General features: G+C 69.9%; 215 protein-coding genes, 2 tRNA genes, 1 pseudogene and 1 riboswitch (2 of these 219 cut by a window edge). Of the genes and pseudogenes, 107 read left to right on the forward strand and 111 right to left on the reverse strand.

Going from position 1 to position 227,299, the window contains the following annotated elements; genetic code table 11:
- Window positions 1–261, forward strand: partial view of a DivIVA domain-containing protein gene (locus ACWEN0_RS03030; protein ID WP_451968408.1) — the 3' portion only. It extends 96 nt beyond the left edge of the window; the window shows 261 of its 357 coding nt (coding positions 97–357); its start codon lies beyond the left edge, outside the window; the stop codon is at window positions 259–261.
- A 60-nt stretch (window positions 262–321) separates the two neighbouring features.
- Here ACWEN0_RS03030 and ACWEN0_RS03035 read toward each other — a convergent pair whose 3' ends face one another.
- The 8 genes from ACWEN0_RS03035 to metG form a co-directional block, all read right to left on the reverse strand.
- A complete protein-coding gene (locus ACWEN0_RS03035) occupies window positions 322–2,010 on the reverse strand; it encodes a fatty acyl-AMP ligase (RefSeq protein WP_451968409.1) in 1,689 nt (562 codons plus the stop codon).
- Window positions 2,011–2,035: 25 nt separating this feature from the next.
- Window positions 2,036–3,799, reverse strand: coding sequence for an ABC-F family ATP-binding cassette domain-containing protein (locus ACWEN0_RS03040; protein WP_451968410.1), 1,764 nt, complete (start codon window positions 3,797–3,799; stop codon window positions 2,036–2,038).
- A 294-nt stretch (window positions 3,800–4,093) separates the two neighbouring features.
- Window positions 4,094–5,056 (reverse strand): 4-(cytidine 5'-diphospho)-2-C-methyl-D-erythritol kinase, encoded by a 963-nt coding sequence (locus ACWEN0_RS03045; RefSeq protein ID WP_451968411.1) that lies wholly within the window; start codon window positions 5,054–5,056, stop codon window positions 4,094–4,096.
- A gap of 69 nt (window positions 5,057–5,125) precedes the next feature.
- A complete protein-coding gene (locus ACWEN0_RS03050; protein ID WP_451968412.1) occupies window positions 5,126–6,139 on the reverse strand; it encodes a methionine ABC transporter ATP-binding protein in 1,014 nt (337 codons plus the stop codon).
- Between the two features lie 209 nt (window positions 6,140–6,348).
- Window positions 6,349–6,439: riboswitch (SAM riboswitch) on the reverse strand.
- 126 nt (window positions 6,440–6,565) lie between these two features.
- A complete protein-coding gene (rsmA, locus tag ACWEN0_RS03055; RefSeq protein WP_451968414.1) occupies window positions 6,566–7,402 on the reverse strand; it encodes a 16S rRNA (adenine(1518)-N(6)/adenine(1519)-N(6))-dimethyltransferase RsmA in 837 nt (278 codons plus the stop codon).
- Between the two features lie 199 nt (window positions 7,403–7,601).
- Window positions 7,602–9,029: a transglycosylase family protein gene (locus tag ACWEN0_RS03060; protein ID WP_451968415.1), complete on the reverse strand. Its 1,428-nt coding sequence runs from the start codon at window positions 9,027–9,029 to the stop codon at window positions 7,602–7,604.
- A 288-nt stretch (window positions 9,030–9,317) separates the two neighbouring features.
- Window positions 9,318–10,154, reverse strand: a complete 837-nt coding sequence (locus ACWEN0_RS03065) for a TatD family hydrolase (protein ID WP_451968416.1) — start codon at window positions 10,152–10,154, stop codon at window positions 9,318–9,320.
- 9 nt (window positions 10,155–10,163) lie between these two features.
- Window positions 10,164–11,960, reverse strand: coding sequence for a methionine--tRNA ligase (metG, locus tag ACWEN0_RS03070; RefSeq protein ID WP_451968417.1), 1,797 nt, complete (start codon window positions 11,958–11,960; stop codon window positions 10,164–10,166).
- 240 nt (window positions 11,961–12,200) lie between these two features.
- Here metG and ACWEN0_RS03075 point away from each other — a divergent pair, with 240 nt between their 5' ends.
- Together ACWEN0_RS03075 and ACWEN0_RS03080 are read left to right on the forward strand one after the other, a co-directional pair.
- Complete coding sequence (locus ACWEN0_RS03075) at window positions 12,201–12,815, forward strand: glycoside hydrolase family 25 protein (RefSeq protein WP_451968418.1); 615 nt, start codon at window positions 12,201–12,203, stop codon at window positions 12,813–12,815.
- Between the two features lie 19 nt (window positions 12,816–12,834).
- The gene (locus ACWEN0_RS03080; RefSeq protein ID WP_451968420.1) at window positions 12,835–14,082 is read left to right on the forward strand and encodes an aminodeoxychorismate synthase component I; all 1,248 of its coding nucleotides are present in this window, start codon (window positions 12,835–12,837) and stop codon (window positions 14,080–14,082) included.
- Here ACWEN0_RS03080 and ACWEN0_RS03085 read toward each other — a convergent pair.
- Complete coding sequence (locus tag ACWEN0_RS03085; RefSeq protein ID WP_451968422.1) at window positions 14,059–15,015, reverse strand: quinone oxidoreductase family protein; 957 nt, start codon at window positions 15,013–15,015, stop codon at window positions 14,059–14,061. The two genes, ACWEN0_RS03080 and ACWEN0_RS03085, sit on opposite strands and share 24 nt — an antisense overlap.
- Before the next feature lie 49 nt (window positions 15,016–15,064).
- Here ACWEN0_RS03085 and ACWEN0_RS03090 point away from each other — a divergent pair, with 49 nt between their 5' ends.
- On the forward strand, window positions 15,065–15,598 hold the full coding sequence (locus ACWEN0_RS03090; RefSeq protein ID WP_451968424.1) for a QsdR family transcriptional regulator: 534 nt from the start codon (window positions 15,065–15,067) through the stop codon (window positions 15,596–15,598).
- 72 nt (window positions 15,599–15,670) lie between these two features.
- On the opposite strand, the gene ACWEN0_RS03095 is transcribed toward ACWEN0_RS03090, so the two are convergent.
- The 4 genes from ACWEN0_RS03095 to rsmI all read right to left on the reverse strand — a co-directional run bounded on the left by ACWEN0_RS03095 (window position 15,671) and on the right by rsmI (window position 28,199).
- Window positions 15,671–16,156, reverse strand: a complete 486-nt coding sequence (locus ACWEN0_RS03095) for a DUF4259 domain-containing protein (protein WP_451968426.1) — start codon at window positions 16,154–16,156, stop codon at window positions 15,671–15,673.
- A gap of 18 nt (window positions 16,157–16,174) precedes the next feature.
- Window positions 16,175–22,957, reverse strand: a complete 6,783-nt coding sequence (locus ACWEN0_RS03100; protein WP_451968428.1) for an RHS repeat-associated core domain-containing protein — start codon at window positions 22,955–22,957, stop codon at window positions 16,175–16,177.
- Between the two features lie 37 nt (window positions 22,958–22,994).
- Entirely contained in the window at window positions 22,995–27,146 is a 4,152-nt protein-coding gene (locus ACWEN0_RS03105; RefSeq protein ID WP_451968430.1) for a LamG-like jellyroll fold domain-containing protein, read from the reverse strand.
- Window positions 27,147–27,347: 201 nt separating this feature from the next.
- The gene (gene rsmI / locus ACWEN0_RS03110; protein ID WP_451968432.1) at window positions 27,348–28,199 is read right to left on the reverse strand and encodes a 16S rRNA (cytidine(1402)-2'-O)-methyltransferase; all 852 of its coding nucleotides are present in this window, start codon (window positions 28,197–28,199) and stop codon (window positions 27,348–27,350) included.
- Window positions 28,200–28,267: 68 nt separating this feature from the next.
- On the opposite strand from rsmI, the gene ACWEN0_RS03115 reads away from it, so the two are divergent.
- Complete coding sequence (locus ACWEN0_RS03115; RefSeq protein WP_451968434.1) at window positions 28,268–29,836, forward strand: dolichyl-phosphate-mannose--protein mannosyltransferase; 1,569 nt, start codon at window positions 28,268–28,270, stop codon at window positions 29,834–29,836.
- A gap of 1 nt (window position 29,837) precedes the next feature.
- Here the strand turns inward: ACWEN0_RS03115 and ACWEN0_RS03120 are convergent, their stop codons facing one another.
- Complete coding sequence (locus ACWEN0_RS03120; RefSeq protein ID WP_451969832.1) at window positions 29,838–30,551, reverse strand: AraC family transcriptional regulator; 714 nt, start codon at window positions 30,549–30,551, stop codon at window positions 29,838–29,840.
- Between the two features lie 76 nt (window positions 30,552–30,627).
- On the opposite strand from ACWEN0_RS03120, the gene ACWEN0_RS03125 reads away from it, so the two are divergent.
- Window positions 30,628–31,197 carry a class I SAM-dependent methyltransferase gene (locus ACWEN0_RS03125; protein WP_451968436.1) on the forward strand — a complete coding sequence of 190 codons (570 nt, stop codon included), beginning with the start codon at window positions 30,628–30,630 and terminating at the stop codon, window positions 31,195–31,197.
- On the opposite strand, the gene ACWEN0_RS03130 is transcribed toward ACWEN0_RS03125, so the two are convergent.
- Window positions 31,194–32,933, reverse strand: a complete 1,740-nt coding sequence (locus ACWEN0_RS03130; RefSeq protein WP_451968438.1) for a serine/threonine-protein kinase — start codon at window positions 32,931–32,933, stop codon at window positions 31,194–31,196. The genes ACWEN0_RS03125 and ACWEN0_RS03130 overlap by 4 nt on opposite strands.
- A 185-nt stretch (window positions 32,934–33,118) precedes the next feature.
- Here ACWEN0_RS03130 and ACWEN0_RS03135 point away from each other — a divergent pair, with 185 nt between their 5' ends.
- The gene (locus ACWEN0_RS03135) at window positions 33,119–34,990 is read left to right on the forward strand and encodes a propionyl-CoA synthetase (protein WP_451968440.1); all 1,872 of its coding nucleotides are present in this window, start codon (window positions 33,119–33,121) and stop codon (window positions 34,988–34,990) included.
- A 66-nt stretch (window positions 34,991–35,056) separates the two neighbouring features.
- The gene (locus ACWEN0_RS03140) at window positions 35,057–36,622 is read left to right on the forward strand and encodes a beta-N-acetylhexosaminidase (RefSeq protein WP_451968442.1); all 1,566 of its coding nucleotides are present in this window, start codon (window positions 35,057–35,059) and stop codon (window positions 36,620–36,622) included.
- Here ACWEN0_RS03140 and ACWEN0_RS03145 read toward each other — a convergent pair whose 3' ends face one another.
- Both ACWEN0_RS03145 and ACWEN0_RS03150 read right to left on the reverse strand, forming a co-directional pair.
- Complete coding sequence (locus ACWEN0_RS03145) at window positions 36,623–37,219, reverse strand: TetR/AcrR family transcriptional regulator (protein WP_451968444.1); 597 nt, start codon at window positions 37,217–37,219, stop codon at window positions 36,623–36,625.
- On the reverse strand, window positions 37,209–37,892 hold the full coding sequence (locus ACWEN0_RS03150; RefSeq protein ID WP_451968446.1) for an MOSC domain-containing protein: 684 nt from the start codon (window positions 37,890–37,892) through the stop codon (window positions 37,209–37,211). The genes ACWEN0_RS03145 and ACWEN0_RS03150 overlap by 11 nt, the downstream gene beginning before the upstream one ends.
- 55 nt (window positions 37,893–37,947) lie before the next feature.
- On the opposite strand from ACWEN0_RS03150, the gene ACWEN0_RS03155 reads away from it, so the two are divergent.
- On the forward strand, window positions 37,948–39,300 hold the full coding sequence (locus ACWEN0_RS03155) for a M20 family metallopeptidase (protein WP_451968448.1): 1,353 nt from the start codon (window positions 37,948–37,950) through the stop codon (window positions 39,298–39,300).
- Here the strand turns inward: ACWEN0_RS03155 and ACWEN0_RS03160 are convergent.
- Window positions 39,269–39,637 carry a DUF779 domain-containing protein gene (locus tag ACWEN0_RS03160; protein ID WP_451968450.1) on the reverse strand — a complete coding sequence of 123 codons (369 nt, stop codon included), beginning with the start codon at window positions 39,635–39,637 and terminating at the stop codon, window positions 39,269–39,271. The genes ACWEN0_RS03155 and ACWEN0_RS03160 overlap by 32 nt on opposite strands.
- Window positions 39,637–41,160 carry an acetaldehyde dehydrogenase ExaC gene (exaC, locus tag ACWEN0_RS03165; RefSeq protein WP_451968452.1) on the reverse strand — a complete coding sequence of 508 codons (1,524 nt, stop codon included), beginning with the start codon at window positions 41,158–41,160 and terminating at the stop codon, window positions 39,637–39,639. Before exaC ends, ACWEN0_RS03160 begins: the two co-directional genes overlap by 1 nt.
- Window positions 41,161–41,272: 112 nt before the next feature.
- Here exaC and ACWEN0_RS03170 point away from each other — a divergent pair, with 112 nt between their 5' ends.
- Complete coding sequence (locus ACWEN0_RS03170; RefSeq protein WP_451968454.1) at window positions 41,273–42,748, forward strand: GAF domain-containing protein; 1,476 nt, start codon at window positions 41,273–41,275, stop codon at window positions 42,746–42,748.
- Window positions 42,749–42,752: 4 nt separating this feature from the next.
- Here ACWEN0_RS03170 and ACWEN0_RS03175 read toward each other — a convergent pair whose 3' ends face one another.
- Window positions 42,753–43,721, reverse strand: coding sequence for an NAD(P)H-dependent oxidoreductase (locus ACWEN0_RS03175; protein WP_451968456.1), 969 nt, complete (start codon window positions 43,719–43,721; stop codon window positions 42,753–42,755).
- 100 nt (window positions 43,722–43,821) lie between these two features.
- Here ACWEN0_RS03175 and sigJ point away from each other — a divergent pair, with 100 nt between their 5' ends.
- The 3 genes from sigJ to ACWEN0_RS03190 all read left to right on the forward strand — a co-directional run bounded on the left by sigJ (window position 43,822) and on the right by ACWEN0_RS03190 (window position 46,112).
- Window positions 43,822–44,688 (forward strand): RNA polymerase sigma factor SigJ, encoded by an 867-nt coding sequence (gene sigJ, locus ACWEN0_RS03180; protein WP_451968458.1) that lies wholly within the window; start codon window positions 43,822–43,824, stop codon window positions 44,686–44,688.
- A 75-nt stretch (window positions 44,689–44,763) separates the two neighbouring features.
- Window positions 44,764–45,561, forward strand: coding sequence for an SGNH/GDSL hydrolase family protein (locus tag ACWEN0_RS03185; protein WP_451968460.1), 798 nt, complete (start codon window positions 44,764–44,766; stop codon window positions 45,559–45,561).
- Window positions 45,540–46,112: a TetR/AcrR family transcriptional regulator gene (locus ACWEN0_RS03190; RefSeq protein ID WP_451968462.1), complete on the forward strand. Its 573-nt coding sequence runs from the start codon at window positions 45,540–45,542 to the stop codon at window positions 46,110–46,112. Before ACWEN0_RS03185 ends, ACWEN0_RS03190 begins: the two co-directional genes overlap by 22 nt.
- On the opposite strand, the gene ACWEN0_RS03195 is transcribed toward ACWEN0_RS03190, so the two are convergent.
- Complete coding sequence (locus ACWEN0_RS03195; RefSeq protein ID WP_451968464.1) at window positions 46,094–47,071, reverse strand: GNAT family N-acetyltransferase; 978 nt, start codon at window positions 47,069–47,071, stop codon at window positions 46,094–46,096. The two genes, ACWEN0_RS03190 and ACWEN0_RS03195, sit on opposite strands and share 19 nt — an antisense overlap.
- A 77-nt stretch (window positions 47,072–47,148) precedes the next feature.
- Here ACWEN0_RS03195 and ACWEN0_RS03200 point away from each other — a divergent pair, with 77 nt between their 5' ends.
- From ACWEN0_RS03200 to ACWEN0_RS03210, 3 genes are all read left to right on the forward strand, one after another.
- Window positions 47,149–47,868: a DUF2786 domain-containing protein gene (locus ACWEN0_RS03200; RefSeq protein WP_451968466.1), complete on the forward strand. Its 720-nt coding sequence runs from the start codon at window positions 47,149–47,151 to the stop codon at window positions 47,866–47,868.
- Between the two features lie 53 nt (window positions 47,869–47,921).
- Window positions 47,922–48,659 (forward strand): Long-chain-fatty-acid--CoA ligase, encoded by a 738-nt coding sequence (locus tag ACWEN0_RS03205; protein WP_451968468.1) that lies wholly within the window; start codon window positions 47,922–47,924, stop codon window positions 48,657–48,659.
- Between the two features lie 78 nt (window positions 48,660–48,737).
- Window positions 48,738–49,622 carry a DMT family transporter gene (locus tag ACWEN0_RS03210; protein ID WP_451969834.1) on the forward strand — a complete coding sequence of 295 codons (885 nt, stop codon included), beginning with the start codon at window positions 48,738–48,740 and terminating at the stop codon, window positions 49,620–49,622.
- Here the strand turns inward: ACWEN0_RS03210 and ACWEN0_RS03215 are convergent.
- Both ACWEN0_RS03215 and ACWEN0_RS03220 read right to left on the reverse strand, forming a co-directional pair.
- A complete protein-coding gene (locus tag ACWEN0_RS03215) occupies window positions 49,571–51,679 on the reverse strand; it encodes a putative bifunctional diguanylate cyclase/phosphodiesterase (protein ID WP_451968470.1) in 2,109 nt (702 codons plus the stop codon). The genes ACWEN0_RS03210 and ACWEN0_RS03215 overlap by 52 nt on opposite strands.
- Window positions 51,680–51,692: 13 nt before the next feature.
- Window positions 51,693–52,511: an SAM-dependent methyltransferase gene (locus ACWEN0_RS03220; protein ID WP_451969836.1), complete on the reverse strand. Its 819-nt coding sequence runs from the start codon at window positions 52,509–52,511 to the stop codon at window positions 51,693–51,695.
- A 181-nt stretch (window positions 52,512–52,692) separates the two neighbouring features.
- Between ACWEN0_RS03220 and ACWEN0_RS03225 the strand changes: the two genes are divergently transcribed.
- From ACWEN0_RS03225 to ACWEN0_RS03235, 3 genes are all read left to right on the forward strand, one after another.
- Window positions 52,693–53,988 carry a cytochrome P450 gene (locus tag ACWEN0_RS03225; protein WP_451968472.1) on the forward strand — a complete coding sequence of 432 codons (1,296 nt, stop codon included), beginning with the start codon at window positions 52,693–52,695 and terminating at the stop codon, window positions 53,986–53,988.
- Window positions 53,989–54,109: 121 nt separating this feature from the next.
- Complete coding sequence (locus ACWEN0_RS03230) at window positions 54,110–54,982, forward strand: alpha/beta hydrolase (protein ID WP_451969838.1); 873 nt, start codon at window positions 54,110–54,112, stop codon at window positions 54,980–54,982.
- Between the two features lie 51 nt (window positions 54,983–55,033).
- Complete coding sequence (locus ACWEN0_RS03235; RefSeq protein ID WP_451968474.1) at window positions 55,034–55,675, forward strand: DUF6308 family protein; 642 nt, start codon at window positions 55,034–55,036, stop codon at window positions 55,673–55,675.
- Here ACWEN0_RS03235 and ACWEN0_RS03240 read toward each other — a convergent pair.
- On the reverse strand, window positions 55,665–56,876 hold the full coding sequence (locus tag ACWEN0_RS03240; RefSeq protein WP_451968476.1) for a cytochrome P450: 1,212 nt from the start codon (window positions 56,874–56,876) through the stop codon (window positions 55,665–55,667). The two genes, ACWEN0_RS03235 and ACWEN0_RS03240, sit on opposite strands and share 11 nt — an antisense overlap.
- 98 nt (window positions 56,877–56,974) lie before the next feature.
- On the opposite strand from ACWEN0_RS03240, the gene ACWEN0_RS03245 reads away from it, so the two are divergent.
- Complete coding sequence (locus tag ACWEN0_RS03245) at window positions 56,975–60,085, forward strand: BTAD domain-containing putative transcriptional regulator (protein WP_451968478.1); 3,111 nt, start codon at window positions 56,975–56,977, stop codon at window positions 60,083–60,085.
- Here the strand turns inward: ACWEN0_RS03245 and ACWEN0_RS03250 are convergent.
- Both ACWEN0_RS03250 and ACWEN0_RS03255 read right to left on the reverse strand, forming a co-directional pair.
- On the reverse strand, window positions 60,069–60,809 hold the full coding sequence (locus ACWEN0_RS03250; protein ID WP_451968480.1) for an ABC transporter permease: 741 nt from the start codon (window positions 60,807–60,809) through the stop codon (window positions 60,069–60,071). The two genes, ACWEN0_RS03245 and ACWEN0_RS03250, sit on opposite strands and share 17 nt — an antisense overlap.
- Complete coding sequence (locus tag ACWEN0_RS03255) at window positions 60,806–61,738, reverse strand: ATP-binding cassette domain-containing protein (protein WP_451968481.1); 933 nt, start codon at window positions 61,736–61,738, stop codon at window positions 60,806–60,808. The genes ACWEN0_RS03250 and ACWEN0_RS03255 overlap by 4 nt, the downstream gene beginning before the upstream one ends.
- Before the next feature lie 395 nt (window positions 61,739–62,133).
- On the opposite strand from ACWEN0_RS03255, the gene ACWEN0_RS03260 reads away from it, so the two are divergent.
- A complete protein-coding gene (locus tag ACWEN0_RS03260; RefSeq protein ID WP_451968482.1) occupies window positions 62,134–63,165 on the forward strand; it encodes a hypothetical protein in 1,032 nt (343 codons plus the stop codon).
- A gap of 249 nt (window positions 63,166–63,414) precedes the next feature.
- Here the strand turns inward: ACWEN0_RS03260 and ACWEN0_RS03265 are convergent, their stop codons facing one another.
- On the reverse strand, window positions 63,415–64,218 hold the full coding sequence (locus ACWEN0_RS03265; RefSeq protein ID WP_451968484.1) for a hypothetical protein: 804 nt from the start codon (window positions 64,216–64,218) through the stop codon (window positions 63,415–63,417).
- A 6-nt stretch (window positions 64,219–64,224) separates the two neighbouring features.
- Window positions 64,225–64,581, reverse strand: a complete 357-nt coding sequence (locus ACWEN0_RS03270; RefSeq protein WP_451968486.1) for a hypothetical protein — start codon at window positions 64,579–64,581, stop codon at window positions 64,225–64,227.
- Window positions 64,582–65,193: 612 nt separating this feature from the next.
- Between ACWEN0_RS03270 and ACWEN0_RS03275 the strand changes: the two genes are divergently transcribed.
- On the forward strand, window positions 65,194–66,105 hold the full coding sequence (locus tag ACWEN0_RS03275) for a DNA-processing protein DprA (RefSeq protein WP_451968488.1): 912 nt from the start codon (window positions 65,194–65,196) through the stop codon (window positions 66,103–66,105).
- An 858-nt stretch (window positions 66,106–66,963) separates the two neighbouring features.
- Entirely contained in the window at window positions 66,964–67,518 is a 555-nt protein-coding gene (locus ACWEN0_RS03280) for an HD domain-containing protein (RefSeq protein ID WP_451968489.1), read from the forward strand.
- Here the strand turns inward: ACWEN0_RS03280 and ACWEN0_RS03285 are convergent.
- The 3 genes from ACWEN0_RS03285 to ACWEN0_RS03295 form a co-directional block, all read right to left on the reverse strand.
- Window positions 67,506–67,982, reverse strand: coding sequence for an NUDIX hydrolase (locus tag ACWEN0_RS03285; protein WP_451968490.1), 477 nt, complete (start codon window positions 67,980–67,982; stop codon window positions 67,506–67,508). The genes ACWEN0_RS03280 and ACWEN0_RS03285 overlap by 13 nt on opposite strands.
- Before the next feature lie 8 nt (window positions 67,983–67,990).
- Window positions 67,991–68,728, reverse strand: a complete 738-nt coding sequence (locus tag ACWEN0_RS03290; RefSeq protein WP_451968492.1) for an XRE family transcriptional regulator — start codon at window positions 68,726–68,728, stop codon at window positions 67,991–67,993.
- A 150-nt stretch (window positions 68,729–68,878) separates the two neighbouring features.
- Window positions 68,879–69,205: a GntR family transcriptional regulator gene (locus ACWEN0_RS03295; RefSeq protein ID WP_451968494.1), complete on the reverse strand. Its 327-nt coding sequence runs from the start codon at window positions 69,203–69,205 to the stop codon at window positions 68,879–68,881.
- Between the two features lie 124 nt (window positions 69,206–69,329).
- Between ACWEN0_RS03295 and ACWEN0_RS03300 the strand changes: the two genes are divergently transcribed.
- The 27 genes from ACWEN0_RS03300 to ACWEN0_RS03430 all read left to right on the forward strand — a co-directional run bounded on the left by ACWEN0_RS03300 (window position 69,330) and on the right by ACWEN0_RS03430 (window position 88,265).
- Entirely contained in the window at window positions 69,330–69,641 is a 312-nt protein-coding gene (locus ACWEN0_RS03300) for a hypothetical protein (RefSeq protein WP_451968496.1), read from the forward strand.
- Window positions 69,641–69,862: a hypothetical protein gene (locus tag ACWEN0_RS03305; protein ID WP_451968497.1), complete on the forward strand. Its 222-nt coding sequence runs from the start codon at window positions 69,641–69,643 to the stop codon at window positions 69,860–69,862. The genes ACWEN0_RS03300 and ACWEN0_RS03305 overlap by 1 nt, the downstream gene beginning before the upstream one ends.
- Window positions 69,863–69,988: 126 nt before the next feature.
- Window positions 69,989–70,681 carry a hypothetical protein gene (locus ACWEN0_RS03310; protein WP_451968498.1) on the forward strand — a complete coding sequence of 231 codons (693 nt, stop codon included), beginning with the start codon at window positions 69,989–69,991 and terminating at the stop codon, window positions 70,679–70,681.
- 50 nt (window positions 70,682–70,731) lie between these two features.
- Window positions 70,732–71,148, forward strand: coding sequence for a hypothetical protein (locus ACWEN0_RS03315; RefSeq protein WP_451968499.1), 417 nt, complete (start codon window positions 70,732–70,734; stop codon window positions 71,146–71,148).
- A 2-nt stretch (window positions 71,149–71,150) separates the two neighbouring features.
- Window positions 71,151–71,537 carry an SsgA family sporulation/cell division regulator gene (locus ACWEN0_RS03320; protein WP_451968500.1) on the forward strand — a complete coding sequence of 129 codons (387 nt, stop codon included), beginning with the start codon at window positions 71,151–71,153 and terminating at the stop codon, window positions 71,535–71,537.
- Between the two features lie 39 nt (window positions 71,538–71,576).
- Window positions 71,577–71,972 (forward strand): hypothetical protein, encoded by a 396-nt coding sequence (locus ACWEN0_RS03325; RefSeq protein WP_451968501.1) that lies wholly within the window; start codon window positions 71,577–71,579, stop codon window positions 71,970–71,972.
- A 13-nt stretch (window positions 71,973–71,985) separates the two neighbouring features.
- On the forward strand, window positions 71,986–72,192 hold the full coding sequence (locus tag ACWEN0_RS03330; protein ID WP_451968503.1) for a hypothetical protein: 207 nt from the start codon (window positions 71,986–71,988) through the stop codon (window positions 72,190–72,192).
- 13 nt (window positions 72,193–72,205) lie between these two features.
- Window positions 72,206–72,568, forward strand: coding sequence for a hypothetical protein (locus ACWEN0_RS03335; protein WP_451968505.1), 363 nt, complete (start codon window positions 72,206–72,208; stop codon window positions 72,566–72,568).
- Window positions 72,569–72,617: 49 nt separating this feature from the next.
- Entirely contained in the window at window positions 72,618–73,142 is a 525-nt protein-coding gene (locus tag ACWEN0_RS03340) for a transglycosylase SLT domain-containing protein (protein WP_451968507.1), read from the forward strand.
- 295 nt (window positions 73,143–73,437) lie between these two features.
- Window positions 73,438–73,626, forward strand: coding sequence for a hypothetical protein (locus tag ACWEN0_RS03345; RefSeq protein ID WP_451968509.1), 189 nt, complete (start codon window positions 73,438–73,440; stop codon window positions 73,624–73,626).
- 76 nt (window positions 73,627–73,702) lie between these two features.
- Entirely contained in the window at window positions 73,703–73,891 is a 189-nt protein-coding gene (locus ACWEN0_RS03350) for a hypothetical protein (protein WP_451968511.1), read from the forward strand.
- Between the two features lie 99 nt (window positions 73,892–73,990).
- Complete coding sequence (locus tag ACWEN0_RS03355; protein WP_451968512.1) at window positions 73,991–74,179, forward strand: hypothetical protein; 189 nt, start codon at window positions 73,991–73,993, stop codon at window positions 74,177–74,179.
- A gap of 18 nt (window positions 74,180–74,197) precedes the next feature.
- Window positions 74,198–74,497: a hypothetical protein gene (locus ACWEN0_RS03360; RefSeq protein ID WP_451968514.1), complete on the forward strand. Its 300-nt coding sequence runs from the start codon at window positions 74,198–74,200 to the stop codon at window positions 74,495–74,497.
- Window positions 74,498–74,544: 47 nt separating this feature from the next.
- Window positions 74,545–74,805, forward strand: a complete 261-nt coding sequence (locus ACWEN0_RS03365) for a hypothetical protein (protein WP_451968516.1) — start codon at window positions 74,545–74,547, stop codon at window positions 74,803–74,805.
- A 126-nt stretch (window positions 74,806–74,931) separates the two neighbouring features.
- Entirely contained in the window at window positions 74,932–75,621 is a 690-nt protein-coding gene (locus tag ACWEN0_RS03370; protein WP_451968518.1) for a hypothetical protein, read from the forward strand.
- A gap of 132 nt (window positions 75,622–75,753) precedes the next feature.
- Window positions 75,754–76,941 (forward strand): hypothetical protein, encoded by a 1,188-nt coding sequence (locus ACWEN0_RS03375; protein ID WP_451968520.1) that lies wholly within the window; start codon window positions 75,754–75,756, stop codon window positions 76,939–76,941.
- Window positions 76,942–77,081: 140 nt separating this feature from the next.
- Window positions 77,082–79,472 (forward strand): FtsK/SpoIIIE domain-containing protein, encoded by a 2,391-nt coding sequence (locus ACWEN0_RS03380; RefSeq protein WP_451968522.1) that lies wholly within the window; start codon window positions 77,082–77,084, stop codon window positions 79,470–79,472.
- A 511-nt stretch (window positions 79,473–79,983) separates the two neighbouring features.
- Complete coding sequence (locus ACWEN0_RS03385; protein WP_451968524.1) at window positions 79,984–80,286, forward strand: hypothetical protein; 303 nt, start codon at window positions 79,984–79,986, stop codon at window positions 80,284–80,286.
- Complete coding sequence (locus ACWEN0_RS03390) at window positions 80,280–81,227, forward strand: bifunctional DNA primase/polymerase (RefSeq protein WP_451968526.1); 948 nt, start codon at window positions 80,280–80,282, stop codon at window positions 81,225–81,227. The genes ACWEN0_RS03385 and ACWEN0_RS03390 overlap by 7 nt, the downstream gene beginning before the upstream one ends.
- Window positions 81,228–81,246: 19 nt before the next feature.
- Entirely contained in the window at window positions 81,247–81,735 is a 489-nt protein-coding gene (locus ACWEN0_RS03395) for an RRQRL motif-containing zinc-binding protein (protein ID WP_451968528.1), read from the forward strand.
- Between the two features lie 17 nt (window positions 81,736–81,752).
- The gene (locus ACWEN0_RS03400) at window positions 81,753–82,460 is read left to right on the forward strand and encodes a DUF4417 domain-containing protein (protein WP_451968529.1); all 708 of its coding nucleotides are present in this window, start codon (window positions 81,753–81,755) and stop codon (window positions 82,458–82,460) included.
- Between the two features lie 20 nt (window positions 82,461–82,480).
- Complete coding sequence (locus ACWEN0_RS03405) at window positions 82,481–83,239, forward strand: hypothetical protein (protein ID WP_451968531.1); 759 nt, start codon at window positions 82,481–82,483, stop codon at window positions 83,237–83,239.
- Window positions 83,240–83,383: 144 nt separating this feature from the next.
- A complete protein-coding gene (locus ACWEN0_RS03410; protein WP_451968532.1) occupies window positions 83,384–83,881 on the forward strand; it encodes a hypothetical protein in 498 nt (165 codons plus the stop codon).
- A 2-nt stretch (window positions 83,882–83,883) separates the two neighbouring features.
- Window positions 83,884–84,756, forward strand: a complete 873-nt coding sequence (locus ACWEN0_RS03415) for a deazapurine DNA modification protein DpdA family protein (protein WP_451968534.1) — start codon at window positions 83,884–83,886, stop codon at window positions 84,754–84,756.
- Between the two features lie 70 nt (window positions 84,757–84,826).
- Window positions 84,827–86,416, forward strand: coding sequence for a hypothetical protein (locus ACWEN0_RS03420; RefSeq protein ID WP_451968536.1), 1,590 nt, complete (start codon window positions 84,827–84,829; stop codon window positions 86,414–86,416).
- Between the two features lie 429 nt (window positions 86,417–86,845).
- The gene (locus tag ACWEN0_RS03425; RefSeq protein ID WP_451968537.1) at window positions 86,846–87,037 is read left to right on the forward strand and encodes an excisionase family DNA-binding protein; all 192 of its coding nucleotides are present in this window, start codon (window positions 86,846–86,848) and stop codon (window positions 87,035–87,037) included.
- Between the two features lies 1 nt (window position 87,038).
- The gene (locus ACWEN0_RS03430) at window positions 87,039–88,265 is read left to right on the forward strand and encodes a tyrosine-type recombinase/integrase (protein WP_451968538.1); all 1,227 of its coding nucleotides are present in this window, start codon (window positions 87,039–87,041) and stop codon (window positions 88,263–88,265) included.
- A 78-nt stretch (window positions 88,266–88,343) separates the two neighbouring features.
- Here the strand turns inward: ACWEN0_RS03430 and ACWEN0_RS03435 are convergent.
- The 5 genes from ACWEN0_RS03435 to ACWEN0_RS03455 form a co-directional block, all read right to left on the reverse strand.
- Window positions 88,344–88,416, reverse strand: a tRNA-Ala gene (locus ACWEN0_RS03435).
- Window positions 88,417–88,469: 53 nt separating this feature from the next.
- A complete protein-coding gene (gene sepX / locus ACWEN0_RS03440; protein WP_451968540.1) occupies window positions 88,470–89,294 on the reverse strand; it encodes a divisome protein SepX/GlpR in 825 nt (274 codons plus the stop codon).
- 163 nt (window positions 89,295–89,457) lie between these two features.
- Complete coding sequence (locus ACWEN0_RS03445) at window positions 89,458–90,126, reverse strand: GNAT family N-acetyltransferase (RefSeq protein ID WP_451968542.1); 669 nt, start codon at window positions 90,124–90,126, stop codon at window positions 89,458–89,460.
- Window positions 90,126–91,403: a molybdotransferase-like divisome protein Glp gene (gene glp, locus ACWEN0_RS03450; protein WP_451968543.1), complete on the reverse strand. Its 1,278-nt coding sequence runs from the start codon at window positions 91,401–91,403 to the stop codon at window positions 90,126–90,128. The genes ACWEN0_RS03445 and glp overlap by 1 nt, the downstream gene beginning before the upstream one ends.
- Window positions 91,400–92,305: a UTP--glucose-1-phosphate uridylyltransferase gene (locus ACWEN0_RS03455; protein WP_451968545.1), complete on the reverse strand. Its 906-nt coding sequence runs from the start codon at window positions 92,303–92,305 to the stop codon at window positions 91,400–91,402. Before ACWEN0_RS03455 ends, glp begins: the two co-directional genes overlap by 4 nt.
- Before the next feature lie 24 nt (window positions 92,306–92,329).
- Between ACWEN0_RS03455 and ACWEN0_RS03460 the strand changes: the two genes are divergently transcribed.
- The 4 genes from ACWEN0_RS03460 (at window position 92,330) to mscL (ending at window position 94,527) form a co-directional block, all read left to right on the forward strand.
- Window positions 92,330–92,920, forward strand: a complete 591-nt coding sequence (locus ACWEN0_RS03460) for a 5-formyltetrahydrofolate cyclo-ligase (protein ID WP_451968547.1) — start codon at window positions 92,330–92,332, stop codon at window positions 92,918–92,920.
- An 86-nt stretch (window positions 92,921–93,006) separates the two neighbouring features.
- A complete protein-coding gene (locus tag ACWEN0_RS03465; protein ID WP_451968548.1) occupies window positions 93,007–93,306 on the forward strand; it encodes an FmdB family zinc ribbon protein in 300 nt (99 codons plus the stop codon).
- A gap of 131 nt (window positions 93,307–93,437) precedes the next feature.
- Entirely contained in the window at window positions 93,438–94,079 is a 642-nt protein-coding gene (locus tag ACWEN0_RS03470) for an SAF domain-containing protein (protein ID WP_451968550.1), read from the forward strand.
- 34 nt (window positions 94,080–94,113) lie between these two features.
- A complete protein-coding gene (gene mscL, locus ACWEN0_RS03475; protein WP_451968552.1) occupies window positions 94,114–94,527 on the forward strand; it encodes a large-conductance mechanosensitive channel protein MscL in 414 nt (137 codons plus the stop codon).
- Between the two features lie 5 nt (window positions 94,528–94,532).
- On the opposite strand, the gene ACWEN0_RS03480 is transcribed toward mscL, so the two are convergent.
- Complete coding sequence (locus ACWEN0_RS03480; RefSeq protein ID WP_451968554.1) at window positions 94,533–94,706, reverse strand: hypothetical protein; 174 nt, start codon at window positions 94,704–94,706, stop codon at window positions 94,533–94,535.
- Window positions 94,707–94,801: 95 nt separating this feature from the next.
- Window positions 94,802–95,302 carry a MogA/MoaB family molybdenum cofactor biosynthesis protein gene (locus ACWEN0_RS03485; protein WP_072476233.1) on the reverse strand — a complete coding sequence of 167 codons (501 nt, stop codon included), beginning with the start codon at window positions 95,300–95,302 and terminating at the stop codon, window positions 94,802–94,804.
- Between the two features lie 123 nt (window positions 95,303–95,425).
- Here ACWEN0_RS03485 and ACWEN0_RS03490 point away from each other — a divergent pair, with 123 nt between their 5' ends.
- Window positions 95,426–96,481 (forward strand): NAD-dependent epimerase/dehydratase family protein, encoded by a 1,056-nt coding sequence (locus tag ACWEN0_RS03490; RefSeq protein WP_451968556.1) that lies wholly within the window; start codon window positions 95,426–95,428, stop codon window positions 96,479–96,481.
- Window positions 96,482–96,492: 11 nt separating this feature from the next.
- Here ACWEN0_RS03490 and ACWEN0_RS03495 read toward each other — a convergent pair whose 3' ends face one another.
- Genes ACWEN0_RS03495 through ACWEN0_RS03505 form a run of 3 tightly spaced genes read right to left on the reverse strand, consistent with a single transcriptional unit; the run spans window position 96,493 to window position 99,663 of the window.
- Entirely contained in the window at window positions 96,493–97,542 is a 1,050-nt protein-coding gene (locus ACWEN0_RS03495; RefSeq protein ID WP_451968558.1) for a sensor histidine kinase, read from the reverse strand.
- Entirely contained in the window at window positions 97,539–98,240 is a 702-nt protein-coding gene (locus ACWEN0_RS03500) for a response regulator transcription factor (RefSeq protein ID WP_451968560.1), read from the reverse strand. The genes ACWEN0_RS03495 and ACWEN0_RS03500 overlap by 4 nt, the downstream gene beginning before the upstream one ends.
- Before the next feature lie 10 nt (window positions 98,241–98,250).
- Window positions 98,251–99,663 (reverse strand): hypothetical protein, encoded by a 1,413-nt coding sequence (locus tag ACWEN0_RS03505; protein ID WP_451968562.1) that lies wholly within the window; start codon window positions 99,661–99,663, stop codon window positions 98,251–98,253.
- 159 nt (window positions 99,664–99,822) lie between these two features.
- Here ACWEN0_RS03505 and ACWEN0_RS03510 point away from each other — a divergent pair, with 159 nt between their 5' ends.
- Genes ACWEN0_RS03510 through ACWEN0_RS03530 form a run of 5 tightly spaced genes read left to right on the forward strand, consistent with a single transcriptional unit; the run spans window position 99,823 to window position 103,424 of the window.
- Window positions 99,823–100,467 (forward strand): glycosyltransferase family 2 protein, encoded by a 645-nt coding sequence (locus tag ACWEN0_RS03510; protein WP_451969840.1) that lies wholly within the window; start codon window positions 99,823–99,825, stop codon window positions 100,465–100,467.
- On the forward strand, window positions 100,464–101,147 hold the full coding sequence (locus tag ACWEN0_RS03515; protein WP_451968564.1) for a TIGR04282 family arsenosugar biosynthesis glycosyltransferase: 684 nt from the start codon (window positions 100,464–100,466) through the stop codon (window positions 101,145–101,147). The genes ACWEN0_RS03510 and ACWEN0_RS03515 overlap by 4 nt, the downstream gene beginning before the upstream one ends.
- Window positions 101,147–101,773, forward strand: coding sequence for a methyltransferase domain-containing protein (locus ACWEN0_RS03520; protein WP_451968565.1), 627 nt, complete (start codon window positions 101,147–101,149; stop codon window positions 101,771–101,773). Before ACWEN0_RS03515 ends, ACWEN0_RS03520 begins: the two co-directional genes overlap by 1 nt.
- The gene (locus ACWEN0_RS03525) at window positions 101,770–102,891 is read left to right on the forward strand and encodes a molybdopterin-dependent oxidoreductase (RefSeq protein WP_451968566.1); all 1,122 of its coding nucleotides are present in this window, start codon (window positions 101,770–101,772) and stop codon (window positions 102,889–102,891) included. The genes ACWEN0_RS03520 and ACWEN0_RS03525 overlap by 4 nt, the downstream gene beginning before the upstream one ends.
- Window positions 102,888–103,424 carry a hypothetical protein gene (locus ACWEN0_RS03530; protein WP_451968568.1) on the forward strand — a complete coding sequence of 179 codons (537 nt, stop codon included), beginning with the start codon at window positions 102,888–102,890 and terminating at the stop codon, window positions 103,422–103,424. The genes ACWEN0_RS03525 and ACWEN0_RS03530 overlap by 4 nt, the downstream gene beginning before the upstream one ends.
- Window positions 103,425–103,565: 141 nt before the next feature.
- Here the strand turns inward: ACWEN0_RS03530 and ACWEN0_RS03535 are convergent, their stop codons facing one another.
- The 10 genes from ACWEN0_RS03535 to ACWEN0_RS03580 form a co-directional block, all read right to left on the reverse strand.
- The gene (locus ACWEN0_RS03535; RefSeq protein ID WP_451968569.1) at window positions 103,566–105,008 is read right to left on the reverse strand and encodes a trypsin-like peptidase domain-containing protein; all 1,443 of its coding nucleotides are present in this window, start codon (window positions 105,006–105,008) and stop codon (window positions 103,566–103,568) included.
- 73 nt (window positions 105,009–105,081) lie between these two features.
- Entirely contained in the window at window positions 105,082–106,164 is a 1,083-nt protein-coding gene (gene galT / locus ACWEN0_RS03540; RefSeq protein WP_451968571.1) for a galactose-1-phosphate uridylyltransferase, read from the reverse strand.
- Window positions 106,161–106,961, reverse strand: coding sequence for a DeoR/GlpR family DNA-binding transcription regulator (locus ACWEN0_RS03545; protein ID WP_451968573.1), 801 nt, complete (start codon window positions 106,959–106,961; stop codon window positions 106,161–106,163). Before ACWEN0_RS03545 ends, galT begins: the two co-directional genes overlap by 4 nt.
- Window positions 106,962–107,123: 162 nt before the next feature.
- Entirely contained in the window at window positions 107,124–108,533 is a 1,410-nt protein-coding gene (locus ACWEN0_RS03550; protein ID WP_451968574.1) for a HAMP domain-containing sensor histidine kinase, read from the reverse strand.
- A complete protein-coding gene (locus ACWEN0_RS03555) occupies window positions 108,530–109,222 on the reverse strand; it encodes a response regulator transcription factor (RefSeq protein WP_451968575.1) in 693 nt (230 codons plus the stop codon). The genes ACWEN0_RS03550 and ACWEN0_RS03555 overlap by 4 nt, the downstream gene beginning before the upstream one ends.
- A 67-nt stretch (window positions 109,223–109,289) precedes the next feature.
- Window positions 109,290–109,898, reverse strand: a complete 609-nt coding sequence (locus tag ACWEN0_RS03560; RefSeq protein ID WP_451968576.1) for a trimeric intracellular cation channel family protein — start codon at window positions 109,896–109,898, stop codon at window positions 109,290–109,292.
- Window positions 109,899–110,552 carry a response regulator gene (locus ACWEN0_RS03565; protein ID WP_013230063.1) on the reverse strand — a complete coding sequence of 218 codons (654 nt, stop codon included), beginning with the start codon at window positions 110,550–110,552 and terminating at the stop codon, window positions 109,899–109,901.
- Between the two features lie 217 nt (window positions 110,553–110,769).
- Entirely contained in the window at window positions 110,770–111,072 is a 303-nt protein-coding gene (locus ACWEN0_RS03570) for a hypothetical protein (protein ID WP_451968577.1), read from the reverse strand.
- Between the two features lie 26 nt (window positions 111,073–111,098).
- Window positions 111,099–112,496 carry a hypothetical protein gene (locus ACWEN0_RS03575; protein ID WP_451968578.1) on the reverse strand — a complete coding sequence of 466 codons (1,398 nt, stop codon included), beginning with the start codon at window positions 112,494–112,496 and terminating at the stop codon, window positions 111,099–111,101.
- A 115-nt stretch (window positions 112,497–112,611) separates the two neighbouring features.
- The gene (locus ACWEN0_RS03580; RefSeq protein WP_451968579.1) at window positions 112,612–113,031 is read right to left on the reverse strand and encodes a hypothetical protein; all 420 of its coding nucleotides are present in this window, start codon (window positions 113,029–113,031) and stop codon (window positions 112,612–112,614) included.
- A gap of 188 nt (window positions 113,032–113,219) precedes the next feature.
- Here ACWEN0_RS03580 and ACWEN0_RS03585 point away from each other — a divergent pair.
- Window positions 113,220–113,295, forward strand: a tRNA-Arg gene (locus ACWEN0_RS03585).
- Between the two features lie 65 nt (window positions 113,296–113,360).
- On the opposite strand, the gene dpdD is transcribed toward ACWEN0_RS03585, so the two are convergent.
- The 12 genes from dpdD to ACWEN0_RS03645 all read right to left on the reverse strand — a co-directional run bounded on the left by dpdD (window position 113,361) and on the right by ACWEN0_RS03645 (window position 135,374).
- Complete coding sequence (gene dpdD / locus ACWEN0_RS03590; RefSeq protein WP_451968581.1) at window positions 113,361–115,511, reverse strand: protein DpdD; 2,151 nt, start codon at window positions 115,509–115,511, stop codon at window positions 113,361–113,363.
- Window positions 115,508–116,038: a phospholipase D-like domain-containing protein DpdK gene (gene dpdK, locus ACWEN0_RS03595; protein ID WP_451968582.1), complete on the reverse strand. Its 531-nt coding sequence runs from the start codon at window positions 116,036–116,038 to the stop codon at window positions 115,508–115,510. Before dpdK ends, dpdD begins: the two co-directional genes overlap by 4 nt.
- Complete coding sequence (gene dpdJ / locus ACWEN0_RS03600; RefSeq protein WP_451968584.1) at window positions 116,035–120,459, reverse strand: protein DpdJ; 4,425 nt, start codon at window positions 120,457–120,459, stop codon at window positions 116,035–116,037. Before dpdJ ends, dpdK begins: the two co-directional genes overlap by 4 nt.
- Window positions 120,452–121,177, reverse strand: a complete 726-nt coding sequence (locus ACWEN0_RS03605) for a hypothetical protein (RefSeq protein WP_451968585.1) — start codon at window positions 121,175–121,177, stop codon at window positions 120,452–120,454. The genes dpdJ and ACWEN0_RS03605 overlap by 8 nt, the downstream gene beginning before the upstream one ends.
- A complete protein-coding gene (locus ACWEN0_RS03610; RefSeq protein WP_451968586.1) occupies window positions 121,143–124,256 on the reverse strand; it encodes a hypothetical protein in 3,114 nt (1,037 codons plus the stop codon). The genes ACWEN0_RS03605 and ACWEN0_RS03610 overlap by 35 nt, the downstream gene beginning before the upstream one ends.
- The gene (gene dpdG, locus ACWEN0_RS03615) at window positions 124,253–125,146 is read right to left on the reverse strand and encodes a protein DpdG (RefSeq protein ID WP_451968587.1); all 894 of its coding nucleotides are present in this window, start codon (window positions 125,144–125,146) and stop codon (window positions 124,253–124,255) included. Before dpdG ends, ACWEN0_RS03610 begins: the two co-directional genes overlap by 4 nt.
- Window positions 125,147–127,615: a protein DpdF gene (gene dpdF, locus ACWEN0_RS03620; RefSeq protein ID WP_451968589.1), complete on the reverse strand. Its 2,469-nt coding sequence runs from the start codon at window positions 127,613–127,615 to the stop codon at window positions 125,147–125,149.
- Window positions 127,616–127,677: 62 nt separating this feature from the next.
- Window positions 127,678–130,806 (reverse strand): protein DpdE, encoded by a 3,129-nt coding sequence (dpdE, locus tag ACWEN0_RS03625; protein ID WP_451968591.1) that lies wholly within the window; start codon window positions 130,804–130,806, stop codon window positions 127,678–127,680.
- 378 nt (window positions 130,807–131,184) lie between these two features.
- Window positions 131,185–132,297, reverse strand: coding sequence for a DGQHR domain-containing protein DpdB (dbpB, locus tag ACWEN0_RS03630; protein WP_451968593.1), 1,113 nt, complete (start codon window positions 132,295–132,297; stop codon window positions 131,185–131,187).
- The gene (gene dpdA / locus ACWEN0_RS03635; RefSeq protein ID WP_451968595.1) at window positions 132,290–133,564 is read right to left on the reverse strand and encodes a tRNA-guanine transglycosylase DpdA; all 1,275 of its coding nucleotides are present in this window, start codon (window positions 133,562–133,564) and stop codon (window positions 132,290–132,292) included. The genes dbpB (ACWEN0_RS03630) and dpdA overlap by 8 nt, the downstream gene beginning before the upstream one ends.
- Entirely contained in the window at window positions 133,561–134,685 is a 1,125-nt protein-coding gene (gene dbpB / locus ACWEN0_RS03640) for a DGQHR domain-containing protein DpdB (RefSeq protein WP_451968597.1), read from the reverse strand. Before dbpB (ACWEN0_RS03640) ends, dpdA begins: the two co-directional genes overlap by 4 nt.
- Window positions 134,682–135,374 carry a hypothetical protein gene (locus ACWEN0_RS03645; RefSeq protein WP_451968598.1) on the reverse strand — a complete coding sequence of 231 codons (693 nt, stop codon included), beginning with the start codon at window positions 135,372–135,374 and terminating at the stop codon, window positions 134,682–134,684. Before ACWEN0_RS03645 ends, dbpB (ACWEN0_RS03640) begins: the two co-directional genes overlap by 4 nt.
- A gap of 308 nt (window positions 135,375–135,682) precedes the next feature.
- On the opposite strand from ACWEN0_RS03645, the gene queC reads away from it, so the two are divergent.
- The 6 genes from queC (at window position 135,683) to ACWEN0_RS03675 (ending at window position 139,496) form a co-directional block, all read left to right on the forward strand.
- The gene (gene queC / locus ACWEN0_RS03650) at window positions 135,683–136,384 is read left to right on the forward strand and encodes a 7-cyano-7-deazaguanine synthase QueC (protein ID WP_451968599.1); all 702 of its coding nucleotides are present in this window, start codon (window positions 135,683–135,685) and stop codon (window positions 136,382–136,384) included.
- The gene (queE, locus tag ACWEN0_RS03655) at window positions 136,381–137,016 is read left to right on the forward strand and encodes a 7-carboxy-7-deazaguanine synthase (protein WP_364727556.1); all 636 of its coding nucleotides are present in this window, start codon (window positions 136,381–136,383) and stop codon (window positions 137,014–137,016) included. The genes queC and queE overlap by 4 nt, the downstream gene beginning before the upstream one ends.
- Complete coding sequence (gene queD, locus ACWEN0_RS03660; RefSeq protein WP_451968601.1) at window positions 137,016–137,372, forward strand: 6-carboxytetrahydropterin synthase QueD; 357 nt, start codon at window positions 137,016–137,018, stop codon at window positions 137,370–137,372. The genes queE and queD overlap by 1 nt, the downstream gene beginning before the upstream one ends.
- 1 nt (window position 137,373) lies before the next feature.
- Complete coding sequence (locus tag ACWEN0_RS03665) at window positions 137,374–138,141, forward strand: GTP cyclohydrolase, FolE2/MptA family (RefSeq protein ID WP_451968603.1); 768 nt, start codon at window positions 137,374–137,376, stop codon at window positions 138,139–138,141.
- Between the two features lie 22 nt (window positions 138,142–138,163).
- Entirely contained in the window at window positions 138,164–138,748 is a 585-nt protein-coding gene (locus ACWEN0_RS03670; protein ID WP_451968605.1) for a VUT family protein, read from the forward strand.
- A 493-nt stretch (window positions 138,749–139,241) separates the two neighbouring features.
- The gene (locus ACWEN0_RS03675; protein WP_451968607.1) at window positions 139,242–139,496 is read left to right on the forward strand and encodes a hypothetical protein; all 255 of its coding nucleotides are present in this window, start codon (window positions 139,242–139,244) and stop codon (window positions 139,494–139,496) included.
- Window positions 139,497–139,568: 72 nt separating this feature from the next.
- On the opposite strand, the pseudogene ACWEN0_RS03680 reads toward ACWEN0_RS03675, so the two are convergent.
- Window positions 139,569–139,865 (reverse strand): annotated as a pseudogene (locus ACWEN0_RS03680) (DUF6907 domain-containing protein); the annotation flags it as partial.
- Between the two features lie 219 nt (window positions 139,866–140,084).
- On the opposite strand from ACWEN0_RS03680, the gene ACWEN0_RS03685 reads away from it, so the two are divergent.
- The gene (locus tag ACWEN0_RS03685; protein WP_451968609.1) at window positions 140,085–140,639 is read left to right on the forward strand and encodes a hypothetical protein; all 555 of its coding nucleotides are present in this window, start codon (window positions 140,085–140,087) and stop codon (window positions 140,637–140,639) included.
- An 88-nt stretch (window positions 140,640–140,727) separates the two neighbouring features.
- Window positions 140,728–141,009 (forward strand): helix-turn-helix domain-containing protein, encoded by a 282-nt coding sequence (locus ACWEN0_RS03690; RefSeq protein WP_451968611.1) that lies wholly within the window; start codon window positions 140,728–140,730, stop codon window positions 141,007–141,009.
- A 340-nt stretch (window positions 141,010–141,349) separates the two neighbouring features.
- Here ACWEN0_RS03690 and ACWEN0_RS03695 read toward each other — a convergent pair whose 3' ends face one another.
- Window positions 141,350–142,552: an amidohydrolase family protein gene (locus ACWEN0_RS03695; RefSeq protein ID WP_451968613.1), complete on the reverse strand. Its 1,203-nt coding sequence runs from the start codon at window positions 142,550–142,552 to the stop codon at window positions 141,350–141,352.
- Window positions 142,553–142,562: 10 nt separating this feature from the next.
- The gene (locus ACWEN0_RS03700) at window positions 142,563–143,081 is read right to left on the reverse strand and encodes a GlcG/HbpS family heme-binding protein (protein ID WP_451968615.1); all 519 of its coding nucleotides are present in this window, start codon (window positions 143,079–143,081) and stop codon (window positions 142,563–142,565) included.
- 104 nt (window positions 143,082–143,185) lie between these two features.
- Here ACWEN0_RS03700 and ACWEN0_RS03705 point away from each other — a divergent pair, with 104 nt between their 5' ends.
- Window positions 143,186–144,334 (forward strand): sensor histidine kinase, encoded by a 1,149-nt coding sequence (locus tag ACWEN0_RS03705; protein ID WP_451968617.1) that lies wholly within the window; start codon window positions 143,186–143,188, stop codon window positions 144,332–144,334.
- A complete protein-coding gene (locus ACWEN0_RS03710) occupies window positions 144,331–144,951 on the forward strand; it encodes a response regulator (protein WP_451968619.1) in 621 nt (206 codons plus the stop codon). Before ACWEN0_RS03705 ends, ACWEN0_RS03710 begins: the two co-directional genes overlap by 4 nt.
- Here the strand turns inward: ACWEN0_RS03710 and ACWEN0_RS03715 are convergent, their stop codons facing one another.
- Together ACWEN0_RS03715 and ACWEN0_RS03720 are read right to left on the reverse strand one after the other, a co-directional pair.
- Window positions 144,952–145,848, reverse strand: coding sequence for a hypothetical protein (locus ACWEN0_RS03715; RefSeq protein WP_451968620.1), 897 nt, complete (start codon window positions 145,846–145,848; stop codon window positions 144,952–144,954).
- A 43-nt stretch (window positions 145,849–145,891) separates the two neighbouring features.
- On the reverse strand, window positions 145,892–146,491 hold the full coding sequence (locus ACWEN0_RS03720) for a vWA domain-containing protein (protein ID WP_451968622.1): 600 nt from the start codon (window positions 146,489–146,491) through the stop codon (window positions 145,892–145,894).
- Window positions 146,492–146,638: 147 nt separating this feature from the next.
- Between ACWEN0_RS03720 and ACWEN0_RS03725 the strand changes: the two genes are divergently transcribed.
- Window positions 146,639–149,521 (forward strand): tetratricopeptide repeat protein, encoded by a 2,883-nt coding sequence (locus ACWEN0_RS03725; protein WP_451968624.1) that lies wholly within the window; start codon window positions 146,639–146,641, stop codon window positions 149,519–149,521.
- 40 nt (window positions 149,522–149,561) lie between these two features.
- Here the strand turns inward: ACWEN0_RS03725 and ACWEN0_RS03730 are convergent, their stop codons facing one another.
- Window positions 149,562–149,735 (reverse strand): hypothetical protein, encoded by a 174-nt coding sequence (locus ACWEN0_RS03730; protein WP_451968626.1) that lies wholly within the window; start codon window positions 149,733–149,735, stop codon window positions 149,562–149,564.
- Window positions 149,736–149,843: 108 nt separating this feature from the next.
- Window positions 149,844–151,085 (reverse strand): MFS transporter, encoded by a 1,242-nt coding sequence (locus tag ACWEN0_RS03735; RefSeq protein WP_451968628.1) that lies wholly within the window; start codon window positions 151,083–151,085, stop codon window positions 149,844–149,846.
- A gap of 70 nt (window positions 151,086–151,155) precedes the next feature.
- On the opposite strand from ACWEN0_RS03735, the gene ACWEN0_RS03740 reads away from it, so the two are divergent.
- Window positions 151,156–152,025: a LysR family transcriptional regulator gene (locus ACWEN0_RS03740; protein WP_451968630.1), complete on the forward strand. Its 870-nt coding sequence runs from the start codon at window positions 151,156–151,158 to the stop codon at window positions 152,023–152,025.
- Window positions 152,026–152,161: 136 nt separating this feature from the next.
- Entirely contained in the window at window positions 152,162–155,395 is a 3,234-nt protein-coding gene (locus ACWEN0_RS03745) for a GH92 family glycosyl hydrolase (RefSeq protein ID WP_451968632.1), read from the forward strand.
- Between the two features lie 91 nt (window positions 155,396–155,486).
- Here the strand turns inward: ACWEN0_RS03745 and ACWEN0_RS03750 are convergent, their stop codons facing one another.
- From ACWEN0_RS03750 to ACWEN0_RS03765, 4 genes are all read right to left on the reverse strand, one after another.
- The gene (locus tag ACWEN0_RS03750; protein ID WP_451968634.1) at window positions 155,487–156,011 is read right to left on the reverse strand and encodes a DUF4231 domain-containing protein; all 525 of its coding nucleotides are present in this window, start codon (window positions 156,009–156,011) and stop codon (window positions 155,487–155,489) included.
- Between the two features lie 39 nt (window positions 156,012–156,050).
- Entirely contained in the window at window positions 156,051–157,109 is a 1,059-nt protein-coding gene (locus tag ACWEN0_RS03755; RefSeq protein ID WP_451969842.1) for a glycosyltransferase, read from the reverse strand.
- Window positions 157,110–157,196: 87 nt separating this feature from the next.
- On the reverse strand, window positions 157,197–158,669 hold the full coding sequence (locus ACWEN0_RS03760) for a protein kinase domain-containing protein (protein WP_451968636.1): 1,473 nt from the start codon (window positions 158,667–158,669) through the stop codon (window positions 157,197–157,199).
- 137 nt (window positions 158,670–158,806) lie between these two features.
- Window positions 158,807–159,607 carry an inositol monophosphatase family protein gene (locus ACWEN0_RS03765; RefSeq protein WP_451968638.1) on the reverse strand — a complete coding sequence of 267 codons (801 nt, stop codon included), beginning with the start codon at window positions 159,605–159,607 and terminating at the stop codon, window positions 158,807–158,809.
- 28 nt (window positions 159,608–159,635) lie between these two features.
- On the opposite strand from ACWEN0_RS03765, the gene ACWEN0_RS03770 reads away from it, so the two are divergent.
- The gene (locus ACWEN0_RS03770) at window positions 159,636–160,334 is read left to right on the forward strand and encodes a creatininase family protein (protein ID WP_451968640.1); all 699 of its coding nucleotides are present in this window, start codon (window positions 159,636–159,638) and stop codon (window positions 160,332–160,334) included.
- Here ACWEN0_RS03770 and ribA read toward each other — a convergent pair.
- The 6 genes from ribA to ACWEN0_RS03800 are packed head-to-tail and all read right to left on the reverse strand — an operon-like array spanning window position 160,323 to window position 165,267.
- The gene (ribA, locus tag ACWEN0_RS03775) at window positions 160,323–160,976 is read right to left on the reverse strand and encodes a GTP cyclohydrolase II (protein ID WP_451968642.1); all 654 of its coding nucleotides are present in this window, start codon (window positions 160,974–160,976) and stop codon (window positions 160,323–160,325) included. The two genes, ACWEN0_RS03770 and ribA, sit on opposite strands and share 12 nt — an antisense overlap.
- Window positions 160,973–161,992 carry a lysylphosphatidylglycerol synthase transmembrane domain-containing protein gene (locus ACWEN0_RS03780; RefSeq protein WP_451968644.1) on the reverse strand — a complete coding sequence of 340 codons (1,020 nt, stop codon included), beginning with the start codon at window positions 161,990–161,992 and terminating at the stop codon, window positions 160,973–160,975. The genes ribA and ACWEN0_RS03780 overlap by 4 nt, the downstream gene beginning before the upstream one ends.
- The gene (locus ACWEN0_RS03785; RefSeq protein ID WP_451968645.1) at window positions 161,989–162,813 is read right to left on the reverse strand and encodes a methyltransferase domain-containing protein; all 825 of its coding nucleotides are present in this window, start codon (window positions 162,811–162,813) and stop codon (window positions 161,989–161,991) included. The genes ACWEN0_RS03780 and ACWEN0_RS03785 overlap by 4 nt, the downstream gene beginning before the upstream one ends.
- Window positions 162,810–163,877 carry a glycosyltransferase family 4 protein gene (locus tag ACWEN0_RS03790; protein WP_451968646.1) on the reverse strand — a complete coding sequence of 356 codons (1,068 nt, stop codon included), beginning with the start codon at window positions 163,875–163,877 and terminating at the stop codon, window positions 162,810–162,812. The genes ACWEN0_RS03785 and ACWEN0_RS03790 overlap by 4 nt, the downstream gene beginning before the upstream one ends.
- Window positions 163,874–164,272 carry a 6-pyruvoyl trahydropterin synthase family protein gene (locus tag ACWEN0_RS03795; RefSeq protein ID WP_451968647.1) on the reverse strand — a complete coding sequence of 133 codons (399 nt, stop codon included), beginning with the start codon at window positions 164,270–164,272 and terminating at the stop codon, window positions 163,874–163,876. The genes ACWEN0_RS03790 and ACWEN0_RS03795 overlap by 4 nt, the downstream gene beginning before the upstream one ends.
- A 32-nt stretch (window positions 164,273–164,304) precedes the next feature.
- Entirely contained in the window at window positions 164,305–165,267 is a 963-nt protein-coding gene (locus tag ACWEN0_RS03800; protein ID WP_451968648.1) for a zinc-dependent alcohol dehydrogenase, read from the reverse strand.
- 78 nt (window positions 165,268–165,345) lie between these two features.
- Between ACWEN0_RS03800 and ACWEN0_RS03805 the strand changes: the two genes are divergently transcribed.
- A complete protein-coding gene (locus tag ACWEN0_RS03805; protein WP_451968649.1) occupies window positions 165,346–166,089 on the forward strand; it encodes a CDP-alcohol phosphatidyltransferase family protein in 744 nt (247 codons plus the stop codon).
- On the opposite strand, the gene ACWEN0_RS03810 is transcribed toward ACWEN0_RS03805, so the two are convergent.
- From ACWEN0_RS03810 to ACWEN0_RS03820, 3 genes are read right to left on the reverse strand one after another with little or no spacing between them, the layout of a single operon-like run.
- Window positions 166,086–167,039 carry a DNA polymerase domain-containing protein gene (locus ACWEN0_RS03810; protein ID WP_451968650.1) on the reverse strand — a complete coding sequence of 318 codons (954 nt, stop codon included), beginning with the start codon at window positions 167,037–167,039 and terminating at the stop codon, window positions 166,086–166,088. The two genes, ACWEN0_RS03805 and ACWEN0_RS03810, sit on opposite strands and share 4 nt — an antisense overlap.
- 50 nt (window positions 167,040–167,089) lie before the next feature.
- The gene (locus ACWEN0_RS03815; RefSeq protein WP_451968652.1) at window positions 167,090–167,887 is read right to left on the reverse strand and encodes an oxygenase MpaB family protein; all 798 of its coding nucleotides are present in this window, start codon (window positions 167,885–167,887) and stop codon (window positions 167,090–167,092) included.
- A gap of 31 nt (window positions 167,888–167,918) precedes the next feature.
- Entirely contained in the window at window positions 167,919–168,797 is an 879-nt protein-coding gene (locus ACWEN0_RS03820; RefSeq protein WP_451968654.1) for a LysR family transcriptional regulator, read from the reverse strand.
- 90 nt (window positions 168,798–168,887) lie between these two features.
- Between ACWEN0_RS03820 and ACWEN0_RS03825 the strand changes: the two genes are divergently transcribed.
- The gene (locus ACWEN0_RS03825; protein ID WP_451968656.1) at window positions 168,888–170,165 is read left to right on the forward strand and encodes an FAD-binding oxidoreductase; all 1,278 of its coding nucleotides are present in this window, start codon (window positions 168,888–168,890) and stop codon (window positions 170,163–170,165) included.
- Between the two features lie 46 nt (window positions 170,166–170,211).
- Here ACWEN0_RS03825 and ACWEN0_RS03830 read toward each other — a convergent pair whose 3' ends face one another.
- Entirely contained in the window at window positions 170,212–170,634 is a 423-nt protein-coding gene (locus tag ACWEN0_RS03830) for a nitroreductase family deazaflavin-dependent oxidoreductase (RefSeq protein WP_451968658.1), read from the reverse strand.
- A gap of 104 nt (window positions 170,635–170,738) precedes the next feature.
- Here ACWEN0_RS03830 and ACWEN0_RS03835 point away from each other — a divergent pair, with 104 nt between their 5' ends.
- A complete protein-coding gene (locus tag ACWEN0_RS03835; protein WP_451968660.1) occupies window positions 170,739–171,203 on the forward strand; it encodes a MarR family winged helix-turn-helix transcriptional regulator in 465 nt (154 codons plus the stop codon).
- Window positions 171,204–171,350: 147 nt separating this feature from the next.
- On the opposite strand, the gene ACWEN0_RS03840 is transcribed toward ACWEN0_RS03835, so the two are convergent.
- Genes ACWEN0_RS03840 through ACWEN0_RS03850 form a run of 3 tightly spaced genes read right to left on the reverse strand, consistent with a single transcriptional unit; the run spans window position 171,351 to window position 173,222 of the window.
- Entirely contained in the window at window positions 171,351–171,710 is a 360-nt protein-coding gene (locus ACWEN0_RS03840) for a PLDc N-terminal domain-containing protein (protein ID WP_451968661.1), read from the reverse strand.
- 37 nt (window positions 171,711–171,747) lie between these two features.
- The gene (locus ACWEN0_RS03845) at window positions 171,748–172,506 is read right to left on the reverse strand and encodes a hypothetical protein (RefSeq protein ID WP_451968662.1); all 759 of its coding nucleotides are present in this window, start codon (window positions 172,504–172,506) and stop codon (window positions 171,748–171,750) included.
- Between the two features lie 41 nt (window positions 172,507–172,547).
- Window positions 172,548–173,222 (reverse strand): GNAT family N-acetyltransferase, encoded by a 675-nt coding sequence (locus ACWEN0_RS03850; RefSeq protein WP_451968663.1) that lies wholly within the window; start codon window positions 173,220–173,222, stop codon window positions 172,548–172,550.
- Between the two features lie 51 nt (window positions 173,223–173,273).
- Between ACWEN0_RS03850 and ACWEN0_RS03855 the strand changes: the two genes are divergently transcribed.
- Window positions 173,274–174,116, forward strand: a complete 843-nt coding sequence (locus ACWEN0_RS03855) for a PaaX family transcriptional regulator (RefSeq protein WP_451968665.1) — start codon at window positions 173,274–173,276, stop codon at window positions 174,114–174,116.
- Here ACWEN0_RS03855 and ACWEN0_RS03860 read toward each other — a convergent pair.
- Window positions 174,103–174,498, reverse strand: coding sequence for a RidA family protein (locus tag ACWEN0_RS03860; RefSeq protein WP_451968667.1), 396 nt, complete (start codon window positions 174,496–174,498; stop codon window positions 174,103–174,105). The genes ACWEN0_RS03855 and ACWEN0_RS03860 overlap by 14 nt on opposite strands.
- Window positions 174,499–174,565: 67 nt before the next feature.
- Between ACWEN0_RS03860 and ACWEN0_RS03865 the strand changes: the two genes are divergently transcribed.
- Complete coding sequence (locus tag ACWEN0_RS03865; protein ID WP_451968669.1) at window positions 174,566–176,971, forward strand: bifunctional salicylyl-CoA 5-hydroxylase/oxidoreductase; 2,406 nt, start codon at window positions 174,566–174,568, stop codon at window positions 176,969–176,971.
- The gene (locus tag ACWEN0_RS03870; protein ID WP_451968671.1) at window positions 176,968–178,134 is read left to right on the forward strand and encodes an acyl-CoA dehydrogenase family protein; all 1,167 of its coding nucleotides are present in this window, start codon (window positions 176,968–176,970) and stop codon (window positions 178,132–178,134) included. Before ACWEN0_RS03865 ends, ACWEN0_RS03870 begins: the two co-directional genes overlap by 4 nt.
- Here the strand turns inward: ACWEN0_RS03870 and ACWEN0_RS03875 are convergent.
- From ACWEN0_RS03875 to ACWEN0_RS03915, 9 genes are all read right to left on the reverse strand, one after another.
- A complete protein-coding gene (locus tag ACWEN0_RS03875; RefSeq protein WP_451968673.1) occupies window positions 178,079–178,789 on the reverse strand; it encodes a DUF2306 domain-containing protein in 711 nt (236 codons plus the stop codon). The two genes, ACWEN0_RS03870 and ACWEN0_RS03875, sit on opposite strands and share 56 nt — an antisense overlap.
- A 102-nt stretch (window positions 178,790–178,891) precedes the next feature.
- On the reverse strand, window positions 178,892–180,454 hold the full coding sequence (locus ACWEN0_RS03880) for a phytoene desaturase family protein (RefSeq protein ID WP_451968675.1): 1,563 nt from the start codon (window positions 180,452–180,454) through the stop codon (window positions 178,892–178,894).
- A gap of 79 nt (window positions 180,455–180,533) precedes the next feature.
- Entirely contained in the window at window positions 180,534–181,937 is a 1,404-nt protein-coding gene (locus ACWEN0_RS03885) for a GH1 family beta-glucosidase (RefSeq protein WP_451968677.1), read from the reverse strand.
- A gap of 32 nt (window positions 181,938–181,969) precedes the next feature.
- Window positions 181,970–182,962 (reverse strand): ABC transporter ATP-binding protein, encoded by a 993-nt coding sequence (locus tag ACWEN0_RS03890; protein WP_451968679.1) that lies wholly within the window; start codon window positions 182,960–182,962, stop codon window positions 181,970–181,972.
- Window positions 182,959–183,942 carry an ABC transporter permease gene (locus ACWEN0_RS03895; RefSeq protein ID WP_451968681.1) on the reverse strand — a complete coding sequence of 328 codons (984 nt, stop codon included), beginning with the start codon at window positions 183,940–183,942 and terminating at the stop codon, window positions 182,959–182,961. Before ACWEN0_RS03895 ends, ACWEN0_RS03890 begins: the two co-directional genes overlap by 4 nt.
- Before the next feature lies 1 nt (window position 183,943).
- Window positions 183,944–184,924 (reverse strand): ABC transporter permease, encoded by a 981-nt coding sequence (locus ACWEN0_RS03900; protein ID WP_451968683.1) that lies wholly within the window; start codon window positions 184,922–184,924, stop codon window positions 183,944–183,946.
- Window positions 184,921–185,928, reverse strand: coding sequence for an ABC transporter ATP-binding protein (locus tag ACWEN0_RS03905; RefSeq protein ID WP_451969844.1), 1,008 nt, complete (start codon window positions 185,926–185,928; stop codon window positions 184,921–184,923). Before ACWEN0_RS03905 ends, ACWEN0_RS03900 begins: the two co-directional genes overlap by 4 nt.
- Before the next feature lie 78 nt (window positions 185,929–186,006).
- On the reverse strand, window positions 186,007–187,635 hold the full coding sequence (locus ACWEN0_RS03910) for an ABC transporter substrate-binding protein (RefSeq protein ID WP_451968684.1): 1,629 nt from the start codon (window positions 187,633–187,635) through the stop codon (window positions 186,007–186,009).
- A 248-nt stretch (window positions 187,636–187,883) separates the two neighbouring features.
- Complete coding sequence (locus ACWEN0_RS03915; protein ID WP_451968686.1) at window positions 187,884–189,140, reverse strand: ROK family transcriptional regulator; 1,257 nt, start codon at window positions 189,138–189,140, stop codon at window positions 187,884–187,886.
- Between the two features lie 133 nt (window positions 189,141–189,273).
- Here ACWEN0_RS03915 and ACWEN0_RS03920 point away from each other — a divergent pair, with 133 nt between their 5' ends.
- From ACWEN0_RS03920 to ACWEN0_RS03940, 5 genes are all read left to right on the forward strand, one after another.
- Entirely contained in the window at window positions 189,274–190,503 is a 1,230-nt protein-coding gene (locus ACWEN0_RS03920; RefSeq protein WP_451968688.1) for an ROK family transcriptional regulator, read from the forward strand.
- 435 nt (window positions 190,504–190,938) lie between these two features.
- Entirely contained in the window at window positions 190,939–192,168 is a 1,230-nt protein-coding gene (locus ACWEN0_RS03925) for an RICIN domain-containing protein (RefSeq protein WP_451968690.1), read from the forward strand.
- Between the two features lie 77 nt (window positions 192,169–192,245).
- A complete protein-coding gene (locus ACWEN0_RS03930; protein ID WP_451968691.1) occupies window positions 192,246–193,313 on the forward strand; it encodes a ricin-type beta-trefoil lectin domain protein in 1,068 nt (355 codons plus the stop codon).
- Complete coding sequence (locus ACWEN0_RS03935) at window positions 193,310–195,157, forward strand: ricin-type beta-trefoil lectin domain protein (RefSeq protein ID WP_451968692.1); 1,848 nt, start codon at window positions 193,310–193,312, stop codon at window positions 195,155–195,157. Before ACWEN0_RS03930 ends, ACWEN0_RS03935 begins: the two co-directional genes overlap by 4 nt.
- The gene (locus ACWEN0_RS03940; RefSeq protein ID WP_451968693.1) at window positions 195,154–196,515 is read left to right on the forward strand and encodes a ricin-type beta-trefoil lectin domain protein; all 1,362 of its coding nucleotides are present in this window, start codon (window positions 195,154–195,156) and stop codon (window positions 196,513–196,515) included. Before ACWEN0_RS03935 ends, ACWEN0_RS03940 begins: the two co-directional genes overlap by 4 nt.
- Window positions 196,516–196,619: 104 nt before the next feature.
- Here ACWEN0_RS03940 and ACWEN0_RS03945 read toward each other — a convergent pair whose 3' ends face one another.
- Window positions 196,620–197,339, reverse strand: a complete 720-nt coding sequence (locus ACWEN0_RS03945) for a GntR family transcriptional regulator (RefSeq protein ID WP_451968694.1) — start codon at window positions 197,337–197,339, stop codon at window positions 196,620–196,622.
- A 113-nt stretch (window positions 197,340–197,452) separates the two neighbouring features.
- Here ACWEN0_RS03945 and ACWEN0_RS03950 point away from each other — a divergent pair, with 113 nt between their 5' ends.
- From ACWEN0_RS03950 to ACWEN0_RS03970, 5 genes are read left to right on the forward strand one after another with little or no spacing between them, the layout of a single operon-like run.
- Window positions 197,453–198,697, forward strand: a complete 1,245-nt coding sequence (locus ACWEN0_RS03950; protein WP_451968695.1) for an MFS transporter — start codon at window positions 197,453–197,455, stop codon at window positions 198,695–198,697.
- Window positions 198,698–198,707: 10 nt separating this feature from the next.
- Complete coding sequence (locus ACWEN0_RS03955; RefSeq protein ID WP_451968697.1) at window positions 198,708–199,502, forward strand: putative hydro-lyase; 795 nt, start codon at window positions 198,708–198,710, stop codon at window positions 199,500–199,502.
- Window position 199,503: 1 nt separating this feature from the next.
- Window positions 199,504–200,253, forward strand: a complete 750-nt coding sequence (locus tag ACWEN0_RS03960; RefSeq protein WP_451968698.1) for a LamB/YcsF family protein — start codon at window positions 199,504–199,506, stop codon at window positions 200,251–200,253.
- Window positions 200,250–200,861 (forward strand): 5-oxoprolinase subunit B family protein, encoded by a 612-nt coding sequence (locus ACWEN0_RS03965; protein ID WP_451968700.1) that lies wholly within the window; start codon window positions 200,250–200,252, stop codon window positions 200,859–200,861. The genes ACWEN0_RS03960 and ACWEN0_RS03965 overlap by 4 nt, the downstream gene beginning before the upstream one ends.
- Window positions 200,858–201,688 (forward strand): 5-oxoprolinase subunit C family protein, encoded by an 831-nt coding sequence (locus ACWEN0_RS03970; RefSeq protein ID WP_451968701.1) that lies wholly within the window; start codon window positions 200,858–200,860, stop codon window positions 201,686–201,688. Before ACWEN0_RS03965 ends, ACWEN0_RS03970 begins: the two co-directional genes overlap by 4 nt.
- On the opposite strand, the gene ACWEN0_RS03975 is transcribed toward ACWEN0_RS03970, so the two are convergent.
- Genes ACWEN0_RS03975 through ACWEN0_RS03985 form a run of 3 tightly spaced genes read right to left on the reverse strand, consistent with a single transcriptional unit; the run spans window position 201,685 to window position 203,482 of the window.
- Window positions 201,685–202,857 (reverse strand): FAD-dependent monooxygenase, encoded by a 1,173-nt coding sequence (locus tag ACWEN0_RS03975; RefSeq protein ID WP_451968703.1) that lies wholly within the window; start codon window positions 202,855–202,857, stop codon window positions 201,685–201,687. The two genes, ACWEN0_RS03970 and ACWEN0_RS03975, sit on opposite strands and share 4 nt — an antisense overlap.
- Window positions 202,858–202,893: 36 nt before the next feature.
- A complete protein-coding gene (locus ACWEN0_RS03980) occupies window positions 202,894–203,130 on the reverse strand; it encodes a hypothetical protein (RefSeq protein ID WP_451968705.1) in 237 nt (78 codons plus the stop codon).
- On the reverse strand, window positions 203,123–203,482 hold the full coding sequence (locus tag ACWEN0_RS03985) for a hypothetical protein (protein WP_451968707.1): 360 nt from the start codon (window positions 203,480–203,482) through the stop codon (window positions 203,123–203,125). The genes ACWEN0_RS03980 and ACWEN0_RS03985 overlap by 8 nt, the downstream gene beginning before the upstream one ends.
- Before the next feature lie 77 nt (window positions 203,483–203,559).
- On the opposite strand from ACWEN0_RS03985, the gene ACWEN0_RS03990 reads away from it, so the two are divergent.
- Window positions 203,560–204,138 carry an ArsR/SmtB family transcription factor gene (locus ACWEN0_RS03990; RefSeq protein ID WP_451968709.1) on the forward strand — a complete coding sequence of 193 codons (579 nt, stop codon included), beginning with the start codon at window positions 203,560–203,562 and terminating at the stop codon, window positions 204,136–204,138.
- Here ACWEN0_RS03990 and ACWEN0_RS03995 read toward each other — a convergent pair.
- From ACWEN0_RS03995 to ACWEN0_RS04010, 4 genes are all read right to left on the reverse strand, one after another.
- Window positions 204,135–204,761, reverse strand: a complete 627-nt coding sequence (locus ACWEN0_RS03995; protein ID WP_451968711.1) for an alpha-ketoglutarate-dependent dioxygenase AlkB family protein — start codon at window positions 204,759–204,761, stop codon at window positions 204,135–204,137. The genes ACWEN0_RS03990 and ACWEN0_RS03995 overlap by 4 nt on opposite strands.
- A 247-nt stretch (window positions 204,762–205,008) precedes the next feature.
- On the reverse strand, window positions 205,009–206,067 hold the full coding sequence (locus ACWEN0_RS04000) for a zinc-binding dehydrogenase (RefSeq protein ID WP_451968713.1): 1,059 nt from the start codon (window positions 206,065–206,067) through the stop codon (window positions 205,009–205,011).
- A gap of 51 nt (window positions 206,068–206,118) precedes the next feature.
- Window positions 206,119–206,463 (reverse strand): transcriptional regulator, encoded by a 345-nt coding sequence (locus ACWEN0_RS04005; protein ID WP_451968714.1) that lies wholly within the window; start codon window positions 206,461–206,463, stop codon window positions 206,119–206,121.
- Window positions 206,464–206,550: 87 nt separating this feature from the next.
- A complete protein-coding gene (locus ACWEN0_RS04010; protein WP_451968716.1) occupies window positions 206,551–207,363 on the reverse strand; it encodes an LLM class flavin-dependent oxidoreductase in 813 nt (270 codons plus the stop codon).
- A gap of 161 nt (window positions 207,364–207,524) precedes the next feature.
- On the opposite strand from ACWEN0_RS04010, the gene ACWEN0_RS04015 reads away from it, so the two are divergent.
- Window positions 207,525–208,019 (forward strand): hypothetical protein, encoded by a 495-nt coding sequence (locus tag ACWEN0_RS04015; RefSeq protein WP_451968718.1) that lies wholly within the window; start codon window positions 207,525–207,527, stop codon window positions 208,017–208,019.
- 12 nt (window positions 208,020–208,031) lie between these two features.
- Here the strand turns inward: ACWEN0_RS04015 and ACWEN0_RS04020 are convergent, their stop codons facing one another.
- Both ACWEN0_RS04020 and ACWEN0_RS04025 read right to left on the reverse strand, forming a co-directional pair.
- Window positions 208,032–208,715, reverse strand: a complete 684-nt coding sequence (locus tag ACWEN0_RS04020) for a metal-dependent transcriptional regulator (protein WP_451968720.1) — start codon at window positions 208,713–208,715, stop codon at window positions 208,032–208,034.
- Window positions 208,716–208,755: 40 nt separating this feature from the next.
- A complete protein-coding gene (locus tag ACWEN0_RS04025) occupies window positions 208,756–209,196 on the reverse strand; it encodes an N-acetyltransferase family protein (protein ID WP_451968722.1) in 441 nt (146 codons plus the stop codon).
- Window positions 209,197–209,251: 55 nt separating this feature from the next.
- Between ACWEN0_RS04025 and ACWEN0_RS04030 the strand changes: the two genes are divergently transcribed.
- Window positions 209,252–209,572, forward strand: coding sequence for a hypothetical protein (locus tag ACWEN0_RS04030; protein ID WP_451968724.1), 321 nt, complete (start codon window positions 209,252–209,254; stop codon window positions 209,570–209,572).
- A gap of 4 nt (window positions 209,573–209,576) precedes the next feature.
- Here the strand turns inward: ACWEN0_RS04030 and ACWEN0_RS04035 are convergent, their stop codons facing one another.
- Window positions 209,577–211,172, reverse strand: coding sequence for an amidohydrolase (locus tag ACWEN0_RS04035; protein WP_451968726.1), 1,596 nt, complete (start codon window positions 211,170–211,172; stop codon window positions 209,577–209,579).
- Window positions 211,173–211,220: 48 nt separating this feature from the next.
- Here ACWEN0_RS04035 and ACWEN0_RS04040 point away from each other — a divergent pair, with 48 nt between their 5' ends.
- The 4 genes from ACWEN0_RS04040 to ACWEN0_RS04055 are packed head-to-tail and all read left to right on the forward strand — an operon-like array spanning window position 211,221 to window position 214,489.
- The gene (locus ACWEN0_RS04040) at window positions 211,221–211,958 is read left to right on the forward strand and encodes an enoyl-CoA hydratase/isomerase family protein (RefSeq protein WP_451968728.1); all 738 of its coding nucleotides are present in this window, start codon (window positions 211,221–211,223) and stop codon (window positions 211,956–211,958) included.
- A complete protein-coding gene (locus ACWEN0_RS04045) occupies window positions 211,955–213,478 on the forward strand; it encodes an ATP-dependent acyl-CoA ligase (RefSeq protein ID WP_451968730.1) in 1,524 nt (507 codons plus the stop codon). Before ACWEN0_RS04040 ends, ACWEN0_RS04045 begins: the two co-directional genes overlap by 4 nt.
- Window positions 213,475–214,110, forward strand: a complete 636-nt coding sequence (locus ACWEN0_RS04050; protein ID WP_451969846.1) for a TetR/AcrR family transcriptional regulator — start codon at window positions 213,475–213,477, stop codon at window positions 214,108–214,110. The genes ACWEN0_RS04045 and ACWEN0_RS04050 overlap by 4 nt, the downstream gene beginning before the upstream one ends.
- Window positions 214,111–214,168: 58 nt before the next feature.
- Window positions 214,169–214,489: a hypothetical protein gene (locus ACWEN0_RS04055; RefSeq protein ID WP_257920800.1), complete on the forward strand. Its 321-nt coding sequence runs from the start codon at window positions 214,169–214,171 to the stop codon at window positions 214,487–214,489.
- Between the two features lie 69 nt (window positions 214,490–214,558).
- Here the strand turns inward: ACWEN0_RS04055 and ACWEN0_RS04060 are convergent, their stop codons facing one another.
- Window positions 214,559–215,728, reverse strand: a complete 1,170-nt coding sequence (locus ACWEN0_RS04060) for an acyl-CoA dehydrogenase family protein (protein WP_451968731.1) — start codon at window positions 215,726–215,728, stop codon at window positions 214,559–214,561.
- A 129-nt stretch (window positions 215,729–215,857) separates the two neighbouring features.
- Between ACWEN0_RS04060 and ACWEN0_RS04065 the strand changes: the two genes are divergently transcribed.
- Window positions 215,858–216,544 (forward strand): 4'-phosphopantetheinyl transferase family protein, encoded by a 687-nt coding sequence (locus ACWEN0_RS04065; protein ID WP_451969848.1) that lies wholly within the window; start codon window positions 215,858–215,860, stop codon window positions 216,542–216,544.
- Here ACWEN0_RS04065 and ACWEN0_RS04070 read toward each other — a convergent pair.
- Together ACWEN0_RS04070 and mihF are read right to left on the reverse strand one after the other, a co-directional pair.
- Window positions 216,541–217,695 carry an isochorismate synthase gene (locus ACWEN0_RS04070; RefSeq protein WP_451968733.1) on the reverse strand — a complete coding sequence of 385 codons (1,155 nt, stop codon included), beginning with the start codon at window positions 217,693–217,695 and terminating at the stop codon, window positions 216,541–216,543. The two genes, ACWEN0_RS04065 and ACWEN0_RS04070, sit on opposite strands and share 4 nt — an antisense overlap.
- 82 nt (window positions 217,696–217,777) lie before the next feature.
- Window positions 217,778–218,089 carry an integration host factor, actinobacterial type gene (gene mihF, locus ACWEN0_RS04075; RefSeq protein WP_051767699.1) on the reverse strand — a complete coding sequence of 104 codons (312 nt, stop codon included), beginning with the start codon at window positions 218,087–218,089 and terminating at the stop codon, window positions 217,778–217,780.
- Between the two features lie 445 nt (window positions 218,090–218,534).
- On the opposite strand from mihF, the gene ACWEN0_RS04080 reads away from it, so the two are divergent.
- The 8 genes from ACWEN0_RS04080 to ACWEN0_RS04115 all read left to right on the forward strand — a co-directional run.
- Window positions 218,535–220,163, forward strand: a complete 1,629-nt coding sequence (locus tag ACWEN0_RS04080; RefSeq protein ID WP_451968734.1) for a long-chain fatty acid--CoA ligase — start codon at window positions 218,535–218,537, stop codon at window positions 220,161–220,163.
- A gap of 100 nt (window positions 220,164–220,263) precedes the next feature.
- On the forward strand, window positions 220,264–221,553 hold the full coding sequence (locus ACWEN0_RS04085; protein WP_451968735.1) for an ABC transporter substrate-binding protein: 1,290 nt from the start codon (window positions 220,264–220,266) through the stop codon (window positions 221,551–221,553).
- The gene (locus ACWEN0_RS04090) at window positions 221,550–222,446 is read left to right on the forward strand and encodes a carbohydrate ABC transporter permease (protein WP_451968736.1); all 897 of its coding nucleotides are present in this window, start codon (window positions 221,550–221,552) and stop codon (window positions 222,444–222,446) included. Before ACWEN0_RS04085 ends, ACWEN0_RS04090 begins: the two co-directional genes overlap by 4 nt.
- Window positions 222,443–223,261 (forward strand): carbohydrate ABC transporter permease, encoded by an 819-nt coding sequence (locus ACWEN0_RS04095; RefSeq protein WP_451968738.1) that lies wholly within the window; start codon window positions 222,443–222,445, stop codon window positions 223,259–223,261. Before ACWEN0_RS04090 ends, ACWEN0_RS04095 begins: the two co-directional genes overlap by 4 nt.
- Before the next feature lie 52 nt (window positions 223,262–223,313).
- Window positions 223,314–223,721 (forward strand): DUF4190 domain-containing protein, encoded by a 408-nt coding sequence (locus ACWEN0_RS04100; protein WP_451968739.1) that lies wholly within the window; start codon window positions 223,314–223,316, stop codon window positions 223,719–223,721.
- 157 nt (window positions 223,722–223,878) lie between these two features.
- Window positions 223,879–225,600 carry a TIGR03767 family metallophosphoesterase gene (locus ACWEN0_RS04105; RefSeq protein ID WP_451969850.1) on the forward strand — a complete coding sequence of 574 codons (1,722 nt, stop codon included), beginning with the start codon at window positions 223,879–223,881 and terminating at the stop codon, window positions 225,598–225,600.
- 56 nt (window positions 225,601–225,656) lie between these two features.
- Window positions 225,657–226,058: a PaaI family thioesterase gene (locus tag ACWEN0_RS04110; protein WP_451968741.1), complete on the forward strand. Its 402-nt coding sequence runs from the start codon at window positions 225,657–225,659 to the stop codon at window positions 226,056–226,058.
- Between the two features lie 71 nt (window positions 226,059–226,129).
- Window positions 226,130–227,299: the 5' portion of a peptidase C39 family protein gene (locus tag ACWEN0_RS04115; RefSeq protein WP_451968743.1), read on the forward strand. The gene runs 93 nt beyond the window's last position; the window shows 1,170 of its 1,263 coding nt (coding positions 1–1,170); it begins with the start codon at window positions 226,130–226,132; its stop codon lies off the right edge, out of view.

Genomic DNA, 227,299 nt, shown 5'->3' on the forward strand with positions numbered 1-227,299 from the left:
CGGCGCGTCGCCAAGACGATCGCCGAGGAGGACGACCTGACCGCCGCCGAAGTCCACCACGTGATGTTCGCGAAGCCGCTGATCGGCAAGCGCGGCTACGACGAACGCGAGGTCGACGAGTTCCTCGACAAGGTGGAAGACCAGCTCGCCGCCCGCACGGGTCACGCCCCGGACCTCCCGGGCGCCCGCACGGCGTCGGAAGCCACTTCCGAGCGCGCCACCCCGCCCACGCTCCGCGCCGAACGCCTCCAACAGCGCTAAGACGCCGCCTTCCCGTGGAAGTGCCGCCTCCCGGTGGGCACTTCCACGGGAAAGCGACCGTCAGGCGTCGGCGTTCCGCTTGATCTTGTCCGCGAACTGCTGGGCCGTCGCCGCGCGCTTGACCTTGCCCGACGGTGTCTTCGGCAGGCTCCCGGCCGGCAGCACGACCACCGCGTACGGGCGCATGTCCACCGCGTCGCGCACGCGCGCCGCAACCTGCTTCATCAGGTTCTTCTCGGCCTCGGCGTCGCCCGCCAGCTTCGACTCGACGACCACCGCGAATCGCTCGCGGCGGCTGCCCGCGTCCAGCCGGACCGCCACCGCGTTGCCCGCGCGGACGCCTTCGACCGACGTCGCCGCGCGCTCGATGTCCGTCGGGTACAGGTTCCGGCCGCCCATGATGATGACGTCCTTGCGGCGGCCGCAGATGACGATCTGGCCGTCCACCAGGTAGCCGAGGTCGCCGGTGTTCAGCCAGCCGTGCTCGTCCTGGGTGGCGACCGGGCCGTCCATGGTCAGGTAGCCCGGCGTCACGGCCTCGCCGCGCAGCCGGATCTCGCCGACCCGGCGGTCGCCGACCCGGGCGCCCGCCTCGTCGACGATCTCGGCCTCGAGCCCGTCCAGGGGACGGCCGAGCACCGCGAACGACCGGACGTCGTCGGTGCCGCGCCGGGGGTCGCCCTCGGGCACCGGCACGGCGCGGTTGTCCGCCTCCAGCGCGTCCGCTTCGACGATGTCGAGCGTCAGCCCGGTGAACAGCGGCGCGAACGACACCGCGAGCGTCGCCTCCGCCATGCCGTAGGCCGGGAAAACGCATTCCGCCGGCATCTTGAACCGGGCGCCGGCGTCCACAAAGGTCTGGACGGCCGTCTCGTCGATGGGCTCGGCGCCGTTCAGCGCGATGCGCAGTTTCGAGAGGTCGTAGGCGTTGTCGTCGTCGACGCGGGCCATCCGGCGCCCGACGATCGCGTACGCGAAGTTCGGCGCCGCCGTCGTGGTGCCGCCGTACTTGGTGATCAGCTCGGGCCAGATCAACGGCCCCGAAAGGAACTCGACCGGCGTGATCTTGACCAGCTCGACGCCGAACGTCATCGGCACGGTCAGGAAACCGACCATCCCCATGTCGTGGAACGTCGGCAGCCACGACACCATCACGTCGGTGTCGAAGTCGAACTCCGCGCGGTCGACCATGGCCTTGACGTTGGAGTACAGGTTCCCGTAGGTGATCCGCACGGCCTTGGGGTCGGCGGTCGAACCGCTGGTCAGCTGCAGCAGCGCGGTGTCGCCCTCGTCGGTCGCGACGACGCCGTCGAGGGGCTCGCCCGCGGCGAGGCCGGTGATGAGCCGGAAACCGATGCCCTTCTCTTCCAGCACCGGCGCCAGCTGGTCGAACGGCTCGCCCAGCAGCACCAGGTCGGACCCGATCATCCCGAGCACGCGCACGGTGTCTTCGGCCCACTCGGCGAGATCGGTGCGCGGGGTCGGCTGGTGCAGCATGGTGACGCTGCCGCCGGCCAGCCAGACGGCCTGCACGGTCGGCGCGATCAGCACCGGCGCCGCGGCCAGCACCGCGACGGCACCCCCGCGCTCGAACCCGCCCGCGACGAGCCCGCCGGCGATCCGCCGGGCCTCCTCGTGCACCTCGGCCCAGGTCCGCCGGACCGGCTCCTTCGGCTCCCCGGTGACCATGCCCCGCTGCTGACCCCGCCCCGTCGCGGTGGCGACGAGCGTGTCCACGAACCTGCTCATGGCGCAGACATTACTGGCAGCGGTGTCACTCGAGCAGTTCGGACGTCTCCAGCCACCGGCCTTCGACGTCCTCGATCTCGCCCTGGACACCCTTCAGCTCGGCGTTGAGCTCCATCAGCTTCGCCGGGTCCGTCGCCGCTTCCAGGAGCGCCGCGTGGAGCTTCTCCTCCTTGGCGTGCAGCTGGTCGAGCTTGCGCTCCAGCCGGCCGAGCTCCTTCTGCGCCGCGCGCAGGTCGGCAGCCGACTTCTTCGCCTCCACCTTCGCGGCCGTCGGCGCGGCCGCCGCCGGTTCCTTGGCCAGCGCGCGGCGGTTCAGGTACTCCTCGATGCCGCCCGGGAGGTGGGTGATCCGGCCGTCGCCGAAGAGCGCGACGATCGTGTCGCAGACGCGTTCCACCAGGTAGCGGTCGTGCGAGACGACGACCATCGTGCCCGGCCAGCCGTCGAGGAGGTCCTCCAGCTGCTGCAGGGTGTCGATGTCCAGGTCGTTCGTCGGCTCGTCGAGGAGCAGGACGTTCGGCTCGGCCATCAGCAGCCGGCACAGCTGCAGCCGGCGCCGCTCGCCGCCGGAGAGGTCCTCGACCGGCGTCCACTGGCGGGCCTGCGGGAAGCCGAGCTTCTCGCCCAGCTGCGACGCCGTCATCTCCTGCTTGCCGAACACGACGCGCCCGGCCACCTGCTCGATCGCCTGCAGCACGCGCAGGTCGCCGGGCAGGTCGTCGAGCTCCTGGCGCAGGTGCGCGAGCGCGACCGTCTTGCCCTGGATCCGGCGGCCCGTCGCGCCCTCGACGTCCCCGCCGAGCAGCTTCAGCAGCGACGTCTTGCCGGAGCCGTTGACGCCGACCAGGCCGATCCGGTCGCCCGGGCCGATGCGCCAGGTGACGTGGTCGAGCAGCGTCCGGTCGCCGACCCGGTAGGTCGTGTCCTCCAGCTCCAGCACGGTCTTGCCGAGCCGCCGCTTCGCGAACGCCTGCAGCTCGACGGAATCGCGCGGCGGCGGGACGTCGGCGATCAGCGCTTCGGCCGCTTCGACGCGGTAGCGCGGCTTCGACGAGCGCGCCTGCGGGCCGCGGCGCAGCCAGGCCAGCTCCTTGCGGGCCAGGTTCTGCCGCTTCTCCTCGGCCGTCGCGGCCAGCCGCGCGCGCTCGGCGCGGGCGAAGATCCAGTCGGCGTAACCGCCTTCGTACTGCTCGACGCGGCCGTTCGCGACCTCCCACGTCAGCGTCGCGACGGTGTCGAGGAACCACCGGTCGTGCGTGACGACCACGACCGCGATCCGGCGGGAGAGGAGGTGGTCGGCGAGCCACCGGACACCTTCGACGTCCAGGTGGTTGGTCGGCTCGTCGAGCACGACGAGGTCGAGCTCGCCGGTCAGCGCGGCGGCCAGGGAGACGCGGCGCCGCTCACCGCCGGAGAGGTTCGCGGTCGGCGTGTCCAGCCCGATCGCGGTGATGCCAAGCCCGTCCACAATGGACCGCACGCGCGCGTCGGCGGCCCATTCGTGCTCGGCGCCGTAGCGTTCGAGGACGACGTCGCCGACCGTGCTGCCGTCCGGCAGTTCCGTGCGCTGGGTGACCACGGCCATCCGCAGGTCGCGAACATGGCTCACCCGCCCGGAATCCGGCTCGGTCAGTCCGGAAAGGACTTCCAGGAGCGTGGTCTTGCCACCACCGTTGAGGCCGACGACGCCGATGCGCTGCCCGGCCGCGACGCCGAGCGAAACACCGTCCAGGAGCGGGCGAACCCCGTAGGACTTGCTCACCGCCTCCAGGTTGACCAGGTTGGGCATCCGCTCAGCCGATCCTCTCTACGATGACGAACCGGACCAGGTCCGCTCCAAGGTGATTGCGGACTTTCCCCGCACGGAATGCTTTGGCGGCACCGGCAGCACGCCTGCCTCGAGCCGGTGAGTCCACTGAGGACATGGGACGGTCTCGCGGCTGATCGCCATTCCCGACAACGCGCCATCGACCGGCTCGTATTCCCGCGCGGGCTTCGCCGGTGGTCGACGTCTTCTCCCCACGCAGGATGGCCGCGATGAGCTTGTCCCGCAACGGGCCGGGGAACGCGAACTCCGCCTTCTTCATGCGTGCACCCGCGGTGGCATCGGGCGCGGCGCGTCGTCGCCGCCGACCACGCGGGCGCCGGGGACCGGGCCGTGCGCTACGCGGACGGTCCGGCACACGCCCGCGCCCGACAGCTCCGCGGCGACCTCCACCGCCGACTGGGCGTCCTCGCAGAGGAACGCGCAGGTCGGGCCGGATCCGGAGACCGTGCCGGCGAGCGCGCCCGCGTTGACGCCGGCCCGCAGCGTCCGGCGCAGCCCCGGCCGCAGCGAAACCGCGGCCGCCTGGAGGTCGTTGCCCAGCAGCAGCGCCAGCTGCCGCGGGTCGCCGGAGGCCAGCGCCTCGACGACCGGCGTGTGCGAGCCGATCCGCGGCGGGTTGCCCTCGGCACGCAGGCGGTCGAGCTCGCCGAACACCTTCGGCGTCGACAGGCCGCGCTGGTCGAAGGCCAGCACCCAGTGGAAGGTGTGCCGCGACAGCACCGGGACCAGCTGCTCACCGCGTCCGGTGCCCAGCGCCGTGCCGCCGTAGAGCGCGAACGGGACGTCGCTGCCCAGCCCGGCCGCGATCTCGGCGAGCTCGTCGCGCGTGACGTCGAGGTTCCACAGGCTCGCCAGCCCCACGAGGGTCGCCGCCGCGTCGGCGCTGCCACCCGCCATGCCGCCCGCCACGGGGATGCCCTTGCGCAGCACCACCCGGACCTTCGGGTCGCCGGTGCGCCCGACGTGCGCGGACAGCGCTTCGACCGCCCGCCAGGCCAGGTTTTCCGGGCCGGTCGGGACCGTGCCTTCGCCTTCGCCGTAGATCTCCAGGCCCGGCTCGTCGGTGACGGCGACGGTCACCTCGTCGGTCAGCGACAGGGCCTGGAACACGGTGACCAGCTCGTGGTAACCGTCTTCGCGCAGGTCGTCGACCGAAAGGTGCAGGTTGACCTTGGCCGGGACCCGGACGGTGACTGGGGGCGGAACTACGGCGAGCACCCGACCAGCCTACGTGCCCGCGAAAACGCCCCGATGCGAAGTGCGCATCGGGGCGTCATCGGGACGGGGTCAGGCCGCGGCGACGCCCTGCGGGCCGCGCGCGGTGTGCGTGACGTGGCCGCCGCGCTCGGCGACCCAGGCCAGCGCCGCGTCGGCCCGCTCGCCGCGGACGCCGAGGCGGAACCGGCCGACCGGGGTGTCGCCGATGCGGGTCAGGCCGCCACCGATGGTGGCGAACTCGACGTCGAAGCGGCCCGCGGCCTCGGGCAGCAGCGCGCCGACCGACGCGAAGCCGACCAGCACGACGTCGGCCGAGCGGTCGTAGCGCGAGGTCTGCGCGCGAGTGGTCTCGATGGCCGGCAGCAGCGCCTGCGCGGTGCGGCTGCCCGGGTCCGCGATCAGGTCGAGGACCGTCCCGCGCTCGATGACCGTGCCGTCCTCGAGCACCGCGACGTCGTCGCAGACCCGGCGGACCACGCCGGCGTCCGGCGTCGTGACGACGACGGTGGTGCCCAGCTCGGAGCGGGCGCGGTCGAGCACGGTGAGCACCGCGCCGGCCTCCTCCGGGTCGATCCCGGCGGTCGGGTCGTCGGCGAGCAGCACGGCGGGGGCCGCCGCGAGCGCCTTCGCGACCGCTACCCGGCGGAGCTGCCCGGCGGACAGCTCGCCGGGACGCTGCGCCGCGCGCTGCGTCAGGCCGACGAGGTCGAGCAGCGAGCCGACCCGGCTGCGGCGCTGCGGGCCGTCGACGCCGAGCTGCTCGAGCGGGGACGCGATGTTGCCGGCGATGGTGCGCTCGGCGATCAGCTCCGGCTTCGTCGAGACGACGCCGAGCTGACGGCGGATTTCGCGGAGGCGGCGGCCGTCGAGCGTGCCGGTGTTGAGGCCGTCGAGGCGGACGACGCCGCGGTCCGGCCGCTCCTGCAGCGCGATGCAGCGGGCGAGGACGGACTTGCCCGACCCGGCGGGACCGACCACGCCGAACAGCGAGCCGGCCTGCACGTCGACGCTCACGTCGCGCAGGGCCAGCACCGAATTTCCGTTGGTGGCAAAGGACTTGGACAGGTTTTCGACGGTGATCACGAAGGCTCCAGAAAACGGGGCGCGCTCACTCGGAGGCGCCCGGCCGCAAGCAGAGTCCGTCCGTTATGGACGGTGCGTGAAGAAGAGGTGGACCGGCTGGGACGAGCTCAGTGGGAGCGTCGACATGCGGTCACGGAGCGGCGGCCTTCGTCGACTACGCGACGCCTGGTCAGGAGCAGGGGGCGGGCTACCCTCTTCATCGGAAACGGCCTCCATCGGTCCTGGCGGTAGCACCTGCCCTGTGGAGGGTGGTTGCTGCGACTTCGGCGAGCCAGGTCTCTCAGTCGCTCGGGATGGACGTACTGAGTAAAACCGATCCCGCGGAGCGAAAGCAAGCCCGTTGGCCCAGATCACACGAGTGGAGGTGTCCGAATCGCGAGATCGCACGCCAGGAGGCGTATTTTCCCCGTCTCTACTGTGGACGTGCTAACGCGCGGCGGCGAGCCTCGCGAAGTCGTGCACGTCCAGCTGCTCACCACGGGTCTTCGGGTCGATCCCGGCGGCCGTCAGCAGCTCGCCGGCCCGCTCGGCCGAGCCCGCCCAGCCCGCGAGCGCGGCGCGGAGCGTCTTCCTGCGTTGTGAGAAAGCGGCGTCGACGAGGCCGAAGAGCCGATCGCGGTCGTCCGACGCCGGAGCGTCACCGCGTTCGAAGGCGACGAGCGCGGAGTCGACGTTCGGCACCGGCCAGAACACCGAGCGTGGCACGGCGGCGACCTTGCGTGCCGGGCCGTACCAGGCGAGCTTGACGCTGGGCACGCCGTAGATCCGGCTGCCGGGGCCGGCGGCCATCCGGTCGGCGACCTCGGTCTGGACCATGACGAGCCCGGACTTGAGCGAGGGCACCTCGGCGAGCAGGTGCAGCACGACCGGGACGGCGACGTTGTAGGGCAGGTTGGCGACGAGCGCGGTCGGCTCCCCCAGCTGTTCGCGGGTGACGCGCAGTGCGTCGGCCCCGACGACCTGCAGCCGTTCCACGGCCTCGGGCCCCCGCTCGGCGACGGTCTTCGGCAGCCGCTCGGCGAGCACGGGGTCGATCTCGACGGCGACGACCCGCGCGCCGGTGGCGAGCAGCCCGAGCGTCAGCGACCCGAGCCCGGGCCCGACCTCGAGCACGACGTCCCCCTCGCCGACGCCGGCGAGTTCGACGATCCGCCGCACGGTGTTGGGATCGTGCACGAAGTTCTGCCCGAGCTTCTTGGTCGGCCGCACGTCGAGCTCGGCCGCCAGCCCCCGGATCTCGGCAGGTCCCAGCAGTTCAACCACCGGCCGAGCCTACCGGCGGGGCATCACCCGTGATTGAGCAGGCATCACCCGTGATTGGACGGGCATCACCGTGATGCCCCCGCAGTCACGCGTGATGCCCCTCGGCACACGCGTGATGCCCTCCCGATCACGGGTGATGCCTTTTGGTGCACGCGAAACGGCCCTCACCTCGGGAGGTGAGGGCCGTTCGGTGAGACTGTCAGGCCTTCTTGCCGCAGACCGGCCAGGCGCTGTAGCTGCCGCCACGGGCGGCCTTGACCTTCTCCGCGATCGCGATCTGCTGCTCGCGCGAAGCCTGGCTCGGCAGGGCCGCGTACTGGTCGCCGCCGTAGGCGTTCCAGGTCTGCTTGTCGAATTGGAGGCCGCCGTAGTAGCCGTTGCCGGTGTTGATGGCCCAGTTGCCGCCCGACTCGCACTGCGCGATGCGGTCCCACGCGGAGCCGTCGCCGATGTCCGGCGTCGGGGCCTCCTTGGTGCCGACGTGGATGATCTTCGGCTTCGGCTGGGTGATGACCTGCTCGGAGATGCTCTCGCGGGAGACCTCTTTGCCGTTCTTCTGCGTGACCTTGTAGGTCACCATCTTCTCGCCCGGCGTGCCCGGGTCCTCGACCGACGTCTTGCCCTTGGCCAGGTCCGGGTCGTCGACGCGCTGCTCGGGCGGGTCGATGGTCTCCTTCTGGACGACCGTCGAGACGCCGGTGCGGCTGATGTGCACCTCGGCGCCGTCGGTCAGCTTGACGTCCAGGCCACCCTCGGCCTGGTCCTCCGGGCCGAGCGTGAGCTTGTACTCGCCCAGGAACTCCTTGGTCGTGACCGCGGTGGTCTTGACCTGCTTGGGCGCGTTGGCGCCGTCGTACAGCGTGACGTTCTTGAGGGTCTTGATCTCGACCGTGGCGCCCTGCAGCGGCAGCTCGCCGTCCTTCGGCATCGACATCCACGTGCCGGGCTTGTCGAGCTCGGTCATGCCGAGCTGGCCCAGCGCGTCGCCGAGGTGGGTCGCGCGGACCCAGGAGGTGCGCTCCGAGCCGTCGACGATCATCTTCAGCTGGCGGCCGCGCTCGAGCTTGATGACGCCGCCGTCGCCGACCTCCGCCTGCGGGGACGGCGAGAGGGAGTCGTGCGCACCGACGGACAGGCCCGCGTCCTCGAGCACCTCGCCGACGGTGTCGCCGAAGGAGTGCACGGTCTGCTGCTGGCCGTCGACGTCGACGGTGACGCTCTTGTTCATCGCCAGCGCGGCCGCGCCGCCGCCGGCGATGGAGATCATCACGGACAGGACGGCGCCCTTGAGGAAGCGGCGCTTCCAGACCTTGGTGGTCTGGCGGAGGCCCTCGTCCAGAGCCGCACGACGCGCTTCGGGGGAAGCGGTGCGGTCCTCCTCGAGGCCGTCCGGGATGACGATCGGGGGCAGGTACGTCGTCTCGGCGTTGATGAGGCGGATCAGCTCGTCGACGTCGACGTCGATCTCGGCCATCATCGCGTCGGCGTCGGGGCCGAGCGCGGCGAGGATGTCCTGCTGCGTGATGTTCGGGTCGTCGGAGAAGTCGAGCTGGCCGTACGCGGTGTCCTCGAATTCGCGGTCGAGGACGGCCGTGGAGCGCGCTCCAGCCTGTCTGCTACCTGTCACCGGGTCGTTCCCTTTCCCAAGACGCCGTTCGGGGCGACGTCTTTACGTCTGGGCCCGCAGCCGGCGCCATCGTCACGGTCCCAGGCCGTACCGCTCCCGGTTCCGCTTCCCCGACGTGCACTGACGTGACTGTGGGCGTAACAGTCGGCAACTGCTCGGGCAGTACCGACCGGCACGATCACGGGACAGTAACGGGTCGCGCCGGGTTGCGCAAACACCCCCCGGAGTGTCGTGATCCCCGTCACTCCATCAGGTGGACGATCAAGCACCCCTGATGTCGCAATGCGTTCAACCCGTTGTGACACTGGGGAGTCGGTAGATCCGCTCGGCGGTGGTCCGGACCGATTCGGCGACTTCGTGGACAGCTTCGCCCCTGAGCGCCGCGAGGTGACGGACGGTGTAAGCCGCGCCGAACGGCTCGTTCGGCCGCCCACGGAACGGGTGGGGGGTCAGAAACGGTGCGTCGGTCTCGACGAGGTACTGGCCCGGCGGGCAGAGCCGCGCCGCCTCGTGGAGCCCCCTCGCGTTTTTGAACGTCACCGTGCCGGCGAAGGAAAGGACGTATCCCGCGTCGAGGCACTTGCGCGCCATTTCCGCGTCCCCGGAAAAACAATGGAAGATTACGGCGTTCGGCGCATTCTCTTCGGCCAGGATGCGCAGCACGTCGTCGTGGGCCTCGCGGTCGTGGATCATCAGCGGCTTGTCCAGCCGCTTGGCGAGGTCGATGTGCCAGCGGAAGGCCTCCTGCTGGGCGTCGTGCGGCGAGTAGTCCCAGTAGTAGTCGAGGCCGGTCTCGCCGACGGCGACCACTCGCTCCTGCGCGGCCAGGCGCTCCACTTCGGACTTCTCGGCGTCGCCGAACTCCTTGGTGCGCGTGGGGTGGATCGCCACGGCGGCCCACACGCGCGGGTCCCAGGTGGCGGCCTCGGCGGCCCAGCGGGCGGCGGCGAGGTCGTCCGCGACCGTGACGACGCGGGCGACACCGGCGCGCTCGGCGCGGTCGACCACGGCCTTCACATCGGCCGCGGTGACCGCGCCGCACGCGTCGAGATGGGTGTGCGCGTCCACCACCGACACCGGGAGCCGGTCCGGGACCGGCGGCAGCTCGCGCTTCTCGTCACCCATGCGTACCTCTTAGTCCTTCGTGATCGGTGCCCACTCCGGACCGGTCTCGCCGAGCGCCGGGTCGAGCTTGGTGAACAGCGGCGACGGCTTCTGCAGGGGCTTGCCGACCTCGATCGGCGTGGACTCCCACTTCGCCTGCTCGGCCGCGTAGTCGCCGGTCAGGATCGGGTTGATCCGGCCGTCGATGTCGAGGTCCTCGACCTCCTTCAGCTCCGGCTGGGCGGCCCAGACGCCGGTGCCGCCGAGCGCCTCGTGCACCTTCTGCGCCGAGTGCGGCAGGAACGGCGTCAGCAGCGTGTTGGCGTCCGAGACGACCTGCAGCGCGGTGTGCAGCACCGTGTCGCGCCGCGCGGGGTCGTCCTTGAGCTTCCACGGCTCCTGGTCGGAGATGTACTTGTTGGCCGCGGTGACGACCTTCATCGCCTCGCTCGCCGCCAGCTTGAACCGGGAGCGGGCCAGGTGCGCGCCCGCGGTGTCGAAGGCCTTGCGGGAAAGCGCCTTCAGCTCCTCGTCGGCCGCCGTCGGGGCCTCCGGGCGGGGAATCGCGCCGACGTTCTTGTGGGCCATCGAGATGGACCGGTTGACCAGGTTGCCCCACTCGTTGGCCAGCTCGAAGTTGGTCCGGCGGACGAACTCGTCCCAGGTGAAGTCGGTGTCCTGGGTCTCCGGGCCGGCGACCGAGATGAAGTACCGCAGCGTGTCCGGGCCGAAGTCGCGCAGGAAGTCCTCGACGTAGATGACGCGCCCGCGCGAGGTCGAGAACTTCGAGCCGCTCATGGTGAGGAACTCGCTGGAGACGATCTCGTCGGGCAGGTGCAGCTTCCCGTACTTGCCCGGCTCGCCGCCCTTGTCGCCCTCGCCGTTGTGGCCGAACAGCAGCGCCGGCCAGATCTGGGCGTGGAAGGTGATGTTGTCCTTGCCCATGAAGTAGTAGGAGCGCGCGTCGGCGTTGTTCCACCACTCCTGCCACGCGTCAGGGTTGCCGGACCGGCGGGCCCACTCGACGCTGGCCGAGAAGTACCCGATCACCGCGTCGAACCAGACGTAGAACCGCTTCAGCGGCTGGTCGCGCCAGCCGTCGAGGGGGATCTTGACGCCCCAGTCGAGGTCGCGGGTGATCGGCCGCGGCCGCATGTCGTCGATCAGGTTCTTGGTGAAGTTGAGGACGTTCGGGCGCCAGTCGGTCTTGGTCGACAGCCAGTCGCCGAGGGTCTTGGTGAACGCCGGCAGGTCGAGGAAGTAGTGCTCGGTCTCGACGAACTTCGGCGTCTCGCCGTTGATCCGCGACTTCGGGTTGATCAGCTCCGCGGCGTCGAGCTGGTTGCCGCAGTTGTCGCACTGGTCGCCGCGCGCGCCGTCGTACCCGCAGATCGGGCAGGTGCCCTCGACGTAGCGGTCGGGCAGCGTGCGGCCGGTGGACGGGCTGATCGCGCCCCGGGTCGTCTTGGGCACGACGTAGCCGTTGCGGTGCAGCGCCAGGAAGATCTGCTGCGTCACCTCGGCGTGGTTGCCGGTCGTGGTCCGCGTGAACAGGTCGTAGGACAGGCCGAGGCCCTGCAGGTCGGTGCCGATCTGGCGGGTGTACTTGTCCGCCGTCTCCTGCGGGGTCGAGTTCTCCTTGTCGGCCTGGACGGTGATCGGGGTGCCGTGTTCGTCGGTCCCGGACACCATGAGCACCCGGTTGCCGGCCATTCGCTGGTAGCGGGAGAAGACGTCGGACGGGACGCCGAATCCGGACACGTGGCCGATGTGGCGGGGGCCGTTGGCGTAGGGCCAGGCCACCGCGGTCAACACAGGGGTGCTCATACCTTATTAGCCTACGGAGGGCGTCACGCGCATTGACGAGAGGGAGGCCCGGTCGTCGGCGACACAGGTGCGGCGCGAGCCGCTGAATGGCCTGCCGGCTCACCGACGTCGGTGCGCCCGAGTACCACGTCCCGCTCTCGAAGACGCTGAGAAAACGCCTGATCAACCGCGTGTGGGTCACTGCGGGTCCGTCCGCGGCGACGTATGGTGTGCTCTCCACCGACGTGCCAGGGGCGGATTGTGACGGAACCGGAGAGCGAACTCGGGATCTCGCTGGCCCACCGGGAGCGGGTGACCGACTGGACCGCTGTCCGCGCGACCGACACCAAGTTCGTGTCCGTGACCATCACCGAGAACGTCAACTGGAGCAACGGCGCCGCCGAACGCAGCCTGGCCGGTGCCCAGGAAGCCGGCCTGCACGTCGGCGGCCGGCACTACGCGCGGCCCGGCGCGGTGCACGACCAGGCGGACCACTTCGTGCGGACGGCCAGCCGGCTCGGCGCGTTCGCGCCCGGCTCGCTGGCCCCGGCGCTGGAGGTCGCGGCCCAGAGCGTCGACGACCGGTTCATCAAGGCGTGGATCAAGCACGTCCGGCACGCGGCGCGCATCGAGCGCGTGCTCGTCTACGCCGACCACGACTGCTGGGCCCACCGCCTGCACCCGGACCGCTGGGCCGACGGCGAAGTCGTGCTGTGGCTGGTCCGGCACAACGGCATCCCGGGGCGGCCGGGCTGGTTCCACTCGCGGCTCGGCGTGCACCAGCACGCGTGCGCCGCGGACGTCCCGGGCGTCGACGGGCCGGTCGAGCAGAACGCCGTCGTGTACCCGTTCACATTGGGTGACTTGCTGCTCTGACGTGTGGTGATATGGCGCCATGCGCGTGACGAGCAGGGCACTTCGGACGAAGGTGACGCCCGCACGCGCGTTTTCGGCACTCGCTCACCACAACGCCTCCCGCGGCTTGCCGCCGCCCGCGATGCTGTCGGGCGAGTGGTTCGCCGCCACGGCGGTGATCGCGCCTTCCCTTTCGGTTTCGCCTCGCGAACTTCCTGCTCTCGGCGAGGTCGACGCCCCGCCCGGCGTGATCGGCGGCGGCTGGTTCGGGTACCTGTCCTACGACCTGGCGGACCCGTCCGGCCGCACGGGTTCGCTCCCGCCGGCGGCGTGGGGCTGGGCGGACCACGTGCTGCGGTGGTCCGCCGACGGCACCTGCCACCTCGAATCCCTGGACGGCGGCGGGCCGTCGGCGGCCGAGGTGGAGGCCCTGCTGACTTCGTCCGTGCCTTCTTCGTCGTGGACGGCGGGGCCGCTGCGGCGCCCGCTGCCGTCGGAGCACCGGGACGCGGTCAAGGCGTGCGTGCACGCGATCGAAGCCGGCGAGCTGTTCCAGGCGAACGTCTGCTGCCGGTTCACGGGTTCGTTTTCGGGCTCGCCTGAGGCTCTGTTCGCGGCCGGCGTCTCGTCGCTGGCGCCCCGCCGGGCGGCGTTCCTGACCGGCTCGTGGGGGTCCGTGGTCTCGTTCTCGCCGGAACTGTTCCTCGCGCGCCACGGCCGTTCGGTGCGGTCGACGCCGATCAAGGGCACGCTCCCCCGCCGCGGCCCCGCGGACGACGGGAACGCGGTCCTGCTGCGGCAGTCCGCCAAGGACGTGGCGGAGAACGTGATGATCACGGACCTGGTCCGCAACGACCTGGGCCGGGTGTGCTCGGTGGGGTCGGTGACGGTGCCTTCGCTGCTGGAGGTCCGTCCGGCACCGGGCGTCTGGCACCTGGACTCGACGGTGACCGGGGTGCTGCGCCCGTCGGTTTCGGACGCTTCGCTGCTCTCCGCGACCTTCCCGCCCGGCTCGGTGACGGGCGCGCCGAAGATCCGCGCGCTGGACCTGATCGCGGCGCTGGAACCGTGCGGCCGCGGGGTCTACACGGGCGCGATCGGCTTGCTGTCGCCGGCGGCGGGCCTGGAGCTGAACGTCGCGATCCGGACGTTCGAGATCGCCGCCGGCGCGATTTCCCTGGGCGTCGGCGGCGGCATCACGGCGGATTCGGACCCGGAGGCGGAGTGGCAGGAGTGCCTCCACAAGGCGGCACCCCTGGAACGCCTACTTGCCGGGGTCGAGCAGTAGCTTGCCGACGGTCTTGCGGGAGCGCAGGGCCTCGTGCGCGCCGCGGGCGTCGGAGAGCGCGAACTCGCCGCCCGGGATGGCCTTGAGCTGCCCTGCTTCGACCAGCGTGAACAGCTCGTTCAGCGCGGTCCCGAAGACGTTGCCGGGCAGGCGGAAGACGTGCGGCAGCCACATGCCGCTGACGGTGGTGCTGTGGCCGAGGAGGTTGCGCATCTCGACGGGCTTGGGGTTTTCGCGCCCGGCCATGCCGTAGAAGGCGAGCCGCCCGAACGGCGCGAGCGCGGCGATGCTCTGGTCGGTGGTCGTCCCGCCGACCATGTCGAGCACGACGTCGACCCGCCGGCCGTTGTTGGCCTCGATGAGCGTCTCGGTCATGTTCTCCGCGCGCGAGTCGACGGCGACGTCGGCGCCGAGTTCGAGCGCGAGGGCGCGCTTCTCGTCGCTGCTGGCGGTGGCGATGACGCGCCCGGCCCCCCATGCCTTGGCGAGCTGGACGGCAATGGTCCCGACACCCCCGGCGGCCGCGTGCACGACGACGGACTCGCCCTGCTCGAGGTGGGCGTTCTTCCGGAGCAGAACCCAGGCGGTGGTCCCCTGGACCAGCATGGACAGCGCGGCGAGGTCGTCGACGCCGTCGGGAACTTCGTAAGTGGTGGCTTGGGGCGCGACGGCCTTCTCGGCGTACCCGCCACCGCCGTTCAGCAGGGCGACGACGCGCTTGCCTCCGCTCGTCCCGACCACTTCACCACCGGGAACGAGGGGCAGCTCGGACGGCGCGAGGTAGGAGTTTTCGGCCTGGTGGGTGTCGGCGTAGTTGACGCCGATGCGCTCGACGTCGATGAGCACCTCACCGGGCCCGGCCACCGGATCGGGCAGCTCGACGGGCGTGAGCACCTCGGGCCCGCCGAACTCGGTCACCTGCACTGCGCGCATGTCGCTGTCCCTCTCGCCGTCTCCTGCTCGATGTGAGACATTCTGGCATATGTCTCAGGAGTTCGAACTGGCCCGCGAGTGGTTCCTGGCGGGTCGCCGGGTGGACATGGGCGAGCTGGCGGAAGCGCTGTCCATCAGCCGGGCAACGCTGCACCGCCGGGTCGGGTCCCGGGATCGGTTGCTGGGTGAGATCCTGTGGTCACTGTCCGCCGCGTCGATCGCGCGTCTCTGGCCGTCTTGCGCGGGCCGCGGCGCTGCCGGGATCGCGGATTTCGTGAGCGGGTACGTCCGGTTCGCGAACGACTCACCGCCGTTTCGCGACTTCTTGCGCCGCGAGCCCGAGCGGGCTTTGCGGCTGTTGACGACGCGCGCAAGCGTTTGCCAACAGCGGACCACGGCGGAGCTGGAGCTGCTGCTGTCCACGGAGGTCTCAGCCGGGCGGTTGAGACCTCCGTTGCCCCTGCCGGACCTGGCTTACCTGCTGGTACGGATCGGGGAGTCGTTCGTGTACACGGACGTGATCACCGGGGATGCGCCCGACGCGGAGAAGGCGCATGCCGCGGTGACCGCTTTGTTGACGTGAGCTTTACCGCCTCAGCCGACCCCAACTCCGGAAACCGGCAACGACTTCACTCCCTACAGCCAAGTCGAGTCGTCAGCGACCGTCCGGGCCAAGTATCGCACGCATACGGTCGATCGTGCTCTGCATTCGCGCCCTGTCATCCTGATCGACCCAGCTTTCCCACCACCAATTTCCGGGCGAAAAGGTTGTTTCCAGTGCACCATAGGCACGAGACCGCAACTGCTCGGCATCGCCTTGCGGGAGCCATTCAGCCAGTCCTGATACCTCATCTTTCCAGGGCAGGTCCGTCTCAGCAGATAGATTCGCCACGACGACTGCCACACTGGCCAAGATCTCGTCGGGAAGCACTTCTTCGCCCTCAGGTCGATTCACTGCCACATCGAAGATGCGTTCCAGCTCAACGAGACGATCTGACACAGCCAGCTCTTCGAGTTGCTCAAGCAGATCTTGAGCGGCATCACTGCCGAAGGGCCCGTCACCCCACGTTCCCATTGCTCTCCGTTCACATGCCACCCACGAAGTGGCGATCTGAAATCGACGCGCGAAGAGTACCACCACTTCGCCTCGTCCGCCCGCCTACGGAAAGTAGCCGCCGGTCGGCAGATGAATTTCGGGGTCGCGCCGGTTGAGCAGCTTGGCACCCAATTCTTTAAAGCCGTCCATGACGGTTTGCTCGATACGACGAGCCGTGGTCGACTTCACGCCATTCTGCAGAGTCATCCAGGTGACGTTTGTGACATCCGCCAGGCTGTAACCCTTCGACCCCACTGCATGACTCGGACTCATGGACGCGGCGACTCGGCCCCGGATATTCCTGGTGGACATGCCTACGTACTTGCTGCCATCGGCGAGATGGATCGTGTACACGCCGGGTTTTTCGGGAACATTGAACTTCTCCGCCGGCCCGCAGTTGTGGGTGAGGATCGCGACCGCGCCGGCGACGATGTAGAAGTCATGCACGGCGTCCACGGTCAGGTCGTAGACATCATTGTTCTGGCTGAAGTGCTTGACCTCCGCGACGACCGCGACATTGCCGTCCGATGTGCGGAAGTGTTCACCGGCGACCAGGTCGCCCGCGACGATCCAGTTGCCGGCCTCTTCCACCCAGAACGGGTGCCAATCCGTCGCGACGATCGAGCCGGTCTGGCCGCCCGACTGCACGGTGATCTCCGTCCGCGGCGGTTCGTTGCCGTGGACATCCGTTCCGACCACGCGGTGCGGCTCGGTCTTGCCCGTTTCGGTGTCGGTCGTCAGAACGACATCGCCGATCTTCACCTGCTCGATCGGCTTGGTCGTGCCGTCCGCGAGGACCACCGTGGTGCCCGCGATCAAGCTGCAGGCGTCCGCCGCCTTGCTCTCCGCGGCTCCAGCCGCTTCGGCGCCCTTCGCCTCCTCGGCCCCGTGCGCAACTTCCGATACCGCATGCTCGGCATCCGAAGCCGCATTTGCGGCCTTGTCCGCATCGACCAACACCTTCTCCGTGTCGACGATGACCTTCTCGGCCTTCTCCACCTCCTTGCCGAAGGTGATCAGCGCCTTCGCGCCCTTCCAGAAGTCCGCGATGATCTCGCCGGCCTTGAGGATCTTGCCCCACGGGATGAAGTTGATGACCGTTCGGACGCACGCGCCGAACGCGCCCTGCGTCACGCAGTCCTTGATGTCGTCCCAGCCGATCAGGCCCTTGATCAGCTCGCCTGCCGCGTCGACGAAGACGTCCCACTTGGACTTCTTCACCACCGCTTGGGCGTCCTTGTACGCCGCCGTGTTGACGTTGTGCGCTGCCAGGTAGGCGTCGCGGGCGTCCTTGCCGCTGTGGTGGTCGATCTCCTGCTGCGTGTGGTGGCCCACCACGTTGCAGCTCGAGTTCCACGAACAACCCTCCGCCTGCGGGGTGTTCGCGTTGCACAGCAAGCCGTCCGAGCCCATCGAATAGCAAGCCGACAAGCCTGACGGGTCGGATTCCGTTGCCGGTGCGTTGTTCGCGTACGCGTACGCGTTCAACGTCTGGGGCAGGTCCGGTGTCAGCACCGGGTCCGTCTTCGTGAACCGGCCCGTTGCCGGGTCGTAGTCGCGGGCTCCCAGGTGGGTCAGGCCCGTGGTGTCCTGGTAGCCGCCCACGAAACCGTGCTTGTCCGGCCACGTCGACGTCTGGGCGCGGACGTTGCCGAACGGGTCCGTGTAGCGCTGCGTCGGCTGCAACGTTCCCTGCGTGATCGACAGGCCGTTCGTGCCGTGCAGGTCGCCCAGCATCCAGCGCAGGCCCGACGTTCCCACGCGCTCGGCCACCTGCGTGCCGCCGTGCGCGTAGTAGCGGATCGCCGTCGCGGCGTGGGTGCCCGCGGTCTGGAAGATCTCCAGGTCGCCGATCGACAGGGTCGCGCCCGTCGGGTCGTGGGCGATCAGGCGGTTGCCGTCCGCGTCGTAGACGTACGTGCTCGTCCCCGACGGGTCCGTCTCCTGCGCCGTGTGGCCTTCCGCGTCGTACGTGTACGTCTGCGTGTTGCCGCCGACGTCGCGGGTCTTCACCGAGCCCGCTTCGTCGTACGTGTAGCCCGTCGTCGACGTGCCGTTCGGGCCCGCCGCGTTCGTGCCCTGCAGTGCGTGCGGGCGGACCGCCGTCGCGCCCGATGCCGGGTACGTGTAGTTCGTCGTGACGTCGCCGGCCGCCTTGTGCTCGACCTGGGTCTTGCGGTTGCCCGTCTTGTCGAACGTGTACGTGTTCCAGTACGGCGCGGCCCCGCCCAGCGCGGACGCCGACTTCGCCGTGCCGCAGTCACCCGACGACGGCGTCCACGCGTCCGTCATCCGCTGCAGGTAGTCGTAGTCGAAGCACTGGATGTCGGCCGTCGCGCCGGCGGGCGTGTCCGCGATCTTGCGGACGTTGCCCGCCGGGTCGTAGGTGTACGTCCGCTTGGTCAGCTCGGGACCCACCTGGGTCTCGCGGCTCACCGTCGTGGTCTGCGGCCGCCGGGTGACCTGGTCGTACGTCTGCGTCACGCCGACGTTCGCCACCGACGTCGCGCTGTCCAGCTGCAGCGTCGACATCTCGTTGAGCGACGTGTAGCCGGTCGAGGAGACCAGGTCCGTGCGCGCGCCCGTCGTCGAGTCGAGCGCGTACGTCGTCGCGGGCAGGCCCAGGTCGGTGTAGGTGTGGACGACGTGCTCCTGATGGAGGTTGCCCGCCGCCGGGCTCACCGTCTCCGAGACCGCCCCGGTCGCCGAGTACTTCGTGGAGAACTCGTACGTCCCCTTGAGCGCGTCTTCCTTCGCGGGGATGTCCACGGCCGTCTTGGTCGGCCGGCTGAACGCGTCGTAGGCGACGACGCGGTTCGTGTAGCCGTCCGTGCCGTCCCAGCGGGTCGAGGACGCCGGCAGCCCGAGCCCGTGCAGCAGCGTGTCGTAGGTCCACGACGCCAGCTTCGGGCCGGTCTCCGAGCCCTGGTTCTCCTGGATCTTCCGGCCGAGCGTGTCGTAGGTGTAGACGAGCGTCTGGTTCCGGGCGTCCGTGGTCGTCTTGAGCTGCCCGGCCTGGTCGTAGGTGTAGGTCGAGCGCCCGGCGTCGGGGTCGTTCTGCTCGATCTTGCGGCCGCGCAGGTCGTACTTCGTCGACCAGACGTTGCCCGAGGAGTCCTGGACCGACGTCTGCGCGCCGGCCGCGTTGTACGCGTACTTCGTGACGTCGGCGGGGTTCGCGCCGCCCGGCGTGTAGCCGTTGGTGTACTGCAGCCGCTGGACGGTCTGCCCCTGGGCGTCGGTGACCACTGTGGACGGTGAGCCGCCCGCGGGCGGGATCGTCGTGGTCCGCTCGCCGTCGTAGCGGGTGGTCGTGCGCCACTGTTCGGCGCCCTTGGACATCAGGATGGACGCCGTCGGCCGCGCCCGGCGGTCGTACTCGGTGACGGTCTGCGCCATCACGTCGTTGTCGGCGGCGCCGACGAGCGTCGCGTTCGGCCCCGACGCGTCGTTGTAGAACGGCGCGTTCGTCTTGAACTGCAGGCCGCGCGAGTCGTACAGGGTGTCGGCGATGATCCGGCCGCCGCCCTGCGCCGGGACCTGCGTCTGGCGGGTCCGGCCGAGCTTGTCGTAGATCGTGTACGAGTCGGTGTAGGAACCGGTGTCCTGCAACGTCTTCGTGCGCACGTAGATCGGGCCGGTCTGGCTCTCCCCGTACTCGAAGGTCGCGCTCGCCGGCTGGCTCCGGGTCCGGCCCGGGTTCCAGACCGAGACCTTCCGGCCCAGCGCGTCGTAGTCGATGTCCGTCGTGACGCTGTTGACGTCGCTGGACGTCGTCGGGTTGCCGCGCGCGGGCTCGAGCGTCGTGGTCGACGTCCAGCCGAGCGGGTTGGTCGTCTTGACCTGGGTGACCGGGGCGCCGGTGAACTCGGTCTTGGTCAGGTTGCCGAAGACGTCCCGCGCCTCGGTTTCGCGGCCCAGGTCGTCATAGACGTTCTTCGCGGTGGCGACGTAGTGCTTGCCGGCCGCGTCCCAGGTGTCGAGGGTGTCCTGCTCGGTGATGTCGCCCTTGGTCGGCGGGTCCCCGATGGCCAGGTGGTCGTAGGCCACCTTGACGTCGGTGATGCTGTTCGCCGCGGTCTGGGTGCCGGCGCAGGTGCCGCCGAACATCACGACCTCGCTGGACCGGTCGAACATGCCCGCGGCGTTCGCGACGTACGTCGTGTTGGTGCAGGTGTCGTCGCCGGCGTCCGCCTGGTCGCCGAGGTCCTCGACCTGGGTGGTCATCCCGTTGTCGTTGAACTTCTTGTTCACCTGCGTGCGGCGGTAGGTCTTGCCGTCCGAAAGCAGCGTCCGGCCGCGGACCGACTGGGTGTCGATCATGTAGCCCTTGAGGCGCCCGTCGGCGCTGGTCGCCGTCGGGCCGCGCAGCCACGGGTCGTTGATCGAGGCGGAGTCGACGGTCCTGCCGTCGGCCAGCTTCGTCCGCGACTCGCGCAGGAAGCCCTGCAGCGGGTCGGCGTCGGTGATCGTGCCGTTGTCGGAGTCCGTGACCACCTCGCCGTCCATGCCGCGCAGGTAGAGGGACTCGGTGACGGTCTGCGTCGCGCCCGGTGCGCCGATCGACGTGGTCACGACGTTGTAGCCGCGCCACTGGTTCCAGGTGCGGCGGTCGTCCGGGGTGAACTGGCTGTCGTCGTAGTGCCAGGCCGCGCTGTCGGCCGGGTAGGAGTAGTGCGTCTCGACGGGGATCGCGTCCCCCGGCCCGTCGTCCTCGGTGACGTCGGTGACGACGTACTTGTGGAACCAGTCCAGCACCGGGTCCTTCGACTCGGGCGGGCTCCAGTACGAGGCGAAGCAGCGGTACTTGTCCGTCTGCGGCGACGCGGGCATCTTCGTGCCCGGCACGCAGTCCTCCGCCGAGTAGACCACGGAGATCCGGCTGCCGGTCTCGGTGCGGATCTCCTTGAGCCGGCTGCGGGTGATCGCCGCGTACTTGTCGCCGAGCGTGTCGACGCGGTTCGGGAAGACGTAGCGGTCGAACTCGGTCGGCGGCAACGTGATCGGCGTGGCGCCGGCCTTCCCGGTGTGCGTGATCGAGTTCAGCCACGGCGCGGGCGGGGCGTTGTCCCCCGAGCCCGGGTAGGACTGGACGAGGTCCCACTGGTCGATGTCGTGCGGGGTCGTGCCGGTGAAGTACTGGGTGCGGACCGCCGTCAGGCGCTTGCGGGTGAAGAAGGCGGGCGCGCCGTAGTCGCAGGTCGCGCCCTCGGCGCAGATCTGGTCGAACGGGACGTCCGGCCAGTGCGCCGCGTTCGCCGCCGTGAGCTTCGCCGGGGCGCAGTCGAAGGAGGCGTCCGGGATGCACCGCTCGGCCGTGTCGAACACGACCTGGTTCGTCGGGCCGCTGCCGTAGACGCTGCCGTCCTGCAGGCGCAGGCCGTACTCGACGCGCAGCGGGTAGCCGCCCGCGACGTAGGACGTGCCGGCCGAGGTGACGTTCAGGTTCAGCCCGTAGGAGTTCTTCTCCGGCTGGTAGTAGTAGCTGTTGACGTTGCCGTGCGGGTCGACGGAGTAGTCGAGGTTCCAGCGCCAGCCCTGCTGGCACCAGGAGTGCGCGAAGTCGCCCGCCTTGTAGCAGTCTTCGCCTTCGTTGTTGCCGAACACCGGGACCGTCCACGCGGACTGCGTCTCCGGCTTGCCGCTGGTCCAGCCCGGGAGGTGGTTGAGGCCGAAGTAGTACTGCGTGCCGTCGCCGGTGGTGACGCGCCAGTGCTGGCCGCGGGAGACGCCGTTCGCCGCCCCGGTCAGGAGTTCCACTTTGGACCCGTCGTCGCTCTTGGGCCGCCAGAGCGTGTCGCTGACCTTGATCAGCTGGGTCGACCGGCCGCCGAGGACGAGCGACGCGTTGTCGGGTCCCCAGCACTGGTCGCCGGTCTTCGTCTGGCCGTTGTTGCCGCCCAGGTCTTCGCTGCAGCCCTTGTAGTGGCGCTCGATGAAGCCACCCGGCGTGAAGTCCCAGCCGTCGCCGATCCACGACGCCTGGTTGTTGGTCGCCGACGTCAGGCCGTCGATGCTGCCCGAGGAGTAGCTCAGCGCGAGGTTCGGGGCCGCGCCGTTCGGGGCCTTCGGCGCCGCGAACGGGTAGCTGTAGGAGAAGTCGCCGCCCGAGCCGCCGCCGGACCAGTCCCCGGCCGCCGACAGCGGCATGGCCGTGGTCGACCCCGCGGAGCCGCTCGCCGTCGCCGCGGCGGCCAGCACCTGCGTCCCGCCGGCGGTCGCGACGTCCGCCGTGACCTGCTTCGCCTTGGCGTCGTTGGCCGAACCGGCGATCGGCGTGCGCTTGCGGCACTCCGGCTTGTCCGGTGTGGACAGTGCGCAGGCGGGCAGCGTGAACAGCCGGAGCCGGTCGCTCCAGCCGCCGCCGAAGGCGTTCGCGAAGCCGCTGTAGTCCAGTCCGACGTGCACCGGGCCGTCGGCGGCGCCGGTGACCGAGAGGACGACGCCGTCTAGCCCGAGCGCTTCGGCGGCCTTGTGGTCGGCCACCTTGACATGCACCTTGGCGGGCTTCGCCGCGGCCGCCGCCCGCCCGAGCCGCACCGGGGTGTCGGCGGCGCGCAGCTGCTGCGCGGCGGGCGCCAAGTCGACGTCGGTGTCCTTCGCGGCGGGCCAGACCGGCGGCGTGACGGGCGGCGTGCCGACCTTGATGTCGGGCAGCTTCCCGGCCACCACGGGGTGGACGGGGACGCTCTTGTCCTTCTGCCCCGGCGGCACCGACCAGCCGCCGGGAGCCGCGGCGGGCGCGGCGACGGCCGTTCCGCCCGAGGTGAGCATGACGGCCGCGAGCACCGCCGCGGTGACCCGGGACGACCGGCCCGACCGGGCCCATCTGGCACTTCTGCGCATGACGGATCTGCCTGTTCTGCGAAGTGGGTGGCGAGGGCTAGGGGTGGTCGAGCAAGGCGTCGGCGTTGATGTGCTGCTGGTCGAGCACACCGCTGTAGACCCGGATGCCGCGGAGGTCGCCGTACCAGTAGTCGGTGTCCATGCCCTTGAACCGGCCGCGCCCGAGGAAGAGGTCCTCGAGGTCACTGGCACCGTTCCAGCCGACGACGTTGCCGACGCACTTCTGCGTGTACTGGTAGGCGTCCGTCGTCGCGTTCAGGCACGCCTGGTGCGTGACCGCGTCGTAGGTCCCGGCCAGGTGCGTCCACACGTTCGGCTCCGCGTCCACGCCCGATTCGGCCAGCACGGACACCGGTGTCGTCGGCGTGGACTCCTTCATCCACATCGCCCAGCTCCAGCGCGGGTGCCAGGCGCCGTTCGCGTCCTGGACGCCCCGGTAGCCGAGCAGGTAGGGCGAGTAGCTGGCGCCGTTGGCCCCGAGCGCGGTCCGGCCGGGCTTGTCCACCCCGGCGGGGTCGGACGGGTCCCGCTGCTTCTCCTTGGCCGCGTCCTCGGCGGTCCAGGTCTTCTTCACCCAGGCCTCGACCGTGAAGCTGCGGTCGCTGCGGAGGTTCTGCGGGCGCGGCCCCTCGATCTGGGAGCCCCACTCGAACGGGAAGCGGGCGACGTTCGCGCCGTTGTCGTCGGTCGTCAGCTGGACGTTGCCCGACGGGGTGCCGGTCGCGCCGCTGACGGAGTCGGTCGTCGTGCCGTCGAGCTGGTAGTTCGCCCGCAGCACCGCGGTGTCGGCCAGCCCGGCGACCTCGGCCGCGGGCAGCGCCCGGTCCCAGACCTGGACCTGGTCGATCGATCCCTTGTAGACACCGAGGTCCTGGTCCGCCACCTTGCCGACGGTGAACGGGCCGGTGGCCCGCCACGTCGTGCCGGCGGCGATGGTCACCTCCGCGGCCAGCGCCCCGTCGAGGTAGAACCGTTCCTTCCCGGCCACGGCGTCGTAGGTTCCGGTCACGTGCGTCCACACGCCCGCGTGCGAGGCCACCGGCGCGGCCGCCCACCGCCAGCCGGCGGCGTTCGGGTCGCCGTTGTCGCTGGTGCTCATGCCGATCCCGATGGTCTGGTCGGACATGCTGAGCTGGAAGGCGTTGCCCTTGGTGCCCATCTGGGCGGCCAGCGTGTAGTAGTTCGCGTCCGCCGGCTTGACCCACGCCGAGACGGAGAAGCTCTGCGAGCTGTCGACCACCGGCGCCGACGTCGTGGCGTAGCCGGGTCCCTGGTCGACCAGGCCCTGTCCGCTCCCGTGCCCGACGGCGTCCTCGGTGGCGGACTGCCCCGCCGAGTCCGAATAGCCCTGGCCGTAGGAAAGGTTCTTCAGCGTCAGCGTGTTCTCGGTGCCGGTGGCGTCCCGGGTGTCACCGTCCAATGTGTACTCACGCGCCGCGGACAGGCCCGTCGGGACGCCGTTGGCGCCGTACAGGGTGCCGACCTCCGCCGCGGACAGGGCGCGGCCGAAGACCGCCGCCTCGTCGATCGCGCCCTTCGTCAGGTACGTGCGGACGCCGCCCCACTTCGCGCCGCCGAGCACCAGGGGGCCGGTCACGTTGGCCGCCGTCGCGGACACCGTCTGCTGGAGGGCGCCGTCGACGTACAGCGCGGCGGTGTGCGCGGTCGCGTCGTAGACCCCCGTGAGGTGGGTCCAGGTCCCGGTGGTCGGCGCGGCCGTGGACACGGCCGACGTGACCGCCGGGTTCGCGACGTCCGAGCCGCTCAGGCTGAACGCCCACTTGCCCGTCGACAGGGCCTGCAGTGCGAACCCGCTGGCCTGGTCGCCGTCCTGGGAGAGGACGGTCCGCTGGCCGGTCAGGTCGGCCGCGTTCACCCACGCCGAGACGGAGAACGACTTGGTGGTGTCGACGATCCGGGCCGGCGTCGCGAAGTAGTCGCCGGCCTGCCCGCTGAGCGTCGCCGCCTGGCCGAGCTTGCCGGTGGCGAAGGTGCCGGTGCCGGCACCCGCGTAGCGCAGGCCGGTGACCTGCGAACGGCCGTCGCCTTCGAACTGCCAGGACGCGACCGGGGCCGAGGCGTCCTTCACGAGGAAGGAGTAGTCGACGCGGTTCGACGGCGTCTTCGCCCGGTTGCACGACCACACGCTGAGCACGTGCGCACCCGAGCTGCCGGGCGCGATCGCCGTGGTACCCGGCCCGTTGAGGGCCTTCGGCTTCACCGTTCCGGCCTCGGTGCCGTCGCAGCTGGGCGCGGCCGTGTTGTCCAGGCGCCAGACGTAGTGGTCGACCGGGGCCGCGGTGCCCGCCGCGGTGAAGGTGAAGTCACCGGCGCGGCCGGGACCGCCGCCGTAGGTGCCGGAGGGGTAGGTCTGCGAGGCCACGCCGGGTGCCGCCGGCGCGGTCAGCTCGATCTCGACCTCGCACGGCACCGCCCACGCGGTGTCCTTCCCGTCGGTGGCGTGGACGTCCCACGAGTAGAAGCCGTCGGCGTTCAGCTCGTCCTTGGGCAACGTCGTGACCGCGTTGCGGTTCGCCTGGTTCGCGTCGCTCAGGATGTTGTCCGAGCCGAACTCCCGGCCGTCCCAGCTGTAGTGGCCCGACCCCTGGCTGACGAGTCCCTTGTAGATGCGGAACCGGGCGTCCAGCGCGTAGCCGTCCGGGTCGGAGACGTTGGCGCGGGTGACGTAGCCGGTGCTGGTCGGCCCGAGCACCGGCCGCGAAGCGCCCTGGACGCACGGGAAGGACTGCGTGCCGTTGAAGATGGCGAGGTTCTTCGGCTGGTTCGGCGGCGAGTTGTAGGTCACCGAAAAGCCGACCTGCGGCGAGTAGCGCTTCCACGTCGCCTGGTCGCCTTCGTCCGGTGAGACGATGCCGAAGGTCCACGTCGGCGAGTTGCCGCTGACCGCGCTCGCGATCGTCGACGTGATGTCGAAGCCGGCGTTGGTGGGGCAGCCCACCACCGTCGCGACGGTGTTCCACCACGGCGGCGCGCTGTTGAACGTCATCCCGGCCGAGATCGCGCCGGCCCAGACCACGTTGTTGTTCGCACCGCAGTTGCCGGGGTTGGTCAGGCTCAGGTTCAGCTGCGCGCCGTAGATCTTCTTCCCGGCGAGGCCGCCCAGGTTCATCTCGACGAACGAGCGGGCCGTGACCAGGTGCCCGCTGCAGCTCGAGCGGGTGTCGTAGAAGTAGCCGGCGCGGAGGTTGTCGTCGCTGTCCCACACCGCGTCGCCCGGCGTCTTGTTCGCGCCGCAGGCGTACTGGACGAGGTAGTGGTTGCGGCCGCAGGCCTGGCAGTACATGTCGTGCCAGGTCGGGTCGACGTAGACCGGGTAGACGGTGTCGGCCGCGGTGAGCAGCTTCTGGTCCGGGGTCAGGGTCAGTTTCGTGCCGGCAAGGTCGACACCGACCGTCGCCTGGTGGCCGCCCGGGGCCGGGCCGCGGACGAAGTCGCGACCGTCGGGGTCGAAGCCCGAGGAGTCCCACATGGTCGCGGGCGGCGCGGTGAACTTCTCGTCGCCGGCGGCGTTGCGGACGTGGAGCGTGCCGTCGGCGTCCTTCGTCACCTTGCCGTTCTGCACCGGCAGCCCGAACCCGAGCGTCGCCACGTTCTTCGCCGCCTCGGGCGTCTTGACGACGACGACCTCGTGCACGGTGTCGAGGTCGACCTGGACCCGCAGGTCGACGCCGGGCAGGACCTCGGGGTAGGTCGCGGTGGAGCCGTCGACGACCGGCGCGGGCAGCGCGGCCGGCCAGTCGAACCCGGCCGACGTGCCGTCGCGGGTCAGGCGCAGCAGGGGCTGCGCGCCCACGGCCTTCGCCGCGCGCTGCTTGCCCGCGGAAAGCGTGATGCCGGTCGTCGCGGCCTTGGGGGCGACGACGCCGTCCTTCGCCACCAGCGTGGAATCCGGGGTGACCCAGGCACCGTCCTGCTTGACCTGCACGGGCCGGACGTGGCGGGTGGTGGTGAAGGTGCCGTCCGGGTTGGCGAACGTCTCCGCGGTTTCGGTGGTTTCCCCGGTGACCTGGACGCGTTTGCGGCCCTGGCCCGCGAACCGCGCGGCCGTCGCCTCGTCGGGCGCGGTGTCCGGCACCTGCGCGACGGTGTCGGCCGCGGCGGCCGGCGGGCGCAAAAAGGCCGTGGCGGGAAGGATCCCGAACGCCACGGCCAGCACGAGGAAAAGCACGCCACGTCTGGATCTCAGGCGCGATGCACCCACGAAAGAAGCCACTTGGAGAATCCCCTCACTCCGCAGCCGGACAACCCGCACTGCGCCCAGCAGTACGATTGCCGAAGATCGACTGATCCGGTAGCGGCCGAATGGCTTAATCCGGATCTCACATCGATCACTTACGACAAATCGGACATTTCCGTTCTGTCGTAAGGACTACTTCGCCTGACGGGCAACGAGAACGGCGTCGTAAAGCTCCTTTTTGGACACTCCGGCCGCCGCCGCGACCTCCGCCGCCGCCGACTTCAGGCGCTCCCCCGAGGCCACCCGGTCGGCGACCTCGCCGACGAGGTCCGCCACCGAAACCGACCGGGGCGCCGCGCCTTCCAGCACCACGGTGATCTCCCCGCGCACCCCGTCTGAAGCCCACGAAGCCAGCTCCGCGAGAGAGCCGCGCTTCACCTCTTCGTACGTCTTCGTCAGCTCGCGGCACACGGCGGCGCGCCGAGCGTCACCGAGTACTGAAGCCGCGTCGGACAACAGCGACGCCAGCCGGTGGGGGGATTCGAAGAAGACCGCCGTCCGCGGCTCGTCGCGCAACGACGTGAGCCACCGGGTCCGCTCACCCGGCTTGCGCGGCGCGAAGCCCTCGAAACAAAAGCGGTCACACGGCAAACCGGACAAAGCGAGCGCCGTGGTCACCGCGGACGGCCCGGGCAGGCACGTCACCGGGATGTCCGCGGCGACGCACGCCGACACCAGGCGGAACCCCGGATCGGACACACTGGGCATCCCGGCGTCCGTCACGAGCACGACCGTCTCGCCCGCGTGTAACGATTCGAGCAACTTGGGCAGGCGTGCCGTCTCGACGTCTTCGTAGAAGCTCACCACCCGCCCGCGCGGGGTCACCTCCAGCGCCGAGGCCAGCGAGCGGAACCGCCGGGTGTCCTCCGCCGCGATGACGTCGGCTTCCGCCAGCGCTTCCGCCAGGCGGGGGGAGGCGTCGCGGACGTCGCCGAGCGGCGTCGCCGCCAGGACCAGGCGGCCGGGAGGAACCGGTGAGCTCACCCGCCCAGCCTAGGCTGATCAGCGGATCCGGACGACGCACGCCCTGCCCCGCCCGTAGGATCGCCCCCGTGACCGCCGTGCTGACCCGTCCCGACGACGAAAGCGTCCGGCCGGACCCGGTCGAGGCGCTCCGGCCGCCGACCGACCGCGAAGCGACCCTGCTCGGCCGAGGCATGCCGACCGACCGGCTGCGCGGCTGGGTCGTCACGATCGTCCTGACCGTGATCGGCGGCATCGTCCGGCTGCAGAACCTCGGCGTGCCGACCGACAAGGGCAGCCCGGTCTTCGACGAGAAGCACTACGTGCCGCAGGCGTGGCAGATGCTGCGCAACGGCGGTTACGAGGACAACTACGGCTACGAGCTGGTCGTCCACCCGCCGCTGGCCAAGCAGCTGATCGCGATCGGCGAATGGCTGTTCGGCTACAACGGCTGGGGCTGGCGGATCGTGCCCGCGCTGGCCGGCACGCTGATGGTGCTGCTGACCGTCCGCGTCGCCCGCCGCCTGACGCGCTCGACGCTGCTCGGCGGCATCGCCGGCATCCTCGTGATCAGCGACGGCGTGCTGCACCTGCAGTCGCGCATGGGCATGCTCGACATCTTCATCGCGCTGTTCGTGCTGGCCGCGTTCGCCTGCCTGCTCGTCGACCGCGACCAGGTGCGCACCCGGCTCGCGACGGCGGTCCGCGAAGGCTGGGTCAACGAGTCCGAATGGGGCCCCAAGCTGGGCTTCCGCTGGTGGCGGTTCGCGACCGGGCTGATGATCGGGCTCACCTTCGGCGTCAAGTGGTCGGCGCTGTACTACATCGTCGCGTTCGGGCTGCTGTGCGTCGGCTTCGACGTCGCGGCGCGGCGCGCGGCCGGCGTCGAACGGCCATGGCTGGGCACGATCCGCCGGGACGTGCTGCCGGCGTTGTGGTCGATCCTGCTGATCCCGTTCCTGATGTACCTCGGCGCGTACTGGGCGTGGTTCGCCAGCGAAACGGCGACCGACCGGCACTACACCGAGATCAAGGACATCGCGCCCGGGATCTGGTCGTGGGTGCCGGCGTCGCTGCGGTCGCTCGGCGACTACACGGCGAACGTCCTGCACTTCCACGAAACGCTGGTCACGCCCAAGGACAACCCGCACCCGTGGGAGTCGAAACCCTGGACGTGGCCGATGGGCCTGCGCCCGATGCTCTACAGCTACGACGGCGACGTCACCGGCTGCGGCGAGTCCCGCTGCGTCAGCGCGACGATGCTGATCGGCACCCCGGCCATGTGGTGGCTGGCGATCCCGATGCTGGGCTGGGCGACGTGGCGTTCGTTCTTCCGCGCGGACTGGCGCTACGCGGCCGTGCTGGTGGGCTACCTCGGCGGGTACGTCTTCTGGTTCACCAACATCGACCGCCAGATGTACTTCTTCTACGCGACCCCGCTGGCCGCGTTCCTGGTGCTCGGGCTGACGTTGTGCCTGGGCCAGATCCTGGGCAGTGCCCGGCGCGGGTTCGAGAGACGCGGGACCGGTCTGCTCGTCGTCAGCCTGTACGTCGGGCTGGTGGTGGCGAACTTCGCCTGGCTGTGGCCGATCCTGAACGGCGTCGCGATCACGACCGGCCAGTGGGAGGCCGAGCGCTGGCTGCCCTCCTGGCGGTAGCTCAGCCGGCGAAGTACGCCCCCGGCGTGACCCCGACAGCACGCCGGAACGCCGCCACGAAAGCGCTTGCGGAGCTGTAGCCCACCCGGTGCGCCACGGTCTCCATCGCCGCGCCCTGGGCCAGCAACGGCAGCGCTGCCCGGAGCCGCACCTGGGTGCGCCACGTGCCGAACGGCATCCGGCACTCGCGCACGAAGATCCGGGCCAGCGTCCGCTCGGCCGCGCCGACGTCACGGCCCAGCTCCGCCAGGGTCCGCGGGTCGGCCGGGTTCGCCAGCACCGCCCGCTCGACGTCGCGGGCGCGCGGGTCGGCCGGGGACGGCACCACGATCGGGACCACGTCGAGCGGCTCCAGCAGGTCGAACGCCACCGCCTCGGCACGCAGGCGGGCCGCCGGGCCCACGCCGTCGCCGGTCAGGTACTCCAGGAGCTCGCGCAGCAGCGGCCGGACCGCCACCAGCCGCGGCTCGGGCCACGACACCGGGGACAGCGCCGGGTCCGCGTAGATGCCCCGCAGGGCGGCGCGGCCGAGGGCCCCGGTGCGGTGCCGGAGGCCGGCCGGGAGCCACAGGGCGCGCGTCGGCGGGAGCACCCAGCCCGCGTCGCCCGCCTTGACCGCGACGACCCCGCGGGCCGACCAGACCAGCTGGTGCACCGGGTGCTCGTGCCACGGGAACCAGGTGCCGGCGGGCAGGTCGACCTCGCCGAGGAGCATGGCCTGGCTGTTCGGCGACATGACTTGGCAGGCTATCGGCTACCGGCCACGCGCGCGCCGAAATAGCGTCGGACGCATGCCGATGAACCTGATCCACCGCAAGATCTGCAGCTCGGACAAGTGGGCGGCGACCGTCGAAGAGCGCCTGACCCCGTGGCTGGCGGGCCGTGACCTGGGCGACGACGTGCTCGAGATCGGACCCGGCTTCGGTGCCACCACGAAGGTGCTGCTCGGCGCCGTCCCGAAGCTGACCGTGCTGGAGATCGACCCCGCGTCGAGCGAGCTGCTGCGGGCGAAGTTCGGTGACCGCGCCGACGTCGTCGAGGGCAGCGGCGCCGAGATGCCCTTCGACGACGGCCGGTTCTCGGCGGTCGTCTGCTTCACGATGCTGCACCACGTGCCGACCCGGCGGCTGCAGGACGCGATCTTCGCCGAGGCCGCGCGGGTCCTGCGCCCGGGCGGCACGTACTGCGGCAGCGACGGCCAGCTCAACCTGAGGTTCCGCCTGCTGCACCTCGGCGACACGATGAACGTCGTCGACGCGGCGACGTTCCCGGCCCGCCTCGAGAAGGCGGGCTTCGAGCAGGTCGACGTCCGGCTGGAGCCGAAGCAGCTGGTGCTCTTCTCGGCGGTGAAGCCCGGCTAGCGGTGGTGCGGCTGGCGCGGAACGACGCGGGTGACCGGGCCGTCCGGCGACTTGCCCGCCCGCGACAGCCAGCCCTCGACCTCGCGGCGCACCGCGTTGAGCGTCGGACGACGGCGTGGCTCGGGGTCCAGCGACGCCGCCAGCAGCCGCGCGTGGGCGCTTCGCTGCGGCAGCCGCGACACCGGTTCGGCGCGGGCCGCGGCCATCAAGGCCGCCATGGGCGTCTCACGGGTTCCGCGCGGGGGCTGGCCGGACAGCGCGTAGCTGATCGTCGCCGCCAGCTGCCACGCGTCGGACGCCGGCGACGCCGCCGAGCCCATCGCCTGCTCCGGGGCCACGAAGTCCGGCGTGCCGATCATCATGCCGGTCGCCGTCATCTTCGAGTCGCCCTGGCTGCGGGCGATGCCGAAGTCGATCAGGTGGGCCAGGCCGCTCGGGTCGAGGATGACGTTCGACGGCTTGATGTCGCGGTGCAGCACGCCCTTCTCGTGCGCCGCGGCGAGCGCGCCCGCCATCGTCGCCCACAGCCGGCCCGCCGCGACGTCGTCGAGCGGGCCCTGGCCGTCGACCAGCTCGGCCAGCGGCCGGCCTTCGAGGTACTCCATGACCAGCGCGAGCCCGTCCGGCTCCTCGGCCAGGTCGTACACCTTGACGCAGTTCGGGTGGCTGACCACGGCCAGCGCGCGGGCCTCGCGCTGCATGCGCTCGGCGGTGTCGCGGTCCGGCGCGTGCGCGATCTTCAGCGCGACCGTGCGGTTCAGCTGGGTGTCGACGGCCTGCCAGACCGTGCCGAACCCGCCCGCGCCGAGCTGCTTGACGCGCCGGTAGCGGCTGCCGCCGGCGTTGCGCGAGCCGGGTGGCGGCGGGACCGGGCCGGGGGCCGCGGCCAGCGCCCCGGCCATCGGGGGCTCCGGCGCGGACGCCAGCGCCGTCTTCGGGTACGGCTTGTTGATCGGGGGCGGCGGAGGCGGCGGGGTCGGCCGCGGCTGGACCTGCGACGGCGGCGGCCGGTACGGCTCCTGCTCACGCCGCGGCGGGGCGTCCGAGCGGTTGATCACCGACCACGGCGGCGGCCCGACCATCGCGACCGGGATCAGCCCCAGCACGCTGAACGGCAGGAAGCCCAGCCAGAAGTGCAGCGCGGTGTTGGCCTCCATGCCGACGCTGAACACGATCATCGCGGCGAACGGGATCCAGAAGAACCGCGACGGCCACTTCGGGCCGCGGCGGAAGGCCGTGCGGCCCTGCAGCATGACGAACAGCAGCGAGCCGCCGAACAGCACGATGAAGGCGATCAGGTAGACGAAGAACGGGATTTCCTTCCCGCTCCGGGCGAAGAGCACGTCGTAGACGGTCTGGCCGCCGCCGAGGTACTCCTTCTGGTTGTCCACCCAGCAGCCGCCGGCGCTGTTCAGCGTCCCCAGCTCGGTCTTGGACAGGCCGGACTTCTCGCCCGTGAAGGCGGCGCGGTAGACGCCCGACACGCCGTTGGACAGCAGCCACGGCAGCACCAGCGTGCTGAGCAGGCCGATCACCCCGAAGACACCCAGCGTCGTCGCGTCGTAGCGGTTGCCGGTGCCCTTCCGGATGATCGACACGACCAGCGCGCCGATCGGCGGCAAGAGCGCTACGAGCGCGCCGGCCGCACTCGTGGCCCAGACCCAGTCGCCGGGGCAGAAGCCCGGGCCGAACAAGGAATGGGCTAGCGAGAGCAACGCGCTCGCGAGTCCGTTCACCGCCGGGCTCCCCTCACTGTCGGTGTTCTCTTCGTACCGCCTTGCGGCGTTTTCCCGCAGTCCAGCTTAGGACGCAGCCGGGCGCCGCGAGGTTGCCGGGTCTTCAGCCTGCCCGGAATCCGGCGAGCCCGCCGCCCCCGGGTCATGATGGGGTCGGCGAGACGTTCGACGCGAAGGAGCGGGGCATGGGCGCGTACTCCGAGGCCTACCGGCGGAGCCTGACCGAGCCGGACGTGTTCTGGCTGGCCGCGGCCGGGAAGATCAGCTGGACGAAGGCACCGGAACGGGCGCTCGACGACTCGAACCCGCCCTTCTACCGGTGGTTCCCGGACGCCGAGCTGAACACCTCGTACAACGCGCTCGACCGGCACGTCGAGGCCGGCCGCGGCGGCCAGGCCGCGTTGATCTGGGACTCGCCCGTGACCGGACGGCGCCGCGTTTACACCTACGAACAGCTCCGCGACGAGGTCGCGCGGTTCGCCGGTGCGCTCAGCTCCCTGGGCGTCACGAAGGGTGACCGCGTCATCGTCTACCTGCCGATGGTGCCCGAAGCCGCGATCGCGATGCTGGCCTGCGCGCGGATCGGCGCGGTGCACTCGGTGGTCTTCGGCGGCTTCGCGCCGAAGGAGCTGGCGGCGCGGATCGAGGACGCGAAACCCAAGGTCGTCCTGGCCGCGTCCTGCGGCATCGAGCCGACGCGCGTGGTCGAGTACAAGCCGATCATCGACGCCGCGCTGGGGATGACCGAGCACCAGCCGGAGCACGTCGTCGTGCTGCAGCGCGACCAGGCGCCGGCCGAACTGGGCGACCGCGACCTCGACTGGCACGAACTCGCCGAGGGCGCCACCCCGGCCGGCCCGGTCCCGGTCGCGGCCACCGACCCGCTGTACATCCTCTACACGTCCGGGACGACTGGGAAGCCGAAGGGCGTCGTGCGCGACACGGGTGGCCACGCCGTGGCGCTGGCCTATTCGATGGACGCGATCTACGACGTCCACGCGGGCGACACCTGGTGGACGGCCTCCGACGTCGGCTGGGTCGTCGGGCACTCCTACATCGTGTACGCGCCGCTGCTGGTCGGCGCGACGACCGTGCTGTACGAGGGCAAACCGGTCGGGACGCCGGACGCGGGCGCGTTCTGGCGGGTCATCGCCGAGCACGGCGTCCAGGCCCTGTTCACCGCGCCGACCGCGCTGCGGGCCATCAAGAAGGTCGACCCCGACGCGCGTGAGCTGGAGAAGTACGACCTCAAGGCATTCAAGACGCTCTTCATGGCCGGCGAGCGCCTCGACCCGGAGACCTACCACTGGGCGCACGAGAAGCTCGGCACGCCGGTGATCGACCACTGGTGGCAGACCGAGACCGGCTGGCCGATCGCGGCCAACCCGCGCGGCCTCGAGCCGATGGACGTCAAGGCCGGCTCGGCGACCAAGCCCGTCCCCGGCTGGGACGTCCGGATCCTCGACCAGGCCGGTGCGGAGCTGCCGGCCGGGCGCGAAGGCGCCATCACCGTGAAGCTGCCGCTTCCGCCGGGGTCGCTGACGACGCTGTGGGGCGACGACGAGCGCTACCGCCAGGCCTACCTCTCCCGCTACGACGGCTACTACCTCACCGGCGACTCCGGCTACGTCGACGAAGACGGCTACCTGTTCGTCATGGGCCGCACCGACGACGTCATCAACGTCGCCGGCCACCGGCTTTCGACGGGTTCGATGGAGGCCGTGCTGGCGTCGCACCCGGCCGTCGCCGAGTGCGCCGTCATCGGTGTCGCCGACCAGCTCAAGGGCCAGCTGCCCCGCGGGTTCGTCGTCCTGAAGGCGGGCCAGGACATCCCCGAGGAGCAGCTGCGCGACGAGCTCGTGGCCATGGTCCGCCGCGACATCGGCCCGGTCGCCGCGTTCCGCGACGTGTCCATTGTGGACGCTTTGCCGAAGACGCGGTCCGGGAAGATCCTGCGCAAGACCATGCGCGCGATCGCCGACGGCCGCGACGAGGCCGTGCCCTCGACGATCGAGGACCCGAGCGTGCTCGAAGCCATCCGGAAGGCCCTTCGTTAAGGACTGTTCCAAATGCCGCGGCTGGTCTGTACCTTTGGACGGGAGTCCCCGACCGGAGGTGCCCCGATGCGCTTGTCCAGAGCCGTCCTGACCGCAGCTGTCGTGAGTCTCACGGCAGCCGGCCTGCCCGCCTCGGCGGCGGCTGCCCCCGCCACCGCGGAACGCAGCGTGACCGACGTCGTCCCGGCGCCGGTCTCCGCCAAGGCCGACCCGAGAGGCGACTTCAAGCTGACGCCGTCGACCGTGATCGCCGCCGACCGCGGCGCCGGCCAGGTCGCGGACTACCTGCGCGGCCTGCTGCGCCCGGCCACCGGCTACCCGCTGCCGGTCGTGCCGCGCGCGGGCGGTGCGCCGGCGATTTCGCTGCGGCTCGGCCACGACCCCCGGATCGGCACCGAGGGTTACGAGCTCAAGGTCGCCCGCGACGGCGTCACGCTGACCGCCAACACCGCCGACGGCCTCTTCGACGGCGTCCAGTCGCTGCGGCAGCTGCTGCCGTCGGCGATCGACGCGAAGCGCGTCCAGCACCGGGCGTGGCCGGTTTCCGGCGGCACGATCCTCGACTACCCGCGCTTCGCCGAGCGCGGCGCGATGCTCGACGTCGCACGGCACTTCTTCAAGCCCGACCAGGTCAAGCGGTACGTCGACCAGATCGCCCAGTACAAGGTCAACACGCTGCACCTGCACCTGGCCGACGACCAGGGCTGGCGCATCGAGATCAAGAGCTGGCCGAAGCTGGCGACGGTCGGCGGCAGGACGGCCGTCGACGGCGACCCGGGCGGCTACTACACCCAGGCGCAGTACCAGGACATCGTCGCGTACGCGGCTTCGCGGCACATCACGGTGATCCCGGAGATCGACATGCCGGGCCACACGAACGCGGCCCAGTCGACGTACGCGGAGCTGAACTGCGACGGCAAGGCCGTCCCGGTCCGCACGGACACCGAGGTCGGCTACAGCTCGCTGTGCATCTCCTCGCCGGTCACGTACAAGTTCGTCGAGGACGTCGTGCGCGAACTGGCGGCCATCACCCCCGGCCCGTACCTGCACATCGGCGGCGACGAGGCGCACTCGACGCCGCCCGCGGACTACGTCGCGTTCGAGAAGAAAGTGCAGCCGATCGTCGCCAAGTACGGCAAGAAGGTCACCGGCTGGCACGAAATCGCGAAGTCGGACCCGCCCGCGTCGGCGGTCCCGCAGTACTGGGACTTCGGCGGCGACAACCCGAGCGTCGCGGCCGCCGCCGCGCGCGGCAGCAAGATCCTGATGTCGCCGGCGAACTTCGCGTACCTGGACATGAAGTACACCGAGCAGACGCCGCTGGGCCAGGACTGGGCCGCGCTGATCGAGGTTCGCGACGGCTACAACTGGGATCCCGCGTCGCTGGTCACCGGTGTCGGCGAGAGCCAGGTCGCGGGCGTCGAAGCGCCGCTGTGGACCGAGACGATCCGCACCAGCGCCGACATCGAGTACATGGCGTTCCCGCGCCTGCCGGGCATCGCGGAGATCGGCTGGTCCCCGAAGTCGACGCACAACTGGGACGCCTACCGCGCGCGGCTGGCCAAGCAGTCCCCGCGCTGGGCGGCCCAGGGCGTCAACTTCTACCGCAGCCCGCAGGTCGACTGGAAGTAGCTACGAGGCGGCCAGGCGCGCCCGGATCGCGCGCCTGGCCAGTTCGTACGCCTCGGTGCCGCCGTTGAGGACGGCGTCCGCGTTGGCCGCGCGGCCCAGCGCGTGCAGCTCGAAGGCCAGGACTTCGGCGTCGGTGCCGAGGTGGCCCAAGGCGACGGCCTCGTGGCAGGACTCGCGGATGAAAGCGGCGAACGACCCGCTCGCCGCCGCCACCGCGTCGTGGACCCGGCCCGGGTGCGCATCGAACTCCGCTCCGACGTTGAAGAAGAAACACCCACCCGGGAACACCCGCTTTTCCGAGTAGTCCAGCCAGTTCTCGCAGATCGCCCGCAGCCGCGGCAACCCCGGGCCGACGTCGGCAGAGGGCGTGACGACGTGCGAGCGGAAGATCTCCAGGGCGGCTTCGATCGTCGCCAGCTGGAGGTCCTCCTTCGAGCCGAACAGGGCGAAGACACCGCTCTTGCTCAGCTCCAGCTCGGTGGCGAGCCGGCCGAGGGAGAGCCCCTCCAGGCCGTCGACCGACGCGACGTCCACCGCCCGGCGCAGCACCAGGCGGCGGGTCGCGTCGCCGCGGGCGAGGCGGCCGTCAGCCGGCACGCCGGGCCCGCCAGCGGTCCACAGTGGACTGGACGCCCACGCTCCACGACGGCGACAGCGCCGGGGTCGCCAGGATGCGGTCGGCGAGGTCCAGCGCCGCCTCCACGCGCTCCGGCGGCAGCTGGCCGTAGTTCGCGAAGGAGATCACGTACACCTCGGCGATCGTCGGCGCGTCCGCGCGCTCGACCAGCTCGATCGCGCCCGAAGTCGGCACCGTGCCCGGCCGCAGCACGCGCAGGTACCAGCCGCTGCGGCCGGAGTCGATCATCAGCGGCGTGACGTCCTTGCGGCCGGTCTTCATCGCGAGCTTGAAGCACGGCGACCGCGGCTGCGAGACCTGGACGAGCGCGTCGCCCCAGGACCAGACGTCGCCGATCCGCACGTCGTCCTCGGTGACGCCGCTCAGCGAGACGTTCTCCCCGAAGTCGGCGACCGCCACGGACAGCCCGTCTTCGCGCCAGGCCGCGTAGTGCTCGGCCGGGTAGACGTAGACCGCTTTGTCGACCCCGCCGTGCACGGTCAGGTCGGCCTGCCGGTCGCCGTCGAGGTTCAGCTCGGTCAGCTTCAGTTCCGGCGCGGCGACCCGAGCCTTCGTGATCGCGCTCAGCACCGGCAGTTCGCGCCGGTGACCCAGGACGCTCGGTTCCCCCACGTAAACGCTGTCGACGTTCATGCGGCCGAATATAGCACGACCGTTCGTATACTTTTCCTCCTTTAAGGTGGCGAGCATGGAGCTGCTCGACCAGGCCCGCGCCCACGTCGACTCGGGCGCGTTCTACGCCGAACTCGCCCGGCTGGTCGCCTACCCCACGGTGAGCGACGCCCCCGAGGGCCGCGTCACGATCCAGGCGTACTTCGACGAAGTCCTCACGCCCGCCTTGACCGGGCTGGGCTGCGACGTCACGCAGCACGCCAACCCGGACCGGGCGGGCGGCCCGTTCCTGGTCGGGGTCCGCACCGAAGGAGCGGACCTGCCGACACTGCTCTGCTACGGCCACGCCGACGTCGTCGGAGAGGCCGGCGAATGGGGCGAAGGCCGTGATCCGTGGACGCTGACCGCCGAGGGCGACCACTGGTACGGCCGCGGCACCGCCGACAACAAGGGCCAGCACCTGATCAACCTGACGGCGTTGCGGCTGGTCCTCGAAGCGCGCGGAAAGCTCGGCTTCAACCTCAAGTTCCTCTTCGAAACCGGCGAGGAGATCGGCTCACCGGGGCTCACGGAGTTCGCCGAGCAGGAGAAGGACCTCCTGAAGGCGGACGTCCTCATCGCCTCCGACGGCCCGCGCCTCGACGCCGCGACCCCGACGTTGTTCCTCGGCGCGCGCGGCGGCATCCGGATCGACCTGGACGTCGACCTCCGCCCCGGCGGCGCCCACTCCGGCAACTGGGGCGGCATCCTGCGCAACCCGGCCACGACGCTGGCCGCCGCGATCGCGAGCCTGGTCGACGGCCACGGCCGCATCCGGGTCCCCGGGCTGCTGCCGCCGGAACTGCCGGACTCCGTGCGCGCCGCGCTGGCCGACGTGGTCGTCGACGCGGACGAAGGCTGGGGCGACCCGCGACTGAGCCCCGCCGAGCGGCTCTACGGCTGGAACACCCTGGAGGTGCTGGCCCTCGACGCCGGGAACGCCGACCGCCCGGTCAACGCCATCCCCGGCCGCGCCCGCGCGGTGCTGCAGCTGCGGTACTTCGCGGGCACCGACGTCGGCGACGTCACCGAGACGATCGAGGAACACCTTGCGGCGCAAGGATTCCCGATGGTGTCTGTGACCACGGACAGCAGCTTCCGCGCCAGCCGCACCCCGGTGGACGACCCGTGGGTGACCTGGGCCCGCGAAGCACTGGCCAAAGCCGGAAAGCCGGTGGCCCTGCTGCCCAGCTTCGGCGGCGGCCTGCCCAACCACGTCTTCACCGACGTGCTCGGCCTGGCCACGCTCTGGCTGCCGCACTCCTACCCGGGCTGCAAGCAGCACGCGCCGGACGAGCACCTGCTCTCCCCGGTTGCCCGGGAAGGGCTGGTGCTCGCCACGGCGTTGTTCGGCTCCCTCAGTTCAGCGCCGCCGACTCTTCGTCGGTGAGCAGCCGCGAACGGATCAGGAAACGCACGCCTTCGGGCGCCTCCAAGGAAAACCCGCTGCCGCGGCCGGGCACGACATCGATCGTCAGGTGCGTGTGCTTCCAGTACTCGAACTGCGGACCGGACATCCACACCGGCACGTCCTCGATCCCCTCGACCTCGAGCGAACCGAGGTTGACGTCCGAAGCACCGGTCTTGAACTCGCCGAGCGGGTAGCACATCGGGGCACTGCCGTCGCAGCACCCGCCGGACTGGTGGAACATCACCGGCCCGTGGAGTGACACCAACTGCCGCAGGAGATCCGCGGCAGCCGGTGTCAAGTCGACCCTCTGTGTCATCAGAAGAACCCGAGCGCCTGGTCGGAGTAGGAGACCAGCATGTTCTTCGTCTGCTGGTAGTGGTCCAGCATCATCTTGTGGTTCTCGCGGCCGATCCCGGACGCCTTGTAGCCGCCGAACGCCGCGTGCGCCGGGTAGGCGTGGTAGTTGTTCACCCAGACGCGGCCCGCCTGGATGTCACGCCCGGCGCGGTAGGCGGTGTTGCCGTCGCGGGACCAGACGCCGGCGCCGAGGCCGTACAGCGTGTCGTTGGCGATCTTGATGGCGTCGGCGTAGTCGTCGAACTTCGCCACCGACACGACCGGGCCGAAGATCTCCTCCTGGAAGACGCGCATCTTGTTGTCGCCCGCGAACACCGTCGGCTCGACGTAGTAGCCGCCGGACAGCTCGCCGCCGAGGTCGCTGCGCACGCCACCGGTGAGGATCTCGGCGCCTTCCTGCTTGCCGATGTCGATGTAGGACAGGATCTTCTCGAGCTGGTCGTTCGAGGCCTGCGCGCCGATCATCGTCTCGGTGTCGAGCGGGTGGCCCTGCTTGATCTTGCGGACGCGCTCGACGCCGTCACCGAGGAACCGGTCGTAGATGCCCGACTGGATCAGCGCCCGCGACGGGCAGGTGCAGACCTCGCCCTGGTTCAGCGCGAAGAGCGCAAAGCCTTCCTGCGCCTTGTTGTAGAAGTCGTCGTTCTGCGCGGCGACGTCGTCGAAGAAGATGTTCGGGCTCTTGCCGCCCAGCTCGACGGTCACCGGGATGATGTTCTCGCTGGCGTACTGCAGGATCAGCCGCCCGGTGGTGGTCTCGCCGGTGAAGGCGACCTTGCGGACGCGGTTGCTGGAGGCCAGCGGCTTGCCGGCCTCGACGCCGAAGCCGTTGACGATGTTGACCACGCCCGGCGGGATCAGGTCGCCGATGATCGAGAACAGCAGGTGGATCGACGCCGGCGTCTGCTCGGCGGGCTTGAGCACGATCGCGTTGCCCGCGGCGAGCGCCGGGGCGAGCTTCCAGACCGCCATCAGGATCGGGAAGTTCCACGGGATGATCTGCGCGACCACGCCGAGCGGCTCGTGGAAGTGGTAGGCGACGGTGTTCTCGTCGACCTGGGAGATGCCGCCCTCCTGGGCGCGCAGCGCGCCGGCGAAGTAGCGGAAGTGGTCGATGGCCAGCGGGATGTCGGCGGCGAGGGTCTCGCGGACCGCCTTGCCGTTCTCCCACGCCTCGGCGACCGCGATGGCCTCGAGGTTCTGCTCCATCCGGTCGGCGATCTTGAGCAGGATGTTCGCGCGTTCCTCGGCGGAGGTGCGGCCCCACGCCGGCGCGGCGCCGTGGGCGGCGTCGAGCGCCTTCTCGACGTCCTGGGCGTTACCCCGGGCGATCTCGCAGAACGTCTTCCCGGTGACGGGAGTCGGGTTCTCGAAGTACTGGCCGCTCGCGGGCGGTACGTATTCGCCGCCGATGTAGTGGTCGTAGCGCGATTCGTAGCTGACGACACTGCCTTCGGTGTTCGGTGCGGCGTACTGGACCATCTTCCCTGCCTCGTTGCTCGGAGTGACGGTTGGGCTGATGGCGGCGAAGTTAGGCGGGGCAACGTTGCACGCGCGTTGCAACGCTGTGAGCTGGCTCTCTACGCTGGAGGACGTGGCAGAGGCGCCCGAACCGGAGCTGCTGCGCGACCCCGAGTCGTACGCGCGGCTGCTGGAGCACGTCCGCGAGGCGGTGCTCCAGGGCGTTCCCGGCCCCCGGCCGCCACGCTCCGTGGTCTCCGACTCCTGGAACCGCTCGCTCGCGGCCCGCGTCGACCCGGACGAGGGCGAAGCCCCGTTCGTGTACTCGCAGGGCGACCTCCCTTCGCTGCGCGAAGCCCATCCGCTGGCCCCGGTCCTGCCGGTGCTGCGGCAGATGCTGGTGACGATCGCCGACGACGCCGAGCACGTGATGATCGTGACCGACGCGGACGGCCTCATCCTGTGGCGCGAGGGCGAGACAGCCCAGTTGTTGCGGGGCGACAGCGTCGGTCTCGTCGAAGGCACCCAGTGGAGCGAAGCAGCGATCGGCACGAACGCCATGGGCACGGCGCTCGCGACCGGCGAGCCGGTGCAGATCTACTCGGCCGAGCACCTGGTCCGCCGCTACCACACGTGGACGTGCGCGGCGGCGCCCGTGCGCGACCCCGAAACCGGCCTGCTGCTCGGCTCGATCGACGTCAGCGGGCCGCTGCGCACGGTCCACCCGGCGATGCTTTCCCTGGTCACCGCGACGGCCCAGCTCGCGGAGGGCCAGTTGCGCGCCCACCTCGCGGTCCGCGACGAGCGCCTGCGCCGGGTCAACATGCCGCACCTGGAGGCGTTGCGCGGCCGGCCGGGCGCGCTGCTCTCGGCCGGCGGCCGGGTGCTGGCCGCCCAGGCGTGCCTTCTCCCGTCCACAGTGGACATCCGGCGCGGCGGCGGGACGGTCGCCCTGCCGGACGGCCGCCTCGCCACCGTCGAGCCCCTCGACGAGGGCTACCTGCTGCGCCTGCGCTCGGGCGGCGGCACCGGCCACCGTTCCCGGCTGCGCCTGGAATACCTGACCGACGGCGCCCACTCGACCACTGTGGACGGTCGCGAAGTCCCCATCACGTTGCGGCACGCCGAGATCCTGACGCTCCTGGCACTGCACCCGAGCGGCCTTTCGGCGGAGCGGCTGGCGTTGCAGCTCTACGGCGAGACCGGCAACCCGGTGACGGTCCGCGCCGAGATCCACCGCCTGCGGTCCCAGCTGGGCGCGTCGGTCGTGCAGACGCGCCCCTACCGGCTGGCGGCGGAGGTCGACGCGGACTTCGTCCGGGCCCGCGCCGCGCTGCGGTCCGGCACCCCGGCCGGCGTCCTGCGCGACTTCCGCGGCGCGCTGCTGCCGGAGTCGGAAGCACCCGCGATCCGCGAGGAGCGGGAAACGCTGACCGCGCAAGTACGTCAGGTGGCGTTGAACAGCGGCGACCCGGCCGTGCTGTGGTCGTTCTGGGAGACGGCGTGCGGGGTCGACGACTTCGCCGTGCTGGACGCACTGCTGGCCACGCTCCCACGGTCCGACCCGCGGCGCGCCGCCGTCGCGGCCCACCGCGCGCGGCTCGCCTGACGCGTCACGGCTCCAGGTCGGTGACCCCCTTGCCGGTCGCCATGTCGAACGGCACCGACGCCTGGTCGTGGACGATCACCCAGTCGCCCCCGGCCTTCCGGAAGACGAAGGTGGCCCGCACCCACATGCCCTCCACCGCCGTCCCGTCGCGCAGGGTGCCGCTGACCCGGCCGAAGCCGTGCCCGACGGCCAGGTCCGCGCCCACGGTGACGGTCAGGTCGCGGACCTCGTAGTCCACCTTTTCGAACAAGGTGAACACCTTCGCCCAGTTCGCGAGCTTCGCGTCGATCCCGACGTGCTGCAGCGGCGGCTCGACGTCGAACGACACGACGTCCGGCGCGTAGATCCGCCTGAGGCCGTCGAGGTCCTTCGCCCGGAGCGACTCGACGACCCCGTCGATCCGGGCCCGGATCTCCTCTTCGCTCCCCCGCGTCGAGGCGAGCGCGGTGCTCCACCGGACGACGTGGTCCAGCAGCGTGGCCAGCGCGGCGACGTTGTGTTCGCCCGGCTTGAAGACCTCGCCCTCGAACTCGGTGGCCAGGGGCAGCGTGACCTGCGGGGCGACATCGGCCACCTGCAGCGCGCCGCAGACCAGCCGCAGCTGCTCGACCGCGCGGGCCCCGCCGACGCCGCCGTACGAGACGAACCCCGCCGCCTTGTCGTTCCACTCGAAGTACACGGTGTCCATGGCGTTCTTGAGCACACCCGGCGCGGAGTGGTTGTACTCCGGCGTCACCAGCACGAAGCCGTCGAACGAGGCGAGCACGGCCGCCCACGCCCGGGTGTGCTCGTGGCGGTGGCCCGCCGGCGCCATCGGCGGCTCGTCGAGGTGCGGCAGCGGGTGGTCGCGCAGGTCCACGAGCTCGAACTCGGCGTCCGTGCGCCGGCTCGCCAGCTCGTGGACCCACCGCGCGACCTGGTCCCCCCGGCGGCCCGGGCGGGTGCTGCCGAGCACGATTCCGATCCTGATCATGGTTCTCCCCTGGTCGAATGCGTCCTACGACGGGTACGACGAAACGGCCCGCCGGAACGTCAGGCCTGACGTTCGGGGACGCTGTGCCGTCGGAGGAGTCATGACGAAACCACCGGAGCCGGTCGTCGGGGAACGACGTCACCTGGTCAACCTCGCCTACCGGCTGCTCGGCTCGCTGGCCGAAGCCGAGGACGCCGTCCAGGAGGCCTACGCGCGCTGGTACGCGCTGCCGCGGGCGCAGCAGACGGCGATCGCGTCACCCGGCGCGTGGCTGACGACGGTCACCAGCCGCATCTGCCTCGACCTGCTCGGCTCGGCGCGGGTCCGGCGCGAGCGCTACGTGGGCGAGTGGATCCCGGAGCCGGTGCCCGACCAGGCCGGCGACCCCGCCGACCGGATCACCCTCGACGAGTCGGTCAGCATGGCGTTCCTGGTGGCGCTCGAAGCGATGACCCCGGCCCAGCGCGTCGCCCTCGTCCTGCACGACGTGTTCCGCTACTCGTTCGCCGAGGTCGCGGAGATCACCGGCCGCACCCCGGCGGCGTGCCGCGAGCTGGCCTCGGCGGCCCGCCGCCGCATCCGCACGGCCCGGCCGCCGACGGTGGCGGCGCAGGCCGACCTGGTGCGCACGTTCAAGGAGGCCTGGGAAGCCGCGGACATCGACGCGCTGGTCGCCCTGCTGGACCCGTCGGCCACGTTCACCGCGGACGGCGGCGGCCAGGTCCTGGCGGCGCTGGAGCCGATCACGGGCGGCACCCTGATCGCGAGCTTCCTCGCCGAGCTCGCGGGTCGGCCGGGCGAGCCCATGACGCTGGTGGAGCGCCTGGTCAACGGCCGGCCCGGCCTGGTCATCCAGCGCGGCGGCGAACTCGCGGCGGTGTACGCGTTCGACGTCGCCGAGGGACGGATCACGCACATCTGGGCCGTGCGCAACCCCGACAAGCTCCGCTCGTGGACCGCCGGGTGAACCCGAAGTAGACACCGTCTACAGATGTTTGATAGACAGTGTCCGGAAGGTGAACCACGGGTTACGGAGATCGGAATGAACTACCACCGTTTCGTCGTCGTCGGCGACAGCTGCGCCGAGGGCCTCGACGACCCGTACCCGGACCAGCGCGCCTACCGGGGCTGGGCCGACTTCGTCGCCGCCCGGCTCGCCCGGGACGAGCCCGGGTTCCGCTACGCCAACCTGGCCGTCCGGGGGCGGCGGCTCGACCAGATCGTGCCCGAGCAGATCCCCGCGGCGACCCGGCTCGAACCCGACCTCGTCGCCCTCTTCGGCGGCGGCAACGACGTCATGTCCCGCGGCTGGGACGAGCGGACCGTCGCCCGCCGGGTCGACGCCGCCGTCCGCGCCTGCACCGAGATCTCGCCCGTCGTCGTCACCTTCACCCTCAGCGACGTCTCCCACCGGATGCCGCTCGGCCGGCGGATGCGGCCGCGGATCGTCGCGCTCAACGAGGCCATCCGCGAAGCCGCCGTCAGCTACGGCGCGCTGCTCATCGACCTGTGGCCCGACCAGGCCGTCGCCGACTCGCGGTACTTCGGCGCCGACCGGCTCCACCTGTCCGCGCACGGCCACCGCAGGCTCGCCGCCTACGTCCTGGGCCGGCTCGGCCTGGACCCGGACCCCGAGTGGCTCGCGCCGCTTCCCGGCGTCGCGGCCCCGGGCAGCTGGCGCGCCGACCTCTCCTGGCTGCTGCGCGAAGTGCTGCCGGTCGCCGTCTCGCGCACGCGCAACCGCCTGATCGGCCGCCAGCCCGGTGACGGCTTCTTCCCGAAGCGCCCGGACCTGCTGCCCATGACCCGGGACGACGCGTGGGCACCCGGCAACGCCTGATCACGACGGCCTCGGAGCTGCTCGCCGAAGAAGGCGTCGGCGCGGTCACGCTGCGCGGGATCGCCAAGGCGGCCGGTGTTTCGCACGGCGCACCGCTGCGGCACTTCTCCGGCCGCGCCGAACTGCTGTCCGCCGTCGCGACGCGCGGGTACGCCGAGCTGCTCGCGCGCCGGGACACATTGCCGGAGACGTCGCCGCGAGAGCGCCTGACCGCCGCCTGCCACAGCTACCTCGACTTCGCGCTGACCAACCCGGCGATGTTCGAGCTGATGTTCCGCCACGACCTGATCGACGCGGCCGACCCGGCGCTTTCGGCGGCGGCGAGCGCGGTGTTCGACACCTTCGCCCTGCTGGTGGCGGCGGTGCCGACGCCGCTCGCGCGGTCGGGCGCCGACCTGCGGCTGGTCGCCGCGTCCCTGTGGGCGGCCCTGCACGGCCTCGCGCAGCTGTGGCTGTGGGGCGGGCTGGCCGGGGCCAGCTTCGCACCGTCGCCGGAGTCGGCGCTGGCCGTCACGATCGACGCGTACCTCGGTCAGCCGACGTCCCGCTGAACCGCGATCATGGCCGGCAGCTCGGTGTAGCCGACCTCGCGGTTGACCCGGATCATGTGCGCGTTCTCCGCACCGGTGGTGGTGCTGATCCAGCGCAGCGCGGGTCGTTCGGCGAGCAACGAGCGCAGCATGCCCGCCTTCACGCAGCGACCGAGACCGCGTCCGCGGTGCGCGGCCACCACGGCGGTGTCCCGCTGGTAGCCCCAGTCCGGCCGGCGTGGGTGCACGCACAGTTCGGTGAGCCCGGCGACGGTCCCGGTCTCCTCGTGGATCGCGACGACGACGTGCTGCACCAATCCCTGCGACCGCGCCTCGGCTTCGGCGGCGCGGACCCGCTCCGCCGTCCACTCGGGCCAGCGGTAGCCCGAGCCCCCGAGCGGCGCGTCGTGGATCGCACCCCGCGCGACGGCGTAGGAGCCGAGCACGTCTTCGGGAGCGGCACCCGTCCAGCCGCGCAGCCGGTACCCCGCCGGGACCGGCACGGCCCAGCGCGACGGGTCGGCGTCGGCGACGACCAACGCCTGACGCACGATCGTGCGCACCTGCCGGAAGCCCCGCGCGCCGGCCCACCGCTCGCCGGCCGACCCGGCGACGACCTGCCACCCTTCGACGCTCCGGCGGCCGCGGGCCCGCAGTTCCGGCAGCACCGCGCGCAGCAGCGCGGTGCCGGTTCCCGAGCGCCGCGCGGCCGGGTGCACGACGATGTCGGTCAGCCCGATCCCGCTGTTCTCGGCGTCCGGGAAGTGCGCCTCGGCGAACGCGACCAGCTCGTCCCCGCGGCGGGCCACCCAGTGCGCCGCCGGTCCCAGGCCCGGCAGCGGCCGGGCCAGCCGCCCGGCCAGTTCCGCGAACGGGAGCGGTGGTTCGCCCGGCCGGTCGGCGGCCTGGCTCGCCACCAGCACGGCGTGGTACCCGGCGAGGTCGCCGGACGCCGGGTCGAAGCGCTCGATGGTCACCATGCCTCCAGTGTGCCGATGGCGCGACACGCCCCACCCGGTGCACCCGTCCGAACACCTGATCGAATACGCTCCCCGGCATGACCGAATCGGACCCGCAGCTCGAGCGCATCCGGAAGCTGCTGGCCAAGGCCGAGGACCCGGCGGTCACCGAGGCGGAGGCCGAGGCCTACAACAAGAAGGCCGCCGAGCTCGTCGCGCGGTACGGGATCGACCAGGCCATGCTCGCCGCGGCCGGGGCGAGCGCCGACGAGATCGGCACGCTCAAGATCCCGATGAACGACCCGTACAGCCGCGACAAGGCGAGCCTGCTGACGTCGGTCGCCTACCCGCTGCGCTGCCGGACCCTGCTGCACCGCTACGGCCAGAAGGTCGAGAGCGTCACGGTGTTCGGCTACCGCTCCGACCTCGGCCGCGTCGAGCTGCTGTTCACGAGCCTGCTGCTGCAGGCGAGCACGCAGCTGACGCGCGTCCGGCCGGACGGCTTCTTCCCCGGCGAGTCGCTGGCGGCGTACCGGCGCACGTGGCTGCACGGCTTCGCCCGCGCCGTGCACGAGCGCCTCACCGCGGCCGAAACCGAAGCGATCCGGACGGCCCCGTCCGGCGAACGGTCGGCCGAGCTGGTCGTCCGCGACCGCGCGCAGCTGGTGCAGCACGCTTTCGACACCGAGTACGGCGACCTGCGCTCGGCCGCGCCGCGGCGGCTGTCCGGCAGCGGCTACCTCGACGGCCACGATGCCGGCACGCGCGCCAACCTCGACCCGTCCGCGCTGACCCGCCGCGTGAAGGCACTGCGCTGAGCGTCGCCCGGATGCCGCTATCCGGACGGTGATCTTTTCGCTTCACTGGGCGCATGCGCGTCGTCGATCTTGCCTCCCGCCCCGACCTGCTCGACGCGGCGCTGAACCTCGGCGACGTCGGCGGCCTGTTCATCTACCAGGGCGCCAGCGGCCGGATGATCACCGGCGAGCGGTTCCTGCGTCACTGGGCGCGCTACTTCCTGATCGCCCTCGACGACGACGGCGTCCCGGTGGCCCGTGCCCTCTCGGTCCCGCTGGCGTTCCCGGCCGACGACCGCACCGAGCTGCCGGACCACGGCTGGGACCAGGCCATCGAGTGGGCGGCCCAGGACGTGATGGACGGCCGCGAGCCGAACGCGTTGTGTGCCTTGGAAGTCGTGGTCGCACCGCACCTGCGCGGCACCGGGCTGTCGACTCCGATGCTGAAGGCGTTGAAGGCGCGGGCCGCGGAAACGGGGCTGCGCAAGCTGATCGTCTCGGTGCGGCCGATCGGCAAGGAGGCCGAACCCGCGGTCCCGATGGCCGAGTACGCGGCTCGCCGGCGGGAAGACGGCCTGCTCGCCGACCGCTGGCTGCGCACGCACGAACGGCTGGGCGCGCGCGTGGTGAAGGTGTGCCCGTTCGCGGTGACGCTGGCCGGTTCCCTGGCCCGCTGGCGCGAGTGGACCGGCGTGAAGCTGCAGGACGGCGAGAACTTCATCCCCGGCGGCATCGCCCCGGTGTACGCGTCGACGGCCTACGACACGGCCACGTACGTCGAGCCGAACGTCTGGATGGAGCATCCGATGTAAGCGATGCTTAACGGTTCGTGCAGGAACCTTCGCTTGTTCTGATAGGACTCTTTCGGCACCGTGGATCCCGTGACACGCATGGTTTTGCTGGCGCTGCTGTGGGGCTCGGGCTTCCTGTGGATCAAGCTGGCCCTGACCGGCCTCAGCCCGGTCCACCTCACGCTCGTCCGGTGCGCCCTCGGCGCGGTGACGCTGCTGGCGATGGCCTTCGCGGCCCGCCAGCGTCTCCCGCGCGACCGCCGGACGTGGGGCCGTCTCGTCGTCGCCGCGTTCTTCTGCAACGCCGTGCCGTTCGCGCTCTTCGGCATCGGGGAACGCACCGTGGACTCGGGGATCGCGGGCGTCATGAACGCGACGACGCCCTTGTGGTCGCTGCTGATCGGCGTCCTGCTCGGCACGGACCGCCGCCTCGGCCCGGTGCGGCTGCTCGGGCTAGTCCTCGGCTTCGCCGGCGTGCTGGTGATCTTCGCGCCGTGGGAGCGGTCCGGGCTCCTGAGCGGCGGCGCGCTGGCACTGCTCGGCGCCGGCCTCAGCTATGCGATCGCGTTCGCCTACATGGCCAGGAAACTGCCCCCGGGAGACGCGCCGCTCGCGCTCTCCGCGGCCCAGCTCGCGACGGCCACCGCGTTGACCGCGCTGGCGCTGCCGGTGGCCACGACGGCCCCGCACCTGAACCTGACCGCGGTCGCCGCCGTGACGATCCTCGGCGTCTTCGGTACGGGTATCACCTTCTACCTCAACTACCGGATCCTCACCGACGAAGGTCCGACGGCGGCCGCGACCGTCGGCTACCTGCTCCCGGTGGTGTCGGTCGCGCTCGGCGCGCTCGTCCTCGGCGAGCCGCTGACGCCGCGCGTCCTCGGCGGCATGGTGATCGTGCTGCTGGCGGTCGGCCTGACGCGGTGGCGGGCTCAGGCGAAGCTGCCGACGAGCTCGCCGGGTGCGCTGGCGACGCCGAAGTAGTCGCCCGTCCCCAGCTCCGCACCCGCGGCACGCCACCAGCCCGCCTGGTCCGCGGTGTGGATCCCGTCGACGACGAGCGTCGCGCCGACCTGGCGCACCAGCGGGACCAGTGCGCCGAGGAACGTCGAGCCGGACCACGCCTGCCACTCGGCGAGCCGGCGGTCGACGCGCACGATGTCGACCGGGAGGTCTTCGGCCGCACGCAGGTCGTCCGGCCCGAGGCCGAACTCGTCGAGCATGACGCGCACGCCGAGGCCGGCCAGCGCGGAGACGTTCTCGACGACGCCGGACACCCGCAGCGCGCCGACCGGGACGCCGAGCATCAGCTGCTCCGGCGGCAGGCCGGTGTCGGCCAGCATCCGCGTCACACGGGTGCCGAGCGCCTCGTCCGACACCTGGAACGGGGTGAGCCCGGCGACCACCGGCAGCCGGGAACCCGCGCGCTGCCGCCACCATTCGCCCTGCCGGCCCGCCGCGCGCAGCAGCCAGTCGCCGAGCGGCAGCACGAGCCCGGTCGACTCGGCGAGCTCCGCGCAGCGTTCGTGCGGGAGCGCGGGCCCGGCCGGCCGGGCCCAGTGCAGGCGCGCTTCGAACCCGGCGACTTCGCCGTCCTCGAGCTTCGCCAACGGCCGGTAGCGCACGGCGAGCTCGCCGTTCTCCCAGGCCCCGGCCATGCCGACGGCCAGCGCCTGCGTCCGCCGGTCCTCGGCGTCGGCCTCCCGGTCGAACATCTTCCACTGGCCGCGCCGGCGCACCTTCGCGCGCCGCAACGTCTCGTCGGCCGCGCGCAGCAGCTCGGCGGGGTCGATGCCCCTGTCCGGCCGGTGCACGACACCCGCGCTGGCCGAGAGCGCGAGCCCGTGGCCGTCGACGAAGAACGGCTCGGCCAGCTCGTGGTTGATCGCGCGCACGATGGCGTCGATGTCCGGCGTCGTCGCGGAGTTCTCGACGAGGATGCCGAACTCGTCGGCGTGGAACCGCGCGATCATGGCCTTCTCGCGGGCCATCACGGCCTTGAGGCGCTGGGCGAAGTGCACCAGCAGCTGCTCGCCGACGCGGCGGCCGAGGCTGTTGCACACCATGCCGAACGCGTCGAGGTCGACCTGGAACAGCGTGACGCCGTAGTCCGGGTCGGCGCGGCGCAGCACCGCCTCGAGGTGGGTGCCGAAGTACTGGCGGTTCGGCAGCCCGGTGAGCACGTCGTGCAGGGCCTGACGGCTGAGTTCCCCTTGCAGCAGCATGAGTTCGGTGCCGTCCTCGACCACGACGACGAAGTGACCCGGCCGGTCTTCGGCGTCGCGCAGCAGGGACGCCGTGAGCGAGATGCGGGCGACGTCGCCGTCCTTGCGCAGCAGCCGCTGCGACTGCCGGATCCGCTCCTTGCCGCCGTCGGCCAGCGCTTTCATCGCTTCGCGCAGCACGTCGACGGTGTCCGGGTGCACGACGTCGTCCAGCAGCGTCCCGGTCAGCTCGCCGGCGGCGTGCCCGAGCATCACGGCCAGCGCGGCGTTCGCCCGCACGATCCGGCCGTCGAGGGCGACCAGCGCGATGCCGCTCGCCGAAGACGTCACGACCTCGTCGAAGCGGGCTTCGCTCTGCTTGAGGTGCCACTGCGCGTCCCGCACCGCCTTGAGCAGCGACAGGTGCATGATTTCCTGCTGGTCGAGGACGCTGCGTTCGTGCGCGAGCAGGAACCCGCACGAGAGCGCGCCGAGCGCCAGCACGACCCGCTCGGCGCGACCGTCCAGTTCGGACAGTGCGGGCAGGCCCTTCCCGAGGACGTCGAGCGTGCACCGCAACCCCGGTTCGCCGACGTAGCCGAGCGCCACCAGCCGCGCGCCGATGTGCTCCGCGGGCTTCGTGTCGGCGGACGTCCCGCGCAGGCTTTCGACGAGCGTGTCGAGCATCCCGCGCAGTTCCCGGTCGAGCTCCTCCCGGCTCAGCGACACGACGGTGACGCTGCTGAGCAGGTAGGCCCACTTCCGGGCGAGCACCGTCCGGGCGCGCTCCGGATCCGGGCCGGCGGCCGGCTTCGGCGCTTCGTGGGTCATCGGCATGCGCGGCGCCCGCTCAGCTCTTCCGGCCGATTCCGGCGTACACGAGCATGTTCATCTCGGCCGCCGCGGCGATGTCCGCCGGCCCCGACGGCCGCCATTCCCCGCAGCCGACGAGCCCCGGTTCGACGATTTCGAAACCGCCGAAAAGCGCGGAGACCTGGGCGTGCGTCCGCAGGGTCACCTGGTCGGGACTCCGGCTTTCCTTGATCACGTCGGTCGCTTCTTCGAGGTTTTCGCCCTGGTGGTCGCCCGTGACGTGGGTGATCGCGAGAAAACTCCCGGGCGCGAGCGCCGCACCATACCGCGCGACGAGGTCGAGCGGGTCCGAATCGTCGGGGACCCAGTGCAACATCAGGAGCATCAGCAGGCCGACGGGCTTTTCGAGATCGAGCAGGCCGCGCACCGGCGGCGAATCGAAGATCTTTTCCGGGTCGCGCATGTCGGCCTGGACGATCGCGGCGTGATCGTTTCCGGCGAGGATCAGTTCGCTGTGCGCGACGGCGACCGGATCGCGGTCGACGTACACCACGCGGCAGCCCGGGTCCTGCGCCTGGGCGACTTCGTGCACGTTCGCCACCGTGGGGATGCCCGAGCCGAGGTCGAGGAACTGCCGGATCCCCTGCCCGGTCATGAACCGCACCGCGCGGCCGAGGAACGCGCGGTTCACGCGCGCGGCGTCGCGCAGCCCGGGCATCGCTCGCTCGATCTGTTCCCCCACCGCGCGGTCGACGGCGAAGTTGTGGCCACCGCCGAGCATGAAGTCGTAAGTGCGCGCGATGCTCGGCACCGAGATATCGACACCAGTGGGAACCCATTCCGGTGATCGTGTCAAGAGAAACACCTTCTCAGCCGCGTCGGATCGCAAAGAGCTTAGCGATTCCCCCGGGATCGGTGATTGCGCCATCCGCGTGAGGGCACACCACCCGATCGGGCACTGTCCCGTTCCGCCGGACGCGCCTACCGTAGGCCGTCTCCTTGGGAAATCCACACAATGGCGTAAACGAGGAGTCCGCATGACCGTCCCGGTGGCGCCGGGCCGGTGGCCTTTTCTCGGGCACACCCCGGCACTGTTGCGGCAACGCTTCGCGTTCACCGATTCCCTGCACGAACACGGCGAAATCGTCAAGCTTTACCTCGGCCCGATGCCCGCCTACTTCGTCACGAGCCCGCGACTGGCCCACGAAGTGCTGGTCACGGCGGCGCCGAAGTTCCGCAAGGGCGCGATGTTCGACAAGTTCCGGCCGTTCGTCGGCAACGGCCTGGTGCTGTCGAACGGCGACTTCCACCGGCGGCAGCGGCGGCTGATGCAGCCGGCGTTCCACCGCGACCGGCTGGCCGCGTACGCCGAGACCATGCGGCGTGCGGCGGCCGAGCTGGCCGGTTCGTGGCAGCCGGGCGAAGTGCGGCAGCTCGACGAAGACCTGCAAGGGCTCGCGGTGACGATCGTCGGCGAAGCGTTGTTCTCGACCGAACTGGGAAAAGCGGCGATCGCCGAAGCTCGCCGGTCCATTTACCTGATCATCCAGCAGGGAATGGTTCGCGCGTTGTCCCCGAAGTTCGTCGAAAACCTCCCGGTGCCCGGAAACCGGCGGTTCGACGAAGCCATCGGGCGGATGCGGGAGATCGTCGTGGCGGTGATCCGGGACTGGCGCGAGGACGGCGCCGACCACGGCGACCTGCTGTCGACGCTCCTGCTGGCCGGCATGACCGACGAGCAGGCCCGCGACGAGGTGCTCACGCTGCTCACCGCGGGCATCGAAACGACGGCGCTCGCGCTCGCCTGGACGTTCCACGAACTCGGCCGCCACGCGGAGGTCGAGGAGCGGGTGCACGCGGAGGTCGACGAGGTGCTGGGCGGGCGGCCGGTCACCGTCGACGACCTCGCGCGGCTGGAGTACGTCCGGCAGGTGGTCGACGAGGTCCTGCGCTGCTACCCGCTCTGGATGCTGATGCGCCGCACGCTCGAGGACGTCGACCTCGGCGGCGTCCGGCTCCCGGAAGGGTCCGAGGTGATCGTCAGCCCGCACGCCTTGCACCACGACCCCGCGTCCTTCGCCGAGCCGGACCGGTTCGACCCCGGCCGCTGGACGCGCTCGCCCGAGGTGCCGAAGGGCGCGTTCATCCCGTTCGGCGCCGGCAACCGCCAGTGCATCGGAAACCGCTTCGCCCAGAGCGAAATCGTCATCACGGTGGCCACGGTGGCCGCGCGCTGGCGGCTGGTCCCGGTACCGGGCCGCCCGGTGCGCGTGAAGTTCACTTCGGCCGCCTACCCGGACCGCCTGCCGATGACGGCGGTCCCCCGTTCCTAGCTGGAGGTCGTCCCCCTTGTTCCGCCGATTTTGTGCTGCGCTCTCGCTGTTCGCGGCCACGCTGTTCGTACCCGCCCCGGCCTACGCCGCGACGTGCGAAGACCTGTACGTCCCGGTCACGGTGGGGTTGCTGCCCCAGACGATGCACGGCCGCCTGTGCGCGCCGCCCGGCGCGTCGACGGTGGCGGTCCTGATCCCGGGCGGCACGTACAACGCGTCCTATTGGGACATCGCCTACACGCCGGAAGTGCGCTCGTTCCGCCTGGCGATGAACCAGGCGGGCATCGCAACACTCGCCCTCGACCGCCTGGGCACGGGCGCCAGCTCGAAGCCGTTGAGCACCCTGCTGAGCGCGTCGGCCCAAGCCGTGGCGGCGCACCAGGTGATCCAGTCGGTGCGGCCGCGTTTCGCGAAGGTGGTCGTCGGCGGTCACTCGATCGGCTCGGCGATGGCGATGATCGAGGCGGGCCGCTACCACGACGTCGACGGCGTGCTCGTCACGGGCATGACGCACCGGATGAACCTGACCACGGTGATCCCGACGCTGGCGCAGATGGAGCCGGCCACCCTGGACCCGGACCTGCCGGGCCGCGACGCGGGCTACCTGACCACGGACCCGGACACGAGGTACACGGCCTTCCACACCCCAGGCCCGTACGACGCCGGCGCGATCGCCTACGACGAGTCCACAAAGGACGTCTTCGCGACGACCGAGGCGGTGGACAGCCTGACCCTGACCACAGTGGTCACCCCGGCATCGCAGCAGATCACGGCGCCGACCCTGCTGGTGGTCGGCGACGACCCCAACTTCTGCGGCCTGCCGCTGGGGAGCGACTGCTCGTCACCGGCGGCGTTGCAGGCGTCGGAGGCACCGTTCTTCGGCTCGTCCCTGCAGACGTACATCCTCGACGGCTACGGTCACGCGATCAACTACGCCCCGAACGCACCCGTCTACTTCGGCGTGGTGGAGAACTGGCTGAACGCGCTGCCGTAACGGCCACCACGGCGAACGCGACCCTCATCCGCGACGAGGGGAGCGTTCGCCATGCACGACTACGCCTACCAGCACGAACTCCTGGACGACTGCGTCAGAGGGGCCCACCGCGACGAGTCGCTGTCGGCCCTCCGGCGCTACTTCACCGAAAGCCGCTACACGGGCCGCTGGTTCGAACGCTTCGCCGGCGGCGGCGACCGCCCGGGAGCGGCCAACACGGTGACCGAGGCCGACGTCCTGGCGCTCAACTTCCTCAGCATCACGAGCCTGGCGAACGTGGCCATCGACGCGACGATGACCCACGCCCACCGGATCCGGGACCTACTGGAGCAGATCCCGGTCAACGTCCCGATGCACGCGGCCCCGTGGTGCACGTACGACGGCGACGCACCCGCCCGCGAGCTGTGGGAGCTGTTCCGGCGCTGCGGCGGCAAGCACCGCCCGGTGACGGCCGCCAAGCTCCTGGCCCGCAAGCGCCCCGACCTGATCCCGGTCTACGACAACCAGGTCAGATCGGTGCTGAAGACGCCGAAGAGCGAGTGGCACTGCCTGTGGAGCTGGTTCCACACGGACCCGTCGCGAGCACCGGCGTTGACCGCCCTCCGAGCCGAGGCAGGCGGGATCAAGGACATCAGCCTGCTGCGCTGCCTCGACGTCGTCCTGTGGATGCGGGCGCGCACCGCTACCAGGTGACCGGCAGCTCGTGCACCCCGTAGATGTTCATGTCGGTCCGCAGCTTCACCTCCCCGGCCGGAACCGCCAGCGCGAGCCCCGGGAACCGCCGCAGCAGGCCCTCGAACCCCGCGCGCATCTCGATCCGCGCCAGCTGCTGCCCCAGGCACTGGTGCACCCCGTGCCCGAACGACAGCAGGCCACGGGCGTTGCGCCGCAGGTCCAGCTCGTCAGGATGCTCGAACCGCCGCGGGTCCCGGTTGGCGGCCAGCAGCGAAACGACGACCGTCGACCCCTTGGGAATCGTCTCGCCGCCCAGCGAAAGGTCCTCGGTCGCGTACCGGTAGAAGATGTCGGCCACGGACAAGTACCGCAGCAGCTCCTCCACCGCACCCGGCATCAACGACGGGTCCTCCCGCAGCTCGGCCAAGGCGGCCGGGTGCTCCAGAAGCGCGAAGGTGCCGAGGGACAGCATGTTGGCCGTGGTCTCGTGCCCGGCCAGCAGCAGGAGGAACGCGACGCCGGTCAGCTCCTCGATCGTGAGGTCGTCCTGGGCGGCCAGGTCGGACAGGATGTCCTCACCGGGCTCGGCGCGCTTGCGCGTCACCAGCTCGGCCAGGTACGTGTTCAGCGCGATGTACGCGCCCATCTTCTCCTCGAGCGCCTGCTCCCGGACCATGAACTGCGCCGAGTTGGCCTGGAAACTCCCCCGGTCCTCGTAGGGGACACCCAGCAGTTCGCAGATCACCAGCGAGGGCACCGGCAGCGCGAACTCCTTGACCAGGTCGACCGGCGCCGTCAGCCCGGCCAGGTGGTCCAGCTGCCGCTCGACGATCTCGGCGATGTGCTCTTCGAGCTGCTTCATCCGCTTGACGGTGAACGCGCCGGTGAGCCGCTTGCGCAGGCGCCCGTGGTCCGGCGGGTCCATGGCGATGAACATGCCCGGCAGCTGCGGCGACGGCTCGGTCGCGACGGGCATGCCGGGCGTCTCGAACGGCACGTGGACGACGTCGAGGTCCAGCCGGGAGCTGAACCGGACGTCCGCCATCATCTGACGCACCGCTTCGTAGCCCGTGACGAGCCAGCCCTCGTGCCCGTCGGGAAACACCAGCGGGCAGACCGGGCGGGTCTCGCGCAGCCGGGTGAGCTCGCTCGGCGGGTCGAAGGGGCCCGCGTCGCGGTCCATCGGGAGGCCGTTCGGGAAGTCGACCGTCTGGCTCATCGGAGGTCCTTTCGTGGAGGTCGTTGCGGCAACGGTCGCCGAACGGCCTGACACGGCGCTGACACGGCCCGGACAGGGGCCCGTGGCAGACTTGCCCGGTGCAGATCGGGATGCTGGGTCCATTCGAGGTTCGCACGGACGACGGCGTCTCGGCCGACGTGCCGGGCGCGCGGTTGCGCGGGTTGCTGGTCGCGCTCGCGCTCGAGCCGGGTCACGTCGTCCCGAAGACCGCGCTGGTCGACTGGATCTGGGGTGAGCAGCCGCCGGCCGACGCCGCGAACGCGTTGCAGCGCTTGGTTTCCCGGCTGCGGAAGGTGCTGCCGGACGGCTCGGTCGACGGCCGGCCGAACGGCTACCGGCTGGCCGTCACGCCGGACGACGTCGACGCCGTCCGGTTCGAACGGCTCGTCGGCCAGGCCCGCGACGACGACGATCCGCGGCGGCTGCGCGAAGCCCTCGCGCTGTGGCGCGGCCCGGCCATGCAGGACGTCGGCCTGCAGGAGAGCGCGGCTTTCGACGCGGCGGTGACCCGGCTCGAGGGCCTGCGCCTGGCGGCTCTGGAAGACCGGTTCGACGCGGAGATCGGCCTCGGCCACGGCACGAAGGTCGTCACCGAGCTGACCGACCTCGTCGCCGCGCACCCGGTCCGGGAACGGCTGGTCGGCGCGTTGATGCGCGCCCTCGTCGCGAGCGGCCGCGACAGCGAAGCACTGCTCGTGTTCGAGCGCCTGCGCGAAACCCTGGCCGACGAGCTGGGCGTCGACCCGTCGCCGGAGCTGTCCGACCTGCACGTCGCGCTGCTGCGGGGCGAGCTGGGTCGCCGCGAAGAGGCCCCGAAGAGCAACCTGCGGGCCGAGCTGACCAGCTACGTCGGCAAGGACGCCGACGTCGCCGCGGTCGGCGACCTCGTCGCCGGGCACCGGCTCACCACCCTCGTCGGGCCCGGCGGCTCGGGGAAGACCCGGCTGGCCACGGAAACCGCGCGCACGCTGCTCGGCGACCGCCCGGACGGGGTGTGGCTGGTCGAGCTGGCGCCGACCGAGGGCGACGTCGCCCAGGCGACGCTCGCCGCGCTGAAGCTGCGGGACGCGCTGCTCGGCGAGACCCCGGACACCGAGCCGATCGACCGGGTCATCGCGGCCCTGCGCGACCGCGACATGGTCCTCGTCCTGGACAACTGCGAGCACGTGATCGAGTCCGCGGCGGCCTTCGCGCACCGCGTGCTCGGCGAGTGCCGGCGGCTGCGGATCCTCGCGACGAGCCGCGAGCCCCTCGGCATCACGGGCGAAGCGCTGTGGCCGGTCGCGCCGCTGCTCCTGCCCGCCGAAGACGCCGATCCCGACAAGATCGAGTCCGCGCCGGCCGTCCGGCTGCTGCGCGACCGGGCCAGTGCGGTGCGCACGGACCTCGGGACCGACGCCGCGACGCTGTCGACCTTGGCGCGCGTCTGCCGCGCCCTGGACGGCATGCCGCTGGCGATCGAACTCGCCGCGGCCCGGCTGCGCACCATGTCACTGGAGCAGCTCGCCAACCGGCTCGACGACCGCTTCCGCCTGCTCACCGGCGGCAGCCGCACCGCGCTGCCGCGGCACCGCACGCTGCGCGCGGTGATCGACTGGAGCTGGGAACTGCTCGCCGACGACGAGCGGAGCGTCCTGTGCCGGCTGGCCGTGTTCGCCGGCGGCGCGACGCTCGAAGCGGCCGAGCGCGTCTGCGCGAACGACGTGGTCGAAGACCTGCTGACCGCGCTGACCGAGAAGTCGCTGGTGGTCGTCGAAGGCGACGAGGAACCGCGCTACCGGATGCTCGGCACGATCAAGGAGTACGCGGCGCAGCGGCTCGCCGAAGCCGGCGAAGCGGACTCGGCGCGTCAGGCGCACCTCGCGTACTTCACCGAGCTGGCCGAAACGGCGGACCCGCACCTGCGCGGCGCCGAGCAGCTGGACTGGCTGGCCAAGCTCGAGGCCGAGCACGACAACATCGCGGCCGCGATGCGCGGCGCCCTCGCGGCCGGCGAGGCGACGGGCGCGATGCGGCTCGCGGCGGCCGCGGGCTGGTACTGGTGGCTGGGCGGGCACAAGACCGAGGGCAACGAGCTGATCATGGCGGCCACCGCCGTACCCGGCGAGGTCCCCGAGGACGTCCGGGCCACGGTGTACGGGTTCGTCACGGGGTTCCTGACCGCGGGCCGCGAAAGCGACCAGCGCCAGGCGGTCGAGTGGATCCACGAGGTGCACGAGATCAGCCTGCGGCTCCCCACCCGGCACCCGGTGGTCGCGCTCGTCGCCGCGCTGGAACGCATGGTGCAGGACCCGGACGCATTCATCGCCGCGTGGGAACCGCTGCTCACCGACGACGACCCGTGGGTGCGGGCCCTCGCCCGGCTGCAGCTCGGCAAGATGCGGATCCAGTTCGGCGCGGAAGGCACGGACGCGGACGCCTACCTCGAGGCCGCCCTCGCCGAGTACACCGAGCTCGGCGAACGCTGGGGCCTCTCGTTCGCGCTGACCGAGCTGGCGGACCGGATCGCCACGCGCGGCGACTTCGCCGGCGCGGTCGCGCACTACGAACACGCGATCGCGGTCGTCACCGAGGTCGGCGCCATCGAGGACGTCGTGCGGATGCGGTCACGGCAGGCCCAGCTGCACTGGCTCTCGGGTGACGAAGAGTCCTCCGCGGCCGCGATGGTCGAAGCCGAGCGGGCCGCGGCCCGGGTCGCCTGGCCGAACGCCCTCACCGAGCTGGCGCTGACGAAGTCGGAACTCGCCCGCTGGCGCGGCGAGCCCGAGCAGGCCCGTCGTCAGCTCGACGTCGCGACCGCGCTGCTGGGCAGCGCCGCCGAGCGGGCGCAGGTCCGCGGGATGATCCAGGACGTCCTCGGCTACCTGGCCGAGGACATCGCCGAAGCCCGCGAACACCGCGTCGCGGCCTTCGAAGCCGCAGCCGGCATGGGCACCGCGCCCCTGATCGCCCAGGTGCTCGTCGGAATCGCGGACCTGGCGCTGCGTCGCGAGGACGAGGAGCAGGCCGCGCGCCTGCTCGCGGCGAGCGCCCGCGTACGCGGACTCCAGGACCGTTCGCAGCCGGACGTCTCCCGCATCGAGCAGGCGGCGCGAAGCCGCCTCGGTGACGCGAAGTTCACCGAGGCGGCTCAGGAGGGGACGGAAGGCGACTGGCGCGAGCTCGCCCGGGTCACGCTCGCTTCTTGAACGTGGCGCGCGCCCACAGGTAGCCGACGACGCCGATGCCGACGCACCAGGCGACCGCGGTGATCGCGTAGCCCGTCGAGGGTGTGCCGTTGAGCAGCCCGCGCACGGTCTCGATGATCGGCGTGAAGGGCTGGTACTCGGCGAACTGCCGGAGGCCCTGCCCCATCTTGTCCGCCGGGGCGATCGCACTGCTGAAGAACGGCAGCATGACCAGCGGGACGGCGGCCATGCCCGCGGTTTCCGGCGACTTCGCGAACAGTCCCAACGCGACGGTGAACCAGCCGGCCGCGACCGCGAGCAGCACGACTATGCCGGCGACGCCGAGCCAGTCGAGGAAGCTCGCCGACGGGCTGAAGCCCAGCAGGAAGGCCACACCGACGAGTGCGACGATCGCGATCAGGTTGGTGAGGGCACTGGCGACGACGTGCCCGGTCAGCACGGCCCCGCGCGAGACGTCCATGACCTTGAAGCGGTTGATGATGCCCTTGGTCATGTCGGAGTTCACCGACGTCGCGGTGGCGCCGAGCCCGTAGCAAACGGCCAGCGCCATCAGCCCGGGCGTCGCGTAGTCGACGTAATCGACTCCGACGTCGAAGGCGTCTCCGAGCATGTAGACGAACATCAGCATGATCACGATCGGCATCAGGACCGCGTTGAACACCGAAGTCGGGTTGCGGGTGAGGTGCTTGAAGTTGCGGCGCAGCATGACAGTCTGGGCGCTCATTTCGCCGGGACCTCCGTGGTGTGGCCCGTGAGGGCGAGGAAAACGTCGTCAAGGTCGGGGGTGTGGACGGAGAACTCTTCGGCGGCGACGGCGTATTCGTCGAGCCGGTCCAGCAGGGTCCGGAGGGATTTGGTGCCGCCGTCACCGGGAACGCGCAGGGCCAGCGCGTCTTCGTCCTTCGTGGACCCGGGCAGGATCCGCGCGGCGGCGTCGAGTTCGGCGCCGGAGGTGAACTTCAGCCGCACGTGCGTCCCGGGGATCAGGCGCTTGAGCTCGTCGGGCGTGCCCTGGGCGACGAGGCGTCCCTGGTCGAGCACGGCGATCCGGTCGGCGAGCTGGTCGGCCTCGTCGAGGTACTGGGTGGTGAGGAAGATGGTCACGCCGTCGGCGACGAGATCGCGCACGATGCCCCACATGGTCCGCCGGCTGCGCGGGTCGAGGCCGGTGGTGGGCTCGTCGAGGAAGATGATCCGCGGGTTGCCGACGAGGGTCATGGCGAGGTCGAGCTTCCGCCGCATCCCCCCGGAGTAGGTGGCGGCGGGCTTCCGCGCGGACTCGGTGAGTTCGAACCGCTCGAGCAGCTCACCGACGCTCTTGCCGTCCGCACCCGGGCTGAGATCGACCATGAGCTGCAGGTTTTCCTGCCCGCTGAGCAACTCGTCGACGGCGGCGAACTGCCCGGTCACGCCGATGGCCTTCCGGACGGCCTTGGCATCCCGGGCAACGTCGAACCCGGCGACGCGCACGGTCCCGCCATCGGCTTTGCTGAGGGTGCTGAGGATGTTGACGGTGGTGGTCTTCCCGGCCCCGTTGGGCCCGAGCAGCGAGAAAACACTGCCGGAGGCAACATCGAGATCAATGCCGTCCAGCACGACTTTGTCTTGGTAGGACTTCCGCAGTCCCGAAGCGGTGATCGCCGAAGTGGTCATGGGGCAACTCTGATCCGGCCCCCTGACACGCCCCTGACCCCGAACTGACACGCTGCCTGTCACGGCTGCGGGCAAACGAAAAAGGCCCACACTTTCGCGGTGTGAGCCTTTTAAAACGTGGAGCTGAGGGGAATCGAACCCCTGACCTTCTCGATGCGAACTATCAGCAAGGAGGTCGTTACAGGCCTTTGTCGAGGCCAGAGGGCCGACGCCGGTCGATCGCGGTCGCTGAGGATCGGCACGGTTGCTGTACTTCGCTGCTGTACAGCAGATCGACCAGCCGTAGGAGAGTGACAGGTGTGAAAGCTCGGGCACGTCTCCATGTCACCCGCGGGAGCTGTCGGGGCTGCGTGCCACACTGCGAGAGCAGACCAAGCATGACGCGAGGGGGAAGCATGGCCGCAGTGCCGCTCAAGCCGGACGCGATCTACACCCGCGACCAGGTCAAGGCTCTGATGGGTGGCTCGGAGCAGGGAGGCATCGTGCCGTCGACTAGCTCGAACAGCATCCTCATCTACTCCGACAACGAAGCTGGCAAACGATATGGCTACGTTGACGGCTGGCTGGACGAGGACGACGCTAACGGTGCGATCTTCGAGTACACCGGCGCAGGCAACGACGGCGACCAGACCTTCGACGGCTATGGCGGTGCCAAGAACAAGGCAGTCCTGAACCACGCAGTTGCGGGCCGTGCGCTGCACGTCTTCAAGGCGGCGGGCAAGGTGCCAAAGACCGGTACCAAGACTCACCGATACGTCGGTGAGATGGCCCTCGATAGGGACAGGCCGTACTACGTCCGACAGTCCCCCGACAAGGCTGGCAAGCCGCGCAAGGTGATCGTCTTTCGCCTTCGAGCTGCAGACGGTAGCAGGCCGAACGACAAAGACAGGATTCCGCCGGCTACCACGACCACAGCCATGCTGGTACCGGCCGATGTGACCAGCAGTTCCATCGTGCCAACGGAACGCTCCAAGACGAAGTACAACAAGCGCTCTGGCTCAGCGGCCACCACAGCCGAGCGCCAAGAGGCTGAGCTCACCGACCACTACGAAGCATTCCTGAGGAAGCACGGCCACGTCTTCGCGCGGTTCCAGATCAAGATCAAGGGCACAACGGGCACGCTGCTCACCGACATCTACGACCAGACCGCACAAGTCCTCCACGAAGCGAAGGGCAGTGCCTCCCGCAAAGCAGTGCGGGAGGCCATCGGCCAACTCCTGGACTACCGCCGTCACGTGACGCCACCAAACCCCACTATCGCGATCTTGCTCCCAATCAAGCCTAACGACGACCTGCAGGACCTGATCTCTAGCGCCGGCATTGCCCTGATCTACCGCGACGGCGACAACTATGTGGGCTTCCCGATTGCCGGGTCAAAGCGTCTAACGAAGGCGCCTTCGCTCGATAACGCGACTGGCACGAACTGACCGCTCCACTCAGTCATGGCCACGCGTCGCTAGCAAGGCGCATGTGGGGGCAGCAAAACGGCTCGCCGGCCTGGCCCAGTCCATGCAGATCAAGCGCTGCCAAGAGGGGCCGGTTTCGCGTGTTACGCGCTGCATCCCTCGAGTGGTGCCCACCCGCCGCCCCGTGACAGCGATCGGAACGACCTGAGCCCACACGTGTGGAAAGTCTGGGAGCGGGCGCCGGCACGCTCGCGGCCGAATCTTCGAGGGTTAGCAGCGGGGCAGACGCGGGCTTGCGAGCGATGCCAGACGCTCGCTCAACTTGGCCTGGACATCCCCTTGTTCGTCGAAGAAAGCCACGTCCGTGACTTCGCTTAACTCACCGAGTACGACATCGGGCCAAGCCTCACGGCGCCCAGCTGCTACCGCGAGGACACGGTTGCGAGGCACATCGGTGTGCTTGAACACGTAGTAGCAGTGCTCGGCGGCTTGATCGCGATTACTCTTACCCATCGCCTGGACGTACACGCGGTTGTCCATATCTGGCCCGACCGCCGCTGTGACCTGCCGTGTTCGTCCCGACCTCTGTGGCAATGCCGCATTGGGCGTCACCTGCTCGGGGGCGCTCGCAATGGAGCTGATCGTGCGTACGACACGGTCTCTGAACCGGACAGGGCGCCGGTCTTGGACCATCCATCGCAACTGGTCGACACGAAGCACGGCCTCCGCAACGGCCAGTACGAGGCGACCAACCTGCGATGTATCGCCCCAGCCTCCGACTGTGCCGTCCTCGACAGTGAGCGACTGGTGGCCAAGGCTTGCTACCGATCGTGACCAAGCTTCGACAACACGTGGGTTGTCCAGGTCGAGATCTGCCATATGCAGGCGCATGGCGGTAGTGCCCTGGTCCGTCACGCGCACGCCGGCTTCGAACGGTTCGACGAACAGTGTGATCAGGTCGTCATCGTAGAACGCGAGAGGGAGCGTCAAGAGGTGGCCGTGGCCATACTCGCGCACATCGATCACGTCGTTGACCTGGGATAACACGCTAGATTTGATCTTGGACTCGTCCACCGCACCTCACCTCCCCGGCTCCGTCCAGTATCCCTCGGGCAATTCGATGAAGCATTCCGAAGCAAACGCCTCGAACACCCTCCGGTAGGTGCCGGCGGCGACCGTTGGACCCAACGGTACCGAGGGGATGTCGTTCGGTACATACGTGCTCTCAGAGCCGTTCTGAGGAACGTAGGTGTGCTTGTGCGTTGTGTCCGGCGGCAGGCCTCGATGGTCGGCGTTGACGTCGAGACGTCGGACCGGCACGCGGTTGACCAGGTACTGGACGTGGAACCGGTCAGGGCGCGCGGTCACGAAATAGGCCCGCAGAAGTCCGTCGGAGCAGTCCTCGACCTCGGTCCGAACGTGGAGGAGGCCCTGCATAGTCGTGGGTTTCAGGGGCGCCCAAGCAAGTACGCCGTAAGCTCGCGCACGCCCAAGATCAGATAAGAGTGTGCTGATAGCGGCCGAGGACAGCGCTCCCGCCGTGTAGCTCCCCAAGTCGCCCCCTCGCCTCGATGCTCCTACCCCTACGTCGCGGTCATCCGGCCAAGGGTTACGGCGACGGTTCAAGCTTCACCCAGGTCGGTCAGCCACGGAGCTGTCCTGTGGCGTGTGAAATGCGGCACGGTGTGTGTGAGACGACCGGAGATCACTACAAAGAGTGATAGATGTCAACGCTTTGTCATCACCTTGATATTTTCTGCTGCATGACGTTGTCTACTGATGACTCAAAGGTATGACACCCGTCACACGGGTCGCCGGGAGCGAGACTTGTCAGCCCGGAGAGCCGTCCTCAAGTAGTGGTGTAGGCGCTCGCGCGGCACACTCTGACGTGCGAGCGTCCACACATGGCGCGCCGCGCCCATGACCGCCGTAGCCCGGCCAACCTGCAGAAACTTGCCACATTCGATCACTTGTTCGATAGACTGCGGCTCCGATCAACAAGGAGGCACCATGCTGTCAGGTAGTGACAGTGGTCGTAGTGTGGGCAACATGGTCGATTGGGACACTGACGAGCGGGTGGCCTTGGTTGCGCTGCTGCGCACCCGACCTGAAGGGCTTACCTGGCCTCAGATCACGGCGATGGTTGCCGATGTCGGTAGCGCAATGGACGTTTGGGACAAGTTCCATGCACCAGACCTGTTCAGCCCAGCCGGCGGCGATGAGGAGGAGTTGCGCGCAGCAAGGCGCGACGTAGAGAGTTGGCTGAAGGAGGATTTTCGGTTCCTTACTTTTAAGGATGCCGACTATCCCGCACAGCTTCGTGATGTGCATCAAGTTCCACCTGTACTTTTCTCGCGAGGCGCGCTCATGCAAGCCGACCGGGCAATTTCAGTTGTGGGCTCACGTAATGCGACCAATCGTGGGCTAGGTTTTGCGAGGGACGTGTCCGTTGGCTTGGCATCTCGGGGCTTGACTGTGCTAAGCGGATTGGCGCGCGGCATCGACGCTGCGGCGCACGAAGCTGCGCTTGACGTCGGCGGTCGAACCGTTGCGGTCATCGGCACAGGAATACGGAGATACTATCCTGCCGAAAATCGCGCGCTTCAGGATAAGATCGTTGATAGCGGCCTAGTTATATCGCAGTTTTGGCCAGATGCACCACCTGGAAAACATCATTTCCCAATGCGAAATGCTACCATGAGCGCCTATGGCCTCGCCACAGTTGTCGTCGAAGCTGGCGAACATAGCGGGGCGCGCATTCAGGCCCGGGTTGCCGTTGCGCACGGTCGGCCTGTAATTCTTAGTGATATGGTGCTCGAAACAACAAAGTGGGGTCCGGCACTACTGGGGCAACCCGGCGTATTTCGCGCGCGTTCAGTTGACGATGCTTTAGATTTTGCCGAGCAGGCAGCGAGCGCGACGACGGATGTCTCCAGATTGCTGGATCTGATCGCCCAATGACCGACGCTGCAAGTCAACTTCGTAGTGTACTCACGACGCGCGTAGGTGGATTCTTCCGAAATACGCGTCGTTTCGCTCCTGGCGCCTGCCGGGTGTGTTCGGGTCCGACGGGCGGTCCGGAGTTGTGCGACTTCTGTCGACAGCATCGGGAGATTTACGGCGGAGGTCTGGCCGACCTTGTTGTCACGTTAACGTATGTTCGTGGATGGGCGACGCCCCGTCATCAGTCCACGCATACCGTGAGGTTCTACAAGGACATTCCGCCTGCGCAGAAGTGTGCAGACGACATGGTTTTGATGGTCGTAGCAGCAACCTTCATGCATCAACGATGCATCGCGAAGGCTGCGGGCAGCATGTGGGACTTGGTAACTTTTGTTCCCTCGAAGAATAACCCTGGTGGCAGTCATCCTGTTGCTGAGCTTGCCCGCAACGTCGTTATGAATAACAACGAGGGCAGCCGAATATCCCTTGCCCTCGGCCCCGGCATCAATAAGCCTAGTCGTGAGATTGCCGCCGATAGATTTGTCGTACGTGAGGAGCATCGTGCGCGCGTAGCGGGTCGGCATGTTCTATTAGTAGACGACACTTGGACCTCCGGCGCGTCGGCGCAATCCGCGGCCCTTGCGTTGAAAGCGGCTGGTGCGCGGACCGTTACGGTCTTGTGTGTTGGCCGGTGGTGTCGATACGACTTCCCTGCACAGAAGGCATTCCTTGACGCATGGGACGCTACTTATGACCCAGCGATATGTCCCATAACCGGCGGTGTTTGCGAAGCTTAAGGTTCTCGGCATGTTGCCCGCAAATGGATGATGCGAGGCGCGTGGCCTCGCTGTGAGATGGACGATAGAGTCGAGAACCATGGCCACACTCGTTGAAGACGCCGCACGCCTTGCGGAGCAACTCGTTAGGCCGCTTGGGCGCCGCTGGACGCACGTGCGGGCCGTGGCGACACGCGCGGGCGAACTGGTCAGAGTTGTGCAGCCGGACCAGGCGGAGTACCTAGTGGCGGCAGCATGGCTCCACGATATTGGCTACGCCCCCGAGATCGGACTGACGAAGTTCCATCCTCTTGACGGCGCGCGGCACCTCCGAGACCTAGGCTGGCCGGCGGACATCGTGAACCTCGTGGCTCACCATTCCGGTGCCCGCTTCGAGGCGGCTGAGCGTGGGATGAGCGAACAGTTGGACGAATTCCCGTTCGTCGATAATCCAGTCCTGGATGCGTTGGTTACCGCAGACCTCACAACGGGCCCTAGTGGGGAGCGCTTCACCTACAATGAGCGAATTGCGGAAATTCTAAAGCGATACCCGGTTGCCGATCCTGTTCACCGCACCTGGGTTAAGGCCGCTCCCGTCCTCAAAGAGGCAGTGCGCCGCACTGAGGAACGACTGGCCGAAACTCAACCTAGGTAGGGCGAGGTTCGCGACGAGTCCAATGCGTGTTCAATCCGCAGCCTCATCGACGGGTGAATATTGAGTGCATCCAGTTCTTCTGGAGTAACCCACCGCACAGCCTTTGTCTCTGTGCCGTCTTCGCGAGGATTACCGTCAATCTGGCGCGCCTCAAAGCACAAAGAGAACTGCTGTCGAACTTCGCCATCGTCGTACGCTATGACGTGGTTCGGGTTGGTGTAGGTGCCGACCAGGCGCACCACCTCAATGTCCAGGCCGGTCTCCTCTCTGACCTCGCGGACGGCGGTGTCCGTGATCCGCTCTCCTAGGTCGTGCCCGCCGCCGGGCAACGCCCACAGGTCGTTATCGATCTTGTGAATTAGGAGAAGCCGCCCCGCGTCGTCCTGGATTGCCACGGTTACCGACGGAACCACGCTGTTCGCAGCTGGCGCGTTCGGGTCGTTGAGGTAGTCAACTCGGCTCACGGCCACTCCTACGGCTTCTCGGGGACTCCGGCGGACCACGTCCGCTCGAACGAACGCATGTAGTGCTGCCACATCTGGCCGTTGGGCTGGCGTCGTAGGTGCAGCACCGGGCTCTGACCAGCCAGGGCGCCAAGCACATGCCCATTGACCAGTAGGTCATCGTCGAAACGGTAAAGCGAGTTGTACAAGATCTCGCCGTGCGTCCGGACTTCGACGCCGGCGAGGTGAGCCACGTCCGCGAGGTACCGCCGCATGAGCTGGATGCGCCCTTCCAGACCGCCAGGCGTTCCCTCCTCGATCGCACGCTGCTTGACGGCCTCTGATTCCTCATTGCCGACGAGAAGTCGGAACTGGACGCCCTCCGCAGCCTTCTCGCGAACCAGCGGGACCAAGTCGTATTGCTCGACTAGGAACGCGCCGGAGAAGACCAGCACGTCCATGCGTTCCTTCACTCCAGCCAGCAACGCTTCCCAGCCGCGCCCCGTGATAGCCGATCTGGACGGGTACAGGTGCACCAGTTCCGACTCGGTCGGTGCGGGCCGGGCGATGGTGGCGAGCGAGGGCCAAAGGTCCTGCTCGCGCCCACCAAGCACGCCGACGATCTTGTGCCGAGTCTTGCGGTGGGGCACGACCTCGTTCCTGATCCACCGATCCACCGTCTTGGGGTCTGCGTCGACCCGCGCGGCGAGATCGTCAACCGTCAGGTTGGCGGCGAGGATCGCGGTGCGCAGGCGGTCGTTAGCCACTCAGCTCGCCTCCTGCTGGGACGTTTTCAGGACGTTTCACGGGACGTTTCGCGATGTCGGGACGTCTCAAAAGATCTCCGGAAACGCGGTGCTGCCGTCCTCCTACCTGCGGTTTTCTTATGGCATGACAACGCGCCGGAACCCCAGCCCTCAACGCTCTCCCACCAACTTCTCCAAGGCGTCAACCCGCTTGCGTAGCTCGGCAAGCTCGCTGGCCATCGCACTCAGCGGGTCGACCGCCTCCTCCGGGATCTCGTTGACGAAGACACCAACGGAGGGCGTCGCCGTAAGCCACCTCTCGTCCTGCAGCAGCCGTAACGCCTTCTGCGCTGTGCCTAGCGCAACGTCGTACTTGTCTGCCAGGACCCGATTGCCGGGAAGCTTCTCCCCTGGCTTGAGGACACCCCGCCGGATGTCCGCCCGGATCTGTTCGGCCACTCGCTCGTAGGTAGCCATTGCCGCCGCGCTGCCGTCCATAGGGCAAGTCTAGCCAGGCCGACTCAATCTGACCTACATCACCCGAAAGACGTAGTGCCAACCGACGCATATCGATCTAGATTGATATGCGTCAGTAGGGCAAACGCAAGGAAGGTCCAACCCGATGAGGTATGCACACCCCAGCCGCCGCCAGGTCGAGATGGCCGCTGAAGAACTGGACTTCGACGTGTTCGCCGACACCAGCAGCCTGGCTGCTGACGTTTCCCACTTCGTGTCGGTGGATGAACTGGCCGACTGCCGCGATCTGCTGACGCGGTTCGACGCGGAGCTGAACGCGCAGCCGGGCACCGCCTGGACCGCGGACGGCGAGCTGGTGCCGGTGCGGTTCGTGTCGGTGGACTTGCTCTCCGGTGCCGACCGCAGGAGCTGGGCGGAGCAGGCTCGGGCCGCTGCGTGGCTGGATGAGGTGGCCTGATGGTTGACCGTCTGTTCGTTCCGGCCGTGTTCGCGGGTGTGCTGGCCACGATGCCGCCGGTGTCGGCGATCGCCGAGGACCGGGCGCACTGGCTGGATGCCGCCTACCGCACGATGCGCGCGGAGTTCTCCGGCCCGCACGGGCTGGAAGCGATGCGCCTGGCCCGAGTGTTCCGGGCCGAACTCGCCGACGTCACCGCCGAACTTAACCCGGCCGCCTGACCACCGCTGCTCTTCGCTCTCTGCGCAGTTTCCGCGCCTGATCCACAAATCTTCGGCATTCGTCCCGGGGGCAGAGCTATGCCCACTCCCGGTCGCGGATCGCCTGGCTTGAAAGGGATTCCGCTCATGTCTTGCACTCACGCTCAGGTGATCGCGGCCCGGCTGTCGGGCCTGGCCGACACGCTGACCTGCAACGCCGCGGTGCTGACCAGAGCGGGGCTGCCGGAGGTCGTGACGGGTGTCCGCGCCGCGGTGTACGGCGACGTGGCTGCTCAGTTGCGGCTGTGGATCGAGACGGACCCGCAGACGGCGGGCAACCCGCTGGTGCTGGCGGCTGACGACGCGGCCGGCGTCGCGGCGGGTGTGGCGCGGGAGTTCGAGGCGCTGGCCGGGCTCTTGGCGGCCAACGCTCGGCTGCTGGTTCGCCGCACCGGCGACGTGGTGATGCGCCGCCGCGCCGGTGTCTACCGGGACGTGGCCGCGCAGCTGCGGCTCTTGGCCGCCGATGAGCGCCAGGCTGCGGTGGCGATGGCGCCGCGGATCAGCCGGTCGCCGCTGTCGAACACTGCGCCGCTGAGCCCGGTCGTCCTTGCGGCCACCGTCCGGGCCCCGCGGGTGCGTCCGGAGTTCCTGGAGCCGCTGATCGCGGCGATCGCTGCCCGGCGCGGGCGGGGCTGGTCGGTGGCGCGGCTGACGCTGTGGTTGCGCGCCACGCTGCGGGACCCGCAGACCGACCACGTGCACCCGTGTGCCGACCGGACGTTCGTCAGCTACGTCACCCGCCTGCTCGCCGGGCCCGCTCACGGCCTCGCCGCCTGACCCCGCCTGCTCTCTCGAACCTGCTCGCTTGCTGTGACAAGGAGTTCTCGATGTCTGCTGCGCTCACGACGCTGGCCGGGGTGGCCAAGCTGACCACGGTCGCCCGGATGTTCGTCCGGGACACTCCGGCCCCGGAACCGTGCTTCCTGACCCTGAGCACCCACGACAACCGGATCGAGCTGCAGCCCAGCGTCCCCAGCAGGCGGGACCCGGTGGTGGTGCTCGGGGCGCTGCTGATCTGGACCCACCGGCTGACCGGAATCACCGGCAGCTGGCGCCACACCCGCGACGGCTCCCTGTTCATCGCGCTCACCGGCCGCGGTCCGGCCGGCGTCCGCATCCAGGTCTACAGCTCGATTCCGTTCACCCAGACCGGCGGGCACGTGGCGTTGGCCGCGGGGGCGGGGGAGTCGGTCACCCCGGACGAGCTGTACCGCCTCGCCCTCGAACTCCGGAAAGGACAGTGACCGTGGAGACCGTGACCCACCCGGCCGTCGGGGTGCTGCTGGGACCGAACGTGAAGCTTGCGCTGGAGCTGGTCTACGACGTCGCCGACCCGTGGGCCGTGAGGCTCATCGTCGCCGGCCGCGAGTGGTTGTTCTCCCGAGACCTGCTCGCTTCGGGCTGCAACGAGCCGGCCGGGGACGGCGACGTCCAGGTCCGCCCGGACACCGGCGGCGATCTCAGCCGCGTGGTGATCGCGCTGTCCTCGCCGACGGGGGCGGCAGAGGTCGCGGTGCCGCGCGGCGACGTCGAAAGCTTCCTGGACACCGCCGAAGAGCTGGTGCCCGCCGGTCACGAACACATCAACTGGGCGATCGAGTGGGCCCGCCTCGCCGGGCCCGCCGCCGCCTGACCTTCCTGCCTCATCCACTGTCCGGAAAGGACGTTTGTCGTGACCTACATCAAGCTGGAATCCCACTACACCATCCACCACGGCCGGGGCGTGCACATCGGCGCGGTGAACTTGACCACCGTGCTGGCGGGCGACCTGACCGTGGACATGCCGATCCCGTTCCTGGCGCTGACCGACACCCTGGCGGTGTGCCCGTCCATCGAAGCCGACGGGGACACCGCGATGCGGATCGACTTCACCAGCTGGTCGCCGCTGCGCTACGGCGCCGCCGGGGCTGCTCGGTTCCCGTTCTCGCTCAGCTCGCAGGAGATGGCGGTGCAGGTGGCCCGCGCGTTCGACGCTGACCCGGCCGTCGACTGGAGCGACACGCCCGAGCGGATCGAGGCGTGGCTGACCTCGTGGCTGGCGGCCAACAACGTCGGCGTGAGCAGCTGAAGGGGGCGAGGTCGTGAGCGTGTTCGAGATCGCGAAGGAGCACGGATCGTGGCGGCTGGCCGGGTTCGCGCTGGCGGTGCTGCTGTTCCTGGCCGTCGGCCTGCTCCGCTGGCCGCTGCTGTTCACCGCGCGGCTGCTGCTGGCCGTGCAGTCCGGGTTGGACGCCCGGATCACCGCAAGTTTCGCCGGAGCGGTTCCGGCGTCTCCGCAGACCGGGTGAAGGGAGAAACACGATGGCAGGCAAGACGTTGCGTCGCCGCGACCGCGGCGAGGTGACCGAGACCGGCGGCGGCCCGGTCGTCGACCGGGCGATCGCCCGGGTCGGGTGGTGGCTGCCGGAAACGGTGGTCGCCGCCGCGCTGGCCGGGCTGGTCCTGTGGGCCGGGATCGGCTGGCTGGTCTGGCCGATCGCCGCGGGACTGCTGGTCCGGATCGGGTGGGAGTGGCCAGTCACCCGCCGGTCCGCCCGCCTCATCACCGCCGTGGCCGCGGCGATCGCCAGCTGGTGGCGCCGCCGCCAGCACCGCCGCGAGCGCACGGGATCGGCGGACGTGCCGGCGCGGGCCGGGCGCGAGCGGGACGAAGTCGCCTCGTGACCGCGCGCGCCGCGGTTCACCCGAGACGCAAGGGAGGAGGTGAACAACCATGACGCTGCTGGGCAAGGTCGGCGGTGCGGCTGCTCTGTTCGTGGTCGCCGCGGTCGCCGTCGGCTACACCCGCGATGGCGGCCTGGACTTCGGCGACGGGGTCGGCCTGGCCGCCGACGCCGGACCGGGCGTGGCCGACATCCCCGGCCCGTACCTGAGCCAGTACAAGGCGGCGGCCGGCACCTGCCCGGGGCTGGACTGGGCGCTGCTGGCCGGGATCGGCAAGGTCGAAACCGACCACGGCCGACTCAAGGCACCCGGCGTCCGCTCCGGGGCGAACTTCGCCGGCGCGGCCGGGCCGATGCAGTTCCTGCCCGCCACCTTCGCCGGGGTCCGCAACCGCCACCCCGGCATCGGGTCGGACATCTACGACCCGGCCGACGCGATCCCCGCGGCGGCGCACTACCTGTGCGACTCCGGCCTCGCGGCCGGGGACACCCGGCGGGCGATCTTCGCCTACAACCACGCCGGCTGGTACGTCGACAAGGTCCAGGCCCAGGCCGCCGCCTACCGCCGCGCCTGACCTGCCAACGTCGCCCGGCTCCGGCTCCACGCCGCCGTCCGATGGATGGCTTTCGCAGGAATCCCCGATTCGGGAATGGTGTCAGTCAAGTGCGACAGCCACGCTGGTGAGGCAGACGCACGGTCCCCACTGTCCACACACGACACCAGCTCTCGCGGCCGGCTCTTCGGCCGCAACTCCACTGCACCACCGCTTCACCCGCACCACCCGGTGTGGGTGGCCTCGTGCTGCCCACACGCCGGGGCTCCACCAGTTCCACCTTCCTGTTGCGCACCAACCCCCCCTGGAGAAAACCATGTCGAAGCTCATCGCGTTCATCGCCGCCGCCATCTCCGCCTGGCTCGCCTACGGCGCGTTCAGCCTGCACCAGAAGGACCCCGCCCACTACGGCACGACCCTGCCGCTCGCGCTGGGCGCGGTCGCGGTGATCTCGCTGCTGTTCGTCTTCGCCGGCGGCAAGGCCAAGGCCAAGTCCCGCCGCTGACCCGGCGCCGCCGGCCGCTCGCCCCGCTGCACCTCGTTCGCCGCAACCACGCTCGACAACCCTTTGGGAGAAAACCATGCGGATCGCCGCGTACCTCGTGTTCGCCGTCTCGGCCTGGCTGACCTACGGCGCCAACAGCCTGCACTATAAGGACCCGGCCCACTACGGCATGGGCCTGGTGTGGGTCCTGTTCACCATCGCCGCCGTGTCCGGCGTCTTCGCCGTGCTCGCCTCGGGCAAGGACAAGGCCACCACCACCCGCTGACCCCGCACCACCCCAGCCCCGGGTTCCGGGCGGTGCCCACCGACGGCCCGCCTGGAACCCGGCACCACCGTCCACTTACGACACCTTGGAGGGTTGCCCGTGGACCGCCCGCCCCGCGCCTACCCGCTCCCGCAACCGGAGAACGACTCGCGGTTCACCATCGGCCTGGTCCTGGACGTCGCCGACGTCCTCACCCGCCACGGCTACCCGCCGTTGTCCGGCGGCGGGGACGACCACGTCCAGCTGCAACAGGCGTTGTTCCGGTTCCTCTACACCCCGTCCACCTGAACCATCCCGAAAGGACTGATGCCCGTGCGCATCACCTCGGTCCTGGCCGTGCTCGCGGCGGCCATCCTGCTCTGTTCCGGCTGCACCTCCGCCCCGGCCACGACCACGTCGGCCACCCACGGTCCGGCGTGGATCGTCGACCACGTCGCGACCGCGGACGACCCCGTCGCCCACGCGACGGTCTACACCGCCTACTGCGCGCGGACGGAGACGCTCAACCCGGCCCACGTGCCCACCGACGCCGAGCTGGACCCGGTGCGCATCACCGAAAACCAGTTCCTCCGGCTGCAGCCCGGCGACGCCTGCCCCGGCCGGTAGCCGCACCACCCACCACCCACGACCGACCCTGAAGGGACTGATGCCGCTTGCGGATCATCATCGGCTTGATCGTGTTCGTCGCCCTGTGGATGCTGTACCTGATCGGCTACCGCGTCACCGCGCCGCCGGACCCGGTGGCGCCGGCGCCCAGCACGAGCACGTGCCCGCCGACCACCACCTCCGCCCCGAGCGCCACCGCGACGCCGTCCGGCGGCGGGGCCGCCGTGGTGGCTCGCCCGGCGCGCGGATGGCCGTGCCCGGCGGTCACCGCGACCATGACCGTCACCGCCGTGCCCGCGGACCAGTGAGGTCCGGCCTGGACCTGCTCGGTTGGTGGCACCCACGTTGCGACTGACCACTGTGGACACCCCCGCGCCCGCACTTCGGGTTCGGGGGTGTCCGTTCCTGACCCTCCGTCTGGGAAGGCCCCCACCATGTTCGGTTTCGGCAAGAGGAAGACCAAGCCCGCCAGGAAGTCCACCGCGCGCAAGGCCACGCCCAAGCGCGCCACCACCCGGAAGGCCAGCGGCACGAAGAAGGCCACGGCGCCGCGGAAGACGCGGGCGATGTGCGTGGTGTGCCGGGAGCGCACCCAAACCAACACGACCCTGCGGATCTGCGGTCGACGGCGGTGCGCCGCCGAACTGCGGGCCCGCTCCCAGGGCCACACGCCCGCCGCGAAGCCGCCCGCGCCGCGGCGGGCCCCGGCGGCGCGCCGCTCGGCAGCAACGCGCGCCCGGCCCGCACCCGCCACCACGCCGGCGACGACCGACAGCAGCAACCCGTCCGGCTGGCTGCGGGACGCGCTGGCCGACGCGGCGCGCTCCCAGATTCGGGACTGGAACCACCACCACCGGCAGTGGCGCGACGAGATCATCCGCAACGCCGCCGCGCTCAACCGGGCGGCGGCGCTGCTGTCCGAGCCCGACCGAGGAGCACTCGGCAGTATCGCCCTCGCCGCGGCGGCCATCAGCGACTACCAGATCGACAGCGCTGCCAAAGCGGACACGCTGGCCAAGCGACCCAGCAGCACCGCCGCCCGCCTTCTGGCCCTCGGTGATCGCCTCACCGCACTCACCACGAAGTACGAGCGAGCCGGGGTCATCCGCGTGACCCGCTCGTAGCAACAGCCGCCTCGAACCTGCTCGGTTGGCGGCCCCGCATCGCGGCTTCGCTGCCGCCCCCGCTGACTGACCACTGTGGACACCCCGCGCCCGGATTGGCGCGGGGTGTCTCTTCTACCGGAAGAGGTTGACATGAGCTGGCAGGAGGAACGCCGCGCGAACCTGGCGGCGAGGGCCGAACAGGCCCGGCTGGATCAGGCCGCGGCCACCGGCGACGAGATCGCGCGGATGAAGGCCGCGAGTGACGCGGCCCGCGCCGACCGCGAGCAGGCCGCCGAACTGGCGCGCCAGGCGAAGGAGGACGCCGCCGCCAAGCGCGAGCGGCGCCGCCAGACCCGCGCCCAGCGCTGGGCGACGATCGCCGCGTTCGCTCGGGGCCACGTCGTGGACGGGCTGATCTACAGCATCGCGGTGGTGTCGTTCGTGATGGCCGCCTCCGCGATGGCCGGCTACGGCGCTGACGTCTACGCCTCCGGCGTGGGCCGACTGCTGCCGCTGATCACCGAGCTGGGCATGTGGGCCTTCGCCGTCTCGGTCCAGATCGTCCGCAGCAAGGACCGGACCCGGTCGGTGTGGGGCCTCAAGGTCGGCGTGTGGGTGTTCGGGGCGCTGGCGTTCGGCACCAACGCCGTACACGGCCTGGCCCGCGGCTGGGACGCCATGGTGATCATGGGCGTGGTGTCGGTGGCCGGCGTCATCGCCCACCAGCTGGCGATCGCCGACCCGCCCCGCTCCCGCGCCCAGCGGGCGGCGGACAAGCTCGCCGCCGCCCAGGCGGCCAAGACGAACGCCGCGGCGCGCGCGGCGCTGAAGATGGCCACCGCCCAGATCGACGCAGACGGCAACGCCCGCCTCACCTTCGCCCCCGGCACGTATCAGGTGAAGCGGGGCCGCCTGATCGCGGTGACGCCGGACCCGGACGTTCCCGGGCCGCCGGACGCCCTGGACGCGGCGATCGCGAACCTGCTCGATTCGAGCGGCCCGGCCGCCGGTCCGGACCGGCACGGCGACGCAACGCCCGACACCCAGACCGGGGGCGGGGTCGCCACCGCCGACAAGCCCGCCGACCACCCCGACGACACCAACCCCGGCCGGACCGCACCGCGTCCGGCGCCGCGCACCAGCGACCGGGCCGACCGGTCCCGCCCGACCGGGGACGCGCACATGGCGATGCTGCGCAAGCGACTCGAGAACGCCGTCGCCGCGGGCGAGCTGGACCCGGCCACCGCCACCCCGTACCGGATCGCGAAGACGATCCGCTGCGGCAAGCCCGCCGCGAAGAAGCTGCGCGCCGAACTCGACAACCCCGCCCAGCCCTGACCGCACCCGTCCCGGCATCCCGCCGGTCTGGTCCGGCCCGGCCCGCGCACCCGCACCCGGGTGTCTGGGCCGGGTCCGGTCCGCACCGGAACCCGCCGCACGAACCCGGCTGCGGAACCGAAGAAAGGACCACCCCAGCCATGACGCAGGACAACACGACACCCCCCGGGACCGGGGACAACACCACGCCCGACCCGACCACGGCCGGACCGGACCACCCCGCCGACACCGGTCCCTGGACCGGTCCGGAGAACGGTTCCGGCGGCGGTCCCGACGGGTCCGGGACCGTCGTCCCGTTCCGCCGCCCCGAGCCCGGAACCGACCAGCAGACGATCGAGGGAGAGGTGATCGAACCCGGCACCGAGATGACCGTCGGGACGGTCCGCCAGACCTGGGGAACCCGGGTCCTGCAGGGCACCAGCCGGGTGCTGGCCGGCCCGTCGGATGAGACCCGGGCCCGGCTGGCGGTAGCCACCGTGGAGGCCGCGCACACCGCCGGACACCGGATCGGGACCGGCACGCGGACCGGAGCCCGGGCGGCCGGGCGCGGGTGGCGCTTCACCCGCCGCCACGCCTCGATCATCGGCAAGGGCATCGAGGCCGCCCGCCTGCGCAAGCGCGCGGACCGGGACAACACCGACCTCAAGGCCGCCCGGGCCGAAGCCCGCGCGTCCGGTGACCACTCCGCGGTGGAAGCCCTGACCCGGCAGTACAACGAGGGCCGGCACGTCACCGTCGACACGATGCGCAAGTGGGCCGAACTGGTCTGGGGCGTCGCCTGGCGCACCGCCGCCGCGCTCGGGGTGCTGTTCGTCGTCTCGGTGGTGGTCGGCCTGGTCAACGGGCTGGGTCGGTGGCTGGGCGAGTTCAACGCCACCGACGTGCTCGCCGTGTGGCGCGCGGTGCTGGCGTTCGTGTGGGCCGTCGGCGTGTTCGTGGTGACCTGGTGGTGGGCCATCCCCACCGCCGCGGTGCTGGTCAAGCTGTCGCGTTGGTGGCGCGACGGCAACCGGCTCGGAGACCAGGTTTTGCCTGTTCACCTGCGGAAAGAGGCCACCCGCAACCTGCGCGTGGAGCTCTCGGAGTCCGCGGTGGTGGCCGCGCTGGCCAACATCAACAACGGCAAGCTGAACGCGTCCATTAAGGACGGATGGCCCAACCGCGACACCGACAACGCGTGGGTGCAACCGCCGATGATCGACGGAAAGGGCTGGTCAACGAAGATCCGGCTCCCCCAGGGCGCGCCGGTGAAGGCGATAGACAAGGCCAAGGAGATGCTGTCGCACAACCTCGGGTGCCGGCCGATGGAGCTGTTCATCCGCGCCGACGAAGACGACCCGACGGTGCTGGACCTGTTCCGACTCAACCCCGGCGCGCTCCGCGACCCGGTCGATGCGTATCCGCTGCTCAGCGAGGGTGCGACCGACTACTGGTGCGGGTTCCCGGTCGGGGTGAACCTGCGTGGCGAACCGATCGTCGCGGACATGCCCGAACGCAACTTCGTGATGGCCGGGGCGCCCGGCTCGGGCAAGTCCACCCTGATGATCACGCTGGCGACTGGGGCGATCCTGGACCCGCTGGTGGACGTGGACGTGTTCGTCTTCGCCGAGAACAACGACTACGAGGCCCTTCGACCGTGCCTGAAGACGTACTCGCCGGGCGCGGGGGAGGACAACGTCAACGCCGCCCTGGACCACCTGCAAGCCCTCTACGACGACCTGACCGAACGGGGCCGGCTGCTGCAGAAGCACAACGTGTCCAGCGTGTTGGAGGCCGGGCGGGAGATCGTGGCGAAGGAGCCGGGGTTGCGGCCGCGGATCGTGGTGCTGGAGGAGTGCCAGCGGCTGTTCCGCCAGGACAAGGCCGAAGAGCGCAAGCGGATCGTGAACCTGGTGATCAACCTGTTCATGGCGAGCCGCAAATACGCCGTCCACCTGGCGTTTCTCACCCCCAGCCCGTCGGACCAGTCCCTGCCGCGGGACCTCGTGGCGATGTCGACCAACCGGGCGTGCGGGGCGGTCAACGGCAACAAGGCCCGCAACAACGCCGTGCTGGGCGAGAAGGCGCACGAGGAAGGGATTTCGGCGCTGGACCTGCGGCCCAAGACGAAATCCGCGCTGAACGACTGCGGGACGCTGGTCACGGTCGGGTTCATGGACGAGCCCGGCGCGCTGCGCAGCTACTTCCTGACCGAGCCCCAGAAAGCCGCCATCGTCGCCCGTGCGCTGGAGGCCCGCGGCGGCACCACCGCCACGGCGGAGGTGGAAGTGGTGCGGGACCCGCTGGCCGACCTGCTCGCCGTGCTCACCGAAATGACCCCGCGCGAGGGTGAGGCCCACCCGCGTGCGGCGGCTGTCGCCGCGGCGCTGGCGGCCCGCTGGAACCACTACAGCGGGTGGCAGATCAAGCAGGTCACCGACCTGCTCGCCGCCTACGGCTACAAGGTCCCGACTACGGACCGTCAATACCCGGTCGACCCGGCCCGGGTGGCGGACGTGCTGTCCGCCCGGGACGCCGTCGGCGCGGAATGAGCCGGCCCGGAGCCGCTCGCACCCCCCGAAATCGGGGGTGCGGTCGGCCCCGGCGGGGCCGACTCATCCACCTCATTCCGCTCATTCCGGCGCATTCGCGCTGATCAAGGCGCTGACCAGGCAACTCATCCGCAAAATGAGCCAGCTCATTCGCTTTCGCAAAACTCATCCGCCGACTCATTGGTACCTCATCCGGCGCCCGGCCGCCGCCCCGGCGACGCGGCGCCTCACGCATGCCGCCGAATTACTACGAAGAGTAGTCATCGAGCCGGGAGTGTGACGCCTCCGCCCGGCACGTTCGCCGGACCCTCACTGGTCACTGATTGTGAAAAGGATGGCCCCGATCATGACGACTTCGCACGCTCTGCGCCTGCCCGCGCCTGGTCACCACGCGCCGCTGTCGCCGCGGACGCGGTGGGGCTGCCGCTCCTGCGGGGCTCGCAACCGGATGCGCCAGCGGGTCTGCCACCGCTGCTGCCAGACCCGCCCGCGTCACTGACCCGCTCCGGCGATGGGCAAGAGCGAGACCCGCTACAAGCCCGGCGAGATCACCGCCTGGCTGACCGACACCGCCGGGTTCGACCCCGACCCGGCGCGGAAGGCCGGGCGGGTGATCGCCGCCGCCTGGAACGACTGGGAGTTCTACGCCTCAGCCGCCTGCCCCGCGCTGATCACGTGTCTGCGCACCGGCGGGCGCCCGGTGACCGAGGTCGACCGGCTCGCCGACGCGCTGGCGCGGGCGTTCGGGGTGCACCTGCACGACGTCGCGGCCTGGGACCCCCGGCCCGACTGGCGGAAGGAAAACCGATGGTGAGCACCGATTCGGCAGCGCTGTCCGGGCTCCGCGCGGCAGCGCTGGACATCGCTGGCAGGGGGTGGAAGGTCTTCCCCTGCCGTCCGGGCACTAAGGCTGCGCACTGGCACAGCCTGCCCGACTGCGCGGGCGCCGGCGTCTGCGCGCATGGGCACGTCACCCCGGAGCAACTGGCCGCCGACGACCCGGACCGGGTCGCGGCCAAGTGGTCGGAAGGTCCGTTGTGGAACATCGCGGTGTTCCCCGGGCCCTCGGGGCTGTTCCTGCTCGACTGCGACCAACCCAAGCCCGGCCACAAGGGCGAGCACGACCCCGACGGCTGGACCCAACTGCAATCCCTTGCGGCGGAACGAGGTGGGCCGCTGCCGGACACGTGGACGGTGGAAACCCCGACCGGTGGCCGGCACCTGCTCTACACCGCGCCGCCCGGGTGCCGGCTGCGGTCCACGGTCAAGCACATCGCCTCGAACATCGACACCCGCGGCTGGGGCGGCTACGCCCTCGCCCCGGGAAGCGTGCTCCCGGAAGGCGGTTACCGGCTGCTGGACGACACGGACCCTGCTCCGTTGCCGGGGTGGTTGGTCCAGGCCGCCGTCGAACGCGCGCCAGCGGCCATCTCCGGGCGAAACGAGAAGCCCGTAGCCGCCCCGGACGCCTACACCGCCGCCGCCGTGCGGGGCGAAACCGACCGCGTCCGTGCGGCGCAACCAGGCACCCGCAACAAGGTGCTGTCGACCGCGGCCTACGCCCTGGGGCAACTGGTCGGCGCGCGGCTGCTGGAGGAGAGCTACGTCCGCGCCGAACTGCGGGCGGCGGTCGCGGCCTGGAACACCCCCGACTCCGCCACCAAGGACGACGGCGTCATCGACACCGCGTTGCGGGCCGGGGCCGACAACCCCCGCCGCGTCACCCCGCGATCCGGCCGGCGCCAGGCCGCCTGAAACCCGAGGAGGACCCGTCATGGCACGCCGGTATCCGTGGGTGCTGGCCCCGGTGCCCTGGTCGGAAGATCGGGAGTTCACCCGGGGCCGCTGGCACGGCAAACCCCTGCTGTCGCACAACACCGCACCGCGCAACCTGCTCGCCACGCGCCGCCAGCTGCGCGCGCTCGGGAAACGCCCGGGCGGGCAGGACCCGGTAGCGTTCCTGTACTTCCGCTGCCGCAAGGCCGCCAAGATCGTGCACGCCAACCTGTACCTGATCGCCGACGCGAAACCGGTCCGGCCGATGACCCCGGCCCGCGCCGCCGCACTCGAGCGGGCGATGGCCGCCCGCCGCACCTGCCGCGAGTGCGGCGAAACCGGCTGGGCGGAACTCCCGCGAGCGCACCGCACGTGCGAAGCCTGCCTCTACACCGCTGGCCTGGCCCCGGATTCCTACCTGCACGAGTACCTGATCGGCGAACCCACCTTCGACGTAGCCGGCCACGCCGCGCTGGCCGCGTCATGACTCCGAGGAGGAAACCGATGACCCTCACCGCCACCGACACGCCCGCGAGATCTGCGCCCCAACTGGGGCTGGGCGGAACCCGCAGCAGCCACCGCTGGAAGGACGTGCCCGGCAACTTCGACAAGCTCAACTGCCGCGCCCTGTGGCCCACCGACAACGACTGGGGAATCCCGCTGCTGCCGCCGGCGACGTTCGAGCCTGCTCGGTTGGTGGCCTACACCGACCGGCACGCCACCAACACCGCCGGGCCCGGCGCCGCGGTGCACTTCTTCCTGGACGACTACCGGTTCGAGGTCGTGTGGTCCAAGCCCGAGCGGGGCCTGTCCCGCTGCCGCTCGGTCGGCGCGGCGCTGACACCGGATTTCAGCCTGTACCGGGACATGCCGCTGGTGATGCAGCTGTGGCAGGTCTACCGCGCCCGCTGGTGCGGCGCCTGGCTCCTGCACCACGGCGTCACCGTCGTCCCCACCATCAGCTGGTCCACACCGGACTCCTACGCCTTCGCCTTCGCCGGCATCCCGGCCGGCTCGGTGGTCGCGGTGTCCACGGTCGGAGTGTGGCGCGACCCGCTGGCCCGGGAGCTGTTCGCCGCCGGCTACGCCGAAATGCTCGAGCGCCTGGCCCCGGTGCTGGTACTAGTGCACGGCAAGCCACCAACCGAGCAGGTCCAAGCCGGGACGCCGGTGCGGTGCTACCCGTCGCGCTGGGACGGCGGTGACCGGTGATGGGCGGGCGAGGGTCATCCATGGGCAAAGGCAACCGACCGCCCGCCACCAGCGGCAGCGGTGGAGGCGACCCGGCGCAGGTGGAACCAGCCGTCCCCGAAACCGAGCAGGTCCGCACCGAGCCGGAGACACCCGAGGTCCCGGAGAAGCCCGCCCTGGCGGGGCCGGTGTCGGGTGAGATGTCGCAGGCGCCCCTGCTGCCCAACGGCTGGGGCGGGGTCCCGGAGCCCGACAGCGTCCACTTCCACGACGACGGCGAGATCGGCACGGCGATCAAGCGCATGGGCGACGACGCCCGGATGGACGTCGACGGCGAGCCGCTGGCCAACGTGCTCGGACAGGTCGCCACCGACGTGACGCTCGGACGCCGCACCCCGGCCGACGGGGTGGAGGCCTACAAGCAGATCCGGGACCGGCTGCCCGAAGGCAGCGCCGCCCGCTTCAGCCTCGACATGGCCCTGATGCGGATCGACGCCCCGGCCAGCCCACCGCCCGACGTTCCGGCCGGCGCCCCCGAGCCGCTGAAGAATCTGATGAACGAGCTGAACTCGATCCCGCTGCTGCGTCGCGATCCCCGCGAAACCCAGAAGCTGCAAGAGATCCTTCGGGACAACTTCGACGACGTCGCCGACGACGGCCCGATCCACGTCGGGCGTCTCGGGATGGAGCTGCGCTGGCTGCGTGGCCTGCGGCACGAAAGCGCCGGCGACGCCGGCTACTCCGAGATCGGCCGCGCCATCGAACGCGCCATCGAGGCGATGAAAGAGAACCGGCCGTGACCGGACCTGCTCGGTTCCCGACAGCCACCACCCGGCCATCGCACCACCTGTCCTCCTCGGACACCAGCCACGGGCCGGACACCGCATCAGGTGTCCGGCCCGTGGCTGGTCCGCTGCCCCCTCTTGCAGGAAGCGAGCTTGCCCATGACCGCAACACCTCGCGCCACCTACCGGACCGTGACCGTGCTGGCCGAAGTGCTGACCGAACGCGCCCGCCAGGATGCCCGCTTCGGCTGCCAGGACCACCCCGACGGCACCGGCCCCGAATGCAACAACCCCGTCCGGCTCGCCCGCACCATCGACGACGCCGCCGACACCGCCCGGCAAGCCACCGACCGCGCGCTGTCCCGCGGAGAGGTGACCTTCGCGCAGATCCTCACCGAAGAAGCCTTCGAAGCCCTCGCCGCAACCGACCCTGCTCGGTTGCGGACGGAACTGGTCCAGGTCGCCGCGTCGGCGGTGTGCTGGATCGAAGCCATCGACCGCCGCGCGCCCGGCCCGCGGTTGGCTGGGTTCGCCCGCGGCGATGTCGTCCGCAACCGCCGCACCGGCGAGCTGCTGACCATCACCGGCGACCCCGCCACCTGGGACCCGTACTACTACGAGCCAGCCGACGCCACGACGTCGGTGACGCGGGGGTAGGGGTGGAGGTTCAGCCCGGCGAGGAGTTCGGCGGGCTGGACTTCCTCACCGGCACGCACGAGGTCATCCATCTGGAACAGGCCGGGGTGCCGCTGTTCGTCTCCGACACGCGGCTACGGCACCGCAAGACGCTGCCGCGGGCGATCGCCCCGGTCGCCTACGACTCCGGTGGGTTCTCCCAACTGCAGAAGCACGGCAACTGGGACAACGTCCCGCCGCGGGCCTACGTCGCGCGGGTTCGGCGCTACCGCGACGAGATCGGGCAGATGCTGTGGGTGTCTCCGCAGGACTGGATGTGCGAGCAGGCGATCATCCAAGGCGGCTGGTGGGGCGGCAAGTGGTTCCACGGCACCAAGCTGTCCGTGCCGCGCCACCAGTACCTGACCGTCATCAACGCGATCGAGCTGCGCAGCCTCGCACCGGAGTTGCCGTGGCGGCTGGTGTTGCAAGGGCAGACACCGGATGACTACTGCCGCCACGCCGACCTCTACAGCCGCTTCGGGATCGACGTCACCGCGGAACAGCTGGTGTGCGTCGGCAGCGTCTGCCGGCTGCAAAGCACCGAGCTGGCCGGGCAGATCCTGCGAGCGGTCCGCCGCTACGGCGTGCCCCGCATCCACGGGTTCGGGTTTAAAACCCTCGGGTTGATCAAGCACCGCGCCTACATCGCCTCCGCGGACTCCCTCGCCTGGTCCGACGACGCGCGCCGGCTGAAGCGTCCGACTAGTGACTGTCCTCGCCCGCACGTCAAGAACTGCGCCAACCACCTGCACTACCTGCTCTCCTGGCGCGCCGCGCTGGCGGAGAAGCTCCGCCACCGCGCACCCGAGCAAGGCGCGCTGTGGGACGAAGACGGCGCGCCCACCGCTGCCTGACCGACCGGACTGCCGCCGCGTGACGCGGCGGTGCACCACCCCGCACCACTTGCACGAGGAGGACACGCCCATGGCCACGACTCCGGAAAGCACACCGAACCGAGCGCGTCCCCTGTGGCCTATCGGCGACGGAGGCCGCCCGCTGCTGCGCATCGGCGAGGACCCCGAAGCGATCCGGGTCCTGACCGCCGCGCTCAACGACCGCATCGTGCCCGACACCTACGTGTCCGACGGGGCCCCGGTCGTGGTGGAGGAGATCTCCGGCGCGGCCGGCCCGGCCACCGGAGATGACGACGTGGCGTTGCCGATCACCGCGTCGGTGCTCAAGCCGCCGCTGCTGGCCGGGCTGCTGGCCGAACACACCCAGATCATCCAGTCCAAGAACAAGGGAGGCGACGAAGAGGTGACACCCGGGCGGGACGTGCTCGGGGCGGTGCTGGCGCGCCAGCACTGGCCGGGGCTGCCGGTGTTGCGGCGGATCATCTCCACGCCGGTGATCCGCCCGGACGGCACCCTGTTGCAGACCCCGGGCTACGACCCGGCGACCGGGTTCTACCTTGCGGCCAACGACGACCTCGCGCCGATCCCGGACCACCCGAGCCCGGACGAGGTGGAGGCGGCGCGGGAGTTTCTGCTGGATCGGTTCCTGCGGGACTTCCCGTGGCGGAGCGACGCTGACCGGGCGAACTACTTGGCCCTGTTGGTGACGCCGCTGATCCGGCCCTACACCCGTGCGTTGTCGCCGTTCGGGATGATCGAGGCGTCCATGCCCGGCTCGGGCAAGACGATCCTGACCGGGTGCGTGGGGCTGCTGGTCGGGCAGAAGGTGTTGACCTGGAACGACTCGGAAGACGAGTTGCGCAAGCTCATCACCACCGTGCTCGCCGAAGCCGCCGGCGTGGTGGTGTTCGACAACCTGACCGAGGGCTCGGTGGTCAAGTCGGCGACGCTGGCGCGGCTGATGACCGAGCGGACGTGGTCGGATCGCCGGCTGGGCACCAACGCCGCGGCCACCTACCCGAACGACCGGCTGTGGCTGGCCACCGGCAACAACCTGCACACCGGCGCGGACATGGCCTCGCGCACGGTGTGGGTGCGGTTGGACCCGAACTGTCCCCGCCCGGAAGCCCGCACGGGGTTCACGATCCCGAATCTGGACTCCTGGATCCTGGACCCGGTCAACCGGGCGACGGTGTTACGGCACGTGCTGATCCTGATTCTCGACTGGACCACGCACGGGGCACCGACGGCCACCGCGGTCCCGCAGATGCGGCAGTTCACCGCGTGGGCTCGCCAGCTGGGCGGGTTCCTCGAGCACCATGGCATCGGCGGGTTCCTCGCCAACGCCGCGGCGAACCGGGACCTGGACGACGATAACGCCGAATGGCGCTCGTTCCTGCTCACTTGGTGCGACATCTACGGCGACCGGCCGTTGACGGCCAAGGAGCTGACCATCAGCGGGCAGGAGAGCATGGTCGGCACCGACGTGTGGGACGGGACGTTCCCCACCAACGGCGCGGGCCGTCCGCTCACCACCAAGTCGCTCGGTCGATTGCTGGCAGGGCATGTGGACCGCTGGCACGGCGACGTCGTGTTACGCAGCGTGCTCGAAAGCCACAAGAACGTCCTGACCTACTGGGTGGAGAAGGACGGTTCATAGTCACACCAGCCAAGAAGAAACCCGCAAACCCGCAAACCCGCAAAAAATCTCGTTCTAGCTCTCTGACCAGCGGTAACAGCGCCTTGATCGTTTGCGGGTTTGTCACGGGCACCAGACCCGCAAACCCGCAAACCCGCCGATCCGCGGGTTCAAACCCGCAAACCCGCAGACAAACCCGCCAGCAGATCCGCAGGTCGACGGCCACTTTGCGGGTTTGCGGATTTGCGGGTTTCTCTCCGCGCCGTCGCACAGCACGGCCACACCCGCGGCAACCCGTCGCCACACCACCTGCCAGCCAACACGGCGACCACCCACACACCGTCACCGATCGGCCCCGACGCGCGCTCACGTCGGGGCCGGCGTTCGTGCCCGCTCGCCCCGGGCGTTCGGAGGCAAGTCATGACACAACAGCGCGCCGGAGGTGCCCACTTGAATCAACCGATCCAGCCCAAGTGGCACACCGTGTCCGAAGTAGCCCAGATGCTCGGCTACGGGCTTTCGAAGACCAAGCAGCTCGTTGCCACCGGTCAGATCAGGTCCATTAAGGACGGCGGAAATCGTCGGGTGCTGCCGATCTGGGTTGACGACTACATCGCCCGACTCGTGGAAGAGGCAGCCTGACATGGCGAGCAAGGGACGCGCCAACGGCGAGGGATCGATCTACCCGTTCCGCAACGGGTTCGCCGCGTACGTGTGGGTCACCACACCGACTGGCGAGAAGAAGCGCAAGTACGTCTATGGCCCGACGCGCGAACTGGTCCACGAGAAGTGGCTCAAGCTGCACCAGGCGGCCAAGAACGGCCCGGTGGCGACGTCGGTGCCGCGCCTGCGCGAGTACCTGAACTACTGGCTGACGGAGGTGATCAAGCCGAACCGGGCACCCCTGACGTACGTCAACTACGAGCTGTTCACCCGGCTCTACATCAACCCGCCCCTGGGCGGCCAACGGTTGGACAAGCTCGGGGTGCGAGACGTTCAGAAGTGGATCAACGCTATCCCGGGGATCTGCCAGTGCTGCGCGCAAGGCAAGGATGCGCGGCGCGACGAGAAGCGCCGGCGGTGCTGCGCGCTGAGTGCCCGCCTGTGCTGTAAGGACGCGCCGTCTGCTCGGACGGTCTCCGACATCCGCGCGTGCCTGCGCGCGGCGCTGAATCACGCGATCCGCGAGGAGCTGATCGGGCGGAACGTCGCTGAGCTGGTGACGCTCCCGACCGTCCGCAAGCGCAAGCGGACGGCCTGGACGAGTGAGGAGGCGCGGAGGTTCCTGGAGTCGGCTCGCGACGCCCGGGACGCGATGTACGCCGGCTACGTGCTGGCTGTCGTCCTAGGGCTGCGCAAGGGCGAAATCCTGGGACTCACGTGGGAGGCGCTCAACTTCGCCAACGGCGAGCTGGCGGTCAACCACCAGCTCCAGCGGGCCGGTGGCGAGCTGCTGCACCGCGAGACGAAGACGGCCGCGTCGGACGACACCATGCCGCTGCCGTCCATCGTCGTCGCGGCCCTGGAGAAGCGCCGGCGGGACCAGTTCGCCGACCGGAAGGAGGCGGACCTCGCCTGGCACCCGAACGACCTGGTGTTCACCACCAAGTACGGGCTCCCGATCGACCCCCGGAACTTCAACCGGTCCTGGGACAACCGCGTCGCGCGCTCCGGCGTCCGGAAGATCACCGTGCACGACGGGCGCCGGTCCTGCGGAACGCTGCTGGTTGACCTGGACGTGCACCCTCGGGTGATCATGCGGATCCTGCGGCACGCGCAGTTCTCGATGACCATGGAGATCTACTCGCAGGCGTCCTCCAAGAAGACGCGGGACGCGCTCAAGCGCCTTGGCGAAAGCCTGGACGAGTAGCGCCACTGCTGTACTTTGCTGCTATCAGGCCAACGAAAAGGGCCGTCCACTCTACTGTGGACGGCCCCTGACCTGCGGTGGAGCTGAGGGGAATCGAACCCCTGACCTTCTCGATGCGAACGAGACGCGCTACCAACTGCGCTACAGCCCCTTGGTTGTGCTCGTAGAGCTTAGCAGTGCCCTACGAGCACCCGAACCGGGGGGTCACTCCCCGACGGCTCGCCGATAAGGCCCGGTCCCGGGCTCGTCGAGCTCCTCGAACGCCGGGTCCTCGTCGTCGAGGTCGACGACCACCGCGCTCCGCCGGACTCGCGAAGTGGGCGACGGGCGGCGCTCGACGACCTCGCGGCGGACCGGCTCGATCACGTCGACGTCCTCGGCCGGCTCGGGCTCCGGTTCCGACTGCGCCTCGAACGCCGGGCGGGGCTCGGAACGGCGAGGCGCGCGGGTGCTGTTGAAGCGCGCCAGCCGGCGCTGCCGGATCTCCTCCTCGATCCGCACCTGGCGGCGCAGATAAACGAGGTACCCGACGAGCGCGACGTCGGCGGCCGCGTGGCCCCACCAGACCATCGGCATGACGAAGCCCGCCACGGCGGCCGTGACCACCGCGGCCGCGAGCAGGATGACGACGATCCGCTGGCGGAAGCTGTACTTCGCGCGGGCGGCGATCTCCGCCGCTTCGGGGTCGAAGCCGCCGCGGCCGGGGCGGTAGCCGGGCCGGTCGCGCTCGGGCCGCGAGCCGCGGGACGGCTGCGGGAGCGGCTCGGCCTCCTCTTCCTCGTAGTCGTCCTCGAGTTCGAGGTCCGCTTCCAGCTCCGCGAGATCGTCCTCGACCGAGGGCCTGGACTTCTCGGGCTCGTCGGACATGGCGAATTCCTCCCGGTCTTCGTTGCGTCCACTGCGCACGACCCTGGCAGCCAGCGCCGAGTCGGCCGTGCGGGCCACTTGCTGCCGCTTACGCGCGACCATGGGCACGAGAACGACGAGCCATGCCGCGGCGAGCGCGACGATGATCACGGAGCTGGGCATCTCCCGTCACCTCCCCCGAATCCTTCACCTGAAATCACGCTAGTCACAGGAGTAACAGATCGGGCGGAGGCTCGCCGGGTTCGATCACGGAAATGCCTCACCGGATTAGGTGAATCTCACAGCATGTGGTAACGCGCTCACGGACCCCGTTGGGTAGTCACGGTCAGGCGTAGTCGGCGCGGCCCGCCGCGACCAGGCGCGACACCAGGCCGCCGCCGGTCTCTTCGCGCGTGACCGCGAAGCAGTAGTGGTCCCGCCAGGCGCCCGCGACGTCGAGGTAGCGCTCGAACAGGCCTTCCTGCCGGTAGCCCGCCTTGGTGAGAACGCGCAGGCTGGCGACGTTTTCCGGCCGGACGGTGGCCTCCAGGCGGTGCAGCCCGCCGAGGCCGAAGGCGTGGTCGGTGACCAGCGCGACGGCGGCCGTCGCGACCCCGCCGCGGACGATGTCGGACGCCACCCAGTAGCCGATCCAGGCCGAGCGCAGCGACGCCCGGATGACGTTACCCACAGTGATCTGCCCCGCGAGCCGCCCGTCGAGGGTGATCGTGAACGGCAGGCACTGACCGCGCCGCGCGAGCGAGCGCAACGCCGCCCACTGGGACGGCCACGACCAGAAGGCGTTGCGTTCGGGCCACGGGCCGACGCCGGTCGGCTCCCACATCTCGAGGTGCGCCCGGTCGCGCAGGCGGATCCGGCTCCACTCGCCGGCGTCGCGCAGCCGCACCGGCCGGATCGCGACCACCCCGGCGGGCACCCGCAGCGGGCCGAGCCGGGCCGGCCAGCCCGGGTGCCGGCTTTCGACCGGGTAGGACACGCCCGACACGGAAGTCATCAGGCCCGTTGCGCCAGGAACGTGACCTGGACCTGCTCGCCCGCGGCGACGTCGGTCGCCTCTTCCGGCACGTTGATCAGGCAGTTCGCCTCGGCCAGCGAGGCGAGCAGGTGCGCCCCCGACTGGCCGAGCGGCTGGACCAGGTACTCGCCGTTGGCTTCGTCGCGCAGGAGCTGGCCGCGGAGGAACCCGCGCCGGCCCTCGGTCGACGTGATCGGCGACAGCAGCCGCGCCCCGACGATCCGCCGGTGCGGGTTGCGCGTCCCGCGCGCCGCGCGGATCAGCGGCCGGACCAGCACCTCGAACACGACCAGCGCGCTCATCGGGTTGCCCGGGATGAGGAACGTCGGCACCGAGTCCGGGCCGAGCCGGCCGAACCCCTGCACCGAGCCGGGGTGCATCGCGACGCGCGTCATGTCGATCCGGCCGAGGTCCGACAGCGCGGCGTGGACCTCGTCGCCGGTGGCACCACCGGCGCCGCCCGCGACCACGACGATCTCCGACATCAGCAGCCGGCCCTCGACGATCTCCCGCAGCCGCTTCGGCTCGCTCGGCACGATGCCAACCCGGCTGACCTCGGCGCCCGCGTCCCGGGCGGCCGCGGCCAGCGCGTAGGAGTTGACGTCGTAGACCTGCCCGACCGACGGCGTCCGGTCGATGTCGACCAGCTCGTCGCCGACCGAGACGATCGACACCCGCGGCCGCGGGTAGACGAGGACCTTCGCCCGCCCCACCGCGGCCAGCAGGCCGACCTGCGCCGAGCCGATCGTGTCGCCGCGACGCACCGCGACGTCGCCGATCTGGACGTCCTCGCCGGCCCGCCGCACGTACCCCGCCGACGGCACCGAGCGGTGCACCGTGACCTTGGCCTGGTGCCCGTCGGTGTAGGCGACCGGCACGACGGCGTCGGCCAGGGTCGGCAGCGGCGCACCGGTGTCGACGCGCACCGCCTGCCCGGGCTGGAGCCGCCGCGGCTGGCGCGAGCCCGCCGCGATCTCGCCGACGACCGGCAGTTGCACCGGCTCCTGCCCGGCGTTGCGCACGTCGACGCTGCGGACGGCGTACCCGTCCACGGCGGCCTGGTCGAACCCGGGCAGCGCGTGCTCGGCGACCACCTCCTCGGCGCACAGCAGGCCCTGGGCTTCCGAGATCGCCACCCGCACCGGCCGGGGCCGGACGGCGGCGTCCAGCGTCATCGCGATCTGCGAGTCGACCGAGCGGAACTCGGCCTCGTCCCCGGCCACCTCGGGCCTCGCCGCGTCGAGGGATTCCGTCATGGGCGTGCTGTCCCGATCCGTTCCGTCAACCACGCCCGTAAAGATGGACCGTACTCGGGCGTTTCAAGCGCGAAATCGACCGCGGCGCGCAGGAAACCACCCGGATTCCCCAGGTCGTGGCGTCCGCCGCGGTGCACGACGACGTGCACGGGGTGTCCTTCGGAGATCAGCAGCGCGACCGCGTCGGTCAGCTGCAGCTCACCGCCGCTGCCCGGGGTGATCCGCTTCAGCGCGTCGAAGATCGCCCGATCGAGGAGGTAGCGCCCGGCCGCGGCGTACGTCGAAGGCGCGTCCTCGGGCTTCGGCTTCTCGACCATCCCGTGCACGCGCTTGACGTCGCCGTCTTCGGTGTCGGTGACGTCGAAGACGCCGTACGGCGAGATCTCGGCCTTCGGGATGTCGAACGCGCAGAGCACGCTGCCGCCGTACCGGGCGCGGACCGCGCTCATCCGCTCGAGCACGCCGGTGGGCAGCACGAGGTCGTCCGGGAGGAGCACGGCGACGGCCTCGTCGTCCGGGGCCAGGTTCGGCTCGGCCTGCGCGACGGCGTGGCCGAGGCCGAGCGCCTGCTCCTGGACGGCGGTCTCGACGGCCAGCAGGCCGGACCCGCGGCGGACCTTCTCCAGCAGCTCGGTCTTGCCCTTGGCCTCGAGGTTCTGCTCCAGCTCCGGCTGCTTCTCGAAGTACCGGACGACGGCGTCCTTGCCCGGCGAGGTCACGATGACCAGGCGTTCCGCGCCCGCGGCGGCGGCTTCGGCCGCGACCATCTCGATGCCCGGTGTGTCCACCACCGGGAGCAGCTCTTTGGGCACCGCCTTGGTCGCCGGCAGGAAGCGGGTCCCGAGGCCGGCGGCCGGCACGATGGCGGTTCTGAACGTCTGGGTGGTTGCGGCGCCCGTCATGGGCGCAAAGCCTAACGTGAGGTCATGCACGTGCTGGGCAATGAGCACCCGAGCAAGGCGGAGTGGCGCGAACGGCTGACGCGCGCGCGGGCCGACCAGAGCGCCGAATCCCACGCCGCCGAGGCATCGGCGCTGGTCAGTGCGGTGTCGAAGGTCACATCCGGCACGGTGTGCGCGTACCTCCCGTTCGGCACCGAGCCGGGCACGACGGCCCTCGTCGACGCGCTGGCGGCCGCGGGCGCGCGCGTGTTGCTGCCGGTCATCGTGTCGCGGGCGGACCCGCTCGACTGGGCCGAGTACACGGGCGAGGCCGATCTGGTGCCCAGCCGGTTCCACGGGATCCGCGAACCGGGCGGGAAACGCCTGGGTACCGGGGCCGTGGGCGCGGCGGAGCTGGTCCTGGTGCCCGCGCTGGCCGTCGACCACCGCGGCGTCCGGCTCGGCCGGGGCGCGGGTCACTACGACCGTTCGCTGGTGTTCGCCGCGTCCGGCGCGGCGCTCCTGGCCGTCGTCCGGGACGAAGAGCTGGTCGAGCGGCTGCCGGGAGAACCGCACGACGTGCGGATGACCGGGGCCCTGACACCGGCTCGCGGCGTGTTCGACCTGCCGATGTGAGCAATCAGGAATTGCCTTCGGGGAATGTCATCCAGCACAATCGTGTTGGCACTCTAGTCGGATGAGTGCCAGTGAAGGAGCCGTCAGTGCCTACGTACCAGTACGCCTGCAAAGAATGCGACCACCGGTTCGAAGCCGTGCAGTCGTTCTCGGACCCCAGCCTGACCGTGTGCCCGCAGTGCTCCGGCACCCTGCGGAAGGTGTTCAGCTCGGTCGGCGTGGTCTTCAAGGGCAGCGGTTTTTACCGCACCGATTCGCGTGACTCGGCCAAGTCGAGCACCGCCGCGACGCCGGCGAAGACCGAGACCAAGACGGAGTCGAAGTCGGACACGAGCTCGGCATCGTCCTCCTCGGGTACGACGAAAACGGCCGCCGCCGCGTCCTGACGCGCGGAGTTGTCCACAACACCCCGGTTGTCCACAGGTGCCGGACGCGGCCCTTCCGGCGGTCCGTCCGGCTTCCCTAACGTCGATCTCGTGCGGCACACCGCCGCACCCGATCCGACCGAGGGGGCGCTGTGGACGTCTTGGCGAAGTTCCACCCACCTGTTCTCACCCGCCTGCAAGGCCCGCGGACGCGGCTGATCCGCCGCTGGCTCGCCGCCGGCCTGCTCCTGGCGGGTGCACTGCTCTTCGCGCACCCCGGCTCCGCGCGAGGCGCGCCCACGACTCCGACCGTCGTCGCGGCGCACGACCTCCCGTCCGGCGCGACACTCCACGCCGCCGACCTCCGGCTGGCCGATCTCCCCGGTGAAGCACGTCCCGAGGGCGCGCTCGGCTCCCTCGACGGCGTCGACGGGCGTCTGCTGGCGGGCGCCGTCCGCGCCGGTGAGCCCCTGACCGACGTCCGGCTGGCGCCGATCCTCCCCGCACCGGGTGAACCCGGAACGGCCACCGTGCCCGTCCGGCTCTCCGACGCGGCCGTCGCGGCGCTGCTGGAGCCGGGCCGGCGCGTCGACGTCGTGGCGGCGCCGGAACCGGGCGTGCCCGCGTCCGTGCTGGCCGCGGGCGCGACGGTCGTCACGGTCGGGGCACCTGTGCCGAAGGCCGCGGCTCCACCGGACAAGGGCCCGCTGGTGCTGCTCCGGCTACCGGAGGAGACCGCGACGAGGGTGGCGGCGATTTCACTGGAGCGTCCGGTAACGGTTACTCTCCGCTAGCGCAAGCCCCACCGCCCTTTCGTGAGGAGTACCAGTGCTCAAAGGCTTCAAAGACTTCCTGATGCGCGGCAACGTCGTGGACCTCGCCGTCGCGGTGGTCATCGGCTCGGCGTTCACGGCGATCGTCACGGCGTTCACCAACGGCCTCATCAAGCCGTTGATCAGCACGATCGGCGGCACGGACGCGGCGAAGGGCCTGGGCTACCAGATCTTCGCGAACAACGACGCGACGTTCCTGGACTTCGGCGGCGTGATCAACGCGGCGATCAACTTCGTGCTGGTCGCGGCGGTGGTCTACTTCGTGATCGTGCTGCCGGTCAAGCACCTGCAGGAACGGCGCAAGCGCGGCCAGGAGCCCGGTCCCTCGGAGCCGACCGACGTGGAGCTGCTCAAGGAGATCCGCGACCTGCTGCGCGCCCAGGCCCAGCGCGAAAAGGGCGACGACTGAAGCCGTCAGCGATCGTGGTGCGGCGGCCGGTTTTCCCGGTACCAGTCGTCCGGGAGCCCGGTGCGCCGCTCCACGTCCCGCTCGTCGGAAGTCGTGTCGGGCAGGACGTCCCCGAAGATCTCGTCGACCCGCCGGCGTTGCTCGCTGCGGCTCTGGGGATCGGGTTCGGGTCCGGCCATGCCCCCAGTCTCCCACGACGTGTTCTTTGACAACTCCAGAGCGAACGGCATCAGGCCGGGGCGGACATCTCCACCCCGGCCCGGCGAAAGCGTGTTCAGACCTCTTCGAGGCCGGAGAGCTCGTCGATCACGTGGGGAACGAGCGAGGTCAGCGTCGCCATCCCGTCGCGCACCGCGGAGCGCGACCCGGCGAGGTTGACCACGAGCGTGCTGCCCGAGACCCCGGCGAGCCCGCGCGAGATCCCCGCGTCCACGGCTCCGGCGGCCAGCCCGGACGCCCGGATGGCCTCGCTGATGCCCGGGATCGGCCGGTCGAGCACGCCGGCGGTGGCGTCCGGCGTGCGGTCACGCGGCAGCACGCCGGTGCCGCCGACCGTGATCACCAGGTCGGCGCCGCCGATCACGGCGGTGTTGAGCGCGTTGCGGATACCCGCGGTCTCGGCCTCGACGACCACGACACCATCGACGATGAAGCCCGCTTCTTCGAGCAGCTCCGTGACCAAGGGGCCGCTGGTGTCCTCGTGCTCGCCGTGCGCCACGCGATCGTCCACGATGACCACGAGGGCCCGGCCCAGCCGTTGTGCACTCCGTTCCATGGCGCCCACCGTAGTCGGTTTCACCCTTCCGGTGCCGGGAGGTGCCGGGTGAGTTCTGACGATTCCGTGACGTGACGGCGCGCGCCCCGGCGGGCCCCGGCGAGCGCCCCTAGCGTGGCCGGTGTGCGCGTACTGATCACCGGCGGAGCCGGCTTCATCGGGTCCCACATCGCCGACCTCCTGGCCGACCGCGGCGACGAGGTCGTGGTGCTCGACAACCTCCTCCCGACGGCCCACGGCTCCCCCGTCCCGCCGTCGTACACCGGCCGGCACCGGTTCCTGCGCGGCGACGTCACCGACACCGAGATCGTCGCCGAGCTGCTGGACGGCGTCGACGCGGTGTGCCACCAGGCGGCGGTGGTCGGCCACGGCGTCGACCCGTCCGACGCACCCTCGTACGCCCTGAACAACGACTACGGCACCGCGGTCCTGCTGGCCGCGATGCACGCGGCCGGGGTGCGGAAGCTGGTGCTGGCGTCGTCGATGGTCGTCTACGGCGAAGGCCGGTACGCGTGCCCGGACCACGGCGTCGTCCCGCCGTCGCCCCGGCGCGCGTCCGATGTGGACGCCGGCCGGTTCGAGCCGCGGTGCCCGGCCTGCGGCACCGAGCTGGGCTGGCAGCTGGTGCCCGAAGACGCGCCCCTGAACCCGCGCAGCACGTACGCGGCGACGAAGCTCGCCCAAGAACACTTGGCCGGTGCTTGGGCGCGGCAGACGGGCGGCAGCGTGTGGGCGATGCGCTACCACAACGTCTACGGCCCGCGAATGCCTCAGAACACCCCGTACGCCGGGGTGGCATCGCTGTTCCGCTCGGCCCTGGTGCGCGGCGAGGCACCGCAGGTGCTGGAGGACGGCCGCCAGCAGCGCGACTTCGTGCACGTCCACGACGTCGCGAGGGCGAACGTTCTGGCGCTCGGGACGGCCGGCCCGGCGGCCGACATCACCCCGGTGAACGTCTGCTCCGGCACCCCGCACACCGTGGGCGAACTGGCGGAGGAGCTGGCACGGGCCTGCGACGGCCCGAAGCCGAAGGTGGTCGGCGGCGCCCGCGCGGCCGACGTCCGCCACGTCGTCGCCGACCCGGCCCGCGCCCGCGACCTGCTCGGCTTCACAGCGGAAATCGACTTCGAGTCCGGCATCGCCGACTTCGCGACGGCGGAACTGCGCGCCCCGGTCTGACGCGGACGGCGCTAGGGCATCGCCAGCGGCAGCCGGACCTCGAACCGGCAGCCGGGGCCGTGGTTGTGGACGCCGATCTTCCCGCGGTGGGCCTCCACGAGCCCCTTGGTGATGGCCAGGCCGAGCCCGCCCCCGCTGGTCGTCCCGCCGCGCTCCGGCGTGCGGGCCTGCGTCCCGCGGAAGGCGACGTCGAAGACCCGGTTGATCTCGTCGGCCGGGATGCCCCCGCAGGAGTCGTCGACGGCGAGGAGGGCTTCGTCGCCGTCGACGCCGATCTGCACCGCGACCGTCCCGTCCGGCGGGGTGTGGCGGATCGCGTTGGACACCAGGTTCCGCACGATCCGGGCCAGTTCCGGGTCGCTGCCGGTGACGACCGGCCAGGTCGAGGCGTTGGCGAGCACCCGGACGCGCTTCTGCTCGGCGACCGGGGCCTGGGCGGCGACGGCGTCGCTGACGACGTCCCGCAGCGGCACCGCGGACATCGTCAGCTCGAGGGCACCGGCGGTGATCCGGGAAAGCTCGAAGAGGTCACCGACCATCCCCGACAGCCGGGTGGTCTCCCCGCTGATCCGCTGGGCGTAGTCGGCGACTTCGTCGCGTTCGGACACCACGCCGTCGGCCAGGGCCTCGGCCATCGCCTGGATACCGGCCAGGGGGCTGCGCAGGTCGTGGCTGATCCAGGCGACCAGCTCACGCCGGGACGCCTCGGCGGCGCGCTCCCGGTCGCGTGCCTCCCGCTCCCACACGCTGCGGCGCGCGATCGCCCGGCCGAGGATCATCGCGGCGGGCACCGTCACCACGGCGACGAGCAGGCAGACCAGCAGCATCGTGGTCAGCGCCGGGGTGAACATGAACCCGCTGATGCCCAGGACGCCGACCAGCGTGGCGAGCACCGGGATCAGCACCAGCACGGTGAGCGTGGTGGCCAGTGAACCGCGGCGCAGGAAGTACAGCACGACCCCGCCGAGCGCGGCGATCGGCAGGGAGAAGAGCAACGCCAGCGGCAGGATGTGCCAGAGGTGCGTCAGGGTCTCCGAGAAGGACTCGCCGGGTTCGATCACGGCTGCTCCCGGTCGTAGCGGTAGCCGACACCCCACACCGTCGCCACCCGGGTCGGCTTGGCCGGGTCGCGCTCGATCTTCTCCCGCAGCCGTCGCACGTGGACGGTCACGGTGGACTGGTCGCCGAAGTCCCAGCCCCACACCTTCTCGAGCAGGTCCGCGCGCGAGTAGGCGACGCCGGGGTGGCTCAGGAAGAACGCCAGCAGGTCGAACTCGCGGCTCGTCAGCGGCAGTTCGCGACCGCCGATCGTCGCGGTGCGCGCGGTCATCTGCAGGCGCAGGTCCCCGTCCACCAGCTCGGCGGCGGCCGGCTCCGGGCGCGGCATCCGCGCGCGGCGCAGCACCGAGGCGACGCGCAGGGCGAGTTCCTTGGGGCTGAAGGGTTTCGTGACGTAGTCGTCCGCGCCGAGCTGGAGGCCGGCGATCCGGTTCTCCTCCTCGCCGAGGGCGGTCAGCATGACGATCGGCACCTGGCTGACCTGGCGCAGCCGCTTGCACACCTCGAGCCCGTTGATCCCCGGCATCATCACGTCGAGGACGACCAGGTCCGGCTCGTGGGCGGCGAACTGGGCCAGTCCCTCCGCGCCGTCGCCGGCCTGGTCGACGGTGAACCCGGCCACCTCGAGGTAGCGGCGGACGACGTCGCGGACCGTCTCGTCGTCGTCGACCACGAGCACACGCCCGGCCTGATCGTTCATCGCGTCTCCCTCACCAGCCGGTCAGCAACAGGTGGTTGACCGCCAGGGCCGTCGCCGCCTGGGCGGCGAGCCACCACCGGCGTCCGGGCCGCGGCAGCAGGGCCGTCAACGGCAGCAACCACACCCCGAACGGTAGCCAGATCCGTTCGGTCTCGGCCTTCGACAGGCCCGAGACGTCGGCGAGCACGATGGTGACCAGGGCGGCGGCGCCCAGGAGCAGCACCGGGTCGGTGAGCAGGCCGCGAGGTCCCTTGGCCAGGCCCCGCCGGAGGGCGGCCACCACCGCGGGACCGAGCGCGACGGTCACCGCAGCCAGGTCGGCCCAGACCCAGTACGAGTAGGGCCGGACCAGCGCGACGCCCTGGTAGTAGCGCTCGACGACCAGGTGGTAGCCGTCGAGCCACCAGAAGCCAGCCCACGCGAAGACGCCGACGACGGCGAAGGCCGCGACGATGGCCAGCGCGGCCGCCCGCCACTGCCGGCCGAGGATCGCGACGGCCACCGCGAGCAGGCCGAGCAGCACCAGGCCGTAGGAGAGGAAGATCCCGAACCCGAGCAGCACGCCGGCCGCCAGCCCGGCCGGGACGGCGTACCGGCGGCCGAGCGTGAATCCCTTGGCGGACAACGCGAGCAGTGCCAGTCCGGTGGCGGTCGTCCCGGCGAACAGGCCGTCGGCCGACACGCCGATCCACACCGCGCCGGGCGTCAGCACGGCGAACGGCAGCACCGCGCGCGCCGCGTCCGGCCGGCCGAGCAGGGCGACCGTCGCGGGCACGGCCACCGCGACCAGGCTGCCGACGAGCACCACGGCCGTCGCCGCCCAGGCGCCGCCGTGCAGGCCCAGGCGGTCCAGCCAGACGAAGACGAGCGTCGCGCCCGGCGGGTGGCCGGACACGTGCGTCGTCCAGGAGTTCGGCTGGAAGTCGAGGATGCGGGACGAGAACTCGCGCAGCATCCGCGGGATGTCGGTGATGCCGGGCACCTCGTGGAGGTACTCCTGCGGGATGGTGAGGTGCCCGGCGAAGCCGCGGGACCAGCCGTCGACCATGGCCAGGGAAAAGATCCAGGCGAGCGAAGCCAGGTAGCCGGCGGCCAGCGCCCGGCGCCACGGCAGCCGCGCGGCCAGCGTCGGCCCTTGGACCACCACCGCGACGGCGACGAGCACGGCGAACACCGAGCCGGGCCCGACGTGCGGCAGCCAGTCGGCGAACAACGGCGGCGCCGCGACGAAGATGATCACACCCGAATGGGGCCGGTTGTAGTACGAGCCGACCGCGGCGGCCGCGGCCACGAGCACCACGGCCGCCGCGACGGCGAGGAGATCGGCCCGGGTGGCGCGGCGTCCGGGCCGATCGAGTGCCGGGTCTTCGGGTTCGCGGGCAGGCGGCTCGGCGAGCCGGGCTGCCGGGTTCGGCTCGCTCATCACCCACCACCATAAGTCCCCGGGGCACCCCACGCGCGGCGCTCGAAGGATCCGTAACGACCTGGTAAGAACTCGTCACTCGTCATGATTCAGTAAGGAGCGCAAGGGTTTCCCACGGTCCACGGTGGACTTACGGTCGGCGCCGTGACTGATTCAGGAGTGGACGTCGTCCTGCCCTGCCTCGACGAGGCCGGTGCTCTGCCGAGTGTGCTGGCCGGGTTGCCCCCGGGCTACCGCGCGATCGTGGTCGACAACGGTTCAGCCGACGGCTCGCCCGAAGTGGCGGCCTCGCTCGGCGCGAAGGTCGTCCACGAACCGCGCCGCGGGTACGGCGCGGCCGTGCACACGGGCCTGGAGGCGGCCACGGCGGACATCGTGTGCTTCGCCGACGCCGACGGGTCCCTCGACCTCGGCGACCTGCCGCGGCTGGTGACCGCGGTCGAGTCCGGCGCCGACCTGGCCGTCGGACGGCGGGTGCCGACCGGGCCCGGCGTGTGGCCCTGGCACGCGCGGGCCGGCAACGTCGTGCTGGCGCTGCTGCTGCGCGGCCGCGGGCTGCCGGTGCGCGACATCGCGCCCCTGCGCGCCGCGGACCGGCGGGCGCTGCTCGGTCTCGGCGTCGCCGATCGTGCGTTCGGGTACCCGCTCGAGCTGCTGATCAAGGCCCAGCGGGCCGGCTGGCGGGTCCGTGAGTTCGACGTCCGCTACGGCGAACGCGCCAAGGGCACGAAGTCGAAGGTGTCCGGCTCGGTGCGGGGCACGCTGCGCGCGGTCCGCGACTTCGGGCGGGTGCTGGCGCGATGACCGTCCGGTTCGTGCTGCTCGTCGTCGCGAAGGCGCCGGTGCCCGGCCTCGCCAAGACCCGGCTCTGCCCGCCGGCGACACCCGCCCAGTCGGCGGAGATCGCCGCGGCCGCGCTGCTCGACACGCTCGACGCCGTGTGCGCGGTGCCCGGCGCCGCGCCCGTCGTCGCGATGACCGGCGACCTCGACGCTGCCGCGCGGTCCGCCGAGATCGGCTCGGCGCTGCGCCGCACCACCGTGGTCCCCCAGCGGGGCTGGGACTTCGGCGCCCGCCTCGCCAACGCCCACGCGGACGCCGCCGCGGTGCACGCGGGTCTCCCGATCCTCCAGATCGGCATGGACACCCCGCAGGTCACCCCGGCATCCCTGGCCGCGGCGGCGGCTCCGGTCGTCGACGGCGGGCACGACTCGGTGCTCGGCCCGGCCGAGGACGGCGGCTGGTGGGCACTCGGGCTCGCCGAGCCGCGGCACGCGCAGGTGCTCGCGGGCGTTCCGATGTCCCGCGACGACACCGGCGAACGCACGGTGCGCGCCCTGGTCACGTGCGGGCTGCGGCCGCACCGGGCCGGCCGGCTGTCCGATGTGGACACCATGGCGGACGCCCGCGCGGTGGCGGCGCTGTGCCCGGACGGCCGGTTCGCCCGCGCTGTCGCGGTGGTCGACGGCCGGGCGGTCGCGTGATGACGACCTTGCTCGGCAACGAGTTCGACCGCGGCCTGCTCGGTCACCACTGCTGGCTCGAACTCGCCGACGGCGAACGGATCGAGCTGCCGGTGGAGCGCTGGACCGCGCGGTCCGAGGGCGACGAGGTGCTGCTCGACGCCTGTTCCGGCCCGACGCTCGACATCGGTTGCGGCCCCGGCCGGCTCACCGCCGCGCTGGCCGAACGCGGGGTCGTCGCGCTGGGTGTGGACAGTTCGCGGACCGCCGTGCGCCTGACGCGCCGTCGCGGCGGAAGTGCGTTGCGCCGCAACGTTTTCGACCGGGTGCCCGGCGAGGGCCGGTGGCGGCACGCCCTGCTCGCCGACGGCAACATCGGCATCGGCGGCGACCCGGTCGCCCTGCTGCGGCGCGCGGCCGGGCTGATCGACGGCGAGGGTGACGTGCTCGTCGAGCTGGAGCCGCCCGGCCGTGGCCTGCGGCACGAGCGCGTCCGGCTGCGGCCCGGGCACGCCGACGTCGCGTGGTTCGCCTGGGCGTGGGTCGGCGTGGACGCGATCGCCGAAGTCGCCCTCCGCGCCGGGTTGCGCGTCGACTGGACGACCCGGCACGGGCACCGCTGGTTCGCACGGCTGGAGCGATCGTGAAACTGCCGATTCCCGAGGAAGAACACTTCAAGGCGCCGGCGCACGACGAACGCGTGACGTCGAAGATCGGGCTGGCGCTGGCGGTCACGTTCACCACGTGCTTCGTGACCGGCCTGATCAGCCACCTGATCCAGCACCCGCCCGAGTGGTTCTTCTGGCCGAGCCGCCCGGTCGGGCTCTACCGCGTCACACAGGGGCTGCACGTGATCTCCGGGATCGCGTCGATCCCGCTGCTGCTGGCGAAGCTGTGGAGCGTCTACCCGAAGCTGTTCGGCCGGCCGCTCGTGCGCTCGCTGCCGCACGCCCTCGAGCGGCTCTCGATCCTGGTGCTCTCGGGCGCGGCGTTCTTCGAGCTGACGACCGGGCTGCTGAACGTCGCGCAGAACTACCCGTGGGGGTTCTACTTCCCGCAGGTGCACTACGCGGTCGCGTGGCTGGCGATCGGGTCGATCCTGGTGCACGTCGCGGTGAAGCTGCCGGTCATCCGCCGCGCGCTGAGCCGCGGCACACCGGCGGCGGAGGAGAAGCCGGCCGCCGGGCTGTCCCGCCGCGGGTTCCTGCGCACCACCGGGCTCGCGACGGGGGTCGCGGTCGTCGCCACCGCCGGCGCGACCGTTCCGTTCCTGCGCGGCGTTTCCGGCCTGTCGTGGAGAACCGGCAAGGGCACGCAGGGCCTCCCGGTGAACCGGACGGCGGCGGCCGCGGGCGTCACGCGGTCGGCGTCCTGGGAGCTCTCGGTCGTGACTCCGCGTGGCACGAGGAAGTTCTCGCTGGACGAGCTGCGCGCCCTCCCGCAGACGACGGCCGAGCTGCCGATCGCGTGCGTGGAAGGCTGGAGCCAGTCGGCGACCTGGCGCGGGATTTCCGTGCCCACGCTGCTGAAAGCCGTCGGAGCCGAACCGGGCACGGCGTTACGGGTGTCCTCTTTGGAGCGTTCCGGGCTGTACGGCGTCAGCGTCCTGCCCGGTGAGCACACGGCCGACGAGCTGACGCTGCTCGCGCTGGAGCTGAACGGCGAAGAGCTCGACCTCGACCACGGCTTCCCGTGCCGGATCATCGCCCCGAACCGGCCCGGCGTGCTGCAGACGAAGTGGGTCTCGAAACTGGAGGCGCTGTGAAGACCGCTCGCGCTCTGCTCGCCCTGCCGGGCCTCGCGGCGCTGGCGTGGGGTGTGGTGCTCTTCGCCGAGTACGCGCTGCCGTTGCGCCCGGACGTCTTCGGGACGGTCGGCTGGATCGTCGGCGGCCCGCTCGTCAACGACGGCGTGGTCGCCCCGCTGACGGCGGTGCTCGGCTTCGCCCTCGCCCGTGTCCTCCGGCCACCGTGGCGGGTCCCGGTGGTCACGGCCACGGTTCTCACGGGCGTGCTGCTGATCCTGGCGTTCCCGCTGCTCTGGCGCCCGTACGGCACCCCGCCGATGCCCGGCCTCCACGACGGCAACCCCGGCCTCGGCCTGGCCCTGACCCTGGCCGCAGTCTGGCTGGCGGCCCTGCTGACCCCACCGCTCCACCGTGTCGTCCGCCGAAGCACACGTGATGCCCCTCCAATCACGCGAGATGCCTCCCCAGACACACGTGATGCCTCCCCAATCACGCGAGACGCCCCATCAGACACGCGTGATGCCCCACCGGACACCCCGGCCGGCACCTGACCGGGGCCGAAAATGCGGCCACGCGCGACCGGCAACGAATGCCTGGGTCGCGCGTGGCCTTGTGGGTCCGGCCCCAAAACTGCGGAGGTCGAGCCGATGCTGGTCTCGGCCGCACCAGGGCGGCCGAGCGTCTGGACGGGATCAGTTGGCCGGGACGGGCTGGCCGCCGAGGGTCACCTCGATCGTGCGGCCGTCGGAGAGGGTGAACTTCGCCTTCTCGTCCGGCGCCCGGGTGCGGATCGCGGCGACCAGCGTGTCGGACTTGTCGATGTTGCGGTCGTCGATCTTCGTCACGACGTCGCCCGGCTTGAGGCCGGCCTTCTCCGCCGGGCTGCCCGGGGTGATGGCGCCGAGCTGCGCGCCGCCCTGCGGGGCGTCGGTGACCTGCGCGCCGATGTAGGTCTGCACGGCCTGGCCGGTCTTGATGATCGTGTTCGCGGTGCGGCGGGCCTGGTCGATCGGGATGGCGAAGCCGATGCCGACGTTGCCGCTCTCGGAGCCGCCCTGGCCTTGGCCCTGGCTGGCCGACTGCGGGCTGTAGATCGCCGAGTTGATGCCGATGACCTGGCCGGACATGTTGGACAGCGGACCGCCCGAGTTGCCCGGGTTGATCGCCGCGTCGGTCTGGACGGCGTCCATCACCGTCTCCTGGCCGCCTTGGCCGCCGCCCGCGCGCACCGGGCGGTGCAGCGAGCTGACGATGCCCGAGGTGACCGTGCCGGCCAGCTCGAACGGCGACCCGATGGCAACGACCGACTGGCCGACCTTCAGGTCGTCGGAGCGGCCGATCTCCACCGGGGTGAGGTTGTTGACGCCGTCGACCTTGACCACGGCGATGTCGGTCGTCGGGTCGCGGCCGACGACCTTGGCGGCGGCCTTCTTGCCGTCCTGGAACACGGCCTGGATCTGACCGCCGTTCGCGGCGACCTCGACCACGTGGTTGTTGGTCAGGATGTAGCCGTCGGTGCTGATGACGAACCCGGAGCCCTCGCCGGCCCCCTGCTGCCCGCTCACCTGCAGCTCGACGACGCTCGGCGACAGCTTCTGCGCGACCGCCTCGACCGAGCCGGCGGGGGCGTTGCCGGTCTGCTGGGCCGGCTTCGGCGCGTCGAGCGCGTTGCCGGCCGGACCGCCGGACGAGCCGCCGGTGAGGTACCCGACCGCGCCGCCCGCGATCCCGCCGACGAGCAGCGCGACCAGCGCGACGCCGGCGAGCATCTTCCCGCCGGAGCGCTTCGGCTGGTTGGGCGGCACGGGCGCCGCGCCGTAGCCGGACGTGCCGGGCTGCGCATACGGGTTCGGGTTCGGGTAGACGCTCTGCTGGGTCTGGCCCGGCGCCGCGCCCGCGCCCTGGGCGGACCAGGGGTTGGGGTGCGGCTGCTGCTGCGCCCCGTAGGACGGATCGGCCCCGGTCACCGCGTGGTAGGACGGCTCCGGCGCCGAGTACTGCGGCGTGCCGCCGGTCTCGGGGGTGGCCTGCTCGCCGAACGGGTTCCCCGCCCAGCCGCCCTGAGCGGCCTGCTGGCCGGTCTCGGGGTGCCGCGGCGCCGCGGGGTCGTGCGCGCTGGGGTCGTTCTCGGTCATGTCATCACCTTGCGGGACGGTCCTGAGAGGTTCCTGAGCCGAACCTGTGCATCGGAGATGAGTATGGCCGGGGTCAGCCCGCGGCGCGGAGCCTTTCCGCGATCTGCTCCGGCGTCGCGTCGTTGACCCACACGGCCATGCCCGATTCGGACCCCGCCAGGTACTTCAACTTGTCCTTGGAGCGCAACACGGAGAACAGTTCCAGATGGAGCCAGCCGAGCTCGCGGTCGCGGCGCACCGGCGCCTGGTGCCACGCCGCGATGTACGGCAGCGGCCGGTCGTACAGGGCGTCACAGCGGCGCAGGACGTCCAGGTAGACGTCGGCGAAGTCGTCGCGCTCGGCGTCGGTCAGCGCGGGGATGTCGGGCACCTGCCGGTGCGGCACGACGTGCACCTCGACCGGCCAGCGCGCCGCCGGCGGCACGTACGCCGTCCAGTGCTCGCCGGACGCCACCACGCGCGCGCCGGACTTCCGCTCGGCGGCCAGCACGTCGCCGAGCACCGGACGGCCGTGTTCGGCCTGGTAGGCGCGGGCGACGTCGAGCATCCGCTCGGTCTTGGGCGTGACGAACGGGTAGCCGTAGATCTGCCCGTGCGGGTGCGAAAGCGTGACGCCGATCTCCTCGCCGCGGTTCTCGAACGGGAAGACCTGTTCCACACCGGGCACTTCGGACAGCGCGGCGGTGCGGTCGGCCCACGCCTCGACAACGGCCCGCACCTGCTTCGCGCTCAGCCGCGAGAAAGCGCCGTCGTGGTCGCTGGTGAAGCACACGACCTCACAGCGCCCCCGGCCGGGCCGCACCGGCACCAGCCCGAGGCCGTCCACAGTGGACGGCTCGCCGATGACGTCTTCGGCGAAAGAAGGAAAGCGGTTTTCGAAGACGACGACGTCGTAGTCGCTTTCGGGGATCTCACTGGGTTTCCCGGGCTTGCTCGGGCACAGCGGGCAGAGGTCGGCCGGCGGCTTGTACGTCCGCGTCTGCCGGTGCGCGGCCATCGCGACCCATTCGCCGGTCAGCGGGTCCAGCCGGATCTCCGAAGCGGCCGAAACCGGCGGCAGGTCGCGGGTGTCCTCGGCGACGCGGTCGGGCGCGCCGGGCTGGTCGAAGTAGATGATCTCCCGGCCGTCGGCCAGGTGTCGTACGGTGCGCTTCACGCTTCTTCGGCCTCGTCCGTCTCCGCCGTCTCGGCGATCATGAGTTCCCCCGCCCGTTCGGCGAGGATTTCCTTGGCATCGTCGGGAATTCCGTCATCGGTGACGACGACGTCGGCCTCGTCCAGGTCGGCGATCGTGGAGATCCCAACGGTGGCCCACTTGGTGTGGTCGGCGAGCACGACGAGCTTGCGCCCGGCCTCGACCAGCGCGCGGTCGGTCTCGCTCTCGGTCAGGTTCGGCGTGGTGAACCCCGGACCCTCGGCCATCCCGTGGACGCCGAGGAAGACGACGTCGAGGTGCAGCGACCGCAGGCTGTGCACTGCGACCGGCCCGACCAGCGCGTCCGACGGCGTCCGCACCCCGCCCGTGAGCACGACGGTGCGGTCCGGCTGCGTCGACCCGCGCAGCACGTCGGCGACCTGGATCGAGTTCGTCACGATGGTGAGCCCGGGGATGGCGTCGAGCGCCCGCGCCAGCGTCCACGTGGTGGTGCCGGCGGAGATGCCGATCGCGGTGCCGGGCCGGACGAGCGTCGCGGCCAGCTCGGCGATGGCTTCCTTCTGCGCGCGCTGGCGCACGGACTTGGCCTCGAACCCGGGTTCGTCGGTGCTCTTGCCGATGACCGAGGTGGCGCCGCCGTAGACCTTTTCGACGAGCCCGCGCCCGGCGAGCACGTCGAGGTCGCGGCGCACCGTCATGTCGGACACGCCCAGCCTGGTCACGAGGTCACTGACCCGGACCGCACCGGTCCGGCGTGCCTCTTCCAGGATCACCGCCTGTCGCTGACGCGCCAGCAATGGTCAACTCCGTCCCCGTCACACCCCAACCACACAAAATCCTACACGATTCAACACAGGATCCGCAGAGTCGGCGGGGATGAACTTCACCATGGCAGGTCACGGCGCAGGCGGGACGCCCCGGCCTAACAACACCGCCACGGCGTCCCGACAACGTCCGGATCAGCCGGGCGCCCCCGGCAACCGGATCGTCATCAACGCGCCGCCCTCGGGCGCGCGCGCCGCATACACGGCGCCGCCGTGGCGCTCGGCCGCGTGCTTCACGATCGCCAGGCCGAGGCCGGAACCGGGCAGCGTCCGCGCCTCCGACGAGCGGTAGAACCGGTCGAACACCTTGGGCAGGTCCTCCTCGGCGATGCCCGGGCCGGCGTCGGCGACCTCGACCACGGCGGTGCCGTCGCCGAGCGGGTACAGCCGCACCCAGACCGTCGCGTCCGGCGGCGAGAACTTCACCGCGTTGTCCAGCAGGTTCAGCACCGCGCGCTCGATCGAGCTGTTGTCGCCGGTGAGCACCCACGGCTGCAGCGAGACGTCGAAGTTGATCTCGCCCGCGCGGCGCCGCGCCCGGTCCAGCGCGCGCTCGACGACGTCCAGCAGCTCGACGCGCTCGAAGCGCTCGCGCGGCTCGTCCTGGCGGGCGAGCTCGACGAGGTCGCCGATGAGCTGGGTCAGCTCGTCGAGCTGGCCGCTGATGTCCGCGACGATGTCGGTGCGGTCCTCGTCCGGCAGCGGCGGCGCGCCGGGCTTGCTCGCGGCGAGCAGCAGCTCGAGGTTGGTGCGCAGCGACGTCAACGGCGTCCGCAGCTCGTGGCCGGCGTCCGCGACCAGCTGGCGCTGGCGTTCCTGCGAGTCCGCGACCGTGCCGAGCATCGTGTTGAACGTCGTGGTGAGACGCGCGAGCTCGTCGTCGCCGCTGACCGGGATCGGCCGCAGGTCGCCGGTCTTGGCGACGCGCTCGGCGGCCGACGTCAGCCGGTCGACCGGGCGCAGGCCGGCCCGCGCGACGGCGGTGCCCGCGGCGGCGGCGACCAGGATGCCGGCGCCGCCGATCAGGAACAGCACCAGCGCGAGCTCGTTCAGCGTGCGCTTGGTCGGCCCCATCGACTGGGCGAGCACGATCGCTTCGCCGTGCCCGGACGGCAGCGCGACGACACGACTGTCGGTGCGGAAGTCCGTCCGCAGGGACTGCGGCGAGTCGCCGTTCGCGACGTCCAGCTCGTGCTGGTCGAAGGGCGGCGCCGAGCTCGACAGCGGGTAGGTCATCACGGCGTGCTGGACGTCCGGCGCGGCCGTGAGCTGCCCGATCTGCAGGTCGGCACTGGCCAGGAAGGCGCCCGGGACCTGCCGCAGCTCGGTCTGCACCTGCGGCGAGGCGACGGCTGCCTGCGCGCGCGCCATCAGGCTGTCGTCCAGCTGCTGGTAGAGGTTGTTGCTGACGACCATGTACGCGCCGATCGACACCAGCGCGACGGCGCCGGCGACACAGGCGGCGGCGAGCAGCGTCACCCGGCCGCGCAGCGAGAACCGGCGGGTCCCCCAGCGCGTGCCGCGGGGGTCGCCGGGCTCGGTCACGGCGGGGTTTCCCTCAGGACGTAGCCCACTCCCCGCACCGTGTGGATCAGCCTCGGCTCCCCCTCGGCCTCCGTCTTGCGGCGCAAGTAGCCGACGTAGACCTCCAGCGCGTTGCCCGACGTCGGGAAGTCGTAACCCCATACTTCCTCCAGTATCCGGCCCCGCGTGAGGACGTGCTTCGGGTAGGAAAGGAACAGTTCCAGCAGTGCGAACTCGGTCCGGGTCAGGCTGATCTCGCGGCCGCCGCGGCGGACCTCCCGCGTGCCCGGGTCGAGGGTGAGGTCCGCGAAGGACAGGATCTCCGACGCCTGGCCGTTATGGGCGTCCGGGCTGGCGCGGCGCAGCAGCGCCCGCAGCCGGGCGAGCAGCTCTTCCAGCGCGAACGGCTTCGGCAGGTAGTCGTCGGCGCCGGCGTCCAGCCCGGACACCCGGTCGGAGACGGTGTCGCGGGCGGTGAGCACGAGGATCGGCAGGTCGTCGCCGGTGCTGCGCAGGCGGCGGGCCACCTCGAGGCCGTCCAGCCGGGGCATCATGACGTCGAGCACCATCGCGTCCGGCCGGTCGGCGATGATCGCCTCCAGCGCCTGCGCACCGTCGCTGGCCAGCTCGACCTGGTAGCCGTTGAACTCCAGGGACCGCCGGAGCGACTCACGGACGGCGCGGTCGTCGTCCACCACAAGGATGCGCATGGCGACAGTTTTACTCAGCGTGCTGAGACTCGCCTAAGAACACACACAGAACACACAAAGAGAATCCTCACTCCGGTGCCCGCGCGACCGGGGCGTTCCAGTGCCGCCAGAGCGCGACCATCCGCACGGTGACCACTGCGGCGGCCGCCACGACGGTCACCGGCCCCTCGGGCAGGTGCACAGCGTGACCGACGGCGACGAGCACCGAGCCGGCCAGCGCGGCCACGGCGTAGATCTCCTTCCGCAGGACGAGCGGGATTTCCCGGAGCAGCAGGTCCCGCACGGCCCCGCCGCCGATCCCGGTCGTCATGCCGATCAGGCACGCGGCGTAGGCGGGGGCGCCGGCGTTGAGGGCGATGGTCGTCCCGGCGGTGGCGAAGACGCCGAGCCCGAGCGCGTCGGCGAGCAGCACCCCGCGTCGAAGCCGCGCGACCTGCGGGTGGAAGCCGAAGACGACGAGGGCGGTCGCCGCGCAGACGGCGAGGTAGGGCCAGTTCCGCAGCGTCGTGGGCGGGTGGATGCCGAGCAGGACGTCCCGGATCACACCGCCGCCGAGCGCGGTGGTCAGCCCGACGACGACCACGCCGAAGACGTCGAGCCGGGCCCGCACGGCGGCGAGCGCCCCGGACGCCGCGAAGGCGACGAGCCCGAGGAACTCCAGCGCCGTGAGCAGCATCTACTGGTCGAGCAGGCCCCCGCGGTAGGCCAGCAGAGCGGCCTGCACGCGGTTGGCGGCGCCGATCTTGGAGAGCACGGCGGAGACGTACCCCTTGACGGTGGCTTCGGAGAGGTGCAGGCGCCCGCCGATCTCGGCGTTGGAAAGCCCTTGCCCGATGAGCGCGACGACCTCACGCTCGCGTTCGGACAGAGAGGCGAGCAGCTTCCGGGCGGGCTGAGCAGCGCGTTGTTCGTCCCGGTGGGACTGAACCATCCGCGCGGCCACCCCCGGATCCAGGACGGCCCCGCCGCGGCTCAGGTCCCGCACGGCCCGGAGCAGCGCGGCCGGATCGATGTCCTTGAGGAGGAAGCCGTTGGCGCCGAGTCTGAGAGCGAGGCTGACGTATTCGTCGATGTCGAAGGTGGTCAGCATGGCAACGGTGGGCGGATCGGGCAGCGCGAGGATGGCCCTGAGGGCGCGAATGCCGTCGTCCGGAGCCCGCATCTTGATGTCGAGCAGGGCAACGTCCGGGTGGTACCGCCGCGCGACCTCCACCGCGGATCTGCCGTCGGAGGCTTCGCCCACGATCTCGATGTCCTGAGCCCCGGACATCATCGCGCGCAACCCCGAGCGCACCAGTTCCTCGTCGTCGGCGAACATGAGCTTGATCAACGAAGCCCTCCGCAACAGCCAGTAGGAGGCGGCTCCCCGCGTCCCGTTAACGAAGGTTACCTACTGTTGTTCAGCAGTTCGAAACCAGACACGACCAGGTGACCGACTGGTCCGTCCAGGTCAGGTCAGGTGCGCCGTCCGGCCGGGTGTAAGCCCGCTGTAGGTCACAGGTAAGAACCACTCACCTGGGTGACGACGAGAGTCGGGTCGCCCGTGATCACCCACGACGCCGAGTCGTGCCTCGCTCCCACCAGTCGATGGTTTCGCCCTCGTCAGCCATGCGGTGAAGGACGTGCACGGTGATTTCGGCGTTCGAACCGGACAGCTCGCAGAACGCCCACAGCTTTTGCCGTGCGCGGTGGTACTGATGGATCACCTCGTCGACCTCGAAGGCGTCCAGTTCCCCAGCCCGGTGGCGGTCGACCGCCTCCGCCACGTGCGCAACCAGTTCGGCGAGCCGCGCCTCGTGGTAGGCGGAAACCGCCTCACGAGCCGCCCGGCGTTCGCCTTTGGTCCCCACAGGGGGACCCTATCCGGGACGCCCAGTCAGCGACGGCGTTTCCTACCCTTCCCTTTGCTGCTCTGGGATCGGGTCACCCCTCCGAGCGGATGAACGTTGCGGACGGGCCGGACCGCCTCGAACATTTCGGCCAACTCCGCGAGCCCCACCCGGTCCGGGTGGCCTGACGCGGGCATCGCTTCCGCGAGGTGAGCGAGTTCATCAGCGGGCACCTCGGCCAACGTCGCGGCCGTCGCTTCCGGACCGGCCGTCTCCAGCAATACGAGGAACTGCTCGGTGATGGCGAGCAGACCTTCGCGTGCATCGAGTTCTTCGAGAGCAAGTGCTCCACGCTCGACCAGCAGCTGAATCGCGATCGGACCCAAGCCCGGTTCAACGCGCAGATCATGCAGTACCGCGTCGCCGTCGGGAAGGGAATCGACGAGGATCTCGAGCATGACGGACGCCCGCGTGCGGAACGGGCACCGGCGGACGGCGTCCAGCAGCAGCGGCAGCCCCGCGTCCCGGCCACCGTGCGCAGCCAGCCAGCCGTCGATCTCCGCCGCGGCTGTCTCTTCGCTGTAATGCTCCGCGACTACGCCCAGCATGGCCGCCGGAGTGGCGACAGCAAGCTCACCCACCACCGGTACGAACCGGCCCTCTCTCCGCAGCCGTTCCCGGACCGCCCAGGTCGCGAGCGGCGTGAGGGCGACCAGCTCGACCGACGGCGCATCGAGGGCGCCACGCAAGCGGTCTTGGACTTCCGGCGAGAGCTCGGCGTTCTCCGGCACCAGGTCCATGGTGTACATCGGATCGGCCGGTCCCGTGGTCAGCGCGACCGCACCGAATTCGGCCAGCTTGGTGAGCAACCGCCGGAACCCGTGGCCGAGCCCGTCCCGCCAGAGCGGCTCGATCGAGGGTGCAAGATCGACGTAAGTGCTCTCCAAACAGGCCAGCCAGGCACTTTCGGCGAGCCGCACCACGGGTATCGGCTCCGGCATCCCGTAGATCGTGTTGAACACATCCGGCAGCACGAAGTCAAGACAGTCGTCGAGCAGCACGGCGTAGCCGGGGCCATCCTTGACCAGCACTCCCCGCTCGGGAAGCGCGTCAAACGCGGCCGTCCACAAGGCGAGAGCGTCCTTCACGAGCGGCGCCGCCTTCGCGACGCGAACCAGCTTGCCCTTGACGACCCGTACGATCCGCGCGCGCTTCGCGAGTTCGAAGAGAATGGCCAGGTTCGGCAGATCGGCGCTGCTGCGGACGCGCTGGACCTCGCCGCCCAGCTCCCATTCGAGCCGGTCACCGGTGTCGAGTAGTGCCACGAGCTCACGGGCGTCGGCGAGTTTGAGGGTGCCGGTACCGGTCAACGTCCGGCCGTCGCCCACCCATTCGGCGAATGTCCGCAGCTTGACCACGAGCGAAGAGCGCTCTGCGGCATCCACGAGCTCCGCCTCCGCCGGCAACGCCACCGGAAGCTGCGGAAGCGCCCGTCCACCCTGCTCACCGACATGCCTGGCGGCTATGTCGGCGACGAGTCCGGCGTCGTAATCGCGGTCATCACCCAGAACTTGCCGACACCGAAGTTGCGCTGGTCGGCCATGGCGGCGGAAACTCGGACGACGCCTTCGCAACGGCCTCCTCGAGGTCGGCCAGGGGGTCGCCCGTGGCGTCGACCAGCTCGGTCTCGTGCAGGTACCGGAGGAAGAGGCGCAAAGTCCCGGGGACGAGCACGGCATCATCGGCGGTGGCCGACAGCGTGCGCGGCACATACGAGAGGAGGAAGTCCCGGACCAGGGCGGCGGTCCAGTAGGCGAGCCGCCCATCGATCGACGTGTGCCGGAACTCAAGGGCGGAGATGACGGCGTACGGGTCGATCTCGCACCCCTGCGCGGCCGCCCAGGTGGTGAAACGGCGGACCAGCAGGTCCTGCCCGGCCTCGTAACCCTCGTAGTCATCCTCGTCGTAGTACGTACGCACTCCGGCTCCGTCCTGTCGGTTGCCGGAGACGGTAGTGCCGAGAACCGCCCGTCATCGACGGTGGCGGTCGACTACTATGGGTAACATAGTAGCACTGATCGCAGCCGTGCAGGTCACCTCTTCAGAACTGCCCGCAGGCCCCGCCGCCCTGCATGCGAACTGTCAGGTAGCCTGACCGGGGAAGGTAAGCCCTCGTAGCTCAGGGGATAGAGCACCGCTCTCCTAAAGCGGGTGTCGCAGGTTCGAATCCTGCCGGGGGCACCAAGTACGTGAGGCTAGAGCCCTTCTGTCGGCTTAGGGCTTGACAGGCAGCCGGGGTAATCGGCCATTCAGGCATCCCTTGCCAACAACGCCTGCTCCAACGCCTGAAGGTAGCTGGACACGCCGCGCCCCTGCGGGCAGATCTGCTTGCTTCTGGGCAGCACCGCGTCGATGGCGCCGGTCGCGGCGTGAGAAGCGTGCCACGTGTCCACGATCATGAAGTCGGCCTTGTCGGCTAGGTTCTTCAGCGCTGATGTGGACACCCGGTCCGCGTTCCCCTCGACCGACTTGGGAGAGCAGAGAGCCTTCAAACGACGCTCCAGGGACTCGGCGGCCCTCGGCAGAAGAGAGTAGACACCTACTAGCTGACCGTCGAGCCTGCTCCACACGACATCGACGCCCGTCGTAGCCGGTGCGAGTTGACGAGGCGGGATGCCGATCTCCACCGCCAAAAGTTCGATTTCCGTGCGTTGACGCAGAGAAGAGCGTTGACCGAAGTCCCGCGCCTTCCCCACGATGGCACTGATGGCTTCGACCCGAACGCCTAGGTCCGCCGACGGGTGGATGAGCAGCAGGTCCGCGAGGCCGATCCCCCAGTCTACGGTGGTCGGGGCGCTGATCCGGGTCCACAGATTCATAGCCTGAGCCACGGCTTGCACGTACCGCTCCGTTGTCGGAGCGCCGGCCAAGACCTGATCCAGCAGCCGAAGGTACGCTTCGCGGACGGGACCGCTGAGGTTGTTCTGCTCAGCGAGCAGAACTTGCACGGCGTCGCAGAACTCTGCGGCGTGCGGCACAGCAGTCACTGTGGCCGCCTCCTCGCACAAGACATCTAGTGCAGCCAGGATTTGTTCCTGATTCGCCCCTTCCCACGCGCCCAGCAGGTTGTAGGCCAGGGCTTCGACCTGTTTCGAGGACAGTTGCTCGATGGAGGTCCATTCACCGTGCTGGGCTCGAAGGACCCGTGCTCCATCCGGCCACGGCTCGCGACTGCCGATCCGTACGCCCCACTCACTCCAGTCTGCGCACCGAGAACCGGCCAACACGGCAAGCTCTTCGATGTCACGGCGTAACCGTCGCCCGGGAACGAGCAGTTCGGCATCGACAAACTGCTGGACAGCCTCGAGTACAAGCCCAGCGCGCGTCGCGTCCTCGGCTTCGAGGATCGACTCCACGGCGAACTCTGCGGTCTCAGGAGTCGGCGCCTGAACGAAAGCTCTGACGACGGCGCCGCGTTGTCCCTGTTCGAACAAATCCCTTATGCCAAGACTTTCCGGCGTCGCGGCCGACAGCCGGTGGCGCGCTATTCCGCGGAGGAGTTCCTGCTCCGACGAATCGACAGCAACCGCGAGGAGCCGCTGCAGCCGCTCCTCATCGTTCAAAGCGGTGGCCACGACGACGCTCAAGGCGCGCCCTGGCTCGGTGTTCGGCACATCGACCGCACTCAAGACGTTTCCATAGCGCGAGCCGAGGTTGTGCTCGGTGTAGATGGCGTCCGGAGCGGCATCACGAGCGACCAGTTCACCGACCTCGGTGCGCCAGATCATCTCCATCAGGTACTCGTTGATCGCCCTGGGCCGACGAGCTCTGAGCAACTCGATCAGGAAATCCTGCCCTCGCAGCTCATCCCACCGACCGAGGGCACCCAGGAGTTCTACCTTCAGAAACCTGAGGTTCTCGGCGCTCAACCTGCCGGTCAGACGCAGGTTGTTCAGCGCGTCATCTGCTTGCCTTCCGTCGCCCTGGGCGAGAGCCAGCCGGAAGTCGCGCAACAAATCAAGGTACTGCGACGGTTGCGGGCGTTTAGCCCTCAACTCCCGCCCGCTGACGGTGGCCAGCATGTCCTCTAAGGCTACGAGCAACCGCTCGCGCGTGGTTGAGCCATTCCGCGTCACGCTGGCCAGATAGCCGAATCCAGCTTCCACCAAGTACTTATCCACCTGTTGCGCATCAGGCGCCAGCGGCGTTGTTTCGAAATCCGCTTCGGCGGGTCCGAGGAATCCCCTGAGCACCTCTCGCCCACGTCGCTGCCCCTCGGGATCCCTTGAGATCAGATAAAAACCTCGGGGCAGGCGGTTTACCGGCGCAACGAGCCATCCCCCAGGCCCTCCATCCCAACTGCGAGCCTGCTCTTCGACGAGCAACTCGACCCTATCACGGAAGTCCTTGAACTGCTCGGCGTCTCCCATGCACCGCTGAAGAAGCTCGGTAATGTTCACAGCACACCGCCGAACCGGTCGTACGCATCCATTCTGGCTTGAGCGACATATTCAGTGTCAGTCTTAAGTTCGACCTGTTCCTCCCGGATGAAGATCCCGTTGAAGGTGATGTTCATGCTGCCAGCCAAGGCGTAGTCATCACCCGTCAGGGCCTTCGTGTGCAGCCTTCCACTGTAGTCCGTCTGGATGTCGACCATCTGCTCGATGTGGAGGTCCCTGCGTAGGAGTTGCATTCGCCGAATGAAGGTACTGTTGGCCAAGTCCGGCGTGGTGGCGATGACGACGTTCGTGCCAGCCATGGCGAGCGTGCCCAGCACTTCGGCTAGTCGGACCACCCTTTTCCCGTAGTGCGCTAGCACTGGATACGTACCAGCCGAGTTATCGATGATCTCCACGTCGGAAATCCAAGGCGATACCAGCCATAAGCACCTGCTGGGAGCAATCAGTTCCGCCGTGAACAGGGCGTTTAACAAGTCGAGCACATCGCCGGCGCTTTGAGCCTTAGACTTGCGGATGACGCGCGTCATAGTGCCTCCCGCAGCAGCAGTCGGAGCTCCACAGTGCGAGTCGAACGGTTCAGGCCCACGACGACAGGATGCGTCAACAGCGTTCCCGCCTCCACCGGAAAGGTTTGCAGGTCGAGAAGAACAGTGCGAAGTACGGTGTGCTGAGCATGGCCGATCCGGAGTATCAATTCTCCGTGTTGAAGCAGAGCCTTGTGCACCTGACTACGGCTCTCATCGTCCCAGCCGACGATGTCGACGGACTCGGGCGAGAACTGCAACTGCTCACGCAACCGGTCGAACGAAATCTCGGGAACGCGGCTGTACGCGGCCGACGGCGGCTGCGGCACACGTCCCCAAGGCCACAGCACATTGGCCACCGCTCGAGCACGTCGTTCGGGCTGCACGTCACCACCACCACCGAGGCGCAGGACCCCATCCAGGACTTGATCCCCGCCGACCAATGCACCGAGAGTTCGCGGATCCACCACAATCCCCTTATCACGCGTGACACGGTCCCGAAGATCGAGCCACGAAACGAGAGTAGCGAGCAAGTTCGGGTGAGCACCGGGGCCGGCGATCCGAGTGCTCAGAGCCGACCGGGCAGGTCCGCCGAGGTTGATGTCGTGACGGCTCGCTGCCTCCTCGACCGCTCGCACTGCTTCCGCGACTGCTGTGTGCCCTTTCCGCCAAGCCGCGCGCAGACGCGCTAGCGAATCGACGACCTCGGGCGATTTCAGCCGCACCAAGGTGCTCAACTCCTCGTCCGCGGTGTCGGCGGTCGTGGGACGGAGAGAATCCTCCAACGCGCGGCCGAACGCGTCCGGGGCTTGAACAAGCACCCGATGGAACGTCTCCGCTTGACCGGTGCCACCGGGTGAGCGTTCCGTCAACCAGAATACGTCGTCCTTGCCGGGATCGAGGTCGATTGTCAACTCTTCTGGATCCACCCCGGGGCACCGAGCTGCCAGCGCGTTGAGCACCAATGTTGCTGCGGAGAGCGTGTACCCCCGCCGCCACCACGCCAGCCACGGCACGGTGCGCTGGGCGCGGAAGACCTCTTCGGCAGACTCCCGGACGGCTGTGAGTACCTGATCATCGACAAGCCAACCACGCCATGAGTTCGCGTCAAAGCCCTCGTGATCGTCCGCTTTGAGCAGCCCGAGGATGTCTGCGGCCGACGTCATCCGCTGCGTCCACTCGTCCGCGGACGCGGGTGCACGCTTGCCGTCGGGCGTACCGGCGATCACCAAGGTCACGACCTGAACGAGCCTGTCACGATCGAACACGGACATGGGCTCGGGCAGGTCCGCCTCGGCAGTAAGGAGGTACCTGAGCCTGCTTGTTCGTTCCGCGGGCGTTGGATCATCAGGGACATCAGGCACACGGACGATCCCTGTGACTGCGTCGCAGTGGACGTCCACCCCGACGGCGCCGGGGACCCAGTCGTCCCGAACCCCCGTACCGAAGACGAGCCGGACTGGTCGCGGCGCGGGGCCAGTCTGGTCCCACATCGTTCCGCGGGCCGTCCTGGCGAACCTGATAGTGCGGACACCGCCGCCTTGGACGTGCAGATGGAAGCTCAGTTCCGTGAGAAGCCGATCGGTGCCCCGTCCCAGGCTCACGGCGATGCCATGCCCCAGCGGTGTCACGTGGAACTCCCAGTCGGGGGCGACCGAGGAGGAGTCTCGAACGTCGCTGGGTACGGGTTCCAAAGTCACCGCGGTCGGCCGGTACACGGTCACCCGAGTCCGATCAACGGTGACAGCGTCGACGAAATCGGCCTTGAAGGTCGAGTCCACCTCGACCTGGATCTCGGCCTCACCGGGGATCTGGGCGGGAAGTGGGACCCAGTGCCGCTTGTTCTCAGCGTAGACACCGAAATGTCTGCTCACGTTGCCCGGGCAAAATTCGCGTAACGCGCGCAGGGCCGGCAACTGCTCCACCTGTGGGCGATTACCCCGGCCAGGTACCAGCAACTCGACGTCGGGCACCATCAAGTCGTCGAAGAGGTTTCCGGGAACGAAGTCCCGTAGAGGCGTCCTCGTCTGCAGACGGATATCGTCATCCGCCGGCTGCTCACCACTCCACTGCTGCTCCAGTCTACGCCGTATGGTGGGGACAACGGCTAGGAGCAACGGCCTCGGCGACTCCCACAACAGCGTGTCGACGATCGACTCGGCGAACTCGTCGGAACCAAGGGCCAGTGCATCGCGAAGGTGCTTGCGCAGACGCTTGCGCTCCGGCCCCGGCCGGAGCAGTTGCTCCAGCTTGACCATCAGCTTCCGCTGGCGCTCACGCGCCTCTTCCTGCGCTCGAGGGTTGCGGAACAACTGCTCGGCGGGACCGGCGAGGTCGACCCACGTGGATTGTCGATTGGTGTAGCGCAACTCCACCGCCAACCAATCGAGCAACGAGTAGACCGCTTGGATCCGGAGCACGTAGAGATTTTCCAGCGGTAAGTTGCGCGGCGGGAGCTCCGGATCGAAGAGTGCGTCGTAGGCGTCCCACACCTGGCGATCGCGGCCCCAGTCACTCAGCACCACAACAGTCCACGGACGAGTGAGCGGATTACGTCCAGCACGGCCTTTGCGCTGGAGGAACTGTGCCGCGTCATGAGGCGCCTTATGCTGGATGACCGCGCCGACGCGGTCGTCGTCAAACCCCACTTCCAAAGTGGCGGTCGCCACCACGACTTGAGCATCGGACTCGACACCTCTGTCCTGAGAGCTCGTGCGACCGACGCGCAGCGAACGGTCCGCCTCCAGGCCGTAGCCCAGTTGCTCCGGCAACCACCACCACTGACCATCGGCGTCGCGCCCGACGGCAGGCTCACGGTGATCGGGGTTCAGCGCACGTTGTTCTGACGCCCGGAGATGGGCAAGGGTTCGCGGCCTCCGCCCGCGCCACCGATTGGCGCCGTTGACGTCTTCGGCATCCGACAGGTCCCAGTACAACCGGTTCGTGCTGTCCAACTTGTCGGTGAAGACGAAGGCGCGCTTACCAGCCACTCCATCGGACGTCGGGGGTGGCTCTATCGGGTCGTCGATGAGGCTGTCAAGACACCGAGTCAGGGCCATTGCAGTCTGGATAGTCGCTGACAACGACCCGGTTTGGGAGTATGGATTATGCCGCAGAGCCAGGAGGTACTCTGCACCCGAATCCACCAACTCCGCCGGGTCCGGCTGCACCACGGTCACGTCCGCAGTAGAGATGCCAACCAGACGCGAGAAGAATTCACCCGCGTTCAGAAGAGTCGCTGACAACCCGACCCACACCGGCTTGCGGCGCATAGCATGCGTCAGGCGCCGAAGGAGCAGAGCGTTCTGCGCGCCCGTCGCCCCTTCATATGTGTGCACCTCGTCCAGGAGAACCGCCGCAAGGGTCGCCGATGGCTTCACGGACGACACTCCGACGCCGAACGCGGCCAGGTTGCCCGGTGCCGAGAGTTGGCGGTTGAGTGATTCCGTAGTCGTCAGCATGACGGTAGCGGGACTGTTCAGCGCGCTGCTCCGGGTCAGGCGCAGACGGGTTCCGTCGATCCTGCCATCACACTCCGCCCTCGCACAGAACAGCCGCTCGCGAGCCGGCTTGGCTTCGAGATCCGCTCCGCGCCAAACAAGATCGTCACCACACACGAGGCACCGCAGGAACGGGCACACGTAATCGCGGTCTTTCCTGGTCCAACTCTTGCGCACCTGCTGGGCGTCGGACGGCGTCTGGCCGAACCAGGTGGCCAGGCTGATCGCCGGAGTCCCCAAGCCTGCGCGTGGCATCCGATCGAGGTACTCCAACAGCGCCCGCAACTGATCCTTCAGCAGCTCATTGCGGGGGTAGAGAGCCAGGGCTAGGGTCCCCTTGACCTGCTGCGCGGCCAATTGATCAGTGAGCCACGCCAACAACGGCAGATAGAAGGCGAGCGTCTTGCCGCTACCCGTGCCGGCCGAGATCATCACACCAGCCGCGCGAGCAGCGCTGAGAGCGGTCAGCACCGCTTCGGTGCTGCGTCGCTGAAACCCGGACAACTCGGGAGGCGCAATGGTCATCGCGGCTTCGTACCCAGCGGCGCCCAGTCGGCCCCGCACCTCATCGAGGACAGCCTCAGCCGGAATGTTTCGCGCCGGCCTGCGTCGCGGACGATGAAGGAACCTGTGGTCGAGAATGAGCGGCTTGCCTTCGCTCACCCGCCTACTGCGGTAGGACTGGCGCAGAGTGGCCAGCAGACGCACCGTTTCAGCACTCCGTGACCGATAACCTCCGTCGGGAGTGCGCACGATCAACAGAGCGTCCAGCAGGCGATCGAACTCGGCTTGCCCTGCCCCCGACTCGGCGAAGATTCCGAGCACCTCGTCGGCCGTCCACTCAGCGCCGACGGCTCCCCACGCCAGCAACTCCACTTCCCGAAGTTCGAGCGCCGTCAGCGCCATCAAGTTCAGCTCATCCACGTGCCTGCCCCCGTCCCTTTCCGGCAACGATGATGCGAAACTCGTCCACTGCGGAGTTGACCGTGAGCCAGGCGAGGACTTCCGGTGTCAACAGGTCGAGTGGAGCACCTGTCCCCCTTGCTGCCGCCGTGAGGAAATCTCTCACATCGTGAGGCAGTTTGTCAGCCAGTCGGTCAAGGAGGTCGGCAGCGGCACGAGCTTTGGCGACCGATTCCTTGTCGGGAAGTTTGCCGCGGGAGACGTTCAACTGGGCCAGGGCTTCGTCGAGCCTTGCGGCCTCCTCGGCCAGAGCGGGAGCCGCACCGAGGACGCGGACCAACTTGCGGAGATCCCCCGCGTTGCCCGCGAGGTCGGTCACGTACCCCTGCCACGACGTACGGATTTCAGTTTCGGCCTGCTTGAATACTTCTTCGAGCGCATTGCGCGCACGGCTCCACTGACGTGGATCGATGGACTTGCGCGCGGACTTCAAGTCTGTGAAAACCTTCGACGGGACGTCGAGAGATGACCACCAGGTCCCGTGTCCGGCCTCGGCCGCCTCGACGAGATCAGCCAGTTGGTCGAGACACCGATGCAACTCGTCATCGACGGCCGTCAGGTGAGAGAGGCGATCTTGGATCTGCTTGTCGTTTCCCGCGCGATCGACGGCCCGGCGTGCTTCGGACAACCACGTCGGCACTGAGTCAACCACGAGCGCCACCGTTGCCAGCGAGTACACGAAGACGCTGCTCTACCTCGATCAACTTCTCGTGCACAAATGCCTCCCGCTGGTCCAGGTCTCCCGATTCCGGAGTGTTGTGGGAGCACTCCTCACTGGTCAGCGCAGCGGTTTGCCGGATCACTTTAAGCGCATTCGCCACCCGGACTGCGGTGCGCATCCAGCGTTGGATGCGCACCGCTTCGTCACCAGCCGGAACACTGGCGTCGACCTCCCACCGCTGCGGCAAGTCGATCGGCGCATGCTTGAGCACTTGCACCGCGTCGGAGAACTCGCTGTAACCATCACGTGGGCGGAAGAACTGACTCTTCAAAGCGCGGCTACCGAATTCCTCGGCCTCTTTGGCCACGACGCGGACTCTGCTGCCGCCGAGGATATCCTCCACCGTTTCGAGGGCTTGACGTGCTTGCGCGACGGTGTCATCAGCACACTGCCTCACGGCGGCGAGCAATGCGGCCGCCTCGGCGGCCAGGATCGGTTCCGCCTCCCTGAAGCCATCTGCTACCCGCTGGAGATAGTGGGTCGGTCTCGCAAGTGCGACCTCGAGGTCTTGGTCAAGCACGGTCACATCGATGAGTTGCGGGCCTCCAGACCCTTGGCGCACGGAAGCCAGATCGCCGATGAGGCTCGAAATCGCCGTCTTTTCCAGCAGTGTCCGGGCAACGTTATCGACAGCGGACCACGTCGAGGTCGTGGGCTCACCAGACGTCGGCACGACAGACAGGCATGCGCGGAGGCCGGTCGCCGAGCCCAGGTCGACGCCCGCACACACTAATGCGATCGCGCGCGCCGCAACGGCGGCGCGCGCGAGATCCCTGGTGTTCCGCCTGGTCAACACCTCGGCGCGGACCTCACCGGCCCACTCGTCAAGACGCTGTTCGAGGGTCAGCATGAGGTCCACTGGGTCGTAGCCGGAAGGCCAGGGCCAGTGGCCCTCGTCCGGAAACCAGTGGCCGTGCTCTGCGAACCACCGAACTGCCGCGAGCACCTTCACGTCGTCCGAATTCCGTTCGAAGCGAAACCGGACAGCATTGCGACCCGCAGTTCGCCCGTACGCCTCATCGCCGAAGTCGAACGACGTGACGGCGAAGATGTTACTGATCAATTCTTGAGCAATGCTGCCCGAGTGTACGAGATCGTGGTCGAGGTTGAGCCGTCCCTTCACCAATTCGTACACCGTTTTGCGGTAAGACTTCACGTCCGGCTCAGAAAGCCGGCCGCCGGTCTCCCACTTGAACAGGTCCGGTAACGGGCTTTGCGCCTGAAGTCGCCCGGGCTTCGGACGTTCAGTGGCTCTCCCGCTTGTCACACCGATATGCTCCGCCGGAGCCTCCGGGGGGACCGCAGGACTCCCGACTGCTCCATCTCCCAGCACGTCGGCCAGCTTGAACGCTTCCACGACCGCGGGCGCCAAATCTTCCTCGTCACCCCACAGGACTAGTGCGCGGTAGAGGCGTTCGGCTTCATCACCGGTCCTTCCGGCAAGGACGACCTGCTTTGGGCGAGTGATGTCCGAGTTGAACTTCTCGAAGGCCAGAGCGTGGGGATATGTGCCACAACCGATGTGGTGATGAGCTTCGCGCAACGACTCGGAAACGCAGACGTCCAGGTCGCTCCTAGGAGTGGCGGACTCCGGCAAGGGCCTGTCCAGCGCTCGCCGCATCGCCGTCTTATTGTACGGGTAAAGGCCGACTGCACCCAGCCCCGGAACCTCAACCGCCCCAAAGTCGGAATGGCATCTGCTTCGCATTGGGCAGGGCGTTCCGTACTCGTTCGAGTCGCAGGCGTTCCTCACCCAGTCCTGGTCATCTTCGACCGAGGCGCGGCGCCAAGCGGATTCGACCTCGTCGCGCCCGAGACGCACGAGGTTGAGGTAACGAGAGAGGAATACTTCGCGGTCCTTCAGAGCGTCGTCAGCGACCTTGAAGTGGTGGGTCAGCCGTGACCGCACGGTGCCCACGATCCTCTCGAAAGGCCCGTCGGTCACCGCGAACACCACCCGTAGGGGCGCCGTGCTAGAACCCGGCTGAGTTGAGAACTGGTCGTAGAGTTCGCCGTCGATCAGACCGAATTGGGCCAGATCTTCGAAGAGCAGCACGAGTTCTTTGCCCTCGTGATGGAGGAATTCACGGGCCTGCCGGAAGACGACGTCCAAGGTTTCGCCTTGCGTCGCACGCAGACCGAGAGCCCTGAGCAGCGCCTCCTGCACAGCTTCATTGAGCAGGTCAACAGCTGCCTCAGGATCCTGGAGCACGAATGTCCAGAGGTCCAGAAGCTCTTCGTCGCCCCGCAAAGCGGATCGGACGCCGGGTTCCTTCAGCGGCAGGTCGCCGACCTCGAACCGGCTACCTGCCCCGTCACGCCGGGACGTCTCTGCGTGGACCGAATTCACGATGTTGTCGAGCACGCCGCCCGGGCGCAGCAATGCCTGGTTCACTGGCGAGACCGCGAGCAGGTCGGCTAGTCCATGTCGCCGTTTGCCCTGGTCGTCCGGCTCGCCGAGCAGATTGTTGCGGTCCTCACGCCTTCCCTGTTCGTCCTCCGTCTCCGCTGCCTTCGGCTGCTGTGGCTCCAGAATCCAGGTGAGTGCGTACCGCATCTCCTCCAGGAGACGGTCGCGCAACTCAGCCGGACTGGCGCGGATCACCGCGGCGTCGACCCGCTCCAGCATCTCCTGCCCGCTGTCTCCAGGAAGGCCCTGGACGATGCGGCGGAGCAGGTCCCTGATCGTCTGGATCGCCCGGGGCACGTAAAGCACGTGGAAGCGTTCTTCGTCGAGTTTGAGATGCGCGTGCACCCACCGAACCACGTGGCTCTTGCCTGCGCCCGGGACGCCAGTCACGGCGATGAGCGTGTTCCGGTCGGGATCGCCTGTGGCGGCCATGAGCGCCTCGAGGACGTCACGCTCGCTGCCGTCACCGTCGACCACTTCGGCACCCCGGACGTGCGTCAGCGACATCGGGGAGTGCGCCGCCAGGAACACGGCGTCGGCGTCACCGGGCAACGCACCGATGTCAGAGTAGACGGTCTTTCCGACCGCATCCGCGTGCCAGCACCGGAAGCCCTGCATCGTGGTCATGCCACCTCCTCCAAGATCCGCACCTTGCTGACGCGCTTGCTCTGATTTCCCAAGCGGACCAGCACGGCGTCCACGGCGTCTTCCGACGGAATCAATTCGATGAGGCCCGCGCGTGCGAGCTTGTGCAATGCCAATGCAAGCGAGCCACTGACCACCGACGCCTGTCTGGTCGGCAACCCCGGGACCAACTTGGTCAGTTGAGGATCACCCAGCACTGGCAGGGTGGAATACACCTGACGGAGCCACTGCTCGGCCGGCAGAGATCGGGGAAGGCGCGGCAAAATTCGCCGAATCGCGCCACTGCAATCGGGGATCAGGAAAGAGCGCTTGGAACTCAGCGAACTCTCGACGGCCAGACCGAGGCTTGTCGCCCAACGGCAAAACGGGATCCACTGGGTCCCGTTGTTGATCTCGGAGTCAAGTCCCGCTTTGATGATCGAGTCTTCCGCTCTTTCACCCCAGTTGGTCGATATGGGCTCGAGCGGATCCTGCGCAGCCAACCAGACGAAACCTAAGGCGATGTCAGAGACCTTGTCTCCAGTCTCGGCCGCGGCAACGGCCCGCGTTCCGAGAGTATGCAGCACACTGCCGTAGAACGCTCGCGTGCTGTCAGATGAATCTTCGAGGGTCCTCCTATCGACGGCCTTGGACAGCGTCCACAACGGTGGTTTGCCCTCGGACAATTCGACAAAACCCAGGCCTTTGCCGACAGCCAGTGCGGGCCCCAGCATGCCGCTTCTCAAGTCGGTCGGCTTCACGAGGGATCCGGGCTGAAGGGCCTCCCTGAGGTCGTCACTGTCTTGGCCCTTGGCCTGCGAAGCGAGGTACCGGCACACGACCAGTAGAGCCTGCGCGCTGGCGCGGGCATGCGTGTCGAGGAAATCCAGCACTCAGCCTCCCAGTATCTCAAGTGCAGTGTCGGCGTGGACCGCCCTGAGGTCGCGGACCACATGCCGACCGTCTATCCGAGCATTCGGTCCGACGAGCAGGACGTCGACAACGCTGACATCCGGATCTCGGTTGCCGAAGCGCGCCCTCGCGTTGAGCCAGGCAGCCGGCACCCTTTGATCCGGGTGGTAGACCACGAAAGACGAAAACGGCGTCAAATCCACGGGGTGGACCGAATCCGGATCAACGAACAGCCAAGGCGCGTCCGGCAAGGTGTCTCCGATCCTGCCCGCGACGTGGTTAACGCCCCGGCGGACCAGGGCACGGGCCAGTTTCGGAGCCACGTCGGCGTGCCGGTCCGTCCACAACAACACTGGAGCGCTACCGCTTCCGACCGCTTCGACCAAGTCGGACAACCTCGCACCGGTGGTCGCCGGAACGGGCCAACGCTGCGGAGGACGCGGCGGAGGGTCGTGGGGCGGTCTAACGCCGCGGCGCCGGCAACCGGGACACCGGCCACACCTGGATTCCGGCTCGACGTACTGGGCTGCCACGCCGAAAAGGTCGTAGCCGGTAGGGCCCGCTCGGTAGTACTCAGCGATCGCGGCGCACGCCGGCGACTCCGCCACGACAACACTCTGCATGGCTGTCAATGCGTCACGAGACCGCTGCCACTGCGCTTTCTGCCATGTCGCCCACTGTCCAGTCCAGAATGATTCGTCGCCCGCGATCGGCCGAAGCAGTCCGACGGCCACCCAGTCGTGCTCGCCCTCATCGGTCGACGTGAGGAAGTCTTCGACGTAGACCCTGTGGCGCCGGAGGACATCCAACTCGACTAGCCCTTGAATCAACTGGGCATTCCATCGGCGGTTGTATGACCCCTCACCGATCGTGCCACGATTGCCTTCGAGATCCAGCAAGTGGACGTCGTGCTGGTCCTTCGCATGCGCCCACAGGTCGTTCCAACGCACGTTTGCGTTCTCAGGCGTGAGGACTTTCGTCGTCAGGCTCTCAGCCTCCCGCAAATCCACTGACTGTGCGGTGAGCAGGAACTCGCCCGACGCCTGCCCGTCACGCCCCGCGCGTCCCAGTTCCTGGTACCAGCGGTCCACTGTCTCCGGCAGGCAAGCGTGCACGACTGTCCGCAAGTGGGGGTAGTCGATCCCCAACCCGAACGCAGACGTCGCCACGACGAGATCTGTTCGAGGCGCTGCATCCTCCTCGCCGCGGAGCGCAGCAAGCACCTCTGCGCGGTTGTCGACGCTGGTCTTGCCGGTCACCTCCGAAATACGATGGTAGCCGCGATCTCGCAACCGCTCAATCCAAGAACGTACTACCTCCGGTTTGGTCACGTAGAGGACTGCCGGCCTCGGTGTGTTGGCGAGTGTCTCGAACACCCGCTCGTCCCGCTCGTCGGGATCATCCGAGTCCGCGATCCAGATGTCGGGCTCAGGGCGTAGCGCGTTGGCGGCGATCAACGTCGTAGGACCAGGCTCCCCGAACAGCTTGTGTAGGTCTTCGAGCTCATCCGCGCCCAGAGTTGCGCTCAGGAGCAGAGTGACGGGCAACTCCTCGCCGCTCGCGCGGACCGCATCGAACAACTCCGCACGGAGGTAGCTGAGCGTACGGAACTCCGGACGAAAATCACGTCCCCACTGGGTGACGAGGTGCGCTTCGTCCACCACGATGCTGCCCAGACGACCGTTCTCGGCCGCCTCTAGCAGCACAGCGCGTAACGCCCGGCCTACCGATTCCGGCGAGGTCACCAGGATGGGCTGCCGGCCCTCACGCAGGGCCGTACGAATCCGCTCCCGTTCGTTGCTGGGCGTTTTGCTGGTCCAAGCGAACGTCATGGCGTCCTTTTTCGCCCTCGGGTGCAGTTTCGAGTAGTGATCGCGGAAACGCCGTTCGAAATCGGACGCTAGAGCCACGGTAGGCACGATGACCAGACAAACGGCGTGGTCCTTGCGCTTTGCGAGACAGAGAGCGACCTCTGTCTTCCCTGATCCGGTCGGGAGCATGGCGATGACCGAACTGCCGGGCGGAACCGAAACCACGGCTCGGCACGCCGCTCGTTGTCCCGGCGTCCGGTAACTCTTGTACCTGGTCAAGCGCGTAAAGAACGGGTCCGCGGCGATATCGGCCGGGGTGAAGCGGGTTGAAGCCAGCGCCCCCGTGTTCGCGGCGGCATCCGGCACACCGGGTTCGTCCAGCCACGTCGGCGCCCACGGCATGGCATGCCAGACATTGCCCCGCTCCTCACGCAACCAAGTTGCACCGGCGACCGGCCGTAACCGCTCCGACAACGAGTCCGCCACCACAACCCGCTCGACGCGCTCCTCGCGCAGGCTCGAGCGCCGTAGAAGTTGGCGGAATAGCACCGCCAGGTCCATCCCTCCGGCCGACCGCGTCGAGACCACTTCGGCCAACCTCACGTAGAGGTCGTCCGTGAACGGCTCAGCCAGAGCCACGCCAGGGTCTGCCAGTAAGGCCCTCATTCGCTCGTTCTCGGCAGAGGCACGCCGACTAGCGTCTAACGTTTGGGCCACAGCACCACACCTCCGCACGCAATGACCGAAACCGCGGGTTTAGTCGTGCCCTTGACCACGGCATTTCCGAGTTCGATCTCCTGCTGCACATCGCGGGCAGCGCTCGCGCGCTCGGCGTTCGTCGGCAACCGACGCGCTCTGGCACGCAGTACGGCCAAGCGCGAGTCCACCTCCGCCTCAGCGCGCCTGCCGGCAGCGGACGGCACCGATGTCAAGGCCGCAGCCGAGGCGAGTTGCGCACGGGCCTCTTCGTAACTCGCCCGGCAGAGTTGCCGCCACTCCGGGAACTCGTCCAAGACCGCCTGCCACAACTGCCCGCGCAGCACGTAGTCGTGACCTTCGTCGAACGGCGCGTGCAAGACCTCCAGCAAGTCCGGTGACGCCGCGCCATGCACGTCGGTCCAGGTCTCCACGACAGCGGGGGGCAGGAGAGCGTCACCGCGCCTGCGAAGCCTGCGCCGGACCCCTTCGGACTCGAAGGCGAGGTGCGAATCGTCGTACTCGATGAGAAATTCGCAGTGCAACCACAACTCCGGCGAACGCACAGCCGAGGTGGGGCGCACTATCGCTCGAGTACGCCCACGTTCATCTCGTCGCAGGTAGCCCTCGAGCCAGTCAACCAACGGATCGCCAAGGCGGAGAAGTGAAACTCCCCGCCGAGCAGTCGCGGTGTCACGGGAGTAAGCGTAGGTCTGCTTGAGCAGTCCGGCAACCTCATGAGTGGCGTCCTCGGAGAGGCCGCCGATGCAGTCTACACCCGCTCGCCTGGTCCGCCCTGGTACGGAACCGAAGCGCACCAATCCGTGCTGGTCCTCCACTGGTCGCAGTGCGACGCCGCCTCGCACGGCAGTGAAGTGGGTGAACGTTCGACGTAGTCCTTCCACGTCGTCGTCGGTTGCCCGCAGATCGTTCATGCCCACCTCATCGAAGTCAGCTGCGACCGTGACGGATTCGATCTCCTCGAGAAGGTCCACCTCGTTCCGCTCTTCATCGAGCGCAGAACGCAGAGCTCTCAAGTCGCGAGTGAAAGCGTCACTCCCTTCGTGCGCCAGCGTAAGGATCAGGCGCTCACGTTCCTCCTCAAGCAGGCGTTGCAGAGTGGCGACAGAGGACTCGAAGATGCCAATACCGTCGCTGAGCATGGCGATCTGGGAAGAGACCCACGAACTGGCGGGCTCAGTCAAGACAACCACCTCGGCCGGCTCTGAGCGACGGGCGAACCGGTCGAGGCGACCGATCCGCTGCTCCAGCCTGTTGAAGTCGAGCGGCAAGTCCAAGTTGACGAGAACATCGGCGCGCTGCAGGTTCCGTCCCTCTTCGATGCTGTGGTCGCCGATCAGCAACTGGACGTGACGTGACTCCGAGAACTCCAGGACACCGTCGTCACGATCTTGCTGAGTCATCCCGCTGTGGTGCCCTCGGACCAAACCACCCCACCGTGATCGCGCCAACTCCAACAGGTGGGCGGCCATGTCCACCGAAGTCGCCACCATCACGACCTTCTGCCCGGCTTCAATCCGCGCGTCCACCACCTCGAAGGCGCAGTTCACCCGCGTGCTGGTACCGCGCAACCGAAGGCGGGCTGCGGTCGACTCCAGCAACGAGCGCACATCGTCAGGTATCGCGCCACTGACGTTCAGTGAGCTTTCCAGATGCCGCAGGAGCGGGCCTGGGCCGCCGAGGCCGTGCATGACCGTACGAGCATAAAACCGGTCGTCGAGCCGGCCCTCCAATCGTTCCCGGTACTCGTCCAGGAAGTCGTCGACATCGGGGCGCGCAGGATCGTCGACAGCGACAAACGTCGGTTTCCGGCCCGACACCGGGTACTCCGCAGTGGGCCCGGTATTGCGCCGGTGCCGAATCATGCGCCTGCTGATGCGATAGGTCTCGCGGACGTAGTCCGCTAGACTCCGCCACATTGGAGAGGCAGTGTCTTCAGTTTTTCGGCATTCGTCGGCCAAATTCCCGAAAATGGAGTCCGAGCCGTGCAACGCGGTCAATCCATCGAGCGCAAGACGTCGCTGACGCAGCGTAGACCGGCGCGAGGTAAGAACCTGAACGCTGCTCGCCGCCGATTCTCGCAACTCGACCCGCTGACGGAATTCCGAGACACTATCCAGCGGGAAAGCCATCGGATCGACCAAATTCAACAGACCGAGGAAAGTCCGGAGGTTTCCTTTCATCGGTGTCGCTGACAGCAACAGGAGACCTCGTACGTCGTACAGGTCCTGGCGGGTCGCCTCGAACGATCTGAGGTGGCCAACAAGGTGGTGCGCCTCGTCGATCACCACCAAGCCGAACGCGGTCAGGTCGTGCCGAGAGAGCAATTCCTCGTGAGAGATGACTTCAAGACGCCCCTCGGCTAGGGCAGCGTCAAGCAGGAGACGTTCGGTCAACTCGTCTCGCCATTGCTGCACCAATGTGACCGGAGCGCACACCAGCGCCTTGAAGTCGCGGTCATCGAGCAGCAACTGCCTAAGTACCAGTCCCGCCTCGACGGTCTTACCGAGGCCGACCTCATCCGCGAGCAGGTAACGCAGGACGGGATCGGCCAGCATCCTCGCGACCGTGTCCAGCTGGTGCTGGTAGAAACCGACGGGGGCCGAGAGTATGGCCGTAAACCCCCGAGCCGACCTCCGTTGTTCGATCAACCAGTCACGAAAGCACTTCCGGGCGGCGTAGTACTCCGGAGTGTCGCAGAGGCCTTGCGCAAGTGCGGTGATCGGATCACTCAGTTGCTCGTTCCAGCGAACCATCAGTTTCGAGCCGGGCACCTTGACGTCACGACCCGAAGCGCCCGCCACACGCACCCAGTACTCACCGAAACCGGCCGCTGAAGCTACTTCCGCAGCTCGCCAGCCGTAAACTTCGCCTTCCAACCAGATCCTCGTGCCCGGCGGCAGCTTCGGAACTTTAAGGCGGGAAACCGGAACCACTAATTCCGATTCGTGGACGTGCGGCACATCAGTATAGACGACCACCGCACTGTCGTTGCCTCGCTTCTCCTTGCAAAAGCCGAAGCCCAGCCCGTTGCCGGACACCTGAACCCATTGCCCAACGAACCTGTTCATCGACGGAGTCCCATTTAGCGAGCCGGCCCGCGCGCGCACCATGACGACATCATCCCGATCGTAGCACTCTACACCCTGACCGTCCGGACAACTCACATCGGAGACGGCGCGTCCGGACAAGACACAACGACTCAGTCGACACAGGCTCGCCGAGCACAAGAGGAATCGTGCCTGCGACCACACGCGTTACACAACGCACGGGGCAGACTAAGTTACCGTCGAGTAGTTCCCCTCGACGGGTTTCGACAGCGGCTCCGAGTGGTGAATCAGCGCACGTCTCGCGGGTGCGTTCGACGGGCAGCACCAGCGCAACACCGGTCCGCGTACCGATGCTCGCGTCATCAGCGCGCTCAGCTCACATCCCTCACGGCAAACAGCCAGGGCTGTGCATGCCGACGCATTATCCTACTGAATCGAACGTCAGCGCTTGCGTTTGCGCAGCAACTTCAGCAGGTGGGAGGTGAGTTGCCGGACGTCGTTCGGCGTGTTCTGCAGGTTGTTCCAGCGTCGTTCACCATCGCTGAACTGCCAAGTCCCGGACGTCCACGCGACATGGGGACGCAGGCTCTCCAGGGTTCTCCGGAGCTCCACAGTCTTCACACCTTCAGCCGGCACGTCTTCCGTCAGCGTGTCCATGACAAAGCCGAGTGCCTGGATGCCGACGCCGTGGGTGAGGCGCGAACTACGTGGAGGCTTCTTCCACTCCTCGGGGAAGACCTCGCGCACGACCGACCAAAAGCCGATCAGGTGGGTGAGCATCCGATCCACATCACCAGTGCCGTCGACGGGGTTGCGGTACTGGTAAAGCGCTCCTTCGAAGAGGCTGTGCTCGACCATCTTGAGGACGCTGTTGTCCTTGATGTAGCCGTCCGGAGCAGTCGGTGACGCGATGATGCGGAAGAACGGGCTCTCGCGCTTGCCGTTCAAGCGCGTCATCAACTGCGCAGGCAGGCGGCGGCGCACGTACGCGTCAGGCAAGTGGCCGGTGGTGTCGGGGAGCAACTCGTGAATGAGACCCTTGGGCAACGCCCTCGTGGAGTTGACCAGGATGAATTGCGAACGCTGCTCCTCTTCGGAGTCGGTGATGAAGCCAACGACTGCGACGGGGAACTCGGCGACATCGGCATCACGGATCGCTGCGCTGCGCTGCTGACCGTCGACCAACCAAGCCGGTTTCTGCGCCTCGGACAAGCTCTCGTCCACCGGGATGACGAGTTCTCCTGGTACCGAGTAATCGACCGTGTCAGAGGGGATCATCAATGATGGGGTGAACTGCACTCGTTCGTCGAAGGCGACGACGATCGCGTTGGGCAGCATCGCGCCACCGGACTCGAGGTACTTGCGGATGCCACGGATGTGGCTGAGTACCTCAGGACGCTGGTAGCCCTGCAACTGCTCACTATCGTCACGACGGATGCGCGACACGGCCGCAAAGTTGTGCAGCTTCTTGCCGTCAACGGCGAAGCAGTAGATCCGTCGCCGCCCCTGCCGGACCTCGAGAGCCGGGAGTCGGAGGGTGTACCTGTCAGCCAATTTTTCTCCTAGTTGAGGGGACGGTCTCACCGCGAATCGCTCGCGGTGAGACCTTGCGCATCTTGGCTTCCAGGACGGCCAGGTTGTGGAACCCACGCCGCTTGTTCCGCTCCGTGCCTCGGAAGATCGCTATCTCGATACCGTGCTTCTCGCACAACGCACAAGGGCAGGACTTCCAGGGCCGCGCCTCCAACGTTCTGCGGTACTGGACCAGATAGCTCTTTTTATTCGCCTGGTTTTCGCCCAGCACAAGCGCTTCGTATGCGGCCAAGGCGGCCATGACATCCTCGAGGTCCACGGCTCCTTGGTCGTAGCCCCGCAGAGCACTCAGGCACTCCCGTTCGGCGAGTGTGGCGTCGCGTTGTGACACCGCGCCTGAAAGGATCGCTCGCTTAAGAGCGGGATTACCGTCGACCTGGGGGACACGCACGGCTGTGTAAGCACCGTCCACGACGTGGTAGTTGTTCCGATCGTCCATGAACGACTGTCGGAACGCCGACGTGCTGTCAAAGCTGGTCACGCCCAGTTCGGCGAAGCGCTCCATGCTCTCCAACCGGGTGATCCCGAGCAGATGCAACTGCGTTTCCGGCTGCAAGACGGTCGAGATCTCTTCCAGACACGCCACGATCTCGTGAGTCTTCAGCGGTACCATGCCGCCGAGCGCGATCCTGGGATACCCCATCTCCTGCAGGCGGGCCACACTATCCGCGTAACTAGCGGGGCTCCACCCCTGCGCGGCACCGACCGGTTCGAACGGGCTGTCGCGGTCCTGCACGGCAGCGAGGAACTTCTCAGCCAGGTCCAGGGAAATATGCCGACGCTTGACCCAAGCGGGGTCTGCCTCACCTTCGCCCGCACCGGGAACATAGCCGAAGATGACGTGGTCGATGCTGACGCCCGAGTCGAAGCCGCATTCGTCGTAGAAGTCGAGCACCTCGTCGACCGAGTACGGCGGGTACTCCTCCTCGATGTAGTTGAAAGCGCCGCAGTCGCCGAGGCTGGCGGTGCCTGAGGGCAGTCTGAAGAACTTACGCACCCCGAGACGGTAGAGCCGTGCGCGCTGGGGTGCGGCGTACTTGCCTGCTCCCTTCACCGAGCCATCGACGATCGCCTTACTGACGAGGACACCGTCATAAGGAGACGGTGTGACCACTTCATGCGCGTACACGTCGTCGCGCTGACGGACCCTGGTGGGCAGGTACTCATCATTGATGAAGTCGTACGTTGGGCTGACGAGGTCCTGGCTGTCCGGGAAGTAGAACTTCATGACGCGTTCACCCGTGACTTGACGTAGACACGGATGATGAAGTTGGACAGGACGCTGATGTGTCGCGGGGTGTTCTGGAGCTCGTTCCAGGCGATGTTCAGCTCACCCCACCGCCCCTTGGTCCAGTGACAGTGGTCCGCGATCAAGGCCAGTTCCTTCTTCATCCGCTCGACGACATCTGCTGCTTCCACGTCCACGTTCGGGACGATCTTGTCCATGAGTCGCCCCATGGCCCTGATGCCGACACCGTGCATCAGCCTGCTCTTGGTCGGCGGCAAACCCCAGGCTTCGGGAAAGGTGTACTGCACGGCGGTCCAGTAGGAGACCAGGATCTTGCGTATCGCGCCCGTGTCGATGGTGCTGTTCGACAGGTTGCGGTAGAGGAACAAGATACCTGCGGAAGAGTTCAGAGACTCCTCGACCGCGGCTGTGAGGCTGTTATCGGTGACGACCGCGGTGCCGCGCTGTTCCGGGCTGGTCGACGGCCGCTTGATCAAGCCTCGGAAGGGCGAGTCCGAATCCTGGTTGAGCATCGTGACCAGGGCGGAGGGCAACTTGCGGGCGGACAGCTTCGCAGGCAGAGCCGTACCCACCTCGGGCAAGAGTTCCGCCACGAGGTTGGCGGGCAGCGGTGACACCGTGTTCACCCGCAGAAACTGGTCACGCTGAGTGGCGATGTCCTCGGCCACGAACCCGGCGACCGTCACGGGGAGGCGAGTCCGCTTGGTCCGTGCGAGGGCCAGGCTCCGCTGCTGACCGTCCACTATCCAGGCCGGCCGGGGCTCGTCGGGGGTCTGTGCGAGTGAGATCTCGAGCGTGCCACTGGTGGCCAGGCCGTCGGTTGCTGAAGGCCCTGGACTGGAACGAAAGCGAACGGAGTCGGGCAAAGCCATGATCAGCCCGTTGGGGAACAGCACCTCGTCACTGTCGAGGTACTCGAGGATCTGGTTCACGTGCTGCTTCTTCTCAGGGCGCTGATATCCCAGGAGTCGACCAGCGTCGTCCCGGGAGATCCGCGCCACGTCGGAGATCAGCGCGACTTCCTCGGCGGCGAGGGTGAAGATGTACAGGGGGATCGTCGGATGCTGATGCACCTTCAACGCCCTGCGCTTGAGATTCACCGCTCTCCCATCGTCTCGGAGTAGAGGTTGGCGAACCTCTTCTGCTCGCAAGCCCTGCCGCTCTCCCTGAGCAGCCGGTGCAACCTGGTTCGAGAGATGCCATGTTGCTTGGCTACCGACGCCCGGATGAACGCTTTGACCTCCGTGTCCGTCATCGGCATGCGGTTGTAGCTCTCATGGTGGGCCGAGCGCTCGACCCAGCGTGTCCACGTCTCAGTCGTGGTGGCTGAGGTCAACCTACTGTCCTCGCAGTGGGCCAGCCATGAACTGGCCATCCGTGCGTTCAGCCCGGTGAGGGTACCGCCCAGCGCTTTGCGAAGCGATCCGTTGGCCCGTACGCGCTGCACACCGGGTATGTCCTCACTTCCGCCGACGAGCAGTGTGTCACTACCAACCTGACCGAGTTCGCGCAACTCCGCTGTCAGGACGCTCCCGTAGACTTCGGACAACACCAAGAGTACGGAGCTACGGGATCCCAATTCAACGAGGGTCGACGCGCCGAGGCATTCCTGGAGGCCCTTCCACCACAGTCGACGGTCGCCCCCGGTCGACGCGACGCTGTCTTCGTGGCCGGGGCTGAAGGTGGCGGCGTAAGCCGGAAATGAGGCGGCTGCGGACTGCAAGCCCAGCCCTGCGGACACGACCCACAGTTCCGCTTCGAACCCCGCTCGGGTGGCCGCATCGACCACAGTGTGCACCTGCCGCCAGTGCTCACCCTTGTACAGGCCGCCCAACGGGGTGCAGTGCGCGCCGGCACGGACCCGGTCCGTCCATGTACTGAGTCGACTACTCACCGTGCCCGCCGGGAGCGAGCCCACACGAAGAGTCGGAGACGGGACGAGCATCTTACGGTCCGTGCAGGTCACTACCACGGATAGTTTCTTCACGCCTCGCCGGCTCCCTTGGACCGTAACTTGCTTCCGATGCGGTTTACTCTACAGCTTAGTTAGCCAGTTATGATCTAGACCCGCTATCCACCAATTGAAGGGTGACGTCGATGGAACGACCGGCGATCGTACTGCTCAGCGGCGGTCTCGACTCGACGACGGTACTGGCCATAGCGAAGGACCAGGGGTTCACCCCGTACGCGCTTAGCTTCCGATACGGGCAGCGCCACAGTGTCGAACTCGAGGCAGCTCGACGAGTCGCCCAGACGGTCGGGACAGCCGGACACAAGACCGTCGACATCGACCTTCGCGCCTTCGGCGGTTCAGCGCTCACGTCGGACATCTCGGTGCCCAAGCATGGCAACGTCGACGAGGTCGACGCGAGCAGCATCCCGGTGACCTACGTACCGGCACGCAACACCATCTTCCTGTCTTTCGCGCTCGCCTATGCCGAGGTCGTCGGAGCGACGGACATCTTCACCGGCGTGACCGCGGTCGACTACAGCGGCTACCCAGACTGCCGACCTGAGTACATGGCGGCGTACGAGAAGATGGCCAACCTCGCCACCAGGGCCGGCGTCGAGGGGGCAACCCCGCTACGCCTCCACTCGCCGCTCATCGAGATGTCCAAGGCGGACATCGTTCGCGAAGGCCTCCGCCTCGGGGTCGACTACTCGATCACCTCGAGCTGCTACGACCCCGACGAGCAGGGACGGGCATGTGGTGGCTGCGATACCTGCCTGCTGCGACTCAAGGGTTTCGCCGAGGCCGGTTTCACCGATCCCGTGACGTACCGAAACGTGAACGCATGACCTACTTCATCAAGGAGATCTTCTACACCTTGCAGGGCGAGGGCAGCCACGCCGGCCGACCGGCCGTCTTCTGTCGCTTCTCCCGGTGCAACCTCTGGACCGGTCTCGAGAAAGATCGCTCCCGGGCGATCTGCAAGTTCTGCGACACGGATTTCGTCGGTACCGACGGTACGGGAGGCGGCCGGTTCGCCACGCCCGACGAACTCGCTGACGCAGTGGCAGCGGCGTGGCCGTCGGAGGATAGGAACAATCGCTTCACAGTGTGCACGGGGGGAGAACCACTGCTGCAGTTGGATGCAGCAGCTGTCGATGCCCTGCACCAGCGTGGGTTCGAGGTCGCCGTGGAGACGAATGGCACCCGGGTCCCTCCAGCAGGGCTGGACTGGCTCTGCGTCAGCCCGAAGATCGGAGCGGACCTGGTGGTGACCGCCGGCGACGAGTTGAAGTTGGTCTATCCCCAGGCTGGTGGCGACCCTGCGCAGTTCGAACACTTGGACTTCCGTTCGTTCCGGCTCCAACCCCTCGACGACCGAGAGCGGGAGAGCCACACCGAGGCGGCGGTTGAGTACTGCATGAAGAACCCACGCTGGTCTCTGTCCCTGCAAACGCACAAGTACCTGGGAATTCGCTGATGGAGATCTTCCGAGAGTTCACCTTTGAGGCCGCTCACCGGCTTCCCGAGGTGCCGGAGGGACATAAGTGCGCTCGCCTGCACGGCCACTCCTACCGCGTGACGGTGCACGTGGAAGGCAGCGTCGACCCGCTCGCGGGCTGGGTCATGGACTTCGGTGACGTGAAAGCCGCGTTCAAGCCCGTCGAGGAACAGCTCGACCATCAATACCTCAACGAGATCGAGGGGTTGGAGAACCCGACCAGCGAAAACCTGGCCGTGTGGATCTGGGACCGCCTGGCGCCGCGGTTGCCCGAGGTGTCCGCTGTGACGGTCCGGGAGACCTGCACTTCCGGGTGCACTTATCGAGGGCGGTGACGTGCACGACATCCAAGCAGAAGTGGACTCTCGGGGCATCGAGGTCGACCAGGTCGGTATCGCCGGGGTGCGGTACCCGGTGGTGTTCGATGACGGCATCACGAACCAGCGGAGCATCGCCGAAATCTCGGTCGCCGTGCAACTGCAGGCGGACCGCCGGGGCACGCACATGAGTCGGATGGTCGCTCTCGTCCACGAACGCTTGCAGGCGTTCGACCCCCGGGACATGGCCCAGGTGCTGAAAACTGGTGCGGCCATACTGGATGCTCCCGGTATTTCGGTGGTCCTCAGCATGCCTATCTCGGAGGTGACGTCCGCGCCGACGAGCGGGCTGGAGTCCGTGTCCGTCCACGACGTGGAGGTGACCGGCGCCTGGCAGGACGGCTCCTGCAGCGTGACCGCAGCAGTCACCTCAGAGGTCACGAGTCTGTGCCCCTGTTCGAAGAGCATCTCCGACTACGGTGCGCACAACCAGCGCAGCAAGGTCACCCTGTCGGTCATAGGTAGTGGGGACCACCTGTATCCACTGCCAGTGCTGGATGCGGTCAAGATCATCCGCGACTGTGGGTCGGCTCCGGTGGTTCCGCTCGTCAAGCGCATCGACGAGCGCACGCTCACAATGCAGGCCTACGATCACCCCGTGTTCGTCGAGGACATAGCGCGCGACATCTCGCTCGCATGCCGCGCCCGCGGGTTGGCCCACGAGGTTAGAGTGCGCAACCTCGAAAGCATCCACAGCCACGACGCGGTGGCTCTGATTACAGGGTGACGACAACCCTCAAACGCTTCGCGTGACCAGGACGAACACACAGCCGTTCTCAGAAGTCACTTTACTCCGAAAGAAGGCTTCCGTGAATAAGATTACTCCGATCGGGGTGATTCTGTTCGTCGCATACATCGCCACCATCCCTTTAGCAAACCTCGTCGTAAGCCACCTCGGCGCAATCCCGGTCGGGTTCGGCTTCCTCGCTCCAGCAGCCGTCTACTTCGCCGGTTTGGCTCTGGTCCTGCGAGACCTGGCACGTGAGAGCCTTGGCCGCAGAGCAGTCCTAGGCGCCATCGTGGTGGGCACCATCCTGTCCTACCTCTTGGCCGACCCCGCGCTCGCCACGGCGTCAGCCGTCGCCTTCATAGTGGCGGAACTCCTAGACTTCGCGGTGTACGAACCGCTGCGGAAGCGTGGACTCATTGTCGCCGTAGTCAGCTCGAATATCGTCGGTCTGCTGGCAGACAGCTTGATCTTCCTCAAGGTGGCCTTCGGTTCCCTCGAGTTTCTGCCGGGGCAGATCATCGGAAAGGCGTGGATGACCGTCGCCGCTGTGGCCGTCCTAGCATTGCTCGGCCGCAGAAAGACTTTGGCACACAGCGGCAAGTGATCAGTCTGTCATAGTGCCGTCACCAGTTGAACAAACTGCAGAGTGGTTCGAAGCGTGGAACTCGGCGGCTCGATCGGAGGATCACCGTGGTCGGTGGTCTCGCCGTTCTGTCTCGCCTCGGTCCTACCGCGCATCGGGTGACCAACGACATCGACACGGTCAACCGGCGAGACTGGCCGGCGAGCCGGGCTAACTCGATGTCCTGCTCGCCACCGGGCCACCGCGATCGATGGGGGCGGGTGCGATGGTCGCCACGCCGACCGGCAATGTTCGGGTGAATGTGATCGAAGTCAGCGAGGGGCAGCTCGACTAGCTTCCCGAGGATCCGACCGACCGGCTATACCTACTCAGTCACGACTGGGCCCTGCGTTCAGCGACGCCACTGCATATCCGTGCCATCGGTAGCGGCACCACAAGCGAACACACCGTCCAAGTCGCCGAGCCTGGACCGCTCGTCGCGACAAAGTTGCAGGCGCTGCCGAACCTGGCACGCGTGAAGGAAGCGACCGACCTGCTCGACATCGTCCGGCTCGCCCTCGACGACGAAACCGGACCGGTCGTCCGCGCGCAGCTCGCCGCCGCCGACGTCGTGCTGAAACAGGACGCAACCCTGCACGTCGAACACTGGTTCCAGACGGCCGCCGAGCGGAGCCTGCGCGTTATCAGGACGACACCCAGTGGCTCTGACACCACGCCGGATACGATTACCCTGGTCGGCGAACTTCTCCTTGCTTCACTCGCGCGCTGATGACATTCAGACGGCGCTACATCGTGCTATGCCGCGACAACGCTGAACGGCAGTTGCAGCTGACCGGCTGGCTCACCCGTAGCCAAGTTCGCCGCGGCCGTCAACGTCACGACGAGACGGCGGGCCTCGTCCTCGGTCAGGTGCCAGCCCTGATTGGTCACTCCCTTGCCGCACCAGATCCGCGGGACATCCTCGCGGACGCCCCTGGTGAAGGCTCACGACCGCGCACTCGGGCTGCCACCCCAACTCAGGCCCCATCTCCTGGGCATCCTCCAAGGTCAAGGGCACCTCCTCCCAACTGGAGAAGTGACGACGGTCCGGACCGGGACCTCGGTCCTCGTGTAGACCGTTGCACCACCGCGGGCAGGGGTTTCGCCAGCCAGAGCACCGGCCGCGAGCAGATTGTCGCGTCCTCGCCGGAGCAGGCGATCAGATCTGGCACGCCGACCTGCGTCAGGTCAACTCGATGAAGCGGAACGCGTCCGCACCGGACGCAGGTATGGCTTTCACTCTGCGCCGCATCGAGCGCGCCCAGATCCACCCCGGGCACGCTGCCCAACAGAGCGTTGTTCTTCATACCGTTCTCAGGTGAAGAACGCCGTCTGGAGCGAGGTCGTGCGACGCGCCCAGGAACAAGGCGACCCCTGGACCACCGCAGCACTCGGGTTGATGATGCCGAGTCTGAAGAAGGTCGCCGGCAGCATCGCCCGCAACTTCCGCGGCGACATCGCCGACTTCGACGCCGAGATCGTCGAAGGATTCCTCCAGGCGCTGAACTCGCTGGACCCCGAGAAGCCGATGCTCTACTCGTCCCTGCGGTTCATGGCCCACCGCTACGGGCTGGAGGCTCGCGGCAAGGAAGATCGAATCAATGGAACACGCTCCACCTACGACGAGAGCACCTTCGTCAGGTACCGCGCCCGGACAACCGGACATCCGGACCTCGTCCTGGCACAAGCCGTCAAGGACGACACCCTGACCGAAGACGAAGCCAGCCTCATCGGGCGAGTACGGCTCGACGGCGAGGGAGCCGCATCCGTCGCCCACGAACGTGGCGTCTCCTCCTACCAATTCCGGCAACAGCTGTCACGAGCCGAGCGGCGACTGACAGAGGCCCTCACTCACCATTCCGCCGCAGCATGAACCTCTGGTGGTGTCGGCGGCCAAGTCTGACCGCCGACACCACCATTGATGAGGGCTTCTCAGTATCTCACCCCAGGAAGCTAACGCCATGAATCATCGAAAAGTTCGCGAACTCGACCGGCCACGGTTCTACCGCGTCGGCGAGGCGGCAGCGATGCTGAACCTGTCACCCATGACGCTTTACCGGGCAATTCAGGCAGGCGAGTTCCCCGCTATCAGGGTCCGGAACCGCATCATCGTCCCGGCGCGCGCAATCGACGACATCGAGCAGGCCGCCGTGACCAGCAACAACGTCGTCGACACGGCCAACTTCGCCACGACAACTCCGCAGGCGAGCTATCAGGTTGGTCCGCGCGACCGCCGGGTGTGATCGACTTGCGCGCTCGACGCCCACCGGCGTGAAGCCCCCGGAAGGCCGCGACACGCCCGAGCCCCGGGCAAGGATCTCATGACCCATTTCGTGACCCGAAACGCTGCTGCCTAGTGATGTTCAGGAGGGCACCACAGAGAACCGTGAGGACAAAGTTGCAGGTAGAGGCCACAGTCAACGCAGTGGCTTTCGCCAGGGAGTGGGTCGTGGTATCGCGGGTGTGACCGGGTCAGCACAACGTCCAGCCTGAACGACAACGAGCTGGGAGTCTCGGCGATGGTGAGGACGAAGCTGTCTTCGAGGCAGACATTCGCGAGGGCCGGAAATTCGGTGTAGTTCCTCATGGCTGGAGCACGGCCAGACCGTCGGCTACTACGGCCCCGTTGTGCAGCACCGTGCGGTCTTGGCCTCGGTCCATCACCGCGCTTGTCGGGGTCTCGCCGTCCACCAGGACCAAGTCCGCTCGGTCGCCTACGGCCAAGCCCGGGCGGTCCGTGATGCCCGACAAGCGCGGCACCGTGTGGCTCATGATCGACGCGCCGCCCATTGTCGCCACGGCCAACGACAGCTCGATGTGCGCGTCCGACCGGAAGCCGCGTGTGAAGGCCAGTTGCCATGTGCGGTCCAGCAGGTCGCAGTTGCCGTACGGGCTCCAATAATCCCGCTGGCCGTCTTCGCCCAGGCCCACTCGGACGCCTGAGGCGACCAGGTCCAGCAGGGACAGCTGGCCGGCAGCGGACGGAGCCACCGTCGTCATGGCGATGTCCAGTGCGGCGAAGTCGTCGATCACCCGGCGGCTCACCGACTCCGAGATCGAGCCCAGGTCGTACGCGTGGGACATCGTCACCTTGCCGCGCATGTCCAGGGCTCGGACGCGCTCGATCACCAGGTCCGTCGAGAACAAGCCCAGGTGGCCCGGCTCGTGCAGGTGGATGTCGACCTCCGCCTGGTGTTTCTCCGCCAGTGCGAACACCGCGTCCAGGTGGCCCTTCGGGTCGCGGTCCAGGGTGCACGGGTCGATGCCGCCGATCACCGTTGCGCCCGAACGCATGGCCGCGTCCAGCACGTCGTAGGTTCCCGGCTCGCGCAGGATGCCGGCCTGGGCGAACGCCATGACCTGCACCTCGGCCTGGGCCGCGAACTTCTCCCGGGCGGCCAGGACCGCGTCCAGCTTCTCCAAGCGGCAGTCGACGTCCACCTGGGCGTAGCTGCGGACGCGGGTCGTGCCGTGGGCGATCATGCGCTCCAAGGTCCCGGCCACCCGCTCGGGCAACGGCACCTCGGCCGAACGCCAGTTTTCACGGTCGTTCGTCATCATCGCCACCACGCCCGGGCCGCCCGTGTGGGGGCGGAACGGCAGGCCGATCCGCGTCGAATCCAGGTGGACGTGGACGTCGCTGAACGACGGGAACAGCAGGCGGCCGCGGCCCTCGACGGCCGCCGCGACCCCCGGGGTGTGCGGGCGGATCGCGGCGATCCGGTCGCCGGTCAGCTCGACGTCGCTGCGCTCGCCACCCCAGGGGCGGACATCACTGATCAACACCGGTGCCACGCTACTTGCCCAGCGCGTCCACGCCGGCCTGGGCGAACGACTCGTCCTGCGCACCCGACGGCGCGCCCGCGACACCCACCGCGGCGATCGGGGCGGAGCCCGACGCAACCGGGACGGCGCCGGCCAGGAACAGGGTGCCGTCGATGTCCTTCAACGTCGGGGTCTGCTGCAGGCGGCCGGCCAGCTCGGACGTCTTCGCGTTCCACGAAACCGCCGTGAACGCCTTCTGCTGGGCCGAGCTGTAGGACTGCGGGCCCGCGCCGTCGCCGCGCAGGGTCAGGATGGTGTTGCCGTCGCGGTCCACCACGGCCACCGACACATGCTGGCCGGCCTTCGTCGCGGCGTCCAAAGCGGCCTGCGCGGCCTTCGAAGCGGCGGCGATCGACAGGTGCGACGTCTGCACGACGCCCTTGACGGTGGGTGCCGGCGCGGCGGTGGCCGACACGGCGCCGACGGTGGTGACGCCCACCGCGGCGAGGCCGGCGACGGCAGCGGCGATCCGGGTACGGGTCGAGATCATGGTTTGCTCCTCGGGGTCGATCGGTTCGATGGCTCCAGCCTCACCCCGCCACCAGGCCGATCCGGTCGTCATCCCGGCCGACAACCGGGTCATCCGATCGGCTGATGCGCCGCCTCCGGACCGGGCTGACGCTGGTCCCGGACGAGCAGGGAGGAACCATGGAGCGCATGACGGCCGACTCCGACGCGCGGTGGCTCGCCGCGGTCATGCACTCGGCGTTCTTCCTGCTCCTGCTCGCCTCGGCCGTCCGGTACCTGACGCGTCACGAAGGCACCGCGCTCGCGCCCTGGGTGGTCGGGTTGACTGCCGCGCTCGTGATCGCCTACGGCATCGGCATCAGGTCCCGGAACGGGCTCTGGTTGGCGGTGGTCCTGGCGTTCTGGGTGGTCCTGGTGGTGCTCGCCCCCAGCTTCGCCTGGTCGGCGATCCCGCTGTTCATCACCGGCCTGCGCACCCTGCCGACCGGCCCGGCCCTGGGCCTGGTCACCGTGGTCACCGCGCTCGTCGTCGTCTCGCAGAACCGGCTGGCCGACGGCTTCGACCCGAACCTGACCATCGTGCCGATCGCGATCGCCGTGATGACGGCCGCGGTGATCACCTTCATGCGCCGGCAAGCCGAGCGGCTGAGCGAGTCCGAGCGCCGCGCGGGAGTGCTGGCCGAGCGGGGCCGGGTGTCGCGGGAGATCCACGACGCGCTCGCGCAGGGGCTGTCCAGCCAGGCCATGCTGCTGCAGGCCGCCGACCAGGCCTGGGACCGGCCCGAGCTGGCCCGCGAACACGTCCGTGCCGCGCAGGCCATCGGGGCGGGCAACCTGTCGGAAGCGCGGCGGCTCGTGCAGGACCTCGCACCCGCCGACCTCGACGGCGCCACCCTCGCCGAGGCCCTGGACGCCGTGGCCGGCCGCGCCGGGCTGCCGGTGGAGGTCCGGTTCGAGGGCACCGAACGGCCGCTGCCCGAACGCGTTCAGTCCACTTTGGTGCGGATCGCCCAGGGCGCGCTGGCCAACGCGCGCGAGCACGCCGAGGCCGGCCGCGCCGTGCTCACCCTCACCTACCTCGAAGACCAGGTCGTCCTCGACGTCGCCGACGACGGCCGGGGCTTCCTCGAGACGGCACCCGAAGGCGGGCGCGGCCACGGTCTGCCGGCCATGCGGGCCCGGGCGCGGCAGCTCGGTGGCAGGCTGACCGTGGAGTCCGCGCCCGGCCAGGGCACGGTCGTTTCGGCCGCGATCCCGCTGGAGGTTGTCCCGTGATCAGGGTCCTGGTCTGCGACGACCACGCCGTCGTGCGCGCCGGCCTGCGCGCCCTGCTTTCGGGCGCCGACGGCATCGAAGTCGTCGGCGAGACGGCGAGCGGTGAGGAAGCCGTCGCGACGGCCGCCGCCCTGCACCCGGACGTCGTCCTGATGGACCTGCAGCTCGGCGACGGCATCGACGGGATCGAGGCGACGCGGCGGATCCGGAGCACCCCGGGTGGTCCCCGGATCCTCGTCCTGACCACCTACGACACGGACGCGGACATCAGCCGGGCCATCGCCGCCGGGGCCACCGGCTACCTCCTGAAAGCCGGGTCCGCCACCGAGCTGTACGCGGCGATCGAAGCGGCCGCGGCCGGCCGGACCGCGGTGTCCCCGCCGGTCGCCGACCGGATGATGGCCCAGCTGCGCGCACCCCGGCCCTCGCTCACCGACCGCGAGCGCGACATCCTCCGTCAGCTGGCCCAGGGGCTGGGCAACAAGGAGATCGCCCGCGCGCTGTTCATCAGCGAGGCGACAGTCAAGACCCACCTCGGCCGGATCTACGGGAAGCTCGCGGTGGACACCCGGTCCGGCGCGGTCGCGGTGGCCAAGGAACAACGGCTGCTCGACTGATCACCCCCAGCGCGCGCCGTAGGCCAGGCCCGGGGTGAGGGCGCGGAATCGCAGGTGGACCTCCCCGGACGGGTCCACTGGCTCCCGCCGGCCTCGGTAGCGCGGGTCCGTCACGTCCCGCTGGAACGCTCCATCCACGGCCCAGACCTCCGAAGGCGCGTCGGAGCCGAAGCGGACGTGCAGGTCGAAGCGGTCGCACGGCTGTCTGGGCACCGACACCAGGAACGGCCACAGGGACGGTGGCCGGAACAGCACCGCGCACTCCCACGACTCGCCCCGGGACAACGGCCGCGGCAACTCCAGCCCGTACCCCCACCGCGAGGGCGTCTCCATGCCGCGGTCCACCAGGGTCCCGCCGTGGAGAACGGTGGCCGGGGGACGTCCGGCGGGCAGCGAGACCGCCAGGTCGACGGAGCGCACGCCGTCCTGGTCGGCGGTGATCCGGCGGTGCTCGAGCACCAGCAGTTCGTCCAGCACGAGAGACACCGACAACGACGTCGTGTGCCAGCAGTCCGCCGAGGACACGGCCGGCGGGGCGGACGAAAACGCCTGCTCCGCCATCTGCTCGATCGCGTCGTCGATGCGGCGGCGGATCGTCCGGGGGTCGCGGTCCATCTTCTGCGCCGCCCAGCGGACCCGGTCCTGGTACAGCGGCTGGCGGGCCTCCGCGCAGATCGCGAAGGCCGCCAGCACCGCCAGGCGCAGGTCGTCCGGGAGGTCCGAGGCCCACTCGGTCAGCCGGGCGGACACCTTCTCCCGGATCGCCACCAGCCCGTCGCCGTCGGATACCGCGCACGCCGTTCGCAGCACCGGTCCCACCCGGTCCTCGATCCGGCCCGCCAGGCCGCGGCCCTTGCGGAGCGTTTTCAGCTCCTGGACCAGCTCGGCACGCTCCACTGTCGTTCTCCTTCAGTGCGTTTCCATGGCTGCCACCCCCTTTTCAGGACAGGGTGCGGTCGGGCGGTGGACCGGAAGTGGACAGAACGTGCATCACCGAGGCGATCAGCGCCGTCCCCAGGCGGACGCCGTCGCGGCCGAGGTACGTGCGGAACGTGCCGATGCGGCCCAGGGCCTCTCCGTCCGCGTCGCCGACGCCGAACGCCACCACGCGCGGGCGGCGCGCCCACGCCGGGTCGCACAGCGCCGAGAACGCCGCCGGCCAGGTCACCGGGTCCGTCGGCTGGCCGTCGGACAGGAAGAACACCAGCGGGCGCAGCACGCGCACCCGGTGCGTCTCCAGGAGCCGGACGTCGACGTCGATGACCGAGCGCAGGAACGTGAACACCGGGCCGAAGTTGGTGCCGGCGCACGGGCCCGGCGGCGGCAGCTCGGCGACTTCGGCCGCGAGGTACAGCCCGTGCACCGCCGAAGGCTCCTCCCCGAAGCCGATCACGCTGCAGAGCACGCGGTCGGCGATCGACGCGTCGGCGTGGATCGCGCCGCGGAACTCGCGGAGCCCCCCGTTCAGCTCCTCGATGTGGTCGGCCATCGACAGCGAGACGTCGCACGCCACGTAACACGGCAACACGTCGGACCCCATACCCGTTTCTCCTTCACCCCTGATTCGACCGGCGGAGTCTGGCAAGCGCGCGTGTACCGAACGTGGAAGAAATGCTGATTACCGAAACTCCAACGGCCGATTGCGCGACATCAATCGGGGAAAGCAAGCTGACGCCGGGGAGGCTGCGTGGAGTTTCGGATGCTCGGCCCGCTGGAGGCGTGGCACGACGGCGCACCGGTGCCGCTGGGTGACCAGCAGCAGCGGTTCGTCCTGGTCGTGCTGCTCCTGAACGCCAACAAGCCGGTGTCGACCGCGCGGCTCACGGAGATCGTCTGGGCCGGCCGGGAAACCAAGCCCACGCTGGTGCGCGGGTACGTCAAGCGGCTGCGTGACGTCGGCGTCGGCATCGAGACGACGCCGACCGGCTACCTGCTCCGGCTCGGCGAGGACCAGCTCGACACCGTCCGGTTCGAGCGGCTGCGGTCCGCGGCCGCCCGCACCGACGATCCGCGCCGGGCCATCGAACTCCTGCGGGAGGCCGTCGGGCTGTGGCGCGGGCGGTTCCTCGAGGACATCGACATCGACCGCGTGGGCGGGCCGGAAGTCGCGTTCCCGGAAGAGAGCCTGCCCGACACCGTCGGCGACCTGGCCGAGCTGGAGCTCGACACGGGCGACCACCGCTCGGCGCGTGACCGGCTGCGGCCGCTCGTCCGGTCCGATCCCGCCGGCCAGAAGCACGCCGAACTCCTCATGCGTGCCCTGCTCGCCGGGGGTGACCGGGTCGGCGCGCTGCGCGTGTTCCAGAGCACCCGCGACGCCCTCGCCGAGCTGCGGATGGCGCCCGGTCCCGTGCTGCGCAACCTCGCCGCGCGCGCCGAACACGGCGAGCCGCCGAGCTCGCTGCCGTCGCGGCCCGGCGGGTTCACCGGGCGCGCCGCGGAGCTGGCGACGATCGAGACGGCCGCCGCGAGCGGGGCGGTCTGGATCAGCGGTGCGCCGGGCGTCGGCAAGACCGGCCTGGCCGTCGAAGCCGCCCACCGGCTCCGCGACCGCTTCCCCGACGGCCAGCTCATGGCCCGGCTCAACGGGTTCACCCCCGGCGTGCCCGAGACCAGCGTCGGCGACGCGCTCACCGAGCTGCTGGTCGAGCTCGGCGTGCCGGCCGAGCAGATCCCGGCCACCGTCGGCCGGAAGGTCACGCTCTACCAGACGACCTTGTGGGGCACCCGCACGCTCGTCGTGCTGGACAACGCCGCGTCGGCCGAGCAGATCCGGCCGTTGCTGCCCGAGGTGGACGGCTGCCTCGCCATCGTCACCAGCCGGCTGATGGGCGACACCGGCGAGCCCGTCCGGCTTTCGCCCCTGCCACCCGAAGAAGCGGCCGAACTGTTCCAGGCCCTGACCGACCCGCCGCGGGTGCGCGGCCGGGCGGCGGACGTCGCGTTGATCGTCAAGCGCTGCGGGTACCTGCCGATGCCGATCCGGGTGGCGGCCGCGCTGTTCCGGCGGCACGCCGGCTGGCCGCTGGACCACCTGCTGCACCTGCTCGAGGAGAGCGGGCCGTGGGGCGAGGCCGACGGCGTCGCCGCGGTCCGGGCGTCCTTCCAGCAGCTCGGCGAGCCGCAGCGCACCATGTTCCGGCTGCTCGGCAGCCTGCCCGGGCCGGACGTCGACGTCGTCGGCGGCGCGGCGCTGGCCGGCTGCGGAGTCGCCGAAGCGCGGCGGCTGCTCGACGACCTGCACGAGGTCAGCCTGCTGGAGGAGGCCGCGCCGGAGCGGTACCAGATGCTGGACCCGCTCAAGGAGTTCGCCGCCGGCGAGCCCGCGTCCGAGCCGGCGCTCGTGCGGTTGCTCGACTTCTACCTCGTGACGCTCGCGGCCGCGGTCGGTGCCGCGTACCCGTTCGACCGGGCGCAGCTGCCCGCGCTCGACCGGTCGTGCCCGGTGACGCCGGTCTTCGCCGACGCCGGCGCCGGGCTCCGGTGGATCGTCGCCGAGCGCGACAACCTCGTCGCCGCGATCCGCTACGCCGCCCGGCACGACCTGCCGGAGCACACCTGGCGGCTGGCCGTGCTGCTGTGGCGCTACTTCAACACGACGAACCAGTTCGAGGACTGGATCGGCACCCTGGAGCTCGCCTGGGCGATCGTGTCGACCGACCGTGGAAACGATTACGGCCAGGCGCACGTGCTGCTGCGGCTGGCGACCGCGCACGACCGGCGCGGCCAGCTCTCCGAAGCGCTCGAGCTGGCGGCCCAGGCGCTGCCGAAGTGGCGCCGGCTCGGTGACCCGCGCGGCGAAGCGGCGACGTTGTGCGCGCTCGCCATCCCGACGATGGAGCTGGGCAAGCACGAGCAGGCGATCGCGCACCTCGAAGCGGCGCTGGAGAAGTACGAGCAGACCGAGGACCGCCGGGGCGAGGCCCACGCGCTGAGCATGCTCGGCTACCTCAACGAGCTGCACGGCAACCTCGACGTCGCGCTGCGCCAGCACTCGGCGGCCGCGGGCACGCTGCGCGAGATCGGGCACGTCCAGGGCGTCGCGCACGCCTTGAACAACCTCGGGTCGGTGCAGGAAAAGCTCGGCCTGCTCCCGGAGGCACTGGCCAGCTACACCGAAGCGCACGGGCACGCCGCCGAGGTCGGCGACCACTGCGTCGAGGCGTACGCCCTGAACAACATCGGCAACGTGCACCGCCAGCGCGGCCGGTACACCGAAGCCGTGCGCTACCACGACAAAGCGAAGGAAGTGGCGGCCAACGTTCCCGACGCCGACCTGCGCACCCAGCTCTACCTCGACCGCGGCGCGACCGCGCTCGCCCGGGGTGCGCACCGGGAGGCGTTGAGCGCCGGAAAGGCCGCCCTCGACCTCGCCGCCGGCGACGGGAACCGCACCTACCAGGCCCGCGCGCACCGCGGTGTCGCGGAAACGCTCCACGCGATGGGCGACCACGAAAGCGCCGTCGAACATTGGACGGCCGCCGAAACGGAATTCGCCGCGCTCGATTTGCCGGAAGCCCGCAAGGTGCGCGACGAACGCGCCGGCTGGGAATGCGCCTGCGGGTCGTGACCGAGCCGGCCGTCCCCCCGCGACGGCCGGTCCGCGCACCTCAGCCGTGCCAGGGGTTGCCGTCGGTGCCCGCCGGCGGCGGCGTGCTGGTGGACGGCGGCGGGGTGCTGCCGTCGCCGTCCGCGTAGGCCGAGGTGGAACCGATCACCGGGACCGCCGCGAGGACGCACAGCGCGAGCAGGGGCCCACCGATTTTGGCCAGCTTTTTGAACATGACGAATCCTTCCGTCGAGTGGTTTCGGATCGGGGATTCCGGCGGAATTTCCGGCCCCGCAACCAGGATTCGTCACCCGGGAAATGCCGACAAGGCGTTTCCTGTTTCCTAGGAGAACAGGAAACAGTCAACCGCACCGAGGATCAGGACTGTGCCCGCGACGACCAGCGCCGTGGTGGCCGACGTCGAGTTCAGCAGCGCGCCCAGGACCGCGACCCCCAAGACCGCGCCGGTCTGCCGGGACGCGTTCAGGGCGCCACCGGCCGTGCCCGCCAGCTCGGGCGGAACCGATCCGACCACCGCCGTCAGCAGGGCCGGGATCGCCAGCGAGACACCGAAACCCAGTAGCGCCAACGCGAGCACCGACGGCGCCGAGAACGCCTGGAGGAACACGCCCGACGCCATGAGCAAAAAGCCGGAAACGGCGGGAACGCGCGGGCCGATCCGGGCCACCAGCCGGCCGGTGAAGATCGGGTTGAACGCCGTCGGGATCGTCAGCGGGAGAAACGCCAGGCCGGTCGAAGACGGCGAATAGCCGCGCGATTCCTGGAAGTACAGCGAGAGCACGAACAACACCCCGGACAGGCCGAAGTTCACGATCGCGCCGGCCAGCAGGCCGTGCGGGAACGCGCGGGCGCGGAACAGGCGGCCGGGCAGCATGGCATCCGGACGGCGCTGGGACCGCACGAACACCGCCGCCGCGGCGGCGGAACCCAGCAGGAGCCACGGACGGCCTTCGACCAGGGCGTACGTCAAGGTCGACAAAGCGATGATCGCCGAGAGCTGGCCGGCGACGTCCGTGCGGCCCGGTTTGGGCGGGGTCGGCGGCGCCGAGCGGGACAGCGCGAGCGCCGCCACGGCCACCGGGACGTTCACCAGGAAGATCGCGCGCCAGCCGAAACCCTGCGTCAGGAGACCGCCCAGCAGCGGTCCCGCGACCAGGCCCGTTCCGCTCAGTGCCGCCCACACGCCCATCGCCTTCGCGCGGGACGCGGGAACCGGGTGGGCCGCCGCGATCAAGGACAGCGAAGACGGCACCAGCAACGCGCCCGCGACACCCAGCGCCACGCGGAGGGCGATCAAGATCGGAGCCGACGGAGAAAGCGCTGACAACGCGGACAGAAGAGCGAACGAAATCAAGCCCGTGAAGAACATTCGGCGGGCCCCGAAGCGGTCGGACCACGCGCCGGCCGTCAGCAGGAATGCCGCGAACGTCAGCGTGTAGGCGTTGGAGATCCATTGCTGCTCGGAAAGCGAAGGGGAAAGCGCGGGAAGCGCGACGGTGACGATCGTCGTGTCCAGCATGACCAGGAAGTAGCCCAGCGAAAGGCCGATGAGGAGTCTTGCCACCCAGCCAGGTTGGACGCTCCGTGACGCCGACGGAAGCAGGGAGTTACGATGGTGGCCATCGGGAACGCCGATGGGGGACCTCATGGAACTGCGCCACCTGCGCACCTTCCGCGTCGTGGCGCGGACGCTCAACTTCACCCGCGCCGCCGCGGAACTGCACTACGCGCAGTCCAGCGTCACCGAACAGATCCAAGCGCTCGAAGCCGAGCTGGGGGCGCCGCTGTTCGCACGCGGAAGGCGTTTACAGCTCACCGCGGCCGGGGAACGCTTGGTGGGGTACGCGGATCAGGTGCTCTCACTCGTCGAAGAAGCGAAAGCCGCCGTCGACGAGGAACGCGGCGAACCCGACGGTGAGCTGGTCATCGGCGCCCTCGAAACCCTGTGCACGCACTGGGTTCCGCCGCTCCTCGCCGCCTACCGGACGCGGTGGCCGCAGGTGCGGATCTCCGTCCGGGAGGGCGGCCGGGGCGAGCTGTACCAAGCCGTGCGAGAGTCCGAAATGGACGTTTGCTTCACGTTCGGGGCCGCGCCGGACGACCCCGCGGTCGCCTGCCGGACGCTCGACGACGAGCCGCTCGTCGTCATCACGCCGCCCGGACACCCGTTGGCGGGCAAGGGAGAAGTCGAGCCCGCCGATCTCCGCGGCATCGGTTTCCTGGCCACCCCGCCGGGCTGCGGTTTCCGGGAGATGCTGGACCGGATCGACGGCCCCGTCGTCGAGACCGAGGTCGGCAGCCTCGCCGCCCTGGGCCGCTGCGTGGCCGCGGGCCTGGGGTGCGGGATCGTGCCCGCGATGGTCGACCACCCGGGCGCGGTCGCCGTCCCGCTGGCCGGGCGGACGACCGCGGTCACCATGACCTGGCGGCGGCGCGACGAGCGCAAACCGAACGTCGCCGCGCTGCTCGGGCTCTGTCCAGCACATCGGAAAGCTCCAGCGTGAACGCTCCTGAGGACGGCCATGACAACGGCTTGACCTGGTTGCCTTCTTCTCAAATCGGCGTGAAGGTGGCAGGCTCCCAACCGACTTGGTCCCCGATCCACATCTGACAACGTTGTCATCCGGGAGGAGCAGCCCCATGGGGTCGCAAAGCAGACGGCTGGTCGCCGCCGTGGCCGTGGGCCTTGTGGTCGCGGCCACGACCCAGGCCACGGCACACGCGGCCGAACAGGTCGACCCGGTGAGCCTGGTCAACCCGTTCGTCGGCACGCAGAACTTCGGCAACACGTTCCCCGGCGCGAGCGCGCCCTTCGGGATGGTGCAGGTCAGCCCCGACACCGGCGGGCAGGGCGGTTACGACTACCTGCAGAACGCGATCTACGGCTTCAGCCAGACGCACCTTTCCGGCGTCGGCTGCGGGGTGATGGGCGAGCTGCCGATCATGCCGACCACCGGCGCCGTGGACAACGTTGACAAGAACGCCTACAAGTCCGAGTACAGCCACGACGACGAGCACGCCGAGCCCGGCTACTACCGCGTCGGCCTCAAGAAGTACGGCGTGAACGCGGAGCTGACGGCGACCGCGCGCACCGGCTGGCAGCGCTACACCTTCCCCTCGACCGGGCAGGCGAACGTCTTGTTCAACACCGGCCAGGCCAACCAGTCCGTCAAGGACTCCGAGATCCACGTCGTCGGCGACCGCACGCTCGAAGGCCGCGTCAAGGCCGGCGGGTTCTGCGCCGGGCACGACGAGCACACCGTCTACTTCACCGCGACGTTCGACCGGCCGTTCAGCTCGTTCGGCACCTGGCGCGGTTCGACGCGCACGCCGGGCAGCCGCGACGCCGCGGGCACCGGTGGCAACGGCGCGTGGGCCAGCTTCGACGCCACCACCGACCACGACGTCGTGCTCAAGGTCGGCCTGTCCTACACCGGTCTCGACGGCGCGCGGAAGAACCTCGCGGCGGAGACGTCGAACTACGACTTCGACGCGACGCGGGCCGCGCTGCACCAGCAGTGGGTGGACAAGCTCGGCGCGATCAAGATCGGCGGCGGCACGACCGAGCGGCAGACGGCGTTCTACACCGCGCTCTACCACGCCCAGCTGCACCCGAACCTGGCCGGCGACACCGACGGCAGCTACACCGGTTTCGACGGCAAGGTGCACACCGCGAGCGGCTACACGCCGTACCAGAACTTCTCGCTGTGGGACACCTACCGGCCGCAGAACCAGCTCCTCGAAATGCTCGAACCGCAGGTCGCGCGGGACGTCGCGCTGTCGGTGGTCGCCATCGGCCGGGACGGCGGGTGGTTGCCGCGCTGGGCGCTGGCCGAGAGCGAAACCAACATCATGACCGGCGACCCGGTGACACCGTTCCTCGTCGAGGCGTGGTCGAAGGGCCTGCTCGCGGGGCACGAAGAAGAGGCATACGCGCTGCTCAAGAAGAACGCGACGAGCACGCCACCCGCCGACTCGCCGTACAACGGCCGCTCGGGCGTCAACTACTACAACGACCGCGGCTACATCCCGAGCGGGCTGACGCTCGGCAAGGACTGCGCGGCCAAGGGCGGCGACAACGACTGCGAGCACCCGGCGTCCGCGACCATGGAGTACTCGGCGGCCGACGCCGCGCTCGCGTTGATGGCCCGTGGCCTGAACCACCAGGCCGACGCGAAGATGTTCGCCGACCGCGGCCAGTGGTACCGGAACCTCTGGGATTCCTCGACGCAGGCGTTCCGCCCGCGCACGACCGAAGGCACCTTCCTCACGCCGTACAACCCGGTCGACGCCGACCACCAGTTCCACGAAGGCGGCGCCTACCAGTACCAGTGGCTCGTCCCGCAGGACCCGAGCGGGCTCGTCTCGCTGATGGGCGGCAAGAAGTCCACGGAGAAGCGGCTCGACTCCTTCTTCGCCTACGACAACCTGCTGAAGGACCCGGCGGGCACCGCGCGCAACGACTGGATCTCCAGCCCGTACGACTACTACGGCAAGGCGACGTACAACCCGAACAACGAGCCCGACCTGCTCGCGCCGTACATGTACCTGTGGGCGGGCGCGCCGGCGAAGACCGCGACCGTCGTCCGCGCGGCGATGACGCTGTTCACCACCGGCCCGGACGGCATGACCGGCAACGACGACCTCGGCACGATGTCCGCCTGGTACGTCTTCTCCTCGCTCGGGCTGTACCCGACGATGAGCGGCGCGAACTTCCTCGCGGTGTCGAGCCCGCAGTTCGAGTCGGCGACCGTCCGGATCGGACAGTACGGCCGTTCGCAGGGCGGCACCCTGACCGTGAACGCGCCGGGTGCGTCCGATGCGAACCGGTACGTGCAGAGCGTTTCGCTGAACGGCCGCAACGTCCGGGAGACGTCGCTGGACTGGTCCGCGGTCGCGCACGGCGGCGTCCTGAACCACACGCTCGGGTCGAAGCCGTCCTCGTGGGGCACCGGGTCGGAGCCGCCGTCGGTGAACAACGCGGCGGGTGACTCGCGGCGGCACGTCGACGCGTCGCTGCGGCAGACGTCGGTGGTGATCCCTGCGGGTGCGGCTCAGCAGGTGCACCTCGACCTGGACGTCCTGGCGCAGAACCCGGCGCTGCAGCCGGTGACGATCTCGGCGACCGCGCCGGCCGGGTGGAAGGTGCAGACGGACAAGCTGAGGCTGATCTGGTCGGGCCGCCTGCCGGTGCAGCAGACCGTGCCGGTCACCGTGACCGTGCCCGCCGGGACCGCGCTCGGCACGTACCCGGTGCAGGTCAAGGTGTCCGGGCCGGGCGCGAACACGGTGTCGAAGTCGGCGACGGTCGAGGTCCGGACGCCGTCGGCGTGCGTCGCCGGCACGTCGTGCGCGGTCGACCTCGGCCGCGACCTCAACCACGACGGCACGGCGACGGTCGCGGCGTCCACGGAAGGCAACTTCGACGGCGGCGGCTGGAGCTACGACGCTTCCCTGCTGCCGCCGGCCGGGCCGGTGACCTGGGACGGCGTCACGTACTCGGCGCCGGACGCGTCGGGGACTTCGCCCAACTTCGTGGAGGCCCGCGGGCAGTCCCTGCTGCTCCCGGCGGGTCAGCACGGCGCGCTGAAGCTGGTCGGGTCGTCGCACAACGGCCCGGTGTCGACGACGCTGACCGCGCACTACACCGACGGCACGAGCACGGACCTCGCGGTGACGTTCGCCGACTGGGCCGGTTCGGGTACGCCGGTGCTGCTGGACATGCCGCACCGCATCAAGGCGGGCAGCGGCGTCGACGGCCCACCGGTGCGGCTGTTCGGCATCTCGGCGGCGCTGGATTCCGCCAAGACCCTGCAGTCGGTGAGCCTGCCGAACGACCCGCGGGTCGAGATCTACGCGCTCACCCTGGCGTGATGGTCCGGTTCGCCGGGTCCGGCCCGGCGAACCGCTCCACCAGGCCAGGGAAGCCGAACACGGGGATCCGGCGGAGGCGAAAAGGAGTCGCTCAGGCGCGGATTTCCGGGGACTGCGGCGGCCGGTCGAGCTTGCGGAACTCGACCCACTGGCGGCTGGCGTCGGCCCAGGTCACCTGGTGCCGGTCGAAGAACTCCTGGAGCCGCTCGCGGCTGAGCTCGGCCGTCGGCGTGCCGACGAGGTAGTAGTCCATCTCGTCGCGGATGCGGTTCAGGTTGTAGCGGGTCTCCTCCATCAGCACCCAGCGCGAGCGCCAGTTGAAGAACGTCTCGAGCCCGCCGAGCACGGTGACGAGCGCGACCATCGGCAGCGCGATCGACGCCCGCGCCGGGATCTCCTGGATGCCCAGCACCACCGTCGACGCCGCGGTGAGCAGCAGCGCGGCCACCCGCACGGCCGACGCGCGGCGCCGGAAGCGGCGCTTGCGGCTGTCGGCCCAGTCCATGTCGGCCGAGACCAGATCGCGGAAGCCGAGCAGCTGGTCGCGCAGCGGCCGGTCCGGGTCGCGGCCGGCGACTTCGAGGAACCCGCGTTCGGAATCGAGGGGGGACGCCATCGCGTCAGGTTGGCCGAGCCTCGGCCCCGGCGGCAAGCGTCAGGCGACGATGCGGGGTTCGGACGCCAGTCTCGACAGCGCGTGCGTGAGCCGGCGGGCGGCGACGTCCCACTCCTCCAGCGCGCTGCCCCGGCCCAGGGCCGCCGTGCGCAGGGAGCGGCGCAGCTCCGGGTCGGCGTACCAGCGGTGCAGGGCGTCGGCCAGAGCGAACGGGTCGTTCGGCTCGACCAGCAGGCCCGGCATCTCGCCGTCGGCGTCTACGCCCAGTGCGTCGTACACCCCGCCGACCTCGGTGGCCAGCACCGGGATGCCGCGGGCCAGCGCCTGCGCGACGAACATCCCGGACGTCGCCGCGCGCGCCGGGATGACCAGCAGGTCCGCGGCGTTGTAGGCGTCGCCGAGGTCCACGGCGCCGCCGGCGAGCGTGATCCGGCCGCCGAGGCCGAGGCGCTCGATCGACCAGCCGAGCTCGTCGACGTACCCCGGGTCCGTCTCCAGTGAGCCGGCCAGGACGCAGGACAGTGCCAGGTGGTCGATCTCGCCGAGGGCCTGGACCAGCAGGTCCTGGCCGTTGCGGCGGGTGACGTCGCCGACGCACAGCAGCCGGGAGACGCCGTCGGCGCCGGCCGCGAGCGGGGCCGCGTCGGTGCCGGGCTTGGCGACGTAGACGCGGCCCGGGTCCAGGTCGTGGCGGTCGATGAGCAGCCGGGCGAGCCACGGGCTGGTCGCGACGACCATCCCGGCCATCCGCAGCGTCTCGCGCTCGCACGCGTCCAGCTCCGCCGCGTGCGACGGGTCGAGGCCGGGCTCGTCGGCGAGGGCCTGGTGCACCAGCACGGCGAGCCGCAGCCGCCGCGCGTGCGGGACGACGATCTCGGGCACGCCGGAGGCGATCACGCCGTCGAGCAGCACCACGGTCCGGTCCGGCAGCGCGGCCAGTGACCTCGCCAGGCGACGCCTCGACGTCGCGTCGGGCGACGGCCAGTCGCCGGCGATCGGCAGCTCCAGCACCGGCTGCCCGACGGCGGGCAGGTTCTGGCACATGCGCTTGTCGTACGTGTCGGTCCCCGGTGGCGCGGCCGGAAGGATGAACACCATCGGGTCGGCAGGCCTCATCGCTCAACCTCCAGCAGGGATCGACGGCGGGACGTCTCATCCGTCACACGCAGCCGGAGGCGGGTCGGTTCAGCCTTGGGAGTCAATCATCCAGGTGTTGTTCACCTGGACCATCGTGAAGGTGTCGGTCTCGGCCTGACCGCCGTTGTAGAGGACGGTCGCCGTGACCCGGTTGGGCCCGACTTCCTTCACGTTGGTCACGTTCACCGACTTGAACCGGCCCCACCAGCTCGTGTACGACTCGTACGTCTGGTGGCGGGACGCCCTGAACTTGTCCGTGAGCAGCTTCCACGCCTCCGCCGGGTTGCTCGGCAGCAGGGCGTAGTAGGCGGACAGGGCCTGGGCGGGGTTCATGGTCGAGGACACCGGCGAGACCGGCGTCGAGGTCGGTGGCGCCGTGGTCGACGGCGGCGCCGAAGGCGAGGAGGACGCCGACGGCGAAGGGGTCACGGACGCGGGAGCCGAGGTCGACGGCTGCTGCACGGGCGGCGGGGCGGCGTTGTCCTGCGGCGGTCTCTGCCGCACGACCAGCAGGATCGCCACGACGACCGCGACGCACAGCAGGGCCGCGCCCGCCCCGACCGCGATCAGGCCCTTGCGCGCGCCCGGCGACACCGAGGCGACCTCGCCGGCCGGCGGCACGGCGACCGTGGCGGGCACGGTCGGCACGGCGGCGGGCTCGGTCTCCGGGATCGTCTCCGCGAGCACCGACGCCCCCGGCTCCGCGTCCGGCAGCAGCGCCCTCAGTTCCCGCTCGACCTCGTCCATCGACGGCCGCTCGGCCGGCTCGGAGGCGAGCATCCGCAGCAGCAGCGGGGTCAGCCGGCCCGCCTTCTCCGGCGGCACGATCTCCCCGCTGGAGGCCCGGTAGAGCAACGCGATCGGGTTGTCGGCGGTGCCGTACGGCGGCTGGCCTTCGACGGCCGCGTAGAGCGTGGCGCCGAGGGAGAAGACGTCGGCGGCGAAGCTCGCGTCCTCGCCGCGGGCCACTTCGGGCGCGAGGAACGCGGGCGTGCCGGCGATCTCACCGGTGGCCGTCAGCTTGACGTCGCCGATCGCGCGGGAGATGCCGAAGTCGGTGATCTTCGCCGTGCCGTCGTCGGACACCAGGATGTTGGCCGGCTTCACGTCGCGGTGCACGATCCCGGCGCGGTGCGCGCCGGCCAGCGCCGAGCTGATCTGCGCGCCGACGCGGACGGCGTCGTCCACCGTCGTCGGCTCCTCGCGGACGAGGACGGCGAAACTCTTGGACGGCAGGTACTCCATGATCAACCACGGCCGGTCCTCTTCCTCGAGGACGGCGAACACGGTGATCGCGTGGGAATGCTGCAGCCGGGCCGCGATCCGCGCTTCGCGCATCGCGCGGTTCTTCGCTTCCTCGGTGCGGTCCTCGTCGTGGTCGTGCGGCAGCAGGAGTTCCTTGATCGCCACGGTGCGGTCGAGCATCTCGTCCTGGGCCCGCCACACCGTGCCCATCGCACCGCCGCCGATCGGCTCGACCAGCCGGTACCGATCGCGGATCCGGCGAGTTTCCACGAGCATCCACCATTCTCGAAGCGTGCGGGCGGGATCCGGCCAGCATGCCAGGATCACCCGCCGACCGGTACCAACGTAACCGAAAACCTTGCGCGGGCAGCGCAATTTCACGCGTGGCGCTGCCCACCATGTACCCCGAAATCCTAACGAACAACCCCATACGCGCGATCAAGCGCATCCACGATCTCGTTGCGCAGCCCCGCACCGACGGCGATCGTCGCCGCCGAACCCACCGTGTGCTCGCTGCCGTCGCGGTCCACGACGGCGCCGCCGGCCTCGCGCACGAGCAGCACGCCGGCCATGGTGTCCCACGGGTTGTTGGACAGGATCAGTGCGGCGTCGAGCTTTCCGTCCGCCACCCACGCGAGGTCGATCGCCGCGGTGCCCAGCATCCGGATCTTCTGCGCCCGCGCGCCGAGGTCCGCGAGGAGCAGCAGCCGCGCGCGGTTCAGGTCCTCGGCGAGCCGCCCGATCGCGAAGTCGCCGACGGCGATCATCGCGTCGGACATTTCCGTCGCCCTCGACGCGCCCACGCGTTCTCCGTTCGCGAAAGCCCCTTCACCGCGCGCGGCCGTGTAGGTGACACCCAAGTACGGCAGGGCGATCGCGGCGACCGTGCTGTGCTCGCCGTCCACCAGGGCCAGGGAAATCCCGCAGAGCGGAATTCCGCGCGCGAAGTTCGCGGTGCCGTCGATCGGGTCGAGCGCCCACCAGCGGCCGGCGCCCTCGCCGGTGCGGCCGCGCTCCTCGCCGAGCACGCCGATCTCCGGTGTCTCGGCGGTGAGGAACTCGCGCAGCGCGTCCTCGACCGCCGTGTCGACGTCGGTCACCAGGTCGCGATCACCTTTCGCGGAAACGGAAAAGCTCGGGCGCGACCGGACGATGGCGGTCGCCTTCGCCACGGCTTCGCGCGCGACGTCGAGTAGTGCGGCATGCTCGCTCATGACTCCAACCTAGTGAAGGGACGTGCCCATGACCGATCTCTTCCCGCTCGCCACCAGCGTCGACGAGCAGGAGCGGGACGCGGCGGTCGCGGTGCTGCCGGTCGGCAGCTTCGAGCAGCACGGCGCGCACCTGCCCCTGGCGACCGACACCGTCATCGCGGCGACGCTCGCCCGCGCGGTCGCCGAGCGGTACCCCGTGCTCCACCTGCCGCCGGTCACGATCTCGTGCTCGCACGAGCACGCGGGGTGGCGCGGCACGGTGAGCGTCTCGGCCCGCACGCTGCACGCCGTGGTCACCGACGTCGCGGACTCGCTGCGCGCCTCCGGTGTCGAGCGGCTCGTGCTGGTCAACGGGCACGGCGGCAACTACGTACTGTCCAATGTGGTCCAGGAGGCCGCCGGCGCGATGGCGTTGTTCCCGGGCGTCGCCGACTGGCAGGCCGCGCACACCGCGGCGGGCCTGCGGACGTCGCTGGACGACGACATGCACGCGGGTGAACTCGAGACGTCGATCCTGCTGCACGCGCACCCGCACCTGGTCCGGCCCGGCTACGAGACGGCCGACCACGTGACCGACCGGGAGCACCTGCTGACCCTGGGCCTGCGGGCGTACACGGAGTCGGGGGTGGTCGGCCGTCCGTCGCTGGCGAGCGCGGCGAAGGGGCACGTCGTGCTGGACACGCTGGTCCAGCGCTTCGCCGGCGTGCTGGAGGCGCTAGGCGCCTGAGAAGACCTGGTCCAGGTGCGGGAGCAGGTGGGCCATCCGCTCGGCCTTGGTCCGCAGGTACCGCAGGTTCTCCGGGTTCGGCGGAACCAGCAGCGGGACCTGCTCGCTGATCCGGATTCCGTAGCGCGTGAGCTGTTCGACCTTCTCCGGGTTGTTGGAGAGCAGCCGCACCGAGCGGATACCGAGGTCGGTCAGGATGCCCGCCGCCGCGTGGTAGTCGCGGGCGTCGACCGGGAGACCCTGTGCCACGTTCGCGTCGACCGTGTCGAGCCCCTCGTCCTGCTGCAGGCGCATCGCCTCGAGCTTCGCGAGCAGGCCGATGCCGCGGCCCTCGTGGCCCTGGACGTACACCAGCACGCCCGAGCCCTCTTCGACGATCCGGTCCAGCGCGGCCGCCAGCTGGTCGCCGCATTCGCAGTGCGTCGAGCCGAAGACGTCGCCGGTCAGGCACTCGCTGTGCACCCGGGTCAGGGCGCCGAGCGGCGAGAGCTCGCCGTACACCAGCGCGACCTGCTCGGTGCCGGTCCGGTCGAGGTAGCCGACCGCGCGGAAGGTCCCGTGCCGGGTCGGGAGCCGGGTCTCGACGACCCGCTCGACCACGGCCCGGTGCGGCAGGTCCCCGAGCACTTCGCTTGCGGTCATGAAGGCAACCCCACTTCCGATTCGATCCCGGTGTCCGAGGTCGCGCGCGGAGCGGGCCGGACAGCGGGGTGCGGAGCGCGGGTCACGCGGAACCCGGCGACGCTCCGGACGAGCAGGACACCGGCCCCGGGCAGGCTCGCGACCAGCGTGAGCACGCCGTAGACGACGGCGACGGTGACACCTTGGGCGGCGCCCAGACCGGCCGCGCCGAAGAGCAGGGCGCAGACGCCCTCGCGCGGGCCGAAGCCGCCGACGTTGAGCGGGAGGCCCATCGCGAGCAGCGCGAGGACCATCAGGGGCACGAGCTGCCCGACCGGCGCGCCGACCCCGGCGACGCGGGCGGCGACGACGAACAGCGCGAGGTGCCCGGCCAGCGTCGCGGCCGACAGGAAGCCCACACCGGGCCAGGTCTCGCGGCTGAACAGGCCGAGCCGCAGGTCGGCGAGGGTGACGGCGAAGCCGCGGCGCACCTTCGACGTGCTGTGGATCCAGCGGCCGCCGAACACGCGCCCGGCCACCAGCGCGGCGACGGCGGCCAGCACGACGGCCACCCCGGCACCCGTGACGACCTCGCGGAACGCGCCGGGCACGACGTCCGGGGCGAAGAGCACCACGCCGACCGCGGACGCGATCAGCACGATCTGCCCGGCGGTGCGCTCCAGGACGACGGCGCGCACGCCGCGCGGCACGTCGCCGGAGTCGCGGCCGTGCTGCACCGCGCGGTGGACGTCGCCGAGGACGCCGGCGGGCAGCACGCCGTTGAGGAACAGCGCGCGGTAGTAGTCGGCGACCGCCCCGCGCAGGGACAACCGGAGGCCGAGCCGGGTGGCGACGATCTGCCAGCGGCCCGCGCTGAACACCGTCGTCGCGAAGCCGATGACGAGGGCGGCGAGCACGCCGGGCGTGCTGATCCGGCCGAGGCCGTCGAGGAAGGCGGCGCTGCCGAGCTGCCAGACGAGGACGCCGAGGATGGCGAACGCACCGAGGATGCGCAGCCACGCGAGTGCGCGCTTCACGCCGCCACCTCCAGGCTCGGCGGCAGGACCAGCAGGTCGCCGTGGTGGATCACCGCGTGCAGCTCGTGCGACTGCGCCATTTCCAGCCGCCGCTGCAGGTAGACGTCGGCGACCGGGCGCAGCTCCGGCAGCTGCTCGACGGCGGCGCCGACCCAGCCTTCGAGCCACTGCCGCTGCAGTTCCGCCTGGTCCGGGCCGAGCCGCCACGCGCTCGGCGCGCGCACCACCGCGGCACCGAGCCGGCCGAACACGGTCGCGGCGACGTCCACGGCGTTCGGGCCGAGCAGCCGGCGGCCGCCGGCGATCCGGCGCTGGTGGGCGTTGAAGGCGGCCGCGATGGCGGGGTCGAGCGGGTCGGCGGGCGAGAGCTCCACCCGGCCGGTCACCGAGAGCATGAGCAGGGCCGCGCAGCCGGCCTCGACGATCGCCGTGGCCAGGGCCGTGACCTCGGCCTTGGTCAGCAGGTCGAGCAGTGCGGACGCGGTGACCAGCGACGTCCCGGCCAGGTCCGCGGCCCGCAGCGCGGTGACGTCGCGCTGCTCGGCGACGACGTCGACCGGGCTGCCGTCCAGCGCGGTGGCCGGGAGGGAGGCGCGGGCGCGGGTCAGCAGTTCGGTGTCGTGGTCGTGCAGGATCCAGTGCTGCGTGCCGGGCAGGCGCGCGGCCAGCCAGCGGCCGAGCGAGCCGGTGCCGCAGCCGAGGTCGCGGACGGTGAAGTCCGCGGGCAGGTACTCCCGCAGGGGTTCGAGGAGTTCGGTGGCGCGGGCCGCGGCGTCGGCCGGTTCGCGCAGGTGGAGCCACTCGGGGGCGAAGGTGGTCATGCCGCCGCCTCCTGCCGCTGCAGGACGTCGGCGATCCGGCGGGCCGTGTCGTCCCAGCCGGTCAGGGTCTCGCGGCGCAGCTTCGCCGACGCGCGCAGCCGGGTCCGCAGCTCGGGTTCGGTGAGCCAGCGGCGCAGGGCCGCGCCGAGCGCCGCGACGTCGTCGCCGGGCACGAGCATGCCGGGGACCGAGCCGTCCGGCGCGACGCCGAGGGTGTCGGGCAGCGCGTCGACGTCGGTGCTCAGCACGGGCACGCCGTGGGCGAGGGCTTCGGTGACGACCATGCCGTACGTCTCGGCGCGCGAAGGCAGCACGAGCAGGTCGGCGGTGTGGTAGGTCGCGTGCAGCGCGGCGCCCGTGCGGGGGCCGGTGAGCGTGAAGCGGGCGCCGAGCCGGTGCTCGCGCAGCCGCTCGACGTACTTCGTCTCGCGCTTGATCCCGCCGACGCAGTCGCAGGTCCAGCGCAGGTCGGCGACGGTTTCGAGGGCCTGGGCGAGCTCGCCCTGGCCCTTGCGCGGGGTCACGTTGGCCACGCAGACCAGCCGGGACACGCCGTCGGTGCCGACGGCCAGCGGCGCCGGGTCGACCCCGGGCGGCACGGCGTGCACGCGGTGCGGCGCGAGGCCGTGGTGCTCGACCAGCCGGCGCGCGGCCCACTCGCTGGTCGCGACGACCGAGCTCGCGGCCCGCAGCGTCTCGCGCTCGAGCGCGTCGAGCTCGGCGGCGAGCGCGGGCGGCAGGCCGGTCTCGTCGGCCAGCGGCAGGTGCACCAGCACCGAGAGCGACAGCCGCCGCGCCTGCGGGACGACGACCTCGGGGACGCCGCAGGCGACCAGGCCGTCGAGCAGCACCGCGGCCCCGGTGGGCAGCGCGGCGAGCAGGTGGCCGAGGACCGAGCGGGCCTCGGTGTCCGGGCGCGGCCAGGTGCCGGAGACGGCGATCTCGTGGACGTCGAGCCCGGCCGCGGCGAGGCGGTCGCACAGGCGGCGGTCGTAGGTGTTGCCCCCGCTCGGGACCGACGCGTCGTCGATGTCCCCCGGAAGGACGACGTGAAGGGAGTTCACAGGGCACGCTCGTAGCTCGCCCACGCCACGTGGGATTCGTGCAGCGATACGGCGATGCCTTCGAGGCCGCGCGCGCCCTCGCCGAGGCGGCCGGCGTGGACGGCGTCGGCGAGGCGGTCGGCGACGACCTTCGCGAGGAACTCGGTGGAGGTGTTGATGCCCTTGAACTGCGGCTCGTCGTCGAGGTTGCGGTAGTTCAGGTCGCTCAGCACCGCCTTGAGCTCTTCCGTGGCCTTGCCGATGTCCACGACGATGTTGTCCTCGTCGAGCTCGGCGCGGCGGAAGGTCGCATCCACCACGAAGGTCGCGCCGTGCAGGCGTTGCGCGGGTCCGAAGACTTCCCCGCGGAAGCTGTGGGCGACCATCACGTGGTCACGGACGGTGATGCTGAACACCAAGGCCTCCGATGCGTTCGGGGTGGACGTGGTTACTGCGGCTGATACATGACACGGAGGCAGAGCGCGGAAAGTTCATTCCCGGCCAGCCTGGGTAGCACCGACGGAAGATCCTCAAACGCGCACTCGGCGGTGACCAGCGCTTCGAAGGCCGGATCGGCGAGCAGGTCCAGGGCCAGCCGGAGCCGCTGGGCGTAGCTCCGGTCGGGCCGGGCGACCGTCCCGACCTGGCTGCTGCGGATCGTCAGCCGCCGCGAATGGAAGTTCTCGCCGAGCGGAACGCGCACCTCGCGGTCGCCGTACCAGGACATCTCGACGACCTGGCCTTCCGGCGCGAGCAGGTCCAGCGCGCGGGCCAGCCCGGCTTCGGACGCGCTCGCGTGCACGACGAGGTCACAGTCACCCAGGGCTCGTTCCGGCGTCGAGAAGCCGACGCCGAAGGCTTCGGCGATCTCCTGCCGCGCGGGGTCGACGTCGACGAGCTGCACACGCGTCGCCGGGAAGTCCCGGAGCAGCTTCGCGACGCTGGCGCCGACCATCCCCGCGCCGATCACCGCGATCCGGTCGCCGAGCCGCGGCCGCGCGTCCCAGACGGCGTTCACCGCCGTCTCGACGGTGCCGGCGAGGATCGCGCGGCCGGGCGGGACGCCGTCCGGCACCGGCGTCACGGCGCTCGCCGGGACGACGTACGCGGTCTGGTGCGGGTAGAGGCAGAAGACCGTCTTGCCCGTCAGCTCGGCCGGCCCCCGTTCGACGACCCCGACGTTGAGGTAGCCGTACTTGACCGGGCCGGGGAACTCGCCCTCCTGGAAGGGCGCGCGCATGACGTCGTGCTGGCTCGCCGGGACACGCCCGCGGAAGACCAGGGTTTCCGTGCCGCGGCTGATGCCGGAGCAGAGCGTCCGGACGAGCACTTCGTCGTCTCCGGGGGTGGGCAGGGTCACCGGCCGGAGCGCGCCTTCGCCGGGACTTTGAACCCAGAACGCCTGTTCCACGTGTTCTCCTCTGCGGGCGACCGGAGGCTGGTGTCGCCGCCACCCTATGAGCAGCCGTGCCGATTCGCGGAGTAAAAGATGATCAAGAACGGACTTCTCCTACGCTCTGTGGTCCCGGTGTGGGCGCTCGCCGCCGGGGCCGGTTTCCTTTCCCCGGTCGCCTGGGCGACCGGGATCGCGTACGGCCTCGCGCTGGTGCTGCTGACGGGCTGGGGCCTGCGGCAGAGCGGCCGCGGGAAGTTCGGCCCGGCGGACTGGATCACGTTCGCCCGGGCTGTCCTGGTGGGCGGCGCGGCCGAGCTCATCGCCGACGGCGGTCACCCGCTCTGGCTGCTGGTCGGGCTGGTCGCGGTCGCGCTGGCGATGGACGGCTTCGACGGCCAGGTCGCCCGCCGCACCGGCACCGCGTCCGAGTTCGGCGCGCGCTTCGACATGGAGGTCGACGCGTTCTTGATCCTGCTGCTCTGCATCCAGGTGTCCCGGACGCTGGGGCTGTGGGTGCTGGCGATCGGCCTGATGCGCTACGCGTTCGTCGCGGCTTCGTGGGCGCTCCCCTGGCTGACCGCTCCGCTGTACCCGAGCATGGCGCGCAAGACGGTCGCCGCCGTCCAGGGCGTGGTGCTGGTGGTCGCGGTCGCGGGGGTGCTGCCGTGGGCGGTGTCGCTCGGCGCGGTGGCCTTGGCCTTGGTGGCACTGGTGTGGTCGTTCGGCCGGGACACCGTCTGGCTGGCCCGCCGGCGCGTCCGGCAGGCCCCGGGCCGGATCGTGGAGATCACGCCGCGGCGCCCGGCGTTCCGGCCGGGCCACAACCAGGCGGCTTAGCCGGACTCCCGGGCGGCCCGGGCCCGGCGCTTGCCCTCGTGCATCGCCAGCACCCGGGCGATCGGGATCGTGTGCCCCTCCTCGACGAGGTCGGCGGGCAGCACGAACGGCTCCGGCATCTCCGCCGTCCACGGGTCGCCGGCGTCGAGCAGCCCCGGGACCGTGGTCACGGTGAAGTCCGCCGGCTTGACGCCGTCGAGGTCGGCCCACCGGACCGGGAACGACACCGGCGCGGCCGGGCGGTTGCGGGGGCTGTAGACCGAGACGACGGTCGCGCCGCCGGCCCGGGTCGAATCCAGGAACACCTTCCCTTCGCGGCGGTCCTTGACGAACTCGGTCGTCCCCAGCGCCGGGTCGATGCGCTCGGCGCGGGCCGCGACCGCGCGGGTCGCCGCCGCGATGTCCTCGATCGACTGCCCCGGCGCCAGCGGCACGAAGACGTGCACGCCCTTGGAGCCACTGGTCTTCACGGCGCCGTCCATGCCGTCCTTGCGCAGGGCTTCGCGCACGAGCTTCGCGGCCCCGATGGCCAGCGAGAACGGGCCGTCCTCGGGCGGGTCGAGGTCGAGGATCAGGTGGGTCGGGTCGTGGCCGGGCTCGCGGTGCAGCGAGGTGTGGAACTCGATCGCCCGCTGGTTGCCGAACCAGATCAGCGTGCGGAGGTCGTTGCACAGCGCGTAGGAGACGTCCCGCTTGGACCGGTCGGCCCAGACGCTCGCCCGCTCCACCCACTCCGGCGTGTACTTCGGCAGGTTCTTCTGCATGAACGGGCCCTGCCCGCGCAGCACCCGCAACACGGTCAGCAGCCGGTCGCGCAGCTCCGGCAGCATCCGCCCGGAGACGGCTTCCAGGTACTCCAGCCACTCGCGCTTGGTCACCCCCGCGCCGGGAAAGACCTCTTGGTCGAGGCTGCTCACCTTGACGCCGTGACGAAGCTCGTCAGTGCCCATCGGCCCACCTTCGCGCCCGCGCGCGAAGCGGTCAACTCACTGCGTGCCCCTCAGACCAGCGGACGTCCGGCGCGCAGCCGGCGGCGCAGGTCCCAGAGGCAGAGGTTGAAGGGGAACCGCCGGACCGCCGCGGGCAGAACGCGGGTGACGCGGCCGAGCGCGGCGAGGAGCGCGTCGAACCGGCGCTGGTCGGCAGTGGTCCACGGCAGGCGCATCTCGTCGCGGAAGCGCTGCGGGAGGAAGCCCGTCGTGACGAACCGGTGGAACCGGCGTCCGGGCGCGGCCAGCACCGGATGCACGAAGCGCAGGTCGACGATGTCGGTGAGGTAGCGGCGGACGGTGTCGTCGACGCTGACCTCGTCGAGCCCCGCGGCCCAGTACGCCTCGAAGGCTTCGCGGTCGGCCGGCCACATCTCGGGGCGGACCTGCAGCGTGGTGCCCAGCTTGGCGGCGTCGCGGTAGAAGGTCGTGGGCTCGCCGCCGACGAAGGCGAGGTAGACGTCTTCGAAGCCCTTGTACAGGCAGGCGGCGACCCACAGCTGGAGGTCGGTGTCGAAGGCGTTGTAGGCGACCGGGCTTTCGGGGCCCGAGTGCACCTGGGCGTGGGCGGCGTTGACCCCGCGCCGGTACGCGGCGCGCTCGGCGTCGGTGCCCATCGCGGCGACGGCGAGGTAGGTGAGCGTGGTCCGCGTCCGCTTCACCGGGTGGCGGAAGAGGTTCCCGCTTTCGACCTTGCTCTCTACAACGCCGTACCCGACGGGCGCGCGGGAGAGCTGCATGATCACGTTCGCGCTGCCGGCCAGCAGGCCGGCCCCGACGACGGCGTCCTGGAGCGCGGTATCGGTCACGCCTCCAGGGAACGACACTGTTGACGACGTGTCAAGAGCGGTGGCTTGCCCGGGCGAACGCGATCAACGCCCGCGCGGCCGGGCTCAACGGCCCGTCCGTCCGCCAGGCCAGGGCCAGCACCCCGCGCAGCCCGGGACCCGCGATCGGCACGACCCGCAGCTCGTCCTGGTGGTAGCGCGCGAGGGACTCCGGCACCACCGCCACGCCGAGCCCGCGCACCGCGAGCTGGACCAGGACGTTCGGGTCGGCCGCCTCGAACGCGATCCGCGGCGTCAGCCCGTCGCGCGCGAACGCGGCGTCCAGCGCGGTGCGCAGGCCCGTCCCCTTCGGCAGCGCCATCAGCGGCAGCTCGGCCAGGTCCGCGATCCCGACGTCCGCGCGGCCGGGCAGGAAACCCGTGGTCACCGCCACGAACGGCTCGTCGATCAGGACCTGCGTCGCGATGCCCTTCGGCGGCTCGGTCGCCAGGCCGACCACGGCGAGGTCGAGCCGGCCCTCCCGCAGGGCCGCGAGCATCGTGTCCGAGTTGGCCTCGGACAGCGTGATCTCCACCGCCGGGTAGCGCTCGTGGAAGCGGGCCAGCAGGTCCGGCAGCTTGACCGGGCCCGCCGACGTCACCGCGCCGATCGCGACCTGGCCGCGGACCAGCCCGGCCAGCTCGTCGACGGCTTCGCGCACGCCCTTCACCGCCGCGAGCGCGGCTCGCGCGTGCGGCAGCGCGGCGGCGCCGACGTCGGTGAGCCGGACCGCGCGGCCCGACCGGTCCAGCAGCTCCTGCCCCAGCTCGCGCTCGAGCCGTTTGACCTGCGCGCTCACGCCGGGCTGCGCGACGTGCAGCCGGTCCGCCGCGCGCGTGAAGTTGCCTTCCTCCGCGACGGCGACGAAGTACGCGAGCTGATGCAGTTCCATAAGCACTGATTCTAGTACGCAGACAATCTAGATCTTGGACTTCTGATCGCGACGGCCCGAAGCTGGAGGCAACGCACGAAGGAGGCAGAGATGAACACCTACCGCCCTGGTCAGGACGGGTACGCCGAAGAGGTCGCCGGTTTCCAGACCTCCGTCGCCACCCACCCCGCGGTGGTGGTCGCCGCGGAGAACGCCGAGGACGTCGCCGCCGCGGTGAAGTACGCCGCCGAGCACGACCTGACGGTCTCGGTCCAGGCCACCGGGCACGGCCTGACCGCCGGCACGGACGGACTGCTCGTCAGCACGCGCCGGATGACGGACGTCGAGATCGACGCCGTCGCGAAGACCGCGCGGGTCGGCGCCGGTGTCCGCTGGGGCGCGGTGATCGAGGCCGCCGCGAAGCACGGGCTGGCGCCGCTGAGCGGCTCGTCGACCGATGTCGGCGTCGTCGGCTACACGCTGAGCGGCGGTTTCGGACTGCTGTCCCGGCGGTTCGGCCGCGCGGCCGACCACGTCCGCGCGATCGACGTCGTGACGCCCGGCGGCGAGCTCCGCACGGTGACGCCGGGGTCGGACCTGTTCCGGGCCCTGCTCGGCGGGCGCGCCGGCTTCGGCATCGTGACGGCGCTGGAGTTCGGGCTGGTCCCGGTGACCGAGCTGTACGGCGGCGGGCTGTACTTCGACGCCGCGGACCTGCCGGCCGTGCTGCGCGCGTGGCGCACGTGGTCGATGACCGCACCCGACGACCTGACGACGTCGATCGCCGTGGTCCCGCTGCCCGACCTGCCGTTCCTGCCGGCGCCGATCCGCGGCAAGCACGTCGCGAACATCCGGATCGCGTACCTGGGCCAGGACGGCGACGCGCTGGTCGCGCCGCTGCGCGCGGCCGCGCCGGTGCTGCTGGACACGCTGAAGCGGCTGCCGTACACGGAGTCGGGGTCGATCGCGAGCGACCCGCCGCACCCGCACCCGTACCACGGGACGAACGCGACGGTGGAGGTCCTGAACGACGGGATGCTGGCGTCGATCGTCGAGCACGCGGGCCCGGGCGCGCCGGTGGAGACGGTGCTGATCATCGACCGGCTCGGCGGCGAGCTCGCCCGCCGGGACACCCTCGGCGTCGGCTGGGACTCGAAGGCGGAGTTCGTCGTGCGGGCGCTGTCCGTGGTCGAGGACGGCGTGGACCCGATCCGGCGCGCGCACGCGAAGCTGTTCGACGCGCTGGCGCCGTGGTCGACGGGCCGGCTGCTGCCGTTCCTCTACGGCGAGCACCCGGCTTCGGACCTGGCGTCGGCGTTCCCCGCCGAGGACGTCGCCTGGCTGGCGCGGTTCAAGGCGGAGTACGACCCCGCGGGGCGGTTCCGCTGACGCGGCTCCCGCCGGCCGCCTCGATCGCGGCCGGCGGGACGGGGTGTCAGCGTTCGAGGACGACGATCGGGATGACCCGCGTGGTCTTCTTCTCGTAGTCGGCGAAGCCCTCGGCGTGCGCGACCATGCCCGCGTAGAGGCGGTCGCGCTCGGCGCGGTCGGCGATCACGGTCGCCGTGGCCTCGAACTTCTCCGTGCCGACCTCGACCGTGACCTTCGGGTTCGCGACGAGGTTGTGGTACCAGGCCGGGTTCTTCGGCGCGCCGCCCATGGACGCGGCGATGACGAGCCGCTCGCCGTCGCGGGTGTAGACGAGGGGCGACAGGCGCGGCTCGCCGCTCTTCGCGCCGATCGTCGTGAGCAGCAGCACGTTCTTGCCCTCGAACATGCCTCCGACAACGCCTTCGTTGGCCCGGAACTCGTCGACGACCTGGTTGTTGAATGCGTTCATGTCGGCTGGTGCGGTCATGGAAACCCCTGTTCTGGCCGGTACGCTCGATCGCGGCCCGAGGTACGCTCGGGAGCACGAGAAGCGTTTGCTTTGAAAACAAAGCTACCGACGGGAGGCTGGCGGTGTCAACGGAGGCCGGTCCGAGCGTCGACGACGCCGTGCGTCAGCTGCTGCTGCTGATGCCCCGGCTGGTCGGCCGCGCGAAGCGGACGCCCGTCCCCGCCGAGCTGAACGGCTGCGCGCTGGCGCCGCGGCACCTGTCCCTGCTGTCGTACCTGCTGTTCGACGGGCCGATGACGGTCACCGAGCTGGCGGGCCGCCTGGAGGTCGCCCCGACGACGGCGAGCCTGATGGTCGGCGACCTGGCCCGCCAGGGCGTGCTGAACCGCGACGAAGACCCGGCGGACCGCCGCCGCACGATCGTGAGCATCACCCCGGACAAGCGCCCGGCGGTCGACGCGTGGCTGGCCCGCGGCGCCAAGGCCTGGACCGACGCCCTGGCCCCGCTGACCCCGTCCGAACGCGGCTTGGTGATCGCGACCCTGGAGGCCTACGAACGCGGCACGTGCGAAGGCCCGGCCTGCTGACCACCGTGTCGACCCTTCAATCACGCGAGATGCCTCCCCAATCACACGAGATGCCTCCCCAATCACACGTGATGCCCGCTCAATCACACGTGAGGCCGGGCCGGAAGGGTCGACACGCGTGATTGGAGGGTCGACACGGCTGGGGCGTCAGTCCTCGGTGCGCTTCTCGCGGGCCAGCTTGCGCTGTGCCTCCGCGCGTTCGCGGCACTTGCGGAGGAACTCCTCGTCGTCGTCGGCGTTGGTGGCCGCGAAGCGGCCCGGGCGGTCGTACTCCGGGTACGCCGGGGCGTTCCGCTCGTACGCGCCGCGGGCCCGCGTCGCCTGCTGCGGCCGGCCCGCGACCAGCCAGACGATCGAGCCGACCAGCGGCACGATCAGGACCAGCAGCAGCCACAGGCCCTTCGGCAGGTTCCGGCAGGACGACTCGTCCGTCGTGATCACGTCGACCAGGCAGAAGATCCACAACCCGAGCGTGACGAAGCCCAGCAGACCATCGAAATACAGCAATTCCCGCGCCTTCCCCAGAAGATGAACGCGGTAAGTCTTAGCAGAACCCGGCGGCCGTTCGGCGCCGGGTCACCCGCAGCACCGAGGGCATCCGGAGATTCGGCGACGACACCCACTCCGGCTCCGGTTCCATCAGGCGAAACCCCTGCAGCGCCTGGAAAACCCCGGTCGCGACGGCGAGCGCGTGCCGCGAACCCGGGCATTCCCGGTAGCCGGCGCCGAACGGCTTACCGGCGAGCGACACCGTGACGTCCGCGCCGTCGACCCGACGCCGGGTGCGCAGCACGGGCTGTTCGGCGGGTTTCCCGGAAAGCCGCGCGAAAATCCCGTTCCCGATCAGGCCGGCCGTGGCGTCGCAGGCCTGGACGAGCAGCCCGATCCGCGCCGCCGTGTGTTCGGACGGGCCGCCGCAGGCCGCGATCAGGCGGCCCAACGCGGCTTCGGCGGCCGCGTCGGGCGTCACGTGCGGGTGGTAAGCGGCCGCCACCGGCGTCACGTCCGCCGAGACGTCCGGCAGGCCGAGCGCCTCAGCGAGCACCCCGACCGGCACCGGCCGCGCGATCACCGCCATCACGTCGACGGTCTCCACCGCCGCCACGATCTCCGAGGTCCGCGAGTAAGCGTTGTCCCGCAACGAATCCGGGTCGACATCGGCGAGCAGTGAGACGGCCAGCGACCGCCGCCGGGCATGGTCGGGACCATTGCTGAACCGGGCGACCGTCGCCCGCAGCCAGGCGACGCCGCCCGCAGGGACGTCGACGGGAACAGGCGGAACCGGAGCGGAAAGCGAAGTCATGCGGCGAAACTAGCCGCGGAAAACGTCGGCGTGGACCGAAGCTAGAGCAACGACGCCGGGAACCACGTCGCCTGCGGACCGCCGCACCGGATCGTCCGCGGAACGTCGTGCTGGAACCACCACGCCTCGGTGACGCGGCCGTCCGGCAGCCGGTACGTCGGCGGGCCGGCGACGCGGGCGAGCCCGGCCGCCTGCAGCGAGCGCGCGCTCGCGAGGTTGCCGACTTCGGCGCCGGCCCGCACGCGCGGCAGGCCGAGGTGGTCGTGCGCGAGCGTCAGGCCGGCCGCGAACAGCACCCGCCCGTGGCCGCGGCCGCGGTAGTCCGGCGCGAGGTAGCCGCCGGTCTCCGGGCCGCCGTCCTCGCCGGTGTGCACGCTGACCAGGCCGACGCAGCGGTTGGCCTCGAGGTCGATCATCACCAGGTCGAGGGACTGCGGATCGGGCGACACCCAGTCCGGGCCGGTACCGGGCACGACGCGCATCGCGTCGGCCCGCGCGCCCCGGGCGACGATCGAGTCGGGCTGCCAGCCGAGCCAGCGCTGCGCGGCCGGGTCGCTGCCGCAGGCGACCGCGGCGGCGTACTCCCACGCGGTCGGCGTCCGGAACAGGAACCGCCCTTCGCGCACGACGTGGCCCTGCCGGTCGCAGGTCCGCTTGGTCATCAGGCGGCCGCGGCGGGTGAGCCGGTCGAAGATCCCCTTGGTGGCTGGCAGCATCGCGGCGAAATCGTAGCGGAGCGATCGCGGCCGGGTTGTTATTGTGGCCCGATGACGGCCGTACCCGAGGCAACCGAGCTGGACGGCTCCGGCCGTGCGGCCCAGCCTCGCCAGCTCATCGTGACGGTGTACGGCCTCTACTCGCGCACCGAAGGCGGCTGGCTTTCGGTCGCCTCCTTGATCGACCTGCTGGCCGCCGTCGGGGTCGACGAGCCCGCCGTGCGCTCGTCGATCTCCCGGCTGAAGCGGCGCGGGATCCTCGAAGCGGTGCGCCGCGGCGCGACGGCCGGGTACGAGCTGTCCGACGACGCGCGCGAAATCCTCCGCGAGGGCGACGAGCGGATCTTCCGCCGCGGCCGCGCGACCCCGGCCGACGGCTGGCTGCTCGCGGTGTTCTCGGTGCCGGAGACCGAGCGGCACAAGCGGCACCTCCTGCGCACCCAGCTCGCGCGGATGGGCTTCGGCACCGCCGCGTCGGGCGTCTGGATCGCGCCGGCCCACCTGCACGCGGCGACCGAGGAGACGCTGACCCGGCTCGGCCTGGCCGGGTACGCCGACCTGTTCCGCGCCGAGCACCTGGCGTTCGGCGACGTCGCCGCGAAGGTCCGCGAGTGGTGGGACCTCGACCGGCTCGACGAGCTGTACACGACGTTCCTCGACGAGCACGGCCCGGCGCTGCGCCGCAGGTCCGTGACCGAAGAGCAGGCCTTCGCCGACTACGTCCGCGTGCTGACCGGCTGGCGGCGGATGCCCTACCTCGACCCCGGCCTGCCCGCGGAGTTCCTGCCCCGCGACTGGTCCGGCATCCGCGCGGCCGAGCTGTTCTTCGAGCTGCATGCACAGCTGGAAAACCCGGCGCGGGCGTACGTCGCGAAGTCGATCAGCTTCGGCTGAGCACCGCGAAGCCCTGGACCTCGACCAAGGCCTCCTCGTCCCACAGCCGGGAGACGCCGATGCCCGCCATCGCCGGGTACTCGGTGCCCGCGAGCCGCTTCCAGACGCCGCCGATCTCGCGCGCGTGGGCGCGGTAGTCCGCCAGGTCGACGATGTAGATCGTCACGCTGCAGAGGTCCGCCGGCGTACCGCCCGCCGCGCGCAGGGACGCCAGCAGGTTGCCGAGCGCCTGCTCGAACTGCTCGACGACGCCGTCGCCGACGATCCGGTTCGACGCGTCCAGCGCGGTCTGCCCGGCGAGGAAGACGACGCGGCCCTCGGCCACCACCGCGTGCGAGAACCCGGACGGCTTGCCCAGCTCCGGCGGGTTGATGCGTTCCATGCGGGACACCGTACGCCATCTTTCGCGTTATTGACGGTCGTAGTCACAACGACATACCCTGGACGGCGTGCGTATCGCGGTCATCGGTGGCGGCCCGGCGGGTCTGTACTTCGCCGCGCTGGCGAAACAGCTCGGTCACACCTCGCCTTTCGGGGGTCCGGGTGGCAAAGCCCCCGGCCCGGGGCGAAGCCCCGGTGGTCACAGTCACGAAATCACCGTCTGGGAGCGCAACGCGCCGGACGACACGTTCGGCTTCGGCGTCGTGTTCTCCGACGAGACGCTCGGCGGCATCGAGCACGCCGACGCGGCGGTGCACGAAGCCATGACGGCCGAGTTCGCGCGCTGGGACGACATCGACGTCCACTACCGCGGCACGGTCACCACCTCGGGCGGCCACGGCTTCGCCGCGATGAGCCGCAAGCGCCTGCTCGGCATCCTGCAGAGCCGCTGCGCCGAACTGGGCGTCGGCCTGCACTTCCGCGAAGAGGCGCCGACGGACCTCTCGGGTTACGACCTCGTCGTCGCGGCCGACGGCGTCAACTCGGCGGTGCGCGCGCGGCACGCCGAGACGTTCCGGCCGAGCGTCGAGACGCGCCGCTGCCGCTACATCTGGCTCGGCACGGACCTCGTCTTCGACGCCTTCAAGTTCTACGTCCTCGAGACCCCGGCCGGGATCATGCAGATCCACGGCTACCCGTACGGCCGCGACGGCAGCACGTTCATCCTCGAGGTGCAGGAGGACGTCTGGCAGCGGACGTTCGGGCCGATCGCGTCAACCGCGCTGAAGCCGGGCGAGAGCGACGAGAAGTCCATCGCGCTGATCCGTGAGCTGTGCGCCGACGTCCTCGGTGGGCACAACGTCATGGCCAACAACTCGAAGTGGGTCTCGTTCGGCACGGTCCGGTGCGAGAGCTGGGTGCACGACAACGTCGTCCTGCTCGGCGATGCGGCGCACACCGCGCACTTCTCAATCGGCTCGGGCACGAAGCTGGCGATGGAGGACGCGCTGGCGCTGGCCGCGTGCCTCCACGAACACGAAGGCGTCACGGAGGCGCTCAAGGCGTACGAGCTGGAACGGCGGCCGGTCGTCCAGTCGACGCAGCGCGCCGCGCAGGCGAGCCTGGAGTGGTTCGAGAACATCGCGCAGTACACCCACCAGGAGCCGCCGCAGTTCGCGTTCAACATCCTCACGCGCAGCCGCCGCGTCACCTACGACAACCTGCGCCTGCGCGATCCGGAGTTCGCCACCGAGCTGGACCACTGGTTCGCGCGGTCGCTCGGGACGACGTCGCGGCCGCCGATGTTCCAGCCGTTCAAGCTCGGTTCGCTTGAACTGCCGAACCGGATCATCGTCTCGCCGATGGACATGTATTCCGCCGTGGACGGTGTTCCGGGCGACTTCCACCTGGTGCACCTGGGAAGCAAGGCTCTCGGCGGCGCCGGGCTGGTGATGACGGAGATGGTCTGCGTCTCCCCCGAGGGCCGGATCACGCCCGGCTGCGGCGGTCTCTACACGGCGGAACAGGAAGCCGCGTGGAAGCGCGTCGTCGACTTCGTGCACACCCAGACGTCCTCGCGCATCGGTGTCCAATTGGGACACTCCGGCCGCAAGGGATCGACGAAGCTGATGTGGGACGGCATCGACGAGCCCCTCCCCTCGGGCAACTGGGAGGTCTGCGGTCCGTCCGCGCTGGCCTACTCCGAGCGGAACCAGGTCCCGCGCGAACTGTCCACAACGGATCTCGACTCGATCCGCGCGGAGTTCGTGGCGTGCGCGGAGGCCGCCGCTCGCGCCGGGTTCGACGTCCTCGAACTGCACTGCGCGCACGGCTACCTGCTGTCTTCCTTCCTTTCACCGCTGACCAACCAGCGGAGTGACGAGTACGGCGGATCACTGGAGAACCGGCTGCGCTTCCCCCTCGAAGTCTTCGACGCGGTGCGTGCCGTCTGGCCCGCCGAACGGCCGATGACCGTCCGCATCTCGGCGACCGACTGGTGCGAGGGCGGCATCGACGCCGATGACGCGGTGGAGATCGCGCGCGCGTTCGCGGCCCACGGCGCCGCGGGCATCGACGTCTCGACGGGCCAGGTCGTCAGCGAGGAACGCCCGCAGTACGGCCGCAGCTACCAGACGCCGTACGCCGACCGGATCCGCAACGAGATCGGCGAGGAGTACGGCACCGCCGTGATCGCGGTCGGCGCGATTTCGTCGTACGACGACGTCAACTCGCTCATCCTGGCCGGCCGCGCGGACCTCTGCGCCCTCGGCCGCACGCACCTCTACGATCCACAGTGGACGCTGCACGCGGCGGCCGAGCAGGACTACCCGATGCCGTGGCCGAAGCCGTTCGCCGCGGGCAGCCGGAAGCCGCAGACCGGCCGCAGCGACGGCCCGGAACCACGGCTCGACCTCGTCCGGTCCGGCCCGGCCGGCACCGCCCATGCCCGCTGGCGACCGGGAGCTCCGGCATGACCTTCACGCTCGATCCGTCCCAGCAGGCCTTCGCCGCGCACGTGCGCCGGCTCGCCGCCGAACAGCTGCTGCCGCTCGCCGAGTCCGGTGTGGCGGGTGCCGTCAACCGGCCTTTGCTCAAGGCGATGGGTGCGCTCGGCCTGCTCGCCCGGCTCTTCCCCGGCGTCGCCGAGGGGAAGCCGTCGAGGCAGGCGGCCGCGACGGACCTGTGCATCCTGCGCGAAAACCTGGCCACGGTGAGCACCGAGGCCGAGACGGCGCTGGCCCTGCAGGGCCTGGGAAGCTACCCGGTCCTGCAGTCCGGGCAGAACGATCAGGTCGCGAAGTGGCTGCCCGCCGTGGCGGCCGGCGACGCGGTGGCGGCGTTCGCGCTGACCGAGCCGGACGCCGGTTCCGACGCCGCCGCGCTGTCGTTGGCCGCGGAACCCGACGGCGACGGCTGGCGCCTCACCGGCGAGAAGATGTGGATCTCGAACGCGCCCGAAGCCGACTTCTACACGGTGTTCGCGCGCACGACGGAAGGCGCGGGTTCCCGCGGGGTCAGCGCGTTCGTCGTCCCCGCAGACCGGCCGGGGCTGGGTGGCGAGCACCTGGACCTGGTGAGCCCGCACCCGATCGGCACGGTCACGTTCGACGGCGTCGAGGTCCGGCGCGAAGAGCTGCTCGGCGAGGAGAACCGCGGCTTCGCGGTCGCGATGCGGACGCTGGACCTGTTCCGCCCGAGCGTCGGCGCGTTCGCCGTCGGGATGGCGCAGTCCGCATTGGACGCCACTGTGGACTACACCGGACAGCGCGAGGCCTTCGGTGGCCCGCTGATCAAGCAGCAGGCGGTCGCGCACGCGCTCGCCGAGATGGCCACGCGCACGGAAGCCGCCCGGCTCCTGGTCTACGCCGCCGCGGGCGCGTACGACGCGGGCGAGCCGAACCTCGGCGGTCGCGCGGCGATGGCGAAGCTGTTCGCGACCGAGGCCGCGCAGTTCGTCGTCGACTCGGCGGTGCAACTGCACGGTGCCCGCGCCTTGCGACGCGGGCACCTGCTCGAACACCTCTACCGCGAAGTCCGGGCGCCTCGGATCTACGAAGGCGCTTCGGAAATCCAGCGGACGATCATCGCGCGCTGGCTCGCTTCCGCGCGGGCCGCCGCTCCAGGATCAGCTGGCTGACGAGCAGCCCGAACGCCAGCCCGCCCCAGGAGGAAAGGGCGCCGACGCTCTGGCTGTAGGCGAGTTCGCTGCCGCCGAAGGTCGTCGCGATCTGCGGTTCCAGCACGATCATCGCGATCGGCGAGATCACGCGGTTGACGATGATCGAGAAGGTCAGCGTGACGCTGCGGATCATCCACTTGCGGTGGTCGCCGAACCGGCGTTCGCGCACCGCCCGCCAGCCGGCGATGGTGCACCCGATCCACAGCACCGCGGCGAGCACGTCGCTGACGCGCGTCACCGGGCCGAACGGGCTCTGCGACCCGATGGTCAGGGCCATCAGCCCGGAGGGCAGCACACCGGCGAAGACGTACGCACGGCCCGCGTAGCGGTGCACCACCGGGTGCGTCCGGCGCAGCCACGGCCAGATCTGCAGCACGGCGCCGATCATCGCGACCGAGCCGAAGACGACGTGCCCGACGAGGAACCAGTAGTGCGCCGGGAACCCCTCGGGCGCCGGGACCCGCGACTGGGCGGGGTCGAGCGCCAGGTACGGCGGCAGCGAGAAGGAAAGAAAGGCGAGCACGAGCAGGGCCAGCGGCCCGATCCACGGCCGCCGCCACCAGGCCGGCCTGGGCGGAGTCGGGGTGGGTCGGAGCTCGGTCGTCGCGGTCATGGTTACCCCCGTGGTCGGTGACCTCTCCGACGCTAGGGGCGGCGAGCGGCCCGGACCATGGTGCGCACCACCACCGGCGCGGTGGGGCAGGCCCCACCTCCATCAGGTGAGCAACGAGCGGGCCACGATGTAGCCGGACGCGCCGTTGACGCCGTGCCCGGGCCAGGTCGCCGCGCCGAGCATCCACAGGCCCGGCACCGGCGTCTCGTGCGACGGCTGCCCCGGCAGCGGCCGGAACAGGTAGCTCTGGGCCAGGTCGTGGCTGCCGCCGAACGGGTCGCCCGGGCCGCAGTTGCGGTTGGCGCGCGCGAGGTCGTCCGGCGCCACGACGTGCATGCCGAGGACGCTGCCCGGCACGTTCGGCGCGTACCGCGCGACCTGCGCCAGGACGCGGTCCGCGAACGCCTGCTTGACGGCCGTGGTCCAGCCGTCGGCCTCGATCTCGCCGGCCGCGTCGCCACGCGGGTGCGTCGGGACGTCGAGCAGCTGCAGCCGCGCGGTGGCCCGGCCCGACGGCGCGCGTGAACTGTCTACATTGGACGGAACGTCGAACGCGATGGTCGGTTCCGCGGGCAGCAGGCCGCGCGTGGCTTCGTTGACCGACCGCGAAAGCGCGTCCAGGCCGCCGCTCAGGTGTGGCTCGCCGGCGCTGTTCAGCCGTTCGTCGGCGAACCGCGGCGGCTCGGACAACGCGAGGTGCAGCACGAAGCACCCCCGGCCGTAGCGGAACCGACCGGCCTGCGCGCGGATCCGCGGCGGCACCGCGGACGGCTCGTCGGCGAGCAGCTCGAGGTACAGCTGGTCGGGGTTGACCGACGCCAGCACCGCCCGCCGCGCGTGGACGACCTCGCCGTCCGCCAGCCGCACGCCGCGGGCCCGGCCGTCCTTGACCAGCACTTTTTCGACGCGCGCTTCCGTGCGCACGGTGCCGCCGTGCCGGGTGACCAGCTCGGCGAGCGCCTGGACGAGCCGTTCGCTGCCGCCCGCGGGTGTCGGCATCCCGGCCGTGCTGAGCGCGACCTGGCACAGCAGCACCCACAGACCGCTGTTGACCTCGTCCGGGCCGCGGCCGAGGTGCAGCGCCCACGGCGCGAGCGCGGCGCGCAGCACGGGCGAGGTGAAGGTCTCGGTCAGCAGGTCCCGCGCGGTCAGCGTGAAGAGGTGCGCGAAGTCGGACAGACCGTGGCGTCCCGAGAAGAGCCGCTTGATCGTCCGCGTGGACTCGGCACTGCTCAGCTCGGCGCCGAGCAGCCCGAACACGGGCTCGACGTGCGGCTCGAAGTCCTTGAGCAGCTTGGCGAACGCCGGGCCGTCGCCGAGCCGCTCCGCCTCGGCGAGGTTCTCCTCCGGGTTCGTGGAAAGCACGGCGCTGCCCTCGGGCGTCGCGACCCCGGACCAGTACCGCGGCTGCCGGTACTCGAGCCCGAGCTCGGCGAGGTCCGGCGCGAGCGCGGCGTACGCCGGACCGGCGGTGAACAGCGGGTGCGCCGACGCGAAGACGTCGTGCTTGAACCCGGGCAGGGTCAGTTCCTCGGTCCGGACGAGCCCGCCGGGCCGGTCGCGCTCCTCCAGCACGAGCACCCGCCAGCCGTCCCGGGCCAGGAAAGCCCCCGCGACGAGCGCGTTGTGCCCGCTCCCGACGATCACCGCGTCCCATGCGTCCATGGTCCCCGATTGTGCGGGTGGTGGGTCCCGGCCACCAGGGACCACGGTCCCACGGTGGCCGGGCACCTGCCGGAGGTCGTCAGCCGCCGCGGACCCGGCGGACGGTGTCGCGGTAGAAGTAGCCGCTCTGCTTGATCGTGCGTTGCTGCGTCTCGTAGTCCACCCGGACCAGGCCGAACCGCTTCGCGTAGCCGTACGCCCATTCGAAGTTGTCCAAAAGGGACCAGGCGAAGTAGCCCCGGACGTCCGCGCCCGCCTGGCGGGCCGCCGCCACCGCGGCGATGTGGGAAGCGAAGTACGCCGTTCGCTGCTCGTCGCGGACGAAGCCCGACGAGTCCGGGTCGTCGTCGAACGCCGAGCCGTTCTCCGTGATGTACATCGGGAGGCCCGGGTAGTCGCGGCCGAGGCGGGTCAGCAGCTCGGTGAACTTCGCCGGCAGGATCTCCCAGCCCATCGCCGTCGTCGGCTCGCCGAACGGCACCACGCGCGACGCCGGGACGCCGTCGTCGTCGACGGTCCGGCCCGTCTCGTCGACGCCCGAGAACTGCTGGCCGAAGTAGTAGTTGACGCCCAGGAAGTCCAGCGGCGTCGAAATGATCGACAGGTCGCCGTCCTGGACCGGCAGCTTCACCCCGCGCGACGCCAGGTCGTCCACCACGTCCGCCGGGTAACGGCCGTGCACCAGCGGGTCCAGGTAGATCCGGACGCCCAGGCCGTCCGCCTGGCGCGCCGCGCGGACGTCCTCGGGCGAGTCCGTCGCCGGGTCGGCCGTGCACATGTTGAGCGTGATGCCGAACTGCGTGTCCGCCGGTGCGGCCTCGCGCATCCGCTGCGTCGCGAGGCCGTGGCCCAGCAGCAGGTGGTGCACCGCGTGCAGCCCCGCCGCGTAGTCACGCCGGCCCGGCGCCATCACGCCGTGGACGTACCCGTGCATCGCCGAGCACCACGGCTCGTTCAGCGTCGTCCAGTGCCGGACCCGGTCGGACAGCCGGTCGAACACCAGCATCGCGTAGTCCGCGAACCGGTAGGCCGTGTCCCGCGCCGGCCAGCCGCCCGCGTCCTCCAGCTCCTGCGGCAGGTCCCAGTGGTACAGCGTCAGCCACGGCGTGATCCCGCGCTCGAGCGTCTCGTCCACCAGCCGCTCGTAGAAGCCGATGCCCGCCTCGTTGACGCCGCCGCGGCCGCGCGGCTGGACCCGGGGCCACGCCACGGAAAACCGGTAGGTGTCCGCGCCCAGCTCGCCGACCAGCGCGACGTCCTCCGGCATCCGGTGGTAGTGGTCGCACGCCACGTCCCCGGTGTCGTTGTTGTCGATCGCCCACGGGACCTGGCAGAAGGTGTCCCAAATGGACGGAGTGCGCCCGTCTTCCGCGACCGCGCCTTCGATCTGGTACGCGGCGGTGGCCACGCCCCAGCGGAAGTCCGGCGGCAGGGTGTCGATCAGCGCCTGCTGTTCGGCGGTCGCGGCTGTGGTCTCGGTCAAGGCAGGTCTCCTCCAAGTGGACCGGATGGCGTTCAGGGAGTGGCGACGGGGTGCAGCCAGCACGCCACTTCGCGCGCCGGGTCGCCGGGCGTGCCGAGCAGCGGCACCCGGTCGTCACACGGCTCGAAAGCCTTGGGGCACCGCGGGTGGAACGCGCAGCCGGCCGGCATCCCCCGCGTGTCCGGGGGCGAACCCGGGATCCCCGCGAGCTCGCGACGCGGACCGCGCAGCGCGGGGAACGAGTTCAGCAGGCCGTGGCTGTACGGGTGCAGCGCGTCCCGGTAGAGGTCGGCCGCCGGCGCCTGCTCGACGATCCGGCCGCCGTACATGATCGCGATCCGGTCCGAAAACTCCACCAGCAGCGAAAGGTCGTGCGTGATGAACAGGACCGAGAAGCCCAGCCGCTCGCGCAGTTCGACGAGCTGGCCGAGGATCTGGCGCTGCATGACGACGTCGAGCGCGGTGGTCGGCTCGTCCATGATGACGACCCGCGGTTCGAGCGCGAGCGCCATCGCGATCATCACGCGCTGGCGCATGCCGCCGGAGAGCTGGTGCGGGTAGGACTCCAGCCGGTCGGCCGAAATCCCGACCAGCTTGAGCAGGTCCCGCGCCCGCGCCACCCGGCCCGCGCGGGTCGACTTCGGCTCGTGCGCCTTGATGACGTCGACCAGCTGCGTGACGACCTTGTGCACCGGGTTCAGCGAGTTCATCGCGCCCTGGAACACAATGGACGTTTCGGCCCAGCGGAAGTCCCGCAGCTGCCTGTCCGTCAGCTTCAGGACGTCGTAGGGCTCGCCGTCGGCGGGGTGGTAGAGCACCTGGCCGCCGCGGATCACGCCCGGCGGCGCGAGCAGCCGCGTCAGCCCGTAGGCCAACGTGGACTTCCCGCTGCCGCTTTCCCCGGCCAGGCCGAGGACTTCGCCGCGGTGCAGCGTCAGGTGCACGTCCCGGACCGCGCGCACGGCCTCGTCGCCGACGCCGTAGTCGACGTCCAGGCCCTTGATCTCCAGGACCGGGTCCATCATGGCTGTTCCTCCCGCCCGAGCACGGGCGTGAAGCCCACGCGCATGCGATGCGTCCGTCCGTCGGCGCCCTTGACGCGTGCCTTGCCGCTGCCGCGCAGGCGCGGGCTGACGAACTCGTCGATGCCGAAGTTGAGCAGGGACAACGCGGTGCCGAGGAGCGCGATCGCCAAGCCGGCGGGCACGAACCACCACCACGCGCCCTGCGCGAGGGCCTGCTGGCTCTGCGCCCAGAACAGGATCGTGCCCCAGTTCCAGTTGGACAGTCCCGAGACGCCGACGAACGCGAGCGTGATCTCCGACATCACGGCGAAGATCACCGTGCCGACGAAGCTCGACGCGATCACCGCGGTCAGGTTCGGCAGGATCTCGAAGAAGATGATCCGCCACGTCGACTCGCCGGTGGCCCGGGCCGCTTCGACGTACTCCCGGCCGCGCAACGAAAGCGTCTGTGCTCTCAGGACTCGCGCGCCCCACGCCCAGGACGTGAACCCGATGATCACCGCCACCAGGTAGTCACCGCCGGTCGGGACCGCGCTGCCGATGATGATGATCAGCGGCAGCGCCGGGATCACCAGGAACACGTTGGACAGCGCGGACAGGCCTTCGCCCGGGGTACCGCCCAGGTACCCGGACGTCACGCCGACGATCACCGCGAGGATCGTCGCCACGATCCCCGCGGTCAGCCCGACGAGCATGACGCTGCGCGTGCCGACCACGACCTGACTGAAGATGTCCTGGCCGAGGTGGGTGGTGCCGAACCAGTGCCGCCCCGAGGGCGACTCCAGCAGGTCGTTGCTGCGGGCCGACGGGTCGTACGGCGCGATCCAGTCCCCGATGACCGCGATCACGACGAAGAAGACGATCACGCCGAGGCCGGTGGCCGTCTTGCCGCCGGTGAGGAAGCGGAAGCGGCGCCGGCGGGCGACCGCGTCGACGGGGAGGGCCTGGGCGGCTTTGACGTCCGCCGCGGGTACGGCCATGTCAGCCCTCCTTCCGGGTGCGCGGGTCGAGCGCGAGGTACGCGACGTCGGCGAACAGGTTCGCCACCAGCACCGACAGCGTGATGATCAGGAAGATGCCCTGCATCAGCGGGTAGTCCTGCGAGCCGACGGCCTGGAACAGCTGGTAGCCGACCCCCGGGTAGGAGAAGACGATCTCCACGAGCAGCGTGCCACCGACGATGAACCCGAGGGCCAGCGCGAAGCCGGACACGCTGGGCAGCAACGCGTTGCGGGCGGCGTACCCGACCATCACCCGGCGTTCGGGCAGGCCCTTGGCGTGCGCGACGGTGACGTAGTCCTCCGACGCGACGGTGACCATCATGTTGCGCATGCCCAGGATCCAGCTGCCCATCGAGCTGATCAGGATGGTGATCGCGGGCAGCAGGCCGTGCTGGATCGCGCTGCCGATGAAGCCGCCGTCCCAGCCGGGCACCAGGCCCGGGTCGAAGCCGCCGGACGACGGGAAGAAGCTCCCCGGCCCGGCCAGCAGCGTCAGCGCGATCAGGCCGAGCCAGAAGTACGGGATCGACGAGAGGAACGTCGTCACCGGGAGCAGGCCGTCGACCCACGAGCCGCGCTTCCAGCCGGCGACCACGCCGAGCCCGGTGCCGAGCGCGAAGCCGATGATCGTGGTGATGCCGACCAGGATGATCGTCCACGGCAGGCTGTCGCTCAGCAGGTCGGACACCGGCGTCGGGAAGAACGTGAACGAGATCCCGAGGTCGCCCCGGAAGAGCTGGCCCCAGTAGTCGAAGTACTGGGAGATCAGGCTTTCGTTCTTGTCGAGTCCGAACAGGACGTACAGCGACTGGATCGCGTCCGCGCTGATCATGCCCTGGTTCTTCGCGATCAGCGACTGGACCGGGTCGCCCGGGATCAGCCGCGGGATGAAGAAGTTGATGGTGACGGCGGCCCACGCCGTGAAGACGTAGAAGACGAGCCGTTGCAGCAGGTACCTCATCGGGCGGCCCCGTCGTACAGCCAGCACGCCGCCCAGTGGCCGGGCGCGTCGTCGACGTCGAACCGCGGCGGCAGGTCGGTCTTGCACCGCTCCATCGCGACCGGGCACCGCGGGTGGAACCGGCAGCCGGACGGCGGGTCGATCAGGCTCGGCGGCTCGCCGGCTCCGCGCTCGGCCGGGACGTCGGCGGGATCGGCGCCCGCGGTCAGCCGGTCCGGGTCGGGCGCGGACTCGATCAGCAGCCGGGTGTACGGGTGCGCCGGCCGCTGCGTGATGGTCTCGCTGTCGCCGCCCTCGACCATGCGGCCCGCGTACATCACCATCGTCTCGTCGGCGAAGTACCGCGCCGACGCGATGTCGTGCGTGATGTAGAGGATCGCGAGGTGCAGGCGCTCCTTGAGGTCCCGCAGCAGGTTCAGCACGCCGAGCCGGATGGAAACGTCCAACATGGACACCGGCTCGTCGGCCAGCAGGGCCTCCGGGTCGGCGCCGAGCGCCCGCGCGATCGCGACGCGCTGGCGCTGCCCGCCCGACAGCTCGTGCGGGAACTTGTCGATGTACCGCTCGGGCGGCGTCATCTGCACGCGCGAAAGCAGGTCGTGCAACGACTTTTCGAGGTCGTCACCCTCGCGGCCGTGGATCTTCAGCGCGCGCGTCAGGTGGTAGCGCACGGTGTGCACGGGGTTCAGCGACGCGAACGGGTCCTGGAAGATCATCTGGACCCGGCGGGCGTAGGCGCGGAAGGCCTTGCCGTGCTTGATGTTCACGGCCTCGCCGTGCAGCCGGATGTCACCGGCGGTCCGCGGGTAGAGCCCCGCGAGCAGCCGCGCGACGGTCGACTTGCCCGACCCCGACTCGCCGACGAGCGCGGTGACGCGGCCCCGCCGGAGCGTCAAGGTGACGTCGTCCACGGCCTGGACGGCGCGTCGCGGGCCGGTGAGCGCCGCGCGCCCGCGCCGTCGTACGGGGAAGTGCTTGGTGAGGCCCGCGGCCTCGAGGACCACGGGGAGGTCCCCCTCCGACCCGACGGCGACGGGGTCGGAGGGGGACTGCTCGGTCGTTGCCACGGACTCCGCCATCGATCAGGCCGCGGGCTTCAGGTGCAGGACGATGTCGAGCGCGTTGCGCAGCGTGGGCTGCGCCGGGCCGTACGGGTTGGCGTCGTCCGGCCAGCCGACCCAGTTCTTCGTGCTGTACTCGCCGCCCGAGTTGGCCGCCGAGGTCGGGACCATCGGCTGCTGGTCGATCATGATCTTCTGCAGCGTCGCCATGGCGGCGGTGCGGGAGGCGTCGTCCTCGGCGTTGGCGTACGTCTCGAGCGCCTTGGTCGCCTCGTCGTTCTTGAAGCGGCCGTAGTTGCCGTTGATGCCACCCTGACCGGTCGGCTTGTAGCGGTTGCCGTCCATCACGTCGCGGTACATGTCGTACGGCGTCGCACCGTCGTTGGTCCAGTGCATCAGGCCCTCGAAGTCACCGGTGTCGACCGACTTCGTCCACGCGTCCTGGTTCATCTTGTCGACTGTGGCGGTGATGCCGATCTGCGCCAGGTTGTCCTTGATGATCTCCAGGTCGGTGATGTAGTCCGACCAGCCCGACGGGACCGTGAGCTTGAGGGTGACCGGCTTGCCGCTCGGGTCCGTCAGCTTGTCGCCGGTGAACTTGTAGCCCGCTCCGGTCAGCAGAGCCTTGGCGCCCGGGACGTCGACCTGGACCGTCTTGCCCTTGTACTCCGGCGCGATGAACGGGTCGCCCGCCGGCGTCGGGATGCCGGTGACCTGGTCGTTCTTCGGGTAGAAGTAGCCGGCCTCGCCCTGGTTGAAGATGTCGTCGCGGTTGATCACCCTGCTGACCGCCTGACGCAGCTTCGCGTCGTTCCACGGCGCCTTCTCGGTGTTGAACCACAGGCCGTGGACGGCCAGCTGCGCGGGGAACCAGAGCTTGTAGTGCTGCGGGTCCTTGCTGGTGTAGACGGCCTTGTAGTTCGGGATGAAGACGAAGCTCCACTCCGAGGCCCCGCTGACGAGCGCGGCGACCTGCGCGTTGTTGTCGGTGTAGGAGGTGTAGCGGATCTCCTTGACCTTCGGCGCTTCCTGCCAGTAGCCGCTGTCGCGCCGGGTAACGATCATCGTCTGCGGCGTGAACGACTTGAGCGTGTACGGGCCGGTGCCGATCGGGTTCTTCACCAGGTCGAGCGCCGGGTCCTTGACCGACTGCCAGACGTGCTTGGGCACGACGAGCGTCTGCAGGATCTTGACCTGGTTGACGAACTGGGAGGTGTCGAACGCCAGCGTCACCTGGTTGCCGGCGGCGGTGACGTCCTTGTACGGCACGGCGTCGATGTTCAGCGCCTTGTTGTCGCGCAGCAGCTGGAACGTGTAGGCGACGTCGTCGCCGGTCATCGGCTGGCCGTCGGAGAACTTGACGCCGTCACGGACGGTCAGGACGAGCTTCTTGTAGTTGTCCGACCAGTCCCACTTCGTCGCGAGCCACGGCTTGCCGGGCTCCTGCGGCTTGACGCGGTTGAGCATGACCAGGGGCTCGTAGATCATCCACCGGTAGCCCATGTTCGACAGGGCGGACGTCTCGAGGAACGGGTTGTTGTTCTCCGACTGCGGGCCGTCGGGCTTGCCCACGTTGAGCACCTGGTCCGGGTTGCCCTGCGCAGCGGTCGAGCTGCCGCCCGAACACGCGGTCAGGCCCCCCAGGGCCATCACTGCCACTAGCGCTGCGACGATGGAGCGCTTGACTCGCATCGGTTCCTCCTGGTCATCGACGACTTCTTGCTGTCGACTGGTAGCGAGGCCCCGACCGCCGGCGACCGAACGACGCCCCGAAGTCAACCCGGGTGACTCGGGTCACGTCAATAACGCGGTGGTAACTTTTTGTGCCTAAGTTTAAGTACTGAAAGAACTGTCGGTCTGGACCTCTGGCCGGAACTACTCCTTGCGGCGCAAGGGTTTCAGCCGGTCCGGCCCCCGCTCGCCAGCAGTTGCGCGATGGGCAGGGTCGCCGCGCCGAGCGCGACCGCCTCGGGCCCGAGCCGCCCGAGGACGACCTCGGTGCGCTCCGCCAGGTAGCCGAGCGCGTGCCGGCCGACCGCGTCGCGCACGGCGGGCAGGATCGCCGGTCCCATGATCGCCCCCGCGGACCCGGAGAGCACGACCCGGTCCGGGCTGAGCAGGTTGATCAGGTTCGCGATGCCGATGCCGAGGTACTCGCCGGTCTCGGCGAGCACGTCGGCGGCGGGCCCCCCGGTCGTCGCTTCGGCCACGATCCGGGCCAGCTCTTCGTCGCTTTCGTCCCCGATGACCGGTTCCTTGCCGACGCGGTCGGCGTAGCGCCGGACGACCGCCTCGGTACCGACGTAGGCCTCCAGGCAGCCGTGGGAGCCGCAGCGGCAGGCCGCGCCGGCCGCCTTGACGACGGTGTGGCCCCACTCGCTGGTGGTGATGTCCGGGTGCGAGCGCCCCGCCGTCGCGACGGCGGCCCCGACGCCGACGCCGAGCAGGACGACGATGGCGCGTTCGGCGCCCCGGCCGGCCCCGCGCCAGGTCTCGACCTGGCCGAGTGTGCGGGCGCGGTTGTCGAGGTGCAACGGCATCTTTCGGGGGGTCCAGGGGGATTTGTCCCCGGGCCGGGGTTCGGGGCCCGGCCCCGGCGGGAACAGCGCTTCGATGTGCGGGTGGATCAGCTCGGCGAAGGCCACGCCGCTCCAGCCGAGCGTCGGCGCGTGCACGATCCCGCCGTCGCGGACCGCGCCGGGCACGCCGATGCCGACGCCGAACACCGCGCCCGGTTCGCCGCCTTCGCACACTTCCGCGATGCCGGTTCGCACCAATCCGGCCACTTCGTCCTGATCGAGGCGGGTCCCGACGAGCGGGTGGCGCACCGTGCCGAGGGTGCCGAGCGCGCAGTCGAACAGGCCGACCTCGACGTGCGTCTCGCTGACGTCCACACCCACGACCTGCCCGAAGTCGGGCCGCACGGCCAGCAGTGTCCGGGGCCGCCCGCCGTCGGATTCGACCGAGCCCGCCTCCGCGACGACGCCGTCCGCGATGAGCTCGGAGACGACGTTGGTAACGGTGGCGGCCGACAATCCCGATTCAGCTACCAGTTCCAGCCTGCTGACGGGCCCGCGGAGGTAGAGGGAGGACAGGAGTGCAGCGCGGTTGTGCCGTCGGAGGTCTCTGGTCGTTTGGCGCACCACCTGGGTCACCTGGGGGATTGTGCCAGACACCACCCGTGCGACCATGAGTTCGGGACTTAGTTCACCACTTAATACATAGCCACAACTTACGGTGATCAGGCATGCTGGTCGTGAGCCGGTAAGAGTTCCAGATGGGTTGCCCATGGCGAGCAAGCGCACCACCGTCCGCGATCTGCGGCGGCACAACCGTTCCCTGCTGCTTTCGAAACTGTACTTCGACGGGCCGCTGTCGCGTCACGAACTCAGCCAGCTCACCGGATTGAGCGCCGCCACGGTCAGCAACGTGACGGCCGAACTGGGCGAAGAACGGCTCATCACCGAGGCAGGCCAGGTCGAATCGGACGGCGGCCGGCCGCGGGTCCTGCTGCGCGTCGACCCGGCGTACGGGCACGTCGCGGGCGTCGACATCGGCGAAACGGGCGTCAAGGTGGAGCTGTTCGACCTGGCGATGAACCGCCTCGCCACGGTCGAGCACCCCCTCCCGAAGGCACCGGACCCGGCGACGGCGGTCGAGCAGGTGACGTCCGGCCTGCGCGAGGTGTTCGCGGACTTCGACGAGGCGAGCGTGCTCGGCGTGGGCATCGGCGTCCCGGGCACGGTCGAGCAGGGCTCGCGGGTGCTGGTCCACGCACCGACGGTGGGCTGGGACGCGGTCCCGCTGGTCTCCCTGCTGCAGGACGCGGGGGTTTCGCTCCCGTTGTTCGTCGACAACGGCGCGAAGACGCAGGGCCAGGCGGAGATGTGGTTCGGCGCGGGCCGCGGCGCCCGCCACGCGGTGATCGCCCTGATCGGCTCGGGCGTCGGAGCCGCGGTCGTCACGGACGGAACGACGTACCGGGGCTCGACGAGCAGCGCGGGCGAGTGGGGCCACACCACGATCGCGTACGGCGGTCAGCAGTGCCGTTGCGGCGCCCTGGGCTGCCTGGAGGCGTACATCGGCGCGGGCGGAGTACTGGCGCGGTACCGCAAGGCGAGGGGCAAGGACGTCCCGGGCGAGGACGAGCAGGCCCGGTTCAAGGCCCTGCTGGAGGCGGCGAGCAAGTCGAAGACGGCAGCCCGGGTCCTGGACGAAACGGCAGGCTACCTGGGCGCGGGGATAGCGAACCTGATCAACTTGTTCAACCCGGAGCGCATAGTGATCGGCGGCTGGGCAGGCTTGGCCCTGGGCGAGCAACTGCTACCCCGCATCCGCACAGCAGCGGGCGAGCACGCGCTGAGGCATCCGTTCAGCCAGACATCGATCCAGCTGGGTTCGCTGGGCCTGGACGCAGTGGCAACAGGAGCGGCAACCCTGCCGGTAGCAGACCTCCTGAACCAGGGCGCGACATCAAGGATCGCAAAACCAGGAGCCCCGGACTCCGACGCGGCCTAGAAGAGCCACGACGGAACCCACACCCCCCCTCCCGCACCCCGATCCGAAGCCAGAACACGGCCGGCAGCACCGGGTCAAGGCACGCTTTCCCGCCTTGACGCGGTCCTGCCGGCCGTAGTCACAATCAGACTTCGGGGTGCCCGGAAGGAGGTGCCCCGGTCAGCGGGAACCACTCACCGTAACCCCCTCACCCTTAATTCGGGTTGAAAAAAAATGACCGCCCGACGGTTGCCCGGCTTGTCTGGACCATGCATACTTTGTTGCCAGGCACAACAAAGCCCGCCGCCGCCCGCACCCCACCCCGCCCCGGAGCGCGAGTGACGGTGAACCGGTCGCGCCTGCCGCCGCCCCGGCATGCGAGGCCACCTCCCCCTCCCCGCGTTCCGTGCTGCGCGCGGAACGCCGTTCCCCTCAACGGTGAGAGAGGCGACAACGATGTCCACCTCGTTCCGCAGAGCCAGAAGAAGAACAGCGGCACTCCTGGCGGCCGGCGCCCTGCTCCTGCTCGGCCAGCAGGTCCTGACCCCCACGGTGGCCGAGGCCGCCGCCACCTTCACCGACGACTTCAACGGCCCCGCCGGGTCGGCCGTCGACGGGTCGAAGTGGCAGCTCGAGACCGGGGACAACGTCAACAACCACGAGCGGCAGTACTACACGTCGGGCACCAACAACGCCCAGCTCGACGGCCTGGGCCACCTCGTGATCACCGCCAAGAAGGAAAACCCGGGCAACTACAACTGCTGGTACGGCCGCTGCGAGTACACCTCCGCGCGGATGAACACGGCGGGCAAGTTCAGCCAGGCCTACGGCCACTTCGAGACCCGCATGAAGCTCCCGCGCGGGCAGGGCATGTGGCCGGCCTTCTGGATGCTCGGCGGCGGCAACTGGCCGACCGACGGCGAGATCGACGTCATGGAGAACGTCGGCTTCGAGCCGAACACCGTCCACGGCACCATCCACGGCCCGGGCTACTCCGGCTCCGGCGGCATCGGCGCGGCCTACAACGGCCCGAACTTCTCCGACGACTTCCACACCTACGCCGTCGACTGGTCGCCCAACCAGATCAAGTGGTACGTCGACGGGAACCTCTACCAGACCCGCACGCCCGCCGACCTCAACGGCAACCGCTGGGTCTACGACCACAACTTCTTCATCATCCTGAACCTCGCCGTCGGCGGGTACTGGCCCGGCGACCCCAACAGCAGCACGCAGTTCCCGCAGCAGCTGGTCGTCGACTACGTGCACGTCACGACCGACACCGGCGGCGGCACCCCGCCGAGCGGGCGGACCGGGCGGATCACCGGCATCGGCGGCAAGTGCGTCGACGTCGCGGGCGCGAACACCGCCAACGGCACGCCCATCCAGATCACCGACTGCAACAACAACGCGGCGCAGAACTGGACGATCGCCAGTGACGGCACGATCCGCGCGCTCGGCAAGTGCATGGACGTCAGCGCCGCGGGCACCGCGGACGGGACACCGGTGCAGCTCTACGACTGCAACGGGACCGTCGCCCAGAAATGGGCGATCTCCGGCGCCAACGACATCGTGAACCCCAACGCGAACAAGTGCCTCGACGCCACCGGCAACTCCAGCGCGAACGGCACCCGGCTGCAGATCTGGACCTGCGCCGGCACGGCCAACCAGAAGTGGACCACGCCCTGATCGATCCCCTCGGGTAGGCGGACCCCGCCCGGTCCGCCTACCCGGCACTCTTTCCTTTCCCCACGAGGAGAATCCCAGTGCGACGAATTCTCGTCGCGCTAATGGGGTGTGCCCTGTTAGCGCTTTCTTCCCTGACCACCGGCTCCGCCCAAGCCGCCGTCGAGGCAGGTCCGTCCGCGAGCCAGCTGCTCGCGAAGACGCAGAACTGCCAGCAGATCTCGAACGGCAAATATTCCTTCGACGAAGGCGGCGCGGCGACCGTGCCCGTCTGCCAGGCCAACGGTGCCGTGTTCTTCACGGCCGACATGGACATCGACTGCGACGGCGTCCGCACCTCGCAGTGCAACGAGCAGACCGACTGCTGCTTCTACCCCGACACCGCGTTCCACACCTCGGCCGACCAGCCGCTGAACGCGGCGCAACTGCCCTACATCGTCCTGCCGCAGCCGACGTCCACCTGGGACTATCGCAACTACGGCATCGACGGCGGTTCCGTCGTGGCGGTGATCTACAACAACCAAGTCACCTACGCCGTGGTCGGTGACACCGGGCCGACGAGCATCATCGGCGAAGCGTCCTACGCGACCGCCGTCAACCTCGGCATCAACCCCGACCCGTCCAATGGCGGCACCGAGGGCCCGGTCACGTACATCGTGTTCCCGAACACGCACGTCAACCCGATCGAGAACCACGCCAACGCGACGAGCCTCGGCGAGCAGGTCGCGACGCAGTTCGCCGGCGGCACCACCACGCCGCCCACCCAGAACGCCGGGCGGATCACCGGCCTCGGCGGCAAGTGCGTCGACGTCGCGGGCGCGAACAACGCGAACGGCACGGCGGTCCAGCTCTACGACTGCAACGGCACGACCGCCCAGCAGTGGACGGTCGGCAGCGACGGCACCGTGAAAGCGCTCGGCAAGTGCCTCGACGTCACCAGTGCCGGCACCGCCAACGGCACGCCGATCCAGCTCTGGGACTGCAACGGCAGCACCGCCCAGAAGTGGTCGGCCAACGGGTCGCGGAACCTCGTGAACGCGGGGTCCGGCAAGTGCCTCGACGCGACCGGCAACTCGAGTGCGAACGGCACCCGCCTCCAGATCTGGACCTGCGGGTCCGGCGCGAACCAGAAGTGGACGCTCCCATGAAGAAACTGCTCACGCTGCTCGGCGTGACCGCGCTCGCCGCGGCCACCTTCGCCGCGCCCGCGCAGGCCGCGGGCGAGACGGTCAACGTCTGGCTCACCACCACCAGCGACTCCGGCGGCCGCCAGGTCACCCGCGGTCTCCAGCAGCAGACCCCGATCACCTTCGCCTCGGGCACCGGTTCCGGCGGCGTGACCATCAACGTCAACGAAGGCACCACGTACCAGCAGTTCGAAGGCGGCGGAGCGTCCTTCACGGACACCGCGGCCTGGCTGATGAACTCCAGCGGCGCGCTGTCGCAGGCCACCCGCGACGACACGATGCGCAAGCTGTTCGACCCGACCAATGGCATCGGGCTGAGCTTCATCCGCAACCCGCTGGGCGCGTCCGACCTGGCGCGCTACAGCTACACCTTCGACGACATGCCGGCCGGCCAGACCGACCCGAACCTGACGCACTTCTCGATCGCCCACGACCAGGCGGACGTGCTGCCGCTGACCAAGCAGGCCAAGCAGCTCAACCCGCAGGCCAAGGTGATGGCGTCGCCGTGGAGCGCGCCGCCCTGGATGAAGGACAACGACAGCTACCTGCTGGGCTGGGTCCAGTCGCAGTACTACCCGGCGTACGCGCAGTACTTCGTCAAGTACCTCCAGGCCTACCAGGCCGCGGGCGTGCCGATCGACTACGTGTCGATGCAGAACGAGCCGACGTGCTGCTCGAGCTACCCGTCGACCAACTGGAACGGCGCCGGGCTGGCGTACTTCGCGAAGAACAACCTGCTGCCGGCCCTGCAGGGCGCCGGACTGTCCACAAAGGTCCTCGCGCTCGACTGGAACTGGGACACCTACGCGTCCTACGGCGCGCCGACGCTGGACGACCCGGCGATCCGCAACCACCCGAACTTCGGCGGCGTCGCCTGGCACGGGTACGGCGGTGACATCGCGCAGCAGACGACGACGCACAACCAGTACCCGAACGTCAACGCCTACTCGACCGAGCACTCCGGGGGCACCTGGATCTCGAACCAGCAGGCCGAGGACATGAACAACATCGTCGACTACACGCGCAACTGGTCGAAGAGCGTCACCAAGTGGAGCCTCGCCGTCGACCAGAACATGGGCCCGCACAACGGCGGCTGCGGCACCTGCACCGGCCTGATCACCGTCCACAACGGAGACTCGCGCAGCGGGCAGGTCGACTACACCGTCGAGTACTACACGATGGGCCACCTGACGAAGTTCGTGAAGCCGGGCGCGTACCGGATCGACTCGAACGACAACTCGACGGTCCGCAACGTCGCCTGGAAGAACCCGGACGGCTCGAAGGCGCTCATCGCGTACAACTCCAGCACGGCCAACCAGAGCGTGCGGGTGAACTGGGGCAACTCGTCGTTCACCTACACGCTGCCCGGCCAGACGTCGGCGACGTTCACCTGGGCCGGCAACCAGGGCAACAGCGGCGGCAAGACCGGCGCCATCACCGGCATCGGCGGCAAGTGCATGGACGTCGCGGGCGCCAACAGCGCCAACGGCACGGCGGTCCAGCTCTACGACTGCAACGGTTCGGGCGCGCAGCAGTGGACGGTCGGCACCGGCGGCACGATCCGCGCGCTGGGCAAGTGCCTCGACGTCACCGGTCAGTCCACCGCGGACGGAGCACAGCTGCAGCTGTGGGACTGCGGCGGGACGGCCAACCAGCGGTGGGCGGCCACCGCGGCCAAGGACATCGTCGGGTCCGGCTCGAACAAGTGCGTCGACGCCACCGGCAACTCGAGTGCGAACGGCACCCGGCTGCAGATCTGGACCTGCACCGGCGCCGCCAACCAGAAGTGGAACGTGCCCGCATGAACAAACGAGCAGCATTCGGGGCCCTGATCGCGGCGTCCGCGATGGTCGCCCTGCCCGGGGCGGCCCAGGCGGCGACCGGCCCGATCACCGGGATCGCCGGCAAGTGCGTCGACGTCAACGCGGCGAGCAGCGCCAACGGCACGGCGATCCAGCTCTACGACTGCAACGGCACCAACGCTCAACAGTGGACGGTCGGGTCCGACGGTTCCCTGCAGGCGCTGGGCAAGTGCCTCGACGTGACGAGCGCGGGGACGGCCGACGGCACGCAGATCCAGCTCTGGGACTGCAACGGCTCCGCCGCACAGAAGTGGACGGCCAACGCGGCGAAGAACCTCGTCAACACCGGTTCGGGCAAATGCCTCGACGCGACCGGGAACTCCAGCGCGAACGGGACGCGGCTGCAGATCTGGACGTGCGCGAGCACGGCCAACCAGCAGTGGACGCTCCCGTCCGGCGGCACCACCCCGCCGCCGTCCGGGCCGGGTGTGATGGCCGTGGCGCCGTACCTCTACAACGGCTGGGGCAACCCGCCGAGCCCGCAGACGATCCAGAACGCCACCGGTGTCAAGTGGTTCACGCTGGCCTTCATCCTGTCCAACGGCTACTGCAACCCGCAGTGGGACGGCGGCCGGGCGCTGACCGGCGGTGTCGACCAGAACACCATCAACGCGGTGCGCGCGGGCGGCGGCGACGTCATCCCGTCGTTCGGCGGCTACTCGGGCAACAAGCTGGAGTCCTCGTGCGGCAGCGCGGGTGAGCTGGCGGCGGGCTACCAGAAGGTGATCAGCGCCTACGGCCTCAAGGCGATCGACATCGACATCGAGGCCGACGCCTACAGCAACCCGACGGTGCAGCAGCGCACGGTCGACGCGCTTAAGACGGTCCGGGCGAACAACCCGGGCATCAAGATCTACGTCACGTTCGGCACCGGGCAGTCCGGACCCGACAACAGCCTGGTGAACCGGGCGGCGCAGTCCGGGCTCACGGTCGACGGCTGGGTCATCATGCCGTTCGACTTCGGCGGCGCCGGCCAGAACATGGGCACGCTCACGCAGCGTGCGGCCGAGGGCCTCAAGAACGTCGTCAAGGCGGCTTACGGCTACGACGACGACACGGCCTACCGGCACATGGGCATCTCGTCGATGAACGGCATCACGGACAACAACGAGACGGTGACCCTGAACGACTTCACGACGATCCTGGGCTACGCGAACCAGCACCACCTGGCCCGGTTGACGTTCTGGTCGGCCAACCGCGACCGCCCCTGCCCGGGCGGCTACCCGAACGACGACACGTGTTCGGGTGTTTCCCAGCAGGCGTGGGACTTCACGAGGATCTTCGCCCGCTACGCCGGCTGACCCCCGAAAGTCCGTGAATGCCACATTGAGGGACTTCAAGTCCCTCAATGTGGCATTCACGGCTTTCAGGAGGTTATCCAGCCGCGACGATGCCCGAACGGGCACTACTCGGACATCGCGGCCCGGGCCGCCTCGGCGCGGTCGGCGTACGCACCGACCAACTGCTCCTCCGCGTCTTCGAGGTACTTCATCAGCAGCTTCTCCGCGCCCGGGCCGTCGCCCGCCTCGAGGCGGTCCAGGATCTCGTGGTTGCGCGGCAGATAACGCTCGTGGAAGCGCCGCGGCTCGGCCATGATGTGGAAGACCAGCCGCAGCTCGGCGGTCAGCCGGCCGACCAGCTCGTTGACGCGCTCGCTGCCCGACAGCGCCGCCAGTTCCTGGTGGAACCAGACGTTCGCGGTGCCGAGGTCCTTCCAGTTCCCGGTGCGCGCGGCCTCGTCGCCGATCTCGACCTTCTCGCGGATCCGGGCGATCGAAGCGGGCCTCGCCGTCACCCCGCGGACCGCCGCGCACTCGATGATCTTGCGGACGCGGTAGATGTCGACGACGTCGTCCACGCTCGGGATGCGGACGAAGACGCCTCGGTTGAGCTCGTGGGCGAGCAGCCGCTCGTGCGTGAGCAGCCGGAACGCCTCGCGGAGCGTGTTGCGCGAGACGCCGAGCGCGTTGCCGATGTCCTGCTCCGACAGGCGCCCGCCGGGCAGGAAGAAGCCCTCCGCGATGCGCTTGCGCAGCACCCCGGCGACCCGCTCGGCCGTGCTCTTGCGGCTGACGAGGCCGCGGTCGGCCTCCAGGCCCGGTGACCCGCTGTCTTCGATGACCACGCTCCGATGATACCCGTCACACTGAGGACGATCCAATTGCCGTCTTGTGGAATTGTTCAACGATCCTTACTGTGTGAGTCACGCCACGATGAGACACTGGCCAGGAGGTGCCCATGACTGCGACAACAGCTACCGAGGCCCGGCCGTTCGACTGGTTCCGAACGCTCGGCAAACGCGGACGGCGCGCCTTCCTGGGCGCGTTCGGCGGCTACGGCCTGGACTCGTTCGACTACCAGACCCTGCCCCTCGGCCTGGCCGCGATCACCGCGTACTTCGGCATTTCGAGCGGTGAAGCCGGCCTGCTCGGCACGACGACGCTGGTCGTGTCGGCCGTCGGCGGTGTCGGCGCGGGGATGCTGGCCGACCGGATCGGCCGCGTCCGCACGCTGCAGCTCACCATCGCGATGTACACGATCTTCACCGTGCTCTGCGGGTTCGCGCCGAACTTCGAGACACTGCTGATCTTCCGCGCCCTGCAGGGCCTGGGCTTCGGTGGTGAGTGGGCGGCCGGTGCCGCGCTGGTCGCCGAGTACTCGCAGGCCCGCTACCGCGGCCGGACCGTGGCGTTCGTGCAGAGCGCCTGGGCGGTCGGCTGGGGCCTCTCGGTGATCGTCTACACCGTCGTGTTCAGCCTGGCGAGCCCCGACCTGGCCTGGCGGATCATGTTCTGGACCGGCGTCATCCCGGCCCTGTTCGTGCTGTGGGTCCGCAAGAGCGTCAAGGACGCGCCGCGCGCCGAAGAACGCCTGAAGGCCGAACGCCCGAAGGGCACGCTCGTCAAGATCTTCAAGGCCGACCTGCTGCGCACGACGTTCTTCGCCGCACTGCTGGCCACCGGCGTCCAGGGTGGTTACTACACGATCTCGACGTGGCTGCCGTCCTACCTGAAGAAGACGCGCGAGCTGACCGTGATCGGCACCGGTGGGTACCTCGCGTTCCTGATCACCGGCGCCTTCGTCGGGTACGTCTGCGGCGGGTACCTCACGGACCTGCTGGGGCGCAAGAAGACCTTCCTGACGTTCGCGCTGCTCTCGGCCGCGCTGATCGTCGCGTACACGCAGATCCCCAAGGGCGCCAACGGGCTCGTGCTCGTCCTCGGTTTCCCGCTCGGCTTCTCGATGTCCGCGATCTTCAGCGGCTTCGGCGCGTACCTCGCCGAGCTGTACCCGACGACGCTGCGCGGGACCGGACAGGGCTTCACGTACAACTTCGGCCGCGCGGTCGGCGCGATCTTCCCGACCGTCGTGGGCTTCCTCGGCGCCGGCGGCGCGATCGTGTTCGGCGCGCTCGGCTACGGCATCGCCGTGCTCGCGCTGCTGGGCCTGCCGGAAACCCGGGGCATCGAACTCGTCGACTGAGGGGGAACTCATGACGACCTTTGACGAACCCGCGACGTTCACCCCCGCGCAGGCGCGCGAGGCGTTCCGCCGCGGCACCGCCCGGCCGACCACCGGCTGGGCCAACGGCTTCACGCAGACCAACCTGATCGCCGTGCCCGAAGACTGGGCCTACGACGTCCTGCTGTTCTGCACCCGCAACCCGCAGGCGTGCCCGGTGCTCGACGTCACCGACCCCGGTGACCCGGCCACCCGGCTCGCCGAGGGCGCGGACCTGCGCACCGACCTGCCGCGCTACCGGATCTGGCAGAACGGCGTGCTGGCCGGCGAGGTGTCGGACGCGACCGGGTTGTGGCGCAGCGACATGGTCGCCTTCTCGATCGGCTGCAGCTTCACCTTCGAGACGGCACTGGCCGCCGAGGGCGTCCCGCTGCGGCACGTCGACCAGGGCCGCAACGTCGCGATGTACGTGACGAACCGGCAGTGCGAGCCCGCCGGGCGGCTGTTCGGGCCGATGGTCGTGTCGATGCGGCAGATCCCGGAGGACCGGGTCGACGACGCCGTCCGGATCACGCGGGCGATGCCGGCCGTCCACGGCGCTCCGGTGCACGTCGGCGATCCGCGCGCGCTGGGGATCGAAGACCTTTCGCGGCCGGACTTCGGGGATCCGGTGGACGCGGAACCCGGTGACGTCCCGGTGTTCTGGGCCTGCGGGGTCACCCCGCAGGCGGCGCTGATGGCGTCCCGGCCCCCGTTCGCGATCACGCACGCGCCGGGGTACATGTTCATCACGGACCGGCTCGACAGCGAATACCGGGTGGACTGAAATGGATCTGAACAGCGATCTCGGCGAGGGCTTCGGCGCCTGGAAGATGGGCGACGACGAAGCCATGCTGGACATCGTGACCAGCGCGAACGTCGCGTGCGGCTTCCACGCCGGCGACCCGTCGGTGATGCGGCGGGTCTGCGACCTGGCGGCCGAACGCGGCGTCGCGATCGGGGCGCACGTCGGGTACCACGACCTGGCCGGGTTCGGCAGGCGCGCGCTCGACATCGCGCCGAACGACCTGGCGAACGAAGTGCTCTACCAGATCGGCGCGCTCGACGCGTTCGCCCGCGCGGCGGGCAGCCGCGTGACGTACGTGAAGCCGCACGGCGCGCTGTACAACACCGCGGCGGTGGACGCCGAGCAGGCCGCCGCGATCGTCGACGGCCTGCGCCGGTACGACCCCGGGCTCGCGCTGCTCTGCCTGCCGAACTCGGAAATGCAGCGGCAGGCGGAAAAGGCGGGCGTGGTGGCGTACGCGGAGGCGTTCGCGGACCGCGCCTACACCGCCGACGGCAAGCTCGTGTCGCGCAAGAAACCGGGCGCGGTGCTGCACGACGCGGACCTGGTGGCCGAGCGCGCGGTCGGGATGGCGACCGGGGGCGTCATCACCGAGGACGGCAGCAAGCTCGACGTCCGCCCGGATTCCCTGTGCGTGCACGGGGACACGCCGGGCGCGGTGGAGCTGGCGCGGCGGATCGAGGCGGCGCTGGCCGAAGCGGGCGTGCAGCTGGGCGCGTTCACCGGATGACCGTGCGGCTGCTCCCGTGCGGCCGCCGCGCGCTGCTCGTGGAACCGGACGACGTGCTCGGGTACCAGGCGGCGCTGGCCCGGTTGTCGGTGGACGGTGTCGAGGAACTGGTCCCGGCGGCCCGGACGCTGCTGGTCCGGTTCGACCCCGCGGTGACGGACGCGGACCGGCTCGGCGCGGTGCTGCGTCAAGTGTCTCCTGTGGATGGTGCGGTGGCGGAGGCGGGCGAGGTGGTGGTCCCGGTGGTGTACGACGGCGAGGACCTGGCCGACGTCGCGGCCGAGGCGGGTCTTTCGGTGGACTCGGTGATTTCCTTGCACAGCGCGGGTTCGTACGTCTCGGCGTTCTGCGGGTTCGCGCCCGGGTTCGCGTACCTGTCCGGATTGGACCCGGCCCTGCACGTCTCCCGGCGCGCGACGCCCCGGACGCGCATCCCCGCGGGGTCGGTCGCGATCGCCGGGGAATACAGCGCGGTCTACCCGAGCGCGTCCCCGGGCGGCTGGCGGCTGCTCGGCCGGACGGACGTGCCGGTGTGGGACGTCGAACGCGACCCGCCGAACCTCCTGCCGCCGGGCACGCGAGTGCGTTTCGAAGCGGTGCCGTCGTGAAGCTCGAAGTCGTGCGGCCGGGGTTCTCGGCGACGGTGCAGGACCTCGGCCGGCCCGGGCACGCGGCGCTCGGCGTCGGCCGGTCCGGTGCCGCCGACCGCGCGTCGTTCGAGCTGGCCAACCGGCTCGTCGGGAACCCCGGCGACGCGGCGGCGCTGGAGGTCACGCTCGGCGGCCTGGTGCTGCGCGCGTCGAGCGTCACGACGGTAGCGGTCACCGGCGCGCTCTGCCCGGTGTCGCCGGGCGGCATGAACGCGCCGATCACGCTGTGGCCGGGCGACGAGCTCGTGCTGGGCACGGCGTCCGCGGGCTTGCGCTGCTACGTCGCGGTGCGCGGCGGGATCGACGTGGCGCCGGTGCTGGGTTCGCGCTCCACCGACACCCTCGGGAAGCTGGGCCCACCTCCGCTGGCCGCCGGGATGCTGCTGCCGGTCGGCGCACCCGGCGCGTTCCCGGTGGCCGACCTCGCGCCGCGTGCGGCATTGCCGGCCGAGCCGGTGCTGCGCGTGACGCCCGGACCGCGGCGCGACTGGTTCGCCGCGCCGGACGAACTGCTGTCCACTGTGTACACGGTGTCGCCGGACTCGGACCGCGTCGGCATCCGGTTCACCGGGCCGCCGCTGTCCCGTGCCCGGTCCGGGGAACTGCCGTCCGAGGCGTGCGTGCCGGGATCGGTGCAGGTACCGCCGTCGGGCCGGCCGATCCTGTTCCACGCCGACGGCCCGACGACGGGCGGCTACCCGGTGATCGCGGTCGTCGACGAGGCCGACCTCGACCTCGCGGCCCAGCTGCGCCCCGGCCAGACCGTGCGGTTCCGCGCCGCCTAGGCCCGGGAGTCCGGCACCCCGGCGTAGTCCGGCAGCTCGACGCCGTTGATCGCCCGTTCGATCAGCGGGGTGAGGACCGCCATGTCGGGCTCCTCGACCGGGCCGCCGTCGCGCATGCGCGCGTGCAGCCGGCCGATCTCCTGGTTGGCCTCGACGTACGAGCGCATCCGCTGCTCGTACCCGGTGAACCCGGCCTTGGGGTCCCACCCGGTGGCGGCGAGTTCGCCGGCCAGCAGGTATGCGCCGACGAGGGCCAGCCCGGTGCCGCCGCCGGACAGCGGCGACGAGCTGAACGCCGCGTCGCCGAGCAGCGCCACCCGCCCGTCCGACCAGCGGTCCAGCACCACCTGGGCGATCTGGTCGAGGTAGAAGTCCGGGGTGTCGTCGAGGTGGGCGAGGATGCGCGGGGTCAGCCAGCCGAAGCCGGCCATGCGCTCGCGCAGCAGGCGCTTCTGGGCTTCGATGTCGCGGTGGTCGACGTCGAACTCGGCCGCGGAGAAGGACAGCATCGCCATCGCCCGGGTGGCGTCCGGGAGGGGCCGCAGGCCGGCGGAGCGCCCGCCCTCCTGGTGGTCGAGCATCCAGCGCTCCAGCCCGAACTCGTTGGGCACGCTGTAGAAGGCCAGCACGGACCCCAGGTGACGGACGAACCGCTCACGCGGCCCGAAGACCATCGCCCGCAGCGACGAATGCAACCCGTCCGCCCCGACCACCAGGTCGAAGCGCCGCCGCCCGCCGCTCGCGAAGACCACGTCGACGCCGTCCTCGTCCTGGGTGAGCTCGGCGATCCGGTCGTCGAAGACGTACTCGACGCCTTCGCGGGTGTCGTCGTACAGCACCCGGGACAGGTCTCCGCGCAGGATCTCGATCTCCGCGATGTACCCGTCGCCGCCGTCGTCCTCCGCGCTGAAGGTCTCGAGGATCCGCCCCTCCGCGTCCACGACGTGCGCGCCGGCGGTCTCGGTCCGGGCCGCGCGCACCGCCGCGTCCAGCCCCATCCGCCGGATGACCTCCCTGGCCACCCCGCGCGCGTCCACCGCCTGCCCGCCGGGGCGCAGCCCGGGCGCCCGCTCCACCACGGTCACCTCGGCTCCCCGCCGGTGCAGCCAGTGGGCCAGCGCGGGCCCCGCGATGCTCGCTCCCGCCACCAGCACCTTGGTTCCGCTCACCGTGTCCCCCTCGTTCTTCGGTCCGGGGTCCGGATCCTACGGCGAGATCCGCACGGCGAGCAGCCAAACGACGTTGGTGGCCGCGATCGCGAGCCACGCGGCCCACGCCGCCGGCGGGACCAGGGCGGTGGTGACGACCCCCAGTGCCACCGTCACCACCACCGGCCAGGCCCGCCGCGCCCGGCGTGGTCCCCGTTCGGCCAGGTAGGCGTCGAGCGCCTCCGCGACCTGGTCGTCGATCTCGTCGCGCACCCGCGGGTCCAGCTCAGACATGGGCCGGCACCGGCGGCCGCGCCGGGAGCGCCACCGTCAGGCACGCCAGCGCCAGCGGAACCTCGAGACCGGCCATGAGCAGGGAAAACACGACGTCGTCGCCGGCTGTCACGACGTCGAACCAGGCGTCGGCGAGCAGCAACGTCGCCGTGGCCGTCGCGGCGAGCGGCGTCCGCGGGTCGCCGCGGCCGAGCAGCCAGGCCGTGACCAGCAGGCCGAACGCCTCCGCCGCGTCGAAGCCCGTCCAGGCCAGTCGCCAATGCTGTGCCGCCACGACGTCCGGCAGCGTCGTCCCCAGTACCGCGATCCACGGCAGCAGGCACAGCCCCGCCGCCCAGAAGAGTCTTTTCATGGTGAACCCCCGTTCGCCGACCACGGTAGCGGATTACAGAGATTCTTTGCAAACAATCTCTGTAGTACGCTGCGAGCATGGTCGAACGTCCCGAACGGCGCGTGCTCACCGGCGCGGATCTCAAAGCCTTCTACAAGGCCCTGGCCAACCCGGTGCGCCGCGACATCCTGTCCTACCTGGGAAAACACGGCGAGGCGAACTCGACGAGCGTCGCCAAGGCCCTCGGCGAAAGCACCGGGACGACCAGCTACCACCTCCGCCGGCTCGCCGACCTCGACCTGATCGCGGAGATCGAAGAGCGCTCGACCGGCCGCGAACGCTGGTGGAAGTCGCTGATGAAGGACATCTACACCCCACCCGGCCTGGAGATGACGCCGGACGAGCGCGAGGCCGCGCGGAAGCTCGGCGCCCTCAAGATGAGCCACGACCTCGGCCTGGTCACCCGGGCGTACGCGGGCTACGACGACGCCGAAGGCTGGAACCAGATCTACCGCGCGGGCCTGACCCTGACGAAGGAGCAGGTGACGTCGTTCGTCGAGGAGTACCAGAACCTGATCTGGAAGTACGTCACCGAACCGGGCCACCACCCACCGGGCTCGCGCGCGCTCGCCGTCCGGCTGATCGTCGTGCCCGAAGAAGAGTCCACAGAGGACTAGAGGCCGGACACGCGCAGCGTGATGTTCAGCCGGCCGGTCAGGCCCAGTGCCGGGTCCGCCGTGCCGGGCAGCGTCTTCGGCACGCCGTGGTACGCCAGGCGCGAGGGGCCGCCGAACACGAACACGTCGCCCGAGCGGAGCTCGACGTCCGTGTACGGCTTGCCGCGCGTCTCCGTGTTGCCGAAGCGGAACACGCACGCGTCGCCGAGGCTGACGGACACCACCGGCGCCAGGCTGCGCTCGTCCTTGTCCTGGTGCAGCCCCATCTTCGCGGCGGCGTCGTAGAAGTTGACCAGCGCGATGTCCGGCTCGTACCCCTCGGCCGGTTCGCCGTACGCGTCGGCGAGCGCGCGGCGGCCGAGGTCGCCGAGCCAGTCCGGGAACGGCAGCACCGGCGTGCCCTCGCCGGTCGTGCGCGAGTAGCCGTACGGGTACCAGTGCCAGCCGAGGCAGACGGACTTCACCGACATCACGCCGCCGTTGGGCAGCCGGGTGTGGCGGTAACCGGACCAGCCGCGGCAGGCCGCGACGAGCTCACGCTGTTCGTCGAAGCCGAGCCAGTCGGGTACGTGCACGGCACCGGGGGCGATCTCGGCGCGCGGCCGCGGCAGGAGGGCGTCCATCACCTCGATTGTGCCGGAGACCCCTGCCGCGCACGTTCGGTGATCATCGAAGGCACGATCCGATGACCGCGGACGGTGACGCCCGCGGCGATGTACCGGCGCAGGAGGCGTCCCAACGGACCAACGGGACGCCCCTGCGACCGGTTCCCCTCGCTTTGGGCCACCATGTTCAGACATTCCCACACCGGATGTCTCATGGCCAGCGTGGATCAGCTACGAAATCGTCACTTGACCACGCCGGGGCAGATCAGTCACGGAACGTCACCACGGTGACGCCCGCCCGCGCCGGCACGGGGTCGTTCATCGCCGCCAGCGCGGCCGGGACGTCGTCGAGGCCGATCCGCTGTCCGATCAGCGCGGCGAGGTCGATCCCGGCCGTCTCGACGACGCGCAGCAGCTCCGGGTACTCGTGGGCCTGCAGCCCGTGGATCCCGACCAGCTCCAGCTCGCCGCCGATGACCCGGTGCATCGGGATCGGCGCGACGCCCTGCGCGGGCGGCATCAGCCCGGCCTGGACGTGCCGGCCGCGCTTGCGGAGGCTGCCTACCGACGCCGCGCAGGTCGACGGCGAGCCGAGGCAGTCGAGCGAGACGTGCGTGCCCCCGCCGGTCAGCTCGCGCACGTGCGCGGCGACGGCTTCGGGGCTCTCGAACGCCGAGGAGTCGACGGTGACGGCGGCCCCGGACTTCTCGGCGAGCGTCAGCGCCGCGGGTGAGACGTCGACCGCGACGACCTTGGCGCCCGCCGCGACAGCGAGCAGCACCGCCGAGATCCCGACGCCGCCGCAGCCGTACACCGAAACCCACTGGCCCGCGGTGACCCGGCCCTGCCGCAGCACCGCGCGGAACGCCGTGCCGAACCGGCAGCCGAGCGCGGCGGCCTCGGCCGAGCCGAGGGAGTCCGGCAGCGCCACCAGGTTCGTCTCGGCGTGCTCGACGGCGACGCGCTCGGCGAACGAACCCCAGTGCGTCGCGCCGGGCTGGAACTCGCGGTCGCAGATCTGCTGGTCGCCGCGGGCGCACTGGGCGCACGTCCCGCACGCGCAGACGAACGGCACGGTGACGCGGGCGCCGAGCTCCCAGCCGCGCACGCCCACGCCGAGCGCGACCACGCGGCCAGCCAGCTCGTGCCCGGCGACGTGCGGCAGCTTCACGGCGGTGTCGTGCCCCTGCCAGGTGTGCCAGTCGCTGCGGCAGACGCCGGTCGCGTCGACCTCGATCACCGCACCACCCGGCGGCGCCACCGGCTCCGGGACGTCCTTGACGACCGGCGGGGCGCCGAACTCCTCCATCACCACGGCTCGCATGGCGCGAGCCTACGTGATCCGCTCAGGTGAGCGGTTTTCCGTTGCTACTGCTCAATTGAGCGGGGGTGGCGTCGGATGAAAGCGCGTTCTGCTCCGCGGCGGGCCGAGGAGCTTGCTGAGCGAGCCGTCCGGCACGTTCAGGATGTCCTCGAGATTCCGCAAGGCTTCCAACGATTCCGGCCGCTCCGGCCGGCACCGCCCGGACTGCCAGTGGCTGAGGGTGGCCAGGCTGACCGTGGTTCCCCTGCCGCGCAAGCGATAGCGGATCCGATCGAGGCCGAGGCCGCGGGCCCTGATCGCCGCGCGCAGGGCGACGTCGAACGGCCCGGCGGCCAGCAGCTGGCTCAGCTCCGCCTGTTCCCCCCGGTCGATGGTGCGTGTTCGCTGACCGGTCATCACAACGCTCCGAAGCACTCCCGAATACGAACATTGGAGCGTAGGCGCAGGTTCGCAAGATCGGAAGGGCACTCACCCACCTGCGAGTTACGCCGCACGCGCCTCTTCGGCGATCGCGGCGAACGGTTCCGCGTAGCCGGAGTTGATCGTGACGTAGGAAATCCCCCACCGCTCCCGCCAGCCGAGAAGCCTTTCCGCCGCTTGACCTGGATCAGCGGGCAGCACGGTGACGGCCCCGGCGGCGGTGAGCTCGGGCACGTCGACCCCGGCCCACCGCGCGATCCCGGGCGACGGCTCGTCCCCGACGGCCACGAGGTTCAGCCCGAGCTCGATGTCCGGCAGCCGCGCCCCGGCGAGCGCCCGGAATCGATCCACAATGGACTGCGCCTCGGCTTCGGTGGTCGTGGGCGCCCAGGTGAAGCTGAGGGTGTCGGCTTCTTGCGCGGCGAGCGCCAGCATTTTCGGTCCCCCGCCGGCGAGAACCAGCGGCGGCCGGTCCGCGGTCTCCTTGAGGACGGCGATCGTCTCCGCCATCCGTGTGATGCGCTCACCCGGTCCGCCGAACTCCCGCCCGAGGCTTTCGGCGTGCGGCCGCGCACCGGGCCGCCCGACCCCGAGCCCGAGCTCGAACCGGCCCCCGGTCTGCTGGTGCAGCGTCCGGGCCTGCCAGTCGAGGGCCTTGGCGTCCCGGAAGGGATCGGCGAGCACGAAGGTGCCGACGGTGAGGTCCAGCGTGACCGCGGCGGCGGCCCCGAGCAGCACGAAGGGATCGGCCCAGCCGACGGGATCGGTGGCGAGCAGGGTGTCGAAGCCAAGCTTCTCGACCCGCTCGGCCTGGGCGGTCCACGAGGTCAGATCACGAGCGTGACCGGCAACGACGCCGAAGCGGAAGGGTTTCATGCGGCCATGGTCTCGGCCGCGAGCGTGTCACCACATCCGCTTCGGGACGTCAGTCGCGCGTACGCCTCCGGGCGTCATCACGGCTCGATCACCTTCCGTAACAACGGAGCCCGCCAATCCGTCTGTGCACACATCCCCGGCAAGGAGAGCGAGACCAGACGATGACCATCGAACCGAACACCGACCAGGCACCGCAGCCCGAGCCCGCTCCGCAGCCTGTGCGGCGAAGTCGCAAGCCGCTCGTCTTCGCTGTCGCAGGCGTCGTCGCCGCTGCGCTGGCCACCGTCGTCGCCGTCGTCCTCATGACGTCGGGCAGCACGTCGGTCAACGGCACCCTGGCCTTGCTGTGCGACATGAAGTGCACCAAGTCCACCGCCGACGGCTATGACGGGTACGGCGACCTCCGGGACGGTTCTCAAGTCACCCTCGTGGACGAGAGCGGCCGGATCGTCGCGAGCACAGAGCTGCACCGAACCCCCGGCGAGGAGACGAAGATCGTCGACGGGATGTGGGTGCGCACGTTCACCTTCGCCTTCACCGACGTGCCCGGCGCGGATCGCTACGGCGTGCACGTCGGCAACAGCAACCGCGGCACCCTGTGGAAGGACGCCGACGAGGCGGAGCGCGTCGGCTTCCAGCTCTCGATCGGCGGCTGACCTGAAGCCGCCTCAGCGCAGGGTGACCGACAAGGCCTGCGCGATCTCCTTGCCGATCGCGTGCGTGGCGGCGTCCGGGGGTGAGCCCACCTTGACCACCATCGGGCCGCCGAACGGCTGGCGCTCGACCACCTCGATGCGTTCGCCCAGGTTGATCGCGTGTTCGGTCAGGTAGCGCAGCAGCTCCGGGTCCGTGTCCCAGACCCGGACGATCTCGCCCACCGCGCCCGGCTCGAGGTCGTCGAGGATGCGGACCGCCAGTTCCTCCACGCTGCCGTCCGCCGCCGGGATCGGGTCGCCGTGGGGGTCGCGGACCGGGTTGCCCAGCTTGGCCGCGATGCGCTCGACCAGCCGGTCCGACACCGCGTGCTCCAGGGCGTCCGCCTCCGCGTGGACCTCGTCCCACGTGTAGCCGAGCTCGGACACCAGGTACGTCTCGATCAGCCGGTGGCGCCGCAGCACCGAGCGCGCGAGCTGCCTGCCGTCGGCGGTGAGCTCGATGCCGCGGTACGGCACGTGGGTGACCAGCCCGAGCTGGGACAGCTTCGTGACCATCCCCGACGCCGAGGACGGGCTGACCTCCAGCCGGCCGGCGAGCGAGGTGTTCGTGACCGCCTCACCGCGTTCGACCAGGCCGTAGATCACCCGGACGTAGTCCTCGACCGACGAGGACCTCCGGACCGAACCATCTCCCATGCCGCATACGATACGGGGCCGGGTTCTTTCTCGTGAAAGTTCACGGCCGCCAGCGGTAGCGGATCCAGCCGGGGACCGGCTCCGCGCCGAGCTGGGCGTAGAACGCCTCGCCCTTTTCGTTGCCCTCCTGCATGTCCCACTCGACGCGCCCGGTCGTGCGGGTGCGCAGCTCGTCGAGCAGCTCGCCGCCGAGGCCGTGGCGCCGGTGCGCGGGCCGGATGAACAGGTCGTCCAGCCAGATCCCCGGCCGGGCCTCCCAGGTCGAGAAGTTCCAGCTGCAGAAGGCGAAGCCGGCGACCGTGCCGGGCTCGCCGGGCGGGGTCGCGATCAGCACCCACGCCTTCGGATCGGCCCCGAACAGGTGACCGCTCATCTCGGCGCGGTCGAGCTTGAGGTCGTGGTTGTCCTCGTAGACGGCGTGCTCCTCGATGAGCGCGCAAATCTCTTCGACGTCTTCGAAGACGGCGTCGCGGACGGGCATCGTGCCTCCCGTTTCTGTCGGTGGTGGTCGTTACGGTCGTGCTCGGAGGTGGTCGATGTCCCCGGAAGAGAAGTTCGATGCGCTGGTCGACGAGTTCACCGGAGAGCCGGGCATCACGCCACCCGGCGCGACCGGCGGCTTCGGGCGCACGGCGCTGCGGGTGAACGGCCGGATCTTCGCGATGTTCGTCCGCGGGCAGCTGGTGCTCAAGCTGCCGAAGGCGCAGGTGGACGAGCTGGTCGAAGGCGGCGACGGCGTGCGGTTCGACGCCAACAAGGGCACCCCGATGAAGGAGTGGCTGGCGCTGGGGAACGACTCGAAGCGGGCTTGGCCCGCGCTCGCGCGCGAAGCGCTCGATTTCGTGGACGGGAGGTGATGCTTCACGACAGCCGGGCCTGGTAACGCAGTTCGCCGCCGACGGCCGTGCCCTGCACGGTCAGGCCGTCCAAAGCGGACTCGTCCAGCGGCGATCCCGAAAGCACCGCGAAGTCGGCGAGCTTCCCGGCCTCCAGGGTGCCCAGATCGCGTTCCGCGAAGGTCGCGTACGCCGAGCCATACGTGTACGCGCGCAACGCCTCCTCGGGCGTCAACGCCTCTTCGGGCGCGAAGGGTGCGCCGGACGCCGTCCGCCGGCGCACCATGTCGGCGAGCGCGAGCAGCGGCGCGCCGTCGACGACTGGGCGGTCCGAGGACGCGGGAAGCACGCAACCCGCGTCGAGGACGCTTCGCAGCCGGTAGCACCAGGGGACGCGGGACTCGCCGAGCGCGGCGCGCATGCCGTCGCCGAGCTCGTTGACGAACCGTCCCTGCGGCGAAGGGAGCAACCCCAGCGAGGCGATCCGAGACAGCTCCGCGGGCTGAAGCACCGCGCAGTGCTCGATGCGGTGCCGGTGGTCCGTACGCGGCGAAGCAGCCAACGCGGCTTCGTACGCGTCGACGACCACGGTGATCGCGCGGTCGCCGATGGCGTGCGTCGCGATCTGCCAGCCCGCGTCGTGCGCGCGACGGATCGTCTCGGCCAGGGCGTCCTCGGGCACCTGGAAGTAGCCGACGTTGCCCGGCTCGCCGTCGAACGGGTCGTGCATCGCGCAGGTGCGCCCGACCAGCGAGCCGTCGGCGAACAGCTTCATCGGGCCGACGCGCAGCCACTCGTCGCCGAGGCCGGTGCGCAGGCCGAGGTCGAGGCCGAAGCCGGCGTCGTCGGGCAGGTCGTGCAGGACGCTCGCGGCGACCATCACCGTGCTGCGCACGCGCAGCACGCCGGTGTCGCGCGCCTCCTGGTAGGCCGCCAGTTCGGCGGGCGTCTCGCCGACCAGCCCGCCGCCGATCCCGGCCTCCTGGACGCTGGTGATGCCCTCGGAGAGGTACCGCTCGGAGGCCCGGCCGAGGCCGCGGACGACGCGCGAAACCGGCGTCGGGTACGTCAGCGGCCGCAGCAGCAGCTGGGCCTGCTCGCGCAGCAGCCCGGTCGGCGAGCCGTCCGGGCCGAGCACGAGGTCGCCGCCGACCGGCACGTTGCCGACGTCGAGCTGGTCGAGGACGGCCGAGTTGACCACGGTCATGTGCCCGGACGTGTGCTTGAGCCGCACGAGCATCCCCGGCGCGGCCCGGTCGAGGCCGTGCCGGTCCGGGTGCCCGCCTGCGAGCTTGTTCTGGTCGTAGCCGCTCCCGACGACCCAGCTGCCGGCGGGCACGGAAGCCGCGCGCGCGGCGACGGCGTCGTAGACCTCGTCGACGCTGCGGCAGTCGCTCAGCGGGACGTCGTCGAGGCCCATCCCGAACCACGCCATGTGGTTGTGCGCGTCGTGGAAGCCGGGCACGACGAAGCCGCCACCGAGGTCGACCCGCGAACGCGCCGAAAGGGCCGTGGCGTCGTCGCCGAGCGCGACCACCCGGCCATGCAGCACGGCCAGCGCATGGGTGCCCCCGGCGCCCGTCCACACCGTGGCGTTCTCGTAGACCGCATCGACCCGCATGGATTCAGAGGCTATCGATCGATCGATCGAACGTCTAGCATCGGCCTCATGCCCACCGTGGACTTCGCCGTCGAGGACGGCATCGCGCAGATCCGGCTGAACCGGCCCGAGCGGCTGAACGCCGTCGCCGCCGTGCTGGTCGACGACTTCCTCGCCGCTCTGGACGCCGCCGCCCGCAGTGACGCCCGCGTCGTCGTGCTGTCCGGCAACGGCCGGGCCTTCTGCGCCGGTCACGACCTCAAGGAACCCACCCCAGCGGGTGACTCGCGGGCGCGCCTGGACCGGCTCCAGGACGTCACGCGGCGGCTGCGCGGGCTGCGCCAGCCGGTGATCGCGGCCGTGCACGGCTACGCGATCGGCGCCGGCGCGGAGTTCGCGCTCGGCTGCGACCTGATCCTGGCCGCCGAGGACGCCGTCTTCGCGTTCCCCGAGGTCTCGCTGGGCCTGAGCGTCACCGGCGCGGCGTCGCGGCTGCTGCCGCTGCTGGTCGGCCCGCTCAAGGCGAAGGAGCTCCTGCTGCTCGGCGAGCGCTTCGACGGCCGCAAGGCCGCCGAGCTGGGCATGGTCAACCTCGCCGTGCCCGCCGAGCAGCTGCGGGCCGAGGCGCACGGCTGGGCGAAGCGGATCGCCGAGCACCCGCCCGCGGCCGCGGCGATGGCGAAGCGCGTCCTCGACGCGAGCACGGACATCGAACCCGCGCTCGAACTCGAGGTCAGCCACGCCCTGATCACCGAAACCTCGGCCGCGGTCGCCGCGTCCACGGAGGCCTTCCGGAGCCGGACGTGACGCCGCTCGCCGACATCGGCACGCTCGCCCAGCTCGTCACGCGGGCCGCGCAGCTGTGGCCGGAGCGCACGGCGTGGGTGTTCGATCACCTGGACCGGAAGTTCACGTTCGCCGAGGTCGACCGCGAAAGCTCACGGATCGCCGCGGCGCTGTCCGAACACGGGATCGGCCCCGGCGACCGGGTCGCGGTGATGCTGCGCAACCAGCCGGAATTCCCGCTGCTGTGGCTGGCCCTGGCGAAGATCGGCGCGATGCTGGTGCCGGTCAACACGAACTACCAGGAGTTCGACGGCGCCCACGTCCTCCGCCACTCCGGCGCGAAACTCGTGGTCGCCGCCGCGGAGTTCGTCGAACTGGTCAACCGGATCGGCGGGATCGAAGTCCTCACCCCGGACCAGCTCCGGACCGGCGCCGAACCGCCGGGCTTCACGCCGGTGCCCGAACTGCCGGTGAACATCCAGTACACCTCGGGCACGACCGGCGCGCCGAAGGGCTGCGTCCTGCCGAACCGGTACTGGACGACCCTCGCCGTCGGCCTGGCCACCGACTTCCCCGCCGTCGGCGAGGACGACGTCATGCTGACCGCGCAGCCGTTCCACTACATCGATCCACAGTGGAACGTCGCGTTGGGGCTGGCCGCCGGCGCCACCCTCGTCGTGCTGGACCGCTTCCACCCCAGCACGTTCTGGGCGAAGGTCCGCGAACACGGCGTCACCTGGTTCTACTGCCTCGGCCTGATGCCGACGCTCCTGCTGCGCCAGGAACCGTCCGACGCCGACCGCGAGCACCGCGTCCGCGCGATCTGCGCGTCCGCGATCCCCCTGGACCTGCACGCCGAACTGGAGGCGCGCTGGGGCGTGCCGTGGTACGAGGCGTTCGGGATGACCGAGACCGGCGGCGACATCCGGATGACGGCCGCGGACCACGACGAGACCGTCGGCACTGGCTGCATCGGCCGGCCGAGCCGCGACCGCGAGGCGATGATCGCCGGCGGCGACGGGAAGCCGCTGCCGCGCGGGGAAACCGGCGAGCTGCTGATCCGCGGGATCGGCCTGATGCACGGCTACCACGAAGACCCCGAAGCGACCGCGAAAGCGTTCGAGAACGGCTGGTTCCACACCGGCGACCTCGCGCGCATGGACGACGCCGGCCGCGTCTACTACGTCGGCCGCACGAAGGACATGATCCGCCGCAGCGGCGAGAACGTCTCCGCCGACGAGGTCGAGCGCGCGCTGCTGCTGCACCCCGCCGTCCGGCTCGCGGCCGTCGTCGCGGTGCCGGACGAACTGCGCGGTGAAGAGATCAAGGCGTACGTCGTGTGCGACGGCGACCGTCCCGAACCGGCCGCGCTCGCCGCGTTCTGCGCGGAAAAGCTGGCCTACTTCAAGGTTCCGCGGTTCTGGGCGTTCGCGGACGAGCTGCCGATGACGCCGTCCGAGCGCGTCGCCAAGGGCGAGCTGCGGAAGGTGGCCGACCCGCGGGCCGGGTCATGGGACGCGAAGGCGGAAGCGTGGTCGTGAGCAGCCGGGAGCGCGTCCGCGCGGCGGCGGTGAAACTGTTCGCCACCAAGGGTTTCCACGGCACCGGCATCCGCGATCTGGCGCAGGAGGCCGAACTTTCCTCGGCGAGCCTGTACCACTACATGGGCACCAAGGAGGATCTGCTCGCGGAGATCATGCACACGGCGCTGAACCGCCTGCTGGACGCCGCCCGCGAAGCGACCGTGGGCAGCGCGGACCCGGTGCACCGGCTGCGCACGCTGGTGGCGCTGCACGTCCTCGCGCACGCCGTCGGCCCGGCGGAAACCCGCGTGGTGGACAACGAAGTCGACGTGCTGTCCCCGGCCGCGCGCGAGCCGGTGGTGGCGCTGCGCGACGCGTACGAACGCCTGTGGGCGACGGCGATCGACGAAGGCGTCGCGGCGGGGGTGTTCCACACCGAGCACCCGGCCGTGACGCGGCTCGCGCTGCTGGAGATGTGCAGCGGCGTGGCCCGGTGGTATTCCCCGAGCGGCCCGCTGGCCCTGGACGCGTTGGCCGAGCACTACGCGGAACTGGCGTCCAGGGCGCTGGGCTGCACTTCGCCGTCCGGCGCCGCCGACTTGCCACGCTGCCGGGAAATCGTCGCGAAAGAGTGGGGCGTGTCCGTTTAGCGGCGCTTTTACCTGTGTACGCCTTGCCCAGACGGCGTGCGTGGGGGACGCTCGAAGGGTGACTGAGGAAACGATCCAACTGGAACTGGACGACTCGGGTCTCGCGCCGGGCCTCCCGGCGCCGGCACACCCCCGCGATCAGGTGCAGGACGTCCCCTATCGCCCCGTCGAGTTCCGTGATGACGATCTCCCCACCGCCCTGGAGCGGTGCTCCGCGTGGCTACGGCAGGCGCAGGAATGGCTGGGCGAGCCGCTCGACGTCCTGGCCATCCACCTCGACTACGACGACCGCAAGGGTTCGCCGTACTACGACGTGAAGCTCCTGTGCAACGAAGAGGACCTCGCCGGCGTCCCGATCGCCATTCGCAACAAGCAGTAAGCAGTACGCAGCCGAACAGCCGTCAAGGCCGCCGGAAAGGCGGCCTTGACGGCTTCACGCTTTTCGGGGTCAGCCCAGCACCCCGCCGACCTTCACGTGCCCCTTGAGCAGGTTGCGCGCGATGGTGCGGCGCTGGATCTCGTCGGTGCCCTCGTAGATGCGCAGCAGCCGCAGCTCGCGGTACCACCGCTCGACCGGCAGCTCCCGCGTGTAGCCCATGCCGCCGTGGATCTGCAGGACGCGGTCGACGATTTCGTTGGCCTTCTGGCCGCCGTACAGCTTCGCCATCGACTGCGCGTGCCGCGAGTCCAGGCCCTGGTCGACCTGCCAGGCGGCGTTGAGCACCAGCCACCGCAGCGCCTCGAGCTCGACGCCGGAGTCGGCGATCATCCACTGGATGGCCTGGCGTTCGGCGATCTTCTGCCCGAACGTCTCGCGTGTGTTGGCGTGCTCGATGGCCATCGAGATCAGCCGCTCGCACGAGCCGATCGCGCGGGCCGGCAGCAGGTAGCGGCCCTGGCCGATCCACTGCATGGCGAGCTCGAACCCGCGGCCTTCTTCGCCGAGGATCTGCGTCTCCGGGACGCGGACGTCCTGGAAGATCAGCGACGCCGGGCCCCACTCGCCCATGGTGTCGATGTACTCGGACTTCCAGCCGGCTTCGCGGTCGACGAGGAAGCAGGTGACGCCGCCGTTCGCGCCCTTCTCCGGGTCGGTGATCGCGAAGACCATCGTGAAGTCGGCTTCGTTGCCGCCGGTGATGAAGGTCTTCTCGCCGTTGATGATCCAGTCGGTGCCGTCCTTGCGGGCGGTGGTCCGGATGGCCTTGGCGTCCGACCCGGCGCCCGGCTCGGTGATCGCGAAGCACGACTTGCGCTCGCCCGAAATGGTCGGCAGCAGGTAGGTCTGCTTCTGCTCTTCGTTGGCGTGGAACAGGATGTTGTCCGCCGAGCCGCCGAACCGGAACGGCACGAAGGTGCGGCCGAGCTCGGCTTCGAGCAGCGCGGCCATCACGGCGGACAGGCCCATGCCGCCGTACTCCTCCGGCGTGAGGACGCCCCAGAAGCCCGACTCCTTGGCCTTGAGCTGGAGGTCCTTGAGCTCCTCGCCGGTCAGGCCGGGCTGGTGCGCGCGCTCGCGCCGGAGGACTTCCTGCTCGAGCGGGATCAGCTCCCGCTGGACGAACGTGCGGACCCAGTCGCGCACTTCACGTTCTTCGGTGCTGAGAGAGAAATCCATCCGAGCTGCTCCTCCGACACTGGCTAAGCGCTTGCTTAGCTCCAGGGTACCTCTTATGAGCCGGATTACCCCAGACCTGTCCCCGGATTCGTGACAACGGCCCGCGCCGCCGGAAGGATCGGGGGCGTGATGGAGATCGTGGTCCGCTGGTCGTCGCCGCTGCCCGCCGAAGAGCGCTTCCTGCGCCTGCTGGACGACGTCGAGCAGGGGCGGTTCGAGGCGTACCGGCAGGACGCGGACAAGCGGCGCTTCCTCACCGGCCGCGTGCTGGCGAAGACGGTCGCGGCGGAGCGCCTCGGCCTGGCCGTGGAGTCGGTGAAGTTCGACGCGACCTGCGAAGACTGCGGAAAACCGCACGGCAGGCCCCGGGTCCCGGGCGCGGACCTGACGCTGTCGATCTCCCACTCGGGCGAGCTGATCGGGGTGGCGGCGACCCCGTCGGTCCCGGTGGGCTTGGACGTCGAAACGGCGGGCCGCCGCGCGGACGACGGACTCATCGAGTACGCGCTGAGCCCCGCCGAGGCCGCGCACCTGACCGGGTTGGGCGCGGAGGAGAAGGCGGCGGCGTTCTTCGTCTACTGGACGCGCAAGGAAGCCGTGATGAAGGCCACGGGCCGCGGGCTGCGCATCCCGTTGAAGAGCATCACGTTCTCCCGCTTCGACGAACGGCCCCGGCTGCTCGCGTCGGACGACGCGGCCCTGGACCCGGCGAAGACCCGCTTGGCCGACCTGAAGGCGGCCGACGGCTACCGCGCGGCGATCGCCGTGCTGACCACCGAGGAGCTGTCGGTGACCGAGGAGCTCTGGGCCCCCTAGACCGGCAGGTCCTCCAGGCCCATCGCCGCCAGCAGCGTCCGGAACTTCGCCGTCGTCTCGTCCAGCTCCGCCTGCGGGTCCGAAGCCGGGACGATCCCACCGCCCGCGTACAGCCGCATCGAGGTCGATGCGATCTCCGCGCAGCGGATCGCTACCGCCCACTCGCCGTCGCCCGCGGCGTCCACCCAGCCGACCGCGCCCGCGTAGTAGTCGCGGTCGAACGGCTCCAGCTCCTGGACCAGCTCGCGCGCGCCGTCGGTCGGGGTGCCGCAGATCGCCGGGGTCGGGTGCAGGGCCGCCGCGAGGTCCAGGGCCGTGATGTCCGGGTCGGCCAGCTCGCCGGTGATCGGGGTGCGCAGGTGCCAGATCGCCGGCGTCGTGACCAGCTCCGGCTCGGCCGGGACGGCCAGGGTCCGGCAGAACGGCCGCAGCGCCTCGACCAGGTAGTCGATCACCACCGCGTGCTCGACCTGGTCCTTGCGGGACGCCCGCAGTGCCTCGCCGTTGGCGCGGTCGGCCACCGGGTCGGCCGAGCGCGGCATCGAGCCCGCGTGCGGGGACGAGAACACCGTGCGGCCCGTACGGCGCAGCAGCAGCTCGGGTGTGGCGCCGACCAGCGACCGCCCGCCGGGCAGCTCGGCCGCGTACGTGAAGTGCCGGGGGTTGCCGACCGCCAGGTTGCGCACGACGCGCTCGGCGGACACCGGTGCGTCGAACTCGAGGTCCAGGGCGCGGGCGAGGACGGCTTTGCGCAGGTCCCGCGCGCCCAGGGCGTCGACAGCCGCCGAGACGGCTGCCATGTGCTGCGCCGGCGACGGCACCGCGTGCACCCGCACGGGCGCCGGCAGGACCTCGCGCGGCAGCGAAGGCGCGCCCTCGGCGCGGTGGACGGTCCGGGGCACGACCAAGTGGCCCGGCACCTTCGTGTCGGGCCCGGTGTCGAACGGGAGGAGGCCGACGGCCAGCGGAGCACCCGTCTCGGCCAGGACGCCGGGGATCGCCGAGGCGAGCCGCCGCGGGTCCGTCTCGGTGACGGTCCGGAGGGTGCCCTGCGCGAGGAGCGCGCGCGAGGCCGTCGTGAACAGGAAGTCGCCACGCTGGTAGCGGGCGGCGAGGTCGAGTGCCGGGGTCGCCGGGTCAGGTGAACTCACCTCACCAGCGTCCCAGGCTTCGGGAGATCCGCGAGGGAAGTGTCGCGAGCGACACTCCCCTCGCGGGAGCTCCTGGTGACGGCTACTTGAGCGCGTCGATGAGCGCCTCGCGCTGGCGCTCGCCCAGGCCGGCGGCCCGCCGGTCCGGGTCGATGCCGGCCTGCTCGAGCAGGGCGGCGACCTTCACCGCGCCGAGGCCGGGGACGGCCTTCAGCAGCTGGGTGACCTTCGTCTTCCCGATGGTCTTGTTCTCCTTGGCCTGCTTGAGCACCTTTTCGATGCTCTCCTTGCCGGACTTGATCGACGCGAGCAGCTCCGAACGCGCCTTGCGAGCCTCGGCGGCCTTGGCCAGGGCCTCGGCGCGCTGCTCCGGAGTCAACGTAGGCAGAGCCAACGTAGTAGTCCTTTCCTCTCAGGTCTCCGCTTTCGCGGCCGACGACTTTTGTGAGTGCTTGCTGCTGCAAGCGCTGCTCAGCCGTCTCTTACCACGGCCCCAGTAAACGCCACCGGCTTCACGGCCGTGCAACCGACACGCACTTATTACCCCCGGAGGTGATACCGGGCAACCCGCTCCGGCCTGCGGAAACGCTCCCAAGAAGCGTCCAGAGTGGCCCGGCTCACCCGGAAGTGAAGCCTCCACTACCCGCTGTTCGAGCGCGTATTTCCTTGTCCATAAGGAAAAGCGTAAGAATTGATGATCATGATCATCGACCGGTCGTCGCCCGATCGCGCGACGACCGTGACCGAACGGAGCCGTTGTTGACCATGCCCGCTTCACCCGATCCGCACTAGAGTCGGCCCAACCCCAGTTCACCGGCGAACAACCCCCGGGAGCGACCATGTTGAGCACCATGCAGGACGGCCAGCTGTCGCTGGCGAACCTGCTCCGCCACGGCACGTCGGTGCACTCGGCGAGCGAAGTCATCACCTGGACCGGTTCAGAAGCCCGGCGCGAGACCTACGGCGACCTCGGCCGCAACGCCGCCCGCCTCGCGAACGCTCTCCGGAGCCTCGGCGTGACCGGCGACCAGCGCGTCGGCACGTTCATGTGGAACAACGCCGAGCACCTGGCCGCCTACCTGGCCGTCCCGGCGATGGGCGCCGTGCTGCACACCCTGAACATCCGGCTGTTCCCCGAGCAGCTGGTCTTCGTCGCCAACCACGCCGAGGACCAGGTCGTCATCGTCGACGGCACGCTCGTCCCGCTCCTGGCGAAGCAGCTGCCGGAGTTCAAGACGGTCCGGCACGTCATCGTGGCCAACGGCGACGCCGCGTCGCTCGAGGCCCCTGCCGGCGTCGAGGTGCACTCCTACAGCGAGCTGCTGGCCGCCCAGCCGGACACCTTCGACTGGCCCGTCGTCGACGAGCGCTCGGCCGCTGCGATGTGTTACACGTCGGGTACGACGGGTGACCCCAAGGGGGTCGCCTACTCGCACCGCTCGATCTGGCTGCACTCGATGCAGGTCTGCATGAGCGACAGCATGAACCTCGCGCAGAGCGACAAGGCGCTGGCCATCGTGCCGCAGTTCCACGCGATGGCGTGGGGCCTGCCGTACGCGGCGCTGATGGTCGGCGCGTCACTGCTGATGCCGGACCGGTTCCTCCAGCCGGCGCCGATCGCGGCGATGCTGGCCGCGGAGAAGCCGACCTTCGCCGGCGCGGTCCCGACCGTCTGGCAGGGCCTGCTCGCCCACCTCGACGCCCACCCGCAGGACATCTCGCACCTGCGCGAGGTCGTCGTCGGCGGGTCGGCGGTGCCGCCGTCGCTGATGCACGCCTTCCAGGAGAAGCACAAGGTCTCGATCCTGCACGCCTGGGGCATGACGGAGACGTCGCCGCTGGGCAGCGTCGCCCGCCCGCCCGCCGGTGCGACCGGCGACGAGGCCTGGCGCTACCGCTACACGCAGGGCCGCTTCCCGGCGGCGGTCACCGCACGACTGATCGACGACGACGGCGCCGTGCTGCCCTGGGACAACGAGGCCGTCGGCGAGCTCGAGGTCCAGGGCCCGTGGATCGCCGGCTCCTACTACGGCGGCGACCAGGTCGACCCGGAGAAGTTCCACGACGGCTGGCTGCGCACCGGCGACGTCGGCAAGATCAGCGCCGACGGCTACCTGACGCTGACCGACCGCGCCAAGGACGTCATCAAGTCCGGCGGCGAGTGGATCTCCTCGGTCGACCTGGAGAACCAGGTCATGGGCCACCCGGCCGTCGCCGAGGCCGCGGTCGTCGGCATCCCCGACGAGAAGTGGGACGAGCGGCCGCTGGTCGCCGTCGTGCTCAAGGAGGGCAAGACCGCCACGCCCGAGGAGCTGCGGGAGTACCTCAGCGACAAGGTCGCGAAGTGGCAGCTGCCGGAGAACTGGACGTTCGTGGACGAAGTGCCCAAGACGAGCGTCGGCAAGTTCGACAAGAAGCGCATCCGCGCGTCCTACTCCGAGGGAAAGCTCGACATCGCACAGCTCTAACGGGTAAATCTCCGGCGAGTCTTCATGCCTCTGAAGGCCGCCATGAGGGAGTCTGACGCCTTCATGGTGGCCTTCAGAGCACGTCGGAGGGGTTCTGGGGATGCAGCGGAACAGGCGGAGTTTTCTCGCGCTCGCGGGAATGGGCGCGCTGGCGACGGCTTGCGGGTCGAACACCGGACGGCAGGGCACGCCGCCGCCGTCGACGGCCTACAGCGCGGGGCCGCCGCCGTCGGACGCGCCGAAGGTCACGCTCCAGCAGTGGTACCACGCGTACGGCGAAGACGGCGTCCAGGAAGCGGTCAAGCGCTACGCCGCGAGCTATCCCGGCGCGACGGTCAACGTGCAGTGGAACCCGGGTGACTACGATTCGAAGATCGTCACCGCGCTGCAGAACAGCAAGGTGCCGGACGTCTTCGAGGCGCAGGTCAAGATCGACTGGGTGCGGCAGAACCAGGTCGTCTCGCTCGACGACGTCATCGCGCCGGTCAAGGGTGACTTCAGCCCGGCCGTGCTCGCCGCGCAGACCGTCGAGGGCAAGGTCTACGGGATCCCGCAGGCCACCGACACGCAGGTGCTCTTCTACCGCAAGAGCCTGCTGCAGGCCGCGGGCGTGCAGCCGCCGCAGACGGTCGACGAGCTGGTCGACGCGGCCGCGAAGCTCACGAAGGACGGCGTCAAGGGGTTCTTCGCGGGCAACGACGGCGGTGTCGGCGTGCTCACCGGGCCGCTGCTGTGGTCGGCCGGCCTCGACTACCTCAAGAACGGCAACCGCGAAGTCGGCTTCGACGACCCGCGCGCGGCGACCGCGCTCGGCAAGCTCCACACGCTGAACTCCAACGGCTCACTGCTGCTCGGCGCGCCGGCGGACTGGTCGGACCCGGGCGCGTTCGTCGACGGCCTCGCCGCGATGCAGTGGACCGGGCTGTGGAACGTGCCGAAGATCCGCGACGCGTTCGACGACGACTTCGGCGTGCTGCCGTTCCCGAAGCTGGACGGCAGCGGCGCGCCGTCGGTCCCGGTCGGCGCGTACGGCGCGATGGTGAACGCCAAGAGCCTGCACGTCGCCGAGGCCAAGGCGTTCGTGAAGTGGCTGTGGATCGACAAGACCGACGACCAGCTGGAGTTCGCCACCAAGTTCGGCTTCCACGTCCCGGCGCGCCAGAGCCTGGTCGCCCAGGCGAGCAGCCTCGCGTCGGGCCCGGCCGCCGACGCCGCCCGGTTCGTCAAGGAGAACGGCCACCTGGTCGGCGGTCCGGTGTGGACACAGCAGGCGAACACGGCGTTGTCCGACGCGGTCGCGAAGATCGCCAAAGAGGGCGCCGACCCGGTCGCGCAGACGAAGACCGCGGTCGAGGTGGCCCAGTCCGAACTGAAGCGCCTGTTCGGATGAGGCGGCGCGATGCGCGCGCGTTCTGGTTGTTCGTCGGGCCGTTCCTGATCGGGCTCGCGCTCTTCGCGTACCTGCCGATCGGCTGGAGCGCGTACCTGTCCTTCTTCGACGCGCGCAACACGGTGACCCCGACGGACTTCGTCGGGCTGGACAACTACGGGCACATGCTCACCGACGAGCCGTTCCTGTCGAGCCTGGGGACGTTCAGCGTGTTCGCGGTGTTCATCGTGCCGCTGACGTTCGCGCTGTCGCTGGCCCTCGCGCTGGGCGTCAACCAGCTCCGGTTCGCGCGGGCGTTCTTCCGGTCGGTGTTCTTCCTGCCGTTCGCGTGCTCGTACGTCGTCGCGTCGCTGATCTGGAAGACGTCGCTGTTCTCGGGTGTCCGCTATGGACTCGCGAACACCGTCCTCGGGCTGTTCGGCGCGGACCCGGTGGCCTGGACCGGGACGGTGGACCCGCCGCTGTACTGGATCGTGCTGGTGACGGCTCGGTTGTGGCTGCAGCTCGGGTTCTACATGATCCTGTTCATCGCGGCCCTGCAACGGATCCCGCGGCACCTCTACGAAGCGGCCTGGCTCGACGGCGCGAAACCGGGCTGGCAGGTCTTCCGCAACGTGACGCTGCCGCAGCTGCGCGCGACGGCCGTGGCGGTGCTGCTGCTCAACCTGATCAACGCGTACCAGGCGTTCGACGAGTTCTACAACATCATGGGCGACTCCCGGGGTTATCCCCCGTTCGCCCGGCCGCCCTTGGTGTACCTGTACTACACGTCGCTCGGCTCGGGCGGCCAGGACCTCGGCCGCGGCAGCGCGGGCGCGGTGATCCTGGCGCTCATCATCGCCTTGGTGACGCTGCTGCAGGGCCGCGTGCTGCGCTTCGGACGTGCGTCGTGAGGGCGTTCTTCCGCTGGACGGCACTGGTCGTCGCGGCGGTGCTGTTCCTGCTGCCGTTCTACCTGCTGGTGCGCAACGGGCTGGCGTCGCGCGCCGAGATCACCGCTCCACAGTGGACGTTCTTTCCATCCACAGTGCACTGGGAGAACTTCGGCAAGCTGTTCTCGCTTTCGGACGTCCCGTTCGCGCGGAGCCTGCTGAATTCCTTGATCGTGGCGGTTTTGCAGACCTTCGGACTGCTGGTGATCTGTTCGCTGGCGGGGTACGGGCTGGCGCGCATCCCGTACCGGCATTCTCGGGGCGTGTTCTACGCCGTGCTGGCGACCCTGATGATTCCGACGTCGGTGACTTTCGTGCCGAGCTTCGTGGTGGTTTCGTCGCTGGGCTGGCTTTCGGACTTCCGCGGGCTGGTGGTTCCCGGGCTGTTCAGCGCGTTCAGCGTTTTCCTGTTCCGGCAGTACTTCCTCGACTTCCCGCGTGAGCTGGAGGAGGCCGGGCGCGTCGACGGCCTGACGCGCTGGGGTGTGTTCTGGCGCATCGTGGTCCCGAATTCGAAGGGTTTCTTCGCGGCCATCGCGGTCATCACGGTGATCGGCAGCTGGAACGCGTTCCTCTGGCCGCTGATCATCGCCCAGTCCCCCGATTCGTGGACGGTTCAGGTGGCTTTGTCGGGATTGCTGACGGCGCAGAACCCGCAGCTGAACCTGCTGTTCCTGGCCGCGGCGGTGTCGATTCTGCCGATCGTGGTGCTGTTCGCCGTTTTGCAGCGCTATCTGGTCCGGGGCGTGACGGAGTCCGGTTTGGGCGGCTCGTAACACGCGGGCGGACGGGGCCGACTTCGGTAGGTCCCGAACGAAGAGGTGCGACATGACCATTCCCGACCCGTACGCGCAGGAACCGCCGGCGCAGCTGCCGGTCCCGATCGAACCGGCGTGGCGGCCGCAGTACCCGGTGTCCGCGCCGGTGCCCGTCCAGCAGCCGTACCCCGGGCCCTACAACGCGATGCCGTACCCGATGCTGCGCACCAGCGGGCTCTGCGTCGCGGGCATGGTGATCGGCATCCTGGCGCTGATCGGGTTCTGGATCCCGTTCGGCGACGTGTTCATGGGCGCGCTCGCGATCGCGTTGTCGTGGGCCGGCATGGTGCAGAGCGCGAAGCCGGGCTACACCGGCCGCGGCATGGGCATCGCCGGCCTCGTCTGCGGCATCCTCGCGATCATCCCGGCGATCATCGTGGTCGTGCTGTTCCTGTCCTTCGGCGTCGCGCTGATCTGAGCGCCCGGATTCACCACGACGTTCGGCGGTACTCCCCTCGCCGCGTCGTGTGACAGGGTGGACTGAATTGTCACGATGAATGTTTTTCATGTTCACCGTGCGTCCACTCCTGTCCGGCACGGTGCTGGGCAACCGAGATGACTGGGGAGCGAACACCATGGCCGAACTCACCCGGCGCACCTTCGCCACCGCGGGCGCCGCCGGTGTCGGACTCCTGCTGTGCACGCCCACCGCGAACGCCCTCGACCGCGCCCTGCGGCTCACGACCGCGCGCTCGGTCACCACCGCCGGCACCACCCTCGAGCAGGTGGCCACCGGCGGCGGCACCGCGACCTACAGCCGGCTGAGCGCGGGTCCGGGCTGGCCGCTGGTCGTCCGCGGCGACCTCGCCACCCCGCAGAACGGCCGCGACGACCGGCGCCGCGCGCTCGGCGCGTTCGTGCAGTTCACCGATCTGCACATCACGGACACCGAGAGCCCCGCGCGATTCGAGTACCTGCACCCCTTCATCGGCTCCGCGCACCGGCCGCAGGAGGTGCTCGGCACCGTCGCCACCAGCGCGCTCGTCGAGCGCGTCAACAGCGTGCGGCAGGGCCCGTTCACCGGACGGCCGTTCGACCTGATGGTCACCACCGGCGACAACACCGACAACCACGAACTGATCGAGCTCGACTGGTTCCTCAAGGTCCTCAACGGCGGCAGCGTCACGCCGAACTCCGGCGACCCGAACGCCTACGAAGGCGTGCAGAACTCGGGCAACCACGAGTTCTGGAACCCGGGCAGGCCGGGCACCGACGACTACTCCGCCAAGGGCTTCCCCCAGATCCCCGGCCTGCTCGAAGCGGGCATCAAGACGTTCACCGCGCCCGGCCTCGACGTCCCGTGGTTCTGCACGTTCGGCAACCACGACGACAGCATCGTCGGCTCGCTGCCGGCGCAGATCCCCGGCATCGACACCTGGTACACCGGCAAGTACAAGGTGATCGGCAAGGACGAGACCTCCGCCAAGAAGCTCGCCGACGCGATCAAGAGCGGCTCCAGCGTCCCGGTCGGCGAACTGTTCGGCGGCAGCGGCACGATCCGCGAGGTGACGCCGGACGCGCGGCGCCGCCCGTTCACCACCGGCGAGTTCGTCCGCGCCCACCTCGACGCGGCCAACACCGGCCCCGGCCCGGCCGGGCACGGCTTCACCAGCGCCAACGCCGACGGCAAGAACGTCTACTACACGTTCCGGATCGCCCCGGGCGTCACCGGGATCAGCCTGGACACGACGACCGACGCCGGGTTCGCCGACGGCTCGATCGGCCTCGCGCAGTACAACTGGGTCGAGGCGACGCTCAAGCGCAACAGCTCGAAGTACTACGACTTCTTCGGCCGCAAGGTCACCCAGACCGTCACCGACGAGCTGATCCTGCTGTTCAGCCACCACACCAGCGGCACGATGGGCAACGTGCTGCCGGACTCGCGGCACCTGCTCGACCCGCGCCTGGACGGCAACGCGTTCGTCGCGCTGCTCAAGCGGTTCCCCAACGTGCTGGCCTGGGTCAACGGCCACACGCACCTCAACAAGATCACCCCGCACGCCGGGAACACCCCGCAGCAGGGCTTCTGGGAGATCAACACCGCATCGCACATCGACTTCCCGCAGCACGCCCGGATCGTCGAGGTCGCCGACAACGCCGACGGCACGTTGTCGCTGTTCACGACCTTGATCGAGGCGGAAGCGCCGTACGCCGTGGACTACGGCGCCCGAACCCCGCAAGCGCTTGCGTCGCTCTACCGCGAGCTGTCCTACAACGACATCCACACCAACCTCGGCCGCGTCGGGGACGCCGTGGACCACAACACCGAGTTGCTGCTCGTCAACCCGCTGAGCTGAGCGCGTTACCCGCGGGGTAATCGCCCTCGGGCGCGGCCGTGCGGCACAGTGACCGCATGACCGATCCCGAGGGCACGCAGCTCTTCCACCGCACCATGCCGTTCTCCGAACGCCTCGGCGTCGAAGTTCTGGAGCACGCGCCCGCGCTCGTCCGCAGCCGGCTGAAGTGGGACGAGAGCCTCTGCACGCTCGGCGGCGCGCTGCACGGCGGCGCGCTCATGGCGCTGGCCGACTCGACCGGCGCCGTCTGCGCGTTCCTCAACCTGCCCGAGGGCGCGCAGGGCACCACGACCGTCGAGTCGAAGACGAACTTCCTGCGTGCCGTGCGTTCGGGCTACGCCGTTGCGTCGTCCAGACCACTGCACGCCGGGCGCAAGTTCGTCGTGGTGGAGACGGAGATCCACGACGACGGCGGCAAGTTGGTCGCGAAAGTGACACAGACGCAGGCCGTGCTCTAGACAGCTGTTTACATACCCGGCCGGACCGGCGAAAATCCCTGCCTACTGGGTGGGTCTATCAGGGAGCCGGGATGCGGGCACGCAAGTTGTTCACCTTATTGTCAGTCGTCGTGTTGACTGCTGTAACCGCACAAGTCGCCGAAGCCGCGCCCGCCCGGCCCGGCGACGACGAAGCGATCGACTACCACGAGTGGAACGGCGGCCGCTTCCACGAAGGCCACTTCGCCGGGCTGGACCTGACGCGCGACGGCCTGCGCATCACGCACCCGGCGGGCACGGTGGAGCACACCGAGCCGGAGCTGGGCACGACGAGAACGTACGAGTACGGCCAGTGGACCTCGCCGGAGTACCGCGAGGGCTTCGGCGCGACGCAGCTGGTCGCGTCCTGGAACGCGAAGACGCCGGAGAAGACCTGGCTGCAGGTCGAAGCGCAGGGCCGGACGTCGGCGGGCGTCGAAACGGCGTGGTACGTCATGGGCCGCTGGGCGAGCGGCGACGGCGACATCCTCCGCACGAGCGTCGACGGGCAGGACGACGCGAACGCCGCGGTGGACGTCGACACGCTGGTCATGAAGACCGGGGTGACGCTCGAGTCGTACCACCTGCGGATCAGCCTCTACCGCGAGAAGGGCTCGCACGCGACGCCGTCGGTGACGTCACTGGGCGCGATGACCTCGGCGGTGCCGGACCGCTTCGACGTCCAGACGACGAAGCCGGGCCGCGCGACCGGGATCGAGCTGAAGGTGCCGGCGTACGCGCAGAACCTCCACAAGGGACAGTTCCCCCAGTACGGCGGGGGCGGCGAGGCGTGGTGCAGCCCGACGTCGACCGAGATGGTGGCGGAGTACTGGGGCAAGAAGCCGTCGGCGGCGGAGATGTCGTGGATCCCGGCGGACTACGTCGACCCGTCGGTGGCGTTCGCGGCGCGCTACACCTACGACCACGCCTACGACGGCACGGGCAACTGGCCGTTCAACACGGCGTACGCGGCGTCGCGCGGGCTGCGCGGGCACATCACGCGGCTGCACTCGCTGAACGAGCTGGAGAACTACATCGCCCGCGGCATCCCGGTGATCACGTCGCAGTCGTTCCTGGCCTCGGAACTGGACGGCGCGGGCTACGGGACGTCGGGGCACATCATGGTGGTCGTCGGCTTCACGAAGGACGGCGACGTGATCGCGAACGACCCGGCGTCCAGCAGCAACGACCGGGTGCGCAACGTGTACAAGCGCGACCAGTTC

The organism is Amycolatopsis sp. NPDC004378 (assembly GCF_053602455.1).

Coding starts and splice junctions, on each gene's coding strand:
- ACWEN0_RS03035 (WP_451968409.1), bottom strand. CDS start 2,010: ATGAGCAGGTTCGTGGACACGCTCGTCGCCACCGCGACGGGGCGGGGT.
- ACWEN0_RS03040 (WP_451968410.1), bottom strand. CDS start 3,799: ATGCCCAACCTGGTCAACCTGGAGGCGGTGAGCAAGTCCTACGGGGTT.
- ACWEN0_RS03065 (WP_451968416.1), bottom strand. CDS start 10,154: ATGGGTGACGAGAAGCGCGAGCTGCCGCCGGTCCCGGACCGGCTCCCG.
- metG (WP_451968417.1), bottom strand. CDS start 11,960: ATGAGCACCCCTGTGTTGACCGCGGTGGCCTGGCCCTACGCCAACGGC.
- ACWEN0_RS03080 (WP_451968420.1), top strand. CDS start 12,835: ATGCGCGTGACGAGCAGGGCACTTCGGACGAAGGTGACGCCCGCACGC.
- ACWEN0_RS03085 (WP_451968422.1), bottom strand. CDS start 15,015: ATGCGCGCAGTGCAGGTGACCGAGTTCGGCGGGCCCGAGGTGCTCACG.
- ACWEN0_RS03090 (WP_451968424.1), top strand. CDS start 15,065: ATGTCTCAGGAGTTCGAACTGGCCCGCGAGTGGTTCCTGGCGGGTCGC.
- ACWEN0_RS03100 (WP_451968428.1), bottom strand. CDS start 22,957: ATGCGCAGAAGTGCCAGATGGGCCCGGTCGGGCCGGTCGTCCCGGGTC.
- ACWEN0_RS03120 (WP_451969832.1), bottom strand. CDS start 30,551: ATGCTCCTCGGCGAGGTCGACCTGCCCGCCGGCACCTGGTTCCCGTGG.
- ACWEN0_RS03125 (WP_451968436.1), top strand. CDS start 30,628: ATGCCGATGAACCTGATCCACCGCAAGATCTGCAGCTCGGACAAGTGG.
- ACWEN0_RS03135 (WP_451968440.1), top strand. CDS start 33,119: ATGGGCGCGTACTCCGAGGCCTACCGGCGGAGCCTGACCGAGCCGGAC.
- ACWEN0_RS03140 (WP_451968442.1), top strand. CDS start 35,057: ATGCGCTTGTCCAGAGCCGTCCTGACCGCAGCTGTCGTGAGTCTCACG.
- ACWEN0_RS03150 (WP_451968446.1), bottom strand. CDS start 37,892: ATGAACGTCGACAGCGTTTACGTGGGGGAACCGAGCGTCCTGGGTCAC.
- ACWEN0_RS03155 (WP_451968448.1), top strand. CDS start 37,948: ATGGAGCTGCTCGACCAGGCCCGCGCCCACGTCGACTCGGGCGCGTTC.
- ACWEN0_RS03160 (WP_451968450.1), bottom strand. CDS start 39,637: ATGACACAGAGGGTCGACTTGACACCGGCTGCCGCGGATCTCCTGCGG.
- exaC (WP_451968452.1), bottom strand. CDS start 41,160: ATGGTCCAGTACGCCGCACCGAACACCGAAGGCAGTGTCGTCAGCTAC.
- ACWEN0_RS03175 (WP_451968456.1), bottom strand. CDS start 43,721: ATGATCAGGATCGGAATCGTGCTCGGCAGCACCCGCCCGGGCCGCCGG.
- sigJ (WP_451968458.1), top strand. CDS start 43,822: ATGACGAAACCACCGGAGCCGGTCGTCGGGGAACGACGTCACCTGGTC.
- ACWEN0_RS03185 (WP_451968460.1), top strand. CDS start 44,764: ATGAACTACCACCGTTTCGTCGTCGTCGGCGACAGCTGCGCCGAGGGC.
- ACWEN0_RS03195 (WP_451968464.1), bottom strand. CDS start 47,071: ATGGTGACCATCGAGCGCTTCGACCCGGCGTCCGGCGACCTCGCCGGG.
- ACWEN0_RS03200 (WP_451968466.1), top strand. CDS start 47,149: ATGACCGAATCGGACCCGCAGCTCGAGCGCATCCGGAAGCTGCTGGCC.
- ACWEN0_RS03205 (WP_451968468.1), top strand. CDS start 47,922: ATGCGCGTCGTCGATCTTGCCTCCCGCCCCGACCTGCTCGACGCGGCG.
- ACWEN0_RS03210 (WP_451969834.1), top strand. CDS start 48,738: ATGGTTTTGCTGGCGCTGCTGTGGGGCTCGGGCTTCCTGTGGATCAAG.
- ACWEN0_RS03215 (WP_451968470.1), bottom strand. CDS start 51,679: ATGCCGATGACCCACGAAGCGCCGAAGCCGGCCGCCGGCCCGGATCCG.
- ACWEN0_RS03225 (WP_451968472.1), top strand. CDS start 52,693: ATGACCGTCCCGGTGGCGCCGGGCCGGTGGCCTTTTCTCGGGCACACC.
- ACWEN0_RS03235 (WP_451968474.1), top strand. CDS start 55,034: ATGCACGACTACGCCTACCAGCACGAACTCCTGGACGACTGCGTCAGA.
- ACWEN0_RS03240 (WP_451968476.1), bottom strand. CDS start 56,876: ATGAGCCAGACGGTCGACTTCCCGAACGGCCTCCCGATGGACCGCGAC.
- ACWEN0_RS03250 (WP_451968480.1), bottom strand. CDS start 60,809: ATGAGCGCCCAGACTGTCATGCTGCGCCGCAACTTCAAGCACCTCACC.
- ACWEN0_RS03255 (WP_451968481.1), bottom strand. CDS start 61,738: ATGACCACTTCGGCGATCACCGCTTCGGGACTGCGGAAGTCCTACCAA.
- ACWEN0_RS03260 (WP_451968482.1), top strand. CDS start 62,134: ATGGCCGCAGTGCCGCTCAAGCCGGACGCGATCTACACCCGCGACCAG.
- ACWEN0_RS03270 (WP_451968486.1), bottom strand. CDS start 64,581: ATGCAGGGCCTCCTCCACGTTCGGACCGAGGTCGAGGACTGCTCCGAC.
- ACWEN0_RS03275 (WP_451968488.1), top strand. CDS start 65,194: ATGGTCGATTGGGACACTGACGAGCGGGTGGCCTTGGTTGCGCTGCTG.
- ACWEN0_RS03280 (WP_451968489.1), top strand. CDS start 66,964: ATGGCCACACTCGTTGAAGACGCCGCACGCCTTGCGGAGCAACTCGTT.
- ACWEN0_RS03295 (WP_451968494.1), bottom strand. CDS start 69,205: ATGGACGGCAGCGCGGCGGCAATGGCTACCTACGAGCGAGTGGCCGAA.
- ACWEN0_RS03300 (WP_451968496.1), top strand. CDS start 69,330: ATGAGGTATGCACACCCCAGCCGCCGCCAGGTCGAGATGGCCGCTGAA.
- ACWEN0_RS03305 (WP_451968497.1), top strand. CDS start 69,641: ATGGTTGACCGTCTGTTCGTTCCGGCCGTGTTCGCGGGTGTGCTGGCC.
- ACWEN0_RS03310 (WP_451968498.1), top strand. CDS start 69,989: ATGTCTTGCACTCACGCTCAGGTGATCGCGGCCCGGCTGTCGGGCCTG.
- ACWEN0_RS03315 (WP_451968499.1), top strand. CDS start 70,732: ATGTCTGCTGCGCTCACGACGCTGGCCGGGGTGGCCAAGCTGACCACG.
- ACWEN0_RS03335 (WP_451968505.1), top strand. CDS start 72,206: ATGGCAGGCAAGACGTTGCGTCGCCGCGACCGCGGCGAGGTGACCGAG.
- ACWEN0_RS03340 (WP_451968507.1), top strand. CDS start 72,618: ATGACGCTGCTGGGCAAGGTCGGCGGTGCGGCTGCTCTGTTCGTGGTC.
- ACWEN0_RS03345 (WP_451968509.1), top strand. CDS start 73,438: ATGTCGAAGCTCATCGCGTTCATCGCCGCCGCCATCTCCGCCTGGCTC.
- ACWEN0_RS03350 (WP_451968511.1), top strand. CDS start 73,703: ATGCGGATCGCCGCGTACCTCGTGTTCGCCGTCTCGGCCTGGCTGACC.
- ACWEN0_RS03360 (WP_451968514.1), top strand. CDS start 74,198: ATGCCCGTGCGCATCACCTCGGTCCTGGCCGTGCTCGCGGCGGCCATC.
- ACWEN0_RS03370 (WP_451968518.1), top strand. CDS start 74,932: ATGTTCGGTTTCGGCAAGAGGAAGACCAAGCCCGCCAGGAAGTCCACC.
- ACWEN0_RS03375 (WP_451968520.1), top strand. CDS start 75,754: ATGAGCTGGCAGGAGGAACGCCGCGCGAACCTGGCGGCGAGGGCCGAA.
- ACWEN0_RS03380 (WP_451968522.1), top strand. CDS start 77,082: ATGACGCAGGACAACACGACACCCCCCGGGACCGGGGACAACACCACG.
- ACWEN0_RS03385 (WP_451968524.1), top strand. CDS start 79,984: ATGGGCAAGAGCGAGACCCGCTACAAGCCCGGCGAGATCACCGCCTGG.
- ACWEN0_RS03390 (WP_451968526.1), top strand. CDS start 80,280: ATGGTGAGCACCGATTCGGCAGCGCTGTCCGGGCTCCGCGCGGCAGCG.
- ACWEN0_RS03395 (WP_451968528.1), top strand. CDS start 81,247: ATGGCACGCCGGTATCCGTGGGTGCTGGCCCCGGTGCCCTGGTCGGAA.
- ACWEN0_RS03400 (WP_451968529.1), top strand. CDS start 81,753: ATGACCCTCACCGCCACCGACACGCCCGCGAGATCTGCGCCCCAACTG.
- ACWEN0_RS03405 (WP_451968531.1), top strand. CDS start 82,481: ATGGGCAAAGGCAACCGACCGCCCGCCACCAGCGGCAGCGGTGGAGGC.
- ACWEN0_RS03410 (WP_451968532.1), top strand. CDS start 83,384: ATGACCGCAACACCTCGCGCCACCTACCGGACCGTGACCGTGCTGGCC.
- ACWEN0_RS03420 (WP_451968536.1), top strand. CDS start 84,827: ATGGCCACGACTCCGGAAAGCACACCGAACCGAGCGCGTCCCCTGTGG.
- ACWEN0_RS03430 (WP_451968538.1), top strand. CDS start 87,039: ATGGCGAGCAAGGGACGCGCCAACGGCGAGGGATCGATCTACCCGTTC.
- sepX (WP_451968540.1), bottom strand. CDS start 89,294: ATGCCCAGCTCCGTGATCATCGTCGCGCTCGCCGCGGCATGGCTCGTC.
- ACWEN0_RS03445 (WP_451968542.1), bottom strand. CDS start 90,126: ATGACTTCCGTGTCGGGCGTGTCCTACCCGGTCGAAAGCCGGCACCCG.
- glp (WP_451968543.1), bottom strand. CDS start 91,403: ATGACGGAATCCCTCGACGCGGCGAGGCCCGAGGTGGCCGGGGACGAG.
- ACWEN0_RS03455 (WP_451968545.1), bottom strand. CDS start 92,305: ATGACGGGCGCCGCAACCACCCAGACGTTCAGAACCGCCATCGTGCCG.
- ACWEN0_RS03460 (WP_451968547.1), top strand. CDS start 92,330: ATGCACGTGCTGGGCAATGAGCACCCGAGCAAGGCGGAGTGGCGCGAA.
- ACWEN0_RS03480 (WP_451968554.1), bottom strand. CDS start 94,706: ATGGCCGGACCCGAACCCGATCCCCAGAGCCGCAGCGAGCAACGCCGG.
- ACWEN0_RS03485 (WP_072476233.1), bottom strand. CDS start 95,302: ATGGAACGGAGTGCACAACGGCTGGGCCGGGCCCTCGTGGTCATCGTG.
- ACWEN0_RS03500 (WP_451968560.1), bottom strand. CDS start 98,240: ATGAACGATCAGGCCGGGCGTGTGCTCGTGGTCGACGACGACGAGACG.
- ACWEN0_RS03505 (WP_451968562.1), bottom strand. CDS start 99,663: ATGAGCGAGCCGAACCCGGCAGCCCGGCTCGCCGAGCCGCCTGCCCGC.
- ACWEN0_RS03515 (WP_451968564.1), top strand. CDS start 100,464: ATGACCGTCCGGTTCGTGCTGCTCGTCGTCGCGAAGGCGCCGGTGCCC.
- ACWEN0_RS03520 (WP_451968565.1), top strand. CDS start 101,147: ATGACGACCTTGCTCGGCAACGAGTTCGACCGCGGCCTGCTCGGTCAC.
- ACWEN0_RS03535 (WP_451968569.1), bottom strand. CDS start 105,008: ATGACCGAGAACGACCCCAGCGCGCACGACCCCGCGGCGCCGCGGCAC.
- ACWEN0_RS03555 (WP_451968575.1), bottom strand. CDS start 109,222: ATGCGCATCCTTGTGGTGGACGACGACCGCGCCGTCCGTGAGTCGCTC.
- ACWEN0_RS03560 (WP_451968576.1), bottom strand. CDS start 109,898: ATGCTGCTCACGGCGCTGGAGTTCCTCGGGCTCGTCGCCTTCGCGGCG.
- dpdK (WP_451968582.1), bottom strand. CDS start 116,038: ATGACGCGCGTCATCCGCAAGTCTAAGGCTCAAAGCGCCGGCGATGTG.
- ACWEN0_RS03610 (WP_451968586.1), bottom strand. CDS start 124,256: ATGACCACGATGCAGGGCTTCCGGTGCTGGCACGCGGATGCGGTCGGA.
- dpdE (WP_451968591.1), bottom strand. CDS start 130,806: ATGGTGCGCGCGCGGGCCGGCTCGCTAAATGGGACTCCGTCGATGAAC.
- dpdA (WP_451968595.1), bottom strand. CDS start 133,564: ATGAAGTTCTACTTCCCGGACAGCCAGGACCTCGTCAGCCCAACGTAC.
- queC (WP_451968599.1), top strand. CDS start 135,683: ATGGAACGACCGGCGATCGTACTGCTCAGCGGCGGTCTCGACTCGACG.
- queE (WP_364727556.1), top strand. CDS start 136,381: ATGACCTACTTCATCAAGGAGATCTTCTACACCTTGCAGGGCGAGGGC.
- queD (WP_451968601.1), top strand. CDS start 137,016: ATGGAGATCTTCCGAGAGTTCACCTTTGAGGCCGCTCACCGGCTTCCC.
- ACWEN0_RS03690 (WP_451968611.1), top strand. CDS start 140,728: ATGAATCATCGAAAAGTTCGCGAACTCGACCGGCCACGGTTCTACCGC.
- ACWEN0_RS03700 (WP_451968615.1), bottom strand. CDS start 143,081: ATGATCTCGACCCGTACCCGGATCGCCGCTGCCGTCGCCGGCCTCGCC.
- ACWEN0_RS03705 (WP_451968617.1), top strand. CDS start 143,186: ATGCGCCGCCTCCGGACCGGGCTGACGCTGGTCCCGGACGAGCAGGGA.
- ACWEN0_RS03720 (WP_451968622.1), bottom strand. CDS start 146,491: ATGGGGTCCGACGTGTTGCCGTGTTACGTGGCGTGCGACGTCTCGCTG.
- ACWEN0_RS03730 (WP_451968626.1), bottom strand. CDS start 149,735: ATGTTCAAAAAGCTGGCCAAAATCGGTGGGCCCCTGCTCGCGCTGTGC.
- ACWEN0_RS03740 (WP_451968630.1), top strand. CDS start 151,156: ATGGGGGACCTCATGGAACTGCGCCACCTGCGCACCTTCCGCGTCGTG.
- ACWEN0_RS03745 (WP_451968632.1), top strand. CDS start 152,162: ATGGGGTCGCAAAGCAGACGGCTGGTCGCCGCCGTGGCCGTGGGCCTT.
- ACWEN0_RS03750 (WP_451968634.1), bottom strand. CDS start 156,011: ATGGCGTCCCCCCTCGATTCCGAACGCGGGTTCCTCGAAGTCGCCGGC.
- ACWEN0_RS03755 (WP_451969842.1), bottom strand. CDS start 157,109: ATGGTGTTCATCCTTCCGGCCGCGCCACCGGGGACCGACACGTACGAC.
- ACWEN0_RS03760 (WP_451968636.1), bottom strand. CDS start 158,669: ATGCTCGTGGAAACTCGCCGGATCCGCGATCGGTACCGGCTGGTCGAG.
- ACWEN0_RS03765 (WP_451968638.1), bottom strand. CDS start 159,607: ATGAGCGAGCATGCCGCACTACTCGACGTCGCGCGCGAAGCCGTGGCG.
- ACWEN0_RS03770 (WP_451968640.1), top strand. CDS start 159,636: ATGACCGATCTCTTCCCGCTCGCCACCAGCGTCGACGAGCAGGAGCGG.
- ribA (WP_451968642.1), bottom strand. CDS start 160,976: ATGACCGCAAGCGAAGTGCTCGGGGACCTGCCGCACCGGGCCGTGGTC.
- ACWEN0_RS03785 (WP_451968645.1), bottom strand. CDS start 162,813: ATGACCACCTTCGCCCCCGAGTGGCTCCACCTGCGCGAACCGGCCGAC.
- ACWEN0_RS03805 (WP_451968649.1), top strand. CDS start 165,346: ATGATCAAGAACGGACTTCTCCTACGCTCTGTGGTCCCGGTGTGGGCG.
- ACWEN0_RS03810 (WP_451968650.1), bottom strand. CDS start 167,039: ATGGGCACTGACGAGCTTCGTCACGGCGTCAAGGTGAGCAGCCTCGAC.
- ACWEN0_RS03820 (WP_451968654.1), bottom strand. CDS start 168,797: ATGGAACTGCATCAGCTCGCGTACTTCGTCGCCGTCGCGGAGGAAGGC.
- ACWEN0_RS03825 (WP_451968656.1), top strand. CDS start 168,888: ATGAACACCTACCGCCCTGGTCAGGACGGGTACGCCGAAGAGGTCGCC.
- ACWEN0_RS03830 (WP_451968658.1), bottom strand. CDS start 170,634: ATGACCGCACCAGCCGACATGAACGCATTCAACAACCAGGTCGTCGAC.
- ACWEN0_RS03845 (WP_451968662.1), bottom strand. CDS start 172,506: ATGACTTCGCTTTCCGCTCCGGTTCCGCCTGTTCCCGTCGACGTCCCT.
- ACWEN0_RS03850 (WP_451968663.1), bottom strand. CDS start 173,222: ATGCTGCCAGCCACCAAGGGGATCTTCGACCGGCTCACCCGCCGCGGC.
- ACWEN0_RS03855 (WP_451968665.1), top strand. CDS start 173,274: ATGACGGCCGTACCCGAGGCAACCGAGCTGGACGGCTCCGGCCGTGCG.
- ACWEN0_RS03860 (WP_451968667.1), bottom strand. CDS start 174,498: ATGGAACGCATCAACCCGCCGGAGCTGGGCAAGCCGTCCGGGTTCTCG.
- ACWEN0_RS03870 (WP_451968671.1), top strand. CDS start 176,968: ATGACCTTCACGCTCGATCCGTCCCAGCAGGCCTTCGCCGCGCACGTG.
- ACWEN0_RS03875 (WP_451968673.1), bottom strand. CDS start 178,789: ATGACCGCGACGACCGAGCTCCGACCCACCCCGACTCCGCCCAGGCCG.
- ACWEN0_RS03880 (WP_451968675.1), bottom strand. CDS start 180,454: ATGGACGCATGGGACGCGGTGATCGTCGGGAGCGGGCACAACGCGCTC.
- ACWEN0_RS03890 (WP_451968679.1), bottom strand. CDS start 182,962: ATGATGGACCCGGTCCTGGAGATCAAGGGCCTGGACGTCGACTACGGC.
- ACWEN0_RS03895 (WP_451968681.1), bottom strand. CDS start 183,942: ATGGCCGTACCCGCGGCGGACGTCAAAGCCGCCCAGGCCCTCCCCGTC.
- ACWEN0_RS03900 (WP_451968683.1), bottom strand. CDS start 184,924: ATGAGGTACCTGCTGCAACGGCTCGTCTTCTACGTCTTCACGGCGTGG.
- ACWEN0_RS03910 (WP_451968684.1), bottom strand. CDS start 187,635: ATGGCCCTGGGGGGCCTGACCGCGTGTTCGGGCGGCAGCTCGACCGCT.
- ACWEN0_RS03920 (WP_451968688.1), top strand. CDS start 189,274: ATGGCGAGCAAGCGCACCACCGTCCGCGATCTGCGGCGGCACAACCGT.
- ACWEN0_RS03925 (WP_451968690.1), top strand. CDS start 190,939: ATGTCCACCTCGTTCCGCAGAGCCAGAAGAAGAACAGCGGCACTCCTG.
- ACWEN0_RS03935 (WP_451968692.1), top strand. CDS start 193,310: ATGAAGAAACTGCTCACGCTGCTCGGCGTGACCGCGCTCGCCGCGGCC.
- ACWEN0_RS03940 (WP_451968693.1), top strand. CDS start 195,154: ATGAACAAACGAGCAGCATTCGGGGCCCTGATCGCGGCGTCCGCGATG.
- ACWEN0_RS03950 (WP_451968695.1), top strand. CDS start 197,453: ATGACTGCGACAACAGCTACCGAGGCCCGGCCGTTCGACTGGTTCCGA.
- ACWEN0_RS03955 (WP_451968697.1), top strand. CDS start 198,708: ATGACGACCTTTGACGAACCCGCGACGTTCACCCCCGCGCAGGCGCGC.
- ACWEN0_RS03960 (WP_451968698.1), top strand. CDS start 199,504: ATGGATCTGAACAGCGATCTCGGCGAGGGCTTCGGCGCCTGGAAGATG.
- ACWEN0_RS03965 (WP_451968700.1), top strand. CDS start 200,250: ATGACCGTGCGGCTGCTCCCGTGCGGCCGCCGCGCGCTGCTCGTGGAA.
- ACWEN0_RS03980 (WP_451968705.1), bottom strand. CDS start 203,130: ATGTCTGAGCTGGACCCGCGGGTGCGCGACGAGATCGACGACCAGGTC.
- ACWEN0_RS03985 (WP_451968707.1), bottom strand. CDS start 203,482: ATGAAAAGACTCTTCTGGGCGGCGGGGCTGTGCCTGCTGCCGTGGATC.
- ACWEN0_RS03990 (WP_451968709.1), top strand. CDS start 203,560: ATGGTCGAACGTCCCGAACGGCGCGTGCTCACCGGCGCGGATCTCAAA.
- ACWEN0_RS03995 (WP_451968711.1), bottom strand. CDS start 204,761: ATGGACGCCCTCCTGCCGCGGCCGCGCGCCGAGATCGCCCCCGGTGCC.
- ACWEN0_RS04000 (WP_451968713.1), bottom strand. CDS start 206,067: ATGCGAGCCGTGGTGATGGAGGAGTTCGGCGCCCCGCCGGTCGTCAAG.
- ACWEN0_RS04005 (WP_451968714.1), bottom strand. CDS start 206,463: ATGACCGGTCAGCGAACACGCACCATCGACCGGGGGGAACAGGCGGAG.
- ACWEN0_RS04010 (WP_451968716.1), bottom strand. CDS start 207,363: ATGAAACCCTTCCGCTTCGGCGTCGTTGCCGGTCACGCTCGTGATCTG.
- ACWEN0_RS04015 (WP_451968718.1), top strand. CDS start 207,525: ATGACCATCGAACCGAACACCGACCAGGCACCGCAGCCCGAGCCCGCT.
- ACWEN0_RS04020 (WP_451968720.1), bottom strand. CDS start 208,715: ATGGGAGATGGTTCGGTCCGGAGGTCCTCGTCGGTCGAGGACTACGTC.
- ACWEN0_RS04025 (WP_451968722.1), bottom strand. CDS start 209,196: ATGCCCGTCCGCGACGCCGTCTTCGAAGACGTCGAAGAGATTTGCGCG.
- ACWEN0_RS04030 (WP_451968724.1), top strand. CDS start 209,252: ATGTCCCCGGAAGAGAAGTTCGATGCGCTGGTCGACGAGTTCACCGGA.
- ACWEN0_RS04035 (WP_451968726.1), bottom strand. CDS start 211,172: ATGCGGGTCGATGCGGTCTACGAGAACGCCACGGTGTGGACGGGCGCC.
- ACWEN0_RS04040 (WP_451968728.1), top strand. CDS start 211,221: ATGCCCACCGTGGACTTCGCCGTCGAGGACGGCATCGCGCAGATCCGG.
- ACWEN0_RS04060 (WP_451968731.1), bottom strand. CDS start 215,728: ATGGATTTCTCTCTCAGCACCGAAGAACGTGAAGTGCGCGACTGGGTC.
- ACWEN0_RS04065 (WP_451969848.1), top strand. CDS start 215,858: ATGGAGATCGTGGTCCGCTGGTCGTCGCCGCTGCCCGCCGAAGAGCGC.
- ACWEN0_RS04080 (WP_451968734.1), top strand. CDS start 218,535: ATGTTGAGCACCATGCAGGACGGCCAGCTGTCGCTGGCGAACCTGCTC.
- ACWEN0_RS04085 (WP_451968735.1), top strand. CDS start 220,264: ATGCAGCGGAACAGGCGGAGTTTTCTCGCGCTCGCGGGAATGGGCGCG.
- ACWEN0_RS04090 (WP_451968736.1), top strand. CDS start 221,550: ATGAGGCGGCGCGATGCGCGCGCGTTCTGGTTGTTCGTCGGGCCGTTC.
- ACWEN0_RS04100 (WP_451968739.1), top strand. CDS start 223,314: ATGACCATTCCCGACCCGTACGCGCAGGAACCGCCGGCGCAGCTGCCG.
- ACWEN0_RS04105 (WP_451969850.1), top strand. CDS start 223,879: ATGGCCGAACTCACCCGGCGCACCTTCGCCACCGCGGGCGCCGCCGGT.
- ACWEN0_RS04110 (WP_451968741.1), top strand. CDS start 225,657: ATGACCGATCCCGAGGGCACGCAGCTCTTCCACCGCACCATGCCGTTC.